Source organism: Actomonas spartinae, from assembly GCF_051209155.1.
GTDB lineage: Bacteria > Verrucomicrobiota > Verrucomicrobiia > Opitutales > Opitutaceae > Actomonas.
The window spans coordinates 1,378,748-1,609,433 of record NZ_JBPJGB010000001.1 but is presented as its reverse complement, the minus strand read 5'-3'; the positions used below and the strand labels follow the sequence as shown (position 1 = coordinate 1,609,433).

At 64.3% G+C, this 230,686-nt stretch carries 177 protein-coding genes, 2 tRNA genes, 1 pseudogene and 1 riboswitch (2 of these 181 cut by a window edge); of the genes and pseudogenes, 104 read left to right on the top strand and 76 right to left on the bottom strand.

Annotated features, from left to right (window positions below; all coding sequences use genetic code 11):
* The 4 genes from urtC to AC0MRV_RS06495 form a co-directional block, all read right to left on the bottom strand.
* Positions 1-769, bottom strand: partial view of an urea ABC transporter permease subunit UrtC gene (gene urtC, locus AC0MRV_RS06510; protein ID WP_472763631.1) — the 5' portion only. The gene continues 353 nt to the left of window position 1, outside the view; 769 of the gene's 1,122 nt are visible here — the first part of the coding sequence; its start codon is at positions 767-769; its stop codon lies beyond the left edge, outside the window.
* 3 nt (positions 770-772) lie between these two features.
* Entirely contained in the window at positions 773-2,560 is a 1,788-nt protein-coding gene (urtB, locus tag AC0MRV_RS06505) for an urea ABC transporter permease subunit UrtB (RefSeq protein ID WP_472763630.1), read from the bottom strand.
* Between the two features lie 128 nt (positions 2,561-2,688).
* Complete coding sequence (locus AC0MRV_RS06500) at positions 2,689-3,939, bottom strand: transporter substrate-binding protein (RefSeq protein WP_472763629.1); 1,251 nt, start codon at positions 3,937-3,939, stop codon at positions 2,689-2,691.
* A 138-nt stretch (positions 3,940-4,077) separates the two neighbouring features.
* The gene (locus AC0MRV_RS06495) at positions 4,078-5,013 is read right to left on the bottom strand and encodes a porin family protein (RefSeq protein WP_472763628.1); all 936 of its coding nucleotides are present in this window, start codon (positions 5,011-5,013) and stop codon (positions 4,078-4,080) included.
* Positions 5,014-5,268: 255 nt separating this feature from the next.
* On the opposite strand from AC0MRV_RS06495, the gene AC0MRV_RS06490 reads away from it, so the two are divergent.
* Both AC0MRV_RS06490 and AC0MRV_RS06485 read left to right on the top strand, forming a co-directional pair.
* A complete protein-coding gene (locus tag AC0MRV_RS06490) occupies positions 5,269-5,766 on the top strand; it encodes a tetratricopeptide repeat protein (protein ID WP_472763627.1) in 498 nt (165 codons plus the stop codon).
* Between the two features lie 71 nt (positions 5,767-5,837).
* Positions 5,838-9,950, top strand: a complete 4,113-nt coding sequence (locus tag AC0MRV_RS06485) for a S8 family serine peptidase (RefSeq protein WP_472763626.1) — start codon at positions 5,838-5,840, stop codon at positions 9,948-9,950.
* Positions 9,951-10,195: 245 nt separating this feature from the next.
* Here AC0MRV_RS06485 and AC0MRV_RS06480 read toward each other — a convergent pair whose 3' ends face one another.
* The 3 genes from AC0MRV_RS06480 to aspS form a co-directional block, all read right to left on the bottom strand.
* On the bottom strand, positions 10,196-10,534 hold the full coding sequence (locus AC0MRV_RS06480) for a P-II family nitrogen regulator (RefSeq protein ID WP_472763625.1): 339 nt from the start codon (positions 10,532-10,534) through the stop codon (positions 10,196-10,198).
* A gap of 90 nt (positions 10,535-10,624) precedes the next feature.
* Complete coding sequence (locus AC0MRV_RS06475; RefSeq protein WP_472763624.1) at positions 10,625-11,983, bottom strand: ammonium transporter; 1,359 nt, start codon at positions 11,981-11,983, stop codon at positions 10,625-10,627.
* Between the two features lie 255 nt (positions 11,984-12,238).
* Positions 12,239-14,032: an aspartate--tRNA ligase gene (gene aspS, locus AC0MRV_RS06470; RefSeq protein ID WP_472763623.1), complete on the bottom strand. Its 1,794-nt coding sequence runs from the start codon at positions 14,030-14,032 to the stop codon at positions 12,239-12,241.
* 205 nt (positions 14,033-14,237) lie between these two features.
* On the opposite strand from aspS, the gene AC0MRV_RS06465 reads away from it, so the two are divergent.
* Entirely contained in the window at positions 14,238-14,825 is a 588-nt protein-coding gene (locus AC0MRV_RS06465) for a CIA30 family protein (RefSeq protein ID WP_472763622.1), read from the top strand.
* A gap of 42 nt (positions 14,826-14,867) precedes the next feature.
* Positions 14,868-16,133 (top strand): acyltransferase family protein, encoded by a 1,266-nt coding sequence (locus AC0MRV_RS06460; protein WP_472763621.1) that lies wholly within the window; start codon positions 14,868-14,870, stop codon positions 16,131-16,133.
* A 19-nt stretch (positions 16,134-16,152) separates the two neighbouring features.
* Here AC0MRV_RS06460 and gpmI read toward each other — a convergent pair whose 3' ends face one another.
* Positions 16,153-17,736, bottom strand: coding sequence for a 2,3-bisphosphoglycerate-independent phosphoglycerate mutase (gpmI, locus tag AC0MRV_RS06455; protein ID WP_472763620.1), 1,584 nt, complete (start codon positions 17,734-17,736; stop codon positions 16,153-16,155).
* A gap of 122 nt (positions 17,737-17,858) precedes the next feature.
* Here gpmI and AC0MRV_RS06450 point away from each other — a divergent pair, with 122 nt between their 5' ends.
* Complete coding sequence (locus AC0MRV_RS06450) at positions 17,859-18,170, top strand: hypothetical protein (protein ID WP_472763619.1); 312 nt, start codon at positions 17,859-17,861, stop codon at positions 18,168-18,170.
* On the opposite strand, the gene AC0MRV_RS06445 is transcribed toward AC0MRV_RS06450, so the two are convergent.
* Entirely contained in the window at positions 18,167-21,181 is a 3,015-nt protein-coding gene (locus tag AC0MRV_RS06445) for a PAS domain-containing hybrid sensor histidine kinase/response regulator (protein WP_472763618.1), read from the bottom strand. The genes AC0MRV_RS06450 and AC0MRV_RS06445 overlap by 4 nt on opposite strands.
* Before the next feature lie 170 nt (positions 21,182-21,351).
* Between AC0MRV_RS06445 and hemH the strand changes: the two genes are divergently transcribed.
* The 3 genes from hemH (at position 21,352) to AC0MRV_RS06430 (ending at position 26,786) form a co-directional block, all read left to right on the top strand.
* Positions 21,352-22,437: a ferrochelatase gene (gene hemH, locus AC0MRV_RS06440; protein WP_472763617.1), complete on the top strand. Its 1,086-nt coding sequence runs from the start codon at positions 21,352-21,354 to the stop codon at positions 22,435-22,437.
* A gap of 133 nt (positions 22,438-22,570) precedes the next feature.
* Complete coding sequence (locus AC0MRV_RS06435) at positions 22,571-25,297, top strand: ATP-binding protein (protein WP_472763616.1); 2,727 nt, start codon at positions 22,571-22,573, stop codon at positions 25,295-25,297.
* A gap of 52 nt (positions 25,298-25,349) precedes the next feature.
* Positions 25,350-26,786 carry a glycoside hydrolase family 140 protein gene (locus AC0MRV_RS06430; protein WP_472763615.1) on the top strand — a complete coding sequence of 479 codons (1,437 nt, stop codon included), beginning with the start codon at positions 25,350-25,352 and terminating at the stop codon, positions 26,784-26,786.
* Between the two features lie 16 nt (positions 26,787-26,802).
* Here the strand turns inward: AC0MRV_RS06430 and AC0MRV_RS06425 are convergent, their stop codons facing one another.
* Positions 26,803-28,164 (bottom strand): GH1 family beta-glucosidase, encoded by a 1,362-nt coding sequence (locus AC0MRV_RS06425; protein WP_472763614.1) that lies wholly within the window; start codon positions 28,162-28,164, stop codon positions 26,803-26,805.
* Positions 28,165-28,255: 91 nt separating this feature from the next.
* On the opposite strand from AC0MRV_RS06425, the gene AC0MRV_RS06420 reads away from it, so the two are divergent.
* From AC0MRV_RS06420 to AC0MRV_RS06390, 7 genes are all read left to right on the top strand, one after another.
* The gene (locus AC0MRV_RS06420; RefSeq protein ID WP_472763613.1) at positions 28,256-29,461 is read left to right on the top strand and encodes a glycoside hydrolase family 27 protein; all 1,206 of its coding nucleotides are present in this window, start codon (positions 28,256-28,258) and stop codon (positions 29,459-29,461) included.
* A gap of 73 nt (positions 29,462-29,534) precedes the next feature.
* Positions 29,535-29,810 (top strand): hypothetical protein, encoded by a 276-nt coding sequence (locus AC0MRV_RS06415; RefSeq protein ID WP_472763612.1) that lies wholly within the window; start codon positions 29,535-29,537, stop codon positions 29,808-29,810.
* A gap of 33 nt (positions 29,811-29,843) precedes the next feature.
* Positions 29,844-30,464 carry a YceI family protein gene (locus AC0MRV_RS06410; RefSeq protein WP_472763611.1) on the top strand — a complete coding sequence of 207 codons (621 nt, stop codon included), beginning with the start codon at positions 29,844-29,846 and terminating at the stop codon, positions 30,462-30,464.
* A 93-nt stretch (positions 30,465-30,557) separates the two neighbouring features.
* A complete protein-coding gene (locus AC0MRV_RS06405; RefSeq protein WP_472763610.1) occupies positions 30,558-30,920 on the top strand; it encodes a tetratricopeptide repeat protein in 363 nt (120 codons plus the stop codon).
* Positions 30,921-30,996: 76 nt separating this feature from the next.
* Complete coding sequence (locus AC0MRV_RS06400) at positions 30,997-31,977, top strand: acetyl-CoA carboxylase carboxyltransferase subunit alpha (RefSeq protein ID WP_472763609.1); 981 nt, start codon at positions 30,997-30,999, stop codon at positions 31,975-31,977.
* The gene (locus AC0MRV_RS06395) at positions 31,964-34,081 is read left to right on the top strand and encodes an ArnT family glycosyltransferase (RefSeq protein WP_472763608.1); all 2,118 of its coding nucleotides are present in this window, start codon (positions 31,964-31,966) and stop codon (positions 34,079-34,081) included. Before AC0MRV_RS06400 ends, AC0MRV_RS06395 begins: the two co-directional genes overlap by 14 nt.
* Positions 34,082-34,180: 99 nt before the next feature.
* A complete protein-coding gene (locus AC0MRV_RS06390) occupies positions 34,181-36,280 on the top strand; it encodes a hypothetical protein (RefSeq protein ID WP_472763607.1) in 2,100 nt (699 codons plus the stop codon).
* 19 nt (positions 36,281-36,299) lie between these two features.
* On the opposite strand, the gene AC0MRV_RS06385 is transcribed toward AC0MRV_RS06390, so the two are convergent.
* On the bottom strand, positions 36,300-37,085 hold the full coding sequence (locus tag AC0MRV_RS06385; RefSeq protein WP_472763606.1) for a TIGR00282 family metallophosphoesterase: 786 nt from the start codon (positions 37,083-37,085) through the stop codon (positions 36,300-36,302).
* Positions 37,086-37,224: 139 nt separating this feature from the next.
* Here AC0MRV_RS06385 and ilvB point away from each other — a divergent pair, with 139 nt between their 5' ends.
* Entirely contained in the window at positions 37,225-39,000 is a 1,776-nt protein-coding gene (gene ilvB, locus AC0MRV_RS06380; protein WP_472763605.1) for a biosynthetic-type acetolactate synthase large subunit, read from the top strand.
* A gap of 78 nt (positions 39,001-39,078) precedes the next feature.
* Here ilvB and AC0MRV_RS06375 read toward each other — a convergent pair whose 3' ends face one another.
* From AC0MRV_RS06375 to AC0MRV_RS06365, 3 genes are all read right to left on the bottom strand, one after another.
* Positions 39,079-39,456 carry a DUF6768 family protein gene (locus tag AC0MRV_RS06375; protein ID WP_472763604.1) on the bottom strand — a complete coding sequence of 126 codons (378 nt, stop codon included), beginning with the start codon at positions 39,454-39,456 and terminating at the stop codon, positions 39,079-39,081.
* Positions 39,453-40,004: an RNA polymerase sigma factor gene (locus AC0MRV_RS06370; protein ID WP_472763603.1), complete on the bottom strand. Its 552-nt coding sequence runs from the start codon at positions 40,002-40,004 to the stop codon at positions 39,453-39,455. The genes AC0MRV_RS06375 and AC0MRV_RS06370 overlap by 4 nt, the downstream gene beginning before the upstream one ends.
* 62 nt (positions 40,005-40,066) lie before the next feature.
* The gene (locus tag AC0MRV_RS06365) at positions 40,067-40,945 is read right to left on the bottom strand and encodes a TraB/GumN family protein (protein WP_472763602.1); all 879 of its coding nucleotides are present in this window, start codon (positions 40,943-40,945) and stop codon (positions 40,067-40,069) included.
* Positions 40,946-41,052: 107 nt separating this feature from the next.
* Here AC0MRV_RS06365 and AC0MRV_RS06360 point away from each other — a divergent pair, with 107 nt between their 5' ends.
* The gene (locus AC0MRV_RS06360; RefSeq protein ID WP_472763601.1) at positions 41,053-43,170 is read left to right on the top strand and encodes a hypothetical protein; all 2,118 of its coding nucleotides are present in this window, start codon (positions 41,053-41,055) and stop codon (positions 43,168-43,170) included.
* Between the two features lie 19 nt (positions 43,171-43,189).
* Here the strand turns inward: AC0MRV_RS06360 and AC0MRV_RS06355 are convergent, their stop codons facing one another.
* From AC0MRV_RS06355 to AC0MRV_RS06340, 4 genes are all read right to left on the bottom strand, one after another.
* Positions 43,190-45,448 (bottom strand): CHASE2 domain-containing protein, encoded by a 2,259-nt coding sequence (locus AC0MRV_RS06355; RefSeq protein WP_472763600.1) that lies wholly within the window; start codon positions 45,446-45,448, stop codon positions 43,190-43,192.
* Between the two features lie 128 nt (positions 45,449-45,576).
* Positions 45,577-46,785: a FecR domain-containing protein gene (locus AC0MRV_RS06350; RefSeq protein ID WP_472763599.1), complete on the bottom strand. Its 1,209-nt coding sequence runs from the start codon at positions 46,783-46,785 to the stop codon at positions 45,577-45,579.
* 23 nt (positions 46,786-46,808) lie between these two features.
* Positions 46,809-48,710, bottom strand: coding sequence for an O-antigen ligase family protein (locus tag AC0MRV_RS06345; protein ID WP_472763598.1), 1,902 nt, complete (start codon positions 48,708-48,710; stop codon positions 46,809-46,811).
* A gap of 112 nt (positions 48,711-48,822) precedes the next feature.
* Entirely contained in the window at positions 48,823-49,857 is a 1,035-nt protein-coding gene (locus tag AC0MRV_RS06340) for a glutamine synthetase beta-grasp domain-containing protein (RefSeq protein WP_472763597.1), read from the bottom strand.
* A 242-nt stretch (positions 49,858-50,099) separates the two neighbouring features.
* On the opposite strand from AC0MRV_RS06340, the gene AC0MRV_RS06335 reads away from it, so the two are divergent.
* From AC0MRV_RS06335 to AC0MRV_RS06310, 6 genes are read left to right on the top strand one after another with little or no spacing between them, the layout of a single operon-like run.
* Positions 50,100-50,534, top strand: a complete 435-nt coding sequence (locus tag AC0MRV_RS06335) for a BUD32 family EKC/KEOPS complex subunit (protein ID WP_472763596.1) — start codon at positions 50,100-50,102, stop codon at positions 50,532-50,534.
* Entirely contained in the window at positions 50,527-51,366 is an 840-nt protein-coding gene (locus tag AC0MRV_RS06330) for a PP2C family protein-serine/threonine phosphatase (RefSeq protein WP_472763595.1), read from the top strand. The genes AC0MRV_RS06335 and AC0MRV_RS06330 overlap by 8 nt, the downstream gene beginning before the upstream one ends.
* A complete protein-coding gene (locus tag AC0MRV_RS06325) occupies positions 51,363-51,779 on the top strand; it encodes a gamma-glutamylcyclotransferase family protein (RefSeq protein WP_472763594.1) in 417 nt (138 codons plus the stop codon). Before AC0MRV_RS06330 ends, AC0MRV_RS06325 begins: the two co-directional genes overlap by 4 nt.
* Positions 51,780-51,823: 44 nt before the next feature.
* Positions 51,824-53,539 (top strand): GAF domain-containing protein, encoded by a 1,716-nt coding sequence (locus AC0MRV_RS06320; protein ID WP_472763593.1) that lies wholly within the window; start codon positions 51,824-51,826, stop codon positions 53,537-53,539.
* Between the two features lie 36 nt (positions 53,540-53,575).
* Positions 53,576-53,773 carry a hypothetical protein gene (locus tag AC0MRV_RS06315; RefSeq protein WP_472763592.1) on the top strand — a complete coding sequence of 66 codons (198 nt, stop codon included), beginning with the start codon at positions 53,576-53,578 and terminating at the stop codon, positions 53,771-53,773.
* 8 nt (positions 53,774-53,781) lie between these two features.
* On the top strand, positions 53,782-54,189 hold the full coding sequence (locus AC0MRV_RS06310; protein ID WP_472763591.1) for a hypothetical protein: 408 nt from the start codon (positions 53,782-53,784) through the stop codon (positions 54,187-54,189).
* Positions 54,190-54,228: 39 nt separating this feature from the next.
* Here the strand turns inward: AC0MRV_RS06310 and AC0MRV_RS06305 are convergent, their stop codons facing one another.
* Positions 54,229-54,846 (bottom strand): HNH endonuclease, encoded by a 618-nt coding sequence (locus AC0MRV_RS06305; protein WP_472763590.1) that lies wholly within the window; start codon positions 54,844-54,846, stop codon positions 54,229-54,231.
* Between the two features lie 149 nt (positions 54,847-54,995).
* On the opposite strand from AC0MRV_RS06305, the gene AC0MRV_RS06300 reads away from it, so the two are divergent.
* Positions 54,996-55,613, top strand: coding sequence for a hypothetical protein (locus tag AC0MRV_RS06300; protein ID WP_472763589.1), 618 nt, complete (start codon positions 54,996-54,998; stop codon positions 55,611-55,613).
* 4 nt (positions 55,614-55,617) lie between these two features.
* On the opposite strand, the gene AC0MRV_RS06295 is transcribed toward AC0MRV_RS06300, so the two are convergent.
* The gene (locus tag AC0MRV_RS06295) at positions 55,618-57,309 is read right to left on the bottom strand and encodes a DEAD/DEAH box helicase (protein ID WP_472763588.1); all 1,692 of its coding nucleotides are present in this window, start codon (positions 57,307-57,309) and stop codon (positions 55,618-55,620) included.
* Between the two features lie 89 nt (positions 57,310-57,398).
* Between AC0MRV_RS06295 and AC0MRV_RS06290 the strand changes: the two genes are divergently transcribed.
* Both AC0MRV_RS06290 and AC0MRV_RS06285 read left to right on the top strand, forming a co-directional pair.
* Positions 57,399-58,757 carry a DEAD/DEAH box helicase gene (locus tag AC0MRV_RS06290; RefSeq protein WP_472763587.1) on the top strand — a complete coding sequence of 453 codons (1,359 nt, stop codon included), beginning with the start codon at positions 57,399-57,401 and terminating at the stop codon, positions 58,755-58,757.
* A 44-nt stretch (positions 58,758-58,801) separates the two neighbouring features.
* Entirely contained in the window at positions 58,802-60,115 is a 1,314-nt protein-coding gene (locus AC0MRV_RS06285; RefSeq protein ID WP_472763586.1) for a DEAD/DEAH box helicase, read from the top strand.
* Between the two features lie 115 nt (positions 60,116-60,230).
* Here AC0MRV_RS06285 and AC0MRV_RS06280 read toward each other — a convergent pair whose 3' ends face one another.
* Positions 60,231-60,773 (bottom strand): cupin domain-containing protein, encoded by a 543-nt coding sequence (locus tag AC0MRV_RS06280; protein WP_472763585.1) that lies wholly within the window; start codon positions 60,771-60,773, stop codon positions 60,231-60,233.
* 104 nt (positions 60,774-60,877) lie between these two features.
* Between AC0MRV_RS06280 and AC0MRV_RS06275 the strand changes: the two genes are divergently transcribed.
* The 4 genes from AC0MRV_RS06275 (at position 60,878) to AC0MRV_RS06260 (ending at position 67,482) form a co-directional block, all read left to right on the top strand.
* The gene (locus tag AC0MRV_RS06275; RefSeq protein WP_472763584.1) at positions 60,878-61,780 is read left to right on the top strand and encodes a DUF6268 family outer membrane beta-barrel protein; all 903 of its coding nucleotides are present in this window, start codon (positions 60,878-60,880) and stop codon (positions 61,778-61,780) included.
* A 168-nt stretch (positions 61,781-61,948) separates the two neighbouring features.
* Positions 61,949-62,650, top strand: a complete 702-nt coding sequence (locus AC0MRV_RS06270) for a Bax inhibitor-1/YccA family protein (protein WP_472763583.1) — start codon at positions 61,949-61,951, stop codon at positions 62,648-62,650.
* Between the two features lie 13 nt (positions 62,651-62,663).
* Positions 62,664-63,200 carry an AlkZ-related protein gene (locus AC0MRV_RS06265; protein ID WP_472763582.1) on the top strand — a complete coding sequence of 179 codons (537 nt, stop codon included), beginning with the start codon at positions 62,664-62,666 and terminating at the stop codon, positions 63,198-63,200.
* A 76-nt stretch (positions 63,201-63,276) separates the two neighbouring features.
* Positions 63,277-67,482, top strand: a complete 4,206-nt coding sequence (locus tag AC0MRV_RS06260) for a PVC-type heme-binding CxxCH protein (protein ID WP_472763581.1) — start codon at positions 63,277-63,279, stop codon at positions 67,480-67,482.
* Positions 67,483-67,577: 95 nt separating this feature from the next.
* Here AC0MRV_RS06260 and AC0MRV_RS06255 read toward each other — a convergent pair whose 3' ends face one another.
* Entirely contained in the window at positions 67,578-68,684 is a 1,107-nt protein-coding gene (locus tag AC0MRV_RS06255) for an AIR synthase-related protein (protein WP_472763580.1), read from the bottom strand.
* A gap of 100 nt (positions 68,685-68,784) precedes the next feature.
* The gene (locus AC0MRV_RS06250) at positions 68,785-70,695 is read right to left on the bottom strand and encodes an amidophosphoribosyltransferase (RefSeq protein WP_472763579.1); all 1,911 of its coding nucleotides are present in this window, start codon (positions 70,693-70,695) and stop codon (positions 68,785-68,787) included.
* A gap of 230 nt (positions 70,696-70,925) precedes the next feature.
* Here AC0MRV_RS06250 and purL point away from each other — a divergent pair, with 230 nt between their 5' ends.
* The 6 genes from purL (at position 70,926) to AC0MRV_RS06220 (ending at position 81,749) form a co-directional block, all read left to right on the top strand.
* A complete protein-coding gene (purL, locus tag AC0MRV_RS06245) occupies positions 70,926-74,858 on the top strand; it encodes a phosphoribosylformylglycinamidine synthase (protein ID WP_472763578.1) in 3,933 nt (1,310 codons plus the stop codon).
* Position 74,859: 1 nt separating this feature from the next.
* On the top strand, positions 74,860-75,264 hold the full coding sequence (locus tag AC0MRV_RS06240) for a VOC family protein (protein ID WP_472763577.1): 405 nt from the start codon (positions 74,860-74,862) through the stop codon (positions 75,262-75,264).
* 102 nt (positions 75,265-75,366) lie between these two features.
* A complete protein-coding gene (locus tag AC0MRV_RS06235; RefSeq protein WP_472763576.1) occupies positions 75,367-76,155 on the top strand; it encodes an alpha/beta fold hydrolase in 789 nt (262 codons plus the stop codon).
* Positions 76,156-76,176: 21 nt separating this feature from the next.
* On the top strand, positions 76,177-76,980 hold the full coding sequence (locus AC0MRV_RS06230; protein ID WP_472763575.1) for an alpha/beta fold hydrolase: 804 nt from the start codon (positions 76,177-76,179) through the stop codon (positions 76,978-76,980).
* 21 nt (positions 76,981-77,001) lie between these two features.
* Positions 77,002-77,784: an alpha/beta fold hydrolase gene (locus tag AC0MRV_RS06225; protein WP_472763574.1), complete on the top strand. Its 783-nt coding sequence runs from the start codon at positions 77,002-77,004 to the stop codon at positions 77,782-77,784.
* 122 nt (positions 77,785-77,906) lie between these two features.
* Positions 77,907-81,749 (top strand): hypothetical protein, encoded by a 3,843-nt coding sequence (locus tag AC0MRV_RS06220; protein WP_472763573.1) that lies wholly within the window; start codon positions 77,907-77,909, stop codon positions 81,747-81,749.
* A 5-nt stretch (positions 81,750-81,754) separates the two neighbouring features.
* Here AC0MRV_RS06220 and AC0MRV_RS06215 read toward each other — a convergent pair whose 3' ends face one another.
* The 8 genes from AC0MRV_RS06215 to AC0MRV_RS06180 all read right to left on the bottom strand — a co-directional run bounded on the left by AC0MRV_RS06215 (position 81,755) and on the right by AC0MRV_RS06180 (position 87,759).
* Positions 81,755-82,045, bottom strand: a complete 291-nt coding sequence (locus tag AC0MRV_RS06215) for a DUF6172 family protein (RefSeq protein WP_472763572.1) — start codon at positions 82,043-82,045, stop codon at positions 81,755-81,757.
* A 119-nt stretch (positions 82,046-82,164) separates the two neighbouring features.
* Positions 82,165-83,349 (bottom strand): SdrD B-like domain-containing protein, encoded by a 1,185-nt coding sequence (locus tag AC0MRV_RS06210; RefSeq protein ID WP_472763571.1) that lies wholly within the window; start codon positions 83,347-83,349, stop codon positions 82,165-82,167.
* 257 nt (positions 83,350-83,606) lie between these two features.
* Positions 83,607-84,518, bottom strand: a complete 912-nt coding sequence (locus AC0MRV_RS06205) for a helix-turn-helix domain-containing protein (protein ID WP_472763570.1) — start codon at positions 84,516-84,518, stop codon at positions 83,607-83,609.
* A 74-nt stretch (positions 84,519-84,592) separates the two neighbouring features.
* Positions 84,593-84,955 carry a DUF1428 domain-containing protein gene (locus AC0MRV_RS06200; RefSeq protein WP_472763569.1) on the bottom strand — a complete coding sequence of 121 codons (363 nt, stop codon included), beginning with the start codon at positions 84,953-84,955 and terminating at the stop codon, positions 84,593-84,595.
* Positions 84,956-85,011: 56 nt separating this feature from the next.
* Positions 85,012-85,545: an SRPBCC family protein gene (locus AC0MRV_RS06195; RefSeq protein ID WP_472763568.1), complete on the bottom strand. Its 534-nt coding sequence runs from the start codon at positions 85,543-85,545 to the stop codon at positions 85,012-85,014.
* A 13-nt stretch (positions 85,546-85,558) separates the two neighbouring features.
* A complete protein-coding gene (locus tag AC0MRV_RS06190) occupies positions 85,559-85,987 on the bottom strand; it encodes a hypothetical protein (RefSeq protein ID WP_472763567.1) in 429 nt (142 codons plus the stop codon).
* Between the two features lie 29 nt (positions 85,988-86,016).
* Positions 86,017-86,958: an SRPBCC domain-containing protein gene (locus AC0MRV_RS06185; RefSeq protein WP_472763566.1), complete on the bottom strand. Its 942-nt coding sequence runs from the start codon at positions 86,956-86,958 to the stop codon at positions 86,017-86,019.
* Between the two features lie 48 nt (positions 86,959-87,006).
* Positions 87,007-87,759, bottom strand: coding sequence for a DUF899 domain-containing protein (locus AC0MRV_RS06180; RefSeq protein WP_472763565.1), 753 nt, complete (start codon positions 87,757-87,759; stop codon positions 87,007-87,009).
* A 144-nt stretch (positions 87,760-87,903) separates the two neighbouring features.
* Here AC0MRV_RS06180 and AC0MRV_RS06175 point away from each other — a divergent pair, with 144 nt between their 5' ends.
* The 5 genes from AC0MRV_RS06175 (at position 87,904) to AC0MRV_RS06155 (ending at position 92,379) form a co-directional block, all read left to right on the top strand.
* Positions 87,904-88,284 carry a YciI family protein gene (locus AC0MRV_RS06175; protein WP_472763564.1) on the top strand — a complete coding sequence of 127 codons (381 nt, stop codon included), beginning with the start codon at positions 87,904-87,906 and terminating at the stop codon, positions 88,282-88,284.
* A 31-nt stretch (positions 88,285-88,315) separates the two neighbouring features.
* Positions 88,316-89,623: an RNA polymerase sigma factor gene (locus AC0MRV_RS06170; RefSeq protein ID WP_472763563.1), complete on the top strand. Its 1,308-nt coding sequence runs from the start codon at positions 88,316-88,318 to the stop codon at positions 89,621-89,623.
* Between the two features lie 22 nt (positions 89,624-89,645).
* Positions 89,646-89,771 carry a hypothetical protein gene (locus AC0MRV_RS06165; protein ID WP_472763562.1) on the top strand — a complete coding sequence of 42 codons (126 nt, stop codon included), beginning with the start codon at positions 89,646-89,648 and terminating at the stop codon, positions 89,769-89,771.
* Positions 89,772-89,842: 71 nt separating this feature from the next.
* Complete coding sequence (locus tag AC0MRV_RS06160) at positions 89,843-91,261, top strand: MATE family efflux transporter (protein ID WP_472763561.1); 1,419 nt, start codon at positions 89,843-89,845, stop codon at positions 91,259-91,261.
* A gap of 74 nt (positions 91,262-91,335) precedes the next feature.
* The gene (locus tag AC0MRV_RS06155; protein ID WP_472763560.1) at positions 91,336-92,379 is read left to right on the top strand and encodes a hypothetical protein; all 1,044 of its coding nucleotides are present in this window, start codon (positions 91,336-91,338) and stop codon (positions 92,377-92,379) included.
* 129 nt (positions 92,380-92,508) lie between these two features.
* On the opposite strand, the gene AC0MRV_RS06150 is transcribed toward AC0MRV_RS06155, so the two are convergent.
* Positions 92,509-92,973 carry a hypothetical protein gene (locus AC0MRV_RS06150; protein ID WP_472763559.1) on the bottom strand — a complete coding sequence of 155 codons (465 nt, stop codon included), beginning with the start codon at positions 92,971-92,973 and terminating at the stop codon, positions 92,509-92,511.
* A gap of 110 nt (positions 92,974-93,083) precedes the next feature.
* On the bottom strand, positions 93,084-93,320 hold the full coding sequence (locus AC0MRV_RS06145; RefSeq protein ID WP_472763558.1) for a hypothetical protein: 237 nt from the start codon (positions 93,318-93,320) through the stop codon (positions 93,084-93,086).
* 175 nt (positions 93,321-93,495) lie between these two features.
* On the opposite strand from AC0MRV_RS06145, the gene AC0MRV_RS06140 reads away from it, so the two are divergent.
* Entirely contained in the window at positions 93,496-95,292 is a 1,797-nt protein-coding gene (locus AC0MRV_RS06140) for a DUF2062 domain-containing protein (protein ID WP_472763557.1), read from the top strand.
* Here the strand turns inward: AC0MRV_RS06140 and AC0MRV_RS06135 are convergent.
* Together AC0MRV_RS06135 and AC0MRV_RS06130 are read right to left on the bottom strand one after the other, a co-directional pair.
* Positions 95,289-96,896, bottom strand: a complete 1,608-nt coding sequence (locus tag AC0MRV_RS06135) for a hypothetical protein (protein ID WP_472763556.1) — start codon at positions 96,894-96,896, stop codon at positions 95,289-95,291. The genes AC0MRV_RS06140 and AC0MRV_RS06135 overlap by 4 nt on opposite strands.
* Before the next feature lie 46 nt (positions 96,897-96,942).
* Positions 96,943-98,529, bottom strand: a complete 1,587-nt coding sequence (locus AC0MRV_RS06130) for a tetratricopeptide repeat protein (RefSeq protein WP_472763555.1) — start codon at positions 98,527-98,529, stop codon at positions 96,943-96,945.
* A gap of 225 nt (positions 98,530-98,754) precedes the next feature.
* Positions 98,755-98,873, top strand: a riboswitch (TPP riboswitch).
* Between the two features lie 52 nt (positions 98,874-98,925).
* Between AC0MRV_RS06130 and AC0MRV_RS06125 the strand changes: the two genes are divergently transcribed.
* The 5 genes from AC0MRV_RS06125 (at position 98,926) to AC0MRV_RS06105 (ending at position 103,436) form a co-directional block, all read left to right on the top strand.
* Positions 98,926-100,971 (top strand): TonB-dependent receptor, encoded by a 2,046-nt coding sequence (locus tag AC0MRV_RS06125; RefSeq protein ID WP_472763554.1) that lies wholly within the window; start codon positions 98,926-98,928, stop codon positions 100,969-100,971.
* A 97-nt stretch (positions 100,972-101,068) separates the two neighbouring features.
* Entirely contained in the window at positions 101,069-101,449 is a 381-nt protein-coding gene (locus AC0MRV_RS06120; RefSeq protein WP_472763553.1) for a putative signal transducing protein, read from the top strand.
* Positions 101,450-101,473: 24 nt separating this feature from the next.
* On the top strand, positions 101,474-102,115 hold the full coding sequence (locus tag AC0MRV_RS06115; protein ID WP_472763552.1) for an alpha/beta hydrolase family protein: 642 nt from the start codon (positions 101,474-101,476) through the stop codon (positions 102,113-102,115).
* Positions 102,116-102,223: 108 nt separating this feature from the next.
* Entirely contained in the window at positions 102,224-102,805 is a 582-nt protein-coding gene (locus tag AC0MRV_RS06110; protein ID WP_472763551.1) for a DUF2059 domain-containing protein, read from the top strand.
* Positions 102,806-102,890: 85 nt separating this feature from the next.
* Positions 102,891-103,436, top strand: coding sequence for a pyridoxamine 5'-phosphate oxidase family protein (locus tag AC0MRV_RS06105; protein ID WP_472763550.1), 546 nt, complete (start codon positions 102,891-102,893; stop codon positions 103,434-103,436).
* 9 nt (positions 103,437-103,445) lie between these two features.
* Here AC0MRV_RS06105 and AC0MRV_RS06100 read toward each other — a convergent pair whose 3' ends face one another.
* Positions 103,446-104,642, bottom strand: coding sequence for a hypothetical protein (locus AC0MRV_RS06100; protein ID WP_472763549.1), 1,197 nt, complete (start codon positions 104,640-104,642; stop codon positions 103,446-103,448).
* Between the two features lie 117 nt (positions 104,643-104,759).
* Between AC0MRV_RS06100 and AC0MRV_RS06095 the strand changes: the two genes are divergently transcribed.
* Positions 104,760-105,860, top strand: a complete 1,101-nt coding sequence (locus tag AC0MRV_RS06095; RefSeq protein ID WP_472763548.1) for a DUF3471 domain-containing protein — start codon at positions 104,760-104,762, stop codon at positions 105,858-105,860.
* Between the two features lie 9 nt (positions 105,861-105,869).
* On the opposite strand, the gene AC0MRV_RS06090 is transcribed toward AC0MRV_RS06095, so the two are convergent.
* Positions 105,870-106,244, bottom strand: a complete 375-nt coding sequence (locus AC0MRV_RS06090; protein WP_472763547.1) for a VOC family protein — start codon at positions 106,242-106,244, stop codon at positions 105,870-105,872.
* Positions 106,245-106,353: 109 nt separating this feature from the next.
* Here AC0MRV_RS06090 and AC0MRV_RS06085 point away from each other — a divergent pair, with 109 nt between their 5' ends.
* From AC0MRV_RS06085 to AC0MRV_RS06060, 6 genes are all read left to right on the top strand, one after another.
* Complete coding sequence (locus AC0MRV_RS06085) at positions 106,354-107,271, top strand: AraC family transcriptional regulator (protein ID WP_472763546.1); 918 nt, start codon at positions 106,354-106,356, stop codon at positions 107,269-107,271.
* A gap of 55 nt (positions 107,272-107,326) precedes the next feature.
* Entirely contained in the window at positions 107,327-107,896 is a 570-nt protein-coding gene (locus tag AC0MRV_RS06080; protein ID WP_472763545.1) for a thioredoxin domain-containing protein, read from the top strand.
* Positions 107,893-109,908, top strand: coding sequence for a tetratricopeptide repeat protein (locus AC0MRV_RS06075; protein WP_472763544.1), 2,016 nt, complete (start codon positions 107,893-107,895; stop codon positions 109,906-109,908). The genes AC0MRV_RS06080 and AC0MRV_RS06075 overlap by 4 nt, the downstream gene beginning before the upstream one ends.
* A 78-nt stretch (positions 109,909-109,986) precedes the next feature.
* Entirely contained in the window at positions 109,987-110,307 is a 321-nt protein-coding gene (locus tag AC0MRV_RS06070; RefSeq protein WP_472763543.1) for a hypothetical protein, read from the top strand.
* Positions 110,308-110,454: 147 nt separating this feature from the next.
* Positions 110,455-110,796 (top strand): PadR family transcriptional regulator, encoded by a 342-nt coding sequence (locus tag AC0MRV_RS06065; protein WP_472763542.1) that lies wholly within the window; start codon positions 110,455-110,457, stop codon positions 110,794-110,796.
* Complete coding sequence (locus AC0MRV_RS06060; protein WP_472763541.1) at positions 110,793-113,456, top strand: ADOP family duplicated permease; 2,664 nt, start codon at positions 110,793-110,795, stop codon at positions 113,454-113,456. The genes AC0MRV_RS06065 and AC0MRV_RS06060 overlap by 4 nt, the downstream gene beginning before the upstream one ends.
* A gap of 17 nt (positions 113,457-113,473) precedes the next feature.
* Here the strand turns inward: AC0MRV_RS06060 and AC0MRV_RS06055 are convergent, their stop codons facing one another.
* Positions 113,474-114,208, bottom strand: a complete 735-nt coding sequence (locus AC0MRV_RS06055; RefSeq protein ID WP_472763540.1) for a hypothetical protein — start codon at positions 114,206-114,208, stop codon at positions 113,474-113,476.
* 426 nt (positions 114,209-114,634) lie between these two features.
* A complete protein-coding gene (locus AC0MRV_RS06050; protein WP_472763539.1) occupies positions 114,635-115,543 on the bottom strand; it encodes a hypothetical protein in 909 nt (302 codons plus the stop codon).
* A 181-nt stretch (positions 115,544-115,724) separates the two neighbouring features.
* Between AC0MRV_RS06050 and AC0MRV_RS06045 the strand changes: the two genes are divergently transcribed.
* Positions 115,725-116,513 (top strand): lysostaphin resistance A-like protein, encoded by a 789-nt coding sequence (locus AC0MRV_RS06045; protein ID WP_472763538.1) that lies wholly within the window; start codon positions 115,725-115,727, stop codon positions 116,511-116,513.
* 2 nt (positions 116,514-116,515) lie between these two features.
* Here the strand turns inward: AC0MRV_RS06045 and AC0MRV_RS06040 are convergent, their stop codons facing one another.
* Entirely contained in the window at positions 116,516-118,009 is a 1,494-nt protein-coding gene (locus AC0MRV_RS06040; protein ID WP_472763537.1) for an MFS transporter, read from the bottom strand.
* 175 nt (positions 118,010-118,184) lie between these two features.
* On the opposite strand from AC0MRV_RS06040, the gene AC0MRV_RS06035 reads away from it, so the two are divergent.
* The gene (locus AC0MRV_RS06035; RefSeq protein ID WP_472763536.1) at positions 118,185-120,602 is read left to right on the top strand and encodes an ABC transporter permease; all 2,418 of its coding nucleotides are present in this window, start codon (positions 118,185-118,187) and stop codon (positions 120,600-120,602) included.
* A gap of 14 nt (positions 120,603-120,616) precedes the next feature.
* Here the strand turns inward: AC0MRV_RS06035 and AC0MRV_RS06030 are convergent, their stop codons facing one another.
* From AC0MRV_RS06030 to infA, 9 genes and pseudogenes are all read right to left on the bottom strand, one after another.
* Positions 120,617-122,116 (bottom strand): glycoside hydrolase family protein, encoded by a 1,500-nt coding sequence (locus AC0MRV_RS06030; RefSeq protein ID WP_472763535.1) that lies wholly within the window; start codon positions 122,114-122,116, stop codon positions 120,617-120,619.
* 104 nt (positions 122,117-122,220) lie between these two features.
* Positions 122,221-125,076, bottom strand: coding sequence for an RNA polymerase-associated protein RapA (rapA, locus tag AC0MRV_RS06025; protein ID WP_472763534.1), 2,856 nt, complete (start codon positions 125,074-125,076; stop codon positions 122,221-122,223).
* 72 nt (positions 125,077-125,148) lie between these two features.
* Positions 125,149-127,299 carry a matrixin family metalloprotease gene (locus AC0MRV_RS06020; protein ID WP_472763533.1) on the bottom strand — a complete coding sequence of 717 codons (2,151 nt, stop codon included), beginning with the start codon at positions 127,297-127,299 and terminating at the stop codon, positions 125,149-125,151.
* Positions 127,296-127,925 carry a hypothetical protein gene (locus AC0MRV_RS06015; RefSeq protein ID WP_472763532.1) on the bottom strand — a complete coding sequence of 210 codons (630 nt, stop codon included), beginning with the start codon at positions 127,923-127,925 and terminating at the stop codon, positions 127,296-127,298. Before AC0MRV_RS06015 ends, AC0MRV_RS06020 begins: the two co-directional genes overlap by 4 nt.
* Before the next feature lie 125 nt (positions 127,926-128,050).
* Positions 128,051-128,581: a hypothetical protein gene (locus AC0MRV_RS06010; protein WP_472763531.1), complete on the bottom strand. Its 531-nt coding sequence runs from the start codon at positions 128,579-128,581 to the stop codon at positions 128,051-128,053.
* Between the two features lie 6 nt (positions 128,582-128,587).
* Positions 128,588-129,940, bottom strand: a complete 1,353-nt coding sequence (locus tag AC0MRV_RS06005) for a DUF1552 domain-containing protein (protein ID WP_472763530.1) — start codon at positions 129,938-129,940, stop codon at positions 128,588-128,590.
* A 19-nt stretch (positions 129,941-129,959) separates the two neighbouring features.
* The gene (locus AC0MRV_RS06000) at positions 129,960-132,605 is read right to left on the bottom strand and encodes a DUF1592 domain-containing protein (protein ID WP_472763529.1); all 2,646 of its coding nucleotides are present in this window, start codon (positions 132,603-132,605) and stop codon (positions 129,960-129,962) included.
* A gap of 196 nt (positions 132,606-132,801) precedes the next feature.
* Entirely contained in the window at positions 132,802-133,749 is a 948-nt protein-coding gene (xerD, locus tag AC0MRV_RS05995) for a site-specific tyrosine recombinase XerD (protein ID WP_472763528.1), read from the bottom strand.
* A 121-nt stretch (positions 133,750-133,870) separates the two neighbouring features.
* Positions 133,871-134,086, bottom strand: a pseudogene (infA, locus tag AC0MRV_RS05990) (translation initiation factor IF-1); the annotation flags it as partial.
* A 120-nt stretch (positions 134,087-134,206) separates the two neighbouring features.
* Here infA and AC0MRV_RS05985 point away from each other — a divergent pair.
* From AC0MRV_RS05985 to AC0MRV_RS05975, 3 genes are all read left to right on the top strand, one after another.
* Positions 134,207-134,767, top strand: a complete 561-nt coding sequence (locus AC0MRV_RS05985) for a nucleoside deaminase (protein ID WP_472763527.1) — start codon at positions 134,207-134,209, stop codon at positions 134,765-134,767.
* 67 nt (positions 134,768-134,834) lie between these two features.
* Positions 134,835-135,467: a superoxide dismutase gene (locus AC0MRV_RS05980; protein ID WP_472763526.1), complete on the top strand. Its 633-nt coding sequence runs from the start codon at positions 134,835-134,837 to the stop codon at positions 135,465-135,467.
* A gap of 286 nt (positions 135,468-135,753) precedes the next feature.
* A complete protein-coding gene (locus tag AC0MRV_RS05975; RefSeq protein WP_472763525.1) occupies positions 135,754-137,271 on the top strand; it encodes a site-2 protease family protein in 1,518 nt (505 codons plus the stop codon).
* A gap of 13 nt (positions 137,272-137,284) precedes the next feature.
* Here AC0MRV_RS05975 and AC0MRV_RS05970 read toward each other — a convergent pair whose 3' ends face one another.
* On the bottom strand, positions 137,285-138,472 hold the full coding sequence (locus AC0MRV_RS05970) for a hypothetical protein (RefSeq protein ID WP_472763524.1): 1,188 nt from the start codon (positions 138,470-138,472) through the stop codon (positions 137,285-137,287).
* A 130-nt stretch (positions 138,473-138,602) separates the two neighbouring features.
* Here AC0MRV_RS05970 and AC0MRV_RS05965 point away from each other — a divergent pair, with 130 nt between their 5' ends.
* Together AC0MRV_RS05965 and AC0MRV_RS05960 are read left to right on the top strand one after the other, a co-directional pair.
* A complete protein-coding gene (locus AC0MRV_RS05965; protein ID WP_472763523.1) occupies positions 138,603-139,694 on the top strand; it encodes an Mrp/NBP35 family ATP-binding protein in 1,092 nt (363 codons plus the stop codon).
* 327 nt (positions 139,695-140,021) lie between these two features.
* Positions 140,022-140,294 carry a hypothetical protein gene (locus AC0MRV_RS05960; RefSeq protein ID WP_472763522.1) on the top strand — a complete coding sequence of 91 codons (273 nt, stop codon included), beginning with the start codon at positions 140,022-140,024 and terminating at the stop codon, positions 140,292-140,294.
* A 104-nt stretch (positions 140,295-140,398) separates the two neighbouring features.
* Here the strand turns inward: AC0MRV_RS05960 and rpmG are convergent, their stop codons facing one another.
* From rpmG to AC0MRV_RS05940, 4 genes are all read right to left on the bottom strand, one after another.
* Entirely contained in the window at positions 140,399-140,563 is a 165-nt protein-coding gene (rpmG, locus tag AC0MRV_RS05955) for a 50S ribosomal protein L33 (RefSeq protein ID WP_221030424.1), read from the bottom strand.
* Between the two features lie 84 nt (positions 140,564-140,647).
* On the bottom strand, positions 140,648-141,946 hold the full coding sequence (locus AC0MRV_RS05950) for a diadenylate cyclase (RefSeq protein WP_472763521.1): 1,299 nt from the start codon (positions 141,944-141,946) through the stop codon (positions 140,648-140,650).
* Positions 141,947-142,027: 81 nt separating this feature from the next.
* Entirely contained in the window at positions 142,028-142,405 is a 378-nt protein-coding gene (locus tag AC0MRV_RS05945; protein WP_472763520.1) for an NADH-quinone oxidoreductase subunit A, read from the bottom strand.
* 63 nt (positions 142,406-142,468) lie between these two features.
* Entirely contained in the window at positions 142,469-143,515 is a 1,047-nt protein-coding gene (locus AC0MRV_RS05940) for a hypothetical protein (RefSeq protein WP_472763519.1), read from the bottom strand.
* 121 nt (positions 143,516-143,636) lie between these two features.
* On the opposite strand from AC0MRV_RS05940, the gene dnaG reads away from it, so the two are divergent.
* From dnaG to AC0MRV_RS05905, 7 genes are all read left to right on the top strand, one after another.
* Positions 143,637-145,502, top strand: coding sequence for a DNA primase (dnaG, locus tag AC0MRV_RS05935; protein WP_472763518.1), 1,866 nt, complete (start codon positions 143,637-143,639; stop codon positions 145,500-145,502).
* Between the two features lie 16 nt (positions 145,503-145,518).
* Positions 145,519-147,315 carry an RNA polymerase sigma factor RpoD gene (gene rpoD, locus AC0MRV_RS05930; RefSeq protein ID WP_472763517.1) on the top strand — a complete coding sequence of 599 codons (1,797 nt, stop codon included), beginning with the start codon at positions 145,519-145,521 and terminating at the stop codon, positions 147,313-147,315.
* Positions 147,316-147,371: 56 nt separating this feature from the next.
* Positions 147,372-147,617: a twin-arginine translocase TatA/TatE family subunit gene (gene tatA, locus AC0MRV_RS05925; protein ID WP_472763516.1), complete on the top strand. Its 246-nt coding sequence runs from the start codon at positions 147,372-147,374 to the stop codon at positions 147,615-147,617.
* Between the two features lie 195 nt (positions 147,618-147,812).
* On the top strand, positions 147,813-148,829 hold the full coding sequence (locus tag AC0MRV_RS05920) for a rod shape-determining protein (RefSeq protein ID WP_472763515.1): 1,017 nt from the start codon (positions 147,813-147,815) through the stop codon (positions 148,827-148,829).
* 113 nt (positions 148,830-148,942) lie between these two features.
* Complete coding sequence (mreC, locus tag AC0MRV_RS05915) at positions 148,943-149,773, top strand: rod shape-determining protein MreC (RefSeq protein ID WP_472763514.1); 831 nt, start codon at positions 148,943-148,945, stop codon at positions 149,771-149,773.
* The gene (gene mreD / locus AC0MRV_RS05910) at positions 149,770-150,309 is read left to right on the top strand and encodes a rod shape-determining protein MreD (protein WP_472763513.1); all 540 of its coding nucleotides are present in this window, start codon (positions 149,770-149,772) and stop codon (positions 150,307-150,309) included. Before mreC ends, mreD begins: the two co-directional genes overlap by 4 nt.
* Before the next feature lie 8 nt (positions 150,310-150,317).
* Positions 150,318-152,303: a penicillin-binding transpeptidase domain-containing protein gene (locus AC0MRV_RS05905; RefSeq protein WP_472763512.1), complete on the top strand. Its 1,986-nt coding sequence runs from the start codon at positions 150,318-150,320 to the stop codon at positions 152,301-152,303.
* Between the two features lie 7 nt (positions 152,304-152,310).
* Here AC0MRV_RS05905 and AC0MRV_RS05900 read toward each other — a convergent pair whose 3' ends face one another.
* The 4 genes from AC0MRV_RS05900 to AC0MRV_RS05885 form a co-directional block, all read right to left on the bottom strand.
* Positions 152,311-152,502: a hypothetical protein gene (locus AC0MRV_RS05900; RefSeq protein ID WP_472763511.1), complete on the bottom strand. Its 192-nt coding sequence runs from the start codon at positions 152,500-152,502 to the stop codon at positions 152,311-152,313.
* Between the two features lie 86 nt (positions 152,503-152,588).
* Entirely contained in the window at positions 152,589-153,554 is a 966-nt protein-coding gene (locus AC0MRV_RS05895; RefSeq protein WP_472763510.1) for an acetylxylan esterase, read from the bottom strand.
* A gap of 167 nt (positions 153,555-153,721) precedes the next feature.
* Positions 153,722-155,941: a catalase/peroxidase HPI gene (gene katG, locus AC0MRV_RS05890; protein ID WP_472763509.1), complete on the bottom strand. Its 2,220-nt coding sequence runs from the start codon at positions 155,939-155,941 to the stop codon at positions 153,722-153,724.
* Between the two features lie 142 nt (positions 155,942-156,083).
* Complete coding sequence (locus tag AC0MRV_RS05885) at positions 156,084-156,815, bottom strand: YncE family protein (protein WP_472763508.1); 732 nt, start codon at positions 156,813-156,815, stop codon at positions 156,084-156,086.
* A gap of 52 nt (positions 156,816-156,867) precedes the next feature.
* On the opposite strand from AC0MRV_RS05885, the gene AC0MRV_RS05880 reads away from it, so the two are divergent.
* The 7 genes from AC0MRV_RS05880 (at position 156,868) to AC0MRV_RS05850 (ending at position 165,048) form a co-directional block, all read left to right on the top strand.
* On the top strand, positions 156,868-157,653 hold the full coding sequence (locus tag AC0MRV_RS05880) for a nucleotidyltransferase domain-containing protein (RefSeq protein ID WP_472763507.1): 786 nt from the start codon (positions 156,868-156,870) through the stop codon (positions 157,651-157,653).
* 61 nt (positions 157,654-157,714) lie between these two features.
* Complete coding sequence (locus tag AC0MRV_RS05875) at positions 157,715-158,413, top strand: MTAP family purine nucleoside phosphorylase (protein WP_472763506.1); 699 nt, start codon at positions 157,715-157,717, stop codon at positions 158,411-158,413.
* Between the two features lie 81 nt (positions 158,414-158,494).
* Positions 158,495-159,340, top strand: coding sequence for an NAD(P)-dependent oxidoreductase (locus AC0MRV_RS05870; protein WP_472763505.1), 846 nt, complete (start codon positions 158,495-158,497; stop codon positions 159,338-159,340).
* A gap of 245 nt (positions 159,341-159,585) precedes the next feature.
* Positions 159,586-160,539, top strand: coding sequence for a hypothetical protein (locus AC0MRV_RS05865; protein ID WP_472763504.1), 954 nt, complete (start codon positions 159,586-159,588; stop codon positions 160,537-160,539).
* Positions 160,540-160,624: 85 nt separating this feature from the next.
* On the top strand, positions 160,625-161,596 hold the full coding sequence (locus AC0MRV_RS05860; protein WP_472763503.1) for an AAA family ATPase: 972 nt from the start codon (positions 160,625-160,627) through the stop codon (positions 161,594-161,596).
* A gap of 109 nt (positions 161,597-161,705) precedes the next feature.
* A complete protein-coding gene (locus AC0MRV_RS05855) occupies positions 161,706-162,899 on the top strand; it encodes a DUF58 domain-containing protein (protein WP_472763502.1) in 1,194 nt (397 codons plus the stop codon).
* The gene (locus AC0MRV_RS05850) at positions 162,874-165,048 is read left to right on the top strand and encodes a transglutaminase TgpA family protein (RefSeq protein ID WP_472763501.1); all 2,175 of its coding nucleotides are present in this window, start codon (positions 162,874-162,876) and stop codon (positions 165,046-165,048) included. Before AC0MRV_RS05855 ends, AC0MRV_RS05850 begins: the two co-directional genes overlap by 26 nt.
* A 20-nt stretch (positions 165,049-165,068) precedes the next feature.
* Here the strand turns inward: AC0MRV_RS05850 and AC0MRV_RS05845 are convergent, their stop codons facing one another.
* Entirely contained in the window at positions 165,069-165,371 is a 303-nt protein-coding gene (locus AC0MRV_RS05845) for a 4a-hydroxytetrahydrobiopterin dehydratase (RefSeq protein ID WP_472763500.1), read from the bottom strand.
* Positions 165,372-165,481: 110 nt separating this feature from the next.
* Here AC0MRV_RS05845 and AC0MRV_RS05840 point away from each other — a divergent pair, with 110 nt between their 5' ends.
* From AC0MRV_RS05840 to AC0MRV_RS05805, 8 genes are all read left to right on the top strand, one after another.
* Positions 165,482-166,240, top strand: coding sequence for an isoprenyl transferase (locus AC0MRV_RS05840; protein WP_472763499.1), 759 nt, complete (start codon positions 165,482-165,484; stop codon positions 166,238-166,240).
* A 6-nt stretch (positions 166,241-166,246) separates the two neighbouring features.
* The gene (locus AC0MRV_RS05835; RefSeq protein ID WP_472763498.1) at positions 166,247-167,068 is read left to right on the top strand and encodes a phosphatidate cytidylyltransferase; all 822 of its coding nucleotides are present in this window, start codon (positions 166,247-166,249) and stop codon (positions 167,066-167,068) included.
* Entirely contained in the window at positions 167,065-168,246 is a 1,182-nt protein-coding gene (gene dxr, locus AC0MRV_RS05830; protein WP_472763497.1) for a 1-deoxy-D-xylulose-5-phosphate reductoisomerase, read from the top strand. The genes AC0MRV_RS05835 and dxr overlap by 4 nt, the downstream gene beginning before the upstream one ends.
* Positions 168,247-168,254: 8 nt before the next feature.
* On the top strand, positions 168,255-169,700 hold the full coding sequence (rseP, locus tag AC0MRV_RS05825) for an RIP metalloprotease RseP (RefSeq protein ID WP_472763496.1): 1,446 nt from the start codon (positions 168,255-168,257) through the stop codon (positions 169,698-169,700).
* A 51-nt stretch (positions 169,701-169,751) separates the two neighbouring features.
* On the top strand, positions 169,752-171,779 hold the full coding sequence (ispG, locus tag AC0MRV_RS05820) for a (E)-4-hydroxy-3-methylbut-2-enyl-diphosphate synthase (RefSeq protein WP_472763495.1): 2,028 nt from the start codon (positions 169,752-169,754) through the stop codon (positions 171,777-171,779).
* 527 nt (positions 171,780-172,306) lie between these two features.
* Complete coding sequence (gene dnaA, locus AC0MRV_RS05815; RefSeq protein ID WP_472763494.1) at positions 172,307-173,707, top strand: chromosomal replication initiator protein DnaA; 1,401 nt, start codon at positions 172,307-172,309, stop codon at positions 173,705-173,707.
* A gap of 121 nt (positions 173,708-173,828) precedes the next feature.
* The gene (locus tag AC0MRV_RS05810) at positions 173,829-174,344 is read left to right on the top strand and encodes a hypothetical protein (protein WP_472763493.1); all 516 of its coding nucleotides are present in this window, start codon (positions 173,829-173,831) and stop codon (positions 174,342-174,344) included.
* 76 nt (positions 174,345-174,420) lie between these two features.
* Positions 174,421-175,224 carry a DUF6515 family protein gene (locus tag AC0MRV_RS05805; RefSeq protein ID WP_472763492.1) on the top strand — a complete coding sequence of 268 codons (804 nt, stop codon included), beginning with the start codon at positions 174,421-174,423 and terminating at the stop codon, positions 175,222-175,224.
* Positions 175,225-175,233: 9 nt separating this feature from the next.
* Here the strand turns inward: AC0MRV_RS05805 and ligA are convergent, their stop codons facing one another.
* The 3 genes from ligA to AC0MRV_RS05790 form a co-directional block, all read right to left on the bottom strand.
* Positions 175,234-177,267, bottom strand: coding sequence for an NAD-dependent DNA ligase LigA (ligA, locus tag AC0MRV_RS05800; protein ID WP_472763491.1), 2,034 nt, complete (start codon positions 177,265-177,267; stop codon positions 175,234-175,236).
* The gene (locus AC0MRV_RS05795) at positions 177,264-177,695 is read right to left on the bottom strand and encodes a VanZ family protein (protein ID WP_472763490.1); all 432 of its coding nucleotides are present in this window, start codon (positions 177,693-177,695) and stop codon (positions 177,264-177,266) included. Before AC0MRV_RS05795 ends, ligA begins: the two co-directional genes overlap by 4 nt.
* Positions 177,696-177,722: 27 nt before the next feature.
* A tRNA-Pro gene (locus tag AC0MRV_RS05790) sits at positions 177,723-177,799 on the bottom strand.
* A gap of 141 nt (positions 177,800-177,940) precedes the next feature.
* Here AC0MRV_RS05790 and AC0MRV_RS05785 point away from each other — a divergent pair.
* Positions 177,941-178,381 carry a universal stress protein gene (locus AC0MRV_RS05785; RefSeq protein WP_472763489.1) on the top strand — a complete coding sequence of 147 codons (441 nt, stop codon included), beginning with the start codon at positions 177,941-177,943 and terminating at the stop codon, positions 178,379-178,381.
* A 120-nt stretch (positions 178,382-178,501) separates the two neighbouring features.
* On the opposite strand, the gene AC0MRV_RS05780 is transcribed toward AC0MRV_RS05785, so the two are convergent.
* The 8 genes from AC0MRV_RS05780 to AC0MRV_RS05745 all read right to left on the bottom strand — a co-directional run bounded on the left by AC0MRV_RS05780 (position 178,502) and on the right by AC0MRV_RS05745 (position 186,649).
* Complete coding sequence (locus AC0MRV_RS05780) at positions 178,502-180,889, bottom strand: heavy metal translocating P-type ATPase (RefSeq protein ID WP_472763488.1); 2,388 nt, start codon at positions 180,887-180,889, stop codon at positions 178,502-178,504.
* Positions 180,880-181,575 carry a sulfite exporter TauE/SafE family protein gene (locus AC0MRV_RS05775; RefSeq protein WP_472763487.1) on the bottom strand — a complete coding sequence of 232 codons (696 nt, stop codon included), beginning with the start codon at positions 181,573-181,575 and terminating at the stop codon, positions 180,880-180,882. Before AC0MRV_RS05775 ends, AC0MRV_RS05780 begins: the two co-directional genes overlap by 10 nt.
* Before the next feature lie 13 nt (positions 181,576-181,588).
* The gene (locus AC0MRV_RS05770) at positions 181,589-181,753 is read right to left on the bottom strand and encodes a hypothetical protein (RefSeq protein WP_472763486.1); all 165 of its coding nucleotides are present in this window, start codon (positions 181,751-181,753) and stop codon (positions 181,589-181,591) included.
* 2 nt (positions 181,754-181,755) lie between these two features.
* On the bottom strand, positions 181,756-183,156 hold the full coding sequence (ccoG, locus tag AC0MRV_RS05765; RefSeq protein WP_472763485.1) for a cytochrome c oxidase accessory protein CcoG: 1,401 nt from the start codon (positions 183,154-183,156) through the stop codon (positions 181,756-181,758).
* 61 nt (positions 183,157-183,217) lie between these two features.
* The gene (locus AC0MRV_RS05760; RefSeq protein WP_472763484.1) at positions 183,218-183,772 is read right to left on the bottom strand and encodes a cbb3-type cytochrome c oxidase N-terminal domain-containing protein; all 555 of its coding nucleotides are present in this window, start codon (positions 183,770-183,772) and stop codon (positions 183,218-183,220) included.
* Positions 183,765-183,947 (bottom strand): hypothetical protein, encoded by a 183-nt coding sequence (locus AC0MRV_RS05755; protein WP_472763483.1) that lies wholly within the window; start codon positions 183,945-183,947, stop codon positions 183,765-183,767. Before AC0MRV_RS05755 ends, AC0MRV_RS05760 begins: the two co-directional genes overlap by 8 nt.
* 30 nt (positions 183,948-183,977) lie before the next feature.
* Positions 183,978-186,311: a cytochrome-c oxidase, cbb3-type subunit I gene (gene ccoN, locus AC0MRV_RS05750; RefSeq protein WP_472763482.1), complete on the bottom strand. Its 2,334-nt coding sequence runs from the start codon at positions 186,309-186,311 to the stop codon at positions 183,978-183,980.
* Positions 186,312-186,358: 47 nt separating this feature from the next.
* Complete coding sequence (locus AC0MRV_RS05745) at positions 186,359-186,649, bottom strand: hypothetical protein (protein WP_472763481.1); 291 nt, start codon at positions 186,647-186,649, stop codon at positions 186,359-186,361.
* A gap of 334 nt (positions 186,650-186,983) precedes the next feature.
* On the opposite strand from AC0MRV_RS05745, the gene AC0MRV_RS05740 reads away from it, so the two are divergent.
* Complete coding sequence (locus tag AC0MRV_RS05740; RefSeq protein WP_472763480.1) at positions 186,984-187,448, top strand: hypothetical protein; 465 nt, start codon at positions 186,984-186,986, stop codon at positions 187,446-187,448.
* Between the two features lie 45 nt (positions 187,449-187,493).
* On the opposite strand, the gene AC0MRV_RS05735 is transcribed toward AC0MRV_RS05740, so the two are convergent.
* Entirely contained in the window at positions 187,494-188,420 is a 927-nt protein-coding gene (locus AC0MRV_RS05735; protein WP_472763479.1) for a PocR ligand-binding domain-containing protein, read from the bottom strand.
* A 188-nt stretch (positions 188,421-188,608) separates the two neighbouring features.
* Here AC0MRV_RS05735 and AC0MRV_RS05730 point away from each other — a divergent pair.
* Positions 188,609-188,696, top strand: a tRNA-Leu gene (locus AC0MRV_RS05730).
* Between the two features lie 302 nt (positions 188,697-188,998).
* Here AC0MRV_RS05730 and ribB read toward each other — a convergent pair.
* Both ribB and AC0MRV_RS05720 read right to left on the bottom strand, forming a co-directional pair.
* Positions 188,999-190,102 (bottom strand): 3,4-dihydroxy-2-butanone-4-phosphate synthase, encoded by a 1,104-nt coding sequence (gene ribB, locus AC0MRV_RS05725; protein ID WP_472763478.1) that lies wholly within the window; start codon positions 190,100-190,102, stop codon positions 188,999-189,001.
* Between the two features lie 66 nt (positions 190,103-190,168).
* Entirely contained in the window at positions 190,169-191,338 is a 1,170-nt protein-coding gene (locus AC0MRV_RS05720; protein ID WP_472763477.1) for a substrate-binding domain-containing protein, read from the bottom strand.
* A 98-nt stretch (positions 191,339-191,436) separates the two neighbouring features.
* Between AC0MRV_RS05720 and AC0MRV_RS05715 the strand changes: the two genes are divergently transcribed.
* From AC0MRV_RS05715 to AC0MRV_RS05680, 8 genes are all read left to right on the top strand, one after another.
* Positions 191,437-192,222, top strand: a complete 786-nt coding sequence (locus tag AC0MRV_RS05715; RefSeq protein ID WP_472763476.1) for an SDR family oxidoreductase — start codon at positions 191,437-191,439, stop codon at positions 192,220-192,222.
* A gap of 142 nt (positions 192,223-192,364) precedes the next feature.
* Positions 192,365-194,221, top strand: a complete 1,857-nt coding sequence (locus tag AC0MRV_RS05710) for a tagaturonate epimerase family protein (protein ID WP_472763475.1) — start codon at positions 192,365-192,367, stop codon at positions 194,219-194,221.
* A 136-nt stretch (positions 194,222-194,357) separates the two neighbouring features.
* Entirely contained in the window at positions 194,358-195,782 is a 1,425-nt protein-coding gene (uxaC, locus tag AC0MRV_RS05705) for a glucuronate isomerase (RefSeq protein ID WP_472763474.1), read from the top strand.
* Between the two features lie 168 nt (positions 195,783-195,950).
* Positions 195,951-202,520, top strand: coding sequence for a PEP-CTERM sorting domain-containing protein (locus AC0MRV_RS05700; protein WP_472763473.1), 6,570 nt, complete (start codon positions 195,951-195,953; stop codon positions 202,518-202,520).
* A 128-nt stretch (positions 202,521-202,648) separates the two neighbouring features.
* Positions 202,649-204,172 (top strand): TolC family protein, encoded by a 1,524-nt coding sequence (locus AC0MRV_RS05695; RefSeq protein WP_472763472.1) that lies wholly within the window; start codon positions 202,649-202,651, stop codon positions 204,170-204,172.
* 19 nt (positions 204,173-204,191) lie between these two features.
* Positions 204,192-205,202 (top strand): phosphate/phosphite/phosphonate ABC transporter substrate-binding protein, encoded by a 1,011-nt coding sequence (locus AC0MRV_RS05690; protein WP_472763471.1) that lies wholly within the window; start codon positions 204,192-204,194, stop codon positions 205,200-205,202.
* Positions 205,199-206,212, top strand: coding sequence for a phosphate/phosphite/phosphonate ABC transporter substrate-binding protein (locus tag AC0MRV_RS05685; protein ID WP_472763470.1), 1,014 nt, complete (start codon positions 205,199-205,201; stop codon positions 206,210-206,212). Before AC0MRV_RS05690 ends, AC0MRV_RS05685 begins: the two co-directional genes overlap by 4 nt.
* Complete coding sequence (locus AC0MRV_RS05680) at positions 206,209-208,437, top strand: ATP-binding protein (protein ID WP_472763469.1); 2,229 nt, start codon at positions 206,209-206,211, stop codon at positions 208,435-208,437. The genes AC0MRV_RS05685 and AC0MRV_RS05680 overlap by 4 nt, the downstream gene beginning before the upstream one ends.
* Here the strand turns inward: AC0MRV_RS05680 and AC0MRV_RS05675 are convergent.
* On the bottom strand, positions 208,421-208,969 hold the full coding sequence (locus tag AC0MRV_RS05675) for an MOSC domain-containing protein (RefSeq protein WP_472763468.1): 549 nt from the start codon (positions 208,967-208,969) through the stop codon (positions 208,421-208,423). The two genes, AC0MRV_RS05680 and AC0MRV_RS05675, sit on opposite strands and share 17 nt — an antisense overlap.
* Positions 208,970-209,033: 64 nt before the next feature.
* Here AC0MRV_RS05675 and AC0MRV_RS05670 point away from each other — a divergent pair, with 64 nt between their 5' ends.
* The 7 genes from AC0MRV_RS05670 (at position 209,034) to AC0MRV_RS05640 (ending at position 219,283) form a co-directional block, all read left to right on the top strand.
* The gene (locus tag AC0MRV_RS05670) at positions 209,034-210,185 is read left to right on the top strand and encodes an alpha/beta hydrolase family protein (protein ID WP_472763467.1); all 1,152 of its coding nucleotides are present in this window, start codon (positions 209,034-209,036) and stop codon (positions 210,183-210,185) included.
* 18 nt (positions 210,186-210,203) lie between these two features.
* Positions 210,204-211,310 (top strand): AraC family transcriptional regulator, encoded by a 1,107-nt coding sequence (locus AC0MRV_RS05665; RefSeq protein WP_472763466.1) that lies wholly within the window; start codon positions 210,204-210,206, stop codon positions 211,308-211,310.
* A gap of 213 nt (positions 211,311-211,523) precedes the next feature.
* Complete coding sequence (locus AC0MRV_RS05660; protein WP_472763465.1) at positions 211,524-212,120, top strand: PAS domain-containing protein; 597 nt, start codon at positions 211,524-211,526, stop codon at positions 212,118-212,120.
* 73 nt (positions 212,121-212,193) lie between these two features.
* A complete protein-coding gene (locus tag AC0MRV_RS05655; RefSeq protein ID WP_472763464.1) occupies positions 212,194-213,735 on the top strand; it encodes a DUF6265 family protein in 1,542 nt (513 codons plus the stop codon).
* A 67-nt stretch (positions 213,736-213,802) separates the two neighbouring features.
* Positions 213,803-214,327: an RNA polymerase sigma factor gene (locus AC0MRV_RS05650; RefSeq protein ID WP_472763463.1), complete on the top strand. Its 525-nt coding sequence runs from the start codon at positions 213,803-213,805 to the stop codon at positions 214,325-214,327.
* 11 nt (positions 214,328-214,338) lie between these two features.
* Complete coding sequence (locus AC0MRV_RS05645; RefSeq protein WP_472763462.1) at positions 214,339-215,340, top strand: FecR family protein; 1,002 nt, start codon at positions 214,339-214,341, stop codon at positions 215,338-215,340.
* 298 nt (positions 215,341-215,638) lie between these two features.
* A complete protein-coding gene (locus AC0MRV_RS05640; RefSeq protein ID WP_472763461.1) occupies positions 215,639-219,283 on the top strand; it encodes a TonB-dependent receptor plug domain-containing protein in 3,645 nt (1,214 codons plus the stop codon).
* Between the two features lie 242 nt (positions 219,284-219,525).
* Here the strand turns inward: AC0MRV_RS05640 and AC0MRV_RS05635 are convergent, their stop codons facing one another.
* The gene (locus tag AC0MRV_RS05635; protein WP_472763460.1) at positions 219,526-221,904 is read right to left on the bottom strand and encodes a hypothetical protein; all 2,379 of its coding nucleotides are present in this window, start codon (positions 221,902-221,904) and stop codon (positions 219,526-219,528) included.
* Between the two features lie 199 nt (positions 221,905-222,103).
* Between AC0MRV_RS05635 and AC0MRV_RS05630 the strand changes: the two genes are divergently transcribed.
* Both AC0MRV_RS05630 and AC0MRV_RS05625 read left to right on the top strand, forming a co-directional pair.
* Complete coding sequence (locus tag AC0MRV_RS05630; RefSeq protein WP_472763459.1) at positions 222,104-225,643, top strand: CRTAC1 family protein; 3,540 nt, start codon at positions 222,104-222,106, stop codon at positions 225,641-225,643.
* A gap of 15 nt (positions 225,644-225,658) precedes the next feature.
* The gene (locus AC0MRV_RS05625) at positions 225,659-227,614 is read left to right on the top strand and encodes a sialate O-acetylesterase (protein ID WP_472763458.1); all 1,956 of its coding nucleotides are present in this window, start codon (positions 225,659-225,661) and stop codon (positions 227,612-227,614) included.
* A gap of 13 nt (positions 227,615-227,627) precedes the next feature.
* On the opposite strand, the gene AC0MRV_RS05620 is transcribed toward AC0MRV_RS05625, so the two are convergent.
* Entirely contained in the window at positions 227,628-230,240 is a 2,613-nt protein-coding gene (locus AC0MRV_RS05620; protein WP_472763457.1) for a TonB-dependent siderophore receptor, read from the bottom strand.
* 186 nt (positions 230,241-230,426) lie between these two features.
* Here AC0MRV_RS05620 and AC0MRV_RS05615 point away from each other — a divergent pair, with 186 nt between their 5' ends.
* Positions 230,427-230,686: the 5' portion of a TonB family protein gene (locus AC0MRV_RS05615; RefSeq protein ID WP_472763456.1), read on the top strand. The gene runs 1,027 nt beyond the window's last position; only the first 260 of its 1,287 coding nucleotides appear in the window; its start codon is at positions 230,427-230,429; its stop codon lies beyond the right edge, outside the window.

The following is a 230,686-nucleotide window of genomic DNA, read 5'->3' as shown; positions in this document are numbered from 1 at the left end:
GGACAAAGACGAACAATTTGAAATGCGCCGCGGCGTAGCCGCTGAAGAGCACCCGATTCTCGCCGTCGCGAATCGCCTGTTGCACCAGGCCGAACTTGGTGCGGCTCAACAAACGACACCCGGCGTAGACCAGCACGAGCACCACGCCGGTCGCGATGTAGAGGCCGCGCTGCGTCGAGGCGGTGAGCAGATCGAAGCCGAGAATGAACTTAAAATCCGTGAACCCGTTGTTGCCGCCCATCAGCAGGTTGTTGCGGAAAAACATGATCGAGGCCGCATAGGTCAGCGCCTGGGTGAGGATGGAAAAATACACCCCCTTGATGCGCGAACGGAACGCAAGGTAACCGAAGATGTAGGCCACGATACCCGGCACCAACAGGACCATGGCGAAGGCGAAGGGGAAGCTGTCGAAGGGCTCCCAGAAACTCGGCAGCTCCTTCCAACCGAGAAAAACGAGAAAGTCCGGGATGGGCTGCTGGTATTGCCCCAGATCACCGATCATACGCATGAGATACATGCCGTGCATGTAACCCCCGAGGGAAAAGAAGAGCGCCTGCCCCAGGCTCAGCAGGCCCGTGTAACCCCACAGCAGGTCGACCGAAATCGCGAGCAGGGCGTAGCAAAGGTATTTGCCCCAAAGGTTGATCGTGAAGTTGCTGATCACCCCTTGCGCATTGAGCAGCGGGAAGACCACCAGCATCACAAAGACAAGGACACCGGCGACGATGAGTTCGGCCTTCAGGCGGGAGTTGTCGGGGGCGGGAATCATGGCTCAGTCCTCGAGTTGCCGACCGCGCGTGGCGAAGATCCCGGCCGGGCGCCACTGCAGGAAAAGAATGATAAGCACCAGCACCAGGATCTTGCCGAATACGGACGAATCCTGCGCCAGGTTTTGAAGGAAAGACCCAACCAGCGGCACCCAACCCAAGCCCGGAGCCCAGGTGGGCAGATACTGCTGCAAGACTTGGTCGATGCCACCGATACCGAAGGCACTGATGACGGTGCCGACGATGTTCCCCACCCCGCCAACCACCACGACCATGAAGGAGTCGACGATGTAGGACTGACCGAGTGACGGGCCCACGTTGCCGATCTGACTCAGGAAGGCACCGGCCAAGCCGGCGAGCCCGCTGCCGAGGCCGAAGGTGAGCATGTTGACCCGGGTCGTGCGCACGCCCATGTGCGAAGCCATGGCGCGGTTCTGCATCACCGCGCGGATCAGCAAGCCGAGGGAGGTGCGGTTGAGCGCGAGCCAGACTCCGAAGACGATGAGAACGGCAAAGCCGATCACGAAGACACGGTTCCAACCGAACACGATGTCGGCGATAGTCCAGTTACCGCTGAGGTAATCGGGACTGGAGACCTGCACATTGTTGGCGCCAAACATGAGCCGGAAGGTCTGTTGCAGCACCAGCGAAACGCCCCAGGTGGCGAGCAGGCTCTCCAGCGGACGTCGATACAGGAATTGAATCACGCTGCGCTCGAGCCCGATGCCCACCAGCGCCGCAGCCAGAAAACTTAGCGGTAGCGCCGCCACAAAATAGAGTTGGTAGGCCCAGCCTTCCAGGTTCATGCCCGGCACGCCGATACTCAGGCCAAACGCGGGAATCACCATGCCCGCGCCGAAGATGTTTTGCACCACGTAGGTGGTGTAGGCACCGACCGCGATCATCTCGCCATGGGCCATGTTGATCACGCCCATGAGGCCAAAGGTGATGGCGAGACCCAGCGCGACCACCAGCAGGATGCTGCCGAGGCTGAGTCCGCGAAAAATCGTGCCGACGAAGTCGACCACCGAGCGGTGTTGGTCGACGGCCCGCAAGGCCTGCTGGGCGGCCGTGGCCAAGGCCTTGTCACCCTCCGCCTGAGCCTGCGAGAGCACGCCCTCGAGGGCGTCGTAGCTCGAAAGACTGTGCAGCTCCTCCAGGTTGCGCACGGCCTCCAACTTCACCGCGGCGTCGGCGCTCCGCAACCGGAGCAACGCCAAGGCAAGTCGCACCTCGCGTTGCACGCCAGAATCAGGTTCGCCCGCTAGCAACCGTTCCAGCACGGGCACTTTCTCCTCATCGCCGGAAAGACCGATCGTCTGAATCGCCTGAATGCGCACCGCCGGATCGGGGGAGCCGAGGTCGATCAGATCCAGCACCTCCTTCATGGCCCGGCGCAGGCGGTTGTTGTGCCGCACGCGCTCCAGGTTGTCATTGCTCGGCACCACCACCTGGCCGGCGGCATCGAGCAGCGGCGTGTCACCAACAATCAAATACGGTTGGGCGGACTCAAACGCGTCGCGGCCGCCAACCACCCGCACGGCCACCCGTTCGCCGTCCGCGCCGGCGTAGATAAACAGTTCGTCCAGCTTCCACGCCTCGAGCAACTCGGCGAGGATGGGTTCGCCGCGACCGACCATTTCCGCGATCACCTCACGTTTTTCGCGGTCATTGTTGGCCAGCATCGCGCGGGCCACCAGTTCGCGGGCAGCGAGGTCATCGGTCTGCGCTCGGGCGGCGAGCGCGCAGAGCGCAAAAAGAAACAGCCGGGGCAATGCGTGAATGAATTTCATTCGGGTCGGGGGCTATGCTGAAACCATGCCAATCACGAAAGTGGGGTGGACCGCGAACGACCCACCCCACCAACTACAGTATTACGGGCGAAAACTGCTGGAAATCGTCCGTAAAATCTTTGGGCGTGTTATTTGAACTTACCCTTGAGCCAGGGCTCGCCGTAGACGTCCTCGTAGGATTCGAGGATCTCGAACTGGCCGTTGGCCTTGGTCTCGCCGATGAACACGTTCTTGGTGAGATGCATGTTCGGCTGGGTGGTCACGGTGCCACCGGGACCATCAAAGGAAATGCCGCTCTTGAGCGCTTCGCGCACGGCGTCGACCTCGAAGGAGCCGGCCTTTTCGACGGCGGCCTTCCAGAGGTAAACCCCGTTGTAGGAGAGCACCATCGGGGAGCAGGTCACGCGGCCTTCCTTCACGATGCCGGGGACGTTGCTCTGCTTCAGCCAGTCCATGAAGCTGGCGACGAACTTCTCGTTGGCCTCGCTTTCGATCGACTGGAAGTAGGTCCAGCAACCGAGCTGACCGACGAGCTGGTCGGCCGGCAGGCCGCGGAACTCGTCCTCGGAGATGGAGAAGGAGACAACCGGGCAGGTCTCGGCCGAGAGACCGGCGGCGGCGTATTCCTTGAAGAACGGCACGTTGGTATCGCCGTTGAGCGTGCTGATCACCGCGGCGTCACCACCGGCGGCGAACTGTTTGATCTCGGCAATGATCTGCTGGTAGTCGGTGTGACCGAAGCCGGTGTATTTACCGGCGGAGATGATCTTGCCGGACTCATCCTTGCGGAAGCCGCCGCCGATGTTCTCGATCGGCACCCCCTTGCTGAGGAGGTATTCCAGCAGCACGAGGTTGGTGGTCTGCGGGTAGACGTAGTCGGTGCCGAGAAGGTAGAACTTTTCGTAGCCCTGCTCGAGCAGGTAGTCGACCGCCGGGGTCGCCTGCTGGTTCACCGCCTCGGCGGTGTAGAACACGTTCTGGCTCTCTTCCTCACCCTCGTATTGCACGGGATAGAAGAGCAGACCGTTGTTCTTTTCGAAGACCGGCAGGACCGACTTGCGGGACACCGAGGTCCAGCAGCCAAACACCACGGCACATTCATCCTGCTCGAGGAGTTGCTTGGCTTTTTCGGCGAAGAGCGGCCAGTTGGAGGCACCGTCCACGACGACGGGCTCGATCATTTTGCCCATGACGCCGCCGTTGGCGTTGATCTCGTCGAAGGTGTAGAGCAGGATGTCACGCAGCGAGGTTTCGCTGATGGCCATCGTGCCGGAGAGGGAGTGCAGCACACCGACCTTGACGGTGTCTTCCGCACGCAGGGAAGTGAAGAGGGTTGCCACGGCGAGGGAACCGGCCGCGAGAAGCTTGGAAAATTTCATAGCAAATAAAGACGGGGGAAGAATCGGGGCGGATGGGGGCATGAGGGTTCGGCAGGCTCCGCCCTTGAGGCTTACCGAGGGGCGACGCCGGGCTGTAACCGGCGTCACCCGAAGTGGGCTGGCTGATTAAGCCAGGGATCAGAACGTGAAGACGATCTGCGCGGCCATGTAGGTCGCGTTCTCCACACCGGTGTTGTCGAACTCGGTGTAGCTGTATTCCGCGAGGAAGAAGAGGTTGTCGGTGATCGCCATACCCGGGGAGATGGTATACTTCATGAACTCGGCGCCGGCGGCGACGGTGTCATCCTCACCACCGCTGACGCGGAAGGTGGTGGTGAACGAGCCGAAGTCAGGCATCGCGAGCAGGGACCAGAAGTAGGCATCGGCGCCATTGGCGTCGGCGGTCATGAATTCAGCGGCAACCAAGGTGCCACCGATCGTGGTGTCGGCCCAGAAGTCGAACATCGTGGTGTCGGTGTCGCCGTCGTTGGCGATACCGAAGTAGAAGTTGCTGGTCTCCGTGGAATACTTGATGAAGGCCTCGAAACCGATCTCACCGAGATCGTGGTCACCTTCGTAGTAAGTCGGACCATACACCGAATCGAGCACGGCGACACCGGCAGAGAATCCATCGCTGGAGTAGTCGTATTTGATGCCGGAGTGGTAGGCGGGGATGAAGCCGGCCAGATCATTGGAGTAGGAGATCTGGAGCATGTTCGGCCAATCGAAGGCCTCGTAGCCGTGGTAGCTGAGGAACTTGCCGAAGGTCAGGCTGGAGGCCTCGTCAATCGCGTAGGTCGCATACATGTCGAGGAAGACCGGCTCGTAATCGGAGAACGCGTGCAGGCTCACCACACCCGTTGTTTTCTCAAAGGAGCCAGTGAGCTGGAGCTTCATCGAGTCCACTTCGAGCAGACCCGTGTCGCTGTCGCCTCCACCGGTGTATTCCTCGTTGTAGTTACTGGCCGTGGCCGTGACGTAACCATAGAGGCTGAGGTTGTCATTGATTTCGATATCGGCGGCAGCGCCGGCAGCGAGACCAACACCGAGAATAAGGGTGCTGATCTTCTTCATAGCTGGAGTAGTCATAGGTAGTTTGGTTCGTTTGAACGTCAGATGGTGTTCAATCCCGCACGGGCGGGAACGCGATCCGCTCAGCATCTCCTTTGCCATACACCTCAAATAGTTAAGAAATTCGACTATGAATTTTATTTGTATCTATTTGGTTAATACATTGAACGAAACTTGTGGTTTTCATGCATCTCTCGCATCCATCTCAAAATTTAATACTGGCATTCCATTCATGGATCCGGACCCCACCAAAACCGTATGCACAACGAACCAGAACCGGCCTGGGTTGAAGCCCTGAACGCCGTCACCGGTGCCCGCCACGGCGGCCAAACCGATACCATAATTGATCAGCTGAGCGCCCTCGATCGACGCTTCCCCAACGTGGGCGAAATCCGATTTCAACTCGCTTGGTCGCTGGAGTCAGAGGGGCGCGAAGCCGAGGCCCTGCCCCACTACCAACAAGCCATCGCGTTGGGCCTGCCGCCCAACGAACAAAGTGGTGCCCTCATCGGCCTCGCCACCTGCCAACGCGCCGCCGGCCGCTTCGACGAGGCCGCGGCGACGCTGGAGTCCGGCCAATCGCAGTTTCCCGATCAACCCGAGTTCGACGCCTACCTCGCCCTCGTGCGCCACGACCAGGGCCGCCACGCCGAAGCGCTGCGACTTGCGCTCACCACCTTGTTGGATACCTCGGACGATCCGGGCATCACCGCGCATCAACGCAACCTGCGACACTTTGTGAACCAGCTCGCCTGAAGCTTCAGCCCCTTCGACGCGCCGACGATTTCCGGAAACACCCATCCGCCCCACCGGTCTATCGCAAATCCATGTCCCCTACCCGCGTTCGCGCCGTGTGGCGCTCCTACCTTCTCCTTTGCGTCCTCCCTTCAGCGATCCTTGTCGGCGCCCCGGATCCGGCGCGCATGATCACCACGCGCTTCAGTCCGGCCGAGCTGTCCCAGGGTTACTCCAACCAAAAAATCATCGCCCTGCCCCGCGCCGCCCCCGGCGAAACCTTCGACGAGACCACTTGGGCGACCGCCGAAGTTGCCGCCGGTTTTGAGATTGATCGCACCTATCCGCTCTTCGGTGACATGCGAGTCCTCCGCCTGCCCGACGGAATGAGCCCCGCCACCGCCCGCACTCAACTTCTCGCCACGGGCCGCTACGTCTGGATCGAGTTTGACCACATTCAGCGTCAAGAGGCCGCCCCCTCCGACCCGGCTTTCACTGCTGGCTCCCAATGGCATCACCGCAATACCGGCCAATCCGGCGGCACGCTCGGCGCCGACATCAATTCCACCGCCGCTTGGGACATCCGCAGCGACGCCTCCTCCGTGATTGTCGCCGTCCTCGACGACGGCATTCGCCTTACCCACCAGGACATCGCGCCCAACCTCTGGACCAACTCCGGCGAGATTCCCGGCAACGGCCGCGACGACGATCGCAATGGTTACATCGATGACGTGCACGGCATCGACGCCCGCGACAACTCCGGTGACCCAACCGACGACGATGGCGACGGCCACGGCACCCATGTTGCCGGCATCATCGGCGCCGCCGCCAACAACGGCGTGGCCGGCGCCGGCGTCGCTTGGCGCGTCCAACTCATGCCCCTGCGCTTCATCGGCGGCGAAGACGGCAACGGCTCCACCTCCGACAGCATTCAGTGCATCGACTACGCCATCCGGCACGGTGCCCAGGTGATCAACGCCTCCTACGGCAACGATGAGTTCTCCCAAGCCGAACTCGAAGCCATCCGCCGCGCGCAGGCGGCCGGCATCATCTTTGTGGCCGCCTCCGGCAACGATGGCGTCGACCTCGATATCGGCAACGCCTACCCGGCCAACTTCGCCGTCGACAACATCATTTCCGTGGGCAACTCCACCCGCCTCGACGACATCGCGCCCAGCTCCAACACCGGTTCCGGCCGCGTGAGTCTCTTCGCGCCCGGATCCGAAATCCTCTCCCTCGGTTTTGACAACGACACGGCCACCCGCGTCGCCAGTGGCACCTCCATGGCCGCGCCCATGGTGACCGGCGCCGTCGCGCTCCTGCGCGCGCAGTATCCGGCCGACAACTACCGTTCGACCATCAACCGCCTGCTCCGCTCCGTCACCCGCCGCCCCGCCTTCATCGGCCAAGCCCAGACCGGCGGCCGCCTCAATGTCGCCGCCGCGCTCGCCATGGCCGACACCCGTCCTTTCAACGACGATTTTGCCGACGCCGCCGTGCTGCGGGGCGAAATTATCACCGTGCGCAACAGCAGCACCAACGCCACCACCCAGGCCGGCGAACCCGCGCATGCCGGTCGCCTCACCCGCTCCCTTTGGTGGAGCTGGACCGCGCCCACCGCCGGCCTCGTCCAGATCGACACCCGCGGTTCCCTCGGCGACACCCAACTCGCCATCTACACCGGCGACAGTCTCAGCACCCTCACCCGCGTGACCGACAACGACAACGAAAGCCCCGGATTCCTGACCTCGCGGGTCTCCTTTGTCGCCACCACCGGCACGACCTACCACATCGCGGTCGACGGCACCACCGCCGGGCTCGTCACCCTCAACCTCGCCGCGGCCGCCGCCAACGACGCCTTTGCCTCCGCCCAGGAACTCGACGGCGACGCGCCGCTGGTCACCACCACCAACGCCAGCGCCACCGTTGAATCCGGCGAGCCCACCCATGTCACCGGCGCCGACCGCCGCACGCTGTGGTATAAATGGACCGCCCCCGCCGACATGACCGTGCAGGCAAGCGCCTACTCGGCCTCCGTCAATCCCACCTTGGCGGTCTACACCGGCACCGCTGTCAATGCCCTCACCGGTCTCGGTGCCAGCAACGACACGGGCATTGATGGAGCCAACTTCAACGCCTTGGTGCAGTTCCGCGCGGTCGAGGACACAACCTACTACATCGCGCTCGACACCGTAGGCGGCAGCGAGGGCGAGATCACCCTCTCACTCACCGACGCCGTGTGGCAGTTCGTCACCGGCAGCACCGCCGTGCCCTCCACCGACCTCGATTACGGCCGCCCCACCATCACCAATGTGCCCGCCGTGGGTCCGGACGGGACCATCTACGTCTCCAGCTCCGACCTTGAATTCTACGCCATCAATCCGGACGGCACCCTCAAATGGCGCACGACCACCGAAGGTCACGCCGATTCCAGCTCCGCCGCCGTCGCCCCGGACGGCACCATCGTGTTCGGCATCTTCTACCTGCCGACGATTTACGCCCTCAATCCCGACGGCTCCATTCGTTGGGTGGTCGAGCATGGTGAAACCGGCTACACCGCCGCGCCCGCCATCGCCGCTGATGGCACCATTTACGTGAAGGAGAACGCCGGTGTGCTCCGCGCGCTCGACCCCACCGACGGTTCCCAACGCTGGAGCTACACCATCAGCGGCGGCGAGGGCAGCTACGGCGGCCCCGCCGTCGGTCCCGACGGCACCATCTACTACCCCGCCAACGACGGCGCCATTCACGCCCTCAACCCCTCCGGCTCGGTCCGTTGGATCTACCGCCCGCAAGCCGCGAGCGGGGGCAACGATCAGTCAGAGATCTACACCTCCCCTGCCCTCGACGGTGACGGGAATCTCTACGCCTCCACCCTCACCGGCACGGTTTTCTCCATCACCCCGACCGGACAGGAACGCTGGATCTTCCGCACGCCGGAAGCCGGCGAGAACGTCTCTTCCTCCCTCGCTCTCGGCGACGGCCGCGTCTACTTCGCCAGCTACGGCGCCTACCTTTACGCGCTCGATCAGACGGATGGCACGCAAGTCTGGCGCTCCTCGATCGAAGCCCAGGCCCGTGCCAGTTCGCCCGCCATCGCCGAGGATGGCTCCATCATCGTTGGCAGCTACGCCAACAAACTCTTCCGCTTCGATCGCGACGGCAACCTGCTGCGGGCCTGGGCCGCCGGCAATTGGTTCCGCAGCTCTCCCGTGCTGGCCGATGGTCGCGTCTACATCGGCAACGGTGACGGCAAACTCTACGCCTTCGACCTCGAAGGCCTCGATCCCGCCGCCGGCCCCGAGTATCCCTGGCCCCAATACCGCCACGGCCCGCGCCACCTCGGCCGCGCGACCCTCGAGGTCATCGGGCGCACGGTCGACCCCGTGCCGGAGAACCCCGGCCGACTGGTGAACCTGTCCGTCCGCAATCGCACCACCCGCGGCAATGGCGTGCTCACCGCCGGTTTCGTCCTGCAGGGCCCGGTGAAGAAGCCGCTGGTCGTCCGCGGTATCGGCCCCGGGCTGGGCGATCACGGTGTGACGGGCGAGGTGAGCGAAACAGAACTCGCCGTCTACCGATTTGCCGATCCCGAAACCCCGCTCGCCCTCAATGCCGGTTGGACCGCGCAAAGCGGCGACGGCCGCGAGCTGGGCGCATTCGCGCTGAACACCGGCAGCGCCGACAGCGTGGTGCGTGCCGATTTTGGCTCCGATGTTTTCACGGCCCAGGTCCTGCCGCGCAGCGACGATACCACCCCCGGCATCGCCCTGGTGGAAATCTACGACGCCGACATCGCCGACCTGCGCACGCGCCTGACCAACCTCTCCGCCCGCACCCAGCTCAGCGCCAACAGCGATGTCACCATGGGCTTCGTCATCGACGGCGCCACCCCGCGCAAGGTTCTGCTGCGCGCGATCGGCCCGGGGCTCGACCCCTACCTCGCGCCGAGCACGACACTTGATGACCCGCGCCTGATTCTGGTGCGCGACGGCGTGGCCGAAGTGGGTAACGACAACTGGCGCGGGTTCGAACCCGTGCGCGCGGCCGCCGAGATGGTGGGCGCCTTCCCGCTGGAGAACGCCAGCGCCGATGCCGCGCTTGTCACGACCCTCCCGCCCGGCGCCTATTCGGCCCGGGTGACCGCGCCCGCCGGTCAAAGCGGTTTGGTCCTGCTCGAAGTCTACCTTCTACCGGAGGAGTAGGCACCGCCGAGGCGCCTCCTTTCTCTTTCCTCTTTATCTTTCTCTTTCTCTTTCTCCCCGCAGACCGGAATTCCTCAGCTCTCGTGGCCACCAACTGGGCGGCGCGATGCGCCGTCAGAGAAAGATAATGAGAAAGAAGAAAGAGAAAGATCCCTCCACCGGGCTGGAGGGCGGGGCAATAAAAACGGCCGCCTCGCGAGGAGGCGGCCGTGGGGAAGTGCTAAGCTAAACGAAGCGATCTGCGATCAGATGGCGGACTCGCCGCGCTCGTCGGTGCGGATGCGCACGGCCTCTTCGAGGCCCACGACGAACACTTTGCCGTCACCGATCTTGCCGGTCTTGGCGGCGCCGACGATGGTGTCGACCGCTTTGCCCACGACGTCGTCGGGAACCACGATCTCGATCTTCACCTTGGGGAGGAAGTCGACGGTGTATTCGCTGCCGCGGTAGATTTCGGTGTGACCCTTTTGGCGACCGAAGCCTTTGACCTCGGTCACGGTCATACCCTCGACGCCGATTTCGGAAAGGGCTTCCTTCACCTCTTCCAACTTGAACGGCTTGATGATGGCGATGATCAGTTTCATACGATAAATAATGGAGGGTTCGTAATTAATGTAGGTTTCCCGCGCGGTCGGCGCAAGCCCGGGGCCCGCGCCGATTTTGCGGGAGGTTCATCAGCCTTTGTGGGCGGGAGTGAAGTCCGGGTAGGCTTCCGCACCATGCTCGCCGATGTCGAGACCCTCGGCTTCCTCGTCGGCGCTGACGCGCAGGCCGAGGGTAACCTTCACCAGGATGGCGAGGATGAGGGAGGCGACAAACGCGAAGGCGGAGACGGAGAGCGTGCCGATGAGCTGAATGCCGAACGGAGCGGCATCCGAGAAGAGCGCGACCGCCACGGTGCCCCAGATACCGCACACACCGTGCACGGAGATGGCGCCGACCGGATCGTCGATCTTGATCTTGTCGAAGAAGATGATGGAGAACACCACGATGGCACCGGCGATGAGGCCGATCCAGATGGAGCCGCTCATGGAGACCGAGTCAGCACCGGCGGTGATACCGACGAGGCCGGCGAGCACACCGTTGAGGCCCATGGAGAGGTCGGGCTTCTTGAGGAGGCCCCAGCTCACGATCATGGCGGACACGGCACCCATCGCAGCGGCGAGGGTCGTGGTGACGAAGACGTAGGAGACGCCACGGGGGTCAGCGCTGAGCACCGAACCGCCGTTGAAGCCATACCAACCGAGCCACAGCATGAAGACACCGATGGCGGCGAGCGGCATGGAGTGACCGAGGATCGGCTTCACCTTGCCACCGGCGAGGTATTTGCCGTTGCGCGGACCGAGGACGAGCACCGCGGCGAGAGCAGCGAAACCACCGAAGGCGTGCACCAGGGAGGAACCCGCGAAGTCGTAGAAGCCCTTTTCGGCGAGCCAGCCACCACCCCACTGCCAGGAACCGGTGATCGGGTAGAAGAAGGTCACGAGAAGCGTGGCGTAGAGCATGAAGCCCGGGAGCTTCACGCGCTCGGCGACGGCACCGGAGACGATGGTCGCGGCGGTCGCAGCGAACATGGCCTGGAAGATGAAGTCGGTCCACCAGGTGTAGGCGGCGTAGGCGTCGGTCATCATGGTAACGTCGTCATTGTCGACGCCGAACCAGGAACCCGTGGCGAAGAAACCATTGAAGTCACCCGGATACATGGAGTTGAAGCCCCAGAACGCGTAACCGAGGATACCGATGGAGACGATGAACAGGTTCTTGAACAGAATGTTGACCGTGTTCTTCGACTGGGTGAGGCCGGTCTCCACACACGAAAAGCCGAGGTGCATGATGAACACCAGGGCGGCCGAGATGAGGAGCCAGAGATTGTTGACCGTGAAGAGCGCGAAACCAGCCGACTCTGCGAATGCATCGTAGGACTCGTAAGGCGGCGGCTCGTCTTGGCCGAAGAGGGGCGTGAGCGCGGCCAGCACAGCGAAGATGCCTGCCATCTTCAGCCAGCTGGTCATTTGCTGGGACCGTAGCTTCATAGTTTTTATTGGGTATCGTGTAGTGGTTGTAGACGTTGCTGAGGCCGCGCCGAGAGCGCCGCCGGAACCCCAAAAAAGCACGGGGTATGCCAACGGTTCCCAATTCTGAAAAATTTTCATGTCAGGCGGTTTTACGGCGTTTTCCCATAGGAGAACGTCCCCCGACACGCAGACGCGCAAAGTTGCGCAGGCCCAAAAAAACCGGAGCCCAAACGGGCTCCGGTCGGCGCAAACAATTATCGTTAAGAAAAGGGCTTATTCCGTTTCGGGCACCACGGTCTGAATGTGCAGCTCCTTGAGCTGGCGGGCGGTGACCGGGGTCGGGCTCTGGGCCATCAGGTCCTGACCGCGTTGGGTCTTCGGGAAGGCGATCACATCACGGATGCTGGTCGTGCCGCAGAGCAACGCGCACACGCGATCGAGGCCGAAGGCAATGCCACCGTGCGGCGGGGCACCGTAACGGAAAGCCTTGAGCATGTAGCCGAAGCGGCTCTCCACCACGTCCTGTGGAATCTTGAGCACGTCCTTGAAGACTTTCTCCTGCAACGCGGGCTGGTGAATACGAATCGAACCACCGCCCAGCTCCATGCCATTGAGCACGAGGTCGTAGTGCTGACCGCGCACGGCCTTGGGATCGCTGTCGAGCAGGGGGATGTCCTCCGGCACCGGCGAGGTGAAGGGATGGTGGGTGGCGACAAAGCGGCCCTGCTCCTCATCGTAGGACATGAGCGGGAAGTCGATCACCCAGAGGAATTTCCAGTCGTCGTGACGGATGGTGAGTTTGCCGCGCTTGACCAGCAGTTGCGCGCTGTCGAGGCGGATGCGGCCAAGGATCGTGCAGGCACGCTCCCACTCGGCGGCGGCAAAGAAGATGATGTCGCCGTCCTCGATGTTGAGCTTCGCGGTAAGCTCAGCCTTTTCGGCGTCAGTGAAGAACTTCACGATGGGCGACTTCCATTCGCCGGCCTCAACCTTGATGAAGGCCAGGCCCTTGGCGCCAAGCGACTTGGCGGTGTCTTCGAGGCTCTTGAGTTCGCCCTGCGTGATGTCGGCGAGGCCCTTGGCGTTTATGGCCTTGATGACGCCCCCACCCTGCACCGTGCCGGCGAAGACCTTGAAGGCGGAGTTGCGGAAGGTTTCCGAGAAGTCGAGCAGCTCCAGACCAAAACGCAGGTCGGGCTTGTCGATGCCGAAGCGGTTCATCGCCTCCTGGAAGGACATGCGCTGGATCGGGCCCTCGAGCTCGTAGTTGGCGGCCTCTTTCCAGACCTTGCGGACCATGCCCTCGAAGAGGGCGTAGATGTCCTCACGGGTCACAAAGGACGCCTCGACGTCCACCTGGGTGAACTCCATCTGGCGGTCGGCGCGCAGGTCCTCGTCGCGAAAGCAGCGGGCGATCTGGAAGTAGCGCTCCACACCGGCGACCATGAGGATCTGTTTGTATTGCTGCGGCGACTGGGAGAGCGCGTAGAACTCGCCCGGGTGAATACGGGAGGGCACGAGGTATTCGCGGGCACCTTCCGGCGTGCTCTTGAAGAGCGCCGGGGTCTCGACCTCGATGAACTCCTGGCTGTCGAAATAGTCGCGGATCGCCTTCGTCACCTTGTGACGCATGGCCAGATTACGGCGCATGCGCGGGCGACGCAGGTCGAGATAGCGGTAAGTCAGGCGCAGGTCCTCGTTGACCTTGTCGCCACCGGCGTCGTCGAGCGGAAACGGCGGCGTGTCGGCGATGTTGTGGATCACCAGGGAGGACGCCACGACCTCAATCTGGCCCGTGGGCAGATTGGCGTTCTGGGTGCCCTCCGGCCGCTGGGAAACCTGGCCGTGGATTTCGACGACCGACTCCAGTTTCAGGTGCTTCAACTGGTCCGCCAGTTGCGCATTATCGTGCGGCTCGAGCTTGATCTGCGTGATGCCTTTGCGGTCACGCAGGTCGACAAAGATGATGCCGCCTTGGTCGCGGATGGTATCGACCCAACCGATCAAAGAGACATCGGCGGAAAGGTCGGCGGCGGTGAGCTGGGCACAGTGGTGGGTGCGCTTCATAGTCGGAAAGTCGGGGACGAAAGGGGCTGACGTAAGCTCACGGCGCAGGGCCGGGGCAAATCAATAATCGGCCGCCCCAAACGGGCCCCTCCCCCTCCCGCAACCAACCGCGCGAAAAAACCGCAGATTTCCTGTCACCTCACCCGACACCCCGGGCACTCCTCTGTGTAAGCCAAAAATCACAATCCTCAGATTCCTCTCCATCATGAAATCCTCCCTCTCCCTCCTCACCCTCACGGTCGGTCTGCTCACACTGGTGCCCGGCGCCACACTCGTGGAAGCCGCTTTCCCGGCGGTCGTCGACGACTTCAACAACGCGGACGCGACCACCATCGGCGCTCCCCGCCTCGTCATCGGCGACGATTCGATGGGCGGCAAGTCCTCCCTTGAGCACACCATCGCCGACGGCGTGATCACCGCCTCCGGCAAGATCGCACCCGCCCGTGGCCAACCCGGTTTCGTGAGCCTCGTGCTCCCGCTGGCCGGTCCCGGCGAAGGTGCCGATCTCAGTGACTACCAGGGCATCCGCCTGCGCCTCCGCGTCACCAACGGCAACCTCTCCGTCTCCGCCAACAGCACCGAGGTCACCAACTACGACTACCACGCCGCCTCCATCACCCGCAGCACCGATGGCGAATTCCACGAGGTGCTCATCCCGTGGACCCAGCTCAAGCGCGCCTGGTCGGAACAGACCAAACTCAACCCCGCGACGATCAACAGCCTCAGCCTCGTCGCCGCGGCGATGCAGCCCAGCGCTTTCGCCTACGAGATCGACGAAGTCGGTTTCTATTGAACCGCTCGACGTTCCCGCTCCCCCCTCTGAAAGGACCGACGTATGAAAACCGTTCCCCCGTCCCCCGCGCGGCTCGACCACCTCGATGCCGTGCGGGCCTTCGCTCTCCTCCTCGGCATCGTTTTTCACGCCTGTCTGTCCTTTCTCTCTTCGTGGGTCGGCTGGGCGGTGATGGACGTCTCCACGAGTCGCGTGGTCGATGCCTTCGCGACCGTGAGCCACTCGTTTCGCATGGGGCTGTTCTTCCTCATCGCCGGCTTCTTCAGCCACCTCACCTTCCATCGCAAAGGGCTGCGCAGTTTTCTGCAGACGCGTTTCCTGCGCGTCGCCGTGCCGTTCCTGGTCGGCTGGTGGCTGCTGCGTCCGCTGGTGGTGTCGGGCTGGATCATCGGCGGCGCCAGCATGCGCGGGGAGGCCGACTTCTTCGGCGGTCTGCGCGAAGCGTTTCTCACGCTGCGCGCCCAGCCGGAAGCGATCTACACCGGCACGCACTTGTGGTTTCTTTATTACCTGATGCTCGCGACGGTATTGGTGCTGGCGCTGCGCATGGCGCTTAAGACTTCCGCACCGTTGGTCCGCGTCGCCGACGCCCTCACTCGCTGGATCGCCACCCACCCGCTGGGCATCGCCTTGCTCGCCCTGCCGACTGGCTGGGTGGTGTGGACCATCGGCCAGTGGAGCGTGGCCACACCTGACCAAAGCCTCGCGCCCTACTGGAAGGTCCTCGGCGTCTACGGCGGGTGCTTCGGTCTTGGCTGGATGCTACGCCGCAACGACCTGCTCGCCGAATTCAGCCGCCTCACCCCGACCCGCATCATCATCGGCGTGATGAGCGTCGGCGCGACGCTGTGGCTTGCCCGCTATCAGGCCGACCCGGGGCATCCTCACTTTCACCGGGCGCAACTCACCGCCGGTTTCGCCTACGGCTTCATGGCGTGGTCGCTCATCATGCTGACGCTTGGCGGATTCGCCCGCCTCATCCAAGGCTCGTCAACGGTTGTGCGCTACGTCGCGGACTCGTCCTACTGGATGTATCTCATCCACCTACCCATCGTGCTGTGGCTGCAGATCGCTGTGGCGGAACTGCCGTGGCACTGGTCGCTCAAGCTCACCGCGATTTCGGCCGCGACCATCGCGTTCAGCCTGCTCACCTACGACCTCTTCGTGCGCTCGACATTCATCGGCCGCCTCCTGAATGGGCAACGCCGCCAACGCGTGATTTTCGCGTGGCGGTGGTCAGGAAGACCCGCGGAGGAGACCGTCATCACGGTCTCTCGCCGCGCGAGTCCGTTTCGGGCCCGCAACTGACTGCGGGCCCGAACACGAATCAGTGCGCGATGAGCGACTCGCCGGTCATCTCGGCCGGCTTGTCCAAGCCCATCAGGTCAAGCACGGTCGGCGCGATGTCGGCCAAGCGACCTTCCGGGCGCATCTTGGTGCCGTCCTTGGTGAGGCCCTCGCCCACGACGAAGAGCTCGACGGTGTTCAGGGTGTGTGCGGTGTGGGGCCCGTTGGTGTCGGGGTTCCACATCTGCTCACAGTTGCCATGATCGGCGGTGATGACCGCCTTGCCGCCGACGGACTTCAGGGCTTCGAGCAGTTCGGCGACACCGCGGTCGGTCGCCTCCACCGCCTTGATGACCGCCTGCAGATCGCCGGTGTGGCCGACCATGTCGGGGTTGGCAAAGTTGACGACCACAAGGCCGTATTCACCGGACAGGATGGCCGCCTTTGACTTGGCGGTGACTTCGGTCGCCGACATCTCCGGCTGCAGGTCGTAGGTCGCGACCTTGGGACTGGAGGGGCAGGCGCGGTCTTCGCCCGGGAAGGGATCGCCGCGGTAGTTGTTGAAGAAGAAGGTCACGTGCGGATTCTTCTCGGTCTCGGCGCAACGAAACTGTTTGAGGCCGGCGTTGGCTACGACCTCGCCGAGGATGTTCTTCAACTTCTCGGGCTTCGGCGACACGATGTGCACCGGCAGGCCCTTCTCATACTCGGTCATCGTGGCGTAGTAGAGATCGAGTTTCTCCCCGCGATCGAAGCCGTCGAAATCGTCCAACACAAAGGCCTTGGTGATCTCGCGCGGGCGATCACCGCGATAGTTGTAGAAGAGCACGGCGTCGCCGTTTTGGAAGGTCGCGACCGGCACGCCGCTCGCATCGACAATCGCGGTCGGCGCGACAAATTCGTCGCCCGTCTGACTCGAGCTGAGCGGGGCGTCGTAATACTGCTGCACCGCCTGCTGCGCGGTGGTCGCGGTGGCGACGGCGGCACGACCGGTGAGCAAATCGTAGGCCTTCTGCACCCGTTCCCAGCGGTTGTCGCGGTCCATGCTCCAGAAGCGGCCGCACACGCTGGCGATCTTGCCCACGCCAATCTCCGCACACTTGGCGTCGACCTCGGTCACGTAACCGAGACCGCTGGTGGGCGGGGTGTCGCGACCGTCGGTGAAGGCGTGGATGAACACCTCGCCAATCCCATCGGTTTTGGCCTGCTGCAGGATGCCATAGAGATGATCGAGCATGCCGTGGACGCCCGCATCGGACACGATGCCCATGAGATGCAGACGACCGCCGCCGGCGACGCGTTGCTTGATGTCGGACCAGACCGCGTTGGTCGCGAGTTTGCCCTCGGAAAACAGCTTGTTGAGGCGCACGAGCTCCTGGTCGACAATGCGTCCAGCGCCAATGTTTTCGTGGCCGACCTCGCTGTTGCCCATCACGCCATCGGGCAAACCGACATCGAGCCCGGAGGCGCGCACGTAGGTCTTGGGCGAACCGGCTTGCAGCGCGTCGTCACAGGGGGTGGCGGCGAGCTCCACGGCGTTGGAGGCATTTTGCGCCGGGTCGGGGTTCTTTCCCCAACCATCGCGAATTACGAGGAGGACAGGCTTGCGGGAGGCATCAGTCATGGCGTTGGACATTCACCTTCCAGCGAGGCCGGAACGGGCGGGAGCGTCAAAACTCAAACTCAAGCCCACCGCATTCGTTCCGATGAATTATTGGCAAAAAACGTGCTCACCCCACCCCCGTCATGATTTTGCTCATCCGCGATCAATTGACGTGTCCCCCGACGTGGTTCGCCTCTTTCCGGGACCTGACCCTCTACTGTCACGTGTTTCTTAAACTCGACGTGGTCCTCGAGTCCGGCGACGCCGACCTCTACTACGACTGGATCAAACCCCGCGGCGGCATGGATTTCGTGGAAGACATCGTGCGACCTGGCTCTGAAACGGGGGTGCACCTGGACTTGGAGCGGCGATTCCCTGACACGGTGGTGACCGATCGTATCGCGCCGGAAAACCTCGACCAGCTGCTCTCCCGCATCCGCGCCCGCGCCGCCTAGGGCTCGCCTGCGTCGCCTCCGGGCTCAGGCGCAAGCGCCTGGTGCAGGACCCGGCGCAACTCCGGAAGCTTGTAAGGCTTGGCCACCATGCCGCAAAAACCGTGCTCCCGGTAGTTGGACATGATCGGATCGCTGGAGTAGCCACTGGACACGATCGCGCGCACCTGCGGATCGATTCGTAAGAGCTCCTGCATCGCGGCCTTGCCCCCCATGCCGCCCGGCACCGTGAGATCGGTGATGACCAGATCCGGCTTCGTGCCGTTTGCCAAATCCCGGCGGTAGGCCGCGATCAATTCCTCACCATCCGCCGTGGTCTCAACCTCCAGGCCCAGCCGACGCAGCAAGTTCCTGATCATGGCACGGATCGGCTCCTCGTCGTCCATGAACAGGACCCGCCCCTGCAACGGCACCCCGTAAATTTCCTCGTCGTCCTCTTGCATCGATCGCGCCCCCCTTGCCACCGGGAGCCAGACCGTAAACGTCGTGCCCACTCCCAGCTCGGACACCACGTCGATGTCCCCTTGGTGCTTCTGCACAATTGAATACACCGCCGATAGGCCGAGCCCACTGCCGGCCTGCTTGGTCGAGAAATAGGGATCAAAGATGCGACCAACGTGATCGGCTTTGATGCCCATACCTGTATCCACAACCTTGATGCGAATGTAGTCTCCCGGCGGCAGCGTGACTGATTCCCCCGCCGTCAAGGTCTCGTTGTCCGCCTCCACTCGCACCCGCCCGCCCTCCGGCATGGCCTGGGCGGCATTGAGCACCAGATTCTGGATCACCCGACCGACCTGCCCCTTGTCGGCGTCGGCCATCCAAAGATCCGGCGCGAGGGAGAACTCCGCCCGCACATTCGAGCCATGCAGCGCGAACTGCGTCATTTCCCGCAGGACCTGCTCGAGGTGCACGGCTTCGCGCACCGGCTCGCCCCCTTTGGCGAAGGTGAGCAGCTGTTGGGTGAGGTCCTTGGCTTTCAGCGCGGCGCGTTCGGCATCCCGGACGGCCTCCGCCAGTGACCCTTCGGCCTCCGCGTCGAGTTGGGCGATGGACAGATTCCCGATCACGGTGGTGAGGATGTTGTTGAAATCGTGCGCGATGCCGCCTGCGAGCACACCAACCGATTCCAGTCTCGTCGCGCGCACCATTTCCTTCTCCAGCCGGTCGCGATCCGTGATGTCGCGAAACACCAGCACCGTGCCGGTCACCTGGGAAGCCGCGTTGTGCACCGGGGCGAACTGCCCTTCAATGAGGCGGACTTCCCCGTCGCCGCGCTCGATCGCCGTATCCTCCGGCAAGTCGAGAATGGTGCCGCCCGCGGCCACCTGTTCGATCGGAATCGACAGCGGCTCCAGGGTCTTGTCCGAAACAAAACCGCAGGCCCGCAGCAAGGGTTGGCCGATCGCCGCCGTCTCGAATTTTCCGATCAGCTCCTGCGCCGCGGGGTTGATGAAACGCACCCGACCAAGGAGGTCGGTTGCGATCACCCCTTCCTTCATGGCGCGAAGGGTGACGACCAGCTGCTCCCGCTGCGCGGCCAGGTCCGCCTGCACCTTCTTGAGCTCCGTCACATCGACGAAGATCAAGATCGCCTGATTCAAATGCAGCCCCTGCTCACTCTGCGCCACCCACCAACGCATGGTCGTCGAGACGGGGGCGCCGTCGAACCGTTTGAGCTCCACCTCGCGCTCCAGGAAGTTGCGCCCCTCCCAAAGCTGCAAAAACGTCTGCCGCACCGCCTCGACCGAGGAGGGCGTATCCATCAGGCGACGGCGCCAGCGGATTTCCCGATTGTCGCGCGCGCCGATGGTTTCCCGGGCGGTGTGGTTGACCGCCGTGATCCGCACCCGCAGGGCGCCGCGCGAGACCTCCCGTGGATTTTCCGCCAGGTATGTATCCAAATCTTGGACACCCCGGGCGCGCAGTTCATCGAGCCACTCCCCCACCGCGGTGAAGTCCGCCTCCACCATCGGCACCGGCATGTGTTGCACCACGTTGCGAAACCGGGTTTCGGAAACCCGCACCGCCTGCTCGGCCTTGCGGCGCTCGGTGATGTCGGTGATCACCCCGACCAGGTGCCACTCGTCCGGTCGTTCCTGATGAATGGACACCTGCTCCTGGAGCCAAAACTTCTGACCGGCGTCGTTGATCGCCGGAAACTCCTGCTCGTAGCTTTTGGCATTTTCCCGCAGGGCGACCCGATGGCGCTGATTCATTTCCGCCAGCTGCGGCGTGTCGATCCGACTCCACAATTTGCCCCCGGTGCCCACCTCGCGGTCGCCGAAGAGCTTCGAAAAAAGAGCCGAGCGCGGCATCTCAAAGCCCAGCCAGCGATATTCCCCGTCTTCCAACCGGACATGCGATCGCCACAACAAGACATCGGCCCGCGTCAGGATTTCCGTCAGGGCGCGTTCACTGGCGCGCCGCGCCCGCTCGGCATCCCGCACATCCGTGATGTCGACCACAATCCCGACACAACGAATCTGCCGATCATTCAGGTATTGGATCGAAACCGCTTCGCGCAGCCAAACGGTGCCGCTGGGCGACAACACGCGAAACTCCTGGCGATACCCGGACTTTCCCTCCGCAATCGCATCGCCGGCGCGCCGATTCATTTCCGCCATTTCCGGCACCGCGTGTTCCCGCCAAAGCCGGACCCGGTGTGAGTCGGAATCCTCTTCCGTGACCCGCGGAAACAACCGTCGTGAAAGCAAGGATTCACCCATGCGAATCGACCAACGCAGCTCGCCGTCCTTATCCCGCTCCACGTCGGCCTCCCACAACAGGGCATCAGTCTGGTTGAGCACGATTGGCAGCGCGTCTCGGGCGATGTGGGTTCCCTCTCGCGCAAACAAGCCTCGAGCCCGCGACCACACCCAAACCGACAGTGCGCCGACCACCAGTCCCACGAGCGCAGCGGACACCAGTCCCCCCGGCTCAACGACCGCGGAAATCGCTGCTTCGAAGGGGGCGAAAAACGCAAAAAAACTGATGTTCGTGAAGGCCTGCACGAAAGATACGGGTAACAACCGCAGCGCCGGCGGGCGCCGGGCCGGCCCCCATACCTGCATCTCCCTCCTCACCAAGTCGATGGCGGGAATTACTGAGCCACCCCTGCTCCGCCTAGTCTGCCTCGCTCGGTTGACAAGCGACAGGCACGCTCCGATCAATGCGCCACTCCATGCCAAAACGCGCCGTTCTCATCGTAAACCTGGGCTCGCCCGACTCCACCGCCGTGCCGGATGTGCGCACCTACCTGAAGGAGTTCTTGGGCGACGAACGCGTCATCGACAAACCCGCCTGGGGACCGGCCCGCCGGTTTCTGGTCAACCAGATCATCTGCCGCTTCCGCGCTCCGAAGTCCGCCAAGGCTTACGAGGAAATCTGGACCGAAAACGGCTCGCCCCTGGTGCTGACCTCGCAGGCCGTGGCCGACAAACTCGCCGCCGAACTCGGCCCGGACACGCCGGTGTATCTGGCGATGCGCTACCGCAAGCCCTCCATCGCCAAGGTCCTCGCCCAAATGGCCGCCGACGGGATCGAGCAGGTGCTGCTCTTCCCGCAATATCCCCACTACGCCATGTCATCTTGGGAAACCGTGGTGGTGAAGGTCTACGAGGACGCCTCCCGCGTGGCGCCCGGTCTCAAAATCGACTGCGTGCAACCCTTTTACGAGGACGAAGACTACATCGCGGCGCTGCACGAAGTCTCCGCACCGTATTTGGAGAAGCCATACGACCACGTGCTCTTCTCCTACCACGGCATCCCCGTGCGGCATCTGCGCAAAGGTGACGCCTCCCGCGCCCACTGCACGCAGGTGGCCGATTGTTGCTCCACCTGCAGCGCCGCCCACGCCATGTGTTACAAGGCTCAGGTCACCAAAACCACCGAGGCCTTCGTCAAGCGTGCCGGCCTGCGCCCCGACCAGTGGTCGATCTCCTTCCAATCCCGCCTTGTCGGCGAGCCGTGGCTTTCCCCCTACACCGACCACGAGTTGGAGCGCTTCGCCCACGAGGGCAAGAAACGCATCGTGGTGATGACGCCCGCCTTTGTCGCCGACTGTCTCGAGACGCTCGAGGAAATCGCTGGCGAAGGGTGTGAAGAGTTCATGAAAGCCGGGGGCGAGTCCTTCCAACACGTCCCCTGCCTCAATGACCAACCGCCCTACATCGCCTTTCTCGCCGGCCGCGTGCGCCGCTGGCTCGGGGGCGAGACGCCCACGGCGACGCACGTTCTGGCAGCCGCCGCCACTCATCGCCACCCCTGAACCGCCCGGAAATGAGGGCCGCCGCACTCCCAACCGGAGCGTCGCCCTCAGCTGTTTCGGGGTTGTCCATTCGGGCCTGCTCACCTAAGGCTGCGCCCCGACTCACCGACTCCCCACGGTCGCACTCCCAACCGTGAACAGCACCTCCTCCCCGTTTTCCGACACCTCCTCCGCCTCCCCGCCCGGTCGCCGCGCGAGTGGCACCGGTGTGTTTTTGCTGGATACGGCCGGCCGAATCCGCGGCGCCAACCACGCCGCCGAAACCTACTGTCCGGGCCCGCTGACCGACCAGATTGGCCAGCCGTTCGTGTGCCTCTTCGCCTTCGAAGTGGTTTCCGACGATCCCGAAATGATCGAATCCCAGTGGGAAGTGCTCGCCGCCACGGCGACGGAGCAGCGGGTCCCCCTCACCCTCCGCCACGAAGAGGAGGAGCCCGGCACCGAGGTGCGGGTCGAGCTCGAGCCCGCTGCCGGCGAGTTCGCCTGGATCGGCCGGGTGAGCCTCGCCCCCCGTGAGCCCGTTACACCGGTGGTGATTGCCGAGGAAACCACCTCCTCTGGAGCACCCGCCCGCGCCGCTTGGTCGCACCTCGTGCAAAGCGATGCGGCCGGATTCTTCGATCTCAATTTTGCGGCCGACGAGACACATTATTCCCCCGCCTGGAAGCGCCTGCTCGGCTACGCCGATGCCGATCTCGCCAACACCTACGACACCTGGCTCAAACTCATTCACCCCGACGACTCCGCCGCCGCGCCCGACCAGGTGGGCCGCCACACCCGTTCCCAACAGCGCACCTTCTCGGTCGAGTTTCGGATGAAACACCGGCGCGGGAACTGGATCTGGCTCCACTCCGTCGGCGTGCAACTTTTCTCGGCCACCGGCGAACTGCAACGGGTGGTCGGGTTCCACCTCGACATCTCCGAACGCAAGGAGATCGAGGAACAGGGTGTAGTGGCGGAGGACCGTCTCGCCGCCCTCAGTGAGGAGGGCGGTCTCGCGCTCTTCGACCTTGATTTTGTCAACGGACGCGCCTGGACCTCGCAAGCCTGGCGAGACCTCGTGGGCGACCCCGTCGAGCACCCCGACATTGGTATCTTCACGCGCTATCTCTCCGATTGCGATGGCGACCTCACCCACTACCTCGCTCGCTTCGGCGGCGACGGCCAATGGGGGGCCGATTATGCCACCCTTTGCCGCTCCGACCGCGGAGAAGTCATGGCGGTCCTCGGCCTGCAGCGCCACGTGAGCCGACGGGGCGAGCTGCTGCGCGTGGTCGGCTGCGCGCTGCCGGCGCCAAGCCAGGCCGCGACCAGCCGAGCCACCGGCCGCAGCACCGCCCCTTTCCCGGTCGCCGCGACGGTCGATCAGGCGCCGTTCATCGCGCTCAACGCCTTGCAGGAGGCGGTCATCCTCACCAACGAACACGGCGGTATCACCGTCATGAATACCAAGGCCGAGCGCTTCACCGGCCTCCCGACCGCCGCCGCCGCCGGTCGCCCGCTGGCCGAGGTCATGCGCCTGCTGAACGCCCACGATCAACAGGCGGCGGATGACGCCATCGAGCTCGCGCTGGAAGCCGAAGGGGGTCCCCGCATCGTCACCGACCATCTTCTGGCCGCCGAAGGCCAGCCGCCGCGCGCCATCGCCTGGAGCGTGCAACAGATCCGCGGCGACGATGATCGTATCGCCGGCATCGTCGCGATCTTCCGCGACCCCAACGAGATGTCGCTCACGCCGGAGGAGCTCATTCGCGCCAACCGTTTCGAGTCCCTCGGTCAATTGGCCGGCGGCATCGCCCACGACTTCAACAACCTGCTCTCCACCATCCTCGGCGCCATCTCCATCGCCAAGGACAACCGCGACTACGACAAGCTGGGCGACGCCGAGACGGCCTGCATGACGGCCAAGACGCTCACCCGCCAATTGCTCTCCTTCGCCAAGGGCAATCCCGGAGGCACCTATACGGTGGCCCGGCCGACCGACATCCTGCGCGACGCGGTGCGCGTCGCCGCCGCGGGCAGCCCGGTCAAGATTCACCTCGATCTCGACGAGCGCTCCAGCGCCGTCGAGGTTGACCGCGGCCAGATGATTCAGGTTTACCAGAACCTCATCATCAACGCCATGCAGGCCATGCCCGACCCCTCGCGCGGGCAGATCTGGATTCGCTGTCGCACCATCACCCTGACCGAGGGCCGGGTGCCCCCCTTGGAAGCCGGCGACTACGTGCAGATCGAAGTGCAGGACAACGGCGCCGGCATCCCGGACGACAAGATCGACCGCATCTTCGAACCCTTCTTCACCACCAAAAAAACCGGCACCGGTCTCGGCCTCGCCACCGTCCTCTCGATCATCCGTCGTCACGGCGGTCAGCTGGGCGTCGATTCCACCGTCGGCGTCGGCACGACCTTCACGAGCTTTCTGCCCACCACGGACAAGTCGCTCGAAACCGGCGTGCGCAAGCCCGCCACGCTGCGCTACGGCACCGGCCGCGTGCTCTTCATGGATGATGAGCCGCAGCTCTGCTCCATCACCAAGACCATGCTGGAGAGCCTCGACTACAAGGTGGACATCGCCCGTCACGGTGAAGAGGCGCTCGCGCTCTATCGCCGCTACCACGCCGTGAACCGGCCCTATGACGTGGTCCTGTTGGATCTCACCATCGTCGGCGGCATGGGCGGCGAGGAGACCTTCAAGAAACTCCGCGAGATCGATCCCGACGTCCGTGCCGTGGTGTCAAGCGGCTACGACAGCGACGAGATGGCGCGCGAGTTTCTGGAGTCAGGCTTTTGTGGATACCTCACCAAACCCTACCGCGTCGGCGAACTCGGCAAGATGCTGAAGTCCGTGCTCGGCGGCTGAGGCGGCGCGACTTGCGGTTGCCCGCTGTAACGCCACCGCCCACGTTCATCGCATGCCCCTTCGCCCCGCCTATCGCTGCGCGCTCTGGATACTGCTCCTGCTGCCCGCCGCGCTCAGGGCCGTCACCTCGCTGCGCGTCGACTCAGACCGGTCGTCCTTCGAGACCGCTGCCGGCGAACCCTTCTGCTGGATCGGCGACACCGCCTGGGAACTGTTCCACCGGCTCGACCGCGAGGAAGCGATCGCCTACCTGGATGACCGGGCGGACAAGGGATTCACCGTCGTTCAAGCCGTGGTGCTGGCGGAATTGGACGGCCTGCGCACGCCCAATGCCTACGGCGATCGCCCTTTCTTCGACCTCGACCCGACGCGGCCCAATCCAGCTTACTTTGCCCATGTCGACTTCATCATTGCGGCGGCCGCCAAACGCGGTCTCGTGGTCGGCTTGCTCCCAACGTGGGGCGATAAACTCCCGTCGAGCAGCCCTGGCGCCGGCCCCCTGGTGTTCACCCCGGAAAACGCGGCGACCTACGGCAGCTTTCTCGGCCAGCGCTACGCCGACCAGCCGGTGGTTTGGATCCTCGGCGGGGACCGCGATCCCGATGTCGGCAACGCCTCGGCAATCTGGTCCGCTATGGCCGAGGCCATCAAGGCGGCCACCGGCGGCCGGCAGCTAATGACCTACCATCCCCGCGGCTGGTCGACCTCCGCCCGGTTCTTCGCCGACGCTCCCTGGCTCGACTTCCATATGTTTCAAAGCGGCCATGAAACCGGTGTCGTGCCCATTGATCGTCTGATCGCCGAGTCAGCCAACGCCCGGCCACGCAAACCCGTCGTCAACGGCGAGCCCGCCTACGAAGGCATCGCGGTTCGGTTCTGGGAGCACATCGACTTTTCGCGTCCCGGTCGGGATCGCGTGCCGCCCGGCGTCCTGCGGACCGACGGCACCATTGGACAGACCGAGCACTTCAGCGACGGCTTCGTCACGGCTGGCGACGTGCGACGCCAAGCCTACCTCACGTTCCTGCTTGGCGCGGCAGGCTACACCTACGGCAACAACGCGATCTGGCAGATGTTCGAGCGCGACGGGCCGGTGACGCTTCCCACCTTGACCGATTGGCGGAACGCGCTGGGCGACCACGGTGCCCACGCCATGCGCCATGTGCGCACATTTGCGGAACGTTGGCCGCTGACTCAGGTCCGCCCGGCGCCCGAGGTGTTGCGGGAGAAACCGCCTCCGCGCGACGGTTACCCGGTGATCGCAGCAACCAATACGGAGCGCACCTGCCTGATCGTGCAGCTACCGCACGGCGGCACCGTAACCCTCGATCTGACGGCGTTGTCCGGCACCGCAGCGGAGGCGAATTGGTTCGACCCCCGCAACGGCACCCGCGCGGAAAATGGACCGGTTGAGATGAGCGAGGCGGCGGTTTTCACCGCGCCGAGCCCGACCCGCGAGGATTGGCTGCTCGTGATCGAAACCCGCTAGCGGCGGTTCGCCGTGCTCAGGCGGGCAGGCCGCCGCGGGCGATGACCTCGCGATACCAGTGGAAGGAGTCCTTCGGGGTGCGGACCTGCGTCTGGTAATCGACGTGCACCAGGCCGAAGCGGTCCTTGTAGCCTTCGGCCCACTCGAAGTTGTCGAGAATCGACCAGTAGAAGTAGCCGCACACCGGCGCGCCGTCGCTGATTGCCCGCTCGATGGCGGAGAGATACTGGTGCATAAAATCGATGCGCTGCGGGTCGTGCACCGCGCCGTCGCGTTGCACAAAGTCGGTGTTGCAGAAGCCGTTTTCGGAAAACGCGATCGGCAGTTTGTAGCGCTCGGTCTGCCAACGCGCCGCCCAGTAGATGGCTTCCGGCGCAATGCTCAGCCACGGCAGGGTGCCGCGAGGGTTGCCGATGCCATGGCCGTCGGTGATCGGCTCCGCAACGCCATTGGCGCCAGCCCGCACCTTGTAACCGGAATAACAGTTGTAGGCGAGGTAGTCGATCGGCTGCGAAATGAGCTTCATGTCCTCGTCGGTGATCTTGGGCAGGTCCGCCTTGAAGCGCTCCAGACCATCTTCGGGATAGCGACCGAACACGATCGGGTCGGCCCACCAGGCCAGATTCCACATCTTATCCTCCACGCAACCGAAGTAGCGCGCGCGCGCCGCTTCGATATCGGCGGCTGAGTCGGTCGCGGGGATTGGTTCACGCGAGGTGTGCGCGATGGAGATCTGTTGCGGTCCCTGGCAGTGCGCCCGCAGGGCCTGCACCCCGCGGCCGTGCGCGCGCAACAAGTTGTGCGCGGCGTTCAGGCAGCCGGCGTAGGGCAGCTTGAGACCCGGTGCGAACGCGCCTTCCTGATAACCGAGCCCGACGATCACCGGCGGTTCATTGATCGTCATCCAGTGGTTCACGCGATCACCGAGCCGCTTGGCGACCACCGTCGCGTATTCCCCAAACCACTCCGCGATGTCCGGGTTGCTGAAGCCGCCGCGTTCCTGGAGGGCCTGCGGCATGTCCCAATGGAACAGGGTCACCCACGGCTGAATGCCCGCTTCGAGCAGGCCGTCGATGAGATCGTCGTAGAACTTGAGCCCCTCCTCGTTCACCGCACCGGTGCCGCTGGGCAGGATGCGCGACCAGGACAACGACAGGCGGTAGGCCTTGATCCCGAGTTGCTTCATCAGCGCGACGTCCTCGCGCCACCGATGGTAGTGGTCGCAGGCCACGTTGCCATTGTGGTTCTCGAACACCTTGCCCGGCGTCTGCGAAAACACGTCCCAAACCGACGGGCCGCGACCGCCCTCATTCCAGGCGCCCTCAATTTGATAAGCGGCCGCGGCCGCACCCCAGGTGAAATCATTCGGGAAACTCATACGCTGATTCCCGCAAACAAGATAACATTTCTCAATGCCGTAAAGCCCTCGCTGCGCTACGATCGGCCCCCTTCCATCTTGTCGTTTTGCCATGAATATCCCCCGCCTCCTTCCCCTCGGTCTGTTGCTGGCGCTGCCCCTTTGGGCCCAGAAGTTCCCCGATCTCGCCGCCACGCCGCCCATGGGCTGGAACAGCTGGAATACCTTCGCCAGCAACATCAACGAGGACCTGGTCAAAGGCGTCGCCGACGCCATGATCGCCAACGGCATGCGCGACGCGGGTTACGCATACATCGTGCTCGACGACACGTGGTCGCTCCGCCAACGCGACGCTGAGGGCAACCTCGTGGCTGACCCCGCGAAGTTTCCCTCGGGCATGAAGGCCCTCGCCGACTACGTGCACGAACGCGGCTTCAAACTCGGCATCTACTCCTGCGCCGGCTCCCGCACCTGCGCCGATTATCCCGGTTCCCAAGGCCACGAATTCCAGGACGCGCGCCTATGGGCCTCCTGGGGCATCGACTACCTCAAATACGACTGGTGCAACACCGGCACCCGCGATGCCCGCGAGGCCTACACCACCATGCGCGACGCCCTCTACACCGCCGGTCGGCCCGTGGTCTTTTCCATCTGCGAATGGGGCACCGCCAAACCTTGGGAATGGGCCAGTGACGTCGGGCACCTCTGGCGCACCTCCGGCGACATCTATGATTCCTGGGACGGCTACAAGATGTGGGAAATGGGCTGGAAGCGCATCCTCGACCTTCAATCCGACCTGGTGAAGGACTGGGGACCCAACGGCCTCGCCCAGTATGCCGGGCCCGGCCATTGGAATGATCCGGACATGATGGAAGTGGGCAACGAAGGTCTCTCGGTCGCCGAATCCCGGGCGCATTTCAGCCTCTGGTGCATGCTCGCCGCGCCGCTCATGGCGGGCAACGACGTGCGCTACATGAGCGACGAGATCGTCGCCATCATGACCGATCCCGATGCCATCGCCATCGACCAGGACCCGCTCGGCAAACAGGGCTTCAAGGTCCTCGACGAAGACGCCGCCGGCATCGAAGTGTTCATCAAACCGCTCAGCAACGGCGAATGGGCGGTCTGCGCCCTCAACACCGCCGACGAAGCCCGCGAACTCACGATTCCCTTTCACCGCTTCTACATGTTGGGCGAAGCCAAGGAACTCTATGATGTGTGGGCCAAAAAAGTCGTCGGCACCTCGGCCGAAAACTACACGCGCACGGTGGAGTCGCACGACGTGATGCTGTTTCGCCTGCGGGCCCCGGCTGATTAACGGCAACACAGTTGGCGGCCGGTTTTTTCGAAGCTGGTTTGCAATCGCGCAGAACGCGGCCTCGCTGCCGCACATGTCCGTCCTTCGTCTACCGCTTCGCTTGCTGGCCCTGTTGAGCCTGCTCATCACGGTGGTGTATTGGTCCTCGACCGGCGCCCATCGGGGATGGAGCATGGACAAAGTGCCGGTGCAGCAGGTAGATGAAATAACCGGACTCGAATACACCTCCTATGAGGACCGCTTTGTCCCGGGAATAGACGTGCTGGGCGGCGGCATCGCGCTGGGCGTGGGACTGTTTGTGGTCTCACTCTTTCTGCCGAAACCGCGTCCCAAATCATCCGTCAACTGACCGCGACATTCTCTTTTTTCCCCGAACCTAACCATGACCAAAACCATCACCACCCTCCTCCTTTCACTATCGCTGGCCGGTATATCCGCCGCCGATCCCGTGTCCTTTGACTTCAAGGACCCCAAGGGCGTCAACGCGATCTCCTTCCACCTCGACTCCCTGCTCGAGCCCATCGCCGGCACCGCCAACGGCATCTCCGGCACGGTCAGTTACGATCCGGCCAACCCTGCCGCCACGTCCGGCACGATCGTCGTCGCCACGCCTTCGCTCACGGTCACCAACAGCACGATGCGTGACCACCTCCTCAGCGAAGGCTGGGTCGACGCCGCCGGCCACCCGGAGATCACCTTTGCGATCACGGACCTCAGCCACGTCGAAACCGACGGCAAGACCACCACCGCCCACGCCAACGGCACCTTCACCCTCAAGGGCGTGACCAAGGAGATCAGCATCCCGGTCAAGATCACCCATCTCGCCGGCGCCTTCGGGCAGCGGATCAACAAACCCGAACTCGGCGGCGACCTGCTCGTCGTGCGCGGCGACTTCTCGATCAGCCGCTCCGACTTCGGCATCCGCCCGGGCCAAAACGAAGACAAGGTCGCCGACCAGATCGATCTCTCTATCGCCGTCGTCGGCAGCGCCCCGCAGGCCTGATCCCACCACCACCTTTCCCTCGCGAGACCGGCTCCACCGAGCCGGTCTTTTTCGTTTCGCCGCCCCCCGCTCCCACGCTACCGTTCCCGCCGCATGACTGAAGACGCGCTCCAAACGCTCATCGAAGACGCTACCTTTGACTACACCATGGGGGACCATGAACATGCCATCGCCAAGATCAACGAGGCGACCGCCGCCGCGCCGGAGTCGTTCGCCGCCTGGCACGCCAGCGCCGAGATTCACCTCAACCTCGGTCACCTCGATGCTGCGCTGGGGGCCGCCGAAAAGGCGCACGCCCTGCAGCCGGACGACCTGTTCATCAACACCACCCTCTCTCGCATCTGGGTCGGCAAAGGCGACAAGGAAGCCGCCGAACGTTACGGCGCCCGCGCCAAGATGTTGGGCTGGAAAGACCAGCTCAAGACCCCGCCCGGCCAGTCAGACGGTATCAATTGAGCGCCATTTTCGCCCGATTTCGACGCGTTCACACCCGTTGACAGCGCTTCCCTCAGCCACCTAGCCTCCGCCGCGCATGGACAAGCCCGCCTACACGTTGGAGTTCGAAAAACCGCTGCGCGACCTCGCCGCCCAGCTCGACTCACTGCGCCAGCAGTCGCTTGAGAACAACCTCGACCTCGCCAGCGAGATCGCCGGCATCAAGAAGAAGATCGAGGCCACCCAACGGGATATTTACTCCAACCTGACCTCATGGCAGCGCGTGCAGATCGCCCGCCACCCGCAGCGCCCCTACGCGCTCGACTACGTCGCGGCGCTTTGCACCGGTTTCCAGGAACTGCACGGCGACCGCCAGTTCAACGACGACCAAGCCCTCATCGGCGGCACGGCGTTTCTTGGCGGCATGCCCGTGATGATCATCGCCCAACAAAAGGGTCGGGACACCAAGGAAAAGATCAGCCGCAATTTTGGCATGCCGCAGCCGGAGGGTTACCGCAAAGCGCTCCGACTCATGAAAATGGCCGAGAAGTTTTCCCTCCCGGTCATTTGCTTCATCGACACCCCCGGCGCTTACCCGGGCATCGGTTCGGAGGAGCGCCACGTCTCGGAGGCCATTGCGGTCAACCTGCGTGAGATGGCGATGCTGCGCGTGCCCAACATCTCGATCGTGATCGGGGAAGGCGGCTCCGGCGGCGCCCTCGGCATCGGTGTCACCAACCGCGTGCTGATGCTCGAAAACAGTTACTACTCGGTGATCTCGCCCGAAGGCTGCGCGGCCATTCTCTACAAGGACTCGGCCGAAGCCCCGCGGGCCGCGACCGCGCTCAAGATCGATGCGAGCAACCTCGACAAGTTCGGCATCGTCGACGAGGTCATCGCCGAGCCCTTTGGCGGCGCGCACCACGACCCCGCGCAGACGGCCAAGACCCTGGGCTACGCCCTGCAAAAACACCTCAACGACCTCAAGGCGCTGAGCCCGGATCAGATCGTCGAAACGCGCTACGAGCGCTTCCGTCACCTGGGCGTCTACGAGGAGGCCGGGGTTGCGCACTCCTGAGGAAAGTCCTCCGGCAACAGCGCCCACCTGGCAGCGAGTCTGGCCCAAGCTCGCCCTGCTGATCGCGCTGGGCCTGCATTTCGCGCTCGCGACCACCAACTGGTCGTCGCGTTTCCTGCCGGGTCATGAATTTCGCCAGGCGCAGACCGCACTCACCACCGCCTTCGTGGCGCGCGAGCAGAACTACGACCTCGCCTACCCCACCCCGTTGTTCGGCCCCCCGTGGTCGATTCCCATGGAGTTCCCGCTCTACCAATGGGCGGCCGCTTGGCTTTCGACGCACAGCGATTGGTCGGTGGTCGAAAGCGCACGGGCCGTGAACCTGGCCTGCTTCTACCTCGCGCTGCCCGGCCTGTTGCTCCTCCTGCGCGAGGTGCGACCACAAGACGTCGCAGGTCGTTGGCTGGCCCTGGTCTGCATCCTCTGCTCGCCTGTCTATGTGTTCTACACGCGCTCGGTGCTCATTGAATCGATGGCCCTCATGTTTTGCGTGTGGTTCCTGTGGACCTTCGTCCGCATGTGTCGTCACCGCAGTTGGGCTTGGGCGGTTATCGCCAGCGTGCTCGGGGCCCTGGCCGCACTCGTTAAGGTAACCACTTTCATGGCCTGGTGCGGATTCGCCGCCATCGGCGGTGTGCTGTGGAGCTGGCGCCAATGGCGGCAACACGGCTGGAGCGGCTGGGGCCGCAGCGTCGGCCTCGGCGCCGTCGCCGCCTCGCTGCCGGGCATTGCCTCGCTGTGGTGGGTCCGCACCGCCGACGCCATCAAGGCGACCTCGCCGGGCGGTTCCTGGCTGCAATCGGACAACCTGCGCGACTTCAACCTCGGCACCTGGAGCGATCGCACCACCGGCTCCACTTGGACGCAGGCCGCCTCCTTTGCCTTCCAGGCCGTCACCCCGGCTTGGGCCGCGGTGGCGATCCTGATCGGCGCGACGTGGTTGTGGCTCCGCCGCCGCGACTCCGGCCCCTGGACTGCGCTGGGTTGGTTCATCGCGGTGCCCTTCCTCTTCCCGATTCTCTACTCCTACCACGACTACTATTTTTACGCCAATGCGGTCGCATTGCTCACGGCGGCGGGACTGCTCATCGCTGCGCTGCAACGCTTGCCGGGCAAGGCCTCGCTGGTCGCGCCGTTCGTGCTGCTGGCCCTCTGCGCGGCCCAATTGCACGGCTACTTCAAAACCTACCGCGATCTGCAAACCGTCATCTCACCCGGCGGCAGCATGATCACCGCGATGGTGCGGGAAAAACTGCCCCAGGACAGTGTGATCGTCGTGATGGGCGACGATTGGTCGGCGGCCATTCCCTTCTATGCCGATCGGCGGGCGTTCATGATCCGCAACGCGATGCTGGGGGATCCGGCGGGAACCGCGCAGATGCTGGATTGCCTGAAGGACGAAATGATCGGTGGGCTCATCGTGACCAAGGACCAACGCGACAACGTCGACATCATCAACGCCGTCACGGCCAAACTTGGGCTCGATCCGCAGCCGTCGGTCACTCACGCCAACAACGACTTTTACCTGAGCGACAGTTTGCGCGGTGCCCTCACCTTCGCCCTGCTGCAGGACTCCAACTACCGCGCCTTGATGACGGAGCAGTTCACCGCCGATTCACTGGCCGACATCGCCGTCGTTGCCGACGGCAGCATGCAGGCGGTCGCCCCGGCGCTGGGGGACTCTATGTTCGCCATCGCGACGCCGCGGCCGCATCACTACCGGGCGCAGTTCCCCCTCGAAGTCGTCACCGCCGGCAACGCCATCGTGCTGACCGCACACCCCGAGTCGGAGATCTGGTTCACCCCGCCTTCCGAGGCCACGGAAGTGTCGATTGGCTTCGGCATGCGGCCGGAAAGTTATCAGCGCGATGAAAGCCGATCGGACGGCGTCGAGTTTTTGGTGTTCGGCATTGGAGCCGACGGCGAAATGACGACCATCTTTGAGCGGGTCCTCGAACCCAATTCCCGCGACACGGACCAAGGTCTGCAGACCGCCCAATTCGAGCTGCCCCAACCCCTGCCCGTGCAGCTCGTCTTCGCCACTCGCCGCAACCACTCGCTCAGCTTCGACTGGGCTTACTGGCAAAAAATTCAAATTCACTAGGATCCACGCCACGCGGACGCCACTGGCCCGCCGTTCGCCCAAACGTGGTTCTTCGACCGCAACGTCCCAACCCTTCGATTCGACTCGCGATCTCATCGCATGGCAGCCGACCGTCCCTCCTCCCCACCGACCACTGCTCTCCCCCATCGCGCCTGGCTCATCCTCGGCCTGATCCTGTTGCTCACGCACGCCTGGCTGGTGACCCGCAACCTTGATTCGGGCTTTATGCCGCGCCACGAGTTTCGCCAGACCCAGACCGCGGTTTCGATCCTCTACATGGTGAAGGATGACAACTTCAGCCTCGCCTACCCGACGCCCTTGTTTGGTCCGCCGTGGTCCATCCCGATGGAGTTTCCGCTCTATCAATGGAGCGTCGCCGGCCTCATCAAAGCCACCGATTGGTCGCTCCCCTTCGCGGCCCGCATCGTTGGTCTGGCCTGCTTCTACCTCACCCTGCCCGGCCTGTGGTTGCTGGGTCGCGAACTGAAGCTCGATCCCGCCGCGCGCTGGGTTTGGGTCTGTCTCACCCTCTCCGCCCCCATCTACATTTTCTACACGCGGTCGATTCTCATCGAGTCGATGGCGCTCATGTTCGGAGTGTGGTTTCTCGCCGCCTTTGCGCGCATGTGCAACCGCCCCTCGGTGACCGTCCTCCTCGGCGTGGCGGTCGCGGGCACCCTCGCCGCACTCGTGAAAGTCACCACCTTTGTGCCGTGGTGCCTCGGCGCGGCCTGCCTCGGCCTCGGCTGGGCGTGGCGAACCTGGCGCGAGTCCGGCTGGCGTGCCTTGCGCCAACCTCTGACCTACGGCATCTCGTCCGCCGCCGGTCCGTTTCTCGCCCTCACCTGGTGGGTGCGCTTCGCCGACGCGATCAAAGCCCAATCCCCCGGCGGCAGCCAACTGACCTCCGAAAAACTCACGGCCACCAACTTCGGCACCGTCGCCAACCGCCTGAATGTCGAGGCCTGGCAGGGCGTGCTGACCTATCTCCGCGACGGTCTGCTGAGCTGGTGGTGGCTGCCGCTGCTTGGCCTGCTCGCGTGGGGTGCCCTGCGCACGCAACGACGGTGGTTCTGGCTCTTCACCGCAATGTTTGCCGGCACCCTCGCGCTCTTTCCCCTGTTGTATCAGCGACACGACTACTACCTCTACGCCGTGGGCATCCTGCTGCTGGCGAGCGCCGCCATCGCCGTGAGTGCCATCGCCCAACGGTTTCAGCGGCCGCTCCTGGCGCCGCTGGTGGCCTTGGTCCTGGTGGCGGTGCAGTTCTTCGCCTATTTCCGGGTCTACGCCGACGACCAGCGTCTCGTCTCCTACGGCGGCACCGGCTTGACCACGATCCTGCGCGATCTCGTGCCGCGGGACTCCATTTTCGTCGTGGCCGGCCAGAACTGGTCGTCCTTCTTTTCCTACTACAGTGAACACCGCACCGTGATGTTGCTGGAGGAAGTCGCGCGTTACCCGGCCGCCCGCGCGCCGTATCTCGACGCGCTGGAAGGTTTGCCCATCACCGGACTCATCCTCACGGGCCAACAACAGGACAACCTCGGCCTGGTGCAGGACATGCACGAGCGCTTCGGCATCGATCCCGAGATCGCCGTTTCCCATGGCGAGACCGACGCCTACTTCAACCCGGTCGACCGCTTCCACGTCATCTCTGGCGCGCAAAAGAACGACAATTTCTCCGGCTTGGTCATCCGCGGCACCTTGCCGCCACCGCCTGAGCCCGAACCTTGGATCAACGACGAATCCGTTCACCCGATCGGCCCGGCCCAAGCCAATCAGATCTTCAAATTCGTGCGTCCCCGCCCCTACCAGTATCGCAGCAAATTCGGCTTCGGCGTGGTGCATCACCCCGGCGGCGAAGCGCTCGGCGCCCACCCGGATTGCGCGTTTTGGATCAAGGTCGCCCCCGAGCATCGTCGCCTGCACTACGGCTACGGCATCCAACCGGCCGCCTTCGAGGGTGAGGTGCCCACCGACGGCGTCGGCTTCGAGGTCCAGTTCCTGGATGCCCAAGGCCGGGAGCTGCTCCGGCAATACCACGAGTTGCGCCCCGAACACACCGAGGCCGACTTCACGGCTCGCCGCCACGAGATCGAGGTGCCGGCCGGTGCGACCGACGTGGTGTTGAGCACCACCCCCTTGGAGAACTACTCCCGCGACTGGGCCTATTGGACCGACGTCGAGTTGAAGTGAGCCGCGGCGACGTCGCGGCTCAGCGCACCGTCAGCAATTCGCAACGGGTCGCCCGGCGCGCCGTCTCGTCGTAGTCGATGAGCACGCCCGAGATTCGCACGTCTTCCTCCGCCACTCCGAACCGTCGCGGCATGCCGTCGAGGAAACGTCCGACCACCGGCTCCACCTTGCGTCCGAGCACCCCGCGATAAGGTCCGGTCATGCCCACGTCGGTGATGTAGGCCGTGCCTTGGGGCAACACCTCGGCATCGGCCGTCGGCACGTGCGTGTGCGTGCCCAGCACCCCCAAGGCCTTCCCGTCGAGGTGCCAACCGAGGGCGATCTTTTCGGAAGTCGCCTCCGCGTGGATCTCCACCAAAGCCGCGTCGGCGGTGCCCGCGCCAACGGTTCGCGCGAGCATCGCGTCCGCCGCGCGAAAGGGACACTCCGCCTTCAAATTCAAGTAGGTCCGGCCCAACACGGTGAACACCGCCAGCCGGAATCCATTCTTTTCCAATACGACATGGTCCTGCCCCGGGCATTCGGTCGGCAAATTCGCCGGCCGGCAGACCCGGGGAAACTGGTCGATCTCATGCTCCCAGCCGCGTTGATCCCATACATGGTCGCCTAGCGTGATCGCGTCGACGCCCAGCTCCAGGATGGTGCCCGCAATCGATCCGGTGATTCCGGCCCCCGCGGCGGCATTTTCCGCATTCGCGACGACGAAGTCCAAACTGTGCTTCTCCCGCAGGCGTCGCAACCAAGTCGCGAGCTTGTCCCGGCCCGGCCGGCCCACGATGTCGCCAATGAACAGAATTCGAATCACCGCACCATCCTGCGCCGGGTAGCGTATACTCCAACCCCAAATCGGCCCGAAATCGGGCAAATCGCGCGGGGTTTAAGCGCTTGCCAGCGTCAAACCGGGTGCGCTTTGCTGGTCCTCCTTTGTCCACATCCAAACCGTTATGAAAACGTCCTCCCAACCCACTGACTTTCCTTCGCCAGAAATTGGCCGCGAAATGAACGGTGCCGACGTCGTCGTCGAGTCCCTCATTCGTGAAGGGGTGGACGTAATCTTCGCCTACCCCGGCGGCGCCTCGCAGGAGCTCCACCAGGCGCTCGCCCGCACCGACAAGATCCGCGTCATCCTCCCGCGCCACGAGCAGGGCGGATCCTTTGCCGCCGAGGGCTACGCTCGCGTGAAGGGGGACGTCGGCGTCTGCATGGCGACCAGCGGCCCCGGCGCGACCAACTTGGTTTCGGCCATCGCCGACGCCTACATGGACTCCATTCCGATGGTCGCCATCACTGGCCAGGTCTATTCGAAATTCATCGGCAAGAGCGCCTTCCAGGAGACCGACTTCTACGGCATGACCCTGCCGATCGTGAAGCACTCCTACCTGGTGATGGACGCCGCCGATCTGCCGCGCGTCTTCAAAGAGGCCTTCCACCTCGCCCGCAGCGGTCGCCCCGGCCCGGTCGTCATCGACATCCCGAAAGACGTCCAACAGAAGCGCCTCACCCCGGTTTTCCCGGCCACCGTCGAGTTTGCCAACCCCTACGTCGGCAAAAAACACGAGGCCAGCGACGATCAGTTGAAGCAGGTTCTCGCCCTCATCGCTGAGGCCAAGAAGCCCGTGCTCTACTGCGGTGGCGGCATCATCTCCGCCGAAGCCTCCGCCGACCTGAAGGCCTTTGCCGAAGCCACCAACATCGCCGTCGCGACCACCCTCATGGGGGTCGGCGCCTTCCCGGAAACTCACGAGCTTTCGCTCCAGTGGTTCGGTATGCACGGTGCCGCCTACGGCAACTGGGCCGTCGACGAGTGCGACCTTTTGCTCGGCTTCGGCGCCCGCTTCGACGACCGCATCACCGGCGACGTCAACAAGTTCGCTCCCAACGCCAAGATCGTCCACATCGACATCGACGCCTCGGAGCACAACAAGAACAAGCGCGTCGATCTGCCCATCGAGGCCAACATCAAGCAGGCCCTCACCCGCCTCAACGAACTCATCGCCGCGCACAAGTTCACTCCGCCCGACACCAGCGCCTGGCACGACCAGCTCAACGCTTGGAAGCGCGACCATCCCTTCTCCTACGAGGAGAGCCCGCACATCACCTCGCAGGAAGCCATCAAGGTCCTTTACGAGCTGACCAAGGGCGAGGCCATCATCGCCACCGGCGTGGGCCAGCACCAAATGTGGGCCGCGCAGTTCTATCGTTTCGACGAGCCCCGCCGCTACATCAGCTCGCTCGGTCTCGGCGCCATGGGCTTCGGTTATCCCGCCGCCCTCGGCGCCAAGGTTGCCGCGCCTGACAAGCAGGTCATCGACATCGATGGCGACGGTTCCTTCGCAATGAACATCCAGGAGCTCGCCACCGCCAAGATCGAGAACATCGCGGCCAAGGCTCTCATCCTGAACAACCAGCACCTCGGCATGGTCGTGCAGTGGGAGGACCGCTTCTACGGCTCCATCCGCGGCAACACCGTTCTCGGCGACCAGAACAACATCGGCAGCCCCGACAATCCCGACGCCCTCTACCCCGACTTCGTCAAGATCGCTGAGGGCTACGGCATCAAGGGTCGCCGCGTGATCAAGAAGGAGGAGCTGCGCGAGGCCATGCAGGAGATGCTCGACCACGACGGTCCCTACGTTCTCGACGTCATCGTGCCCTACACCGAGCACGTCATGCCGATGATCCCCGCCGGCAAGACGGCCAAGGAAATGATCCTGAAGTAAGCGCCGACCGCCAACGTATCCGTTTTACAAACACGCCCGCACCGTCACCGGTGCGGGCGTTTGTTTTAAGCGCGCCGCTCATTCACCGCGATCACCCAAGGTTCGCAGCAACAGCAGCTCGACCCGCTTCACTTCACGCAGGACGCGGTTACTGTGCATCTCCATCCAGAACCAAACCTTCATGAATGAGATGAAGATGATGGTGAAGAGCGCCACGCCGCCCCATAACAATTGGTCGCGCACGACCTCCGCCTCGTAGAAGCGGATCGCCGACCACACAAATGCGGCCATGGACACGAGGCTGAAGATGAACGCCATCGCGTTGGTGAAGCGATTGCGGCCGCGGAAGGCCGTGATCAGCTCCTCCGCCAGGTTGGGTTCGGTGGCGAGTTGCTCGCCTTCCGACGAACCGCGCAGAGCGGCGCGGATCTTTGCGTCGATGTTGTCTTCTTTCATAATGAACTCCTTTCGAGGTGTTGTCTGAGTTTTTCGCGGGCGTGAAAGAGCCGGGACTTCACCGTCCCGGCCGGCACGTCCAACCGGCCGGCGATTTCACCCACCGAAAGTCCCTGTTGGTAAAACCAACGCAGCAGCTCCCGGGTCGCTGCGTCCATTTGCGCGATCGCCTCGACCAACCGCGTTCGCTCCTGGTCCGCAGTCGCATCTGTCTCCTGGGTTCGGGTGGCGTAGTCCTCCAGCGCGGCCGCTGCCCGGCGCTCCCTTTGCCGCCGCCTCACGTGGTCGGCCGCTCGCCGCGCCACAATGCGAAAGGCCCAGCGCGCGAAGCAGGCAGGGTCATCGAGCCGCCGCAGCCCACGAGCGATCGCAATCCAAGCACTCTGCGCCGTTTCTTCGCCCGCCATGAGGTCACCTGTCCTACTGGTGGCGAACCGCACGATATCCGCCCGCCACAGCGAAAACAGCTCGGCGAACGCCTGCTCGTCGCCCCCTTGGGCGCGTAGCACCAGCAATTCACTTAAAACATGGCGGGCGTCTCTTTCCATCGCGTTTGCCCACAAGGTCGCGGGGCGGGAGCCCGCGGTTCAGTTTTTCCGCGAGATTCGCTCTAGTGGCCGGGTTCCCCCTCCAGCAACTCGACCTTGGCGCCCCGGGCGCGCAACCCGGCGAGCAGACCATCCTCCCCGCCAAAATGCCCCGCGCCCACGAGCACCAGCTCCGCTTCCGGCGTGGCAAACATGCGCATGATCTTTGGCAACCAATCGCGGTTGCGCCCGGCCACCAGCGCTTCGTGCACCTCGGGAAATTCCTCCCGCATGGGCGCGATCATTTCGCGGTCAAAGTAGTCCAGATCCCCCGTTCGCCAGCCGCGGATGAGCTCATCCACCTGGCCCGCCGTGCTCTCCAAATCCGCCAAGGTCGAAAGCACCATCTCACTTTCCTGACCAGCGGCCAGGCCGGACAAAAAGTCCAAGTGTCGCTCCACCGTCTCCAACCCCAGAACCGGCTTCCCATCGGCGATGGCCTGCTTGTGATAGTGCAAATCCACGCCATCCGCCACCGCGCCCTGCTTTTGCCACTCCAACACCGCCAGGGTCACCGCCAGCATCCAGGGGCGCATTTTGGCAAACGCCGCCAGCGGCACCCCGTGCGCTTCACAGTGCCGGACCAAGGCGTTCCACGCTGCCTCGTTCAAATGATCCTGCAGCGTCGAGTCGTCAGCGAGCATGCCCCGACTCAACAGCTCCATTTGCATCGCCGGTGACTGCATGGCGGCGAGATCCGTTTCAAAATACAACACGTCCGCCGCCGCGTAGGCCGCGTCAAACTCCGCGGGCAAGGGAAAGTCCGAAGCCCGGAGCAGATGGCAGGTGCCGCCCAAATAAACGACCTCGCCGTCAAATTCGGCCCGCCAAACCGACGAGGTCGCGGCCACCCGCGAAACGACCAGAAAACCGAGCAGGACGCAGGCAGTGAATCGACGCATGACCCAAAACTCAGCCCGATTGGCGCAGCTTGCGACTGCAAACGATTCCCTACCTGCGACGCCAAAACCCTTGAGCCGACCGGATTCGGCACCTACCGACATCGTGCTTGAGTCGTCCATCCGCCGCATCGTCCTCCGCCTCTCCTTCCTCGTCGCCGGGTCGCCTCGAACATGCCCTCGCGCTGATCTGCCTGGCCGCCGCCCTCTTTTGGCAGTTCCAGACCGTCACGCTGGAGTGGAGCTCCACCGCCCTGCCCGGCAACGCCTTCCGCCAAACCCAAACCGGTCATTCGACCCGGTTTATTGTCGAGGAGAACAACTACGCGCTGGCCTACCCCACCCCGATTCTGGGGCGACCGTGGTCGATTCCGATGGAGTTTCCCCTCTACCAGTGGACCGTCGCCAAACTCACGCAACACAGCTCCCTCACACTGGTGGAAAGCGCGCGGACTGTGTCGCTGCTCGGCTTCTACGCCTCGCTGCCGGCGTTTTGGCTCCTCGCCGCGCTGGCGGGAGTGCCGGTCGCACGTCGCTGGTGGTGCCTCATCCCGGTGATACTCAGCCCCGTCACGATCCTCTACGGGCGCGCCTTCCTCATCGAGACCATGGCCGTCGCCTTCGCCGCGTGGTTCGTCCTGAGCTTCATCCTCATGTTGCGGCACCGCTCCGTGCTTTGGCTGGCTGCCACCGCGCTGTTTGGCGTGCTCACCGGACTCACCAAGGCGACCACCCTGCTGGCTGCCGGGATTCCCTGTGCGGTGATCGGACTGCGCACCTTCTTCGCGACGCTTAAAACGGGCGACCGCGCCGATGCCCGTGCGCTGGTGGGCTGGGGCGCGGCGGCCGCATTTCCGGCCTTTGTCGCGACCTGGTGGTGGACCCGTTTCGCCGATACCACCAAGGCGCTCAATCCCATCGGACAGGCGCTCAGTTCCGACAAGCTGACCGGCTTCAACTTCGGCGAGCACCTCATCGAAGGCCGCTTTACGTGGGACCGCTGGTCGCAGCTTTTCGCTCAGTGGGATCTCGCGTTGGCGCCCGCCCTCCTCATCGGCGGCCTCGCCGTGGTTGCCGCCGTGCTCAGTCGGCGACTGCGTGGCCCCGCCCTGCTCTGTCTCGCCACCTTCCTCGGCACGCAGGTCATCTTTCCCAACCTGTATTCAATTCACGACTACTACTTCACCGCCATCGCGGGCGTCGCCGCGCTCGGTTGGGGACTTACGCTTTGCGGGGTGGCCGAACAAGCGCGCTGGGGTCGCGGGGCTGCGCTGGTGCTGCTCGGCGGCCTCGCGTGGGCCCAGATTGCGACCTTCGACAACAATTACCGCCAAGGCATGGTCGAAGGCAGCGCCGGTGATGACCTCACCAACGGACTTTACCGCCTTACCGAAGACGACGAAGTCATCATCATTGCCGGCGACGAATGGAATTCGGTCATCCCCTTCTATGCCCAACGTCGCGCGCTCATGCTGCCCTTCGGCACCGTCAACCGGCGGGACATCCTCGCCCAAGCTTTTGCCAATCTCGATCCCAACGAAGTCGCCGCGCTGGTGATGGTGCGGGAGGAACGCACCAACCAGGCCTTCCTCGATTACGCCGCCGAGGTCTTCGACTTCGCGCGCGAGCCGCTGCTGCGCGTGGGCTACGCCGACGTCTATTTCACCCGGCGCGTGATGGCCGAGATTCTCCCTGCCGACGCCGATCCGAACCAAGTCGGCGGCGACCCCCTGCAGGTCTATGCCGACACGATGCGCGATCGCAGCGTGATGACCGCCTCCCTCAGCAAGCGTCAGCAACGACTGTTCGGCGATATGTCACCCTTGCCGGAGATGTTCTACTTCGAGTTCGGCCCCGCCGTGCTCAACACCGACGCGGGCACACTCCTCAACGCCCACGCCACGACGCGGCTGACCTTTGATCCGCCGCCGGGAGCCCACGAGATCACCATCGAATACGGCATGTTCGACAGCGTGTGGCAAAACGAGGACATGCAATCCGACGGCGTTGAACTGGTCGTCGACCGTCTGCCTCCCGACGGCCCCGGCGAGGAACTCTTCCGCCGCCTGCTCGATCCCCGTGGCAACGAGGCGGACCGCGGCCTGCATACCCTGCGCCTGCCACTGGCGCTCGCGCCCGGCGACAAGGTCGTCGTGCGGGCGGAACCAGGTCCGGCGGACAACCGCTCGTTTGATTGGTTCTTCCTGCGCGAGATCTTGATCCAATGACACCCGCGGCGCGTCCGCGCTACTTGCTGGTCATGTGGTAGACGCCATCCCAGTCGGCCGGCGGCGGATTCTCCGCCGTCGCCGCGACGATCTTCTGATAAACCAGCGACGGGTTGGCTTTCACGCCCGGGGCCTGACCGGGAATGAGCGGTTCCAGTTCGGCCGAACGCTGGAACAAAGCGGCCGCCCCGGCCCAGTCACGCTGGTAATACTTTTCCAGGCCTTGATCGAAGAGCGCCAGGCACTCGAAGTCGGAGTCGCGCAGTTTTTCGCGCAGACCGGTCACCTCATGAATCGGCACCGGCTGCGAACGTCCCTGCACCGTGATCCGCCCCAAGCGTCGAAACACGATGCGATTCCCACCATGCTGTTCACAGGCCACCCGCGTGGTATCGGCCACCATGGTGAAAGCGCCCCAGGCTTTGGCACCGCTTTCCATACGAGCCGCCAGGTTCACGTTGTCGCCCATCATCGTGTAGTTGAAGCGCGTGCGACTGCCCATGTTGCCGATCATGCACTTGCCGGTATTGAGACCGATGCGCGTGCGCATGCGGTGCACCATTTCAGGCCATTTGTCGCCCTCCCGAGTCCACTTTTCGCGCAACTCGTCGAGCCGCTCCTGCACCAGTAACGAGGTCAGACAGGCCCGGTAGGCGTGATCCGGCAACTCCACCGGTGCGCCAAACATCGCCACCACCGCGTCGCCGATGTATTTGTCCAAGGTGCCGCCCTCCGCCTGCACAATGTCGGTGCAGGCCGTCAGGTATTCGTTGAGGAGCTCGCCCAACTGCGAGGACGACAAAACCTCGGAGAACGACGAAAAGCTCTGGATGTCGGAAAAGTAAGGTGTGATCTCCGCATCGTGACCGCCCAGCTCCGGATCCCGGCCTGAGTTGATCATCGACTCGACCACGGTCGGCGCAAGGTAGGTGCCGAACATGCCCTTGATCCGGCCCTTGGCTTTCTGCTCCTGCACCACCTGCCATCCGATCGCGAGAAAGGTCATCGACAAGGCCGAACCGACCGGCGTCACGAGCGGCAGAACAAAGTCGAAAGCGTTAAAAACCAACAACGCCGCGCCTACATAGGCTAAGACGAGAACGACCGCGCCTGCCCGCGCAATGGTCGAGCGACGCCCCCCCCAAGTAGCCAGCGCCGTTACCCATACCGAAAGCACGAGCACCACCGCAAAAATCTGCCATGTATCCAGTCGACGGATATACCGCTCGGAGAGAATGGTTTTGAGAACGTTGCCATGCACTCCCACTTTGGGCACCGCATTCTCGTCCAGCGGCGTCGGCGCCAAATCCTGTAGCAACGCATCAACCGGGCCGATCAGCACCAGCGCATTCTTGAAGTCTTCATTGGCAAAAAACTCCCGGCCGGTCGCTTCGAGTTCCGGATCATCGCTTTCCAACATGGTAGCGTAGGCATAAACGTCGTAAAAACTTATGCGCGGATTGTGCGCTGGAGAAAGCCATCGTGAGAACCAGTTCACCTCCAACATTTGTTGACGCACCATCGGGACCGACCGCAGCACCGTCCCATCGGACTTCATGAACCGAAGCCAGTCGCCATCCACCACCACACCTTCAAAATCCAAATCCCAGTAGCGCCGTAACATCTCGACCGCCAGGTGGTAGTAGGTCCGAACATTGGTCGGCGCCCACATTGGCACCGAACGCACGCCGCGATTCTCGGTATCGATCAACCCCGTGCTGGCAGGAGAAAACGGCGGTTGTTCCGGCGCCACCCAAAGGGCTGGAATCTCGGGTCCCTCAATTTCCTGCAACGGCGGCAAACCATCCGCCACTCGGGGAAACTGACGCTCCATCCGTTCGTTGTTTTGGTCGACTCCCGCGAGCGAAAATGCACTTGCCAGCACCACCGGTGGATCGTTCCACAAGTAGGCTGCCAACTCCCTGTTACCTTGGTAAATGTAGGGCAGATCGGCCGATTCCGCGAGACCTGCGTTGGACAAGACGAGGTCCACGCCGATGACCTTGACTCCGGCTTCCTCGAGCAAGGTCTGGGCGACCTTGGCCAAGTAGTGGCGGCTCCAAGGAAAACCGCCAATTCGCCCCATGCTCAGCTCATCGATATCCACGTAAACCACCTTCCCTTCCGATTCGATCGGCCCACGCAGGCGATACCGCAGGTCCATTGACCAATCGCGCGCCCGATTCAACGAGCCGATTTCAAACAACACGCACCAGATCACGGGCACGGGAAGTAAGGCCAGGATCACCCACAGGGTCTTGATGCGCGCCGAGCTCATGGCCCGAAAGCTAGTCTGCCGGCGCCGGCGTCGTCGAGTAAATCGCTCGGCTGAGCTCGGTTAGCCAAAAGCAAACCCCGGCCACACGACCGGGGTTGGAAACTTTCCAAACGTGGGTAGCTCGCGGCCTAGCCACCAATGCCCTGATTGGGCGACCGTTGATCGGCGTTATCCACAGGCTGGGTCGTTGGCTGACCATTTTCCGGCGCCGGTTGGTTGGAGCCATCACCGTCGCCTTCTCCTTCGCCGGTAGTTTGTTCGCCAGAGCCTTCTTCACCGTTCGGTGGAGTCGGGGTCGTGCCGTCACCCTCATCACCACCCTCGTTGGCGGAGTCGGTGGACTCGGACTCATCGCCGCCCTGGTCATCTTGGGAGTCCTCTTCCTGCTGTTGAGCCTCCGCATCGTCCTCGGACTCCTGCGAGTCCTCCTCAGAGTCGTCGTCCTCCGAACCATCATCTTCGGACCCGTCGTCTTCGGAATCATCTTCCTCCGCCTCGTCCTCCTCGGACTCAGTCGCCTCATCCTCGGGCGTGGTTTCGTCCTGTGAATTCTCCGCCGTGATGACGACGTCCACGACTGCTTCCGCCGACTCTTGCACCGCCGCCGACATGTCCGCCAAGGTTTGCGGATCGGCGTTGGCCGGAGCGATCTCATCAATTGGCGTGACCACCGTGACTTCACCCGTGTCGTCGTTCACCTCCACCAAGATCACCACCTCCTGATCATCCACCACACTGATGGGCGCGTTGACCGTGCCTTCCGTGGTGGTGACGCCAACATCACCCTCGAGCGTGGTCACTGAAAAGAAGGCCTGACCATTCCCCTGCGGTCGAAAGACCACCCGGAAGGTCGTGCCGCGAATACCCGCCGCTCCGGCCGGGGTTTCCACCGTGAAGGTCGAATCGGGGCGAAGGGTTTTCACATTGCCCACCAGCTCACCGTATTCGAGCCGGATCCGGGTATGGGAATCGGCCGGCGGTTCCTCCGTCGCGGTCGCGGGTTGGTAAGCACCGGCAAACGGGTTCTGGCGGTAGCTCTCAATGTTAAGAATTGAGCCTTCCTTGACCGAAATCGTCGCGCCGTTCGAGAAGACCAGAATCACGCGCGAACCCTCACCAACCGTGATCACCGTGTTCTTTTCCAGAATACGAATCTCTTCGGTGGGCTGTGCGTCCAAGCGCATGATCTCCTCCTGCGTCGCATTGTCTTTCACCTGCACCGTCGGACCAATTCGGGTGAGTCGCACGTAACCACGACGGCTTTGAGCCAAGGACGTGGAAACAAAGGCGAGGGCCAGAGATGCGAAGAGGAACCGAGAAAGGAGTGGTTTGAACATCGGATGAAGGGGGACGACGCAGCTTAACGTGACCGTTCCAGCGCAGCTTGTAGAGCTTTTGCCTGCATAATTCGACCGTCAAGACGCAAACAAGTGGCTAAAGCAGCTCGAGCCAAGGCATGCGCGTGCGGCTTCTGGCTGAAGTGAAAGGCTTGGTAATACCAAACCCGCGCATTTGTCGGCGCGATTCTGATGGCTTTTCCGAAGGCCAATCCCCCTTGGGCCCACTCGCCCTGCAAATCCAGCGCCACGCCCAGTCGCACCCAATTCATCGGGTCTTCGTCACACAAGGCGAGCGCCCGCCGCGCCGATTGCTCCGCCTCCTGACCGATCTCCACCGATCGGTCGGGTTCCGCATGAGCATACAGGGCCTGCACCATCGAGAGTTCGGCCCAGCCCTTTTCGTGCTCTGGCGCGAGCCGGGTTGATTTGACGAACGCTTCTCGAATGGGCTCCAAATCAGCCTGCCCCGGGCTCTCCGGGCCCGTTCGCGCCAACCGGTTCGTCAGCTCCCGGCCATGGAACCGCAGCGCCTCGGCGTGATAGCGTGGCCAAGCAAACCCCGCCAACCACAGGACCGCCAAACCCACCGCCCCCGGCACAACCGCCCGCCGCCCACGACCCCGATCGCGCCCATGCGGCGGCGGTGCGCCCCGCTGGCGGCCCACCAACCACTCGGCCAAAATCAAACCGGCCAACCAAAGGATCGCGGGTAGTCGCAGGTGAAAGTCCACGGCCGTCGCGAGCCCCAAGCCCCCCAGCCCCACCAAAAGCGCGATGCGCCAGGACCTCGTGCCGTTCCCCGGCCGAGCCGCCGCGCCGGTTTCTCGCCGACGCCAAATCACGATGCCTGCCCCCGCCACCAACACTCCCCAACTCAGACTGAACCCGATCACCCCATAATCGCTGAGCAGATTGAGGTAGTCGTTGTGGGCCCACGTCGGGCTGTCACGAAACCCCATGGGACGATGCCGATCCAGCAGTGCCTCGTAACTGCCACCACCGGTGCCGATCCACGGCGAATCCTGCCAAAGTTGCCACGCGATCGACCACATCGCCGGTCGCATCCGCTCCCCGCGCGACTCGATCATCGCGTCCACCCGTTCCCTTAACGGCGGACTATGATGATAGGCCAAGCTGACCCCGCCGACGAAGAGCACGATCAATCCCAGTCCTATCCCGATCCGACCGAACCAAGGGATACGACCGCCCCCAATCACCCACCCCACCAAGGCCAAAACCAACGCAATCCAGCCGCCACGCGACAGCGTCAGCACCATCGTCGCCGACGCCGCCACCGCGATCACCCCGGCCGCCAACGCCACCCGCGGACGCTGCCGGATGTTTCGCCCCAAGAGCCACCAAGCCGGTGGAATCACCAGCAGTAGCCAAGCCGCTAGGGTGTTGGGCGAACCCAACAATCCCGCCGACCGCTCCAGGTATTGCGGCGCCTGTGTCCTCCCCATCGGTAACCATGCCGCGTCCACCGCCCGCTGATAAAAGGCAACGCCCGCCAATAGGAGGGTCAGCACACCCACCCCGGCGAACAACCATCGACGCGGTTCCTTCAGCCGAACCAAATGCAACGCAATCCAATAGCCGGCCAATCCCCAGGCGCCGTGCAGGGTTTCCATCATCGCTCGCCCCGGAGTGGCGGAAAGCGATAACGCGTGCCACCCGGCATAGGCGAGCATGGGCAGAGGCCACCACCACCCCGTCGGCAGGCCGGTCGGTTCCACGGCCCACCACCGGCACCACACCAACCCCACCGCCGCCATCGCCAGCGCGAACCCGAGGGCCATGGGCCGGGCCGCGGCCCCGCCGAAATGCCAGACCACCCAACCCAGCGTCCCGACGTAGAGCATCGCGATGACTCGATCGAGCCACCTCGCAGCACTCGCTTGTTCGCGGGGGGAAGACGCCATGCGGACTCCAGCAAGGCCGATCACTGCGCAGGCGCCATTCCAAAAAAAGCCACCCCGTCGCGACGGGGTGGCTTGGAAGTAAGTCCTTTTATCCTGTTTGAACCGAGTTCGCTTAGCTGGTCGGAACCGTAGCGATGGTCTGGAGGATGCGGCCCGCAATCGCGTAGGGGTCACCCGAGGAGTTCGGACGACGGTCCTCAAGGTAGCCCTTCCAACCATTGTTGGCGAAGCTGTGCGGAACGCGGATGGAGGCGCCGCGGTCGGCGATGCCCCAGGAGAACTGGTCAATGGACTGCGTCTCGTGGAGACCGGTCAGACGGAGGTGATTGTCCGGACCGTAAACCGCGATGTGTTCCTCACGATACTTGGCGAAGGCTTCCATGAGCTTCTCGAAGTATTCCTTACCGCCGACGGTGCGCATGTATTCGGTGGAGAAGTTGCAGTGCATGCCGGAACCGTTCCAGTCGAGCGGATCGTCGTAGGCGCCGCGCAGCGGCTTGCAGTGGAACTCGATGTCCACGCCGTATTTTTCACCGATGCGCTGGAGGAGGTAGCGGGCGACCCAGATCTCGTCGGCGGCCTTCTTGGAGCCCTTGCCGAAGATTTGGAATTCCCACTGGCCCTTGGCGACCTCGGCATTGATGCCTTCGTGGTTGATGCCGGCGTCGATGCAGGCGTCGAGATGCTCCTCAACGATCGTGCGGGCGATGTCACCCACCGCGCTGTAACCAACGCCGGTGTAGTAGGAGCCCTGCGGGGCCGGGTAGCCACCCTCGGGGAAACCGAGCGGACGGCCGTCCTGGTAGAAAAAGTATTCCTGCTCGAAGCCGAACCAGGTGCCCTCATCATCGAGGATGGTGGCGCGGGTGTTGGTGGGATGCGGCGTGCCGTCGGGAAGCAGAACCTCCGTCATCACGATGAAGCCGTTTTCGCGGCTGCTGTCGGGATAAAGCGCGACCGGCTTGAGCAAACAATCGGAGCTCTTACCCTCCGCTTGCTTGGTCGAGCTGCCGTCGAAGCCCCACATCGGGCAGTCCTCGAGGGTGAATTTCTCGGGATCGCCATCGACGATCTTGGTTTTGCCGCGGAGGCCGGCGACCGGCGTGTAGCCGTCGAGCCAGATGTATTCCAGTTTCAGTTTGGCCATATGACTTAGGGTGAGTAACGAATGGGTTGCTGGGTTGCTTTCAGGGACGGGAAACCGTCTAGGATAATCCGTGACCGGGCTGAAATTGTCCCAGACACGGGTTCAGATTGAGCACCTAATATGCCAGTAAGAAACAAAATTCATGCATAGTTCCCCAAAATGCCCTGGCTCCCCCGGCGTCACCACCTGCGATCACATCTCCATGCGCTGGGCTAAGTTCCTCACTTTCATGAATTTTAATCATGCCTGAGATCAAAGACACCGCCCGTGCCAGTGTGCACATCGGCTTCGACGGCAAAGTCCACAAGGTCTACCGCGGCGCCCGCGCGCTTGAGCGATTTGATACAGAAGTCGCCGTGCTCCGCTACTTGGAGGAAAGGGAGTGTTCATTTGTGCCCAAACTGTTGGAGGCTGATCGTGAGGCGCTTCGCATTGTCACGACCAACTGCGGCACGCGGGTGGAGCACCTGAGTTCGGCCAAACTGAAGGATCTCTTCGGCGAATTGGAGGCCTACGGCGTCCGCCACGAGGACCCGTTCGTGCGCAACGTCACCTATCGGGCCAGCGATGGTCGCTTCTGTCTCATCGATTTCGAATTCGCCACCCTGCTCGACGATCCTTCTGTCTCGCTCAAGCCCGATCCCGATCCCGAAGAACCGCCTGCCGCCGATGCCTGAACCCGAGCCCGCTGCTGACGACCCCGCCCCGCTCACCCTGCACTGGTCCGGCCACTCCGACGTCGGGCGCTTTCGCAAGAACAACGAGGATACCTTCCTCGGTCTGCGCTTCAACGGCCACGACCTGAACTACCTCGGCAAGATCGGCAGCGCTTCGATGTCCGACAGTGATTTCGTTTTTGCCGTCAGCGACGGCATGGGCGGCAAGGCCGCCGGTGAGTTTGCCTCCAAGATCACGATCGAAAAAACCACCCAACTCCTACCGCGCAGTTTTCGCCAGGGCGCGGCCGGCATGTCGTCCGGCTTCGGCGACGTCCTGGAGGAGTTGTTCAGCCGTATCCACAAGGCCCTCACCTATCTCGGCTCGTGCTACGAGGAATGTGCCGGCATGGGCGCCACCCTCAGCCTCGCCTGGTTCACCCCCGGCTGGCTCTACTTCGGCCACGTGGGCGACAGTCGCATTTATTACCTGCCGGCCGCCGGCGGCATGAAGCAACTCACCGACGACCATACCCGCCCCGGCTGGCTGCGGCGACAGGGCAAGATCAACGAGCGAGAGGCCCGCAGTCACCCCTCGAAAAACTCCCTGCAGCAGTCACTCGGCAGTGGTTTCCAGTTTCTCGAGCCGCACATTGGCGCCGTAGGTTGCGAACCCGGTGATCGCTTTCTGATCTGCTCCGACGGCCTCGTCGACGGCCTCTGGGATCATCGTATTCAAGACGCCATCCGCAGCCAGCCGTCTCCGGAGATCGGCCGACTGCTTGTCGAAGAAGCCGTCAACGCCTCCGGCCGCGACAACACGACCGCACTCGTCATCGAGGTCGCGCGATGAGTCCGCCCAGCACCGAGCCCGTTCCGGCGCCCGACAGCACCCTCGTTTTCGTCTACGGCACGCTCAAACGCGGCGGCAGCAACCACGCCTTTCTGGCCGACCAAACCTATCTTGGCGACGCCCGCACGCCCCCCGGTTACCGACTCTACCTCGTCGCCGACTATCCCGGCATGGTGGTCGACCGCAGCGACCAACGCGGCGTCGCTGGCGAGGTCTGGCAGGTGGACGCCCCCACCCTCGCCCGCCTCGACGAACTCGAGGGCGTGCCCGAGCGCCTCTATCGTCGCGACCTGATTCAACTCCTTGCGCCTTTCGCGGATCAACCGGTGCAAACCTACCTTTACCTGCGCAACATCCGCGGCCGTCGTCCCTTCGTTGATGGCAACTGGCCGGTTCGTTTTCCGCACGCGTAAGTAAAGCTGGCGCCCCGGCCCGGCGCCTCCAAACAATCCCCGCTGTGGAGCTGCCCGCCGATCCTCGCACCCTTCCCGCCCTCTACCGCATCAGCTCACTCGCTGCCCGCCGGGATGAACCGCGTTCCATTCTTCAGTCGATCCTCAAGACCGTGATCCAGGCGGTCGGCGCCGCTTCGGGAGACATTTCGCTGCTCAACCCCGACACCGGAAAACTCGAGATCGAGATCTCCGACGAGCGCGACGGCGCCACCCCCGAGGACCTTTCCCTGCGCCTCGGCCAGGGCATCACCGGTTGGGTCGCGTTTCATGGCCGTCCCCAACTCGTGCACGACGTCCACGCCGACCCGCGCTACGTTCGTGTGCGCGACCACGTTCGCACCGAAATGGTCACCCCGATGATCGGTTCCAACGGCCAGGTGATGGGCGTCATCAACATCGACGGCGACCGTCCCAACGCCTTCACCGACGCCGACCTTGAGCTCATGCTCATCCTCACCGACGAAGCCACCACGGTGATGGAGCGCCACTGGGAATTGCGCAACCTGCAGGGCAAGGAGCGCCAACTCCAGTCACTCATCTCCATTGGCCAATCCTTGGTCGCCAAACTCGAACCCCAGGACCTGTTCAACAGCCTCGCCCAGGACGCCCGCGCCATCACCGCCGCGCGCGCCTGCGCCCTCTTCCTGCACGAAGTCGAAACCTCCGGCGGTGGCGCCCGCCTCGTCGCTTACGACGGCCCCGAACCGACTTCGCTGCCCTCCGGCTACCTGCCGCTCGATTCCTGCCTCGTTGCCTCCGCCATCCACACCCGCCGCGTGGTCGAGTTCGCCAACGTGCAATCGCCGGAGTTCGTCGATGTCATCGATCTGCCGCGTGAGCCGAGCCTGCGCTCCATGCTCGCCACCCCGATGCAGATCGAGGACGAGACGATCGGCGTCCTGGTGATTTTCACCGACAGCGTCCACCGCTTCAACAACGACGAAAAACGCCTCATCCGTGCCCTCGCCTCGCTCGGCGCCGTCGCTCTGCAAAACTCCCGCCTCTACGCCCGCGTTTTCCAAAGTGAAGCCACCCTGCGCAAGAACGAGCAGCTCACGACCCTCGGCCTCCTCGCCGCCGAGATCGCGCACGAGATCCGCAACCCCCTCACCGTGCTCAAGCTGCTTTTCAGCACGCTCAAACTCGAGTATCCCGCGGACGACCCGCGCAAGACCGACGTCCGCGTCATCACCGAAAAACTCGACCAACTCGAGGCCATTGTTTCCCGGGTGCTCAACTTCGCCAAGGCGCCCTCCAGTTTGCACTCTCGCTGGAACATCAGCGAGATCATCGATGACACCCTGGTGCTCATCCGCCTCAAACTCACCCAGGGCAAAATCCAACTGCACTACACCCCGCCCGAGACCGCCCTGGTCGTCGACGTGCACAAGGGCCAGCTCCAGCAGGTGCTGCTCAACCTCCTGCTCAACGCCACCCAGGTCATGCCCAACGGTGGCACCATCACCGTCACCACCGGCTTGGAGGATCGCCCCGAAGGCGGGCGCCAGATCTGTATCAATGTCACCGATACCGGTCCCGGCATCCCGGCGGAGATGCGCGACCGCATCTTCGATTCCTTCCTCTCCGGTCGCCCCGACGGCACCGGTCTCGGTCTCGCCATCGCCAAACGCATCCTCGCCAGCCACCACGGCGACCTGCAACTCCGCACCAGCGGACCCGAAGGCACGACCATGTCGATCCTCCTGCCACCCGCCTAGACTCCTTCCCTTTCAGCGCTTCAGCCTTTCCCTCCCATGCCTCCCCCAACCGGCGATCCCGACCGTCAGCTCTTCATCCTCAAATTCACCGTGGGCTTCCTCGTGCTCTTCGCCCTCGTGATCCTGATGCTGCCCGGCGTCATCCCCAAGCCGATCCGCATTCTCGTCGCGGTCACCGACCTCATCGCCGCCGCCGCCATCTACCTGCTCGGTCGCCAGAAGATCAAACGCTGACCAGCCCGATGCGTGACCGTCCCATCAAGCGACTGAACCGCCACCTCTGGCTGGTCGAACCGCTGGAGGACGATCCGACCTTTCTCCTCAAGCCCATGTTCGGCGGCAAAGCGGTCTACCTGCACGGCCGCTTCGTGCTCTACCTCGCCGACAAGGACGAACCTTGGCGCGGCGTGCTGGTGCCCACCGAACGCAACCATCAACCCAGCCTCATCGAGGATCGCCCTGCGCTCGCGCCGCACCCCATCCTGCCCAAGTGGCTCTACCTGCCCGAGGCCGCCGACAGCTTCGAAGCCGACGCCCAATGGCTCGTGCAACGCGCCCAAGCCGGCGACGAACGCGTCGGCATCAACCCACCGGCGAAGAAATCAAAAAGCCCACGGACCACACGGAAGTCACGGAGGAAAAAACAATAGTCTTTTCCGTGTATTCCGTGTGGTCCATGGGCCAATTAATTACTCCTCCAGTTCCACGTTCCAGTAAGCCAAATCGAGGAAGTCCTTCCAGCGCTCGCGCTGTTTATTGTCGAGCACCAGCGAGATGACCGGACGCCACTTGGGCCGCACCGGTTTGCGGATGAGCCGCATGTGCGCCTGGTGGGGCAGCCGGTTGGCTTTGCGGGAATTGCAGCGGATGCAGGAGCACACGATGTTCTCCCACGTCGTTTTGCCGCCACGATCGCGCGGGATGACGTGATCAAGATTCAGGTCCTCGCGCTCAAACACCTGGCCGCAATACTGGCAGGTGTCCTTGTCGCGCTGAAACACGTTGTTGCGCGTGAGCTTGATCTCCTTACGGGGCAGTTTGTCGAAGAAGGTGAGCAGGATCACCCGCGGCAGCCGCACGATCGTGCTCGGCGTGTGCACTGCATCCAATTCGTCGAGCGGCGGATTGTCGGCCGAGAAGTCCATCCAATCCATGAAAGAGAAGACGCGGAAATCCTCGGTGGAATGGTGCACCACCTGGGCGTGCCCTCTCGCGAGCAGGCCAAAGGCGCGTTTGGCGCCGATGACGTTCACCGCCTGCCAGAGGCGGTTCAACACCAACACGGGTTGTTCTAGGACAGCTTCCATGTCGGGTCCCCGGAGTATTGAGCGTCTGGAGACGTGTCAAGAAACACCCCGTGACGAGGTGGTTACGAGGACCCATTGATCGGAACGATGCGTCTAAGATCGCCTACACCGGCACGTTGAATCATCAAAACAACACCCCCTGCCCCGCTATGCCCTCACCCTTCCGGTCACGATTTATCGCCCCTTGCCTTCTGCTGTGCACTGTCGCCCAGTTTTGGGCCGGCCCCCAGCTGCGCGCACAGGAAGAGTCCGCCGCCGACGCGGCCGCGGAACCAGCGGCGCCCACCCGACATTCCCGAGTCTATTATTTTCAGCACCGCTTGTTGCCGCAATGGACCTTCGGCAGCGATGGCGCCTTCTTTACGGATTTGCGTGACGGTCATTGGGAACGGCTGCGAGAGGCGGCCGCCGATATCGTGGACGCGGATTTCGCGGACGCACTCACGGTGACTGCGCTGCGCGACGGCGCGGCGATGCTGATCGCTTTCGATGCCCCGCAGGAAGCACCGGAGAATCACTTCTGCTTCATCGCCCCCACCGGCGAGCCGGGAGAGTTTGTGTTCTACACCTTGGAAAAGACCGTGGAAATGTTTGCCGACAGCCCGCCCGTGGTTTTCGGCGAGTGGACCGCCGAGGGCAGCCACCGCAACCACGGTGGACGGTCCTCGGCCGATAAAGACGCGTTTGTGAAGACGGCCTTCGCCCAGCTCACGTTGGCGGACCAGCAGCCGAGCGCCGAGTCCACCCCGGCGAGCAAGCAAGACTAGGTGCTCAATCCCCTTCCGCCGCCGGCACCGGCTGGAGCACGACGCCCTTCATGCGCACGCCTGCCATCTTTTGCAGCACGGCGTCGACCGCGTCGTCCGCAACATCGACCAGCGAATGGCGCTGTTTGATGTCGATCGCGCCCACGATGTTGATCGGTAATTTGGTCACGCCACCGATCTTGCCGACGAGGTCGCCCGGCTTGATCAGGTTCTTGCGCCCAACGTTGAAGAACAAGGTCGTGAAACCCGACTCGCGCCCGGTGCGGCCCGCGCGATCAAATGCGGGCTTCGCATGACGCGGTCCCCGGTCATCCCAATCCTCTCGGGTTTCGCGCTGGCCCCGTGATTCGCGCGGGCGGTCCTGTCCGAAACCGGCCGCCACTTCGACTTCCGCCCGCTTCGTTTCATTGCCCGCGGTCATCAGATGAATCAGCGCCGACGCGATGTCGGTGCTCGCATGGCCTTGGTCGAGCAGCCGCTCGATCAAACGATCGTATTTGCGGTATTCGCTGCTCTCCAGCGTGCCGCGGAGCTTCTCGAAAAACGCGTTCTCGCGCGCCTCCTCGACCTGATCGAGTGACGGCAGGTTTTCGCGCCGGATCTTCAGCTTCCCGTAGCGCATCATGCCCTGCAGCTTGTAGACCTCGCGACCGCTCACGAAGGTGAACGCCATGCCGGACTTGCCCGCGCGCCCCGTGCGACCCACGCGGTGGGTGTAGTCCTCGGCGTCGTTGGGCAGGTCGTAGTTGAAGACCACTTCGAGGTCGTCGACGTCGAGTCCGCGGGCCGCGACGTCGGTCGCGATAAGAAACTCGAAACCACGCTTCTTGAACTTCTCGGTCACCCGATTGCGCTGCGCCTGGGTGATGTCGCCGTGCAGGCGGTCCGTCTGATACCCGCGCGCGTGCAGGTGCTCGTCGAGCTCATCGACCATGATCTTGGTCGAGCAAAAGACGATGCCATGGCGAAAGTCGTGCAGATCGATCAGCCGGGTCAGCGCCTCGATCTTCGAGCGGCGATTCACTTCGAAGTAGATCTGTTCCACCTGAGGCGCGTTTTGCGCCTTGGCTTCAATTTTCACCGATTCCGGGTTGTCGGTGTAACGGTTGATCAACCCTCGAATCGCCGGTGGCAAGGTCGCCGAAAAGAACAGCGACTGCCGCTCCTTGGGCGTGGCCGACAACACGTGCTCGATGTCATCGCGAAAACCCATGTCGAGCATGCGGTCGCACTCGTCGAGGATGACCATCTTGAGATCGTCCAATGCCAGCGTCCCGCGCTCCATGTGATCCATCACGCGCCCCGGCGTGCCGATCACAATCTGCGCGCCGGCTTTGAGCGCACGGTATTGGCGCTCGTAGCTTTGGCCACCGTAAATCGGCACCTCCATCACGCCCTTCTTGAAGTAGGCGAGCTTGCTGACCTCCTCCGCCACCTGCACCGCCAGCTCCCGCGTCGGGCACAGGATGAGCACCTGCACGCGCTTGAGTTTCGGGTCGACGCGCTCGATCGCCGGCAGCGCGAAGGCGGCCGTCTTGCCTGAACCAGTCGCCGATTGGCCCACCACATCGCGGCCCTCCAGCAGCAGCGGAATCACCGCAGTTTGAATAGGAGATGCCTCCTCAAAGCCCATCTTGTCGACGGCCTTGAGCACCTCCGTCGAGAGCCCGAGTTCGGCAAATTTACGTTTTTCCATGCCCCGCCCGTAGGCGTTCACCTGCCGGCAAGCGATCACATTCCCCGTTTTCCCCTCGCTTTGTGGGCAAAACCCGTCCGGTTCGCTGCATGCCATTCAAACAACTCGGGCTTCAACCCAACCTCGTCCAAGGCGTCCTCGCCATGGGCTACGGCGAAGCCACCCCGATTCAACTGCGAGCCATTCCCATCGTGCTCGAAGGTCGCGACCTCATCGGTTCGGCGCAGACCGGCACCGGTAAAACCGCCGCCTTCGCCCTGCCCGTGCTGCAGCGCCTCGGTCGCCACCAACCCGGCGCCAGCCCGCGCGTGCTCGTGCTCGAGCCCACCCGCGAACTCGCCGCCCAGGTCGAAACTGCCTTCCGGGATCTCGGCCGATTCACTGACATGAAAGCCGCCGTGCTGCACGGCGGGGTCGGCTACGGCAAACAACGGGAGGCCCTGCGCAAGGGCGCCGACATCGTCATCGCCACCACCGGTCGCCTGATGGATTTCGTCCAGGAAAAGGCGATCGATCTGCGCGGCATCGAGGTGCTCATCCTCGACGAGGTCGATCGCATGCTCGACATGGGCTTCATCCGCGACGTGCGCCGCATCGTCGAGCTCTGCCCCAAGTCCCGCCAAACCCTCTTCTTCTCCGCCACCGTTCCGCCCGAGATCGAAGAAATGGCGCGCTTCGCCCTGCGCGACCCCGAGCGCGTGGTCATCGGCCGCACCCGCTCCGTCAACGAGTCGGTCAAACACGCCCTGTTCCCCGTCGCCTACGAACAGAAGTTCGACCTCATGTTGGCCCTGCTGGAGAAGGAGGACTACCAGAGCGTCATCATCTTCTCGCGCACCAAACACGGCGCGGATCGCATCGCCCGCAAACTCAAAAGTTCTCGCCACTCCGTCGCCGTCCTGCACGCCAACCGTTCCCAAAACCAGCGCACGGCCGCGCTCGAAGGCTTCAAGAATGGTCGCTACGAGGTGATGGTGGCAACCGACATCGCCGCCCGCGGCATCGACGTCTCCGGCGTTTCCCACGTCATCAACTACGACGTGCCGGAAAACCCCGAGGACTACGTGCACCGCATCGGTCGCACCGGCCGCGCCATGAAGGTCGGCGACGCCTACATGCTCGCCTGCCCCGACGAACAAGGCGACGTGCACGACATCGAGCGTTTCATCGGCGCCCGCATCCCGCAGCTCACGCTCGAAGGCTTCTCCTATGTCGGCGGCCAGATGCCGGTCGTCGACACCTCCCGTCCCTTCAAGAACCCGCGCCGCTCCAAAGGCGGCGGCGGTGGTCACCAGCAACGTCAGCAAAACAGCCGACCCCAAGGCGGCCGGGGTCATCAAGGGGGCGGAAAGTCGTCGCAGTCTCGCTCAAAACCTCAATCCTCCGGCACACCCTCGCCTCAAGGTAAACCCGCTGCGCCGAACCGCCGCTCCCGCCTTCGCCGCTAACCAGTCCACCGCCCCCCAGACCCTCGCGACCCGCTCCCAGCACCATGCCAGACTTCAAGGATCTCGGCCTCAACCCCGATCTCCTCCGCGCCGTCGACGTGGCGGGCTACACCGAGCCCACGCCCGTCCAGCAGCGCGCTATTCCGGTTGTGCTGACCGGTCGCAGCCTCGTCGCCTCCGCCCAAACCGGCACGGGTAAAACCGCCGCCTTCGCCCTGCCCATCCTCCAAGGTCTGCGCCGCCATCGCGCCGGCGCGCCGCGGGTGCTCGTGCTCGAACCCACCCGCGAACTCGCCCGCCAAGTGGAGGAGGTCTTCGTGCAATTCAGCCGCGACACCGACCTTTCGATCACCGTGCTCCACGGCGGCGTTGGCCTCGGTCGCCAACGCGACGCCCTCACCGCCGGCACCGATATCGTCATCTCGACCACCGGCCGCCTGCTCGAACTCATTCAGGAAAAGTCCATCGACCTCTCCCGCATCGAGGTCCTCGTGCTCGACGAAGTCGACCGCATGCTCGACATGGGTTTTATCCCCGACGTGAAAACCGTTGCGCAGCTCTGCCCACGCCAGCGCCAGACGCTCTTCTTCACCGCCACGATGCCGAAGGCCATCGAGCGCGTCGCGAAGTTCGCCGTGCACAATCCGGCCCGCATCGTCATCGACCGCCAGAACGTCGTGACTGACACCGTGGCGCATTCGCTCTTCCCGGTGCTCGCCGAGCAAAAGTTCGCCCTGCTTTCCGGCCTGCTCGATCAAATCGACTACGATAGCGTGCTCATCTTCACCCGCACCAAGCAGGGCGCCAACGAGGTCGTGCGCCAACTCAAGGAGCAACGCCGCAAGGTCGCGGTGCTGCACTCCGACCGCTCGCAAGGCCAACGCAACACCGCCCTGCGTGGTTTCAAGGAAGGCACCTACCCCCTGCTCGTCGCCACCGACATCGCCGCCCGCGGCCTCGACATCACCGGCGTCTCCCACGTCATCAACTACGACGTGCCCAACAACGTGCAGGATTACGTGCACCGCATCGGCCGCACCGGTCGCGCCATGACCGAAGGCGATGCCTTCACCCTCGCAACCCCCGAAGAGCGCGGCACCATTCACGAGATCGAAACCTTCATCGGGGCCAAGATTAAGCAGATCTCCCTGCCCGGTTTCCTCTACGACGGTGGCGGTCCGCCCCGTGTCGACACCCGCCACCCCCTGCGCAAACCGACTCGCAAGACGGCCAAACCCAAAGTGACCGCGAAGCCCGCTCCGACCAAAGCGCCACGCGGTCGCCGCGCGGCCAAGCCTCAGCCTCCGGCCAAAGCCAAACCCAAATCCGCCCCGCGCGGTCGCGGTCGCCGCCGTTAGCGTTCCGGCGGCGTCTCCGCCTGTGGCCGGGCTCGGTGAGCCCGGTTCATCTGCCTCTCCGCCGCCCCCCCGGGGTCACCGCCCCCGGCCAGCACGTTGCCTGTCCGGCATCCCGCTAGCGCTTTCCGACCGGCGGCTCGTCGCGCGTCAATGCGACGATCCCGTCACGGAAATTTGGATACTTCGCCACCAGCGTGTCGCACTCGGCCAACTCAAAATCCTCCCAAGCGAACTCCGGCACGACCACGCAGGAGACCAGCGCCCACTGCCCCCCCGGCACCAAGCGCGTGCCCTGCCAAACCCCCGCCTCGATCACGTCCTGCGGCCGCTGGCCGCCGGCCACGTCCAGCCCCAAGCGCACCCATTCCCCTCGGCCATCGGCGTGCAGTCGCAGCGACTCCAACGCATCGCCGCCGTGCCAGCACCAGATCTCGTCCTTCGCCAAGACGTGCATCGCTGAAAACGAAGTTTCGGTAAACAGCGCATAGATGACCGAATAAGCGCGTGACGCCGCCGCCCCCGCCTCGCTGTTCGCCGGCTGCACCCACAAGGGCGCTTCAAAGGTGCGCCGAAAATAACCGCCCTCCCGGTCGAGAGGCTGCAATCCGAGTGCAGCGATCAGCACACGGGCGGGTTTCGGAAGCGATTCGACGGACATGGCAGGTTTCCTGAGCCTCCCCCACGCCCTTGGCAATGCGCGACCGGCAAACCGGCCCGCTCCGTTTGACAAGGCCGCGGCCGCTTACGTTCTTCCGGCCGACCATGAACCACCCGCTTTCCCGTCTTCTCGTCACCGCGATCGCCGCCGCCCTCAGCACCACGGCCCTGCTGGCTCAGGGCGGCCCTGGGCTCGCCCCCGGTGACCAAACCTGGCAGCTGCAGACCACCGCGATTTTTCGTTCCAGCGGTGACGTCGACGCCGGCGGCGACATTTCGAGCAACGACTACCGCGTCCGCGTCGGCACCACTGTCGGACTGACCGGCGGCCGCAACGCCGGCGCGAGCCTGGAATACCAATTGCTCGACTACGACTTCAGCACCTTCGGCGGCTGGTCGGAAATTGAGAGACTCGACCTCGGCCTGAGTTACAGCCACCCGCTCAGTCGCACCTCCTCGCTCTTCGCCTCGCCTTCCCTTGGATGGTCGGCCGAGTCCGGCTCGTTTGACGGCGACAGCCTCACCTACGGCGGCATCTTCGGCTACTCCCGCATCGTCGACGAATCGCTCACCGTCGGGATCGGAGCCGGCCTGTTTTTTGGCCTCGAAGACACCAGCGGCTTCCCCGTCGCGCTTGTCCGCTGGCAGATCAACGACCATTGGCGGCTCGGCAATCCCTTCCGCCCCGGGCCCGCCGGTCCCGCCGGCATCGAGTTGGTCTACGGCGGCATCGCCGATTGGGAGATCGGTTTCGGTGCCAGCTACCGCTCGGAACGTTTCGCGCTGGAGGACAACCACCCCGCCGGCGCCCGCTACGGCGAAGAGAAGGGGGTCGCGACCTTCCTGCGCGCCTCCCGCGAGGTCGGCCCCGGTTCCCAACTCGACCTTTATGTTGGCACCGTGTTCGCCAACGAACTCACCTGGGACGATGCCAACGGCCGCACCCTCGCGCGCTCCGACGCCGACCCCTCCCTGCTCGCCGCGTTGGCCTTCACCGCCGAGTTCTAAGCCGTCGTAGCTGCCAGCTGTGAGCGAGTCGCGCGCGGGAGCGCGCCGGGGCCGCTGTGGCTGCGCGTGGGACAGCACGACCGGCTCGCCACCGAATTCGGATTGTCCCGCCGCGCCCCTGACCACACTTTCCCGCGACTGGCCGTCACCCTCGTTCCCCACCTCCCTATGCAAAGCCACCCCGGCAACCCCTTCGTCGTCGCCCAGGCCCCCGCCGATCAACGCGCCGACTTCATTCGCAAGACCTACCTCAACCTCGCCGTGGCCATCCTCGCCTTCGTCGGCTTGGAGTCCTACTTCCTCCACGCTTCGTGGGCACCGGGTCTGGTGCAGACCATGCTCGGCGGCCAGTTCAGTTGGTTGATCGTGCTCGGCAGCTTCATGCTCGTCTCGTGGGTCGCCGACAACTGGGCCAAATCCGCCACGTCCCCGGCCATGCAATACCTCGGGCTCGGCCTGTTTGTGGTCGCGGAAGCCTTTGTGTTTCTGCCGCTCATGTTCATCGCCGCGTATCACAGTTCACCCGACGTGATTCCGATGGCGGCCATCATCACCGGCCTGTTGTTCGCCGGTCTCACCGCCACGGCCTTCATCACCCGCAAGGATTTTTCCTTCCTGCGCGGCATTCTGACGATGGGCGGCTTCGTCGCGCTGGGCATCATCATTGCCGGCATGATTTTCGGCTTCGAACTCGGCCTCTTCTTCTCGGGGGCGATGGTGCTCTTCGCCGCGGGTTCAATTCTCTACACCACGTCGAACATCATCCATCACTACCGCACCGACCAACCCGTGGCCGCCGCCCTCGCGCTGTTCTCCGGCGTGATGCTGATGCTCTGGTATGTGTTGCGCATCCTGATGTCGCGCCGCTGAGCCGCCTCGCCCCATGCCGAAGCGGATCAAGACCCGTGAACAGGCGCTGGCCTACGTGCAACAGGTCGGCGTCTGCACGCTCTTCAGTAGCAAACTCAAAAACATCCCGGCCCTCTGGGACGTCGTCGACCTGCCCGCTGACAGCGGCGGCCGGACCAAGTGGGGCGCCCGGGTGGAGGCGATCTGGGCTTGGAAAAACGAGCTGCCCGCCGCCTACCCCGACGACGTCTTCTACGGCAAAATCAAAGGCGGCCACGCCGTGCTCATGTCGATGGATCACCTGCGCGAGGTGCACTATCCCGCGACGCACCACCCGGTCACCGATTGCAGCCCGCTGGCCCAAACCGTCTACCAGATCATCCGCCTCGATCCGGCCGAGACTGCCGAAGTCCGCGCCTTGGCGATGGAGCGCACACGCTGCACCAAAGGCCGCTTCGACACCGCGCTTAAGGAACTGCAGGTCACCCTCAATATCACCCGCACCAACGACCCCGCCGCCACCGCCGACCGCTGGGTGGTGTGGAGCGAACAGTATCCGGACATTAGCTGAGCCCGGTGCGGCTCGATCCAGGATTGGGGCGCGGCTTGCCCCGGTCCGCGGAAACGTTCATGGCTTCCCCCACCCCATGCGTTTCCCCCGCCCGCCCCTGACCGGACTCATCGCGTCGCTCGCGTTACTCCTCGCCTTGACTTCAGCCGCCCTCGCCGATCGCCCCAAAGTCGTCTTCCTCACCGGCGACGAGGAATATCGTTCCGAAGAGTCCATGCCGATGCTCGCCTGCATCCTGCGGCGCGACTTCGACGTCGAGGTGAAGGTCGGCTTTTCCGTCGATGCCGATGGCTTCGTGGACCCCATGGCGCACGCCTCCCTCACCGCCACCGAGGAGCTCGCCGACGCCGACCTGCTGGTGCTCTTTCTGCGCTTCCGCCGGCCCGACGAAGCGACCTTCCAACGCATCCGCGACTATTTGGCCGCCGGTAAGCCGGTCGTCGCCTTCCGCACCTCCACCCACGCCTTTCGCTTCACCGCCAACTCCCCGCATGCCGACTGGGGTTACCAGGACGATCCGACCTTCGTCCACAGTTTCGCCGGCGGTGAAACGATCCGCCAACTCGTCGGCCAGAAATGGATCACCCACCACGGCCATTTTGACGACGGCGCCCATCCGCTCACCACCATCACCCTCGACCCGACCGACGCCGCGGCCCGGCACCCGATTCTCCGAGGCGTGGAGCCCTTCGACGCCTACTCCTGGCTCTATCATGTCGAGGGCGGCGGCGACACTGTCGAAGGGGATCCGCAATTCCTGCTTCGCGGGCATGCCCTGCGCTCCAACCATGCCGACAACGACCGGCTCGACCGTTACCCGCTCGACAATCCGGTCGCCTGGACCCGTCTCCATCATTTCAATACCGAGAAACCCGCGCGCGTGTTCACCACCACGCTCGGCCACCCCTACGATTTCCGGCTCGCGCCCATGCGCCGCCTCGCCCTCCAAGGCATCCTTTGGGCGCTCGGTCGCGAGGACTGGATCCCGGCCGACGGCGTGAACCCCGAACCCATCGCGCCCTACGAGCCCAACAACTCCGGCTTCGGTCGCGACCGCATCAAACCCGGACGCTATCCCTCCGACTTCTTCCCGGCCACCGAACGCGATTCCTCCCGCCCCGTCGCCGCCCAACCGGACTTCGCCGATCCGCACGCCTTCACGCCCACCACGCTGCCGCTCCAGCTCGGCCAAGACGCGTCTATCGCTCTCGTTGGCGGCGGGCTTGGTGAACGCCTGCAATACCATCCGCGCTTCGAAGCCCTGCTGCATGCCGCCCTCCCCGGCGCAAATCTTCGCGTGCGCAACCTCGCCCAATCCGGCTATACCGCCGGTCTCCAACCGCACGCCGCCCGCGCCTCGCCCTGGGCCTTCCCGGGAGCGGAGCGCTTTCATCCCGAGATTCTCGCCCACCGCGGCCAGGGACACTTTCCCTCCACCGACGAGTGGCTCACCGAAACCCAAGCCGACGTCATCGTCGGCTTTTTTGGGTTCAGTGAATCCTTCCGCGGCGAAGCCGGCATGGCCGACTTCCAGCAAGAGCTGCGGGCGTGGATTCGCCACCAGCGCGCCCGCATCCACAATGGCGAGGCCCCCGCCCGACTCGTGCTCGTGAGCCCGATCGCGATCGAACGCCACCCGTTCCACGACAATCCGCTGGAGCTCGCCGCCCGCAACGCCGCGCTGCATGCCTACACGCGCGCCCTGCTCGGCATCGCGGCCGAGGAACAGGTCGCTGCCATCGATGCTTTCACACCGTCCCTTGAATGGTATGCCGCCAGCGACGAACCGCTCACCGTCAACGGCGCACACCTCAATGCTGCGGGCTACAAACGCTTCGCCGACTTTCTCGCGGCACGACTGCTCGGCGACGACTCACTCGCCGAACCGAGTGCCGCGCTCGTTGCCGCCGTTGCCGAAAAGGACTGGATGTGGGACCAGCTCCACCGCATGCGCAACGGGGTCCACGCCTTCGGCCGTCGTTGGCAACCTTTCGGAGAGTTCAACTACCCCGAGGAATGGGAGAAGCTCCAACAAATGATCGCGCTGCGCGACGAGGCCATCCACGCCGCCGCTCGCGGCGCATCCCGCGCGCCAAACGACGCGGTCACCCGTCCCCTGTCTCCCGTCACCTCCAACTTCACTCGCCCCATCGCCTATCTCGACGAAAAGGACGCCCGCGCCTATTTCACCCTGCCGGACGGGTTCGACATCGCCTTGTTCGCCTCGGAGACGGAGTTCCCCGACCTCGCCAATCCTGTCCAGCTCACCTTCGACAATCGCGGACGTCTCTGGGTCGCCGTCATGCCCAGCTACCCGCACTACCAACCTGGCGACACGCGGCCCAACGACAAACTCCTCATCCTCGAGGACACCGACGGCGACGGTCGCGCCGATCGCCAGATCACCTTCGCCGACGGCCTGCACCTGCCCATCGGCTTCGCCCTGCAACCGGACGGCAGCGTCATCGTCTCCCAACAACCCCAACTCATTCGCCTGCGCGACACCGACGGTGACGACCGCACCGACACCTCAGAGATCCTCCTCACTGGTTGGGACAGCCACGACACCCATCACGCCATCGGCGCCTTCGAGACCGGTCCCGATGGCGCGCTCTATATGCTGGAAGGCCTCTTCCTCCACTCACAGGTCGAAACCCCGCACGGCACCGAACGCGGCGTCGAGGCCACCGTCTGGCGCTTCGATCCCGCCACCTGGCACCTTGAGAAATTCAGCGCCGGTGACTACGACAACCCTTGGGGTCTCGCCTTCGACGACTACGGCCAACCCTTCCTCGCCGACGCCTCCAACGGTCGCAACTATTGGCTCACCCCGATGTCCGCTCGCCTCCCCCACGGCGACCAGCACCCCGAACAAAACGAGTTCACCACCACCAAGGTCCGCCCCACCGCCGGCGCCGCCTTTGTCTCCAGTCGCCACTTTCCCGCCGACCAGCAGGGCGACTTCCTGCTCGGCAACAGCATCGGTTTTCTCGGTCTCAAACAACACACGATCGAAGACAACGGCGCCGGTTTCACCGGCCACCTGCGCCAGGATCTGGTCTCCTCCTCCGATCCCAATTTCCGGCCGGTCGACTTCGAGTTCGCACCCGACGGTTCGCTCTATGTCGCCGACTGGCACAACGCCCTCGTCGGCCACATGCAGCACTCGGCCCGCGATCCCAATCGCGATCACCAGCATGGCCGCATCTGGCGTATCACCCGTCCCGATACGCCGCTGGTTGACCCACCTCCCGTTGCCGGCGCGACCGTCGCGCAGTTGCTGCAAAACCTGGGCGCCCCCGAACAGCAGACCCGCGTGCGCTCCCGCCGGGAGTTACGGGGACGGCCCGATGCCGAAGTCGCGCCAGCCTGGCTGGACTGGATCACCAGCCTCGCCGACCCGGAGGGTCGCTCGCTGCTCGAAGCCCTGTGGGCGAGCGTCAACCGGCCGTTCTTTTCCGCCGCGCTACACGAGCGCTGCTTGACCCACGCCGATCCCCGCGTGCGCGCCGCCGCCGTGCGCGTGCTGCGACACCAACGCCACCGTCCCCCGGCCGACTTCGTCGCGCTCGCTCGCCGCGCCGCCGCCGATCCGCACCCACGCGTCCGCGCCGAGGCCATTGCCCTCGCCACGTGGATCGAGGATGAACGCGCCGGCGCTGAGATCCTGTTCACCGCCCTGCGCCACCCCGTCGACCAAACCTTCGCCGCCGGCGTCGAAGCGGCCCTCGTCACCCTCGGTCCCGTCATCCGGCAAGGAGGCTTCGATCTTAGCCAAACGCTGGCGCTGGCCGACTACCTGGCCGGCCAAAGCCGTTTTGTGATTCCCACGGAACAGGAGAGTGCCCCCGTGCTGAACCTCTCCGCCGAAGGCCTGCGACTCTACGACCTGGGTCGCGAAGTCTACACTCGCGAGGCGCATTGCGCCACCTGCCACCAACCCAACGGCAAGGGCCTTGCCGGGATCTATCCCGCCCTCGACACCTCCGAGTGGATTCGTGGCGACGAAGAACGGCTCATTAAACTCGTGCTCAAAGGTCTCTGGCAGGCCACCAGTCCGGATGGTGCGCCCGCCAGTGTGCCACCAATGACACCCTTCGAGAATCTCCTCGACGACGAGGAGCTCGCCGCCGTCCTCACCTACGTCCGCACCCGCTTCGGGGACTGGGGCGGAGGTGGTGTCACTACCCCGGACACCGTTGCCCGAGTCCGCGCTGAGATCGCCAACAAAACCGGCTTCTACACCCGCGAAGAACTGACGCTTCCAATCACCGAACCCTGAGGTGGACCGTGGCCTCCGGACGCGGTCACTCGCCTGCCCCTCGGAACGCCGTCCCTGGTTTCGAGCCGGCTTCCCGCCGGCGCGACAATTGCGCTTCAGCGCACCTGCAGCGTTTCGCCGCCGAAGGTGATGCCTTTGCTCGGGATCTCGACGGCCTTGCGGTCGCCGTCCTTATACATCCGGCCGGCAATCCACGCGTCGTAACCCGTCGCCTGCGCCGCGGCAACGGTGGCCTCGGCGTCCTTCGGGTCGACGTAAGCCGCGAAACCCACGCCCATGTTGTAGGTGGCGTAAGCCTCCTTCAGCTCGATCGGCCCCTTCTCCATCATGAACTTGAAGAGCGCCGGCTCGTCGCGGGCCTCGGTGATTTCGTAAACGAAGGGCTCGTCGAGACGCATCAGTTTGCGCCAGCCGTGACCGGTGACGTGCGACACGTAGTTGAGCTTGATGCCGCGCACCTGGCATTCGCGCACAAACTTCACGTAGATGACCGACGGCGCCAGCAGCGCCTCGCCGTAGGTGCGGTCGTCGCCGTGGCCGATCGGCGTGGCGTAACCGTCGGGCAACTGGTCGGCGATCTTGCGACAGAGCGTGAGGCCGTTGGTCTGCACCCCGGAGGAGGCGAGGAACACCAACACATCGCCGTCCTTCGCATCACCCATGATGCGCAGCGACTTCGGCGCGAGGCGGCCGACCGCAGAGCCCGCGAGACAGATCGTATCCGGTTCGATGATACCCTTGAGCGTCGGGGTTTCGCCGCCGCCCCAGACCGCGCCCGACATGCGGCAGGCTTCAGCCCAGCCATCCACGAGCGCCTGGGTGCGCTCGGCGTCGGCAAACCAACCCGAGTCGCCCACCGCCGCGTGCATCGCCAATGAGGTCGGCAACGCACCGCAGGTGATGAGGTCGTTCACGATCGTGGCGACCGTGTCGATCGCCACTTCGCGGTAGAAGCACTTGCCGGACTGCTTGTAGACGGCGTCGGCCACGAGGTTCTTGGTGCCAAGGCCTTCCTCGACATGCGCGAGGTAATGATCCTCCGCCTCCATAAGGTAGCAGCTCTCGCCGCGCGTCTCGGCCGGTTCACGATACCCGTGACCGCTCAGCAGATCGGCCGTGCCTTTGGCCGCCTGTTGGCAGGCGCGCTTGAAGGCATCGAGTTGGTCGTAGCGGACACCGGAGGATTCGTAGGAAAGGCTCATAGAATTGAAGGTATTCAACCACAGATGGACACAGATGGACACAGATCCAACGAACCCAATCTGTGTGTATCTGTGTTCATCTGTGGTTAAAAATGCCGTCTCAATAAGAGCGGCGGTCGGATTTTTCGAAGAAGTTGATGTAGGCTTGGTTCACCACACGGAAGCCGCCCGGCGTCGGGAAATTGCCAGTGAAGAACCAGTCGCCCGAGTGACTCGGCACCGCCGCGTGCAGGTTCTCGACCGTTTGGAAGATGACCTCCACGTCGCCCGCCCAGTCCACGTTCTGCGGATACACGATGCGGGCGATGCGGGCCGAGATCTCTTCGGGCGTGAAGGGCTCGTAGATCTTTTTAACGTGGTTGATCGGCTCGTCCCGTTCCACCGCCCGGCGGCACAGGCGATAAACTTCGCCGAGCACGTCTTCCTTGCCGTTTTCCTTGAGCAGCTCCACGGCCGCTTCGAAGGCGATGAATTTGCCGATCTCCGACATGTCGATGCCGTAGCAATCCGGGTAGCGGATTTGGGGCGCGGTGGAGACCACGACGATCTTCTTCGGGTTGAGTCGGGTGAGGATGCGCAGGATGGATTTGCGCAACGTCGTGCCGCGCACGATCGAATCGTCGACGCACACCAGGTTGTCTTTGCCCGGATCGACCGAGCCATACGTGATGTCGTAGACGTGGCTGGCGAGGTGGTTGCGCATGCCCTCCTGTCCGATAAAGGTGCGCAGCTTGATGTCCTTGCTCACCACCTTCTCGCTGCGCGGCCAATTGCGCAGGATGAGGTCGTCGAGCTTCTCGGACGTCAGCGTGCCGGCCTCGGCGTTGCGCAGGATCTCGTCCTTCACCTCCGTGCGGCGTTTTTCACGCAGAGCCGAGAGCAGACCATAGTAGGCAACTTCGGCGGTGTTGGGGATAAAACTGAAGACCGTGTTGCCCCAGTCGTGATCGACCGACGCCAGGACCTGGTCGGCCAGCTTGGCGCCGAGGGCTTTGCGCTCACGGTAGATGTCGATGTCGTTGCCGCGGGAAAAGTAGATGCGCTCAAACGAGCACGACGTGCGCGGCAGCTCGGGGCGGAACGGTTTCACCGTGCGGGTGCCGTCCTTCTTGATCACCATCACGTTGCCCGGCGGCATCTCCTCGACATCGGCCAGCTCGAGATCGAACACCGTCATAAGCGGCGCGCGCTCGGAGGCGGCCGCGATGACCTCGTCGTTTTCGAAATAGAAACAGGGACGGATGCCCGACGGATCGCGCACGATGAACGCGTCACCGTTGCCCACGGCACCGGCGAGCACGTAACCGCCGTCCCACTTCTCGCCGGACCGCGAGATGACGTGATGCATGTCGAGATCGCGGCAGATCTGCTCCGAGATCTTGCGGCCCGGCAGCTTCTGCTCCCGGAGTTTGCGGTAGAGCTCGTCATGCTCCTCATCGAGGTAGAAGCCGATTTTTTCCAACAGCGCCTGCGTGTCCGTCGCGAAGATCGGATGCTGGCCCATCGCGATGAGGTTGCGATTCAGCTCCGCGGTGTTGGTGAGGTTGAAGTTGCCGCACAGCGCGAGATTGCGGGTCGGCCACGGACTGCGGCGGAAAAACGGATGGCAGGAACTGATGTTGTAACCGCCGCTGGTGCCGTAACGCAGGTGCCCGAGCAGCAACTCGCCGCCGAAGTCGAACTGGTCCTTCACGGTTTTGGCAAACTCCGGGTGGGCGTCGCCGTGGGCCACCAGCTTGTTGTATTCGCCCAACAGGCGCTTGAAGATGCGGTCGAGCGGATTGGCCTTTACGCAGCGCTCGCGGAACATGAAGGGATCGCCCGCCGGCACATCAAACTTCACGCAGGCCACCCCCGCGCCGTCCTGGCCGCGATTGTGCTGTTTTTCCATGAGGAGAAACAGCTTCGTGAAGCCCCAGAGCGGCGTGCCGTATTTTTCCTGATAATATTGGAGCGGCTTCTTCAACCGCACCATCGCGATGCCGCACTCGTGGGTGATTTTGTCGCTCATTGGGAGCCCGCGCGGTGAGCTCGCGGCGCAACACCGCGGGTTGAGTCGTGGCCAGGCATGCCGGCCGGATCAGCGAAGGGATTTCTCACGGTCGTCAAAGGCAGGACATCACGGGGCGATCGCGGAACCGGTCAACGGCTTTTTCCGGCTCGCGCCACGAAATTGTCACCGGGCCGCCCCACCGCTTGACCGGGCCGGTTTGGTTTGGGACGGTCGCGCCTTTCCAGACCATGTTGATCCTGCGCGGCTCCCCTGCTCTCTCGCCCTTCCGGCTCCAAAAACTGCTCGACGGCCTCACCGCCGCCGGGGTCCCCGCCCGGGCCCTCACTGCCGACTTTGTGCATGTGGTTGAAGCCGAAGGAGAACTCTCGGCCGAGCAGTCGGCCGTGTTGGAGAAATTGCTCACCTACGGCCCCAAACGCGCAGCCGAACGCCTCACCGGCCTCACCCAGGTCGTCGCCCCGCGCCCCGGCACCATTTCCCCGTGGTCGTCCAAGGCCACCGACATCGCGCACATCTGCGGTCTGGCCAACGTGAAGCGCATCGAGCGCGTCATCGCCTACACGGTTGCCTTCGACAACGCCGCCCTGCCCAAGCCGCTCTCCCACCTCTCGGCCGCCCAACTCAGCGCCCTCCGCGCCGCCCTGCACGACCGCATGACGCAAGCCGTGTTCAACACCGTCGAGGACTGCGCGGCCCTCTTCCGCCATGACGAGCCGAAACCCCTGACCAGCGTGCCGGTGCTGGCCGAGGGTCGCATCGCCCTCGAACGCGCCAACCAGGACCTTGGCCTCGCTCTCGCCGACGACGAGATCGATTACCTCGTCACCGCCTTCCGGAAGCTCGGCCGCGACCCCAACGACATTGAGCTCATGATGTTCGCGCAGGCCAACTCCGAGCACTGCCGCCACAAGATCTTCAACGCCTCATGGGACATCGACGGCGAGGCGCAGGCCAAGTCGCTCTTCGCCATGATCCGCAACACCCACCAGTTGCACAGCGAAGGCATCCTTTCCGCCTACAAGGACAATGCCGCCGTGCTCGTCGGCTCCCGCGGCGGCCGCTTCTACGCCGACCCGACGACGCACGATTACGCCGCCCACGACGAGGACATCCACCTCCTCTGCAAGGTCGAGACCCACAACCACCCCACCGCCATCTCCCCCTTCCCGGGTGCCGCCACCGGTTCCGGCGGCGAGATCCGCGACGAGGGCGCCACCGGCCGCGGCTCCAAACCCAAGGCCGGCCTGACTGGTTTCACGGTTTCCAATCTCCGCCTCCCCGGCGCCGAGCAGCCCTGGGAAACTGATTTCGGCAAACCTGGCCGCATCGTCTCCGCCCTCGACATCATGATCGAGGGGCCGCTGGGCGGCGCCGCCTTCAACAACGAGTTCGGTCGCCCCGCCATCAACGGCTACTTCCGCACCTTCGAAGCCGAGGTGCCTTCCGCTAAAGCCGGGGTCGGTGACCCCGGTCCGGGCGCCACCGAGCTCCGCGGCTACCACAAGCCCATCATGCTCGCCGGCGGCCTCGGCAACATCAAGGCCGCCCATGTCGAGAAAGGCGCCATCAACCCCGGCGACAAACTCATCGTGCTCGGCGGCCCCTGCATGCTCATCGGCCTCGGTGGCGGCGCCGCCTCCTCGATCGCCAGTGGCGCTGGCAGCGAGGACCTCGATTTCGCCTCCGTGCAACGCGACAACCCCGAAATGGAGCGCCGCTGTCAGGAGGTCATTGACCGCTGCTGGGCGCTGGACGACGCCAACCCCATTTCCTTCATCCACGACGTCGGCGCTGGTGGCGTCTCCAACGCCCTCCCCGAACTCATCAACGACGGTGGCCGCGGCGGTATCTTCGACCTCCGCAAGCTCCCCAACGATGAGCCCGGCATGTCGCCGCTCGAGATCTGGTGCAACGAGTCGCAGGAGCGCTACGTCATGGCCGTCCCGGCCGATCGCCTCGACACCTTTGCCGCCATTTGCGCCCGCGAGCGCGCACCCTTCGCCGTTGTCGGCGAGGCGACCGAGGACAAACGCCTCGTGCTCACCGACCCGCACTTCGGCAACACCCCCATCGACATGCCGCTTGAGGTCCTGCTCGGCAAACCGCCGCGCATGCACCGCAGCGAGACGACCCTGGCCCGACCGCAGCTCCCGCTCGATCTCAACGGTATTGCCCTCGCCGAGGCCGTGCGCCGCGTCCTCGTCCACCCGACGGTGGCCGACAAGACCTTCCTCATCTCCATCGGCGACCGCACCGTGACCGGCCTCATTTGCCGCGACCAAATGGTGGGCCCGTGGCAGGTCCCCGTCGCCGACTGCGCCGTCACCGCCACGACCTTCGACGTCAACACCGGCGAGGCCATGGCCATGGGCGAACGCACCCCCGTCGCGGTCAACAACGCCGCCGCCTCCGCCCGCCTTGCGGTCGGTGAAGCCCTCACCAACCTCGCCGCCGCCCAGATCGGCCCGCTCGGCAAGGTCAACCTCTCCGCCAACTGGATGGCCGCCCCCGCCGTGCCCGGCGACGCCGCTGACCTCTACGCCGCCGTCAAAGCCGTCGGCATGGAGCTCTGCCCCGAGCTCGGCATCACCATTCCCGTCGGCAAGGACTCCATGTCCATGAGCACCGTCTGGGCCGACGGCGACACGACCAAGCGCATGACCGCCCCAGTCTCGCTCATCGTGTCCGCCTTCGCCCCGGTCGCCGATATCACCAAGTCGCTCACGCCGCAGCTTGCGCAGAACCCCGACTCCACCCTGCTCCTGATCGACCTCGGTCGCGGCGCCAACCGCCTCGGCGGCTCCATCCTCGCCCAGGTTGTCTCGCAGCTCGGCGAAGCCACGCCCGACGTCAACCGCGCCGCCGATCTTAAAGCCTTCTGGAACGTCGTCCAGCAACTCGGCGCCGAAGGCAAACTCCTCGCCTACCACGATCGCTCCGACGGTGGCCTGCTCGCCACGGCTGTCGAAATGGCCTTCGCCGGCCACGTCGGTGTCAGCCTCGATCTGCCGGCGGGCACCGACATCTTCGCCGCGCTCTTCAACGAAGAACTCGGCGCGGTCATCCAGGTGGCCAACGCCGACCTGGCCGCGGTCGAGGCCACCCTCGCCACCGCCGGCCTGGCCGACTGCACCCACCGTATCGGTAAACTCAATACCGACTACACCTTCCGCGTAACAGCCGGCGACACCGAGGTCCTCTCCGAGAACCTCAGCGACCTCCGCGCCATCTGGTCGGACGTCACCCGCCGCATCGCCTCCCTCCGCGACAACCCCGCCTGCGCCGAATCCGAATACCAACACAAACTCGACCGCACCGATCCAGGCATCACGCCGGTCCTGACATTCGATCCATATGCCGTGCCTTCCGTGTGTTCCGTGGGCAACAAACCGCCCATGGCCATCCTGCGTGAGCAGGGCGTAAACGGCGAGGTCGAGATGGCCGCCGCCTTCGACCGCGCTGGTTTCCGGGCGGTCGATGTGCACATGACCGACATCATCGAGGGCCGCGTTTCCCTCGCCGACTTTCGTGGCCTCGTCGCCTGCGGCGGTTTCTCCTATGGCGACGTGCTCGGGGCTGGCGAAGGCTGGGCCAAAAGCATCCTCTTCAACCCGCGCGCCCGCGCCGAATTCGAAGCCTTCTTCGCCCGCGAGGACACCTTTGCCCTCGGCGTCTGCAACGGCTGCCAGATGCTCAGCAACCTCAAGTCGATCATCCCCGGCGCCGAAGCTTGGCCGCACTTTGTGCAGAACCAGAGCGAGCGCTACGAAGGTCGCTACGTCTCCCTCAAGATCGAGGAATCACCCTCCATCCTCTTCAAAGGCATGGCTGGCAGCGTGCTCCCCATCGCCGTCGCCCATGGCGAAGGTTACGCCGAGTTTGCCGACCGCGCCGCCGCCGAGGCCTTTAGCGCCAGCGGCCAGGTCGCCGCCCGCTACTGCGACAACCACCATGTCCCGACGGAACAGTATCCGCTCAATCCCAACGGCAGCCCGCTCGGCATGACCGCGCTCACCACCACGACCGGCCGCGTCACCATCATGATGCCGCACCCCGAGCGGGTGTTTCGTTCGAGATGTATGTCGTGGGCACCCGCTCATTGGCCCGAAAACTCACCATGGATGAAGCTCTTTCAAAACGCCCGCGAGTGGGTGGGGTGAAGTGAGCGCTCCGCGCCAACATCTCGGCGCCCTCACCCTCGTCGTGCCGGATTACGACGAGGCCATCATCTACTACCGTGACGTCCTCGGCTTCGAGCTCCTCGAGGACAGCGACCTCGGTGGGGGCAAACGCTGGGTCACCGTGGCTCCGCGCGGCTCAGGTCCAAACGGCTGCCGACTCCTCCTTGCGCGCGCCGTCGACGAACCGCAGCGGACCGCCATCGGCCAACAGGCCGGCGGCCGCGTCTTCCTCTTCCTGCACACCGATGACTTCGACCGCGACCACACGGCGATGCAGGCGCGCGGCGTCACCTTTCTGGAGCAGCCCCGTGACGAGCCCTACGGCAAAGTCGCCGTCTTCGCCGACTGCTTCGGCAACCGCTGGGATCTGCTGCAACCGCGATGATCGAGCGCCGGATGGTCGAGTAAAGCTAACGATTAGCAGGCCGGTATCCTGACACCGAGTCCGACACCCCTCAGCCTCGTCAGTTCACCCCACCCCCTTGCTATGAAACCCCTTCCCCGATTCCTCGGTTGGCTGCTCCTGGCCGGCTGCGTCCTCTCGATCGCCCGCGCCGATCATCACGAAACCACAGAAAAAGAGACCTTCGTCATCGTCCACGGCGCCACCGCCGGCGGTTACGAGTGGAAGGAGACCGCCCGCTACCTGCGCGAGGCCGGCCACGACACCTACCGCGTCACCCTGACCGCCCTCGGTGAACGCTCCCACCTCAGCGCCGTCGGCGTGAACGTCTCCACCCACGTGATGGACGTGGTGAACACGATCCGTTTCGAGGACCTCCACGACGTCATCCTCACCGGCCACAGCTACGGCGGTCGCGTCATCACCGGCGTGATGAACATGATTCCCGAGCGCATCAAACACGTGATGTATTTTGACGCCGCCGTGCCGAACGACGGTGAAAGCTCTTGGTCCCACCGCCCGCCGCCCGCCAACATGATCGTGAAAGACGGCCGCCGCATCCCGGACTGGCTCAATGAGAACCCCACCACCTACCCGCACAACGTCGGCCACCCCATTGGCACCTCCGTCGAGCCCGTCCAATACAACAACCCGGAGGCCTTTAAGCTCAACGTGACCTACGTGCCCTTCATCGCCGAGGGCACCGACCCCGCCGAGCGCGCCGCCCGCGATCGCAACTGGCAAAACGCCCTCTCCCGCGGTTGGACCGTTCGCACCTTTCCCGGCAGCCACACCGCCATGCTCGAAAACCCCAAAGGCCTCGCCGCCCTCATGCTCGAGGCCCTCAATGACACCAACAGTCCCGTCAAATAACCGTTCCCCTTTCCCCTCATCATGAAACTCCTCCGCACCCTCACTCTGCTCCTCAGCGTCGGCCTCAGTGCCATCGCTGCCCGCGCCGCCCATCACGAGTCCGCCGACGGCGAGAAACTCACCTTCGTCATCGTCCACGGCGCCACCGCCGGTGGCTACGAATGGAAGGAGACCGCCAAATACCTCGAGGAAGCCGGCCACGATACCTACCGCGTCACACTCACCGCCCTCGGTGAACGCTCCCACCTCAGCGCCGAAGGCGTGAACCTCACCACTCACATCAACGACGTGGTGAACACCATCCTCTTCGAGGACCTCCACGACGTCATCCTCACCGGCCACTCCTACGGCGGCATGGTCATCACCGGGGTGATGAACCGCATCCCCGAGCGCATCAGCCACGTCTACTTCTTCGATGCCGCCGTGCCCGAACACGGCCAATCGATCCGCGACTCCTTCGGCGGAGCCGGCGGCAACCGTCCCGAGCCCAAGGTCGAGAACGGCCGCATGGTGATGGACTGGCTGCCCAAGAACCCGACTTCCTGGCCGCACAACACCGGCCACCCGATCGGCACCCTCACCGAGCCGGTATCCTACGACAATCCGGCCGCGCACGCCCTCAACGTCACCTACGTGCCCTTCGTGAAAGACGCTGCGGACGAGGCCAAGCGCGCCGCCGAGAATCCCGCCTGGCAACGCGCCAAGGCCCGCGGCTGGACCATCCGCCCCTACCCCGGCAGCCATACCGCCATGCTGGAAACCCCGAAGGGCCTCGCCGCCCACATCCTCGCCAGCGTCAACGACACCAATACGCCGGTCGAATAAACCCGCCTCCCCCGCGTATCCATGAAGCGCCTACGCTCGCTCCTGCTCCTTCCCCTCGCCCTGATCGCGCTCGCCGCCACTGCGGCCCGGGCCGAGGAGAGCAAACCGCTCACCATCGTCATCGTCCACGGCGCCACCGCCGGCGGCTGGGAGTGGAAGGAAACCGCCCGCCACCTGCGCGCGGCCGGTCACGACGTCCATCGGGTCACCCTCACCGGCCTCGGCGAACGGCATCACCTCGCCGACGAGTCGGTGAACCTCGAAACGCACATCATGGATGTGGTGAACACGATCCGCTTCGAGGACCTGCACGATGTCGTGCTCACCGGCCACTCCTACGGCGGCATGGTCATCACCGGCGTGCAGGACCGCATCCCGGACCGCATCAAACACGTGTTCTACTTTGACGCCGCCGTGCCCAACGACGGTGAGTCGATGTTCGACCTCGTGGGCGGCCTGCCCCCCGGCGGCAAGGTCGAGAACGGCCTGGCGTATTTCCCGTGGTATGACGCCGACGCCGCCCCGCCCAAGGGCGTGCCACATCCCGTCCACACCTTCGACCAGCCGGTCTCCTACGACGATCCCGCCGCGCTCGCTCTCAACGTCACCTACGTGCCCTTCGTGAAGGACGGCGACGCCTACAAGGAACGCTCGGCCAACGACAAAGGCTGGCAGCGCGCCAAGGCCCGCGGCTGGACCATCCGCCCCTTCCCCGGCAGCCACACCGCCATGCTAGAGAATCCGGCCGGGGTCGCCGATCTCATCCTGTATTCAGTCAACGACACCAACTCGGCGACTGACTGATCAGGTCCTCAGCGGCGCGACTTCACTCGCGCGTTCTCCCACCGCGGCGCCACCTTGGCGCCGCTTTTTTTGGCCCGGCTCCGGCAATAGCGGGTTCCCAAGGAGACGCTGTCGTGCACGACATGAAACCTCTGCTTCGTTTCGCGCTTTCGCTGCTGATCGTCCAAGCGGTAACCCTTCTCGCCCACGCCCAGTCCGACTGGACAATGCGCCTGCCCTACCCTTCGCAGGACCGATTTTTCTCCATCACTTGGGGCGATGATCAGTTTGTCGCCCTCGATCTGGCCAAAACCGTCTGGACCTCGCCCGACGGTTCCAGCTGGACCGGCGGCACCACGTTGGAAAGCGCCTACCAAGTCGTCTCCAACGGCACCCGTTTCGCCGCCCACGCCACCAACAAGATCTGGCTTTCCGACGACGGCGTCGCCTGGACCGAGCATTCCACGCCCCATGCGCTCTCCGAACTGGTCTGGCTGGGTGACACCCTCGTCGCCCTCGGTTCCACTCCGGTCGATGCTGCGACCACCAGCATCTTCACCACCATCAACGGCACCGACTGGAATGAGATCGGTTTGGGCGAACGCTTCAACCAACTGCGGGCCACCACCGAACGGGTCGCCGTCTTCAACGGCGTGGGTCGCGTCGCCGTTTCCACCGACACCCTCAACTGGACGACGGGCGACGTCTATACCGACGCAACGGACCACCGGGGCTCCAGCGCCGTGGCTGGAAACGGACTGTTTCTCGTGACCCGGTATGCCGATTCCAGCGTCAACCAACCCACCTACCTCTCCACCGACGGCCTGACTTGGAACATCGTCACCCAATACAAAACCAACCCGATCGGTCCCACCCTCTCCGTCCCGAGCATCAATATCGACCGCCAGATCGGTTTCGCCGCCGGCTACTTCTACGCGCGCCAACAACCGGCCGCCTACGACCGCGGCACGGTCTATCGCACCGCCGACGGTGAAATCTGGGAGGAGGTCCCGGACTTCCCTGCCGACCTCGATCTGCGGGTCCTGGCCGGCAGCGACAGCATCGCCCTCGCCCCCCAAATTCTGCCGAGCGACCCCAAGGCCCAAAAGACCGCGCTTGCGCTGTATCGCTCAACGGAAGGCACCACGTGGAACAACGTCACCGTCAACCCCTTCATCGGCGACGTCGGCGTTTGGCCGGTCTATGGTTTTGGCCGCTTCTTCGCCGGCGGCTACTCCTCGCCGGACGGCATCACCTGGGACCCGAGTCCCTTCTCGCCCACCCACGCCGAGGGTGACCTGCTCTTCCAAATCGCAACGCGCTTCGGGCCGGACGGCGCTCCGTTCAAACGCCTTCTCGGGCCGGGCCCCGGCCGGGTGAACACGGTCGACGTTTCCGCCGACGGCATCACCTCCGCGCGACTTTCGCTGCCGATCGGCTCTCCCAGCAGCGTCGCGTTCGGCGCCGGCCGCTGGGTCATGGTCGGCCTGGAAGGCGGCATCGCCAACTCCGCCGATGGCGTCAACTGGAACGCCGTGGAGACCGCCAACACCAACGCGCTGCACAATGTTCGCTTCCTGCTCGATCGCTTCATCGCCGTGGGCGACGGCGGCACGGTGCTCACATCCGCGGATGGCCTGACTTGGTCGGCCGTGACCGATTCCGAGTTCGGCACCCTGCCCCTACGCGACGTCGCCACGGACGGCACCTCGCTCGTGTTCGTGATTTACCAGCACGGCCCGACCAATGTTTCGCCCATCACGACCACTTCCTTCGACATGGACGATGGCGCCCCGGCGGTGATCGTGGCCGGCCGCGAGTTCAACGCAGTGGCGTTCTTCGACGGGCGTTTCATCGCCACCTCCGACGCGAGTCCCACCGAATTCCACCTCGCCGGCGTCTACGAATCGGACGACGGCGTGAATTGGAGCCAGACTCCTCCCTCCGAAACCTTTTCCGGCGCGGCCCGCATGGCCGTCGGCCCGCACAGCGCAATCACGACCGTGCCGGTCAGTCGCTACGACGAATTCAGCTACAGCGTGGTGTCCTACGTTTCGCTTTGGCAGACCCTCGCCGACACCCCGGCCACCGCACCCGAAGTGGTCTTCGAACCCAGCCCGCAATCCGCCGCCCGCGGCGAATCGGCCACCTTCATGGCGGGCGCCACCGGCACGGGACCCTTCGCCTACCAATGGTTGCACGACGGCACTCCGATCGACGGTGCCACGCGCTCGGTCCTCGCACTTACCGACCTGGTCGATGCCGACGCCGGCGACTACGCCGTGACCATCACCAACGCCCTCGGCTCCACCACCAGCACCGCGGGCACGCTCGCGGTCACGGAGCCCCTGCCGCTCGCCATCACGAACCAGCCCGAGGGCGGTGCCCTGCGTGAATTTGAGTCTTTCATCCTCAGTGTCGCCGTCACCGGCTCCGGCCCCGTCAGCTACCAATGGCGCCGCAACGGCAACCCGATTCCCGGCGCCACCACGTCGAGCTACGAGATCTGGACCGCTTCGTATAGTTTCAGCCAATACACCGGCACCTACGACGTCGTGATCACCGCGCCCTACAGCGAGATCACCAGCGACGCCGTCGAGGTCACGGCGAGCGGCCCGACGGTCGAGTTCACCCGGACCGGCGAGGCCTTCCCCAACGAGGGCGACGCGGTGGAACTGCACGCCACCGCCTCTGGCGAAGAACCGCTGACCTACTACTGGGCCCGCGCTGGCGGCCCCCTCGTTTCGACCGGGCACTCGCCGCGCCTGGTGCTGCCGTTCCTCACCCGGGCCGACACGGGCTCCTACCGCGTCGAGGTTGTCGACGCCGCCGGCAACCGCACCGTGCAGTTCCTCACCCTGGCCGTGGCCACCGCCGGCGCCGAACCCCCCGCCGGTCCTTTTACCCAGTCCGTGCGAGCCGGCGAAGCCGTGCTCCTGCGCGCCGGCAACGCCGCCGGTTCATTGCCAAGCTACCAGTGGCGCTTGAATGGCGAGCCCATCGCCGGCGCCACTCAGTCGACCTACCTCATCACCGACTTTTCCGCCACCGACGCCGGCGACTACGACGTGGTGGTGACTTCACAGCCCGACCACACCCAGACCCTGTCCCGCGTGTCCCTCGCCTATGCCACCGCGTCCCGTCTCAGCAACATCTCGACCCGGGCGTATTCAGGTAACGGTGACGATACGCTGGTGCTCGGTTTCGCCACCACCGGCACCCCGGTCTCCGACGAGGACACCCTGCTCGTGCGCAGCATCGGCCCCGGTCTCGCCGCGCTCGATATCGAAGGAGCTTTGATCGACCCCGCGTTCGACGTGGTGCGCCCCGCCTTCGGCGACGAACCGGCCGTGGTCCTCGCCAGCAACGACGACTGGACCGTCCCGCAAACGTCGACCCAGGCCTCCGCCGCCACCACCGGGTTGTTCAACGCCCGCGGTGCCTTTGCCCTCTCGGACTCTTCGGCCGACGCCGCCCTGGCTTACCGGCCGACCACCGCCGGTCCGCGTTCCATCGTGACCCGCGAAAAGCTCGGCCGCCCCGGCATCGTGCTCGACGAGATCTACGCCCCCGGCGGATCCGCCATCGCCTTCACCAATCTCTCCGCCCGCGCCCGCGTGGGCCAGGGCGACGACGTGCTCATCGTCGGTTTCGTCATCGAAGGCGACGCCCCCCTGCGCCTGCTCCTCCGCGGCATCGGTCCCACCCTGGCCGAACACGGCATCACCAACGCGCTCAGCAACCCGAAGCTCGTGCTCCACACGCTGGACGGCACCCCGATCCACAACAACGACACCTGGGGCCAGGCACAGAACGCCGACGAGATCCGCACCGTCTCGGACGCCGTGGGCGCCTTTGCCCTCGCCGACGACAGCAACGACGCCGTGATCCTCGAGAGCCTGCCCCCGGGCGTCTATTCGGTCCACCTGCAGTCGGTCGGCGGCACGCCGGGTGTTGGCCTGGTCGAACTGTATGTCGTCCCGTAACGCGACTAGTCGGACTTGGCCGGACGCCGCCGGGCAACGGCCAGGATCTCGATAAACACCGTCCCTGCCCCATCGGCCGCCACCCGGTCGATGGCGGTCGGGATGACTTTGAGCTCAATCGCGGCGGCGGTCGCCTCCGTCGCGCCGATGCGGCAGTTGAAGTCCCAGCGATCGTGGCCTTCCGGCAGCTCCTTGCGGCGCTCCCGCTTCACATACTTGTTCACCTCGTGGCGAATCTTGTCGCGCACGCGGGCGTCGTCCTGACGGGGAGCGGTGAGGCGGAAGGTCTTTTTCATGGATATGGCGCAGCGTTGCGCTTCCCGCTCGACTGGCAACGGGAATAGCGGCGGGCGCAGCACGCAAAAACCCGGAGCTGTGCGGCTCCGGGTTTCACAGGTGAGAATGCTGGTTACGATTATTGAGCCAACACCACCCCACCGTGGGTGTTGTTGTAGGCGTCGAACCAGTCCTTGACGCTCAGCACGTAGGAGGCGTCGAGCTCGGCGGCGTGCTTCAGGACATATTCACCATAGACCACGAACAGGTAGGTGAACTCTTCATCACCGTTGAGGTAGGCCCCGTTGGCGTAGTTGAACTCCGAACCCATCAACTGTTTCGCGAGCAGCACGGACGGGGCGGAACCGGTCGCCGACATGATCGCTTCGGCCCCGCTCATGGTCATGCCATCGAACGGCTCGAGGCCGAGCTCGGCGATGATCGCAGTGCAGGCCGCCAGCGTGGAGGCGCTGACTTGGATGCCCTTGGTCTTGCCAGCGAGCGCCTTGGCGAGGTTGTTCTTCCAATAGCCGATGGTGAAACCGTTGGCCGACATCGCGCCGATGGCGTCGAAGTTGAGGGCCAGACCGGCATCGGCCACTCCGGTGTCGGCGGAGACGCTCACGTCAAAGCGGGTGGCGGTGGTCGGCTCGAGGCCATTGCGACCGCCGATGACAACAACGTAGTCGCCGGCGTCGAGCTCGGTAAAGGTGTAGCTGCCGTCTTCGGCGGTGATCGTGGTCGCGACCACATTGCTTTCGCCGTCGAGCAGCGTGACGGTGATGCCGCCGAGACCGAACTCATCGGTGCCGAGAGCGCCGTTAAAATCGAGGTCGAAGAAGACCTGCCCGCTGAGGGTGTAGGTGGTGGGTTCGACCACGCCGCCGCAGATCGGGCCCGACACGGAGCCGAGCACGAAGCCGTTGCCGGACTTGACCGCGATGGTGACCTCACCGGTCGCCCAGGCGCCATTCAGCGCGAGTGAGACGAGGCGGGTCTCGCGGTCGTTGTAGCCGGTGTCGAACTTGATGCCGCGGACGCCGGTGGTCGGGTCAGAGTTGTTCCAGGACACGAGCGCGTCGTTGGAGCCGGCAATGATGGCGGCGCCGCCGCAATCGGCGTCGAAGCCGATCACCCAGTGGCTGATGGCCGGACCACCGCCCGGGTTGGAGGTCACCGCGTAGGTGAATTGGGTCGTGTCGCTGACGGCGTCGTAGGAAGAAGCGACCAGAGTGATGGAATAGGTGATCGGGTCACCGGGCTTGGCAAAAGCGGTCGAGGCGACCGCGAGGATAATGGCGAACCATTGAGACAGTTTTTTCATTGAGCAGAGTTGCTGCCCAATACGTTCGACACGGTCCCAACGGAAATCAAAGGAGGAGATAGGGTATCCACCCCAGTCTTTCGCTGCGTAGAGATCCCACCGCCCGTTCGGGGGTATCGGATCACGCTTCGGGGAGCTCGGCCAGCCGCGCCGCCACGGTCATGGCAACATCGGCCGCTTCGCACTGCCCCCGCCGGTCCAACTCGAACGCTTGTTCGATCAATTCGAGGCGAAAGTCCGCCAGCGTGGCGGCGAGATCAGACTTTGGGGGCGATGCCGACGTAGTAGTCGATTTCGCTGTCGTCGGAGTTGATGTCAAAACGCTCATCGTAGAGTTCGAGTTCGACTTCCATCGTCGGCACGTAAGCCGAGCGCGGCAGCCAGGCGCCATAAATGTAGCCAAGGGTCTCGCCAAAGTTTTCGATCCGGCCGCGGTGGGTGAATCGGGCAAAGGTGCGGGCCGGGATCTCCCAGCGCACCATGTCGGCCGGGAGCGGTGGATCACCTGCGATCTTCACGCCGGCGATGTATTCCAGCTCGTCTTCCCGCGTCCGATCCTCCGGCGGCAGGCAACGGCAGGCCGCCCAGAAGGTGCCCGCCTCGGGCGCGCAGCCGAGCGAGCGCACCTCCCCCTGACGGGCCATGAACTGGCCCCACAGCGGCGGGATGACCTGCATGTTGTTGGAGTCAGGAGAGGTCGCGGCAATGAAGCGCGCGCTCAGCCCGGCGATGGCGAAGGCGGGCAGATCGAGGATGGTGGGTTCGAGATTCATATCGGTCGGCAGGAGTTGCAGATGCTCCGGCGGCAGCGGCAGGCGCATCCAGGTGACGTTGGGTTGAGGGTGGTTGCGGAACCCGCTCGGCGTGTGGCCGCTCTCCCGTCGGAACGCCCGGGTGAAGGCTTCATGCGATTCGAAGCCCACCGCGAGCGCGACATCGAGCAGCCGCTGTTCGGGTTCACTGCGCAGCATCCGCGCCGCCTCGGTGAGGCGCCGCCGACGCACATAACTGGCCACCGATTCGTCGACCAAAGCCATGAACACACGCTGGAAGTGCCACGGGGAGTAACCCGCCCGACGGGCGAGTTCCGCCATCGCCAGCGGGCGATCGAGATGCTCCTCAATCGCCGCCAGCGCGCGACGGATTTGGTCGAGAATAGGTTCGGTCACAGTCACAATCCCAACCTATCAAATGTTGTCCCGGCGCGACTTGATCATCTGTGCTAAAACGGCGTTCGCCCTGCTCAGACGTGCACGAGGGTTTTAAACCCGCCCCAGCTCATCTTCTTTGTATCGAAGGGCATGTTCCCGGGATCACACATCGCCGCGATCCGTTCGTCGGCCTGCACGAGCTTGTTCACCCGGTTCCGAGCCGCCTTGGACTTGTAGACGATCCAAGCAAAGACGATGACCTCGTCGGGACCGCATTTGAGCAGCTTGTCGTAGGGACGACCAAAGGGAACGTCGAGTTCGTCACTGACACACTCGCGGTAGTCCAAGGCGCCGTGCTCCTTCCAAATTTTGCCGGCGCCACGGGCGAGTTTCTTGTAGGCGGGCAGTTTCGCCCGCGGAATCACGAGCAGGTATCCATCAATGTAATCAGCCATGTTGTTCGGGGGTTGAGATGAATCCCGTCCTGTCGGGATAAATTGAATACAGGGCTTCAGCCCCGCGTCGCCAGGTCGAGTTGGACAAGGCCCTTCTCAAATTGGGCCCCCAGCATTCTGTCCATGTTGATAAAGACGGCCATGACCTTGCTGAGCTTGGTCATCGGACTCACCGCCACCCACTCGACGCGGGTGCCGGCGTCGGCCGGCATGAGCAGGAAGGTCGACTCCATCGTGCCGGCAAAGGGTTTGATGAACACCAGGTCCAGGGTCACCTGCTCGTGCGGCACACTCTGCGTGATGGTCATGCGGCCTTCGCCAACCTTGGCATTGCCCCGCCAGGCGTAGGTGGCGCCGACGCCCGCCGCCGGGCCGGTGTAAGTTCGTTCGAGTTTGGGGTCGAGACCTTCCCACGGCGACCAGGCTTGCCAGGACGGCAGGTGGTTGATGAGCGGAAAAACCCGATCCGGCGTCGCGCCCACCACGCGATGGCGGCGATAGGTGGCCACGTCGGGTTGGCGTGCGGCCAGTATCCAGATTACCAGCACAACCAGGCCGGCGAGGACGAGAATCGTAGGGAGCGTTGACATGACTATGTTGGTGTTACGCGGCGCCAAACTTGGCGGCGAAGAGCGGCCGGTAAGCCGCGCGGTGGCGCCACGCGAGGAAGAGTAACATGGCCACGAACATGAACGCGTTGGGCAAGCCGATCGGTTCCAGGGCCAGGTGAAACGCAATCGAATTTACGAAGAAGGGCGCCAGCACCACCAGCGCGAGCGGCACAAAGCGGTTGGCCAGCAGGAACAGGCCCGGCACCAGCAGGGTCGCGCCGATGAGCGGCATCATGTAGCCTGTGCCGACCAGCGCGGCGGAAAGGGCCATCGCCTTCTCCGGCATCACCAGGTCCGGCGGTGGCTGAATGAAGTTCAGGAAACCATTGAGGCCAAAAATCGTGCAACCGAGTCCCAGCAGGACGCGCACGAGGTGGGTGAGGATGGTGAGCCACTTGGCGCCGGGGTGGGATTCGCTCATGATGGGGGATGGTTGTGGGTTTCGATCAATCAGGCGCACGCGGCTTCGTCCTGGCAGACGCCGAGCAATTGATCGGCGGCGGCCCCCCAACCCATGCGAAAGCCCATGACGGCATGCTCCGTGGTCTTCTCCTGCGACCAATGCCGCGCGCTGGCCCGATAGGTCGTGCCGCCGCTGGTGGCGGACGACAGCTCAAACGCGCCGACCATGAACGGTTCGGCCGACAGCTGCCAGCCGGGCTTAATCGCATCGGTGAAGACCAAGCGCTCGTTTTCAACCACCTCGAGAATCGTGCCCAGCAGATCAACCCGCGTGCCATCGGGCCCTTCCATCACCGTGCGGCAACGGCCACCGGCGCGCAGCTCCCAGTCGACCACCGGCGTCGTCCAAGGCTGCGGGCACCACCACTCTTTGGTTCGCTTCGTGATCGCCCGCCACACGACCTCGGGCGCAACCGGAAACTCGCGCAGGATCACCAGTTCACGACACACCGCCGCGTCCGCCGGCGTGTCGCGCAGCAGGGCCTCCAGTCGATCGAAGTTTTCGTCGTTCTTGCCGGCCACAAACTCGCGCAGCGACGCGCAGGTCGCCTCGTCCTCGAAGATCATGTGCCACTCGATCTGCGTGCCCTCACCGTCGTCCTTGAAGTGCACCACCGCCGTGAAGATTGGCGCGACATCGTGTTTAAAAACGAGGCACTCCCCTTCCGCGACATGCAGGAAGACACTGTGGTTTTCGTAGTCCTTGCCGTCCGGGCCGTGCATGGTGAAGCGCCACTCGCCGCCCGGCCGGGGGTCGTAGTGGTAGAAGGTGTTGGTGAAGCCCGCCGGCCCCCACCACTTGGCGTGAAGATCCGGATGCGTCCACGCCGCGAACACCTGGGCGAGCGGAAACGGAATCGTGCGGACCGAGAGGATCTCATGATCGGCGCTCGGCGCGGTCGGAATGGTGTAGGGGGTGGCGTTGTTCATAGGATGTTACTGCAACGGGTCCGAGGACGCGATCCGGACACCCTGGACTTATTTTTCTGAAGTTTCGCTCGCGCGGTTGGCGGAGGCATAACTATCGCGAAACTGCACCCAGTCCATCAGGTTGTGATGGGGTCCGTTTTCCGCCCGTCCCTTCGGCATGATGTCATGCAACATGTAGGCGCCATCAAACTGCTCCGTGCCCCGCGAATAGGTCGAGTAGGTGTGAAACACCTGCCCCGACACATCCCGGTAAAAGACACTCAGCCCGGGCAACTCGTCACAGAACGCCGGTGAGGTGCCGAAATTGTAGAGCCGTTCACCCGCCTCGAATTGCTCCGCGGAGAACGTCACCCCGAAGTCCTGGTTAAAATCACTCTCGAGTGAGGAGACCCAGCGGAAGCGCCAGTCCATGCGCCGGCGAAACGCCTGCAAACGTTCCAAGGGCGCCCGCGAGACCGCCACGTAGCTGACATCGTGATTTTCCAAATGCGGCAGAATCCCGTCCATGTGATCGCTCCCGAAGGAACAACCTTTGCACGCTTCTTCCCAATCGGGTCCGAACATGAAATGACGCACCAGCAACTGGCTGCGCCCCGCAAACAGATCGACCAGGCTCACCGCGCCGGCGACGTCGGCAAACCGGTAATCCTTATCCACCCGCCGCCAAGGCAACGCCCGTCGGGCGGCGTTCAATTCGTCGCGGGCCCGCGTCAGCGCCTTTTCACGCACCAGCAGTTCACGGCGAGCGGACAGCCAAGCGTCCAGGGTAACAACGGGGTGGTCTGAAAGAGGGTCTGTCATGGTCAAAGAGAGATGAAGGGTTCGCCTTCTCAACGTGCGGTCCCCGTCCCACCCGGACATTTTTCGCGCAATTTTACGAAATATGTCCGACCCCTTCCATCTCACCCGTTGAAGCCCAAACCACCCTCCATCTCCCCGCTCGCCATGTCCCGCTCCCACCTCCTCCTCTTTCGCAACACCGGACCGGAAACCCACGCGCACCTCACCGCCGAGGAACGCCAGCAACTCGTCGAACGCTGGAACGCCTGGTTCGTCGGTCTGCGTGATGCCGGCAAGGCCCTCGATGGCCAGCCGCTCGAACTGACCGGCTCCATCGTCTCCGGCCCCGGCGGCAAACGCGTCACCGATGGTCCCTTCGCTGAGAGCACCGAAGCCGTCGGCGGTTACGTCATGCTCAGCGTCGCCGACATGGCCGAAGCCACCGCCATCGCCCAACAGCACCCCGGCCTCGAATACGGCCTCATCATCGAGGTGCGTCCCCTGCCCGACACCTGCCACCTCGGCGTCGTGACCGGCCCGGCCTGAAACCCACGTCGTCTTCGTTTTTCGTCTTCCCGTGCCCCCGCCCTTCCCGGTTCCCGCGCCCCAGCCTGAGCCTTCCGGCCAACCCGGCGCGCTGGTCGAAAATTTTTTCCGCGAGGAATCCGGGCGCCTGCACGCCGCCCTGCTCCGCCGCTTCGGCTTGCACAACCTCACCCTCGTCGAGGATGCCGTGCAGGAAGCGATGCTGCGCGCTCTGCGCACGTGGGCCATGGGGGGGGTCCCGCCCAACCCGTCCGCCTGGATCAGCCGCGTCGCCATCAACCACGTGCACGACGCCCTGCGCCGCCACGGCACCACCAACGCCAAACAGGATGAGGTCACCCGGCTCGAAACCGACCGCCAAAGCGACCATGTCCTCCCCGCGCCAGCGGACGAGGCCATCACCGACGATACCCTGCGACTGCTGTTCACCTGTTGCCATCCGGTGCTGCCCACCGATGCCCAGGCGGTCCTGGCCTTGAAGACCCTCTGCGGCTTCAACCTCACGCAAATCGCCCGCGCCTTCCTCGCCACCGAAAGTGCGATCGAGAAACAACTCACCCGCACCAAGGCCCGTCTGCGCGAGGCCAACGTGCCCTTCGGCCTGCCCGATCCCGCCGAACTTCCGGCCCGCCTCGAAGGTGTGCTCGCCACGCTCTACCTGCTCTTCAATGAGGGCTACAAAGCGTCGCTCGGTGACGAACTGTTGCGCGAGGACCTCTGCCACGAAGCCGTGCGCTTGACCGAACTTCTCGTCGCTCACCCGGCCGGCGATCATCCCGCCGCCCACGCCTTGCTCGCGCTCATGCTCCTGCACAGCGCACGCTTTCCGGCCCGCCTCGGCAGCGATGGCACCCTCCTGCGGCTCGGCGACCAGGATCGCACCGCGTGGGATCAAATCGCCATCGACGCCGGTCTGCGCCACCTCGCCCACGCCGCCGCCGGTGACGCCCTCACCGAATACCACCTCCACGCCGGTATCGCCGCCTGTCACTGCGTGGCGGCCGACTTGGACAAGACCGACTGGCCCCGCATCCTCGCGCACTACGACGCCTTGCTCGCCCTCAAGCCTTCCCCGGTCGCAGCTCTCAACCGCGCCGTCGCGGTCGCGAACTGCCACGGCCCGCGCGCCGGTCTCGATGCCATCGACGCCATCCCCGACGTCGACCGCCTCGCCACCCAACACCTGCTGCACGCCGTGCGCGGTGAATTGCTGAACCGACTCGGGCAACACGCCGAGGCCGTGACCTGCTTCCGCCGCGCGCTGGCCCTCGCCCGCGTCGCCCCCGAGCAGGCCCACCTCGCGCGCCAAATCGAACAACTCGAACAGCCCCCAGCCTGACTTCTGCGCATGGCCTCCTGCTGTGAAAGACCCTCGCGTGGTCATGACCGTTCGGGCAACGACCGATTTCGAGCGGGTGTTGCCAGCCCTGCGCGACCTGGCCGCCCAATGGGTGGAACGCATGCGGCGGGAGCTTCCGGTCGACTGAGTCGCGGCTGGCACCGCGCAGATGCTTGCGGCCGGACGCCGATCAACCGTTTCCCTTTTTGACGCCCTGCCATGCCGGACCCCGAAGCTCCCTCTCTGGACGAACAGCCCGTTTCCGTGGGCCGCGCCATCCTGGATGCGCTGCGCGGCGTGCCGCACGACTACACCGTCCTGCCGCTGAAGCGCGCCGTGCTGCTCCTCGCCGTGCCCATGGTCATGGAGATGATCATGGAGTCGCTCTTCGCACTGGCCGACGTGTTCTGGGTTTCCCACCTTGGCCGCGACGCCATCGCCGTGGTCGGGCTCACCGAGTCGCTCATGTCCACCATTTACGCGGTCGGCTTCGGTATCTCCTTCGCCGCCGGCGCCATCGTCGCCCGACGTATTGGCGAAAAGGATACCGTCCGCGCCGCCCAGGCCGCGGGTCAGGTCATTCTGCTCGGCGCCACCCTGTCGACCTTGCTCGGCCTGGCGCTCGGCCTCAACGCCTCGCGCTTGCTGACCCTCATGGGCGCCGAGCCCGCGGTGGTCGAACTCGGTCACTCCTTCGCCACCATCATGTTCGGCGGCAACGCGACGGTGTTCCTGATCTTCCTCATCAACGCCGTGTTTCGCGGCGCCGGTGATCCCGCGCTCGCCATGCGCACCCTCATCCTCGCCAACGGCCTCAACCTCATCCTCGACCCGTGCTTCATCTTTGGTTGGGGCCCCTTCCCGGAACTCGGCCTCAATGGCGCCGCCGTCGCCACCAACCTCGGCCGAGGCATCGGCGTGGTCTACCAGATCTGGCACCTCACGGGCGACCGCGGCCGGCTCTCCCTGCACTGGTCCGACCTGAAACCGCGGCCCGAGGCGTTCACCATCCTGCGCACCTCCGCCAACGGGGTCGCCCAAATGCTCATCACCACCACCAGTTGGATCGGCCTGTTCAAGATCCTGGCCGTCTTCGGCAGCGCCGCGGTCGCGGGCTACACCATCACGATCCGCCTCATCATCTTTGCCCTCATGCCTGCCTGGGGATTGTCCAACGCCGGCGCCACCCTGGTCGGCCAAAACCTCGGCGCCCGCGCCCCCGACCGTGCGGAGCAGGCCGTGCGCATCGCGGTGCGTTACAACGTGATCTTCCTCGGCCTGGTCGGCATCGTGTTCATCGCCTGCTGCCGCCCCCTCATCGGGGTCTTCACGACCGATCCGGCCGTCACGGTGCACGCCGTGCGCTCGCTGTGGATCGTGAGCCTCGCCTTCCCTCTCTACGCCGCCGGCATGTGTCTCGAAGGCACTTTTAACGGCGCCGGCGATACGTGGACGCCCACCCGCCTGAACTTCTTCACGATGTGGCTGGGGCAGGTGCCGCTCGCCTGGCTGCTCTCGTCGCCACTGGACCTCGGCCCCACCGGCGTGTTCATCGCCGTGCCGGTCTCGTTTTCGGCGCTCACCACGTGGAGCTGGCTGCTCTTCCGGGCCGGCCACTGGAAAGCTCACGTGGTCTGAAATAATTATTCCGAAATTAGGGTCTTTACCCTAGTCCTGATTTTACCTAGGCCTGCGCTTGTTCATCACAACGTATGGCCACTTCGTTCGCTCCTGTTTCGTCCTCCGCCCGCCCGCTGTCCGACAATGCTTTCGCCGCCGGCGAAACCCACCTCCGCTCCTTCATCACGGAGCAACTCAGCGATTACGGGGCCGAAATGGAGATCGCGAATGATGCCTGGGCCCTGCTCGCGGTCCCGCGAGCCGACGCCGATGCCGACTTCATCGCCCGCGGGGTCATGGAGAATGCCACGTTCCCGTGGAAAATCGGCAGCTCCGACGACGATGCCTGGACCATTTTTTACGTCGACACCGCCACGCGCGCGACCGCCCGCCACTGGCTCGATCACCAGCACCGTTGGCTGGAGGGCCAACCCTTTCAGCCCTCTCCGACCCAACTCGCCGAGATCGCCACGCTCGTGGAATCGGCCATGCCTCACCGCGTCGCGCGGGCGCTGGTCGATGCCGCCGCCCGCGGCGAGCTGCCCCCAGCGGTGATCCGCACCGCGGCCGAAATTCGCGCCCTGCTCGATCGCCTGCACCGCCAGGAGCCCACCTTTCTCGCGGCCGTGCTGCTGCTCGTCGAACACCACCTCATCGACCTCCTCGAGCTCTACCGCACACTGGAACAGGAGGATCTCGATATCCTCAACGAGCTCACTCAAGGCAACGTCTCCAACGATCCCTTCCTGCTCAACCGCCAGACCGCCGCCGCCGGCCTGCGCCGTCAGTTGATCGATCTCAAAATTCTCAACCCCCTTGATCAGCGCAAACACACCGAGGCGGCCAACCCCTACCAACAGATCACCCGCCTGCGCCGCCAGGCCGATGGTCGGGTGCTGCTGCGCATCGACGGCATCGATCAGAGCGTCGATGCCGCCTCCTTCCGCGAGAGTCTGGTCAAGATCCGCCAACGCGAAAACCGCGGTATCGACTCCCTTACGCCCGACTCACGCACGCCGTGGGCCACCGACGAACGCGCCTACCATCTGCGCTTCCTGCGCCAGCTCTGCGCCCAACACCCCCGCCTCCGCACCGCTGATCTGTTGCACATGATCGATCGCGCGCTGGACGCCTAGCGAGACGGAACAATCGGCCACGGAGGGCACCGATAAACCCGGAGTCCCGCAGCACCGCGCCCGGTTTTATCCGTGGTTATCCGTGCCATCCGTGGCTGAAAAGAAGCTGAAGCTTTCCCCAGGGGCTCATCAAAAATGCACGACCGTGAGGTAGCGGTCGCGCGCGATTGTTTGCGACATGCCGTGCTGGGAAAGCTGCTTGGCGAAAACCAGCGCGGTGTGGCTGCCGTCGTCGTTGTCATAAAAAACCACATACACCTCGGCATTCGGTTTCACGCGTGAGCCCGCCATCGAGAGCGGCAGCTTGATCTCGCTGCTGAAACGCCGCGCCAGCTCGACCCGCGACTCATCGGGATAAGCCATGCGCACGCGGTTGGCTTTGACCTCGTTGTCCCAATTCACCACGCCCCGCAGAATCACGAAACCGGCATAGGGACGATCGGCGACCTGCGCCCACTGCTCGGGCGGATAGAAGTCCCGAATCTCTTCGTTCGGCAGATGACCGTTACCCACCAGCGTGTGGGTCAGGTTCGGCGACACGGTGGTCGGCACGGATTCACAGCCGGCAAGAAGGAGCCAGCTGCACAGCAGCATGGACGCGGACACAAGGGATCTAAGAAACATAAACTTACCAAGTTGAGGTGCGCGGCCAGCACCCCGAGTCGTCTCCTCAAATCGCTGCGAACGCGAACCTGAATTGTCCCTCAGTTTTTCCGCTGCATCGTGCGCACCACGTCGCGCGCTTTCTCGCCCTCGATCACGGCCACCGGACTCGCCCCGTCGTTGCTGTCCGCTTCGGCCCCGCGATGCACTTTCTTCGGGATGTGGCTGCCGAGCGTGTAAACCGTCTCGTAGGTCTCCGCCTTGACCTTCTGGGCTTCCGGCGAGAGGCCATTCGTCGAGCACCCGGTTAAGGTCCCCAGCGCCAACACCAAAAGCACGGCCCGCAAGCTTCGCATCACAGTGACCGTAACCATCCGAGTTCAAGGTCCACGAAAGCGAGACCATCGCGACCAAACCCCGTTTTACCGCGACGAAATGCAGGCCGCTTGCGCTTTTCGGGAGCCGAATTCCCTTTTCTCGGTCTGAGCCCCCAAACCCGACTCCCCTCCAGCCATGCTCTTCACTCGTAAAATTGGCGCCATCCTGCGTGGCAAAGCCACTCCGTTTCAACTCATCGCCGGTTGCACCCTCGGCGCGATGCTCGGCTTCGTCCCGAGCTTCGGCACCGCCCCCGGACTCACCCTCGTCCTCGCCCTGCTGCTGGTGCTGATCAACGCCAACCTCTTCCTCGCCGCGCTCGTTGGGGCCATCGCGAAACTGGCCTCACTCGCACTGCTTCCGATCAGTTTTCACCTCGGTCGCTTCTTTCTCGACGGCCCGACCGAGCCGCTATTCCGCGCGCTCATCAACGCGCCCGTCACCGCCCTGCTCGGCATCGACAACTACGCCACCACCGGCGGACTCGTGCTCGGCACCCTGCTCGGCGCCGCCACCGGCTGGACCGTCAGCCGCGGCGTGACCCGCTTCCGCCAGCGCATGGCCAACTCGCGCGAAAATTCCCAGAAATACCGCCAATGGGCCGACCGCGGCTGGGTTCGCTGGGGCGTCTTCATCCTCGCCGGCGGCGGCCTCAAGGATCCCGACTACGCCGCCCTCGCCCAGAAACGTGTGGGCAACCCCATCCGCCCCCTCGGCGTCGCGCTCGTGGTGTTCGCCACCGTGCTCATCGTCGTCGGTGCCAAGTTCTTCGCGCCCGCCATCGTCACCACCGCGCTGCGCGACGGTCTCGAACGCGCCAACGGCGCCACCGTCGACCTCACCTCCGCCGACCTCGATCTCGGTGCCGGACGCCTCACCGTTGAGGGCCTCGCCGTTGCCGATCCCAACCAACTCGACACCAACCTGCTCGAAGCCGACCGCCTCGAAGCCGACGTCAGCGCCAGCGACCTCCTGCGCAAGCGCCTGACCCTCGATCGCATCGTGCTCCACAACGCCCGCCTGCAGACCGCCCGCCGTGTGCCCGGCGACCGCGTCACCCCCGCGCCCGACGAAGGTCCCTTCATCAAACTGCCCGACGCCGGCTCCATCGACGACTACCTCGCCAACGCCCATATCTGGCGCGAACGCCTGGCCCAGGCCAAACAATGGCTCGACCGCATCAACCCCGGTTCACCCGACGCCGAAAGCGAATCGTCCACCAATGGCGAAACGTGGTCCGACCGTCTGCAACGTATGGCCGAAGAATACGGTTACGCGAACGTGAGTGCCGACCACCTCGTGACCGACGCGCCATTGCTGCTCATCCGCGAACTCGACGCCGCCGGGGTGCAAGCCTCGTGGTTGCCCGGCGAGACCCTGCACATCACCGGCCACAACCTCTCCACCCAACCGTGGTTGCTCGCCGAACCCGCCCGGGTGCAGGTCAGCTCCTCGGCCGACACCCTCGGCCTCACCGTCGCTGCCGGCGCCACCAACGAGCTCACCGCTCACTACCGCGGAATCCCCACCGCCAAGCTGGCCGACAGTTTGAAGCGCAGCGAACAAGGCACGCCCCTGCTCGAAGGCGGCACCATCGACCTCGCCTTCACCGGCGCCTACGTGCCCGCCGAAGGCACCATCAACGCCCCGCTGGATGTGACACTGCACAAGACCACCGCGAACATCGCCGGCCGCGCCGTCCCGCTCGACAACTTCACCGTGCCCATCGGCCTCGCCGGTTCGCTCGATAACCCTTCGATCAAGATCGATCCCTCGCTCGTCACCAACCTTGCCAAAAAAGCCGGCACCAACCTGCTGAAGGAAAAGGTCGGCGAAGAACTCGGCGACAAAGCCGGCGGTCTCCTCAACGGCCTCGGCGGACTGCTCGGCGGCAAGAAAACGGAGGAACCGCCGCCGAACGGCGGCAACTAGGACTTCCGCTTCTCGTCCTCGGGCAAGACCAATTCGGGTTCAGGTGGACGCGGCGGCACCGGAAATCCCATTTTCACCAGCAGTCGTTCCGCCACCAACCGGTAGGCTTCACCCGTGAAGTCGGAGGAGATGAGGGCTTCGCAGGCTCGCCGCGCACGGTCGGTTTCCCCCGTCCGATGCGCCGCGACCGCGAACGCGGCGAGCGCTCCGTCGGTGTCGCCATTGCCTTCAATCGCGGCGAGTTGCGCCTTGATCGTTGCCAGCGTCCCGGCATCGACCGCCGGCGCGAGGGCTTCGGTCCAGCACAACATTTCCCCGACGCAGGTCAGGTGCGGTTCGCGGTGAAGGGCGAGTCTGCTCCACTGGCGAAGTTCGTCGACCCGAGGGGCATCCAGGGTGGTCGTGAGCAATGTCTCGGCGACCAACGCTGCCGTCCGCTCCCGCCCGAACAGACTTTGTTCAAACAGGAGGTGGGTGCCCAGATCGAAGACCTCACGCGAAACCTGCCCTTCCTCAATCATGAGGCGCAGTTGCGCCATCGCCTCGTCATCCCGCTTCCACCCCCGACAGGCCTCGACCAACAGCGGGCGCAGGGCCGGACTCGCCAGCTCTTTGCCCAGAATCAAGTTCAACGACTCCTCGCTGGCCGGAACCTTCTGGTTGCAGATCTGGATCAGCACAAAGAGGTCCCGCATCTCCTGGGTCTTCACCTCCAGTTCCGTCACGACGAAATCCAAGGCCTCCGGCGGAAAGGAGTAGAGTTTCACATTAAACTTCTCGCCGTTCATGAACCGGGAGAGGCGCTCATTGCACTCCTTCCACGTCATGCCGAAGACGGACTGAAAGCGGGCCTCGGTCGGCTTGACGCCCGCCCGCAGCAAGGCCGCCCAGCGCAGCAGTTGATCGAGGCGCCCCGGCTCCTCCCGCGTCATCATGAAGTGCACAAACAACGCGGCCTGCCCGTTGAAATAGTGCACCGCATTCGTGTCCCGCGTGTAAGTCGAGGAGGTGGTGGTCATGCTGAAGAGCTCGTCCCACTCCAACCAACTGCTGCGATCCCGCATCCACTGCACCCGCAGGTTGCCGTCCCCGACCCGCAGCCCGCCTTTGCTCGGTCGGCATGTTTCGAAATAGTAGGCAAAGCCGTTGTTGAGCGCGAGGGGCATGCTCAGGTTCATCCAATTGAGCTCGTTCCGGGTCAGAGACGCCCAAAGCACGTTGATCCCTCGATCCTGCCAGTCGTATTCGACCACGCTGCCGGCCTGGAACCAGTCGAGACTGGACACTGCGACGCGCCACTCCACCTCGCCCTTGGAGCGCAGTTTGCGCCAGTCGGAGCCCAGGGTCGGCAACACGATGAGGGCTGGCGAGCGACTCAACGGCCGGCGCCCAAAGGTGACCTGCGCCACCAGATGCAGCATCTCCATCTGCCGGATGATCGGCCGCACCTCCTTGAGCGACGCATCCGTGTAGACGATGAAGTTGGGCGACCGCAGTTTGGTCCAGCCCTTGAACTCCACCGTCTGCGCCGTGATTTCGTAGGGCGACATCATCACAACGTCGTCCGCGCCCCGCACCCGGCCGAGCAGGATCAAGGCTAACATCAGGACTCGTCCGCGACTTGAGCACGAAAAGGATGTGGCGGTCATTTCAGAGATCCCCCGGGACGGGCACCGACGGCAACCTTGTCGTGCTTTTGTTGATACCTTGGGCGCCCAGGCGCTGGGCGTCCGCCACGTTGTCCAGTGACACCATGGTGCGCGGCACGCCTTCGAACCGGGCGAGCGCCTCCTCCGCGCCTTCGAGCGTCCACTCATCCGGCTCGAAGCGCGGCAGCTTGCGCAGAAAATCCACCGCCTGGGCTTTTTGGCCAATGCGTTCGTAACTCAGCGCCAGGGCCAGCAGCGTGGAGGCCTTCTTTTTCATGCGCGGAAAATGCCGCTGCACCGAATTGACGTTGGCCGCGCTGAGCGAGTCGGAGCACGCCTCCACCCACGCCAACATCTCATAGGCCGCATCCATTTCGGGCTCCGCCTGCAAAGCCGCGACCAACAGGGCGCGCAATTCCTGGGTGGTTTCCTCCGGTAAACGCAGGTCCATTGATGCGCGGGTGAACCAACGCTTCCACTCATGCTGCGCAAGTTCCCGCAAAACCGCGGAGTTCGTCGTGCCCAGTCTGCGCGCCTGCTCCCAATACTCGATCGCAGCCTCGAATTCCTGTTTCTGCCAAGCAACCGCCCCGAGTGCTTCATAGATACGGGGGTCTGCGTCGTCACCGCGTCCCGCCTGGAGCAACGCGATCGTGCCCGCCGCCGAGCCGGACGTGCGCAAGGCCAACGCCGCCAACCGCACGCGGATTTGGTCCACCGACAGCGCCTGCCGCGCGTAGCTCTCCTTCGGCGGCAGATCCGGCAGCGGAACTTTGCCATAGGTGTAACGACCGCGCCGCACATACTTTGCGAGCTGCTTCTCCATCTTGTCGTAGTCGATCTTAAAGCAGTCCTCGAACAGCGACTTCATGTTGGTCCGCGCCAGCCGGGCCTCGTCCCCGGCGACCGCCAGGAAGCGCTCGACCTGCGCCGGCTCAAACTTGTGTTTTCCGTAACGCAGGTAGTGCAACAAGGCCCATGACTGCGCGTAAAAAAGGCCAATGTGGTTGTCTGACTTGAAATACTGCGACCCGTAACCCGAACGGAAGAGCGTCTCCAAGGGGATGAGTCGCTCGTTCTGGAGCGACAACAATCGGCCGATCTGCGGATGCCCGATCGTGAGCTTGCCGCCCTCTATTTTGAAACCGGCCAACAATTCCGCCATGCCTTCGTTGAACCAAGTCGGCGGCTCACTTTCCACCGCCCGAAACAGATGGTGCACATACTCGTGAAAGGCGACTTTCCGCGCTGTCTCCCGATCTTGCGACGGTCGCAACAAAATCGTCGCCCGATCCGGCCGCCCCACGTAGAGACCCGCCAGTCGCACCTCCGAGTCTTCGCGGTGGCGGCTGTAGAAATCGAAATCCCGACCCTTACCGAACGCGAACACGGTTACCGGGATGCGCTTCCGTTCCCGCTCGCCCCGTTCCCCGAGGAACACCGCTCGCAACACCTCCATGTCGTGCAGAACACTCCGCGCGTCCGACTCAGAGTCGTTGCTATACAACTCGAAGTTGGCCGACTCATAACGGCTCCAGCTTCCGTCGATTCCAGGCAGCAGCTCGGCTTCGCTCAACTGGGCTACCACGGGGGGGAGGCCCCACAACATCGCAAAAAGGCAAAGCCATCGTCGCCCCACCAAGACCATCCTGCCCCATGGGGCCATCGGCATTCGGAGTTTCATCACAATCAGGTATTTGAGGCGGCCAGCCGATCCACCCAAATGACATTCCCGCGCCGCGCCAAGACCGGGTTTCGCCCAGCCGGTCAAAATTACCGCATTGACAGAACTGCGCGATCGACGGACTCGTTGCGCCGTCCTTAGGGGCGACCCGTCATGGGTCTGAGATGTCCACAACGCTTCGGCAGCGTGGCGGTCCCTTTGAACCTGATCCGGTTGATACCGGCGTAGGAAAAGGAACCGTATACACTCCGTTTCAGCGCCCAAGGCCGGATCTCCAATCCTCCGATTCGAGATCCAAACATGAAACCCTCCCACACCTCCGCCTTGAGCGGATGTCTGCTCGCCCTCGCGGCCCTGCCCGCGGTGGCGCAACAAACTGTCGAGCTCGACACCGTGGTCGTCACGTCCGACCTCTGGTCCTCCGAACTCGCCCGCACCAGCGCCTCGGCCACCGTCTTCGGTCCGGCCGCGCTCGCCGCCAACGGCACCCAGGCCTTCGGCGACCTCATCAACGCCACGCCCAACCTCACGTGGACCGGCGGCACCTCGCGACCGCGTTATTTTCAGATTCGTGGCATCGGCGAAAACTCCCAATTCGAAGGCGAATCGCCCGACTCTTCGGTGCGCTTCCTCATCGACGATCTCGACTTCACCGGACTCGGCGGCGCCGCGACATTGTTTGACGCCCAACAGGTCGAGGTCCTCCGCGGTCCGCAGGCCGGCGCCTTTGGCGCCAACGCGGCTGCCGGTGTCATCAAGGTGGTGACCAACGGCCCGACCGACACCTTCACCGGTTACACCGAAGCCACCGTCGCCGAGGACAACACCCTGAGTGGTGGCCTCGCCTTCGGCGGACCGCTCAGCGACACCGCCGGCTTCCGGATCGCCGCCCAGCGCACCACCGCCGACGGCTGGCGCCACAACGCCTTCCTCAACCGCGACGACACCAACGCGATCGACGAGACCTTCCTGCGCCTCAAGCTGCGCTTCACCCCGACCGCCACCTGGGTGTGGGACACGACCGCCTTCTACGCCGATCAAGCCAACGGCTACGACGAGTTCTCCCTCGATAACACCGGCTTCACCACCCACTCCGACGAGCCGGGCTTCGATACCCAGGAAGCCTTCGCCGGTTCGCTCAAAGGCGTCTACACCGGCGACGCGCTCACCTTCACCACCAAGACCGCTTTCACCACCGCCGACTCGCTCTACAGTTACGACTCCGACTGGACCGACGCCGCCGATCCACGTGGTTACGACCTCTTCCTCGAGTTCCACCGCGACCGCGACATGTTCAATCAGGAGCTGCGCCTCGACGGCACGCTGAATGATTCCCGCTGGACCGTCGGCGCCTACTACGAGTCGCTCGAGGAGCACACCTTCCTGACCGCCGGTTTCGGTGACGCCAACCAGGACTTCGACGCCACCACCACGGCGGTATTCGGTCAGTGGGGACAAGACCTCGCCCGCGGCACGCGCCTCATCGCCGGCCTGCGCGTCGAGGACTACGAACTCGACACCGAGGTCGAGTTTCGCGGCGCCTTCGATTTTTCCGACACCCTCGTCGGCGGCAAAGTCGTGCTCGAGCAGGACCTCACTTCCAATACGCTCGCCTTCGCTTCCGTCACCCGCGGCTACAAGGCCGGCGGCGTGAACATCTACAACTACCTCATCGTGCCCGACGAAGGGCCCGACACCTACGCCACCGAGATCATGTGGAACACCGAACTCGGTCTGCGCACCCGCAGCGCCGACGGCCGTTTCTCGGGCGAGCTTGTCGCCTTCTACCTCGATCGCGACACCCCGCAGGTCCGCGACTCCGCCGGCTTCGGCGGCACCTTCACCTACTTCGTCGACAACGGCCAGAGCGCGCACATCAGCGGCGCCGAGGCCAGCTTCACCGCCCTGCTCGCCGATGGCTTCACCGCCTACGGCAGCGTCGGCCTGATGGACTCGCACCTGGACGCCTTCACCCTCAACAACACCGCGCAGTCGCCCGCCGGCGGTCGCGAGCTCGCCAACGTGCCGAGCACGACCTACTCGATCGGCGGCCGCTACGAAGCCAGCAACGGTTTCTGGGCCAGCGCCGAGCTCAACGGCCGCGACGCCTACTTCGAGTCCAACACCCACGGCGAAACCCGCAGCGGCTTCAACGTCGTCAACGCCTCCGTCGGCTATCGCAGCGGTCCGTGGGCGCTCACGCTCTGGGCCCGCAACCTCTTCGACGAACGCTACGAAAAACGCATCTTCTACTTCGCCAACGCCGGCCCCGACTGGCTCGACACCCGCTACGAGTCTCCCGCCGACCCCCGTCAACTCGGCGCGACGGTGCGCTACAGCTTCTAGCCTCCCCGTCGGCTCCTCGATTCGCCTCAGCCCGCAGCCCATCCGGCGGCGGGCTGTTTTATTGCCCACGCCGGTGACGCAGTCCAAGCTCGCGACGATGAAAACGGTCGCCACCTACTCCATGCCGGCCGAAACGCTCGTGCCCCTTTCCCGGTTGCGCGACGCGGGTATCGACGCCGTCACCCGCGATGAAGCCACGCTTCAACTCAACTGGATGTGGTCCAATGCCATCGGTGGCGTGAAAATCGACGTGCCCGATGATCAGTTGGAAGACGCGCGCGCCATCCTGCACGACATCACGACGGCCGAGGGCGTGCTGGTTTGCCCGCATTGTGCTTCGCAACACGTCACCGTCGCGCCACTGCGCCCGGTCAGCGCCCTGACCTTGCTCCTCGCCTACTTTGCCTGGCCTACTTCACGCCTGAGGGTCACCTGCCTCGACTGCGGCAAGTCCCACAACGCACCGCGAACCGGTTGACCCACGCGCCCTCCCCTTCACGACGTGAAACTCAGCCGTCTTCTTCTCGTTCTACTGCTCTGCCCACACGGAATTCGTGCGGAGATTCAGGACGCTCCGCCCGCCCAACCGGACCCGGCTCAACGCTACCTGATCTATCTGCACGGCGGCATCCTGGCGGGAACGGACGGGACGGCCGAAAGCCCGCTGTTTGGTCCCTACAACTATGACGGCATCCTGCGCGCGTTCGCCGACGCCGACTTTTATGTGATCAGCGAAATTCGCCCCAACAATGACCTCGATGCCCACGTGCAGCGCACCTTGGCTTGGATTCAACAGCTGCGCGACGGTGGGGTGCCGCCGTCACAGATCGCCGTCGTCGGTGCCTCCATGGGGGGTGTCATTGCAGGTCGGGTTTCTCATGTGTTGCGCGAACCGGAAGTGCGTTTCGTGCTTATCGCCAGTCTTTACGATATGGCCTCACTGCCCCCCGTGCCACTAAGCGGTCGGGTGCTGTCGATTCACGACGAGTCAGACGAACGCGCCTGGGTGGACGAAGCGTATCTTCAACCAGGTCCTCTGCTCCCCGCCTCTCGGGTGGAGATCCCCGATACCGGTTTGGGCCACGGTTTGCTCTACACGCCGCACAAAGCGTGGCTGAATCCCACCCTCGAGTGGTTGCACTGACGACAGCCGGATCCGTCCAGATCCTTCGCTCGTAGCCATCGCCACCGCTGAAAGTCCACGGTCGCATCGTCGCCGCAGGTTATTCGTCGACCGCGAAGGATTGACCCGATGGCACTTGCCCTCTCCCCTTCGACCCAGCTGGCCGCAACCCCCATCCCTATGAAAAAAGTTCTGTCAGCTATTCTCGGCGCGAGCCTGCTCGTTGGTGCCGCCCTCGCCCAAAATGAGCCCAAGCCGGCCACTGAGGCGCTCGTTCGCCAACTCCTCGAAGAGACCAACGTTCGCGCGATGCTCGATCAAATGATCCCACAGATCCGCAGCATGAGCCAGACCGGCTTCGATCAAGCGCTCGCTGGGCAACCGATCACCGATGCTGAGCGCGCGATCATCCAACGCTCTCTCGACAAGGTCTCCGAGGTGATCCAAGAGGAGCTCAGTTGGGAGCGGCTTGAGCCACTCTACGTCGAAATCTACACCAAGGCACTGACTGAGGACGAGGTGCAGGGCATGATCGATTTTTACCGAACCCCCGCAGGCAAAGCCGTGTTGACCAAGCTCCCGGCCATTACCCAGCAAGCCATGACCAGCATGCAGGCGCGGATGGGATCAATGACACAGAAGCTGCAACGCATCCAGGAAGAGACGATGGCGGAACTCTCCGCCGCACGGTCTCCGGTCCTCGAACCCTGACCCGACCAACTGTATAGCCCCGGCCGTCGCACCATTGCCTCGCCGGGGCGATTGACCGCGCCGGGGCGTCGGATTGGATGAAACCATGGGCCAACGCTACGACCACATCCCGGAAGCGCAGATCGAGTTCATCGCTCGCCAAAAGATTTTCTTCGTCGGCACGGCCGGCGGCGCCGACACCCGCGTCAACATCTCCCCCAAGGGCATGGACTCCTTTCGCGTGCTGTCACCGAATCGGGTCATGTGGCTCAACGTCACCGGCAGCGGCAATGAGACCGCCGCCCACTTGCTCGAGAACGCCCGCATGACCCTCATGTTCTGCGCCCTCGAGGGAAAGCCGCTCATCCTGCGCCTCTACGGCACCGCCACCGCGATTCACCCGCGCGACGCGTCATGGGAAGAGCACTACAGCCGCTTCGCCCCCCTGCCGGGCGCCCGCCAGATCTTCGATCTTGCCGTCGAGCTGGTGCAGACCTCCTGCGGCATGGCGGTGCCTTTCTTCGACTACCGCGAGGAACGCGAACAGTTGAGCGATTGGGCGCGCACCAAGGGCACCGACGGTATTTCGGACTACTGGACGCAGAAAAACCAGCTGAGCCTCGACGGGAAGCCGACCCACATTCTGAACTAACCGGCAAGCTCACTTCCGCACGTTGAAGTGCAGGACGGGACCGCGCCCGGTCTCGTCCTCCGATGCAAAGAAGCTCGGCGAGATCGCGCCCAGCGGACGGATGAGCAGACCTTTCGTGGTGCCGTCGAGCAACCGTTGCATCACGGGTCGCGACAGCGTGAACCAGGCTTTGCCGCCCGGCGCCGGAGCGGGCTCGAGGTCGATGATCATCTGGGTGTTGAACACCTCCGCATACGGCGCGCCGCCGGTGAGGGAATCCCACGTGACCTGCTCCTGTGTCCACGCCGGATCACCGCCCAGGATTTCGATGATGCGCACCTTGCCAAACTCCTCGGCGAGGTCGCGCCCAAACGCACCACGGTAATCGCCGCCATCCGCCAGCGCGGCGGTGGTCAGCTCCAAGACACCCGCACCCGCCACCTTCGCCTTGGCAAGCGGCCCAAAATCCCACCGCAGCACCGCCCATTGGTGCGCGTTGACCGACAACACCCGCGATGGGCGCCCGGTCGCTCCATTCAGGCGCCAGTCATTGAGATTCACCGCCGGGAAATCCTGATTGATCAGACTGTCCTGTGAAACAATCCGATGTTCGCCAAAACTCTCCACCGGCGGCACCGGCGGATGGTAGAGCAATGACTCGCCCAAGTCGCGCCCGGCGGAGGCCTTCTTAACCACGTCGGCCCGGTAATAATCGACATCGACCGCGTAACGATCAGGTCCGAGGTCCGTCGCGCAGAACTGCACAAAAACCTGATCCCCGGGCTGCGCGTCAAAATGCTCGGTCGTGAAGCTGATGATCTTCCACTCGTTCGCCGTTGGGATGTCATATTCGCGCAGGTGCTCATGGTAGTCGGTCGTGCGCGAGGTATTGAGCATGAAGTTCACCCGCCGCGGCGCGACACTGGTGCGCACGCGCGCTTCGACCCGGAGTTCATAGGCGGGGTCGGCCAGTTTCGCCAAATCAAGCGCAGCGGAGATGTCGCGCTTGATGAAGCTATACCACACCACGTGGCGGTCCGCCGTGGCGTCGATGTTGAGCCGGGCAAAGCCGTCCATCGGCACCACCTCCACCTTGGCGTCTCCGTCTCCGGCGACCGCAAACCAGCCCTCGATCTCGGTGCCGTTAAAATCGTCCCGGAACTGGGCCGGGAGGATCGATGCCGTGCAGGACAGAAGGGCGAACAAGGTGGCGCGGGGAAAAGGCATGACAAACAGGGTTTGCGGAACACTGACCCCAATACGGTATCACAAGCAATGCCCGCCGCGCCGGTCCCCGGCGCATCTTGGTTTAGCTTCATCCCCCCCTCCCCCCAGCTTTCCCCGATGCTCGCCCGCCACCGCGCTCGCATTTTCGCTTGGTGCTTCATCGGTGGCGCGGCCGCGTATGTCTCCGCCCAGGATGCGCCGCCGGTCACGAGTCCGGCCTACCTCGATCGCTTCACCGGCACCTATCGGCACCAGTCGGTCGAAACGATGACGATCACCCGCGTAGGCGAAGCATTGCACGCCGACGCCGGCAGCGGGCGGCCCACGGCGCAGCTCGTCCCGCAATCGACACCCGGCGCGTTTTTGATGCGCAACGACGATTTTGAGTTTCGCTTCATAGCCGACGCGAACGGCAACGTGGCAGCGCTGGACATCGTCGATGGCCGGGGTCACCGCCTTCGCTTACAGCGCCAAGTCGACGCCGCCACCTCCACCGCCGTGCGCGCCGTCGCGGTCAACGCCGCCACCTCGGTGCTCGCGCGCGTGTTCAACAACTACGAACGTCGCCGCGATCCGCACGGGCAACTCGTCGTCGAGACCTACGCCTTCAGTGAGGGCGGATTTCAACGCAGCTCTCCCGTCGCGGACGCGTCGATCGATGACATGAGCTTCGAACGCCTCGCGCAGATGATCGCCCCGGCGATGAAGGCCCAGCGTTATGAACCGGCGACCACGGCCGAGACCGCGGATCTCGTCGTGATGATTTACTGGGGAGCCACCACCACCGACGAGCACCCCGCCGTCATCGCCCAGGAAACCTACGATCCGCTCAACCACACTTTTCGCGGTCAGATCAATCGCGAGAACGCGCGCCTGCTCGGCTTCGACGGCGCGTTGGACGAGCTGGCCAACGTCAGCTCGGCGGCCGGCGTCACGCGCCGCCAGGAGCTCTTCGACGATTTGGAGGAGAGTCGGTATTGGATCGCCCTCGTGGCCGTCGACTACCAAGCCGCGCTACGCGAGGAGCAAGTGCGCCCCGTGTGGTCGGTCCGCTACAGCATCCGCAGTCGCCGCACGACCTTCGATGCGGCGGCGCCGCAGATGAGCGATTTCGCCAGCCGTTATTTTGGGCGCGATTCCGGTGGGTTGATCAATCCGTCGACCGATCAGCCCAACGCCAAAGTCGACATCGGCGAACTGCAGGTGGTCGACGATTGACGACTCGGCTCAGCCCACGTGCTGGTCGATCAGGATCGGGTTGCCGTCCGGATCGACCATCGTGATGTGCGCCGGGCCCTTGCTCTCCGGATCGGCGGTTTCGATGAGCGTGACGCCGGCTTCCTGCAACTTCGCCTGCAGCACCCGCACATCGTCGTATTGCTCGAGTGCCTCGCTGTGCGAAGTCCAGCCGGGGTTAAAGGTGAGGCAGTTCTTTTCGAACATGCCCTGGAAAAGCCCGATGGTCGTCTCGCCATTGCGCAGAATCAGCCAGTTTTGCTCCTGCTCGCCGCCGACTTGGGTAAAGCCGAGCTTTTCATAAAAGGCGCGCGAAGCGGCGATGTCTTTGACGGCGAGAGAAACGGAGAAGGCACCAAGTTGCATGATGGATAGCTGGGTTGGGAAGGACGGGTTGATTGAGAACGACCGCAGCATACCCGATCGGCACCGCCGCGCGCTTTACAAATCTTGCTAAAGCGATCCGATCGATCCCGTGGCCGCGACGACCTACCCTGAGCGCATCAATCGCGCGCTCGATTTCATCCAGCAACATCTCGACCAGCCCTTGTCCCTTGAGGAGGTGGCGCGCGTCGCCTGCCTCTCGCCCTTCCACTTCCACCGCATCTTCCGCTTCCAAACCGGCGAAGCGCTCAATGCCTGCATCAAACGCCTGCGCCTCGAAAAAGCCGTGGGACTGATGACCCAAAGCGGTCGCACCGCTGTGCGCGAGGCCTCGCTCACCGACATCGCGCTCGCCTGCGGATTTGCTTCCTCCACCGATTTTTCGCGCAGTTTCAAACAACACTTTGGCGCGCCGCCCAGCCAGTTTGACGTGGCCGGGTTCCGGCAAAACCAACGCGACCGCTGGCAGGACTACGTCGCGGGCCCGGAGCACCGTCATCTTTTGGACGGGCTCAAACCCGGCGAAAACCCCGACAACTTTGCCGTCACCCTGCGCGACCTGCCCGCGCGCACGGTCGCCTACCTGCGCGTGGCCGACTCCTATACCGAGGGCGCCGTGCCCGCCGCGACCGAACGCATGGTCGCCTGGGCCGAGGCGCACGGTCTGGCCGACGGCCAGTGGTTGGGCTACACTTGGGACGACCCCGAAATCGTGCCTGCGGAGAAATGTCGCTATGACATCGGCCTCGAGGTGCCCGCCAACACCACCCTGCCCGACGGTGAAATCTGCCGCCTGGACTTTCCGCCGATGGTGGTCGCCGAGCTGGAGCTGCGCGGCGGTATCGACCTGGAAATGCGCGCGCTCGACTGGCTCTACGCCACGTGGTTGCCGCAGAGTGGGCTCGTGCCGACCGACCACCCATGCTTCGAAGCCTGGCTCGGGCGGCCCTGGGCGCACGGCTACGAACATTTTGAACTCAAGCTGCACCTGCCGGTCGCAAGCGCCTGAGCACCGACGCTTGTCCCGTCGGCCCGAGCACGTTTAGCTCGAACCCCTACCCCAAATGACCTCCCCGCGCAGTCTGTTACCCTCCCTGCTGTTCGGCACGACGATCGCACTCGCTGCGCCATCCGGCACGACACTCGACGGCGAACCCGTTTCGCCTTGGGGCGATTCGACCGCAGTGGTGCTTGTTTTCGTCGCGCCGGATTGCCCGATCTCCAATCGCTACGCCCCCACCCTGGCCCGTCTCGCCGCCGATTGCGACGAACAGAACGCCGCGCTGTGGCTGGTGTATGCCGACGATCTCGCCGATCCCACGCGTATTCGCGAGCACCAAGCCGAGTTCAAACTCGCGGGCCTGCGCACCGTGATCGACCGCGACTTTGCCATCGCCGATTTCGCCGGCGCCGACGTCACGCCGGAAGTGGCGGTCTTTGTGCAACCGGAAGAATCGCCGGAACCGCAGTTGGTCTACCTCGGTCGCATCGATGACCAATACCAGGGTTACAACAAGTTCCGCCCCGCCCCCACCGAGTCGGAGTTGCGGGACGCCCTCGACGCGATCGCCGCAGGCAAGGTCCCGGACCTCGTCCGCACCAAGGCGATCGGTTGCTACATCCCGCGGCCGTGAGCAGCCCGATCCGACAGCTTCTGTTCGGCGTGGTCGGCGCAAGTCTCGCCGCCGCGGCCGACCCGCCCACCTTCGTCGACGACGTGGCGCCCATCCTCGCGGCCAATTGCATCGAGTGCCACTACGACGGCGGCATCGGGCCTTTCCCCTTGGTGAGCTACCAGGAAGCCCGTCGTCGCGCGCGGCAGATCGTGGAGGTCACGGAGTCCGGCTACATGCCGCCATGGAAACCCGACCGCGTGCACACCCCGGCCTTGCAGGGCGAACGGTCGCTCGTGCCTGAGGCGATCGCCAAACTGCGTCGCTGGCTCGACGCCGGCTCACCGTCCGGAGACCTGAGCCGCCTGCCGCCCCCCGACTTGCCCGACGGCGAGTGGACCATCGGCGAACCCGACCTCGTGCTCACCTTCGACGAACCGTTTGTGGTGCCACCCGAGGGCGTGGATATCTTCCGCAACTTCGTGCTCCCGATTCCGGTCGAGCAACGGCGCTATGTGCGCGCCATCGAGTTCCTGCCGGAATCGGCACTGGTGGTGCACCACGCCATCATCGCCTTTGATCCGACCGACCGGAGTCGCCGCCTCGACGCGGCCGAACCGGGCCCCGGGTTTGAGTCAATGGACACCGGCGGCGGCATTCACCCCAACGGTCACATCGTCGGCTGGACCCCGGGCCAGCACCCCTACGAGGTGCATCCCGGCACCGCCTTCGCGGTCGATCCGGGCACCGATCTGATCCTGCAGCTCCACCTGCTGCCCTCCGGTCGCGAGGAACGGCTGGCGCCGCGCATTGGCATCCACTTCACGGATACACCGCCCACGCGCGCCGGGTTCAGCCTCCTGCTGCGCGAGGACAACATCTACCTGCCGGCGGGTTCCACCGGCATCGTCGTGGCCGAGTCCATCACCCTCCCGGCCCCGGCCGCCGTGCTGGGCATGTATCCACATGCCCACTACCTAGGCAAAGACATTCGCCTCACCGCTACCCTGCCCGACGGGTCGCAGCAGTGGCTGCTGCACATCCCGGACTGGGACTTCAGCTGGCAGAGCGACTACCGCTACCGCGAGCCGCTGCCCCTGCCCGCCGGCACGCGCATCGACCTGCGCTACACCTACGACAACTCCGCGGACAATCCACGCAACCCGCACCACCCGCCGGTCGATGTGCGCGCGGGCAACAGCTCGTTCGACGAAATGGGATCCGCGGTGATTCAGTTCCTGTTGGAGGATTTCGCCGACATCCCGAAGTTCGTCGAAACACAATCCCGCTACCAGATCGCCTCGGGTGACGGATCGGCCGATGCCCAGTTCAACCTCGCCGTGGCCGTTGAACGCCAGGGCCGAACCGAGGAGGCGATCGCCATTTATCAAAACGCGTTGGCCATCGATCCCCACTACGTGTGGGCGCTGCACAATCTCGGCAGCCTGCGGGAACGCGGCGGCGATACCCAAGCGGCACGCCGGCTCTACGAGCAGGCGCTCGCCAGCGATCCGACGCTCGTTGAGACCCGCCTCAACCTCGCCGAGCTGTTGCTGCGATCCGGCGCACTGCGCACCGCCACCGAAACGCTCACCGCCGGGCTCGAGCTCAATCCGGACAACCAAACCATGCGCCTGCTGTTGGCCAACGCCCTGCTCGCCCAAGGACGGCTTGCTCGCGCCCACGACGAACTGGTCGCCAGCCTCGACCTCAAACGCCACGACCCCGCCAACCCGCCCGCAACCGCGCGTTTGCTGCTCACGCGGGTTCACATGATGAGCGGCGACGACGCGGCCGCCGTGAGCCAATTGAACGATTTGCTGGCACTGCCCGAACACGAACGACCCAGCGAAGACGACCTGCTAAGCCAACTGCCCTATCCGGGAGCCTTGCCCTTGGTCGCGCGCGCCTTGGTTCAAGTCGGGCAAAAGGACGCCGCCGCCGACCTGCTGCGGCGTCACGCCGAGATCGCGGATCAACGCGGTCGGCGGGCTGAAGGGGCTGCCTTGAGGGAGCTGGTTGATCAGCTTTAACCGGGCCGTAACGCGATAGGTCTGAAGTTACCTATCCAAACGGCACCTTTTATGCAGCTTTGACGCATGTTTCCGCACATGGCCAACACCGTCATCGAACAATACTGTGCTCGGCACGGCATCCCTGCGACCGAGTTCAAAGAGCATCTGTTGCGGCGGAGCCTGCATGCTCCGGCTCGCCTTCTCCGTCCGCTTCTGCGCGCGATCGCGCCCAACGTGTTTGACCCGGACCTGACCTACTTGAGTTGCGTGGCCCGAACCCATTCACTCGAACAACTGCAGGCCGAATCGCAGGACTTCCGCCGCGAACGGGAGAATCGTCGTTTCTCCCGTCGGGTGCTGCACCTGCGCGTCTCGGTGCAACGGGTGCACGACTCCGTCGGTCCGCTGCTGTCGTAACAAAGCCGCTCATCCGATAGAGAACGGGCACTCCGCTACCCCTCCGCTCCCCCGACATCCTCGCGCCCACCCACCTTGCTTGTTGTCGCACTCCTACAACAAAGGGCTTGCTTGTTGTAGAAGCGTGACACTAAGTCCGCCCCCAACATGGAAAAAGTTCGCAAGGAGCTCCTGCAGGGCACGCTGGACCTGCTCATTCTCAAATCACTCTCCACCGCCTCCCTGCACGGCTGGGATATCGCCAAGCGCATCGCCGTCGTTTCGGCCGAACGACTTTCGCTCAAGCAAGGTTCCCTCTACCCCGCCCTGCATCGCCTGGAAGGCCGTGGCTGGATCGAGGCCGAATGGGGCGTCTCCGAGGCCGGTCGCAGCGCCAAGTTTTACCGCCTCACCTCCACCGGCCGCCGCCAACTCGACGAGGAGATCGCCCACTGGAACTCCTTCGCCCAGGCCATGACCAGCGTGATCAACATGGAGGCCGAGGCATGACCTTCGCCGAACGCCTGCGCTGGCTGCGCACCAAAACCCGCCGCGTCCTGTTCCGCCGCCATGAAGAAGCGGCGATGGACGCCGAGATGCGTTTCCACTTTGAACAACTCGTCGCCGAATTTCGCGCCGAAGGCATGAGCGAACGCGCCGCCTGCCTCGCCGCCCACCGCGAGTTCGGCACGGTCGACGCCTACCGCGAGGAGGTGCGCGACACCTGGAGGCCGCCGAGCCTCGCCGAGGCATGGCGAAGCCTGGCCTTCGCCACCCGCTCGCTGCTGCGCACGCCGGGCTTCACCGCGCTGGCGGTGCTCACGCTCGGTCTCGGCATCGGAGCCAACACCTCGATGTTCAGTGTGTTCAGCGGTGTCGCCCTGAACCCCCTGCCCTACCAACAACCCGAACAACTGGATCGGGTTTTTCGCCGCTCGGCCGAAAACCCAAAGGGAGCGTTTGCCGCCGCCGATTTTCTGGAGTTCCAACGCGCCAGCCGCGACGTCTACGCCGGCGTGGCGGGCATGGCGTCCCGCGAAGCCAGTCTCGCGGCCCCGGGCGAACCGGCGGAGTTCACCGACCTGATGCGCGTGAGCACCAACTTTTTTACGCTCGTCGGTATCCCCCCCGCCTTGGGCCGCGACTTTCGGCCCGAAGAGGAGCAGTTCGGCGGCCCCGACGTGGCCATCATCAGTCATCGGCTCTGGCAGACTCGCTTCGGAGGTCGACCCGACATCATCGGACACGAAATCCGTCTCGACGGAGTCGTGCACACGGTGATCGGGGTGCTGCCGGAAACCTTCAGTGACTGGCGCCATCTGGGCTGGGTGGACGTCTTTCGTCCGCTCGCGCTGAGTCCGGACGAACGTGCCGCGACCGGATCGTTCTTTGTCGAGCCCATCGCCCGCCGCGCCGACGGCGTATCGACGACTGACGCCGCGGCCTTCGTCCAGCAATGGGGCAAGCAGTTGTCGATCGACGCCCCCGGCGTCCATGCCGAGACGACCTGCTACCGATTGGCCCTGGACGAACACGTCACCGGCCCGGACAGCAAGATCGTGCTCATGATGCTGCTCGGTCTCTCCGGTTTCGTCGTGCTCATCGCCTGCTCCAACCTGGCCAACTTCCTCCTCGCCCGCACCATGGCCCGCGCCCGGGAGTTCGCGGTTCGCGCCGCGCTCGGTGCTTCGCGGCGGCAGCTGCTGCGTCCGCTTGTTGTGGAATCCCTCATCCTCGCCGTCGCTGGCGGCCTGCTGGCTCTGCTCGTCGCGGTTGGATTCACCGATTGGATGCGCCTGCGCAGCACCGACGACAGTGGCGACCAGGTCCGCTTCGTGGTCGACTGGAGCATCATGATGTGGGCCTTGCTATGCTCCGTCGGCACCGCCCTCGCCTTCGGTATCGCCCCGGCGCTGTTCGCGCTGCGGCTCGATCTCAACCACACGCTCAAGAGCGGCGGCCGCGGCGCGACCGGTGGCAAGGGACACCAGCTGTTGCGTCATCTCCTCATCGTCGGGCAATTCGCCTTGGCGATGGTCCTGCTCACCGGCTCGGCCTTGTTCATCAACGGGCTCGATGAGCTCAACGCTCGCCGTGCCGGCTGGGACTCCCGCGGATTGCTCACCGGCACCTTCCTTCTGCCCGAGGCGCACTACAATTCGCCGGCAGAAATTCGGGATTTTCAGAACCTGGCCATCGACTCGCTCGCCGCACTTCCCGGGGTGGAAGCCGTGGCGCTTGCGGCCGCGCCGCCGTTCTTTCCCTGGACGAACACCCAGCGGCTGCTGGTCGAGGGGCAGGAACGCCCGCCCGCCGGCCGCGAACCCGCCGCCCTGCGCAACGTGGTGACTCCTGCTTACTTCTCCACCGTCGGCACCCGCTTGTTGGCCGGGCGTCACTTCGACGCCACCGATACCGCGGATGCGCCACCCACCGTGATCATCAACGCCGCCATGGCCGAGGCCCTGTTTGGCACCGCTGATCCGATCGGGCGCCGGGTGGCTGCCGCGTCGGACTCCAACCTGCAATGGGCCCAAATCGTCGGCGTCGTGCAGGACGTGCGCAATGTGATGCCCGAGGCCACCACCCTCTGGCACCAAATCTACCTGCCGATGGCGCAACAGCCCTCGGCCTACAACGAGCTCGCCGTGCGCACTTCGGGTGACCCCAGCGCGCTGGCCGCAGCCGTGCGCCAAACCATTGCAACGCTCGATCCCGATTTGCCGGTGCGCAACCTCAAGAGCGCCGACGACCGTGTGTCCCGCGCCAACTACCAACTGGGCGTGTTGCGCGACATGCTGACCGGCTTCGCCCTGCTCGGCCTGACGCTCGCCGCCATCGGCATCTACGGCGTGATTGCCCGGACGATGGCGCAACGCCACCACGAGTTTGGCATCCGGCTCGCGCTGGGCGCCCAGGCCCGGGACATCGTGCGCCTCGTGCTGGGCACGGGCACCCGCCTCACCGCCACCGGCGCCGCACTTGGCCTCATCGGCGGCTGGGGTCTGTCGCGCCTGCTGGCCAGCGGCTTTCCCAACATGGACATCGACAACCCGTGGATCGTCATTCTCGCGACCGCGATCCTCATGATCGTGGCCCTGCTCGCCTGCTACCTACCCGCGCACCGCGCCGGTCGCATCAATCCGGTCGACTCCTTGCGCGCCGAGTAGGTCTCGACGGGCGGCGTTCAGAACTTGGTGGTCAACGCGAGGCCACCGTAAAACTGATCGCCGCCGCCGTCGAACTTCACGCCATCGAGCGCGAAGGTGGTTTCGAGAAATCCGCTCAACTCCAGTCGTTCACTGATCGGCGCGCTCACTGCGGCCCCCAAGGTCGCGTGGTCCCAACCGCTGAATCCGGGAGACCGGTAGCCGGCTTCGTAGGAAATCGTCCCGTAGAGTTCGAACTCCACGTCGCTCGCAGTCGGCACGACATAGGCCAAGCCGACATTCCAGTGGGTGCCCTGGGCATCGAACGAAAAAACGCCATCGGCCGCCAGAACCCATCGCTCGCCGAGCGACCAGGCAACTTCGCCCGCCAGCTCTTCATCCCGGCAGCGGTCGCCGGCGTAATCGTAGCGCAAATGGGTGAAGCCAAGCGACCACTCCAAACGCTCCCATGCGCCCCCCGTGGCCAGCGTGAAGTCCCACTCGGAACCGTCGTTCTCCAGCGCGGTGAGCTGATAAAGCTCGACGCCCACGGCACCCCACTCGGCCGCCACGATGCCCTCAAAGGAACCCGAACCGCCAAAGTCTTCGCGGCCTTCGCTCACATAGGCGCTCAGCAAGCCTACGCTCAGGCTCGCTTCATCCCACGCGGTCTGGCCCGGGGCGCAGCCCACGACCACACTCAACCCGAGCAGCCCAGCCTTCAACCGATTGATGCCCTGCGTGGCAACGGATCTGGTATTCGAGGCATTCATCGGTTTTTATAATTTTATTAGCCTAGGCTAATTCCAGCTTTTTCTTTCGCTTCCGGGCAATTTTGTGCGCGCCCCCGCACCGGAGGGACTCCGGAGTGGCGACAATCGAAGGTTTATCGGCTCCCTGAGTGAGGCGCTTGAGGACCAGCACAACTTGGATGAGCTCGTCGCTGCCGTCGGCCTGCGCGCGGCTGGCGGTGCGATCCCCTCCATCAGGGCGCGAATGCGTTTGGACACCTCGGCAAAGGCTTCGCCAATCCCCAGGGCCAACCGGGACCCTTTCCCGATCTGGCGGTTCGAGTCCTCAATCAACTGGGCTGCGTCAATGGCGGAAGGAGACGCCCTGGGGGCTGCTTCCGAGAGCGATCAAACGGGCCGCGTCGCACGGAAGCACCCCGCGAAAACTGCAGGAGGCACCGTCACAATCTATTCGGCCGGGCCGCTCTCACCACCCAGCGCGCGGTCGAGCCAGCGGCGGATGCGCATGAGACCGTCGGTGCGGTCTTTGATCTCCGGCTTCATTGTATCGAGCAGGTTGATCACCGTGGCGGCATAGTCGTGCCCGGTGGCGCTCATGAGCTTGGGCAACTCGAAGGGATTCATCTCGCCCTTGCGAATCATGGAGCGGGCTTCGACTTCGAGCTCGTTGGTCGAACCGCCGGTCGCGCCGGGGTCGCCCTTGCCTTTGGTGAAACCACCACCGGGCGCGCCGCCGGATTTCAGGGCCGGACCGTTTTCGCCCGGGCCGCCACCCAGATCCTCGTCACGTTCGCCGGCTTTGCCTTCGCTGGATGACTTCTCGCGTTTGCCGCGCGGCTGGCGGTCGATGCCGACGTTGTATTCCTTGCCGTCGCGACCGGTCACGCGCTCGGTCTTGGCAATCTGACCGGTGGAGGTGAGCTCTTTGCGCACCTTGCGCAGAAGCTCATCGGAAACCTTGCAGATCTCGGCCAGGTAGGCGTTGGAGAGGTCGGGCCACTCGCGCAGGGCGATATCGGCGACATGCCGTTTGTCGGCGTTGGTGCGGTAGAGACCGTTGGTCGCGTTGGCGCCGAGCGCGTGTTTGAGCGCATCGGTGCGGCTGCCGGGTTGGACATCGGCGTCGATGTGGGTGCCGCCGTTGCGCTTGGTCGCGAGGTAGCGGTGAAAACCGTCCGCCAGCCAGTAGGCGGAACCGTCGTAGTAAACCGTGATGGGCGGAAAGGCCGCACCGCGCGCCATCTCATCGGCATAACTCTCGATGGCGTCGTCATTGGTCGCCACGCGCGTCTGCGTGCCGCCGTAGATGTCGATGAGGTTGAGGGCGAGGTTCTGGCGTTGAACGGGAGCGGACATAAATGGGGCGGCGTTTGTGGGCGGCGGCCCGATTCGTCGCAAGGGAGAACGTCGCGCTGCCCGGTGAAAGCCCTTCACGGAGGTATTCTGCAACTTTAGCCCGGCGGTGGGGTGATAGGAGGGGCGGCGCCTCATCATGTTCAAAACCCTACTCACCCGACTACTCCCGTTTCTCCGTGACTTGGCCCTCGCGACCCTTTGGTGCGCGGTGCCGCTGGCGTTGGTCCGTTTTGGATTGCGGCCGCTGTTGGACACCGGTCTCGCGAATCATCCGGACCTCGCGCAGGCGGTGGGTCGCGCGATGATTTTGGCGGCCTTGCTGGCGGGCTACTTCGGCTTCTGTCGCTGGGGCGAGCGACGGCCACACATCGCAGAGCTGGCGTGGAACGGTCGATGGATTTTGCTGAGTGCGGCGGCCGGCGCAGGATTGATGGCGTTGAGCATCGGGTTGCTGTGGATCGGCGGCGTGTATGCGTTCGAGTTTCGCGAAGCAGCACCGTTTCCGGGGGAGATCGTGGGGTTGATTCTGATTGCCGCGACCTTCGAGGAAGTGACGTTTCGCGCCATCCTGTTTCGGCTGGTGGAAAAACAGTGGGGCACGCGCACGGGCCTCGTGCTGACCGCAGTGATCTTTGGAGCGATGCATCTGGGCAACGCCGGTGCCGGGCCCTTGACATGGGTGTCGGTGAGCCTGCTCGGCGTGATGTGGGCGGGCGTCTTCGCCCTCACCCGCAACCTGTGGGCCGCCGCGGCCAACCATGCCGCCTGGAACCTGACCATTTTTCTGTCCGGGCTGCCGCTGTCCGGCCAGGTTGCATGGCAGGAAGTCGCGCCCCTCCGCGCCACCAGCCAGGGATCAATCTGGCTGAGCGGCGGGACGTTCGGCCCCGAGGATTCGGTGCTCACGATCGCCATGGCCGCGGTCGCGACGGGCTGGATCGTGCGCCGGTTGGGGCGGGAACGGGTATAAGATCAAACCGCGTCGGCAGCTTCGTTGGCTTTTTTACGGGCCTGCAGCTCTTCCTCGATCTGTTTCAGTTGGGCGTCACTGATGGTGTATTTGATCAGCACGAGACCCGCCGCCGCCGCAAGGGCACCCGGCGCGAAGGTGAAGAGCATCTTCAAGCCGTGAATCACGTCGGGGTTGGTGGCGGTCTCCTTGGTGTAGCCGATGAGCCAGAGCACCAGAGCGTTGAACTGCGCGCCGATCCAAAGGCCGCCCTTGATGGCGAAGAGGATGGTGGCGATGATCAGGCCGGTGGCGCGGCGGTTGTTCTTCCATTCCGAGTAGTCGGCGACATCGGCATACATCGCGAAGACGATGACCGGGCCCGGACCCGCGCAGAACATGCCGAGCAGGTGGAAGAACATCGTCATTGAGAAATTATCACCCGGCACGAAGTAGATCGCGGCGTAAGACAGGCCCTGCGCGATCATGAACCAGATGTAGAGCGTGCGTTTATCGTAGCGTTTGCAGAGCCAACGGGTCGGCAGCACGCCGAGCATGGTGGCCAACTGGCCGACCGACATGAACAGCACGGTGCGCGTCACCTCGAGTTCGAAGAAGCCGAAATTGACCGTGAAGAGCAATGTGCTGCCGCCCTCCATCACGTAGCTCAGGAAGTAGATCATCGCACCGTTGCGCACGGCGACGTTGCCGAGGTTAAACACGGCGGAAATGAACAGCACCCACCACGGGCCGTTGCGCATAAGGTCCTTCCAGTCGTCCTTGAACTTCGCATTCTTCTGCACGACCGGCTTCACGCGCTCCTTCGTGGTGAAGAAGGTCATGAAGAACAGGGCCGTCGCGAGCACGCCGAAGACGATCATGGCGGTCGGGTAACCGCTGACCGGGTCGTAGCCGATCTCCTCATTGTAGGTGGGCGAGTCAGGCTTGTCGCCGAAGAGGGTCACCAACGGCACCATGAAGGTGTTGATCAACCAGCCGCCGGCAAAGGCCATGAAGAAGCGATACTGTGAAACGGAAGTGCGCTCTTGGATATTGGGCGTGATGACCCCCATGAGCGCGCAATACGGGATGTTGATGCCCGTATAGATCATGGTCGCGAGAATGTAGGTGAAACCGCAGTAGAAGATCTTCGCTGTGTCCGATAGGTCGGGCACCGTGAAGAGCAGGTAGGCCGAGATGCCGTAGGGAATCGCGAGCAGGAATATGTAAGGCCGATAACTGCCCCAACGTGTGCGCGTGCGGTCGGCGATCGCGCCCATCAAGGGGTCGTTCACCATGTCCCAAATCTTGGCGACCGCGAAGATCCAGAAGATCGCGCCTGCTCCGAGACCGACCACGTCGGTGTAGAAGAAGAGCAGGAACATGTTGAAGGTTTGGAAGAGCAGGTTCGACGCGAGGTCGCCGACGCCAAAACCGGTCTTTTCCAAAACCGACAGTTTTTCCGAGACGGGATCCGGCGCCTTCTGGGCACCGTCAACAAGGGGGGTGTTTGCCATGATGGGGTATGAGGGGGACCGCAGGTGGAAAGACGAAGAACCGTCCGAAGGCAACAACCGACCCGACGTGCGGCGATCACGCCATCCGCTTGCAGCGCAGTTTTCTGAAACTCCACCGACGCCCCGCGGGTGTTAGACCTGACCGCCACCTCCTTCGCCCCGCCCCCCCCGTCCCATGTCCACGCTCAAGCTCGCCCTCCGCTCGCTCCTCAAATCGCCCGGTTTCACTGCCGTCGCCGTCCTCACCCTCGCCCTCGGCATCGGCGCCAACACCGCCATGTTCAGCCTGCTGAACACCCTGCTGCTGCGCCCGGTGCCGCTCGAAGCGCCCGCGCAAATGGTGCAACTCTACCGCACCACCAGCCAGAATCCGCAGGGCGGTTTTTCACCGGCCGATTACCTCGACCTGCCCGACGCAACCGACGGCTTCGGCGAACTCGCCGCCACCGCCAACTGGGGCATGAGCCTCTCCGAGCCCGGCCAACCGGCCGACATGGTCAATGGCACGCGCGTCTCGACCAACTTTTTCTCCATGCTGCGCGTCACCCCGCAGCTCGGCCGCGACTTTCGCCCCGAGGAACAAACGCATGGCAACCACCACGTGCTCATCCTCAGCCACGGCTACTGGCAGGACCGCTTCGGGGGCGACCCGACCGTGATTGGTCGCACGGTGCGCGTCGACGGCGTGCTGCATGAGATCGTCGGCGTGTTGCCCGCGAGTTTCTTCGACCGTCGCTTTTACGGCCGGTCCAAACTCTTTCGCCCGCTCGGCCTCACTGCCGACGAACAGATCGACCGCAACGCCACCTGGCTTAACCTGCTCGGTCGTCGCGACGCCGCGATCGATCCCGCCCCGGCGGAGGCCTTTATCGCGAATCTGGGTCACCAACTTGCGGTCGATCACCCGACCGCCAATGAAGGCGCCACGTGGCGCACCGTGGCCTTGGAGGACACGTTTATGGACGCCACCGGTCGCGGCATCGTGACCATGCTGGTCGGCCTGTCGTCATTCGTGCTGCTCATCGCCTGCTCCAACCTCGCCAACCTGTTGCTCGCCCGCACCATCGCCCGCAGCCGCGAATTCGCGGTGCGTGGTGCCCTCGGTGCCTCCCGCGCCCAACTGCTACGGCCACTCATCACCGAGTCGCTCTTGCTCGCCACCGTCGGCGGACTGGGGGCCCTGCTCATCGCCCGCTGGACGGGCGATTGGATCGCTTCGCTCGTGCAAGCCGTCGGCGATGCGACCTTTGTGATGAACCTCGATTGGCGCGTGCTCGGTTTCGCCGCCCTCGCTTCGGTCCTCACCGCCCTCGCCTTCGGCCTTGCTCCGGCGCTCTTCGCCCTGCGCCTCAACATCAACGGCACGCTCAAGAGCGGCGCCCGGGGTTCAACCGGCGGCCGGGGTTCGCAACGCCTGCGCCAATTGCTCATCGTCGGGCAGTTTGGCCTCGCCCTCGTGCTGCTCGCCGGCGCCGGGATGTTCCTGCGCGGCAGTCAGAGCATGATGGACCGCCGTTTCGGTTGGGATGCCGACAACCTGCTCAGCGGCACCATCCTGTTGCCGGCCGCAACTTATCCCGACGGCGAGCAGATCGCACCCTTCCAGACTCAGTTGCTCGAACGCGTCAGCGCGTTGCCCGGCGTGGAATCGGCCAGTCTCTCCTACTCTTTGCCCGCCTTCGGCCTCAATGGGCCCAACGCGTTCATCATCGAGGGGCGCGAGACGCCGCCGCGCGGCCAGGAGCCCAGCGCCATGGTCAACGGCGTCACGCCCGGCTACTTCCAAACCGTCGGCACGGCTTTGCTCTCGGGCCGTTCGTTTCTCGCCACCGACACGCTGGAAACCACGAAAGTTGTCGTCATCAACGAGGCCATGGCCCGCGCCTTCTTCGGCGATGAAAGCCCACTTGGTCGGCGCATTGCCCGCGCCGGCACCGACGAGGTCGAATGGTTGGAAATCGTGGGCGTCGCGACCAACACCGAGTCGATTTTCCCCGAAAACGTGAACACGCCGTTTGAAGTGTATCACCCGATGGCGCAGGAGCCGTGGCACTACAGCTGGCTCGCCCTGCGCACCCGCGGCGTCGATCCGATCACCTTGGTGGAACCGCTCCGACAGACCATCAGCGGACTCAACCCGGACCTGCCCATCACCAACCTGATGCCCACGCTCACCTTCATCGAGCGCGCCAGTGCCGATTTTAAACTGATCAACACCCTTCTCACCGCCTTCGCCCTGCTCGGCGTCGCGCTCGCTTCGCTCGGCATCTACGGCGTGATCGCCCGCACCGTCGCCCAACGCTCCGGCGAGTTCGGCGTGCGCATGGCGCTCGGTGCCCCCGTCGCCGCGATCATTGGTCTCGTGCTCAAGGCCGGCCTGCGCCTCGCGCTCACCGGCATCGCCCTCGGCCTGCTCGGCGCCTACGGCCTCTCGCGCGGGCTGAACGCCGTGATCCCGCTGATGCAACTGGACGCCGGCGCCGTCATCGCCGCCGTCACCGGCGGCCTGCTGCTGATCGGTTTGCTCGCCTGCTATTTGCCGGCCCGCAAAGCCGCCCGCATCAATCCCGTCGACGCGCTGCGCAACGAATGATCACCACTCCGAGCCTAGCGCCGGAAACGGTAGGCGTAGAGATCCGCATCGCGGAGCGTGAATCGTAGGCGCACCGGTTGACTGGCGAGATCCGCCACATCGCTTCGCCCTACCCAACGGACGGCAAAATCCACCCCGTCGCCGATCATGTCTTCGCTCGTGGCGAGCACCTCATCGTCGGCATTCAACACCTCCACCCGCACAAAACCCGCGGCGGAGGTGGACACGTTGAGCTCCAGCGTTTCACCCGCAAAAATGAGCGGCTTCGTCAGCAGCGTCCCGTCCGTGTAGTCGGCGTGCACCTCCGCAAATCCATCGAGCCGCAACACCTGCCGCCGCAGTTGCGCCGAGGGATGGTTGTAGTGCGTCACGGTGTAGAACGACATCTCACCCTCGCCGGTCGGCACGATGCCGTTGCTCGGCGCGTTGTTGCGCGCATACCAGGCCAGTGGGTCGTGCCCCGGGCGCACAAACGACTGCAAGAACGTCCGATCGTAGGTCGTGCCGCCGCGTGAGGTCATCAGCACGGCATCGGCCGCGCCGTGTGACTGCGCTTCCGGCACGCCCATCGCCACGAACGCCTCCGGCGCATACGCCTGTCGCTCCGGCCAATAGCGGAAGGGCAGCGCCACCAACAGCTGGGGCGCGCGGAAATAGGGCTGCGTGCCGTTGGTGTAGAGATGTTCCAACGGTGCCTCCCCAAACTGCATCGGTTCGGGATCGGTCCAATGGATGAAATCCGTCGAGGTCGTGCGACTGACGGATCGAAAGCCTTCATAGGTTGGCTTGTCCGCGCCTGCGTCGCCCGTCCACGTGCGCAGGTAGATGGCGTAACAGTTTTCCTCAGGCAGCCACGTCAGGACGTTGAGCGAATCGAGCGCGTGCCGGGGAAACAGCGGCGGCAGATCCAGCCGTCGCCAATGCACTCCATCGGCCGATACAAAACGATGCAGGCCGTCCTGGGGTTTCACCCCGTCGACCGTTTCGGTGTCGTCCGCGTGGTAGGATCCACCAATGGCCTTGAAGCGTTCGCTCGCCGGCACCGCCGGGCGGTCATCGAGCATGGGGGCGAAGTTATGCGACGCCCCGTGCGTCGGATCCGGCGCGAGGATCACGTTGGTCACCCGTCCTTGATAGGTGAATACATCGAGCTCCGGTTTGGTCCAGTTCACTCCATCCTGACTTTCCGCGTAGCAGGTCAGCCACTGCCGGGGCACTCCCGGCGCAAAGGGCAGGCCGCCGCGGTAATACATCCGGTAGCGCTCTCCGTCCCGCAGCACGGTCACGTAGTTGGCCGCATACTCCCACGGCTCGTCGAAGAACATGACCGGTCCCGCATCCACCGGTCGGGCCAGCTGATGCCGCACTCCGTCCATCGCGGCGATGAGCGCACGATCGGCGAACAACTCCCGCCGTTCGCCAATGAAGGTCGCAGGTTCCGCGGCGATCGATCGCAGCAGTCCGACACTGCCCAGGCCAAGCACCAACAAACGAAACAGCTGAGAAAAAAACATGGGGCAGAAGAACGGGGTTACGCCCTCTGCCTAGGCCTTCGCCGGATACGCGGCAAGGCCTCGTCACACCCAATCGACAAAGTGAAATTTCACCGCGCGAGGACTCACATTTCGAAGCCAGCCACGATCAAACGGATGGAGTCCAGCCGCAGGCGGGCGTCACGGATGGCGCCGCAGGTTTTTTTGAGCTGGGTCTGCGCGAGTTTGATTTCTTCGGGCCGCACATGGTCGTTGAGTTTCTGCAGATCCGAGAGCCGCTGCAGGTCTGCCCCCAACTGGGCTTGCGCGGCGGCTTCGGCTTTTTGCTTCACGGCCACCACGGTCTTTTCCGCGGTATCCGTCGCGCCTTCGATCAGGTTTTTCATCAACGCCGGGTTAAACTCCGGGCGTTCGAGGAAGGGATGAATCGGCACGGTCTTCACCAAATCGGCCACCGTCTGCGGGTCCCATTCGTCGGTCAGGTCGCCACCGCGCAGATCGACCACGACCCGCACCGGTTGCGGCGGCAGGAACTGTTCCACGTGCCAACGGGAATCGGCCACGGTCTCGAGCACGAAGATCGCCTCGACCAGGATGTTGGGCGCGTCCGCCTCGACGAGGCCGAACGACGTCGTGCCGACCGGCGAGTTGATGAGCAGGTCAAGCGTGTCGTTGGTCAGCGGATGATCGGCGGAGACAAAACGAATGTCTTCGCGCGCAATGGCCCGGCTGCGATCAAAGGTCGTCAGCATGCCGTCGCGCGGGATGGAAGGAAACCCCTCCACGTAGGCGTGATCCGCATCGAGAAACACGTCGCCTTCCTCGTGATCCTTCATCCGCACACCGAAGTGATCGAAAAGGTCGGTGAGGATGCGGCGCAACGTCAGGTCGGCATCGGCTTCGCGCACCCGGGCGATCACCTTTTCGGCGACGGCGGGGTCGAACGAATTGAGCTCCAGCAGACGATCGCGACCGCGGTGCATCTTCTCGACCAAGGCGGTGCGGAACTTCGCCGTCTCGGTAATGAGCGCTTCGATTTCCTTGGCTGTCGGCGCCTTCTTGCCGCCGGCGCCGACCCGAATGGCGAGAGCCAGCACGCGCTCGCGGAAGGCCTGGGCAAACTCGTTGCCGCCGTGCATGGGATGCGAAAAAGCGTCCAAACCGCGCTCATACCAGTCGGCCACGAGCGCCTCGGCGCTGTCGGCGATGAACGGCACGTGGATGCGAATCGTCTCCGTTTGGCCGATACGATCGAGGCGGCCGATACGCTGCTCGACCAGGCCCGGATTGAGCGGCAGGTCGAAGAGCACGAGATGATGGGCGAACTGGAAGTTGCGTCCCTCACTGCCGATCTCCGAGCAGATGAGCAGTTGCGCGCCATCGGGTTCGGCGAACCACGCGGCGTTGCGATCGCGTTGCACCAGTTCGAGGCCCTCGTGGAAAACGCCCACCTTGGCGCTCATCTTCTCGCGCAAGGCGGCGTCGATCGCGACGACCTTGCGACGGGTGCGGCAGATGAGCAGCACCTTGCGGGTCGGGTCGGCCTTGAGGAAGTCGGCCAGCCAGACGATTCGCGGATCGTCGCGGAAGTTGTGGCGCAGCTCGCTCTCGTGGCCGGTCTCCTCGGCCTCCAGTTCGCGCGCGACGCGCGTGTGCAGGGTCGCGTTGTCGCTTTTGAGCGGCACGGGATGATAGGCACGGGACGGAAAGCCTTTCATCGCGGCGCGGGTATTGCGAAACACCACGCGCCCCGTGCCGTGTTGATCGAGCAAGGTGCGCAACAGTTCCTCGCGAGCGCCCGGTTTGCCCGCGGCGAGCGCCTCGAGGCGTTGGGCGAGACCGTCCGGATCACGGTCGAAGATGTGCTGCAGTTTTTGGTGATCGGCAGCGTTCAGCTTGCGCTGCTCGACGATCTTTTCGGCGATCTCAGCGACTTCGCCAAAACCTTCCGATTCGTCGCGAAAGGCATCGAGGTCGCTGTAGCGATTGGGATCGAGCAAACGCAGGCGCGCAAAGTGGCCCTCCAGGCCGAGCTGCGTCGGCGTCGCGGTGAGCAGCAGCAGGCCGCGGCTTTTGCGGGCCAGCGCTTCGACGAGGCGATACTCGGCGCTCACGTCCTCCGCGGCCGGCGACCAACCCAGGTGATGCGCTTCGTCGACCACGACCATGTCCCAACCCGCGGCGACGATCTGCGCGAAGCGTTTCTCATCCCGCGCCGGGAACTCGACCGCACACAGGGCAAGTTGGTTGCTTTGGAAGGGGTTGGCTTCGGGGTCGGCGCCCTCCTCGTCGATGCACCGCTCTTCGTCGAAAATGGTGAACCACAGGTTGAAGCGACGCAGTAACTCGACGAACCACTGGTGCGTGAGCGACTCCGGCACCAGAATAAGCGCGCGCTTCACTTTGCCGACCGTGAGCAGACGCTGCAGGATGAGACAGGCCTCGATTGTTTTGCCCAGACCAACCTCGTCGGCGAGCAACACCCGTGGAATCTGGCGCGAGGCAACCTCCTGCAGGATGTAATATTGGTGCGGAATCAGATCGAGCCGCCCGCCGAGGAATCCACGCACCGGCGAAGCGAGGAACTTGGCCTTCGCCTGCAGCGCGCGATGCCGGAGTTGAAAAACCTCCGCCTCATCCGTTTGACCGGCCATGAGTCGATCAAGCGGCCCGGTCGCTCCAGCCACATCGGACACCTCGTCTTCGCGCACGCGATGACCGCCGCCCACGTAGACCAAGAGCCCTTCCTCTTCCTCAACCGTTTCGACCACAAAGGTGTCGCCGGTGCGGGTGGCGACCTTTTGCCCCTCGCGAAACTGCACGCGTGACAGCACGGACGTGCCCTGCGCGTAAAGGCGCTGCTCACCGGCCGCCGGAAAGGCGACGCCGATCCGGCCGTATTCCAGGCTCACGACGACTCCAAGACCGAGCTCCGGCTCGGGTTCACTGACACAACGTTGTCCGATTTGATTTAGCGACACCCTCCCACAACGAGCCGACCCGGGAACAGTTTCAAAGCGAAACTGCGCCCGGGTGAAAACCTCGCCGCGGCCTCAGCGCACCTCGTAGATCTCGATCAGCGCGTCGCCCACTTCGCCCTCCGGGCCCTTGAGCTGCACCGAATAGAGACCCGGGGAGAGCTCGACCAACATCGCGGCATCGGCCGAACTTTCGTTGAGCGCAAAGGCGCCGATGTCATTCATCGTGCCCGCGAGGTCGCCCTGCGCGTCCCCCCAATTGTCATTGGCTGCCACAACCTCCTGCGCGGAGTTGAACAACTCGATGCGCGGATCGCTGATCGCGCCCTCGACGCCGTGCACGGCGAGTTGTGGCCCCACCCCGCGGATGAGCAAACGCATGGTGCCTTCGCCGCCAATCACGAAACCGGCGGAGAGGAAGCTGCCATTCGTGCCGATGCGGGTCCGCGTGGAGAGGTTGATAAAGCGCCCTTCGGCAAGCGCCCCATCGGCATCATAGGCCTCCACCAGCACCTGACCGACCGCGTCCGCGTAGTCATTCACATGCACCGAATAGCGGCCCGCGTCGGGCTGAACCAACAACGCGGCGTCCAGCCCGCTGGTCAGCTCGAAGGCCCCCAACTCGTCCGCAACCACGGCGATGTTCAAGTAGTCGTCGGAGAACAGCCAGTCGTCGTTGTGCCCGATCTCCGTCCCCCCGGCATCGAAGAACGAAAGCGTGGGGTCATCCAGAAAATCCGGGATACCGTGGTCCTCCAAGCTCCGCCCCACGCCGCGCACCAGCAGCGACTTGCTGGCATCGGCCGTCACGAAACCAAGGATCAGGGGCCCGAATTCGCCACCGGCATGCGTGCGCACCGAGAGATTGGTTAAGCGCGCGGTTTGATCGAGCGAGGAGGCGGGTTGAAAGCTCGTGGTCAATCCATAGGGCCCGATTTCACCGGACAGAAGCCCGGACACTTCCACGTAATAGGTGCCCGGTTGCAGCACATCGCTGCGGAAGCGAAAGTTAAGCCCATCGCCGCCGTCGTCGTCGATCTCCACCCTCTGCTCATTGCTGTCGATCAGGCGGCCAAAGGTGTCGACGTCGCCGGTGCTGAAGACCGTCAGTAGGCCCGGCTCGGTGAGGTCCACGCGAAAATAATCGATATCGATCGAGTGGTTCAGCTCGCCGGAGATGCTTCCGTTGAGCGCGATCGCCTCCGCATCCTTGGGCTCGGATGCCTCCTGGTCGCCAAAGGTCAGGTCGTCGGAAAGCTCCATGAACACCGAATAGTCGCCCTCCACCTCGCCGTCCCACGATTGAACCTGCAAATAATAGGTTCCCGGATAGATGTAAGCCGCCAACAGTCGGAAGTTGTCCCCGTCTCCCCCCTGGTCGTTGTAGCCCCACAGCTCACCGTCACTGCGGAAAAGCAACGCATAGGGATCGGAGTCGCCCGTGCTCCAGACGGTCAGTCCGCCTGGTTCATCCACCGTGATGCGAAACATGTCGACATCCCAGACATCGAAGTGCCCCGGATTCGGCGCGTCGGCGACCAAGGTGCTGGCATTGGCAAAGAGGCCGCCGTGATCGTCCTTGTCGCCCACGCCGCCTTGGTTGCCAAACTCCGAATAGTTGAAGTCGATCGCCTTGGCGTCATCGAGCTGCAGGGTCTCGGTGTCGGAGATCACGGAGTTCATGATCGAATCAACGGACTGGCCGTTCTCGTCCGGATGCCCGAGTCCAAGCAGATGCCCCAACTCGTGCAGCATCACCCGGCGCAGGTCCCAAGCGTGGCTGGACAAGGGGCCGCGGTAGGAGTCCCAAGTGTAGTCGGTGTTGACCACGATATCGGCCTCCTCGCGCAAATGACCGGCGTCGAAATACGACACGGTGACCGCGAGGGCCCCGACAATCTCGTCGCCATACACATTGTCGTCGAAGAACACGTTATTGTAGCCGTTGCGCTCGCCAATCTCCACGTCGGACCCCTCCCGGGCGCGTAGCGCCACCACCCCGGTGCGAACTGCCCAGAGGTCCAAAGCGCTGCGAGCGACGGCGTCCCACGTGACCGCGCCGTCAAACAGAGGCTCCTCCGGGGCCCCCAACTGCATGTGCACCACCACCTCGCCCGCCGGCCAAGGGGTGTGGTTGGGCACGAAGGCGGGTGCTGTCGTGGCGGCAGCCAAAAGGGCGACTGCAACGCGATATCGCGTCAGCCATGCTGTCAGGAAGGTGCTCATTGTGTGGCCTCCCCGCTACGTTCCCGACGCACCAGCGCGAGGAACTCGTCCACCTTCAAGCCCTCGCTCGCGCCCGCGACGCGGGCACTTTGGCGATGGTCGGTCTCACCGAGTTTACGCTGTAAATTTGTGACGCCTGCCAACGGGGAACCATCGGCCCGCAACACGCGGCCTCCTTCGGCGCCGTCGGCCCGGTTCACTTTGAACTGGCCGTAACGCCAGCCCACCAAAGGACACGCGTGCCGCCCGTTGCCGCGCATGAACAGCACCACTTCTTCGTCCTTGCGAAAACGCGGCATGCCGTCGACCCGCAGGGCTTGGTCTCCGACCTGACCGCCAAGCAAGCGCAGGTCAAACGTCTCACCGCGATGATACCCATCCACTGATTCGATGACCTCAATCTTCACGGCGGTCCGAATGACCGGCCGGCCTTGATACTCCTCACGATACGCCCGGACTCCGAGCACCTTGCCATGGACAATCTGGTCCGCGTCCCGGGACAATTCCGCGAAACTCGGCGGCACCACGGTCGTGGCGAGCACGGAGCTGCACACGGTCCAAAAAACCAGAAAACAAGTGATCCAGCCGCGCAGGCGCGCGCCGGGAGGCCGTCGATTTACATACATGGGCTTGAAACAGTTGAGGTTGTTCGAACACACGAATGCGGCGGCCAGTCACGCATGCGCTCGCGCCATCAACGCGGGAGTAGAAAAAGGTGGCGAGCTCAAACGACGCCGCCCTCCCGAACACCTTACTCGGTCACCCAGAGAATCTCGTCGGCGGCGAGAAACTCGCCCGCACGCGGTCCGCTGAAGCGGATCGCCGCGATGGCCGCGGTCGGGGTGGAAACCGTGAGCTCAAACGTTGGCACGGGCTCAGCCGGATCGCTGCGGCGTGGCACTTCCGCCATGCCGGCGACCTGCAACACCTTGCCGTCCGCGTCCAAGGCCTCCAGCCGCGCGGCGCAGCCGGTCGAAGCCCAAAAACGCACCGTCACGCGCCGGGCCGGCGTGGCATGCCGCACCTCAACCGGGATCGGTTCATCAGCCATGGCACACAGCACCCCCTGGTCGTCGGTGCCGATACGAGGAAAGAATGTCAGGCTCCCCGCGGTTGCCGCCTGCATCGGCTGCCATGCGAGGGTGACAGTCGTGTCGTTTTCCGACCAGGTCGGGATCCACTCACCCAGCGGGCCGGACTCGAAATCGAGCACGACCTCACGACCGTAGGTTCCCGCTGCCAGCAGCAACGCGCCCAGACTGATGCGACAGAAATTTTTCATCGTGCTTTATCCCGCCAGTTCCAAGCCGGTCATGGTGCCGGTGGAGGAGGCAAATTTCTCTTCCTCGATGCCCATCCGCTGCAGCATCGACACGAAGAGGTTGGGCAGCGGGTAATTCCGTTCACGATCAAAGGCGAGGTGCTGGCCATGCTTGAAGCCACCACCCGCGAAGAGCGTGGGCATGTTGATCGTCGAGTGCGCGTTGGCGTCACCGAGGTTGGAGCCGTAGAGCACCATGGTGCGGTCCATGAGCGACTCGCCGTCCTCCTGCACGGTTTTCAGATCGGAGAAGAGACCGTTGAGCAGCTTCATCTGCCATTCGTCGAGCACACGCAACTGCTTCAGCTTGTCCTCCGATTTACCGTGGTGGGACAGGTTGTGATAATCCTCCGTGATGTCCGCCCCGCGCACCCGCACGACCGGCGTGCCCACGCTGTTGAGCATCAGGGTGATCGACCGCGTGGAGTCCGTCTCAAAGGCCAGCTTCGCGAGGTCATACATGTTCTTCACCTTGGCCATGTAGAGGGCCGGGCTGGCCGGGTCGACCGGCGGCTCCACGTTTACGACCGGCTTGGGGGTGCGCTCCCAGCCCTTGGAGGCCTGCATGCGGTTTTCCAGGTCGCGCACGCTGGTGAAATATTGATCGAGACGCTCCCGATCCCGTGCGCCCACGCTGCGCTGCAATCGGCGCGATTGGGCGGCCACCACATCGAGAATGCTGCGCCCGGTATCCAATTTTCGGATCTGGGCCTCCACCTCCTCCGGCGAGCCCTGGAGGAAGAGCTGGCGGAACACCGCCGCCGCACTCTCCTCGGGCGGGATGGCCACCCCGCTGCCGGTCCACGACAGACTGCGCGACGAGGTGTTGACCGCGAGGGTGAGGGACGGAAAACGGGTCTGCGAACCGATGTGTTCCGCGATGTGTTGGTCGAGCGAGATGGTATTCTTGAACGAACTGCTGGCCGGATGCGGCGCGGCGGTGAGAAAGCTGATGTCGGCCGGGTGGCCGCCGTCGACATTCGGGTGCGACACGCCACTCATCACCGTGAAGTCGTTGCGGTGTTCACTGAGCAGATCGAGATAGGGCGAGGCCTGGTAGTCCTTGCCCTCCCCTTGCGGGAAGAACAAATCGGGCAGCAGGCCGAGGTTGTTGCAGATGCCGAACATCCGCCGCGGCTTCGCCCCGGGAGCGAGCGGCGAGCCCGCAGTGGTGGCCGCGCGGGCGAAACCGGGCAACATCGACTCCAGAAACGGCAAGGACAGGGCCACGCCCACTCCGCGCAAGAAACAGCGGCGCGACAAGGCCTCACGCGTGGCGACAAAGGGAGCTCGGGAACGGGGGGCGGAGGAAGGCTTCATGACGGGGCGGGCAGGACGGTTATTTGCGCAGGAACAGATCGCTCAGCACGATTTCACGCACGAGGGCGCGCATGCCGTAGCGCTCGGGAGAGGCGCGCTGCAGGATCGCTTCGATGGCGGGACGGTCGGAAAAACCGACCGGCGCGCCAGTGGCGTAGACGGTGAGTTGGCGGGCGAGATTGCGGGCGATGACCTGTTCCTGCGCGAGGAGCAGGTCTTTGAACTCACGCACGTCGTTGAAGGGGCTGCCATCGGGCAGCTCGCCGCTGGCATCGACGGGCAGGCCGTGATGGAAAATAAAAGTCTGGCCGTTCATGCCAATGCCTTTGACCGGCTCGGTTTCCTCGTCGATCGCGCGGTAGCGATCACGCCAACCACCCATCACATCAAAGCTCTCGAGGGCGAATCCCGGCGGATCCATGCGGGCGTGACAGGAAGCACAGGAAGGATCTGCGCGATGCTTTTCCAATTGCTGCCGGATGGTCACGGCGCCGCGGATGTCGGGCTCGACCGCCGGCACCGGGGGCGGCGGGCGGCTCTGCCAGCCGAGAATGCGTTCGTTGATCCAGTTGCCGCGAATAACCGGCGAGGTCGTGGTGCCATTGGCGGTCACCTTCAGGACACTCGCCTGCGTGAGCAGGCCGCCTCGCACCGAGCCGGCGGGCAGGTCGACCCGACGCATCTCGGCCCCGTGGACGCCGGGTATGTCATAGTGCTCGGCGAGGCGTTCATTCAGAAAGGTAAAGTCGGAATCGACCACCGTCAGCGCCGGCAGATTGTCCCGGAGCAATGCCTGCACAAACAGCTGGGTTTCGAAAATCGCCGCCTGCTTCAGCGGATCGTCCAACTCGTAATCGTTGTAGAGCGTCGGCGAAGGCGTCGTGTCGTCGAACTTGCGCAGGTCGAGCCAGTAGTCGGTGAAGGCATCGATAAAGCGGCGTGACTTGGGATCGGCAATGAGTCGGTCCACCTGCTGCGTCAGCACGGCCGGATCACGCAGTTTGCCGCGATCGGCGAGGTTGCGCAGCTCAGCGTCGGGCACGCTGTTCCAAAGAAACAAGGCGAGACGCGTGGCGATGGCGTGATCATCGAGCTCGCCCGTCGACTCCTGCACAAAGAGAAATCCGGGCGACGACAGGACCGCGGTGTAGGCGGAGATCATGGCTTGGGCGAAGCCGACGCCGAGATCGTATTGCTGGTCGAACAACGCGGCGAAGGGTTCGACCTCCGCGGCCTCGACCGGCTCACGGTAAACGTGATCCATGAAGCGACGCAGCAACCGACGGGAGTCATGGACCGGATCCGCGCTTACGACCTCGGCCCGCACTTTCGCCAGAGGCACCCGGCGGAAGAACGGCCGCGGGGCACCGGGCTCGTCCGGCGCCACCACCTCGAGGTCCACGCCCACCCCGTTCTCGACCCGCACCAACGGCAGATCGTCAAAAAGGCGCGCGTATCCAGTTACCGGCGACATAGCGCGCGGCAGCGGTCCCTCGACCTCCATCCACTGCACCGCGTAACCGGGCATGCCGTCGGGCTCGGCCAGCGGATTGATGTATTGTTCGTTGGTGCCGTTGACCCGCGTGCGGAAGAGGCGCGAGCCGTCGGTCTGAATGACCTCGTTGGGTGCGAGCGTGACCTCCAGTTCGTGCACGCCGGGCTCGGGCGCAAAATCGAAGGTGCCCAGGAAACGCCCCTGCCCGTCACTTTGCGCGAAGACGCCGATCGGCTCGCTCCGGCGCCCCGGCCAGACTTCGTCGAGGTTGGGGCGATGCCACAGCGGCAACCAGTAGACCGGCGCTTTGGCCTCTCCCGTGCCATTGAAGAACCACCGGCTCACGCCCCCACCGCTCACCCACACCGTGTAGCCTTTGAAGCGCAGTTTGTAGCGCCCGCCCACCGGCGCGCGGAAACCACCCCAGCGATAGCCTCCCGCATCGCTGAAGGTGCTCGATACCTTGCCGACCGCTTCGCGCTCACGGGTCTCCGGGCTGGTGATCGGCGCACGCCCTGCCCGCACCTCCGGTTGGGCATGGCTGTCGAGCACCGGAAAAGCATGGCGATCGGTGAGCGTGCTGCCCTGACGGGGACGAAAATTACGCACCAGGCTTGGTTCATCCCGGGCGTAGTAGCGCTCAACCGTCGGCGAGAGGGCGGTCAGTTGCTCGCTCATGGTCTGACGCAACGCGTAGTCCGCGGCCGAAAGGTAACGCGCCATCTGCACGTGCGACACGTCGAGCGCCGAGCCAATCTTGTTGAAACGATGGGACTCGCCATCCTGCGGCAGACGTTCCTTGAGCCGCACCCAAGGCACTTGCAGCAGATCCCGCACGGCGTTTTCGTATTCGTAGCGGTTGAGACGACGCTGCACCGCGCGTCCGTCGGCCTCGTAGCGCTCGACCTCGCTGCGGGTGAGCTCCGCGCTCAACGCCTTGACGAAGACCGCCACTTGATCGTCCGACGGGCGGCGACGCTTGGTGGGCGGCATTTCGCCCGACAACACCCGGTCATGCATCAGCACCCAGCGGGCAAAGTCATCGGGGTCGTCCGCCCGCAGCCGCTTGTCCTCGAGATCAAGGTTTCCCTCCCGGTCGACCGGATTGTGACAGCGCACACAAAACTCGTCGACGAAGGCCAGCACCGGATCGTCGAGCGTGTCGGCCACCGCCGGAAAAACCGCGAGCAGGGAAAAGGCACAACCGAGCCACGCCGAAGCGCATCGCGGGAGCCGGGAAGGGGGTAAAGGGGCCCGAGCCGAAAGCATCACCCTCAACCTGCATGCGACGGGACACTTGTCTAGCAAAGCCCGACCAAGGGCTCCGGTGGCCGTTCAATAACGTCCACGCGAGGCCGGACGGCCCTCACTCTTGGTTGCGCGGATGAAATTTCGTGTGGTGCTCCACCAGTCGCTTCTGCTCCACCGCCGTGTAGATCTGGGTGGTGCCGATATTGGCGTGGCCCAACATTTCCTGAATCGCGCGCAAGTCCGCACCGCCGCCGAGCAGATGGGTCGCAAAAGAGTGCCGCAGCAGATGTGGCTTCACCGGTTTGGTGATGCCGGCCCGCAGCGTATAATCCTTCACCAACACCCACACCATTTTCCGCGAAATGGCGGTGCCGCGCTGGCTGAGGAAGAGCTGACTGCCCGTCTTGCGCGGCTTCACAAAGTGCGCGCGACCGGATTCCAAATAAGCCGCAAGAGCGCGAGACGCCGCGCCGCCGACCGGCACCACGCGCTCCTTGGCGCCTTTGCCGAACACCCGCACGAAACCGTGCTCGAGATCAACCTGCTGCAACATCAGCCCGCACAGCTCCGACACCCGCAGCCCACTGGAGTAGAACAACTCGAGAATCGCCCGATCGCGCAGCCCGAAAGCATCCCCCCCGGTGGGGGCGGAGAGGATGCGCTCCACCTCCTCGTTGGTCAGCGTGTCGGGCAACTTGCGCCGCAATTTGGGGCCCTCGAGCAGCTCGGTGAAATCGTCCGGCCGATCGCCGTTGTGCACGAGGTAACGGGCAAACATGCGTAGCGCCGACAATTTGCGCGACGTGCTCGACGCCGCCATCTGGCGATCACTCAACTCGCGCGCCCAGGCCGTGGCGTCGGCTCCTTTGACCTGTCGCCAACCTGTTCGACCCGAGGACGAAAAAAAGGCGGCGGCTTGGCGCAGGTCGCTCTCGTAGGCTTCGACGGTTTTGGCGGAGCGACCGCGTTCGAGCTCCAGGGACGCGGCGAAGTCGGTCAACGAATCCAGCCACGCCGGATCCAACTCCACCACCTGCGCTTTGCGTCGGGACGACCCTGCCATGGGCGCACCTTGGGTGTCCGAATCCCGGTCCGCAAGTCAGCGCACCGGTCGCGATCGCAAACTCTCAGCGGCGGCGACCGCCGCCACCCGGCCGCGGACGGAAACCACCCGGAGGTGGCGTGCGCATGCGATAGGTGATGCGCGCCTTTTCCAAGTCGTAGGGACTCATCTCCATCTTCACCGTATCGCCTGCCGCGATCTTGATGAAGTGCTTGCGCAGCTTGCCGGAGATGTGCGCGAGCACCTGGTGCCCGTTCGCCAATTCCACTCTGAACATCGTGCCCGGGAGAACGGCAACGATCTTGCCCTCCACTTCAATCGAATCTCCGTCAGGCATAGAAAAGGCCCGCGTGGGCAATGGTCAGGTGTTTGGTCATACAGATAAGTTCGGTGCGCAAAAGCCACTTGTAAGCCAAGGAAGGCGCCGCTTAGTCAAGGCTTTACTCCCGGACGCCCGATGCCTGACCCCGCTCCCCAACCGCTGCCCTGCCCGTTCGAGAAGCGGTATCCGTCGCAATTGGTGCGCGACGACACCTTCTACATGAGCCTCGCCTTCAATCAGGCGATCGATGCCTGGCGGGCCGACGAGGTGCCGATTGGCTGCGTGATCGAGCGCGACGGCGAAGTCATTGCCTCCGCCCACAACACCGTCGAACACGGCGACGACCCCACCGCCCACGCCGAGATCCTCGCCATGACCCAAGCCGCCCGCGCGATCGGCGACTGGCGCCTCGAACGCTGCACCCTCTACGTCACCAAGGAACCCTGCCCCATGTGCTCCGGCGCGTCGATCATGTCGCGCGTCGCCCGCGTGGTCTACGCCGTGCCGGACCCCAAGATGGGTTGCCTCGGTGGTGCCACCAACCTGAGCGAGCTCCCGCGCGTCAACCATCGCTGCGCCATCACCGCCGGTGGCGTGCTCGAGGCAGAATGCCGCGAACTCATTCAAGCCTACTTCCGTCTCAAACGCGCAATGCCAGGTTCACCGACTTCGCCGGAAACCGGCGCAGACAGTTGACGATTCAGCCTCCCGACCGCACGTTTACACCCTCGCGATTTTCATAATCCAAACCGCATAACTCATTATGGCATACGAACTACCCGCCCTGCCCTACGCCGCCGACGCGCTCGAACCGCACTTCGACGCCCGCACGATGGAAATCCATCACGGCAAGCATCACCAGACCTACATCACCAAGGTCAACGCCGCCCTTGAGGGCCACGCCGATCTCGCCGCCCTCAGCGTGAACGATCTCATTTCCGACCTCTCCAAGGTTCCCGACGCCATCCGCGCCGCCGTGCGCAACAACGGTGGTGGCCACGCCAACCACTCCTTCTTCTGGACCATCCTCGGCCCCGGCAAGGGTGGCGCCCCCACCGGCGACCTCGCTGCCGCGATCGACGCGAGCTTCGGTTCCTTCGACGCGATGAAAGAGAAGTTCGCCGCCGCCGGCGCCAACCGCTTCGGCTCCGGCTGGGCCTGGCTCTACGTCACCGCTGACAAGAAGCTGGCCGTTGGCTCCACCGCCAACCAGGACAGCCCGCTCATGGGTGAGGCCGTCGCCGGCATCGGCGGCACGCCGGTCATCGGTCTCGATGTCTGGGAGCATGCCTACTATCTGAACTATCAGAACAAGCGCCCCGACTACATCGCCGCCTTCTGGAACGTGGTCGATTGGGACGCCGCCGCCGCCAACTACGCGGCCGCCATCGCCTGAGCACTGCCACAACTCATTTCACCTCAGCCGCATCTGCTTCGGGAGATGCGGTTTTTTTGCGCACGGAAAATCATCACACGGGTCCCAGCTCCGCAACGCCTCCGTCCGCCGAACGCCCATGAGCACGCTCCATCAGATCAACTCCCGCCGCCTGGATTGGGCGGAGCTCGTTCGGCTCCCGGGCAGCCCGCACGAGCGAACCCTCCGCCTTTTGGCCAAAGGCTTGGGAATCCGGACCAGCATTCGACCCTCGCGGCCCCCCCTGCGATCGCTCCACCCCTTGGCCATGCCGCTAGCCGCTTGGCCGACGGCACACCGGAACCCAGTCGAGCAGATCGTGGCTCAACTCTCGGCCGTCGGATTCACCGTCGAGTTCAGTTACCACTGGCGCGACCTCTACGCGTCGACCCACTTCGCCGGCGTGTGGCTCAGCCACCCGGATGATCGCCGCACGGTTGCATGGGTCACCCTCAATCCTGATCGCGGCGATTCAGCTCAACCGGATTGGCCGGCGACCACGACCTTCCTCACCACGACCGCGTCCGGGCGACGGCTGCTGAGCACCAATGGGCCGCTCTCTCTTTCTTGGCCGAAACAATATGCGATCACGCACGAAACGTCCCTGGATGCGTCGAACCTATGGGCTTTCCACCTGACCCGAAGCCGGACGGCGGACGGCACCACCGTGCCGGCAGATCCGCACGAGCTGCACGCGGAGTGGTTCGATTTCCAGCAGGCGCGCGGGGTTCTCGTGCCCAGGTTGGATGGTTGGACCGAGCTCACCCGGGCGTTGCTCGAGGCGGACGAGGTCGACGGGCTCATCCAGGTCATGCGCGCGCAGAACCGCGCGCAAGAGCAGCTCACCAGCCGCCTGCTGACTTTCTCCGTCTCCGCCTTGCTGTTTTTGGCACTCGGCGCGGCGGTTTGGACCTTCGAGTTCGCGGTCCTGCTGATCCCGGTGTTGGTCGTGCACGAGCTGGGCCACCTTTTGGCGATGCGGCGCCTCGGTTACACCAACCTAGGCATGTTTCTCATTCCTCTGGTCGGCGCCGCAGCCACCGGCCAGCCCCACGAGATTGCCGGCTGGCGACAATCGATCGTTGCCCTGGCGGGACCCATCTTCGGTTTCCTGGTCGGCATCGGCGTCGGCGTCGTCGGCCTGCAAACGGGGATGGAGTGGTTGGTCGCCTTCGCCATGGTGAGCCTGCTGATCAATGGGCTCAACCTCCTGCCGATTCTGCCCCTCGACGGCGGAGGCGTGGTCAATGCCCTGTGGACCGCGCGTCATCCGCGCATCGACCTGTTTACACGGTCGGCCGCCGTCGTGCTACTGGCAATGGGAGCATGGTGGACCCACGTGTATGTGCTCTTCCTACCCGCCGTGCTCATGGCCCTGACTCTCCGCTCGAACTATCGGCTCTCGATCCTGACCCAGCAACTGCGCGAGTCGTTACCGACTCCATCAGCCACACCTTCCAAAGTCCCCAACGCTCCGGCGGAAATGCCTGCGCTCCTAGCCAAGGCCGCGGACGAACGCGGACTCGCCCCACGGGAACTGGCACGACGCATCATAGCCGCTCTGCAGCGAAACCTTCCCGGCGAACTCGATCTGAACGCGCTCACCCAACAGACCGGCTCAGTGTTGAAGGAGCTGCAGATGCGCCCGCCGAGGCTCAGGATCGGGCTGGCCTTCGCCGGGGTCCACCTCGCGACCTTTGCCGGGGTGCTGCTCGCGTTGCGTTTCTACGCCACCACCGACGGCGGCAAGTGGGCGCACCTCCTGGGCGAGCTGCTGCCGCGGTAGAACGCGAACAAAGTCAGCGCAACACCGGCGCGGCCTGCGAGACCGAGCCGAGCGAGGTCGGGCTCAAGCGCGTCGCTTTCTTGGTTTCCGTATCCAAAATCCAAACACTACGTTGGTTGGCCGACCGGGCGGTGTAGAGCAGATGGCGGCCATCGGCCAGCCAAGCCGGCTCCACCGCGTCCTGCGGCGCGCGGGACACCTGCACGGCGGTCGCACGGGTGCTCATGTCGAACAGGCCAATCTGGAACCCACTGCCAATCCGCATGGTGAAAGCGATCTTGTCCGGATTGCCGACGCTCCAATCAGGCTCCGCGCAGTAGCGGCTGATGTTGGTCGGGAGCCGGCTCATGCGGCCACCGCCCACCGGCATGACAAAAAGCTGCGGCCCGCCCATGGCGTCGGAGGTGAATAGCAGCTGCCGGCCATCCGGCGAAAACACCGGCGAAGATTCGACGCCCCGCGTGGTGGTGCGACGGGCCACGCCACGGCCATTGGCGTTGGCCACATAAATCTCGGGATTGCCCTCACCGCTCAGCACCATCGCCACCTTGGATCCATCCGGGCTGAAGCGCGCGCTCTGGTTGGTGCCCTTGAAGCGGACAAACTCGGTGCGCTGCATCGACTTCATATCGATCTGGAAAATGTTGGAGGCCACGGAACGATGGAAACTCGTGTAGAGGAGCTTGCTGCCGTCCGGCGACCAACGCGGGGCCATCGCCGAGGCGCGGTCCGCCGTGAGCTGGCGCACCTCGCCAAAAAACAGATCCCCCACATACACCTCGGTCTGACCCGTGCGCTGCGAAATGAAGGCAAGCTGCGACGCGAAGAAACCCTTGCCGCCACCGGTGCTCTCGACCGCGACGTCCGCCGCTTTGAGCAAGGCATTGCGCAACGAAGTCCCGGCAACCTGACGGCTCACCACCCGCGTCGATCCACGTGTCACATCGACCTGCACCCGGTTGCCCGCCACGGCCGTGAAGCGGATGTCGAAGAGCGGGTTGTTGTTGTCCCGCTGATAATGCCCGTGCGCCTCGAACGCGTAGTTGGCCAGACGATCCAGTTCCTCCGGACTTGCGCTCACCCGCACCGGCACCGAGGACACCGCCACTCGCACATCGACGTCAAATTCGGTGACACGGTTGTTCTGGGCGAAGAGGGAAAACGCGAACAGGGAGAGAAGAAAGAGGCAGGTGCGACGCATGGGACGGTGAGGAGGTGGGATTCCGGGCATTCCTATTTACAGGCTGGTTTAACTAAACAACGTAAAACCCTTTGGGGTGATCAACGTCGAACCCCAACGATTCACAAACGTTCCGAAAACTTTTCTCTCCGTGACTCCCGAAGCCATCAAAGAGCAGCTCAAGCAGGTTAAATATCCCGGGTTCAGCCGCGACATCGTGTCGTTCGGCATCGTGCGCTCGGCCGCCTTCGTTGACGGCACCGCCAAGGTTTCGCTGGCCTTGACGACCAACGACCCGAAGACGCCGCTCCAGCTCAAGCGCGAGGTGGACGCCGCGCTCAAGGCCATGCCCGGCGTGCAGGACACGCTCATCGACGTCGCGGTTTCCGCGCCCAAGGCCGCCCCGCCCCGCCAAGGCGGCAACATCGCCGGCAACGCCGCCAATACTGCGCACTCCCAAATCAAACACGCCGTCGCCATCGCTTCCGGCAAAGGCGGCGTCGGCAAAAGCACCTTTGCCGTCAACCTCGCCTGCTCCCTCGCCCAGTCGCTGAGCGCCGCCGGCCGCCCGGGTCGCGTCGGCCTCATGGACTGCGACATCTATGGTCCCAGCGTGCCGCTCATGATCGGCGCCGCCGGCCGCCCCAACATCGACGGCGACATGCTCGTCCCGATGGAAGCCCATGGCGTCAAAGTCATGAGCATGGGCTTCCTCATCGACGACAACACCCCGGTGGTGTGGCGCGGTCCCATGATCATGAAAACCGTGCAGCAGTTCGTGCAGAACGTGAAGTGGGGCGAACTCGACCTCCTCCTCATCGACCTGCCGCCCGGGACTGGCGACGCCCAACTCTCGCTGGTGCAAACCATCCCGCTCGACGGTGCGGTGCTCGTCACCACCCCGCAGCCCGCCGCCACCAACATCGCGCGCAAGGGCGGTCTCATGTTCCAGAAGGTCAACGTGCCCCTGCTGGGGGTGGCCGAAAACATGAGCCACTTCACCGACCCCGCCGGCCTGCAGCACAAACTCTTCGGCGAAGGCGGCGGTCAGCTCACCGCCGATGGGCTCGGCACCACGTTGCTGGGCCAAGTGCCCCTCATTCCGGAAATCCGCGAAGGTGGTGACAGCGGTCGCCCGATCGTGGTCGACGAACCGGAAGGAGAAGCCAGCCAAGTCTTTAGGGCCATCGGCCAAGCCGTTATGGAGACCTTGCAGCGCAAGAGTTCGTCGCCCGCAGAATAAAACGCGGCCGGATTCGGCCCCACCGATTCCAATTCAGGATCAACGCCGGCCGTGCCTGGCGTTGACATGCGGTTCACGCCAAATAACGTGAATCCTACTTATCAAACTCGGCTCGCGTCGTCTTTCCTCCTTCGGGAGGCGCGGCGCTGATCAACACAAACTACGTCTCAATCCACCCTCTGTTCCCTTCGCTGCAGGCCCGCGGGACTCGCACGATGATACCCCATTGGACAAAGGACTTGGCTTCGCCTCGGATACATTCGCAGCGATCAGCACCCGGAACCACGCCGGCCCAACCTTCAGCAATGAACGACTGCAGTGGTATCCATGTCGCAAAGTGCCAAGTCTTCTCAGACGCCTGAGTCCCGGGAATTCGTAAAACGCTCTTCGCTCTACCAGGAATTCCTGGCCGAACGGGAGGAGATTCTGCGCCACAAGTGGATCGAGTCGGAACGCCTCGGCTACGACATCGGTTTTGAGCGGGCGCTCTTGGATTGGATTCGCAAACACCGGGAGGGCTGGCGCAAGAGTCGCCGTCCGGCCCCGGCGGAATCCGCGAAATCCCGCTCCGCGACCTCTTCCTCCAGCTCGGCGGATTGATTCCGGGCGCCTGTGCCGCTTCGCGCGCTTGCACCAGGCTTGAAAAAAAAGACCGGAGCTCTTGAGGAGCTCCGGCCGGGAAAGTGCGGCTACGCGCGAGGCGCTTATTTAATCTCGCGGTGAACCGTGTGGCGACGCAGCGAAGGATTATACTTCTTCTTCTCGATGCGCTCAGTGACGGTCTTCTTGTTCCGCGTCGTGAGGTATTTCGAGGCGTATTTACCCTCTTTGCGGGCCTCGGTGCATTCGATGATGACTTGTTCTTGCATGGCTGAAAATTGAGTGAACGGTCAGAACAACCTGCCGGAGCACCGCACCGCAAGACCAAACTTCGCCCGATTGGGGCGCCAGGCTCAGCCTTCGTTGACGACCTTTTTCTCGGTCAGGGGCAACATGACGCCCCGGCGGAACAAGGTCACCTGACCGGTGCTCGCCGAGACCACCACCGCGATGCACTGGGTCGCCAGCGAGATGGCCGCGGCAGCGGCATGGCGACTGCCCAAACCACTCGGCAAAAGGTGGTCCCGATCCGTCGCCTGAATCAAACTGCCCGCCGACACCACCGTCCCGTCGCCCTTGATGACAAAGGCGCCGTCGATGGTTGAAAACTCCTTCACGGTCTCATCCATGAACGGATTCAGGATGTTTCGGTCTTCATCCTTGTAGCCGTAGAAAGGATTCAGCACGAGGGGCTTGATGAACTTCTCCACCTGAGCGGTCGCTCCGATGACAAAGAGACATCCGACCGGCTTGCCTTCTCGCCCCTCCACGCCGAGCTCGGTGGCGACGGCGATCACCCGCTCAAAGACCTCGGGTTTGACGTCGTCGGGCAAAAGGTCGGCCTTACCGGTGAGAAGGGTCTGAAACTCCCGCTCGACTTCCACGACTCCGACCGTGTCGAATTGATTGCTGCCCTGCACACCACCGATACAGCAGAGGCGATCGGTGAAGCTGATGATGCCCCGCGTGAGTGCCACCAGGATCGCGCTGCGCACCTGGGCCAGGCGTTGCGGCGAGAACGACCGCACCTGAATGACTTCGGCAAAGGTATCAAACACGCTGGTGCCTTCCCCGCCGTGCCGCGTGACAAGGATGGATTTGATCTTCGCGTTCCACATCGACGGATCGATCCCGCCAACAAAGGTGTCGCCCATCACCATGATGGCATCGCAATCCGCGCCCTTGGCCACGCGCTCCGCTTCGCGCATCATGAGCCGGTTCATCCGATTCTGCTTCTGGGGCAGGCGGCGCACCTGCATCCCGCCGAGGCCGGCCATCAACCGGTCGTAGAGCATGTCGCCGTTTTCCGCCGCGATGAGCGATTGCACCAGCTCCGGGTCTTTCACCACCCGGGCGATCGCCGCGAGCACCTGCAGGTAGTCGCGCGATTTTTCGTCGGCCAACAGCATGATCACAAGCTGTGACCGCTCGGCCTCCGCCCCGTCGTTGACGATGCCCTCGCGACTGCGACCAATGGCCAGGATATAGCGGCGCCCCAGGCGGGCCCGCACGTGCGGCAGCGAGACCCCGTGCCCGAGGTAGGTGGTCATCGTGCTTTCGCGCGCCATCAGGCCGCGCAGCAGCGGGTCGGTCTTCAGGTCCTCAAAACGCTGCGCGCACACCGCCAGCATCTCCCCCAAGGCACCGCGCATGTCGGTGCTTTGGAGCTCAACAATACGGCTTCGGGCAATGAGTTTTTCGAGCCGCATTCGCGTTCGTCCCGCCTTCCCCGCTTACTTTTCCCACTCCAGGGCGCCCTTCTTCACTTCGTAGAAGAGCCCCAGCACGAGGACGAAGAGGAAGAACATCATCGGTGAAAGTATGGCGACGTTGTTGGCCAGAAAATCGCGGTAGACGAAGGTCCACGGAATCAGAAACACGACCTCGATATCAAAAAGGAGGAACAACATCGCCGTGACATAAAACTTCACGGAAAAGCGCGTGTGCACGATGCCCTCGCCCTTCACGCCGCATTCGTAGGCCGTGTCCTTGATCGGGCTTTTGATGCGCACCCGTTGCGCCGCGAAATGGTTTGCGGCCAGGATCACGAGGCCCGCGCCGAGCGCGAGGATCGCTTGTATGAGCAACGGCAGATAAGCGGCTGAGGTCATGGTTGGGTCAATACAGGGCTCAGCGCGCTGAGCCTGACAAGGGGAAATTGGGCGCGACCGCGCCTAACCGTCCACCTGCACGATTCTTTCAGGCAAATTTGACGAGCTGCCGACCTGCAGCACCTCGGCAAATTCCAGCGTCCGAATCTCCTCGTTGACCACCGGGAAGCCCGATTGGCGGCGGTGTTTGTTGATCCGCTCCAGCATGAGCGTGTCGAGTGCCACGGGGTCTGAGCTCAGCCAAACCTGCCGTTCCGAAACCGTGTAGAGCGAGTTGAAGGCCGGCCCCCCCACAAACTGGTAATGCTGCAGGCTCGCGATGGTGAAAAGCCAAGTCTGGCGCAGCTCCGGAATCGCGCTCATCTCCGCCACCGCGGCCGGGGCGTTGTTGGGATTCTGAAAGAAGCGGGCGGTGTTGGAGGCGTTCCACAGCGTCGCATTCACCAACGCGCCGTTGATGCCGATGGTGGGGTGATCGGTGTAGACCGGCAGGTTGATCCAGAAGTCGGCATCGAGGAAAAGCGGCGTTGCCAGGAAACTGCGGCGATTGGCCTCGAGCTGGGCCTGATGTTCGTCGCGGGCGTTCTCCGCCAAAAAGACCGGATTGAATCGGGCCGGCAGCGGACTGTCGTAAAACCACTCCGGGTCGTAGAAACTGCCCGATTCCAAAACGTAGATCGGATGCCCTTCGAAGGGCGATTCCCCAGTGATGAGCGACGGCAGGTAGCCGGTGAACCGCAGTCGCAGCGGATTCATGCCGACGAGGAAGATGTCCTTCTTTTCGTAACCCCGCTCGAGCAGCGCCTGAATCACGGACTGCACCAGCGGCACCGGCGTCGCGAGGCCCGGCCCGGAATCGGTGTAAACCTTGAGCCCGACCTTACCCTTTTCGCCCGGAACGAGGCGGTGCCCAATCGCGTCCTCAAACTTTTCCAACAGCGCTTCCACCTCGGGGCGGTAATCCGCCAGCGTAAACCCATTCAGTCGCGCCTCCCAGACCGTGCTCGGCAACCGAGGGGGTTGGGGTGACGAAGCCGCGTCCTGTGCGACGGACCGCAAGGCGGGGAAAAACAGGATGGCGGCGAGGGCGGTGGCAGCAAAGCGACGCATGGAAGGTGGGTAGACGCGCAAGGAGAGGATTTTGTTTCCGGGAATCGAGGCGGAGCACCTTGACAGAGCATATGCCGCCTCAAATGTCCAACCCCCCGGCGCCGCCGCCTTCCCCGCCACCATGCCTCTCGTAAAACCGACTTGCGTCCGCGACCTGCGCACGCGGGTGAACATCGTTGATGTGATCTCGCGCAGCGTGACGCTGAAAAAAGCCGGCTCCCGATTCAAAGGCCTCTGCCCCTTCCATCAGGAAAAGTCCCCCTCGTTCCACGTGAATCCGGACATGGGCGTCTACAAGTGCTTCGGCTGCGGCAAGTCGGGCGACCTCATCACCTTTGTCCGGGAAACAGAAGGGCTCAACTTCGTCGAGGCCATCGAAGCACTCGGCCAACGCTTCAACGTCCCGATCGAATACGAGGAGGGCGCGGGTCCGTCGCGCGAGGAACGCTCTCTTCGCCAGGAAATCTTCGAACTGCACGACATCGCCGCCCAGCGTTTCCACGAAGCCTTCCACGCCAAGGATGACACGGGCAACTGGATGCGCGAATACTGGGTGAAGAACCGCCGCTTCACGCCGGAACTGGCCGACGACTTTAAGATCGGCGCCGCCGATGGCTTCGGCAGCGACCTCGGCGCGCTCCTCCTTAAAAAGGGCTTCTCCGAACAAGCCCTGCGCCAGTGCGGCCTGTTCTTCATCTACGACGATGCCGCCCTCACCCTCCGCGCCCTGCGCCCGCGCTTTCGCGGCCGCCTGATGATTCCGATCCGGGACCACCAGGGACGCGTTGTGGCCTTCACCGCTCGGCAGACCGAGCTCACGCCCGAAAACGACCCGGCCAAGGACGCCAAATACGTCAACTCGCCCGAGACGCCGATTTTCACCAAGGGCAACCTGCTCTTCAACCTCGACCGCGCGCGCTCCCACGCCAACGACGAACACCCCTTCGTCATGGTCGAGGGCCAGCTCGACGCCCTGCGCTGCTGGAGCGTCGGCCTTAAAACGGCGATCGCCCCGCAGGGCACCGCGATCACCGACACCCAGCTCGCCCTGCTTCGCCGTTACCATCACCAAGTCGAGTGCTTCTTCGACAGCGACGGCGCCGGCCAAAAGGCCTCCCTCCGCTTCCTTCCCCTCGCTTTGAAGGCCGGACTCGAGGTGCGCTTCCTTACCCTCAAAGGCGCGGAGAAACTCGACCCTGACCTGCTGTTTCTCGAACGCGGCCTGGCGGGTTACGACGCGGTTCGCGCCGATGCCCAGTCCGCAATGGCCTTCGCGGCCCACGCCCTTTTGCCCGAAGGCTCGTCCGCCAACGCCGAGCGCAAAGCCGCCGTGGTGCAGCCGCTTTCGGAAATCATCTTCGCCGCCGAATCCGAAGTGGCCCGCACCGAATTCATCCAGGAGGCCGCGCGCCATCTCGGCCTGTCGGCTCCCGCGCTCACGGCCGACTTTGAGCGTCTGCGCCAGCGGGGGAGCCGCTTCGCGCCCACCGCCCGTGATGAACCGGCTCCGCCCCCGCCGACGGAACGCCCCGCCCAATCCATCTCCCCCGAGCAGCACCTGCTCCTGCTGTGTTTGCATTTCGAGGAAGTCGGCCCGCCCCTCAGCCACGCTCTGCCGCACGACTGGATTGACGCCAATCACACCGCCGGAGCGCTGCTCAACCGCGTTCTGGCCGAGTTCGAGCAGGACGCCTGGCCTGGCGCGCAGCACTTGTCCGAGGGCGATTTGCTCGAAACGGAGGACGAAAAGTCCCTGGTGGCCTCCCTGCTTTTCGACTCCCCGCAGATCGACGATCCGTTCAAAGCCGCCGAGGAAGGTTTACAGAAACTGCGGGAACGTGCCCTGCGCTTGCGCCTGCGCCAAATAGAACTTGCTTTGTCGAAACCAGCCACGGACATTCAGCCTGACGCATTTTCTCTGCTGAAAGAACGTCGTGAACTTCAAGGACAGCTCCGCCAACCGCTCCGGTTGGTGCCGGCTGTCTAGTTTCATTTTCCAATCCATGCCGCGCAAAGCCAAGTCTGCCTCCTCCTCCGCCCAGTCCGAAGCCGTGGAAAACGCCATTTCCGCGACCAAGGGCAAATCGTCGGCCGCCGTCGATGCCGCCTCCAGCGGCGTCAACGAGCGCATTCGTCTGCTGATCCGCCTCTCCAAGGAACAGGGCTACCTGACTTGGGACGACATCAACGAAGCGCTGCCGGAGTCGGTCGAAAATCAGGACGAGTTCGATAACATCATCTCCATCCTGCAGAACCTCGAAATCGAGATCCTCGAGCCGGATCAGGTTGAGGACTACAAGCAGCGCATGGAGGAGGCCGAGGAGGAAGCCACCCGCACCTCCCAGAACGACATCCTGGATGACCCGGTTCGCATGTATCTCAAGCAGATGGGCCAGGTCCCGCTGCTCACCCGCGAACAGGAAGTCGAAATCTCCAAGCGCATCGAGACCGCCGAGCTCAACGCGCAGAACGCCCTTTTCCAGGCCGCCATCGTCGGTGGCTACATCGGGGACCTCGGCAACAAACTGCTCACCCGCGAGGAGCGCTTCGACCGGATCGTCATTGATAAGAAGATCGAAAGCCGGGACGCCTACTTCAAGGCCCTGCCCAAGCTGGTCGAGACCACGCAACGCAGCGAAATGATGGTCGGCCAATCATGGGAGGAGCTGCAGAAGGCCAAGAACGAGGCCGAGCGCAAGAAGATCGGCACCAAGCACAAGAAGCGCGAGACGACGCTGCGGAACAATTTCTCCAAGTTCTTCTTCAAGCTGAAGGTCTACGAGGAGTGGCTCGAAAACAAACGCCCAATCATCACCGAGATTGAACAGTCGCTGATGAAGCTGGAGCGCGCCAAGAAGCCCAAGACCAAGCGCGACGCCGCGATCGACCCAAAGAAGATCAACGCCCGCCTCAAGGAACTCGAACAGGAGCTGCGCCTCGATCCGGCCCGCTTCCTCGAGATCGTCGAAGAGACTTTCGTTTTCGTGCGCGCCGCCCACAAGGCGAAGACCGAGATGGTGGAGGCCAACCTTCGCCTCGTGATCTCGATCGCGAAGAAATACACCAACCGCGGCCTCTCCTTCCTCGACCTCATCCAGGAGGGCAACATGGGCCTGATGAAGGCCGTGGAAAAATTCGAATATCGCCGCGGTTACAAGTTCTCCACCTACGCCACGTGGTGGATCCGCCAGGCCATCACCCGCTCCATCGCCGACCAGGCCCGCACCATCCGCATCCCGGTCCACATGATCGAGACCTTGAACAAGGTCATGCAGGTGCAGAAGCAGCTCCTGCAGGAATACGGCCACGAGCCCACCCCGGAAGAAGTGGCCGACGAGATGAATCTCCCGGTCGAGCGCGTGCAGCAGATCATGAAGATGGCCCAGCAGCCCATCTCCCTGCAGTCCCCGGTCGGCGACGGCGACGACACCTCTTTCGGTGACTTCATCGAGGACAAGTCCGCCGAGAATCCCTACGACATGACCGCCTACTCGCTGTTGCGCGAAAAGATCATCGACGTGCTCGATTCGCTCACCGAGCGCGAGCGCCGCGTGCTCTCTCTCCGCTTCGGCCTGGTCGACGGCTACAGCCGCACCCTCGAAGAGGTCGGCAAGCAGTTCAAGGTCACCCGCGAACGCATTCGCCAGATCGAAGCCAAGGCCCTGCGGAAGATGCGTCACCCGACCCGTATCCGTCAGCTGCACGGATTCTTCGATGCCGAACAGCTCGACAATGCGCAGAACCTCATGAAGTTGGCCGTCAAACCGGGCACCGTGCAGAACCTCGGCCGCCCGAACTGATCGTCCGCGCTTCCTCCCTTGCTCCGACCGCCTTCCGGCGCTAACTTTACTTCACCATGAACGAAACCACCATGCTGGCCTTCCCGCTCGGCGGCCCCGAGATGATCATCATCCTCGCGATCGTGATCCTCCTCTTCGGCGCCAAGAAACTGCCCGAGCTCGCGCGCGGTCTCGGCAAGGCCAAAAGCGAGTTCCAGAAGGCCTCGAGCGAAGCCGAAAAGGAATTCAAAGACGCGGCCGAGGAGCCCAAGAAGCCCGAGACCAAACCGGCTGACACCACCTCCACCCCGGGCAACAACTGAACTCGGCACAACCACTGTCCGACTTACCCTTTCTGACGCGCCGTTTCACCGACGGCGCGTTTTTCATGCGCTCTAAATCGCGTTGTGCGCGTTTTCGCGCATTTTGTGCTCGCAACGCCCTTGGTATAAGCGGTTTTACACTTTGACAGCCCCGTTCGCCGGAGATTGATTTCCGTCGGCGGAAACGCGACCGACATGGCCCTGAAGCTCCTCTCCCACTTCTCCAACGACATCGGCATCGACCTCGGCACGGCGAACACGCTGGTCTACCTCAAAGACCGCGGAATTGTGCTGCGCGAACCGTCGGTGGTCGCCCTCGACTCCGGAACCCGCAAAGTCCGCGCCGTTGGTGCCGACGCCAAGCGCATGTTGGGGCGCACCCCGGGCAACATCACCGCCATCCGACCGATGAAGGACGGCGTCATCGCCGACTTCGATGTCACCGAGGCCATGCTGCGCTACTTCATCCGCAAGGTGAACAGCAACAGCTTCCGGGTTTCCCCGCGCGTGGTCATCGCCATTCCCTCCGGCATCACCGAGGTGGAAAAACGCGCGGTCAAGGACAGCGCCATGCATGCCGGCGCCCGCGACGTCATCACCATCCCCGAGCCCATGGCCGCCGCCATCGGTGTGGGTCTGCCGATCGACGAACCCGCCGCCAACATGATCGTCGACATCGGCGGTGGCACCACCGAGATCGCCATCATTTCCCTTTCCGGCATCGTCTTCTCCAAGTCCATCCGCGTCGCCGGCGACGAGATCGACGGCGCCATCGTCAACTACATGAAGCGCGCCTACAATCTCCTCATCGGCGAACGCACCGCGGAAGAGATCAAACTGCGCCTTGGCTCCGCCTACCCGCTCGAAGAAGAGCTCACCATGGAGGTGAAGGGTCGCGACTCGGTCGCCGGTCTGCCCAAAACGATTCACATCACTTCGCAGGAAATCCGCGAAGCCCTCAGTGACACCATGGCAGCCATTGTCGACGCCGTGCGCTCCGCCCTCGAACGCTGCCCGCCCGAGCTTTCCGCCGACCTCGTTGACCGCGGTTTTGTCATGGCGGGCGGCGGCGCGCTCATCCGTGGCATCGACCGCCTGCTCAGCGAAAAGACCGGTCTGCCGGTCACCATCGCCGACGATCCTCTGTCCGCGGTGGCCAACGGCACCGGCGCCGTGCTCAGCGACCTCAACTGGGTCCTGCAGCACAGCTAAATCCTCGCCGCGGCCTCCCGCCGCAGGAATGTGTGCGCGGATCGCGGTTCGCCCGCGCCCGGGCTTGTCAGCCGGTCCCACGACCGTCACGACTAACAGGCCCCCTGTAACCTGTGCCCGACCGACGCTTTGATCAGACCAAACCCTTCCTCACCCTCGGGGTGTTGCTGTTGGTGTGGCTGGTCCTGCCGACCGTGCTGAAACGTTCCACCCGCGACGGGTTCTACGAGATGCAGGCGCCGATGGATGTATCCGCATCTTACCTACGTGAATTGCAGGATTACTGGGCCATGCGCACCCGCTCCAAGCACGAGATCATCGACGCCTACAACGACCTGGGCGGCGTCGTTTCCAAATACGCCGCCGCCGCCGAGGAGAACGCCGAGCTTCGGCGCGAAATCGCCCGACTCGAGGATCTGCTGCAGCTGCCCACCTTTGACAACTACCGCAGCGAGCCGGCCCGCGTCGTCAGCCGTGACCTTTCGGGTTGGTGGCAGCGCCTCATCATTCGCAAAGGCGAGAACTACAACATCCCCGTCGGCGCCCCGGTCATCTTCGTCGGCGGCGTCGTCGGCCGCGTGACCGAGGTGCACGCCACCACGGCCGTGGTCGACTTGATCAGTAGCCCCAACGTCCGTCTCGCCGCATCGTTCGCCGGTGACGATCGCCCCATGAGCTTTCAGGGCGGCGCCAATCCACCCTTCTCCCGCCCGCACGCCATCGTCGAATTTGTCCCACTCGACCTCTACGCCACGCCGGCCGATCCCAAGCCGCTCGTGACCTCCGGTCTCGGCGGCGTCTTCCCCCGCGGCCTGCAGCTCGGCACCGTCGTGCAACTCGAGCCCAGCCCCGACGGCCTTTTCAAAACCGGCCGGGTCGCGCTCGATCCACGGCTCGACGAAATCACCGCGGTCACCGTCCTGGTGCCGATCAACACGCCGTGAGATTTCAACCGAGCCACCGCCGCACCGCTGTGGTGTTCATCTGCGCGCTGATTCTCGCCGCGCTCACCAAACAGCTGAGCCACTCCGTTGGCGGCTGGGGCATCTCACTCTGGCTCGGCGGGCTGCTCATCGCGTTTCCCGCGCTGCGCCTCGCGCCACAACAGGGGTTCAACGCCTGCTTCCTGATCGGATTGCTGGTCGACGCCACGACGCCACTGCCTTTCGGCCTGAACGCCTTTCTTTTCAGCGTGGCTCACCTCGTCATCGTCCGCGTGCGCAACCGTTTCGCCGCCGCCAGCACCGTCGCCGGCACCGTCGCCGGCCTCATCACCAATCTCGTGCTCTACGTGATCCTGACTTCGGTCGTGTTGGGCGGTTCCCCGGACGCACCGTTCTCCGGCCTGCGATTTCTCAGCGACCTCATCCTCTCCCAACTCACCCTCGCGCTCATCGCCCCTTGGTTTTTCGCCCTGCAGGAAAAAGCGCTGTTCATCGCCCGCGTCGGTTTGCACGACGAGCCCACCGCATCGATATAGTGTAGCTCATGGCGGACTACCCCACAGACGGACCTCGCGGCTTGGTCGAGACCCACAAAGGTCGCGACACCCGCCTGCAGTTCTTCTACCTGCCGATCCTCCTCGGATTCTGCGTGCTCGCCAGCGGATTGGTTTACCAACAGACCCTGCGCTCCGACCTCGCGCTCGAAAAAGAAAAGGTCCAAAGCCAGCGCCGCATTCTGGTCCCGGGCCCCCGCGGCAATATCTATGACCGCGAAGGGCGCCTGCTCGTGGGCAACCGGCCGCGCTTCTCCGCCGTGCTCTACCTCGATGAGCTGCGCTCCGAGATCTACCGCGAATACCTCAACATCCGCAAAGCCTACCGCGAGGCCGATCCCGACGACGAAGCCGTCCCCACTTCCTCCCAACTCACCGAGATCGCGCGCTTCTCTGTCGTCGACCGCTACCTGCAACGCATCAACCGCGCGCTCGGCCGCACCAACGAACTCAACGCCCGCGACCTGCGCCGTCATTTTAACGCGCAGCGTATGCTGCCCTTCACCCTCATCGAAGATCTCCAGCCCGACGAATATTCGCGCCTGCTGGAGCAACTCCCGGTCAACTCGCCGCTCCAGGTCTACACCACCAGCACGCGCTATTATCCCTACGCCGACGCCGCCGCCCATGTGCTCGGTTACGTGTCTGCCAACCGCGACATCGAGATCGACGAGGAATTCCCCGGCGCCGATCTCATGACCTTCAAGATGGTCGGCGCCGAGGGACGCAACGGACTGGAATCACAGTTCGACGAACGCCTGCAAGGCGAAGCCGGCGGCACGATCTATCGCGTCGACCCGGGCGGCTATCGGGTCGAGTCCCTGCAACGCCGACTTCCCGTGCAGGGGGACAACGTCATCTCCAGCCTCGACATCGACCTCCAGCTCGCCGCCGAGTCGCTCCTCAAGGATTACGAGCTCGCCGGCTCCGCCGTCGCGCTCGATGTGAACACCGGTGAGGTCCTGGTGATGGCCAGCCTGCCCGCCTACGACCTCAATGATTTCGCCCCCCGCCTCTCGCAGGCCACCGCCGCCGACATCAATGCCCGCGGCGCCTGGCTGAATCGCCCCATCCAAGGCCTCTACCCGCCTGGCTCGTCCTTCAAGATCCTGGTCACGCTCGCCGGCATGCGCGCCGGCGCGCTCACTCCGGATTCCGATTGGGGTTGCACAGGCTACTACCGCGTCGGACGAAAACTTTTCCCCTGCCACGACGGGCATGCCCACGGCGAGATCGGCCTGCGCACCGCCATCGCGAAAAGCTGCAACGTTTTCTACTACCACTACGGCATGGAAATGGGTCCCGATGCCATCGCCGCCGAAGCCCGCCGCTTTGGCTTCGGCGAGCGCACCGGCATCCCGCTCCCCCACGAAAGTGGTGGCACGCTCGTGCCTGACCCGGCGTGGAAAAAGGAGCGCTACAACGAAACCTGGGTGGGGGGCGACACCGCGAACATGTCCATCGGCCAAGGTTTTCTCCTCGTGACGCCCCTTCAGATGGCAACCTTCACAGCCTCGGTCGCCCGTGGCCAGACCCGCACCGTGCCCTACATGACGCACGACCCGGAACGACGCCCTCAGAGGACCGACCCGATCGGCCTGTCCCCCGCCGACTATGCCGCCCTGCTCGAGGGCATGGAGGAGTGCACCATCAGCGGCACCTCCCGCACCGCCTTCACCACGATCAAGTCGCAGCGCATCGACGGCCTGCGCGTCGCCGGCAAAACCGGCACGGCCCAGAAGCGCACGCCCGAGGGCACCATCAACTTTGCCTGGTTCATCTGCTTCGCGCCCATCGAGAATCCCCAGGTCGCCATCGCTGTGATGGTCGAGGGTGACACGCCGAACGAAGAAACCGGCGGCGGCACCTTTTCCGCCCCGGTCGCCCACGACATCCTCAAAGTCTGGGCGCAGAAGCACCCGGAACTCATCCCCGCGCCCCCTGCTACCTTGGACGGTGCCATGGCGGCCCGCTGACTCGCCGTTATTGGCGCCGCAGGTTCTGGGCGACCTCCAATTGACTCCGCAGTGAGTTGGAGTCGCGTCGCGAATTACGCTTCATTTTTTTTGCGAGCAGCTCCGCGTCCGAAAGGCGCCCCAGCAGCTCTTCGTTCTCCGCGGTCAGACGAGCCACGTTTTCGTTCGCGGCGGCAAGTTGGTTTTCCAAGTCGGTCATGGGTTGATCGGGCATCCAGCCTTCTACCGACGGGCCCGAGTCATAGCGATCAACAAACCCCTCCCGTCATTGTAACCGGTTAATCGTCACAGACCGCGGAGGAAACCGAAGACCCGATCGGCCTGATCCGGCAGCCCTTCATGCTCGTAGTCCGGGTAGAGCACCATGTCTTTGGGGCCGCCCAATCTATTGAAGGCGGCGAATTGGGTGCTCGGCGGACAGATCTGATCCATCAAGCCCGTGAACATCAGCACCTCTCCTCGCACGCGCGGCGCCAGATGTTGGATATCGATGTAACCCAACTTGGTGAAGAGCGCGTCCACGCGCTCGTGGCGCGGATCGAACTTGCGCAGGAAGTATCGTAGTTCTTCATACGCTCCCTTCGCGAGGTCCATGTCCCACACCCGCCGAAAGTCACTCAGGAAGGGAAAGACCGGGGCCGCCCGCTTGACGCGCGGCTCCAAGGCCGCGCAGGCAATGGTCAGCGCGCCGCCTTGCGAGGCTCCGGTCGCGCCGACGCGGGCGGCGTCGACTTCGGCGAAACTCATCACGATCCGCGCCAGCAAGGCTGTATCCAAATAGATGGCACGGTAGAGGAGTCGCTTCGGGTCCGGATCATCCAGTCCGCGCACGAAATGCCCGCGCAAGGTCATGCCCCGGGCCCCGCCCGCGTCCTCGGATCGACCGCCCTGCCCGCGGCAGTCCATCGCCGCGACGGCAAAGCCCGCGCTCGCTTCGGCCACCGACTCCATCCAGTCGCCGCTGTAATGCGAGTAACCGTGAAACTTGAGGATCGCCGGCAGCGCGTCCGCGCGCTGCCGCGGACGCAGGTATTTGGCGTAGATGCGCGCGCCGCCCACACCGGTGAACCAAAGATCGAAGCACTCCACCGCCGGATGGTTGATCGCGTCGTTGGGCACGAGTTCGATCTGCGGATCGAGCGCATCGAGCTCCGCCAGCGCCGCGTCCCAATACGCGTCAAAATCCGCCGGCCGCGGATTGGTGCCCTGATAGGTTTTCAGTTGGTCGAGCGGGAGATCAAAGGCGGGCATGGCAGAAAGGTTTTAACCACGAATGGACACGAATAAACACGAATAGAAATCTTAAGTTTCGGTCGCTGTTCATTCGTATGCATTCGTGTCCATTCGTGGTTAAAAAAATACCGCCAACCGAATGCTCGGCCGGCGGTATGAAATCCATGCGGTGGTTTGGTTCTAGCTCAGCGCAGGTCGAAGCGGTCGGCGTTCATGACCTTGGTCCAGGCCTTCACGAAGTCCTGCACGAACTTCGCTTCGGCGTCGCCCTCGGCGTAAACCTCGGCAATGGCGCGAAGTTGTGAGTTGGAGCCAAAGACCAAATCGACGCGGGTCGCGGTCCACTTCACGTCGCCCGAGGCGCGCTCGCAGATTTCGAAGGTCTCTTCCTCCGGTCCGGTCGGCTTGGCCTGATAGGCCATGTCGAGCAGGTTGACGAAGAAGTCGTTCGTGAGCGTTTCCGGACGATCGGTGAACACCCCGTGCTGCTTCTTGCCGTGATTGGCATTGAGCACGCGCAGACCACCGATGAGCACGGTCATCTCCGGCGCGGTGAGGCCCAGGAGCTGGGACTTGTCGACGAGCATCTGCTCGGCCTTCCACGGCAGGCGCGGCTTCTGGAAGTTGCGGAAACCATCGGCGTAGGGCTCCAGCGCGGCGAAGGACTCGACGTCGGTTTGCTCGGCGCTCGCATCCGTGCGTCCCGGCGTGAAAGGCACCGCGATATCGTGCCCCGCCTTCTTGGCCGCGGCTTCGACGGCCGCACTGCCGGCGAGCACGATCAGGTCGGCCAACGAGACCTTCTTGCCGTCGCTTTGGGCGCCGTTGAACTCGGTTTGAATGCCGGTGAGCACGTCGAGCACCTTGGCGAGACGCGCAGGTTGGTTGGCTTCCCAATCTTTCTGCGGAGCGAGGCGAATGCGGGCACCGTTGGCGCCGCCCCGCTTGTCCGAACCGCGGAAGGTTGAGGCGGCGGACCAGGCCACGAAGACGAGCTCAGCGATGCCGAGACCGGAGCCGAGAATCTTCTCCTTCAACGCCGCGATGTCACCCGCATCGATGAGCGGGTGATCGACCGCCGGAATCGGGTCCTGCCACAGCAGGTCCTCGGACGGCACTTCCGGCCCAAGGTAGAGGCTCTTCGGCCCCATGTCGCGGTGCGTCAGCTTGAACCACGCGCGGGCGAAGGCATCGGCAAACTGGTCCGGGTTCTCGAGGAAACGGCGCGAAATCTTCTCGTAGGCCGGATCGAAGCGCAGCGAGAGGTCCGTCGTGAGCATGGTCGGACGCTGTTTCTTGGTCGGGTCAAAGGCATGCGGCACGGTGGCCTCGGCGTCCTTGGCGACCCACTGATGCGCGCCGGCGGGGCTCTTCTCGAGTTCCCATTCGTAGCCGAAGAGGTTTTCGAAGAAGTTGTTGCTCCACTGGGTCGGCGTGGTGGTCCAAGTGACTTCGAGTCCACTGGTGACCGTGTCGGCACCCTTGCCGCTGCCGTAGCTGCTGGTCCAACCGAGACCTTGCTCGGCCATCGAAGCGGCTTCGGGCTCAGCGCCCACGTGCGCGGCGTCGCCGGCGCCGTGGGTTTTGCCAAAGGTGTGCCCACCGGCGATCAACGCGACGGTTTCCTCGTCGTTCATCGCCATGCGGGCGAAGGTTTCGCGGATGTCCTTGGCGGCCTTCACCGGATCGGGTTCGCCGTTGGGGCCTTCCGGATTCACGTAGATGAGGCCCATCTGCACGGCAGCGAGCGGGTCCTCCAGATCGCGGTCCCCGTGGTAACGTTCATCGCCAAGCCAGGTGGCTTCCTTGCCCCAGTAAACGTCCTCTTCCGGTTCCCACACATCGGCCCGACCACCGCCGAAGCCGAAGGTTTTGAAGCCCATCGACTCAAGCGCGACGTTGCCGGTGAGGATCAGGAGGTCGGCCCAGGAGAGTTTTTTGCCGTATTTCTGTTTGATCGGCCAAAGGAGACGGCGCGCCTTGTCGAGGTTGGCGTTGTCCGGCCAGCTGTTGAGCGGCGCGAAACGTTGCTGCCCCGTGCCGCCCCCGCCACGACCGTCACCGATGCGGTAGGTGCCGGCGGCGTGCCAGGCCATGCGGATGAAGAACGGTCCGTAGTGCCCGAAGTCGGCCGGCCACCACTCCTGCGAGTCGGTCATCAACGCGGTGAGGTCCGCCTTCACCGCCGCGAGATCGAGCGACTTGAAGGCCTCGGCATAATCGAAATCCGGATCCATCGGATCGGACAGGTCGGAGTTCTGGTGCAGAATCCGCAGGTTGAGCTGATTGGGCCACCAGTCGCGATTGGAACGGCTGCCGGCCGTCGTGGCCGAGGTCACGCCGCCGTGCAGGTGGTGGAAGGGGCATTTGCCGCCGCTTTCGTTGTCGGGAAACGGAGTATCCATAAATCTAAATTGAGAGGTTTTGCGTTGCTTCGCTCGGGGCGAGGCGGGCGCGGGAGCGCCGGGCCGGACGAAGGGAGGCAGACCTTGAACCGGATCCCCCGGACTCGCAAAACGTATCGGCCGGTTTACGTGAAATTCCCGCTCAAAACATCCGCACCGCCGAGCGTTGGCCCGCGTCGATGGCGTTTGGGCCGACCGGCACCGGAACCACCCGCAAAAAACGTCCGGTCGCATCGAACTCACCCAAACCCGCCCGCTCCGCCAACGGCACAATATAACGCTCGCGGTTGCTGTCATAGGCCAGCGAGGTCGGCGCCACCGCCCGCTCGAAACGGACCGTTGCCACCGGCGTGGTCTCGCCGTCGTAAGCCACCACCGTGCCGTCATCAGCGTAGAGCACGAGGAGCCGGTCATTGATCTGATCCCAGGCCAATCCGCCGATCACCCGCGCCGCGTCCCCTGGTCGCACGCTGGGCAACACGTCGCCGTAACGCGTGACTTTGCCCACGACGCCCGGCTCCGGCATCGCGGCATAGACCATGCGGTTGAAGGCGCGCACCGCGAGATCGAGCGAGGTCGCCCCCGCGGCGCCAAACTCAGCCGGCAGTTGGTAACGATACCATTCCTTGCGCTCCGAGCGTTTGATGGTGACCAGCTCGTTACCCGGCGCGAGACGGAGCCAGATGTAGTCGGTATTATACTCGTAGCCCAAACCAATCACACGATCCTCCGCCCGCAGAAATCCCTCGAGCCGGTCGTGGTTCTCCCCCTCCAGGTCGTGATCGACGATCGGGCTGCTGCCCGCTCCCGCGACGTAAAGATGGGTCGGACCGCGCGTCGCGCAGCCGCTACCGCCAAACGTTAGCGCAAACAAGGCCGTTAACAGAGCGGGCCGCCACCACCACCTTCGCTGCGTTTTCTTCGTCATGTATCCCCACCACCAAGACACCCTCGCCAACGTCGAGCGAGCCTTCGCTGACGATCCCGAGGTCATCGCCCTGCTCGTCGGCGGTTCCATCGCCCACGGCTTCGCCCGCGAGACCTCCGACGTCGACATCATGATCGTCATCTCGTCGGCGGCCTACGCGCGGCGCCGCGAAGCCGACGCCCTGCTCTACCTCAACTTCGAACACTGCACCTACGAGGGTGGTTACGTGGACGGCAAATATGTCGACATCGACTTCATGGAAAAGGTCGCCGAGCACGGCAGCGAGGCCGCGCGCTACGCCTTCAAGGACACGATCATCGTCTTCAACCGGGATGACCGGCTCCCCGAGCTCATCGAGCGCATCACCCGCTACCCGGTGGCCGAAAAAGAGAGCCGCATCCAACGCTTCCTCGCGCAAATGAACGCGTGGAAATGGATGGCCGGCGAAGGCCGCAAACACGGCAACCGCTACGTCGTGCAACGCGCCATCGACAACTTCATCCTGTTTTCCTGCCGGGTCATCCTCGCCCACAATGAACGCCTCTACCCCTTTCACAAATGGATGCTGCGCGAGGTCGAACGCTGTCCGGATCGCCCGGCCGACATGATGGCTTCGATCGACCGCATCCTCGAGACCCAGTCCGCCGAGGACATGGAATCCCTGTTCGCCGCCGTGAAAGCCACCACCCCGGTCAGCTTCGACGATCCGACTTGGGGACGTTGGTTCATGCGCGACAGCGAACAGAACTGGCTGCACCACGAACCGCCGGTGGCCGACCTGTGATGCGAGCGACGCGGCGCCTTTAGGTTTGTCATCGTCGACCGCCGACTCGTTCATCGCGCCCATGAAAGTCGCCTTCATCAGCGGAACCAGCATCGTCAAATCCGACCTCTTTGCCTCCTGGGATGTCCGCACCATCGAGACGCCCTACGGTCAGGTCACCTATAAGGCCAAGGGCGACCATGTGCTCATCAACCGGCACGGCTACGAGTTTCCCAAACCTCCGCACACGATCAACTACCGCGCCAACATTCGCGCGCTCGCTGATCTCGGATTCAAGGACGTCGTCTCGCTCAACTCGGTCGGTTCGCTCGATCCCGCCCTGCCGCCCGGCACCTTCGTTTCCTGCTCCGACTACCTTTGCCTCCAGGAGGGTCCGAAGACCTTCTTCGACGACGAACTCAAGGGCGGTGCGCCCGGCATCGCCAACAACCTCGTGCCCGACCTCATCGCCCAACTCGCGCCCGAGTTCACCATCCACCCCGGCAAGACTTACGTGCAGATGCGCGGTCCCCGTTTCGAAACCAAGGCCGAGATCCGCGTAGTGAAGGACTGGGGTGATGTCATCGGTATGACTGCCGCCTTCGAAGCCGACCTCTGCACCGAGGCCGGCCTCAACTACAACAGCTTCGGTCTCATCGACAACTACGCCAACGGCCTCGAGGGCACCGAAATCGACTTCGCCAAGTTCCACGATCTGGTGAAGGAGAATCAGGCCAAGGTGAACCGCCTCTTCACCCGCTTCCTCGAGATCCTGGGCTAAACGCCCCGCTGCGGTGGTTTGCTTAACCACCAAGCAGGCTGGGGTTTGTCTTCCGACGCCGAGGTGTATTCCGTGGCGGACATGTCCACGTCTTCCTCCCCTTCCATCGGCGTTCTCGGCCTTGGCATCATCGGCGGCATTTGGGCCCGCCACTATCACGACGCCGGTCGTCTCGCCGGCGCGTGGAACCGCACGCCGCAACCTGATTTTCCGCAATGGCGTTCCTCGCCGGGAGCCGTCGCCGAAGCCGCGGATTTCATTCAAATTGTGGTGGCGGATCCGCCCGCCGTCCAAGGCATCATCGAAGCGATTCTGCCCGTTCTCGGCCCGGGCAAAACGGTGATCCAGTCGAGCACGATCGACCCCGACAGTTCCGACACCTTCAAGGCCGCCGTCACCGCCACCGGTGCCCGCTACCTCGAGGCTCCCTTCACCGGCAGCAAGCCGGCCGCCCAAGGCAAGAAGTCCGTGTATTATCTCGGTGGCGACGAAGCCCTCTGCACCGAAGTCGACGAGCTCCTCGGCCTCGGCTCGGCGGTGCGCGTGCGCATCGGCAACAACCGCCAGGCCTGCACGCTCAAGCTCGCCATGAACCTGCGGGTCTCAGTGCAGATGCAGGTGCTGGCCGAGTCCTTCATCATGTGCCGCCGCGCCGGCATCTCCGACGACACCTACTTCAACGCGCTCGGACCCAACATCACCCACTCGGGGCTCGACGACCTCAAGGAACCGCAGATCCGCAACCGGGACTTTGCGCCGCTGTTTTCAATCAAACACATGCACAAGGACATGCGCCTCGCGTCCGGCATGGAAACCACCGCCGACCTCGCCCTGCTGCACACGATCTTCGACCGCCTCACCGCCGCCCACGACGCCGGCTTCGGCGACGAGGATTTTGCGGCACTGTTCCGCCTGATCGACAAGTGATGCAGGGGTGTTGATGGCAGGGCGGGTGTTACCGCGCCTCCTAGCCTTGCCATCCCGGCCCGTTCCCATCCTTTCCGCGTTTGTTCGCCCGGCGCTGGGGCCGCGCGACGACCTGGCACCCGCGGCCCGCGGCCTGGTTCGCCGATCTCTTGAGCGTCGGCACGGCGGAACCATCGGGATCGACCGGGGTCTCGAGGCGGGTTCCGGTGGCTCGCATCAACCTGCGCTTAGTCACAAACGAAGTGATGCCCCGCCCCCACTCACAACGGTCCCCCTCTCCCTGTGCCACCCAGGGGTTGTTGCTGGTGCTGGTCTCCGCCGCACTGTTGACGACGGCGCCTTCGGTCGCAGCCGCCCCGGAGACCTCAACCATTCCCGTCTCCTTCTATTCCCGCACCGCGCCCGATTACCGGCGCAGCTTGAACTCCGAAGGGAAGCCCCGGCGCGAATATTACGCCATCAGCTACGGCGGCCGGTTGGACGGCACGGTCTGGGACCAAACGCAGAGCAAAAAGGACTTTCCCATGATCGCCGGCGTCGCGGCCGAATACCTCGCCGCGCAGAACTACTATTTCGCCCCCAATGTGAACGACGCCACGCTTCTCATCACCATCCATTGGGGCTGCACGTTGCCGCGGGACGATAGCCCGTTTTCGCAGACCGTGAGCGATTTCAGCACCGCCCAGTCCGTTATCGCGACGATTGAAGCCGGTGAGGAGATTGACGGCGAAGAGTCCGATTCCGGCGAAAAGGTCGCAGCTCAATTGGCCAAGCAGGCCGCCTTGGAACGCCTCGCCGCCGACAGCCGTTTCCGCGAAAAGAACAACGCTCAAATCGCTCGTGTCATCGGTTACTTCGACGAGATGGCACGGCTGAATCGGGTGGGCGGTTTTCTCAGCACCGACCGCCTCGCTGACCTGCGCTCCGAGATCGAAGAATCCCGCTACTACATCGTGTTGACTGCCTTCGATTTCCAGCTGGCGAAAGCGCAGCAGAAAAAGAAGGTGCTTTGGAGCACGCGGATGAGCATTTGCACCCGCGGCAATCGCTTCGCCGACCACGTTGCGACGATGATCGCCCGGGCGGCGCCCACCTTCGGCACCAACACCGTTCGCCTCGTCAGGGACTACCGCGGCGAAGTCGAAATCGGGACCCCGGAAGTCGTCGACACCGATGTGACGGCACCGCCGAAAGACTGACCCGCACCCGCACCCGGCACCTTGGTCAACGCGAGTTGCGCCCGCCGGTTGACCAGTTGCAAACGAGGTTCATGATGCGCGGACCATGAGCGACTTCGTCTCCACCGCGGCCATGACCGAGGCCAAGCAGGCCATCACCAAACTGCGCGCCAACATGCGGCGCACCATCAAGGGCAAGGACGAGGTCATCGACCGCACCATCGTGTGTCTGCTCGCCCGCGGTCACCTGCTCATCGAGGACCTGCCGGGCGTCGGCAAAACCACCCTCGCCTACTCTCTCGCCCGCTCGCTCGACTGCGCGTTTTCGCGCATCCAATTTACCAGTGACCTGCTGCCCAGCGATGTCACCGGCGTCGCGATCTACGACGAAAACACCAAGGAGTTCATCTTCAAGAAAGGCCCCGTGTTTGCCTCGGTCGTGCTGGCCGACGAGATCAACCGCGCCACGCCGAAGACCCAGTCCGCCCTCCTCGAAGTCATGGATCGCGGCAAGGTCACGATCGACGGCGAGGCCCACACGGTGGGCAGTCCATTCACCGTGTTCGCAACACAGAACCCGGTCGATTACGAGGGCACCTTCCCCCTGCCGGAGAGCCAGATGGACCGCTTCCTCATGCGCATCCACATGGGTTACCCGGATCGCGACGATGAGTTGGAAATCCTGCGCGCCCCGCACGGCACCTACGACAGCATCGCCCTCGATCCCGTGCTCACCCGCACCGAGATCGCGCACCTGCAGGACGTCGCCGCCCAAGTTTTCGTCGAAGACAGCGTGCTGGAATACATCCAACGCCTCGTTGCCGCCACCCGCACCGAAGCCGAATTCAAAGCCGGCGTGAGCGTGCGCGGGGCCCTCGCCCTCAAAGCCGCCGCCCAAGCCGTCGCCCTCGTGCGCGGACGCGATTTTGTGATCCCCGACGACGTCGCCGATGTCATCGTCCCGGTGTTGAGCCACCGCCTCAGCCTGATCCGCCCCAGCAGCGACGCCTTGGAGGAACGCCGCGCTGTCACCGCCGCGCTGAAGCGTATCGTCGAATCTCTCCCGTCGCCGCAGTAGCGGCTCCGCAAACACCCAAATCCCAACCCACTCCCGCCACTCCTTTCATGCCCCCCGTGCACGACTTTTGGGATTTGGGATTTCATCCTTTGGGATTTCCAGCGCGGACATGAACGCCACGACCACCACCCACCCGACCGCGCCGCGCTGGCACGGTCCTGGCGCGGAGCGGGTCACTTTCCGTGAGCGCTGGGGCAAGCTGTCGTGGTCGACGATGTTGTGGTCCTACCTCTATCCGCCCCGCGGGCAGCGCATCATGCCGACCATCTCCGGCATCCTGATGATCGCCGTGTCCCTGGGCATCGGCAGTGCGGCCTACAACACCTCCAACAACATCCTCTTCATCACCCTTTCGCTGCTGCTCGCCTGCCTCATCGGCAGTGGCGTGATGTCGGCCCTCAATCTCGCCAAGGTCGCCTGGCGCGTGCAGGCCGCCGCCCCTTATCGCGTCGGCCAAACCGGCACCGTCACGATCGAGCTGCGCAACCGCAAACGCCTGCTGCCCACCTACGGCCTGTGGTTCGACCTGCGCACCAAATCCGAACCGAAGGGTCACCGCCTCGTGCAACGCCACCGCCTCGATCCCGAAGGCGGCACGGCTCAACTCGACTGGGCTTGGACGCCCACCCAGCGCGGTCACGAAGTCGTTGAACTCGCCGGCGTCGGTTCGCTTTTCCCCTTTGGCTTTCTGCGCAAGGTTCTCGCCGCCGAGGTGCGCACGGAGGTGCTCGTCTGGCCGGCCGCCATCGACTACCAGAACCACGGCGTCATTGCCCCCAGCCGTCGCCAGACCGGTCACACCGTTTCCAAGCTCGGCCAGAACGGCGATCTGCTCGCGCTGCGCAAATACGCCAGCGGAGACTCGCATCGCCTCATTCACTGGAAGGCCAGCGCGCGTTTGCGGCAATTGATGGTGCGCCAGTTTTCCAGCGAACAACAGGAAGGTTATTCGCTGCGCGTCGACACCTCGGCCGAACTCTGGCCGCGGGCCGAACAGTTCGAGCTGATGTGCAGCCTGGTCGCATCCCTCGCCAGTGACCTCTTCACCAGCGGCCGGCTGGGCACCGTCGCCCTCGACCTCGATCCGGCCACCCCCGTGCGCAGTGTGCGCGACTTGGAAGTCTTTTTCGATCGCCTGGCGGAAGCCGAGCCCCGGCCGGTCAGCACCCGTCCCTCCCGCGCGCCCTTCCCTGCGACCCGCACCGGCGGCGGTGCCGGCGATCGCCTCACCCTCACCTTTGCCCCCGACGGCCCGCGTGGCGTCGCGGCCTACCTCCATGGTCAAAAAGCGGCCTCAGCTTAGTCCCGACGACCTCGGTCGCCTGCGTTGGGGCATGGGCTCGGTGCTGGCCCTGCTGTCGGTCGTGACGGTGTTCTTCATGGACATCGACGCGTGGTTGATGATGCCGGTGGTCACAATCGCGGCGATCGCCGCGGTGGTGCGGCCCGGCTGGCCGGCTCATCTGCCGGCGTTGGTCCACCGCCTCGCGTTCCCCGCCATCCTGCTGGGCTTCATCGCCGATCTCGTGCTGGCCCGCGATTACCTGCCGGCGCTCATTCGGCTCGACTTGATGTTGATCACCTACCGGCTGATCACCTACCGCCAGCGCCGCGACGACCTGCAGCTCGTGCTGTTGGGACTCTTCCTCATCATCGTCGCGGGTGTCATCACCGTGTCGCTGTCGTTCGCGGTGCAGCTACTCGCCTTTACCGCGTGCGCGTTGGTCATGATGTTGGCCGTGACTTTGGAACACGCCGACGGCGTGTCGCCGCAGCCCATCCCTCCGGGCGTGGCCCCGGCCTGGACCCGCGGGGAGTGGCGCACCTATTTTGCCCGGTGGCGGGCCGCGACCGACTGGCGCTTGGTCACACTCGGCGGTGCCGGATTCGCGACCATGGTCGTGCTCTCCGGCCTGCTTTTCCTCGCGATCCCGCGCTTCGAACTGCAGAGCAGCCTGTTCATCGACCGCCTCATCCAGCGCACGACCCGCACCGGCTTCTCGGAGAACATTCGCTTCGGCGAAGTGACCGAGATCACGCAGGACAACAGCCTCGCATTCTCCGTCGATGTGACCGACCCGACCGCCATGCCGGCGGTGCCCTACTGGCGCATGGTGGTCCTCGATGAATACACCGGCGAGGGCTTCAAGGTCTCCGACGAATTGCGCCGCGAACTCAACGGCTACCGCCCGCCACGCCGGGAGTTACAGGGCCGCAACAAGTTCACCCGCGGCGCGCCCACGTGGACGGTCTACATGGAGCCCGGCATCAGCCGCTTCCTGCCCCTGCTCGGCAACTTCTACAACATGCGCTTCACGGAGCCGCAGACCTTCACCCTCAGCGACATCCTGCGCATCGTCGCCCTGCAGCGTGACCCGCCCAAGATGTTCGCGTTCGAAGCCTGGAGCATGGACACCGGCGATCGCCTGCTCGATGCGACCTTTGCGCTGCAACGGCGCCAGCACAACACCCGCGGCGAGCGCTTCCTGGAGTCACCGACCGACGCCGCGACGCGCGAGCGACTGCGGGCCGTGCGCGAACAGATCGATCTTCCCGCCAACGCCGACGCCGCTGTTTTTGCCGATGCCGCGATTGCCTGGTTGGGCGAACAACATGCCTACTCGCTCAACAGTGCGGTGCCGGCGGGCGACGGCGACCCGCTGGTGCGTTGGCTCGAGTCGGAAGCGCCGGGGCATTGTGAATTCTTTGCCGGCGCCTTCGTGCTGCTGGCCCGCGACGCGGGCTTCCCCGCCCGCCTCGTCACCGGTTTTCACGGCGGCACCTGGAACGACTTCAGCGGCAGCTTCATGGTGCGCAATGCCAACGCGCATGCCTGGTGCGAAATCTTCGACGACGCATCCGGTTCTTGGATACGGTTCGATCCCACGCCCGGCAACCAACAGGTCGCCAATGCCACCAACGATCCGGCCGCCGGCGCGGTGGTCGCCGGTCAGCGCGACCGCGGCTGGCGAGCCTGGTTGGAGAGCCTGCGCGTGTTTTGGTATCGTCGCATCGTCGACTTCGACCTCGATACCCAGACCAGGCTGCTCGACTCGACCACCTCCTTCTTCCGCTCCGCGCGCGACCTCACCCGCGAGTGGGCCGACGCCAAGGCCGAGGCGGTGCGCGATTGGCTGCGCCAGCCCTGGAACGCGCACCGCTGGACCCCCTTCGCCGGTGTGGCGCTGCTCCTCGGCAGCGCGATCTGGTGGTGGCGGCAACACGGCCTGCGCTGGTGGTATGGGCGCAACCGTTCGGGCAAGCGCCGCGAGGTGCACCCCGTGCGTCGCCAGGCCTCCCGTTGGTTGAGCCGGGGCGAGCGTCGCCGCGATTTTGATTGGCCCGATCCCGTGCGGAACGACCTGCTACGGTTGCGCTACGGCGCGATCGAGTCCTGGCCGGATCCCGTGTCGGTTTTCCGGTCCGCCCGACAGGCACTGCGACGGGCCTGAGCGAGCGGTTCGCGCCGCGCTCACTCCGTCTGCAACTCGTGCACCTTTTCGATGATTCGACCGAGTTCGACGTCTTTGGCCGTGACGCGATTGCCGGCGTGGTGGGTCGTGAGCCGCACCTTCACCGTGTCGTAGACGTTGGTCCACTCCGGGTGGTGCTGCAGGCGTTCGGCCTCGAAGCCCACCCGCACCATGAAGGTCAGCGCTTCCGGAAAGTTGGCGAAAGTAAAGGTCTTCACGAGGGCGTCGCGGTCGTGCTCCCAGCCGGGCAACTCGACCAACACCGCGGCGAGTTCTTCATCAGTCATGGGTTTGTCGCTCATGACCCCAAACTCGCACAGGACGCTGGCAGCGTCAAAAGCACGGTCGGATCCGTCCCGCCTGCGGCCTTGTCAAAGCTGGGCGCGGCTCCCTAGCTTCGGCCCCTCCCTTCATGGCCGAACTCGACTCCACCCGCATCCCGCAACACGTTGCCATCATCATGGACGGCAATGGTCGCTGGGCCAAACAGCGTGGTTTGCCCCGCATCGAGGGGCACCGACGGGGGGTGGAGACCGTTCGTCGCACCATCGAAACGGCCCGCGAGTTCGGCATCCGCTACCTCACGCTCTACGCCTTTTCGGTCGAGAACTGGCGCCGCCCCGAGGAAGAGGTCGGCGGCTTGATGAACCTGCTGGAATACTTCCTCAAGCGCGAGACCTCCACCCTCATCAAGAACCGCGTGCGCCTGCTTACGATCGGTCGCACGGCCGACCTGCCGGCGGGCGTGCGGAAGCACCTCGAGGCGACGATCGCCGCCACCGCTGAATTCACCGAACACACCCTCGTGCTGGCCCTCAACTACGGCTCCCGCACCGAGGTGCTCGACGCCGTCCAGGCCTACGCCGCCGCCGTCGCGCGCGGCGAGGTCGACCCCGCCAAGACGACTTGGGAGGCCTTCGCGCGCTACCTCTACACCCGCGACCTGCCCGATCCCGATCTCATTATCCGCACTTCGGGCGAGACTCGCGTGAGCAACTTCCTGCTGCTGCAGGCGGCCTACGCGGAGTTCGTTTTCCTGCCGATCTACTGGCCCGACTTTTCCAAGGAAGCCTTCCACGCGGCGATCGCCGATTACCAAGGCCGCGAACGGCGATTTGGACGCACCGGCGACCAGCTGGCCCGCGCCACCACCGCCGCCGTCACCTCCTGAACCACCGTGCGTTCCCGCATCATCAGCACCATCCTCCTTTGGGCGGTCGTCGCCGGCACCGTGATCTTCGTGGGTCCGGTCGGCGCCGTCTGGCTCGTGACCGCCATCGCGGTCCTCACCCTGTGGGAATTCTTTAAACTCATCCGCCGGCTTGGGGTGGAGCCCTTCGACCGCGTGGGCATGTTGCTCGGCGGTGCCCTGTGCGTGAGCCCGCTCTACCTCGAGGAACTCAACCTCGGCAGCGGCCCGCTGCTCGCCCTCACCGCCATCGTCTTTGCCATCCGTATCCTCGGCGAACGCAGCGCGCACCAGCGCTTGGACACCCTGGCCTGGTCGCTCTTCGGTGTGGTCTACATTCCGTTCATGCTGTCGTTCCTCGCGCGGACGATCCTCATCCACACCCCGTCGCAGAACACCGGTCTGCTGCTCGCCGTCTGGGTGATCGCGGTGTCGAAGTTCTGCGACGTCGGCGCGCTGCTGTCCGGCCTCGCCTTTGGCCGACACAAAATGGCCCCGGAAATCAGCCCCAAGAAGACGTGGGAAGGCGCGATCGGCGGCATCCTCACCTCGGTGGCCGTCGGCGTCGGTTTGGTGATCAGTTTGAAAACGCAGATGCCTGCCGGCTTCACCCCGCTCATTGCCGGCCTGCTCGCCCTGCCCATCGCGGCCCTCGCCATCATATCCGATCTCGTGGAATCGATCATCAAGCGCCACACCAACGCCAAGGACGCCGGCGCCACGATTCCGGGCATCGGCGGGGTGTTCGACCTGTCGGACAGCCTCATCCTCACGTCGCCGGTCGCCTACGTGGTCTTCTGCCTGCTGTGAGTTCCCCCGCGCCTCACGCTCCCAAACGTGTCGTCCTGCTCGGCGCGACCGGCTCCATCGGCGAAAGCACCCTGCGGGTCATCGCCGCGCACCCGGAGCACCTGCAACTCGTGGGCATCGCCGCCCACCGCAATCACCAACAGCTCGCCGCCATCGCCCGCGAGCACCCGAGTGTGCGCCACGTGGCAATCTTTGACGACGAGGCCCGCGCAGCCGCCAGCTTACCCGCCGCGGTCACTTTGCACGGCGGACTGGAGGGGCTCAACGCGCTCGCCACCCTGCCCGAGGCCGACGTCGTGCTGGTTGCCATCGTCGGGGTCACCGGACTCGAACCCGCCCTTGCCGCCATCGAGGCTGGCAAAGACCTCGCCGTCGCCTCCAAAGAAATCCTGGTCATGGCCGGCAAGTTCGTCATGGCCGCCGCGCGCCGCCGCGGCATCACGCTCCGTCCGGTCGACAGCGAACACAACGCCGTCTTTCAGTGCCTCGCCGACAACCCCACCAAAGATGTCGCGAGAGTGGTGCTCACGGCCTCCGGCGGCGCGTTCCGTGACTGTTCGCTCGACCAACTCGCTCACGTCACACCGGCGGACGCCCTGCGCCACCCCAATTGGGACATGGGGCCCAAGATCACGGTCGACTCCGCGACGCTGGCCAACAAGGGGCTCGAACTCATTGAAGCCCAGTGGCTTTTCGACCTCCGCCCCGAGCAGTGTCAGGCCGTGCTCCACCCCCAGAGTCTCGCCCACTGCCTCGTGGAATTCACCGACGGAGCGATGATCACGCACCTGTGTCCCCCGTCGATGACCTTTCCGATCCAGCACGCCTTGCTGCACCCGCTGCGGCTGCCCGGGGTCGACCCGGCCCTCGACGTGCATCGCCCCTTCTCGCTCGATTTCCGGACCATCGATGAGGCGCGTTTCCCCATGCTGCGGCTTGCCCTCGACGCCATGCGTGCCGGCGGCATCGCCCCCGCCGTTTACAACGCGGCCAACGAAATCGCCGTCGCCGCCTTTCTCGCCGAACAAATCCCCTTCCTTGCGATCCCACGACTGGTCGAGCAGGTTCTCGAGCAGACCCACCATCAAGATCCTGGCGCCTTGGCCGATGTCATCCACGCCGACGCCGACACCCGGCGTCTCGCCCAAGCGCTCCTGCCCTCCTTTTCCTCTTCCTGACCCACGCCATGCCCGCGGATCTCCTCAACGCCCTGTTTTCCAACGTTTGGGCCGTCTTCCTCATCGTCATCTTTTTTGGTGGCTCGATCTTTGTGCACGAGCTCGGCCACTTCCTCGCCGCCCGCCGCCGCGGGGTGAAAGTCGCCCGTTTCTCCATCGGTTTCGGTCCGCGCATGTTCGGCTGGCGCGGTAAGGACGGGGTGGAATACCGCGTTTCCTGGCTGCCGCTCGGCGGCTACGTCCTGCTGCCCCAGCTCGCCGACATGTCGAGCATCGAGGGTGAGGCCGATTTCGAAACCAAAGACCTCCCGCCCGTCAGCTACGCGACGCGCATCATCGTCTTCGCCGCCGGCGCGGTGTTTAACCTGATCTTCGCCTTCGTTCTCGCCACCATCATCTGGCTCGTCGGCCAACCCACCACCAGCGACCAGGCGACCACCCAGATCGGTTATGTCGTGAACGAGATGCGCAACGCCGCCGACGAGGTGGTGCCCAGCCCCGCGCGCGAGGCCGGCCTCGAGGTCGGCGACACCATCCTTGCCATCGACGGCGTGAAGGTCGACGACTGGTCGGAGCTCCTCCAGACCCTCGTCACCAGCGCGGGTCGCACCGACGACGGCCGCCGCACCAACGTCTTCACCATCGAGCGTAACGGGCAGGTGCAGGACCTCACGATCTACCCGCAGATTGCCGGCGACGACGAGGTCCGCAAAGTCGGCATCATCGCCGCCTACGAGCTCATCGTGCAAAGTGTCGACCCCGATAGCGCCGCCGCCACCCTCGGACTCCAGGCCGGCGACCGCATCCTGCAGCTGGACGACGAGCGCATCCTCAACATCCAGACCTACGCCGACTATCTCGCGGCCCATCACAACCGCGCCATCGCGATGCACGTCCAACGCGAAGGTCAGGACCTCACCCTCACCCTGCCGGCCCGGCCCGATGTCGAGCAACCGGCCGAGTTGGGTCTGCGCCTCATGACCGATTCGAAGTTGGTCTACCCGACGCCGTGGGAGCAGTTCAGCAACCACGTGCACATGACCTTCCGCACGCTCGGCAGCCTCATCAACCCCCAGTCCGACATCGGCATTTCCAAACTCAGCGGACCGGTCGGCATCATTCGCGTCTTCCACCTCGCCGCGCAGGCCGACATTCGTCTCGTGCTTTGGTTCACGATCCTCGTGAACATCAATCTCGCTATCTTCAACCTGTTGCCGATTCCCGTGCTCGACGGCGGCCACATGCTCTTCGCCACGATCAACCGGCTCCGTGGCCGCAACCTGCCCGAGAGCTTCGTGATGACGACCCAGAGCGTGTTCATGGTCCTGCTCTTCAGCATGATCATCTACGTGTCCTTCTTCGACGTCGGCCGCTGGCGCCGCGACGCCGCCCGCGACGCCGCGCGCGAAGAGGCCGCCGCCGAACCGACGGAAACCACCACGCCGGCTCCCTGAGGCCGGGTCGGACCGCCGGGCCGACCGCCGCGTTTCCCAAGCCGTTTTTCCATGAGCAGCTACTGCGCTTCCCGTTTCCGCACTTTGCGCCGTCGGTCGACCGAAGTCATGGTCGGCAATGTCGGCGTCGGCGGTTCCCAACCGCTGCGCGTCCAGTCGATGACGACGACCAACACCCAGGACGTCGCCGCCACCGTCAAGCAGGCCATCGCCCTCGCCGAAGTCGGTTGTGAAATCGTGCGCGTCACCGCCCCCAACAAGGCCGCCGCCCGCGCGCTCAAGGATATCCGCAAACAGTTCAGTGCCGCCGGTTTCGCCCACGTCCCGCTCGTGGCCGACATCCACTTCCTGCCCAGCGCGGCGATGGAAGCGGTCGAGCACGTCGAAAAGGTCCGCGTGAACCCCGGCAACTACGCCGACAAAAAGAAGTTCGCCGTCACCGAATATTCCGACGCCGCCTACAACGAGGAACTCGAGCGCTTGCACGAGGCCTTCAGCCCGCTCGTCAAACGCGCCAAGACCCTTGGCCGAGCCCTGCGCATCGGCACCAACCACGGTTCGCTCTCCGACCGCATCATGAACCGCTACGGCGACACGCCGCTCGGCATGGTGGAGAGCGCGCTTGAGTTTCTGCGCATCGCCGAGGACCACGCCTTCCACGCCATCATCCTGTCGATGAAGGCCTCCAACCCGAAGGTCATGATCGAGGCCTACCGCCTGCTCGTGCAGCGCATGGCGGCCGAGAACATGCACTACCCGCTCCACCTCGGCGTCACCGAAGCCGGCGACGGTGAAGACGGCCGCATCAAGAGCGCCATCGGCATCGGCAGCCTCCTGCTCGACGGCCTCGGCGACACCATCCGCGTGTCGCTCACCGAGGATCCGGTCTACGAGATCCCGGTGGCCCAGGCTCTCGCCGCCAAAGCGAGCGCCCGTTGGAGCGAGGAAACCGTTCCGGCCGACGCTTTCCCGATCGACGCGCCCGACTCACTGGATCCCTTCCACTTCCAGCGCCGCCGCATCACCGACCTCGAACTCGCGCCCGACTGCGCCGTCGGCGTCGAACAAGCCCCCCGCGTCATCGTCCGCGCACCGTCCGTCGCCGAGCTGTCGAACTTCGCCGCCCAGCTGCGTTCGCCCGCGCTCAAGGACAACCCACCCGAGGGCCTGCTGGTCCCGGTGCAGTCGACGGAAGAACTCGATCGCCTCTCCAACGTGGCCGCCGAACTCCCCTCCGCGTTTCTCGCGCTCGAGCTCGCGGCCGCCCTGCAACCCGCCGACCTGAGCGCCACCCTCACCGCCGCGCGCGCGCCGCTCACTTTGCTGCGCACCTTCACGTCCCGTGATGGGCCCGAGCTGGCGCAGTGGATCGAGCTGACGCGCCCGCACGCCACCGTCACGCTCGCGATCGATGCGGCGGCGGCCGACTGGGCCGAACTGGCTCCGACGATCTCAACGCTGGGCCACGGCCGTATCATCGCCACCACGCACCACAAAACGACGGCGCAGCACACGATCGGCGCCTATCGGGCCGTGGCCGCCACCCTCAAGTTGCACGGCCTGGGCCTGCCACTCTGGATTCGCAACACGCCAGCCGCCCGCCTCACCGCCGAGGCCTCGTTTCTCTCCCGCCTGCTCGACGCCTCGATGCTGACCGGTTCCCTGCTCTGTGACGGACTGGGCGACCTGATCAGCCTCGAAACCGAGCCCGACGCCATCCGCGGCGTGAAACTCGCCTACAACGTCCTGCAAGGCGCCGGCGCCCGCATCACCAAAACCGAGTTTGTCGCCTGCCCTTCCTGCGGCCGCACGCTCTTCGACCTGCAGACCACGACGCAACGCATTCGCGAAAAGACCGGCCACCTGAAAGGGGTGAAGATTGCCATCATGGGCTGCATCGTGAACGGGCCGGGCGAAATGGCCGACGCCGACTTCGGTTACGTCGGTGGCGCCCCCGGCAAGATCAATCTCTACGTCGGCAAAACCTGCGTGCGTTACAATATCGCCCAAAAAGAGGCCGACGATCGATTAATCGAACTCATCCGAGAACATGGAAAATGGGTGGACCCCGAGCCCTGAATCGGGGCATCGACACACCCCCGTGACGACGCCGTAACATATGAAACACTACGGCAACGTGCGCGGAAATACCCGCCTTACCTAGGGGAATAGGCCTGTTTGTAGTGCTTGCATCCTTACGCAGATTTCGCGACTTTCGCGGCGGTTGAAACACCGCCTCGTGGCAACAGAAAAATCTCCAAAAGTTATACCCCCGGCTGTGTGAATAACTTGTGGGAAAGTTCGCCTTGAAACCCCAATTTCCATCGACGTTTATTCGTCTCTCTCCACCACGCCCCTGTCGCGCTGTTGGGTCCGCTCTTTCTCACGTTTGTCCGATCGAATTCCGCCGATCCAGGCCGCTCGCACTCATTACCCACTGGTTGTCAAAGTTTTATGATTTCCATTCTTCATCCGCTACCCCGCATTTTTGACGCCGCCCACTCCCTTTTTCCCGATTGCCGCCTCTTGGAATTCCATTGCTTCAGACGTGCGTATTGGTGGCTCATTGGCGCCTTGTGAATAAAACCGCCTAGCCGTCTGAATTAATGCCCGCACTTTCGTCGTCACTTTCGCTTTGGGAAACCGTCAAACAGGACTTCAAGGACCTGTTTCCCGACGATGTCTTCCAGCTATGGTTCGCTCCCCTCGTGTGCCTGGAGGGAGATGACGACAGCCTTACGCTCGGCGTGCCCAACGACTTCGCCGCGATCTGGATTCACGACAACTATCTGGACCTCATCGTGCAGCGCCTGCGCCTCACCTCCGGTCGCGATGTCGCGGTCCGCCTGCGCAAGAACGACACGGCGCAGGCCTCGACCGCCCGGGAAACCGCGACCGAGCAACCCGAGGCCGCCCCGCGCACCGCGCCAGCCCGCCGCAGCACGCCGCTCACCCGCCAAGGTCGTGCCCACGCCGCCGCCCATGCCGGCAACCTGAATCCCCGCAACACCTTCGAGACCTACGTCGTGGGCTCGAACAACCAGATGGCCCAGGCCGCCGCCCTCGCCGTCGCCCAGTCGCCGGCGCAGGCCTACAACCCGCTCTTCCTCTACGGGGACACCGGTCTCGGCAAGACCCACCTGATGCATGCCATCGGCCACGCCATCCTGCGCCACAAGCCCGATGCCCGCGTCGCCTACCTCTCCACCGAGAAGTTCACCAACGAGTTCATTCAGGGCCTGCAGGAAAACGCCCTCGTAAAGTTCCGCCAGCGCTACCGCAACGTCGACGTGCTCCTGCTCGACGACGTGCAGTTCCTCGGCGGCAAGGAGCGCATCCAGGAAGAGTTCTTCCACACCTTCAACGACCTCTTTGAGTCCGGTAAGCAGATCGTCCTGTCCAGCGATCGCCGCGCCTCCGAGATTGCCAAACTCGAATCCCGCCTCGTTTCCCGCTTCGAATGGGGCCTGCCGGCCGACATCCAAGCCCCCGACTTCGAAACCCGCGTCGCCATCCTGCGCACCAAGGCCAAGTCGCTCGGTCTCTCCGTCCCGTCCGACGTCCTCACCTTCATCGCGCAAAACATCTCCAAGAACATCCGCCGTCTCGAGGGTGCCCTCATCAAGGTCGCCAGCTATGCCTCCCTCACCGGCAAGCACCTCGACGTCGCGATCACCCAGGAGCTCCTCAAGGACGTGCTCATGGAGCAGGCGCAAAACGTCCTCACCATCGACACCATCCAGCGCAAGGTGGTCGACCATTTCCAAATCCGCCTGGCCGACATGACCAGCAAGCGGCGCCCCAACAACATCGCCATCCCCCGCCAGATCGCGATGTATCTCTCCCGCACGCTCACCAAGCACTCCCTGCAGGAAATCGGCGACGCCTTCGGTGGCCGCGATCACGGCACCGTCATCCACGCCTGCAAGGCCGTGGACAACATGATGGAGCAGGACACCTCCATGCGCAGCAGCATCGAGTTCCTGCGCAATCAACTGTCGCGCTAAAGCGCGTCTGGATATTCGATTCTCGATTCTGGATTTTCGATTTGCGCCCGCGGGCGATCGCCTAATCGGTTGCCGAGCACCGCCAAAAATCGAAAATCCCAAATCGAAATTCGAAAATCCCATGTCCCTTTCCTCCGAACAAACCTCCACCGTGGCCCAATGGGTCCGCGACGGCGCCAGCCTCTCGGACGTGCAAAAACGCATCCAGGAAGAGTTCGGCCTGTCCATGACCTACATGGATGTTCGCTTCCTGGTCGATGACCTCGACCTCACCCTGGTCGACCCCGCGCCCAAGGCCGACGCCAGTGACGTCTCCAAAGCCCCGCCCCCCAAACCCGCCCCCAGCCCCGTCGGCGGAGCACCGGGCGAGGACGAAGCCGCCCTCGAAGATGCCGACGCCCTGCCCGTCGACGGCAACGTCAGCCTCGAGGTCGACGCCGCCACCCTCATTCCCGGCGCCCTCGCCAGCGGTTCCGTCACCTTCAGCGACGGCGTCACCGGCAAGTGGATCATCGACAACTACGGTCGCCCCGGCTTCACCGAGATCAGTCAGGAAGGCTACCGTCCGTCACCCGAGGATTCCCAAGCCTTCATGGAACAGCTCTCCCGCGCCCTGCAGGAAAAAGGCCTCGCCTAGGAAAAAAGCTGAATACGGCGGCGAGCCGTGCCGTCCCAAGGAGGAACAGAACGACCTGAAACCCGTCTCATTCCTCATGAAAACCTCGGCCACCCGTCTTCGCCGCCTCGGCCCCGCCGCGCTCCTCTCCGCCCTCGCATTGGCCCTGGCCTTTCCTTCGATCGCCCTGGCGGACCGCGGGGGCGACCGGGATCGGGACCGCGGGCATGACCGCGACCGTCACGATCGGCACGACCGCTACGATCATCGCGACCGCAATCGTAGCCGCACCCACTACTCGTTCGGCATCGGTGTCGGATCCTACGGCGTAAACAGCTGGCACGTCGGCGTTTCCCGCGACAATTACCGCCGCTCCCCCTACTATCGCCCTTATTACCGCACGGGCTTTTACCCGGGATTCTACGTCAGCGCGCTACCGCGCCACCACCGTCGCGTGGTCTTTGATTCCACGATCTATTTCGTCGCGGACGACATTTACTACCGCCCTTACAACCGCGGTTACGTCGTGGTCGAGCGGCCGGTCATCATCGAGCGTGAACGTCCCTCCACCAAAGTGCGTTACGAAGTGACCGACGAAGGGATTGATCCGAACCGCGAGATCGGCGCTCCCGAGCCCAAACCCGCTTACCTTTCCGTCTGGCAGGATGAACAGGAGCTGCGCCTCATTGACGGCGAGTTCTTCAAGCCCACCGCCAACGGCCTCGTGTGGGTCGCCACCCCGGTCGGCGCCGTGTCCGACGTGCTCCCCATCGGCGCCCAGCCGGTCTGGCACCAGGACATCGAATACTTCCGCTTTGACGGCGTCGTCTTCCGCAAGAGCCCGGACGGCTACAAAGTCGTCGCCGCCCCCTGGAGCCGAGACGCCGGCGCAGCGAACTGACCCGGGCGATCAGCCGCCCAACATTTCGCGCAGCTTCGCTTCGTCGATCACGGGCACACCGAGCTTTTCCGCCTTCGCCAGCTTGGAACCGGCTTCGGTGCCCGCCACGACGTAGCTCGTCTTTTTACTGACGCTGCCACTCACCTTGCCGCCGGCCGCTTCGATCATTTCGCCGGCCTCGTTGCGGGTGAGCGTTGGCAGTGTGCCGGTGAGCACAAAACTCAAACCCGCGAACAAGGTGCCGCCGCCGCCCGCCGAGGGCGACTCCGGCGCCACCCCGGCCGCCAACAAATCGTCCACCATCTGGCGGTTGTAGGCATCGGCAAAGAAACCCACGATCGCTTCCGCCATCGTTTGGCCGATGCCGCTGATCACCGACTCCTTGTCCTTGATGTAAGCCTCCAGTGGCGCATCCGCCAACGAGGTCAGGTTGCCGAACACACGGGCCAGATCCTTGGCTGAAGCCGCCCCGACATTCGGTATGCCCAAGCCGTGGATAAACCGCCACAACTCGGCCGTTTTGCTGGCCTCGATCGCGGCCAAAAGCTTGTCGGTCGATTTCTCCACGCTCTTGCCCAGGGTGAGCAGGTTGTCACGAGAAAGCTGATACAGGTCGGGCAGGCGCTTCACCCAGCCGTTCTCGACCAACTGGTCGACCATCGCCCCGCCCAGGCCTTCGATATCGAGACAGGCCCGCGAGGCAAAATGGATGACCCGCCGCCGCACCTGCACCGGGCATTCCCGGTTCGGACAGCGCACCGCCACCTCGCCCTCGAGCTGAATCGCCGCGGTGCCGCAGGCCGGACAGGCGTCGGGGAACACATAGGGCACGCACTCCGGCTTCCGTTTCTCCAGATTCACGCCGATGACCGCCGGGATGATCTCGCCGGCCTTCTCCACCGCGACCGTGTCGCCCACGCGGATATCCTTGCGCGCGATCTCCGCAGCGTTGTGCAGCGTCGCGCGCGAGACCGTCGTGCCGGCGAGTTGCACCGGCTCGAGTTCGGCCACCGGGGTGAGCACACCCGTGCGCCCGACCTGAATCGTGATCGCCTTGAGCAGCGTCTCGGCCCGCTCGGCTTCAAACTTGTAGGCCATCGCCCAACGCGGTGCCTTGCTGGTCGCGCCGAGCGTGCGCTGCAGCGGAATCGAATCGAGCTTCACCACCGCGCCATCGGTGGCGTAGGCGAAACCGCCGCGGATGGAGTCGAGTTCCCGAATCGCGGTGAGCACGCCATCCGCACTCTCCGCCACCCACTGCTTTTCCACCGTCGGTAAACCCCACGCCTGCACCCAGGCATGAAACTGCTGCTGCGACTCGGGCAGGGACTCGACCGGCTCCGTGTAACCACGACCATAGAGCACGATCTCCAATTTGCGCTGGGCGACGACGCTGGCATCGAGCTGTTTGATCGTGCCGGCGGCGAGGTTGCGCGGATTCGCATAGAGCGGCAGCCCGGCCTCCTCACGCTCAGCGTTGATGCGCTGAAACTCCTCGAGGGTGAGATAGATCTCCCCGCGGATCTCAATCACCTCCGGCAGCGGCACCCCATCGGTCGCCTTCAGCTCCGTCGGTAAGGTCGCAATCGTGCGGGCATTGGCGGTGATGTCGTCGCCCTCGACGCCGTTGCCGCGGGTGACCGCCCGCACCATGCGGCCTTTTTCGTAGGTCACGCTCACGGCCAAGCCGTCGATCTTGGGCTCGACCACAAAACTCAGCTCATCGCGTTCCAGATCCCGGCCCACCCGCGCGATGAACTCGCGCATCTCGTCGTCCGAGTAGGTGTTGTCGAGACTCATCATGCGCTCGCGATGGACGTAGCTCTGAAAACCCTCCACCCGATCGTCGCCCACCTTCTGCGTCGGCGAATCGGCCGCGGCGAAAAGCGGATACTGCGCCTCCAGGTCGGCCAGTTCCTGCTTCAACGCATCGTAATCGCGGTCGGTGATTTCCGGCTCTGCCTGCCGGTAGTAGAGCTCGTCGTGGTGCGCGATTTGCGCGCGAAGTTCGGAGATGCGTTGTTCCGGATCGGTCGGGGTCATCGGGCGCTATCTGGCACCATGCTTTCCCCGTTGGCAACCGACGGACGCGCGCCGCCGCGAAGATTTGTTTCGAGCAATCGGCGATAAGCGCCCCAGCTCGAATAGGCGGTCACCGCCACCGCCGCGCCCAGCGTGTCGGCCACCCAGTCCGCCACCTCCACGAATCGCCCGGGCGTGAAACTTTGCCGAAATTCGTCGGCCATACCGTAAAGGGAAGCCCCCACCAACCCGAGCCACCAGCGCCGCGGTGGCTGGGTCCGGGCGATCAGCGTCGCCAACAGACCGAACACGCTGAAATGCGCCACCTTGTCGATGTTGATGATGTCGGGCGCCGCGACACTGCTGCCGCCCGAGGCGACAAAAACCGTGAGGGCCAAGACCAAGGGCCAGCCCCAGTGACCGCGTTGTTCAGACTCCTTTTCCGCCATGTCTACCGATCAGCTCCCTTCCTGAAATGGTCGGGCCGGGGAGATTCGAACTCCCGACCTCTTGCACCCCATGCAAGCGCGCTACCAGGCTACGCTACGGCCCGAACCGAGGAAGGAAGGGAGACCAAGCCGCATGAAACCGCTCGAAGCAAGCGGTTTTTTCCCACCCCCAGCGCGGCAGTCCGAGCCGACACAAAAACAATCCATGCGTGGCCATTTTGACCACATCGGCCTATACTTTCGCCATGAAGACGATACTCACCCCGGTCGACTTCTCCCCCGCCACGGCCCATGTGATCGATGCCGCCATCGATCTGGCTTCGGCGGTCGACGGCAAAGTGGTTCTGCTCCACGCCAATCAGCCCCCCACCGTCACGGCCGACTACGGTCTCGCGGTCGAAAACGTGCAGGAAATCATATCCGTCACGGAGAAAGCCTCCGCGCGGCAGCTCGAACACCTGCTGCGCCAACTCTCGGATCGTGGCGTCGACGCCTCCTCGGCGACGGCCTCCGGTCCTGCCGTCAGCTCCATTGTCAACAAGGCCAAGGAACTCGAAGCCGCCTACATCGTGATGGGCTCCCACGGCCACACCGCCCTCTACGACCTGCTGGTCGGCTCCACGACCCACGGCGTGCTCAAGAAAGCGCCCTGCCCGGTCCTGATCATCCCGCCCAAAGCCGAGTAGAGGCCTCCAGAGTAGAAGCATTGCTGTAGCCGGGGTCGGTGACCCCGGTTCGCGGTTGTCCATTTCCCATCCCCGGGTCACCGACTCCGGCTACAGCTTGCCGCTGAACCAGCGACCTACTCACCGCCAGGCCCGGCGCATGCCGATGCCGACGATGGCCAGCGTGGCCAGTGAGCTGAGCGGCATAAGGACCGCGGCGAAGAGCGGGTTCATGTGGCCGGCCACCGCCAGGCCGACGGCGGTGACGTTGTAGGCGATCATGAAAACCAGCAGCACGAGGTGCGTGCGGCGGCGGACGTCGTTGACTTCGAACAAGGCGCGCAGGCCGCCGAGCCCCTGGCCGAGGTAATAAAAGTCGGCCTTCTCCGCCAACACGCCACGGTGGATCACCGGCGTGCCGCGGCACCGGGCTTTGTCGAACGCCAGGCTGTCGTTGGCACCGTCACCGAGCATGAGCGCATCGTGTGCGCCGTGCTCCAAAAGCCACGCGGCCTTCGCCTGCGGGCTTTGGTTGCCGTAGGCGTTGTCGGGCGGCAGGCCGAGCTCTCGCGCCATGTGCGCGACCTTGGCCGTCTCGTCGCCGGAAAGGATGAAGGCGTCGAGGCCACGCTCCCGCAGGCGTGCGATCTCCACCTGCGCATCGCGTCGCGCCTCGTCTTTGAAAACCATCCGCGCGAAGACCTGCCCGTTCCACGTCAGCACCGTGGCACCGTCCGCCGGGCCCGCGTCGCGCCAGCCGGCGCGACCCAAGGACCAATCGCCGATGCTCACACCTTGGCCGACGGTTTCGGTGATTTCGCCGGGCATGACGGGAGGCAGGTCGTGGCGGACGAGCGCCTCCATGATGGCGCGGCTGACCGGATGCGGATTGTCGCGCACCAAGGTGTGCAGCGCCGCGCGCGCTTCACCGGTGAGGCCGTCGAGGGCGGTGTCGTCGACCAGGACCGGGTTCTCGAGCGTGAGCGTGCCGGTCTTGTCGAAGACCAGCTTGCGCACGTGCTGCAGGCGTCCCCACAGGTCGCCGGCGCGCACAAACAAGCCACGTTTTCGCAGCGCCACCGTCGCCATCTCGTCGGCCAGCGGAAAGGCGAGCCCGAGCGCGCAGGGACAGGACACCACCAAAACCGCCGTCACCACGGCGCCCGCCCGCAAACCGTCACCGGTCGACCACCACCAACCAATGCCGGCGATTGTCGCGATGAAGAAAATGGCGACGAGGTAGGCCTGAATCACGCGCTCGATGAGGCGCTCACCTTCGGTGCCGCGCTCATGGCTTTCCATCAGCTCGGCCAGCATTGATTGCGACCAATCCTGCGTGGCGCGCAACCGCACCTCCGCCCGGCCCACGTTCTGCGCGCCCGCGGCGACGGTTTGTCCGGCGCGAAAAACGCGCGGCTCCGACTCGCCGTTGATCCAGGCCAGGTTCAAGTCCGCCTCCGCGCCCTCCAACTTGGCTTCGACCGGCACGGTCTGGCCCATGCCCACGCCAAAGCTCATGCCGGCCCGCAGCTTTTCCGGGGGCAACTCCTGCATCGCGCCATCGTCGCCATAAACCCGCAGGCGCGGTGGCGTGGGTTGCTGTTGCAGCAATCGGCGCTGGTTGCGTTCCACTGCGGTCACCTGCGCCCAACGGCCAACCAACATCAGCAGAATGAAACCGGCGACAAAGTCGAAGTAAGTGTAATCCGGCTGACCGGTGATCCAGCCGTAGAACGACCCCAGATACGCGCCGACGATGCCCACGGCGATCGGTAGATCGATGTGGATCGAACGCTCGCGCAGCGCCCGCAAGGCACGCGCCAGGAAGAACCCGCCGCCGGCCAACAGGCTCAGCGTCGCAAAACCGAGCGACAGGGTGTCAAAAAGCCGCGCGTAGGTGAAACTCGCCTCCATGCCGAAGTAGGCCGGCAGGGTGAAGAGCATCACGTTCATCGCGAAGGCTCCGCACAGGCCGATGCGTTTCGCGAGCTCGCGGCTCTCGCTGCGATTCGCGCCCTCGGCCCCAGCCGGACCGAGCAGGTAATTGAAGCGCTGCAGCGTGGCCGCGAAATTGGCCGCGCTGAACGCCGGCTCCGATTCGACACGCCAGCTCAGGCGCACCTGGCCGGTCTGCGCGTTGATTTCGATGCGCGCGGCACCCGGTTCCTTGGCGAAGACCTTTTCGATGAGCCAGACGCAGCCCGCACAGGACAGGCCCTGCACGGAGAGTTGCAGCCGCGGCAAACGGCCGGATTCCGCGACCGCGGCTTCCGCTTCGCGTTGCAGGCTGGTCAGCCAACCGTAGTCGCGCGCCTGCCCCAGCGCGCCGTCGGCGGGCACCGTGAGGTCGTCTTTGATTTGGTAATACGCATCCAGACCCTCGTCGTGGATCATGCGAAACACGTAGGCACAACCGGCGCAGCAAAACTCACTGCCCGCCGGCGACGGCGAGCCACAGTGTTGGCAGGCAATCGCTCGCTGCTCGACTTTGCGCGCCGTCCGCCCGCTGGAATCACCGCTCAGTGACATAGGAACTGATCCACCGAAGGTCCGTCGAAACCGAGCGTCGCGCGCAGGCGCCAGCTGATCACCACCGCCGCGACCACTGCGAGCACGGTTTGGAACCGGGCCAACGCGACGGGCGAAAGTCGCCGCCGGAGCCAGCCGAATTGGGTTTGCGCCAGCCACAGCATCGGCACCGTGCCGATGCCGAAAGCCAGCATGAACTCCGCCCCCCGCAGCGCCGACCCGGAGATGGCGGCAAGAGTGACAAGAAAATACAAGGGGCCGCACGGCAGCAGCGGCGTGAGCAGGCCCATGGCCGCGGCCACCTGCGTGCGCGGCTTCGCACGCAGCTTCGCCTGAATCTTGAGCGACCAGCGCGACAGCCACACCAGGCGCGGCAACCGGTGGTCCAAGCGCAGTGCGACGAGGAGGAAAAACACCACCAATAACCACGGCAGCCAGCGCACGATCTCTTCGTTGAAGAACGACCGCGGCACCATGCCGATCGCCCCAGCCACGACCCCGAGCGTGGTGTATCCAGCCAGTCGGGACACGTGGTAGATCGTGTTCACCGTGGTGGCGTCGACCTTGTCCCCGCGGGTGGGACCGAGCATGCAGGCCAGCGGTCCGCACATCCCGGCACAGTGCAGGCTCGTCACGAGCCCGGCCAGCAGGGCGGCAGTCGGCGTGTTGATGGCGGCAAGGTCCACGGCGCGGCAGGGTTCAGGGTTCTGCGCGATGCTCGATCGGCACCGACTCCACGGGATTCTTGGACGCCACGGTGAACAATACCGTCCAGGCAACCGCCATCAGCCCAAACAGCAGGCCCACGCCGATCCACAGGGACTTGGCCGACATCGGCATCTCGGACTTTTCGGAGGACGGCATGCTTATTCCTTTTCGAGCAAACGGGGATCGGGACCGACAAACTCAATCTGCCGCTCGAGGGTGTAGGATCCGGTGCCGTCATGCAAAATGACCTCCACGTGGAACCGACCATCGTAGTCGTCGCGCGGCACGAGCAGCACGAGCGGCACCACCTGTTCGGCGAGCGGCGCCAGCTCCACCTCGTTGGTGAAACCGGAACTTCCGACGAAGGCGGGCAGATCCCGCAACTCGATCCGAAAGGACTGGGCCTCATCGCGCTTGTTGACCACGCGCACCAGGAACTGATTGCGGACCGCTTCATCAGTCACGATGTAAGGCGCGCCGGTCATGCGGGTGACCATGAAGTTGGCCGGGCGCACGGTGGAGATGGCATAGGTCGCCACACTTGCCCCGAGCAACAGCAGGAAGCTGTAAAGGATGGTGCGCGGGCGCACCCACTTCGTCTTGCGGCCTTCCAGCCCCTCCAGCGAATCGTAGCGGATGAGACCGGTGGGCCGCTTGAGTTTGTCCATCACCGTATCACAGGCATCGATACAGGCGGCGCAGCCGATGCACTCGAGCTGCAGACCGTGGCGAATGTCGATGCCCGTCGGGCAGACCTGCACGCAGCGATTGCAGTCGATGCAGTCCCCCACTCCGGCGGTCGCGGGCTTGCCGCGGGGCTCGCCGCGCTTGGCGTCGTAGCCGATGACCATGGTGTTGTCATCGGTGAGCGCGGATTGCAGCCGACCATAGGGGCAGATGACGATGCAGAGCTGCTCCCGGAACCACGCGAAGTTGAAGTAAATGATGCCCGAAAAAACGAAGACGAAGAGGAACGCGTTCCAGTGTTCCCACGGGGACGATCGCATCATGCTCCACAACTCCGGCACCGATACGTAGTAGGCGAGGAAGAGGTGTGAGATGACGAGCGAGACGATGACGAATGCGACTTGTTTACCGATGCGCTTGATCGCCTTTTCGCGCCCCCACGGCGCGTCGTCGAGTTTGCGCCGGGCCACCGCGTCACCCTCGATCCAGCGTTCAATGCGCCGGTAGACATGGTCGAGAAAGACGGTCTGCGGACAGGCCCAGCCGCACCAGAGGCGACCGAAAAGCGAGGTGATGAAGAACAAGCCGAACCCAAGCCCGGTGATGCCGAAAAACAGCAGCCACACGTCCTGAAACGCCAGCACCAAGCCGAAGAGATGGAAGCGCCGCGCCGCGACATCGAGGAACACCGCGGGATGCCCGCCGATGTTGATCCAAGGCAGCGACAGGTAGATCGCGATGAGCACCAGACCCGTCCACCGTCGGTGACGGGTGAAGAACCCCTTTACATCTGCCGGGTGCAGGAAAAAGCGGGATCCATCTTCACGGATCGTCGTGACCGAATCGACATTGGGTTTGGGCGCTTGCGACATCTAGGCGGGTTGGGTAAGAAGGCCTCGTGCGGTTCGGCAACACGAGGCCTTGGGTGGGTAATCAGGGCGCTTGATGGTGGCTGAGAACGTAGGCGACAACTTCGGCGGTCTTTTCCGTGCCGAGCACGGGGCCCCAGGCGGGCATACCGGCGGCGGCGACACCTTCGGTGACGACCTTGAAGAGATCGGTCGGGTTGCCGCCGTGAACCCATTCGTTGTCGGTGAGGTCGGGACCGATCGCGGCCGGGCTCTCGCCCTTGCCCTTGAGGCTGGCCAAATGGCAGGCCACGCAGAGCGAATCGTAGGTCGCCTTGCCGCCGGCGATGAAGCTGTCGGTCTGGCTCATTTGCCAGAGGTGCGCGTCATCAATCACGAGGTCGGTCGAGAGCTTGGCCGCCTGGATACGGGCGATCTCAGCCTCCACCTTGTCGCCGTCGCTGGTCGGGATGCCGGACTGGGCGTAGTAGAACCAGTAGCCGACCCAGAACACGATGGTGATGTAGAGGGTGAACAGCCACCAGTTGGGCAGCCGCTTGTTGAACTCCTCGATGCCGTCGTAGACATGCGGCCGCTTGCTTTCCTCGTCGAGGGGCGGAAGTTTTTCAGAATCACTCATGGCTGGAGGTCGGGGTGGTTTCGTCGGCGAAGGGGAGATGGGCGAGCTCATCCGCCCGGGACTGGCGCATGCGCACGGTGCGATAGAAAATCGTCACGTAGACCGAAAGGGCCGTGATGAAGGCCGCGAGGGTGAAGATCGCGGTCCAGTCTTCGATGAGAAGGCGTCGAAACATGATGCGGTTCCTGGTTTGGGATTTAGGATTTCAAAGGTTGGGATTTCCCGCCGCCTGGGCGGTGGACTGCGACAGATCCTGGTAGCTGCCGAGCTGCTGCAGGTAGGCGATGAGGGCCACGATTTGTTTCTCGGGCGCGACGTAGATGCCCTCGGCTTTGAGGTTTTCCACGATCTCCGCGGCCTGGGCGTCGACCTGGGCCTGGATCTCCTCGTCACTCATCTCGGCGAAAGGCACCCCGAGCGTGCGCTGCACCTTGATCTTGGACGGGAGCGCCGCAACGTCGGTGTCGTTCTCGAGCAGCCACGGATACGGCGGCATGTTGGACCCGACCGAGATCTGACGCGGGTCCTCCATGTGGCGGTAGTGCCAGGAATTTGGATACTTCATGCCGACGCGGGCGAGGTCCGGCCCGGTGCGGCGGGAGCCCCACTGGTAGGGATGGTCGTAGACCGACTCGCCGAGGCGACTGTAGTCACCGTAGCGCAGCACGTCGGGGACGAGGGTGCGGATCATCTGCGAGTGGCAGTTGTAGCACCCTTCCGCGACGTAGATGTCGCGGCCGGCGAGCTCGAGCGGGGTGTAAACGTGCTGGAGGCGATCCTCGACGCTGGCTGCGTGCTTGCTCACCACGCCGGGCAGGATCTGCACCATGCCGCCGATGGCCACCGCGAGCAGGGTGAGCACGGTGAAGGGCGCGGCGCTCACCAGCAGGCGTTCATACCAGGCGGCCCAACGCTTGCCCTTCGACTCGAAGTGAATCCAGGCCAGGATGACCGCGGCGGCGGTGCCGAAGATGCCCACAATCTGGAGGACCGAATTGCCGAACATCCACACGCAGGCAAAGAGCGTGCCGACCACGGAGAAGATCACCGGCGGATTGATGAAGGTGACAACCGCCCCGAGCGGTTTCTCCTCGTGCGCGTGCGCCGATTCCTCGACCACCACGTCGACCGTGCCATTGACCGCCTGCGCGCCGGCAATGGTGCGCCAGAGGTTGTAGGCCATGATCAGCCAGCCGACGAAGTAGAGTCCGCCACCGATGATGCGCAGACCCATGAGCCAACGGATGCTGTTGAGCGTTTCCAAGAAGTTCGGATACGTGAGCAGCGTGCCGCCCTCGGTGGTCGAGTTGAGCATGAGGCCCTGGGTGATGCCCGAGGTCCACATCGCGGCGACGTAGATCAGGATGCCCACGAGGCCCAACCAGAAGTGCAGGTTGGCGAGCGACTGGGAGTGTAGCTTCTTATTCCAGAGCTTCGGCGCGAGGAAGTAGAACATGCCCGCGGCCATGAAGCCGTTCCAACCGAGCGCACCGGCGTGCACGTGGCCGATGATCCAGTCGGTGTAGTGACCAAGCGCGTTGACCGACTTGATTGAAAGCAGCGGACCTTCGAAGGTCGCCATGCCGTAGAACGTCACGCCGGCGGCGAAGAACTTGATCACCGGATCGGTGCGCAGTTTCTGCCAAGCGCCGCGCAGGGTGAAGAGACCGTTCAGCATGCCGCCCCAGGACGGTGCCCACAGCATGAGCGAGAAGGTCATGCCGAGCATCTGCAGCCAGTTGGGCAGCGCGGTGTTGAGGAGGTGGTGAGGTCCCGCCCAGATGTAAACGAAGACCAGCGACCAGAAGTGAATGACCGACAAGCGATAGCTGTAGACCGGTCGTCCCGCCGCCTTGGGCAGGAAATAATACATGATGCCAAGGATCGGCGTCGTGAGGAAGAAGGCCACCGCGTTGTGGCCATACCACCATTGCACCAGGCCATCCTGCACCCCGGCGAACACACCGTAGCTGTGCGTCCAGCTCGTCGGCAACGACAAGTGGTTCACGATGTAGAGCATCGCGATGGTGATGATGGTCGCGATATAGAACCAGATGGCGACGTAGAGGCTGGGCTCGTTGCGCTTGGCCAGGGTCCAGAAAAAGTTGATCGCAAACACGACCCAGATGACCGCGACCGCGATGTTGATCGGCCAGATGAGCTCGGCGTATTCCTTGCCGCGGGTGAGACCCAGCGGGAGCGTCACCGCCGCACTGGCGATGATGGCCTGCCAACCCCAGAAGTGCAGCGAGGAGAGGAAGTCGCTGCCCAAGCGCGCCTTCACCAGACGCTGGGTGGAGTAGTAAACGCCGGCGAACATCATGTTGCCCACCAGCGCGAAGATCACCGCATTGGTGTGCAGCGGCCGCAGTCGGCCAAACGTCAGGAACGACGTGCTGAAGTTGAGCTGAAAGAAGTTCAGCTGCGAGGCGATGAGCACCCCCACCAACATGCCGACCGCGCCCCAGAAAATGGACGCGATCATGAATTGGCGGACGACTTTATCGTTGTATTCGATCGTTAGGTTACGGGCTGGCATGGCAGAAATGCGATGGGCGAAAGACGCAGTTGTGGGGTTGAAAGGGTTCAGGCCTCGGCGTCGGCACCGTGTCGGCGCAGGCAACCGACGCAGGGCGGACGTTCACCGGTGCGGCACCCGCAGGCGCCATCTTCATGACCGTGCTCGTGGTCGTGGGCATGACGCGCCCTTGAGCCGCTTCGCACCGGCACCAGGCGCGGCGTCTCATCAGCCAACGGCATCAGGGCGTCACTCTCGGCGGAGCTGAATCGCTGGCGGCCGTGCTCGCGCAGGAAAAAGATAACAAACGTGAAGACCAGACAGAGGCTGATCGTGAGCGTAAGCGGAATGACGGACATGGCAGGTTGGTCGGGAAAAGGTTGAGGGGCGCTAACCCGTTCGTCCGAGGCGGCGGAAATGTTTGGGACATCAAGGGCGCCGCACCGGGAAACAGGTTCTCATTAAACGGCTGCATGCTAGCCGACCTTGATCGGGTTTACTCCGCGAGCGTTGCCCAGCGCTGCGCATTTATTGGTGGCCACCCCCGTCTCGCCGCGGGCAAGGATTGCACAGCTCCCCTCTGTGGCCGCCCCACGGCGTGCCAACATGTGCGGCATGCAACCGCCAATTTGTGCTCACCCATGAGCAACACACGCGGAGCTCATTCGACGTGCTTCTGGCAATACTTAAGCCATGCACGACGGCTTTCTTCGCGCGCTTCAGACGCAACGCCCCGACCTGCGTCAGCGGTGGGAGGCGTTGCTGCGCAATGAACGCGTCAGTTCACCCATGGCGCACCCCGACACGCTGGTGCATTTGATGGACTGGACGCTCGACCGACTGCTCGACGAGCTGCGCCAACCCCAGTTCCGCCGCCATACCGGCAACAGTGTCGCCCGCTCGGTGGGGCTCGGCTGCGTGTGCGGCAAAAACCCGCTCCTCACCTATTTTTCCACCGCCGAACAGGCGATCGTGGAAACCCTGTTTATCGACGAAGCGGAGCTATCCGAACTCTCCGGCACCGAGCGCAGTGCCAGCTTGCAGGATCTGAAGGCCGCGCTGCATGCGGTCGCGCGTCGCGAAATCGATTCCTTCTGCGCCGTTTGCCAGAGTCGCGTTCGCCACGAGCAGGAACACTCCACCTCCTCGCGCAGCTAGTTTCGCCCTCCCCGCCCATCCGTTGCGGGCAAACCGGGCGACGACTTAACCGACGCGCCGGGCGCCGGGCGTCGACCCCTCGATGCGCTCCCGGTAGGCCGTGGGCGCCTCGCCGGCGATCTTGCGGAAGACCCGATTGAACTGCGACAGCGATTGAAACCCCGCCTCGAAGGCCGCTTCGCTGATCCGCTTGTGAGGGTTGAGCAGGAGGTTCTTCACCTTCTCCACGCGCACGCGCGCCAAGTAGTCGGTGAAGGTCATGCCGGTCGCCTTCTTGAACATCTTGCAGAAGTAGAACGCGCTCATGTTCACCGCCTTGGCCACCTCTTCGAGCGACATCTCATCGGAATGGTGATCAGAGATATACTGGCGGGCGCGCGAAATGGCGGGCGACTCCGAGGTCTCCTCCCGCACGATCAACTGGTTGCTCAGCGAAGAGAGATGCTGGGCGAAAATCGACAGCAGGCGCACGATCGACTCATGCTGGCGTTTCGTCACCACGCGCGACTGAAACCACTTCTCCTCCAACTTTTTCAGGTCCACATCCGTGCCGTATTTCAGCACTTGGCGCGCGACGGTGGAGAACTGCTTTTTGGTCGGCGTATGCGTGAGCACCTGCCCCGTCTGTAGAAACGCCACGAGGTTCTCCCCCACCCGCACCGGCACCGCCGAGTCACACAAACCGGCGAAGCACTTGAGCGACTTCGGCTCCATGCAGGCCTCCTTTTCGATCTTCTCCTGCAACTGCAAACACGCCGCGCAGGTGTGGTTCGATTTCGCCATCAGGGCGCAAAACGGATTCTCCTGAGGATCGCCTTGGTGCGGCAGATCAAACCCCGAAATCGGCCGCAGGTTCAACGGCATCCCGGTCGTCTCACGGAACGCGTCCTGATAGTCCTTGAAGATCTTGGACTCCTTCAATTGGGCAACCACCGCGCGACTGCGCTTTTCTGGAGATTCGGGCAAAGACATCGGAGTGCCCCGAGACTTGGCAGGTCTCGCGGTCGCGTTCAACAGGGAAACGATCCGCGGCATCGGCTTGGCATAACGCTGTTCGGGGCTATCAGCACAGCTCCTCGTGGCGGAAGAAGTCCTTTTCTGCCGGGAGATTTGGATTTACAGCCCCGATGCCACGCCTAGCTTCCGTGGCCTTCCCACCTGCCCGGGTGGCGGAATTGGTAGACGCAGCGGACTCAAAATCCGCCGCCCTTTAAAGGCGTGTGGGTTCGAGTCCCACCCCGGGCACCAGCCTTCGCCAAGGCTTCGGCTGACGAGGCCAAGAACCGCGTTTCGCAGCTCAGCATGGGTGGGATGATGAACCCACGTGGGGTCGACGGAGTCCCGCCAGGCGGGACGGAGATGGGGCGACCCGCCAGGGTCGAGTCCGAAGGACTGAGCCGCAGGTTCACCAGTCCCACCCCGGGCACCAGCCTTCGCCAAGGCTTCGGCTGACGAGGCCAGCCGGATACCTGTCGTAGCTCTGCCTTGCACCCCACCACCGCATTTTTGTGGCCGCCAGCGTGAGCGAGTGGCCGCCTACCGGCGCCACCTCAGAAACCCACCGTGTCCTCGATCTCGATCCCGTGGGCTTCCAGACCCACGATCTTTCGCTGGTTGTTCGTCATCAGCAGGATCCTTTCGAGCCCGAGCTGCCGCAATATCTGCGCCCCCACACCGTAGTCGCGCAGGTCCATCGCCGCCGCGTCACTCACGGCGTTCGGCGTCAGCTTGCGCACCAAGGCCGCCGAGCCATCCGCCGGCTCCATGCACAGCACCACACCGGCGCCTTTCGCGACGATTGCCTGGATCGCTTGGCCGACCGAGCCGCTGCCCGTTTCCCGCACATCCTTGAAGACATCGGTGAGCAGGTTGTGGCTATGGACTCGCACCAAGGTCGCCTCCGGTCCCACTTCACCGTGCACGAGCGCTAGGTGATGCCGGTTATCCAGGCGGTTCTTAAAAACGTGTGCGGTGAACGTGCCGTATTCCGATTCGAACGGCGCCGAACTCACCTCATCGACCAATCGATCGAAACGCAGCCGGTGCTCGATGAGTTGCGCGATCGAGATCATACGCAGGCCAAACTCCTGCTTGAACTTCAACAGATCCGGCACCCGCTTCACCGTGCCGTCGTCGTTCACGAGTTCGCACAGGATCCCGCTCGGATGCAGGCCCGCCAACACCGCCAGGTCCACCGCCGCCTCCGTGTGCCCGGCGCGTTCCAACACCCCGCCCGGACGTGCCCGCAGCGGGAACACGTGACCCGGCTGCACAAAATCTTCCGGCGTCGAAGACCGATCGCCCAGCAGCCGGATCGTGCGCGTGCGATCGTTGGCACTGATGCCGGTCGTGATCCCTTCGCGGGCATCCACCGTGACCGTAAAGTCCGTGCGGAAATAATCCCGGTTGCGCGCCACCATCGACCCCAGCCCCAAACGCGCCAGATCCGGCTCCAGCATCGGCACGCACACAATGCCACTGCCGTAACGGATCATCATGTTGACCGTTTCCGGCGTGGCCTTGGACGCCGCCATGATCAGGTCACCCTCGTTCTCCCGATCGGCATCATCGGTCACGATGACAAGCTTGCCGTCCGCGATGTCGCGGATGGCGTCGGCGACGGAATCAAAAACGTCGGATGAAGCGGGTTCCATGGTTCCCCCACCTCAGCCTCAACAACGGCCCCCTGTCAAAGCCGCACGCAACTTCGTCAGCCCCTGCTATTCGGCCGGCAACCGACTCCGGGTCCGCAACGAACCCGGGGTGCAGCCGAGCCGCCGCCGGCACACCACACTCAGGTGTCGCGCGTCCTGAAAACCACACGCGTAGGCAACCTCGGCGATGGTCATCTTCGGGTTCTCCATCAGCAACACCTCCGCCCGCTCCAACTGCTGGCGTTGCACCTCCGCGTAAACGGTTGTGCCCAGCGCCGCCTTGAAACGCATCTCCAGCGAACGTCGCGACACGCCCACCGCCCGCGCCACCTCGTCCACGTAGATCGTGTTACCCAGGTGATCCGCCAAATAGTCGAGCGCCTCCGCCACCACTTCGTCGTTCACCGCCAGTTTGTCGGTCGAGCCGCGCGCCACGATCTTCAGGGGCGGCACCAGCAGGGTCTCCACCGGCAGCAGCGGATTCATCAACAGCTCCACCATCCGCTCGGCCGCCATGAAACCGACCCGGCGCCGGTTGAGCTCGATGCTGGACAACGCCACCGCCGAGAACCCGAGCTGGATGTCGTCGTTGTCCACCCCGAGCACCGCCACATCCTCTGGAATCGACGCCCCCATGTCGGCACAGGCCTCCGCCACCGCCCGCGCCACCGCGTCGTTGAAACAAAACACCCCCAACGGTCGCTCCGCCTTGCCCAGCCAATCCGCGATGCGGTTCACCGCTTGCGGGGAGGGCGCGTCACCCTCCGGCATTTCGGGCAAAACCAGCTCACTGGCTTCACCACCGGACGCGCGCGCCTGGTCCACAAAACCTTCCTTTCGCGAGGTCGACGACCGGTGCCGCGCGGCGCCGCAGTAGCCGAAATTCCGATACCCCCGTCGCGCGTAGAACCGCGCCGCCAGTTCCCCCACCCGCCGGTCGTCGTTGATCACGTTGGTCAGCCGCCCGCCGACCCGCCGCCCCGAGACGTTGATCACCGGAATCCCCGTCGCCAGCAACGCCTCTTCGTCGGCCTTGGAGCCGACCCGCGTGATCAACCCATCCAGCCGCAGGCGCTTCAACCGCGCCGCCTCAAACTTATCCGGACGCGCGATCTTCACCACCTGCACCGCCGGCTCCGCGCGAAAGCCCTCGGCCAATCCCTGCAAGACGCCGTGCCAGTGCTCCGTCTCGATCGAGAGCATGATTCCCACCCGTTTGCGTCGCAGTTCAACCATCGCGCCAGCCAAGCGTCCTTGCGCATTTTGTAAACCCTTATGCGGTTTATCGCCTGCGTGCCTTTCCGGCCCACTGCTACGCTCTTCGCCCCCTTCCCATGAGCAACGCCTACCTCGATTCCCTCTTCTCTTTGTCCGGCAAGGTCGCCGTCGTCATCGGCGGCACCGGTGAACTTTGTGGCGCCATGGCCGAGGGCCTCGCCGGTGCCGGAGCCGAGGTCGTGCTGGTCGGCCGCAACGAACAGAAAGCCGCCGCCCGCTTGGAGAAGATCGCCGCCGCTGGCGGCAAAGCGTGGTTCCACCCCGCCGACGCCACGTCGCGCGAGTCCCTCACCACCCTGCGCGACGCCGTGCTGGAGCGCGCTGGCCGCATCGACGTCCTCGTCAACGGCGCCGGCGTCAACTCGCCCACCCCGCTCATGGATATCCCGGAGGACGAGTTTGACCGCATCATCAATGCCAACGTAAAGGGCGTGCTCATCGCCTGCCAGGTCTTCGGTGAACACCTGCTCCACGCCCCCGACGGCGGTTCGGTCATCAACATCGGTTCCGCCTCCGCCCGCGTGCCCCTTTCCCGCGTCTTCACCTACTCGGCCTCCAAGGCCGCGGTCCACAACCTCACCAAAAACATCGCCCGCGAATGGGCCACGCAGGGCGTGCGCGTCAACCTGCTCGTGCCGGGTTTCTTCCCCGCCGAGCAGAACCGCAAGGTGCTCACCCCCGACCGCATCGAGACCATCATGGGTCACACCCCGATGAAGCGTTTCGGCGACGCCAAGGAACTCATCGGCGCCACCCTCTTCCTCGCCAGCTCCGCCGCTTCCAGCTTCGTCACCGGCGCCGAGATCGAAGTCGATGGCGGCTTCCACTCCATGACCATCTGAACTCGGATTTTTTTGAAACCACGAATGGACACGAATGAGCTCCACTACCGTTCCGCTTCCGAGATGCAGGTCTCAGTGCGTAGGCGGTAGCCGAAGCGATTCGTGTCCATTCGTGGTTTAAAACAGCCCTCCCCCCTCCGCCATGTCCGCCATCAACGCTTTCCTGCTGGAGCACGATCTCCGCATCGCCACCAACCCCTGCGTCTCGCCCGACTTCTGCCTCGATTGGCCGAGCCTGAGTGCAAAGCTCACCGGCGGCGACGCCTTGCACGTCTGGACCGCCAGCGGTTTCGACACTGCGGCCGGCGCTTGGAAACTGCGCGAAGACCTCCGCACCGGCGACTGCGCCTGGGTCCTGTCACCCGACCCCGCCGCCACCGCCGCGGTGAACACCCTCACCGATGGCGTGACCCTGCCTTCCGGCGCCGTCGCCTTCCCCGCCACCTGGACGAACCTGCTCAAGCTCAAGAATCTCATCCTCGAGCACGACGCCGACGCCACGGTCTTCCCGACGGCCGGAGCCCGTCTCGGCCAGAGCACCCTCGGTGTCGGCGCCCGCTTCACCACCCTGCACTGGCCGGCCGTCGATTGGGCCATGGCCCACCTCGGCATCGGTCTCACCGCCAACCAAAACTCCATCCCGCGCGAACTCGTCTACGACGTCGATGAGATGCTCGCCGACACCCTCGACACCGTGCCCTTCCCCTTCATCGGCGCTTCCGTGCCGGAAGGCCATCAAGGCCAATCCGTCGAGGGCATGAGCCACGGCTCGGTCTTGGCCAAACTCAAGAACGGCTTCCACCAGCGCCGCATCGCCTGGTCCTTCAACGCCGACCACCAGCCCATCGGTGGCAAGTTCGACGCCCGCGAGGATGCCCTCGTGCGCGGTTCGCTGCTCGCCTCCTACATCACCTTCGACCTCTCGCCCGAACTGGCGAAAAAGGAGCCGGCCGACATCAAGTCGATCGACGACGACCTTCAGGCCCGCGTCAAAGCCCGCATGGCCGAGGCCGGGCTCAGCGTCGATGACCACGCCTTCGCCGAACTGCTCGCGACCGTCTGGACGCCGATGCAAAAGATGAAGCGCCGCGACGAGCTCTACGCCGCCGCCCGCGCCGCCGCGTTCACCACCGAGGTCGGCCGCACCTACCTGCGCGAACTTTCCATCGACGAGCTCCCCGGTCTCACCACGCCGGAAACCACCGGCATCATGCTCGCGCTCTGCGAGGCCATGGACATGCCGGTCAACTTCGTGGCCCCGGCCTTTGGCTTCCAAAAGAACATCCCCTATCCGGATCAGGACCGCCTCCGCGAACTCATCACGGCCCAATGGGATATCTGCCAAAAATTCGGCGTTAGCATCGGTTTCCACTCCGGCTCCGGCAAATCCGCCGAGAACTACCGCCTCATGGGCGAACTCACCGGCAGCCACCTCGAGATCAAAACCAGCGGCCGCTACACCTACGAGATGGGCCGAGCGCTGCACGCCTCGACCAACCCGGCGGACCGGGCGCTCTGGCGCGACTGGTATGCCTTCACCGTCGACCTCGCCATCGCCGGTGCCTTCAGCGACGACGCCACCGAACGCGCCGCCGCCCGCAGCTTCATCAGCGCCAGTTTCGACGACGGCGCCCCCGACGACGCGACGCTCTTCGCCTCGACCGCAGCCTGTCGCGCCGCCGTGGCCAAACTCTCCCCGAGCCCCGAGCGTGTGTTGTTTTTTGAATACAACTTTCTCTACGTGCTCGCCGCCGGCGGTCGCGCCGACAAAGCCGCGCTCGGCGACCACACCGCGGCCGGCTACCGCCAGCGCGCGCGCTTCTACGCCATCAGCGATGAAGCCCGCCTCGCCTACGCCAAGCGCGTCGCCGCTTACCTGATCTTCCTCGCCGAAACCACTGGCCTCGCCAGTGCACAAACCTGCGCCGAAGCCACCGCCGCCCTCGAAGCCCTGCCGACCTACTCCGCCCTCCTCGCCGCCATCGCTCCGGCGGCCTGAGCCCGCCGGAATCTTTCGCTTTCCTCTTTATCTTTCTCCCCGGGGAGCGGACGGGTTCCGGCCGGTGGGGAGAAAGAGAAAGATAAAGAGAAAGAACAAAGAGCACCTCTCTCCCTTCAGTCTCACCCCTCTCCCCATGCGCGCCTTCATCCACGACGATTTTCTCCTCCATAGCGAAGCAGCCAGCCACCTCTACCATGATTACGCCGCGCGGGAGCCGCTCTTCGATTATCACAACCACCTGCCGCCGCAGGCCATCGTCGACAATCACACCTTCGCCGACCTCGCCGAGATCTGGCTCGGCGGCGATCACTACAAGTGGCGCGCCATGCGCTCCAACGGTGTGGCCGAACGCTTCTGCACCGGCGACGCCTCGCCCTACGAAAAGTTCGAGGCCTGGGCCGCCACCGTGCCGCACACCCTGCGCAATCCGCTCTACCACTGGACGCACCTCGAACTGAAACGCACCTTCGGCCTCGACACCCTGCTCTCGCCCGACACCGCCCGCTATGTGTGGGACATTGCGCACGCGCAACTGCCCGACCAACCCGTCCACCAGATCCTGCGCGACCAACGTGTCGCCGTGGCCTGCACCACCGACGACCCCGCCGACCCGCTCGATCTGCACGAGCAGATCAACGCCTCCGATCTCACCACCCGCGTCTACCCGACTTTCCGGCCCGACAAGGCCTACGCCATCGCCGACCCCGCCGCCTTCAACGCCTACTGCGCCAAGCTCGGCGCCACCGCCGGCGTCGACATCGCGTCCTTCGACGACCTGCTCACCGCGCTCGAAAAACGCCACGCGGCCTTCCACGCGGTCGGCGGGCGCCTCTCCGACCACGGCCTCGAGACCGCTCTCGCTTCCCCCTGCTCGTTGGCCGAGGCCCGCGCCATTTTCCAAAAAGTCCGCGACGGCGGCGTGCCTTCGGCCGACGAACAACTCGGTTTTGGTTCGCTGCTCATGCTCGAGTTCGGCCGTTGGGACGCCAGGCGCGGCTGGACCAAGCAGCTGCACCTCGGCGCCATGCGGAACAACAACCCCCGCATGCTCCGCAACCTCGGACCCGACACCGGGTTCGACTCCATCGGCGACTACCAACAGGGCCCCGCCCTGTCTCGCTACCTCGCCTCGCTCGACGACACCGACGAGTTGCCGAAAATGGTCATCTACAACCTGAATCCGGCCGACAACTACATGGTCGGCACCATGATCGGCAACTTCCAGGACGGCTCCATTCCCGGCAAGATCCAGTTCGGCTCCGGTTGGTGGTTCCTCGATCAAAAGGAAGGCATGGAGTGGCAGATGAATGCGCTCTCCAACCTCGGCCTGCTCAGCCGCTTCGTCGGCATGCTCACCGACTCGCGCAGCTTCATGTCCTTCCCCCGTCACGAGTATTTCCGCCGCACGCTCTGTAACCTGATCGGCGAAGAGATCACCAACGGCGAACTCCCGACTGACTTCGAACTCATCGGCGGCATGGTGAAGAACATCTGCTTCGGCAACGCCCGCGACTTCTTCGGTCTCGAAATCGACGCCGAATACACCGCGCGCGCTTGATTCACCTCCGCTTGGTCGGAGTCCCCCCGCCGCGCGGGCCGGTTAGTGCCAAAAAAAGGCATTAAGGCCTTTTCGTGGGTATAAGCTGTGCTGTAATTTTCCGAACGAACCCATCGTTCGCCTCCTTCACCCCGTGAAGCCATGCCGGTCCCTCACTCCCAACCCGGTGTGTCACGTCTTCTCCGGCTCGGCATACTGACTTCCCTCCTTTCGCTCCCCGCGGCCGCGACCGCACAGTCGGTCCTGTGGACCGGCGGCACCAACACCTCTTGGCTTGAGGCCACCAACTGGAGCCCCGCCAGCGTTCCCAGCGCCACCGACATCGTCACCCTGGCCAACGGTGATTCCGTCCTGCTCAACGGCGCCGCCAACACCGCGACGGCCGACCTCCTCTCCATCACCGACGGTTTGCTGACGGTCGACGACGCGACACTCACGCTCACCACCGGCATCAATCTCGGCGCCCTCGGCGAACTCGATATCCGCGGTGGTGTGCTCACCTCCGACCTTGGTGGCGCGACCACCATCACCGGCGTCGACGGCGCCCAGCTCATCTTCGCCGAAACGGGCGGCGGCACGTTTGACCACATCATCTCCGGCGCCGTCGACCTCATCGTCCAAGCCGGCACCACCGAGCTCACCACCGCCGATACCTTTACCGGCGCGCTCGACCAAACCACCGGCACGCTGAGCGTCACCCAGGCTCATCGTTTCACCGACTCCACCCTCACCAGCGGCAACTTGGGTGGCACCGGCGATGTGACCTTCGATGGCTCCACCGCGATCAGCCGCTACTACATCAATCGCACGGGCCTCACCACCTTCGCCGGCACGACCACCCTCTCGCGCACCGGCACCGAATCCTACAAGTGGCTTTACCTGTATCCAGGGAGCGACGTTGAAAACAGCGGCACCTTCACCTTCAGCGATGCCGACGGCAACAGCAACGACGTCTATCTCTACCTGCGCGGTGACAGTTCCAGCGCCGTCAACTTCACCAACCTCGCCGACGCCACGCTCCACTTCAGCACCGGCGCCAGCCCGGCCGACATCATCTATGTCGACGGTTCTTCCTCAGCCTACAACCACTTCGTAAACCTCGGCCTCCTCAACGTCTCCTCGACCGGCGACGGCAGCACCGTGTTCGACGGCGGCACCACCTTCACCAACGCCGGCACGCTCAATCTGAACTCCGGCACCCTCGTCCTGCAAGGCCCCTCCGACGGCGCCTCGACCGGAGCTTTCAATGTGGCCGCCGGTGCGACCCTCGAACTCGATGCCAACGTCCACACCTTCGGCAATGGTGCCACGCTCAACGGCGCCGGCACCCTTGATTTTGCCGGTGGCTCCGCGGTGTTTGATTCTGGATCAACCCTCGGTATCGAGCAGATCGACTTTGGATTTGGCGCCCTCACCGCCAACGCCGATCTCACCATTTCCGGTGATACCATCTTTCGCCAGTTCTACCTCAGCGGCCCTGGCGTCATGACGCTCACCGGCTCCGGTGCGATCAGCCGCAGCGGCTCCACCGTTTATCAGTGGGTTCAACTCAACGCCGGCGCCCACCTCCGCAACGCCGGCGACTTCACCGTCACCGACACCGGCAACTCCGGCAACGACGCCCACCTCTACCTCCGCGGCACCACTTCCGGCGACGCCACCTTCACCAACCTCGCCGACGCCACCCTCACTTTCCACACCGGCGGGGAGTCCTCCGACCGTATCTTCATCGACGGCAGCTCCACCGCCCACAACGCGTTCTTCAACTACGGCTCCATCACGGTGTCCGCCGACGGTCCCGACAGCCGCACCACCTTCGACTGGGGCGTCAGTTTCGAAAACCACGGCGAACTCTACCTCACCGGCGGCAGCCTGGTCTGGCAGGGCAACAGCACCGCTGCCTCGACTGGCGACTTTGTCCTCTCGGGCGGCGCGGTCCTCCATCTCGACTCCGGCCAGCAAAGTTTTGGCAGCGGCGCCGACATTTCCGGCGCCGGCACCTTCCTCCTCGGCGGCTCCACCGCGACCTTCAACGCCGGCAGCACCCTCACGACCGACCAGGTCAAGCTCACCAACGGCACGTTGGTCGCCGCCGCCGACCTCACCCTCACCGGCGACGTCGACATCTACCAATCCTACCTCAGCGGACCCGGCACACTCACCCTTTCCGGTATGACCAACCTGGCGCGCGCCCAAGGCGGGGCCTACGAATGGATCCAGCTCAACCCCGGCGCCGCCATCGCCAACGCCGGCATGTTCTCCCTCTCCGATTTCCACGGCGAGGGCGCCGACACCCACATCTACCTCGCGGGCAACTCAACCGGCGGTGACGCCACCTTCACCAATCTCGCTGGCGCCACCCTCGACTTCTCCACCGGCGAAGACGCGCTCGATCGCATCTGGTTCAACGGCTCCAGTTTCAACCACAACCATGTGCTCAACCAGGGCACCCTCAACGTAAGCTCCACCGGCAACGGTCGCGTCACCGTCACCGGCGGGGCCACCTTCACCAACGACGGCACCGTCTCCATCTCCGGCGGTGCGCTCATCCTGCAAGGCGGGAGCAACACCGCCTCCACCGGCAGCTTCACCGTCTTCACCGGTGCGACACTCGAGTTTGCCGGCCGCGTCTCCGAGCTCGCCGCCGGCGCCAGTGTCTCGGGCTCAGGCACCACCGCGGTCTCCAGCGGCACCGCCCGCTTCCTCGCCGGCGCCACCCTCGACACCGATCACCTCGAACTCACCGGCGGCATCCTCGAACTCGCCACCGGCCAATCCTTCCAAAACGCGAACCTCACCGGCGGTCGGCTCCAAAACGACGGCACCTCCACCTTCGCCGGCACCGTCACCTTCACCCAGTTCGATTTCGACGGCCCCGGCACCGCCCGCTTCAACGGCACCTCCACCCTCAGCCGCAGCGGTTCCTCCCCCTACCGCTGGATCGAGCTCAACTACGGCGCCACGGTCGAGAACGCCGGCACCTTCACCATCAGCGACACCGATGCCTCGGCCGCCGACACGCACATCTACCTGCGCGGCAACTCCAACGGCGCCGCCACCTTCACCAATCTCGCCGGCGCCACCTTGGACCTCAACCTCGGCGCCGATGCCGAAGATCGCATCTACTTCGACGGCTCCAGTGCGACCTACAACCACATCCTCAACGCCGGCACCCTCAACCTCAGCTCCACCGGCGACGGCTACGCCGAGATCGACAGCGCGACCACCTTTGACAACACCGGCGAGATCAATGTCAGCGGCGCCACCTTCTACGTGCACGCCCCGACCGACACCGGTCACACCGGCACCTTCAACCTCCACTCCGGCAGCGTCTACGCCGCCGCGGCCAGCAGCCAAACGTTCGCCAACGGCGCCGCGGTCGCCGGCACCGGCACCTTTCGGGTGGCCGGGGCCACGGTGAACTTTGACACCGGCGCTTCGCTCGACGCCGACCACGTCGAATTCATCAACGGCCACCTCGGCGGCACCGCCGACCTCAATATCCCCGGCTCCGTCGACCTGCACCAGTTCTACTTCGACGGCCCGGGCAGCATCACCCTCGGGGGCGACAGCACGCTCGCCCGCACCGGCAGCGAAGCCGCCACTTGGTTCCAACTGAGTCCCACCGCCTCCCTCGCCAACGCCGGCACCCTGACCGTTTCCGACGCCGGCGGGTCCGCGTCCGACGCCATCATCTATCTGCGCGGCAACAGCAGCGGCGCCGCGACTTTTACCAATCTGGCCGGCGCCACCCTCATCGCCACCACCGGTGCCGACAGCGCCGACGAGGTCGTCTTCGACGGCTCCAGCGCCACCTACAACCACCTGGTCAACGCCGGCACCTTCACCGCCAGCTCCGCCGGTGACGGCCGCGTCCTGTTGGATACCGCGATGACCTTCGACAACACCGGCACCGTGAACGTCGACGGTGGCACCTTGGAACTGCAGAGCCTCACCGACAATGGTTCGTCCGGCACCTGGCAGGTTGCCGCCGGCGCGATCCTTGAGTTCAGCCACACCGCCAAAACCTTCCTCGCCGGCACCACCATCACCGGTGACGGGCTCCTCCGCATCGATAGCAACGCCACCGCCGACTTCGCCGACGCCACCACCCTCGACATCGCCTCAATCACGCTCAGCAACGGCAACCTCAGCGGAGCCGGCGCGCTTACCCTCAACGGCGACGTCACGCTCACCGACAGCACCATCGCAGGCAGCGGGCTTAAAACCTTCGCCGGCAACACCACCATCGCGCGCTCCGGCAGTGCCGGCCACAACGACCTCAACGTCACCGCCGGTAGTTCCATTCTGAATACCGGGCACCTCACCCTCGCCGATTACGACAGCCACGGCAATCACGTCTACATCCACCTCAACGGCCGGGCCGACCTCGGCACCGTCACCTTCACCAACGCCGGCACCCTCACGACCTTCACCGAGACCGACAGCGACGATCGCATCATTTTCGACGGTTACACCGCCGCCCATAATCTCTTTCTCAACACCGGCACCTGGGACCTCACCGGCGGCGCCGGCTGGGTCATCGTCGACCATGGCATGACCTTCACCAACTCCGGCATCGTCAACCTCGGCGCCGGCCGCCTGACCCTCCAGGGCGGCGACGGCGGCTCGACCTCCGGCACCTTCAACGTCGCCGCCGGCGCGACCCTCGACCTTGATGCCGCCGACTACACCTTCACCCCCGCGGCCTCTCTTGCCGGTGACGGCACCCTGGAGGTGAGCCTCGGCACCACGACCCTTCAAAGCGGCGCGACCTTCAGCCTGGCCAACCTCGTCATCAACGGCGGTTCACTCGCCCTGCCCGACGGCGCCGAACTCGACCAGCTCACCGTCACCAGCGGCGATCTGGAACTCGACAACGCCTCCTCAGCGAATTCCGCCACCCTCACCGGCGGCAAGCTCACCGCCAACGCCGCGCTCACGCTCAACAACGCCACGCTCGGCTCCTTCGACTTTTACGGCAGCGGCCCCATCTCCCTCGGCGGCACCTCCACCTACGAGCGGCCGACCGGAGTGTCATCGCGCTACCTCGATTTCAACGCCGGCGTGGACTTCACCAACACCGGCGACCTCACGCTCATCGAACCGAGCGGCGCCGGTGGCACGAGCTACCACCTCTACCTGCGCTTCTTCGGCGATTCGACCGCCCCCACGTCCTTCACCAACACCGGCACGCTCACCACCACCACCGCGACCGATTCCGACGACCGCGTCATCTTCGACGGCACTGGCAACGCCCACAATACCTTCACCAATGCCGGCACCTGGAACCTCGATGGCACCGGACCCGGCTACGTGATCGTCGATACCGGACTTGCCTTCACCAACACCGGCACCGTCAACCTCAACATCGGTCGCCTCATCCTGCAGGGCGGCGACGGCGGTTCCACCGCGGGTGACTTCCTGCTCGCGAGCGACACGATCCTCGACCTCGACAATGGCAGTTTCACCTTCACGCCGACCGCCTCGGTCACCGGCGCCGGCAACCTCCAGGTTTCCTCCGGCACCACGGCGACCTTCCAGAGCGGCGCCGTCTTTGACCTGCCTTCCCTCACCCTCAACGGCGGCACGCTCACCCTCAACGACGGCTACACCCTCGATACCCTCACTCTCTCCAGCGGCGCCCTGAACCTGCCGGGCGAAACCACCGTCACCACCTTCACCCAAACCAGCGGCACCCTCGACACCGCCAACACCTTCACCGTCACCGGGAGCGCGACCCTCATCGACGGCGTGCTGGCCGGCGCCGGCACCAAAACCCTCGCCGGCGCCTCCACCCTCTCCCGCGCCAACGGTTCGAGCACCTTCGACGTCCGGGCCGGCACCGAGTTGGTCAATTCCGGCACCTTCACCCTGTCCGATCCCGACGGCGCGGGCAGCACCAGCTACCACACCTTTCTGGGCCTCCAAGGCACCTCGACCGACCAAGCGATTTTCCGCAACACCGGCACCGTCACCATCGCCAATCCCGGCTCCACCAACGACCGCGTCTATTTCGACGGCGACAATGCCGCCACCTCGCTGATCTACAACGAGGGCACCTTCAATGTGACCTCGACCGGCAGCGGCCAGACCATCGTTGATTCCGGCACCTCCTTTTTCAACTCCGGCACCCTCAGTGTGCAGTCCGGCGAACTCTACCTCGACGGCCTCTTCACCCAGACCGCCGGCATCACCGAAGTCACCGGCGGCACGCTTTTCAAACGCAACAGTCCGCTCCAGATCAACGGCGGCGTCCTCCGCGGCACCGGCACGATCGTCGGCGACGTGGAGTTCAATGGCGGCGAACTCGCCCCCGGCCTCTCCCCCGGCACCCTCACCATCGACGGCGACCTCATTCTCTACTCCGGCAGCCTGTTCACCATCGAGATCACCGGCGCCATCGCCGGCATCGACTACGACGTCGTCAATGTCACCGGCAACATGGACCTCAGCGGCGGCGTGATCGAACTCGCCTTCTCCAACAACTACGCTCCCTCACCCGGCGACACCTTCAACTTCTTCAACGTCAACGGCACCTTCACCGACGCCTCCGACGTCACGGTCACCGGCCTGCTCCCCGGTTGGACGTTCGACACCAGTTTCGATGCCCTCAGCGGCACCTTCGCGCTCACCTCCACCAGCTTCGCCGCCGTGCCGGAACCGTCCACCTGGGCGCTCATGATCACGGGGTGCGCGCTCATCCTGCTGGTCAATCTACGCCGCAGAAGGCGGTAGTTCTCACCCCAGGCTACGTAAGTTCCCCCCAAACCGCCACTTGAAGGGGTTGTGCGGGATCGATATGTCTGGGGACAAACACCTGTTTAGTTCTCAAGGCAGGTTAAACTTGATCCGTTGGTCCCTTCATGAATTTCGCCAAATTCACCGTCGCCACCCGTCAACTCACCGTGGGAGCCAAAGCCCTCGCGCTCGCCTGTTTACCCGCGCTCGCCGCTGCCGCCGACGGGCCGACAATGACCCTCGAGCAATGCATCGAGGCCGCTCTCGCCAACAACCACGAGCGCCCGGCCTCCCAATTCGCCGTCGCCATGGCCGAGGCCCGCCACAGTCAGGCGATGTCGGGCTACTGGCCGCAGGTCAACCTGACTGCCGGCTTCGAGCGCATGGACGAGAACCCCAACTACGTCTTTCCGGCGACCCAGATGTATATCCCGCCGCAAACGGTGGAGGTGCCGGCCGGCACGGCTTTGATCAATATCCCCGCCGGCGTGCTCGGGCCCAATCCCGTGCAGCTCCCCGTCTCCACGCCCGCCCAGAGCATCAACACCCCGGCCAGCCTCTTTCCGGTGCCACCGCAGGAAATCACCTTGCGGGACCGCGATGTGTCCTCCGTCGCCCTCGACGCCACCTGGCTCCTTTACGACGGCGGCATGCGCAAAGGCTATCGCGAGCAGGCCGCCGGCTACCGCGACCTCATGCTGCAGGAAGCCCGTCGCACCGATCTGCAGATCGTCGACAGCGTAAAACGTCTCTACTACGGCGCCGTGCTCGCCCGCCGACTGCAAACCGTCGGCAACGACACCCTCGCCCGCATGCAGGCCACCCTCGATCTGACCGAGTCGCTCTATCAGGAGGGCTCCGGCACGGTGAAGAAGACCGACTTCCTCGACAACACCGTGATGGTCGAATCCCTCCGCGGCATGGTCGCGCAACTTGACAAGAACGCCGAGATGGCGAGTGCCGCCCTCGCCTTCACCATGGGCCGAGGCTGGCAGGAAAGCGTCATTCCCGCCGACACCGAACTGCCCTGGCTGCCCCTCACACCGAACCTCCCCAGCCTCGTCAGCGCCGCCTACGAATTCAGCCCCGACTGGGGACGCCTCGAAGCCGGCCTCCGCGCGGCCGAGGGCGCCGAGCGCACTGCCCGCAGCGGCCATCAACCGAAGATCGCCCTCACCGGTCGGCTGCATCGTTGGTGGAACTCCGTCGATACCGGCATGGCCACGCCCGAAAACAAAGAGGGCTACAGCGTTGGCATCGGCCTGGAGTTGCCCGTCTTCGACGGCTTCAAAACTCGCCACGAAATCGCCGCCGCCCGTGCCCGTGTGAACCAACTCCAGGAACAAAAGCTCCTGCTCCGCGAGGGCATCGGCCTGCGCGTGCGTGACATCGTGCTCAGTCTTTCCGCCGCGGAGAAATCGCGGGACTCCTCCCACGCCGCCATGACCGCCGCCGTCGAAAACCGCGACCTCAATACCCGCGCCTACCAGGCCGAGCTGGTTGAAACCGAAAAGGTCATCCGCGCCCAACTCATGGAAGCACTCATGATCGCCACCCATCAAAAGGCGCTCTACGACCACCTCGCCCTGCAATCCCAATTGCAGCTGGTCGTAGGCACGGAACTTCGCGGGCAATTGTTCACCCAATGAGCAAGCCCAGAGACGCGCGGTGCTGAACCCCTTCCACAACCTCTGGTCCATTCCCGGCAACGCTGCGTCGGCCTGTCGCTGGCGCGCTTGGCCGAGGCGCTGGCCGCTGGTGCTGACCGCAGTGCTGACGCTGGTCACGCTTCCCCTCCGCGCCGCTGAGACCGCGAGCGCACCGACCCAGCTTCGCTTCGGCTTCACCGCGCGCGTTTTCGACGGAGTGAACATCAACGATGCCCGCGCCGCGATCAAGGTCTGGACCCAGCAAATCGCCCGCGAACACCACCTGCCGGTTTCGCCCGATGTCGTGGTGATACCGGGCCAATCCGAACTCGATCAGGCGCTTCAACAGCGCGAGGTCGAAGCCATTGCCCTCACCATTGACGAGTTCTGGCACGTGCGGGACAAAGCCCCGGTGGGACGTATCGTCCTCGCGCTGAACAATGGTCTCATCGGCGATGAGTATGTCCTGATTATCCGGCGCGAAACCGGCATGCGATCCCTCGCCGATCTCAAGGGCAAGTCCCTGAACGTCCACCGCTCTCCGCGCTCCACCGTCATCGAGCCCTGGTTGAACCATGAGCTGACAAGCGCGTCCCTGCCGCGTCTGGACACGCATTTCGACACCGTCAAGCGGGTCGAAAAGATGTCCGCCGCCGTGCTGCCCGTGTTCTTTGCTCAGGTCGACGCCTGCCTTGTCCACCGGGCGGGTTTCGATTTGCTCGTGGAGCTCAATCCTCAGCTGGGCCAGAAGCTCGTCGCGATCCGCACGTCCGACCCGATCGTGTCATCGTTGTTCTTCTTTCGCGCCGATACCGATTCCGACCTCATCGACCGGGTCATGGAGGTCTTTATCAACTCAGGCTCCGATCCTGCGGCCAATCAAATCACGATGTTGTTTCAACAACAGGAGCTCGCCACTGCGACTTGGGAAGACCTCGAACCCGCTTTCGAACTGCTCCGTCAGAACGAACGCTTGGACGACGCCCCGGCCGCGCCGACCGAACTTCCGCCCCCCGCTGCATCCCCGTGAAGGCTTCGACCATCCAACTTTGGGCTGGCATCAATCGCCACCGCAGGTCTCGCCTGGCCGAGCTCCGAGGTAACCGCAGATTCGCGCGCCTCCTTCGCTGGCGCTGGCTGGCGTTGATGGTCTGCTTGGCTCCGTCGCTCGCTCCCCGGGCGGCCGCGGAGTCGGAGTCTCCGAACTACCACATGCGGCTGGCGCTCACCGGCACCGTCTTTCGCAGCAGCAACGTCAACGACGCCACCGCGGCCTACAGTGTCTTTCTCCAACGCATTGCGCGCGACAAAGGCTACGAAGCCCACGTCAGCACCGAGATCTACTACGATGCGGAGTCCTATCAAGTCGCGCTCTCGCGCCAGGAGAATCCCCTGCTCGTCAGTGTCATTCTGGCCTGGGACTACCTGCGCATGGAGGTGCCCCCGGAGGTGAAACCGCGTTGGATTGTGGCCGAGGATCCAACCCCCGGCCGACGCTTCATGATCCTCGTGCACAAGGATCGCGGTTGGAGCAGTCTCGCCGACCTCCGCAACCGCTCGATCAACTGGTTGGAATTCTCCAACTCCACGGTGACCCACGACTGGGTGAACGTGCTCCTGGCCGAGCAGCAACTGCCCGACATCGAAAACTTCTTTGCCCGCGTGACGACCTCCACCAAACCCAGCGCGGTCGTCTTGCCGGTGTTCTTCGGCAACACGGATGCCTGCGTGGTCGACGAACCCAGCTTTCGCCTCATGTGCGAACTGAACCCCCAGGTCGAACGCAGCCTGACGCCCATCGTGACATCCGAGCGCCTGGCCGATGTGTTGGTCTTGTTCCGCGAAACGGACTGGGAAAGCGAAACCTTCAAAAACGACATCGCCGACGCCCTGACTCACCTGCACGAGAATCCCGACGGCAACCAGATGCTCACCCTCTTTCGCATCCGCAGTTTGATGCCCTTTGAAGACCGTTACCTCGATACGATCCGCCGCCTCAAGGAACGCCAAACCCGCCTCCAAGCTCCGCCCGTCCGATGACGAAAAACGCAACCACGCTGACCGACCATGCTCCGGGCCGCAGCCTGAGCATCACCGTGCGCACCGCGCTCCTGTCGTGGCTCGTGACCGTCATGACCCTCGGGGTTTTCGTCGCCTTCATCGTTCCCGAGCAGAAGCGCATCTACCTCGAAAGCCTCCAATCCAAAGCTCGCGGCATTTCGGTCTCCCTGCGTGACGTGACCGCCGGAGCCGCCATCAACGAGGACTACAGCAGCGTCGTCGACAACGCCATCGAGATGCTCAACGGGGACCCTTCGCTTTCCTACATCGTCATCACGCGCAACGACGGCTTTTCCCTCATCAACGACCGCAGCGGTTGGCGGGTCGACCCTGCGGCCGGTCCCGAGTGGCACCCCAACGTCCGGGAGGCCCGCGGGGCCATCGCCACCAACTCCCTTTCCCTGACTCCAGTCTACCACTACTCCACGCCCTTTGACTACTCGGCCATCGAGTGGGGCTGGGTTCATGTCGGCCTCTCGCTTGACGACTACAACGCCAACGTCGCGACACTCTACCGCGCAACGGTGGCGCTCAGCATCGTTTGCATCCTGCTGAGTCTCATTGCCTCGGTGATCTACGCCAAGCGCCTCGTCCAGCCCATCATCGCCCTGCAAAACGTGGTGCAGCGCGTGGCCCGCGGCGACTTCAGTCCTCGCGCCACCGTGCATCGCAGCGACGAAATCGGCGCCCTTGCCACCTCCGTCAACACCATGACCGATGCGTTGCTGCAACGGGATCGGATTCTCGGCAGCGTGCGTCGTTCCGCCGAAACCCTGGTCGCGAGCGCGGACTGGGCGGCGGTCCTGCCTCGCGTCCTGGCCGACATCGGCACCGCCGCCGGCGTCAGCTCCATCTCGGTCTACGAATCCGTCGACGACCCGTTGCATCCCGGCCAGGCACGCCTGCGTCATGGTTGGGTCGACCCCGAGCTGCCGGCCGAACTGCATAAAGCCCCGCCGGAAAAATACGCTCCCGCCACGCACGGATTCGACTCATGGCACGAGAGCCTGCACCAAGGGAAGATCACGATCGCCCACACGACCAAGCTGCCCGAGCCGCAACGGGATGCCTTGGCGGCCCGGGGCGTGAAGTCCATCGTCGTCGTCCCCATCGCCGTGAACGGCAAGACGTGGGGAACCCTCAACCTGCTGGAATGCCGGCGGGAACGCGCTTGGGAATCCGCCGAACTCGACAGCCTGCGCGCGATCGTCGACCTCCTGGGCGCCACGATCGTCCGGCAACGGGCGCAAGCCGCCCTCATCGAAGCCAACAACACCTTGGAACACCGCGTCACCGAACGCACCCGCGAGCTCGTCTCCGAAGTGGAGGCGAAGGAGCAGGCGCGGGCCGAGCTCGCCGCCGCGCAGCAACAGCTCATCGCCGCGTCGCGTCAGGCCGGCATGGCCGAGATTGCCTCCGGTGTGCTGCACAACGTCGGCAACGTGCTCAACAGCGTGAACGTCTCATCGTCGCTCGTGACCGAGCGCCTGATGGAGTCCCAAATCCGCTCCCTCCGCCGCCTCACCACCCTCGTCGAGGAAAACCTCGACGATTTTCCCCGCTTCATCGCCGAGGACCCGCGCGGCCAAAAGCTCGCCGAGTATCTCGTCAAACTTACCCAGGCCATCGACGAGGAACGCGACTTTCTGCTCAAGGAGAACGAACAACTCACCCGCAACATCGAGCACATCAAGGACATCGTCTCGATGCAGCAAAGCTACGCCAAGGTATCCGGTTTCCAACAACAGGTGCAGTTCACCGACGTGATCGAGGACGCCCTGCAGATCAACGCCACCGGCTTCGCCCGCCACCACATCAAGGTCGTGCGGGATTACCGGGCGCACCCTTCGGTCGTGATCGACAAACACAAGGTCCTGCAGATCTGCATCAACCTGTTCCAGAACGCCAAGAACGCCCTCACCGAATCCGATCAGACCGACCGGCGCATCATCATCCTGCTGGAGCAGACCTCGGCCCAACGTATTCGTTTCACCATTACCGACAACGGTATCGGCATCCCGGCGGACAACCTCACCCGCATCTTCGCCCACGGTTTCACCACCCGTCGCCAGGGTCACGGCTTCGGCCTGCACAGCGGCGCCAACCACGCCCGCGAAATGGGCGGCACGCTCACTGCTCACAGCGACGGCCCGGGTCAGGGCGCGACCTTCGTGCTCGAACTGCCGCTCAAACCGCCCCGCTGAGCTTCCGCACCGGGTCGCCCACGCGAATCACCCCGCCCCGCACCACGCGGGTATTGATCCCGCGCAGGTTCAGCGCGCGCCCTTCCGGCGAATTGACGAACTTCATCGCCGCCCGGCCGAAACGGGCGACGAACTTGGAGCAACCCGTGTGGGGCTCGGCCGTCACCTCCACCACCGCCTTCTCGCCGATGCCGACGCGCGTGCCGACCGGCAGGTTCAGCTCCCCGATATTGAGATCCACATAAAGCTGATCCCCCGCCAACGGCCACCGCTCGCGCGACCGCGCCACCAGCTGCGCCGCCCGCGCGTTCATCAAGGTGAGCTGGCACTCCGGGTTCGCTTTGCCCTGACTCCAGTTATCCCCCTCAAGGCCCAGCGCTGTCGAAAGCGTCGCCTCCGGCAAAACCTCGCGCTCATCCGTCGCGGGCCGCCGCACGATCATTTCCAGCCGGCCTTGATCCGTGGGGGCCGCCTCCACTTCAGGCAGGCCGGCTTCCAGTTGCTCGGGGTCAAGGTGCAGGGTCGTGCTCATCGGCAGATTGAACGACCGGTCCGATTCAATTCGCAAGTCCGCGCGCAATCGCTCCAATCCAGGCATGCGCCGCGCCGGACTCCTGCTCGCCATCTGCCTCGTCAGCTCGCTGTCCGGGCAGACCCTGCGACAGGGCCAGTTCCTTACGCCCGCGGAGGCCGATGCGGAGTTGAATCAAATTCTAGCCACCGTGTCCGACTCGGCCGTCCGCTACGTCCGCGCGGAGCAGATTCGTGAAGGAATCCTCGCCGGCGCCGGCCTCCCCCCGCTCGCCAAACGATCGCCTCCCTTTGCCCTGCGACACTCCCAGCATCGGAGCAACGGCTATACCGTCGAAGCATTGCGGCTCGAGACCGCGCCAGGTTTTTTTCTCACTGGCAACCTCTACCTGCCCGACCCACTGCCGGCTTCGCTGCCGCTGATGCTGAACTTCCACGGTCACGGCCCGGTTGAAGACGTCGCCCTCCACCCGCGTTTCTCCGCCAGCGAGCAGCAACGTGCCGCCAACCTCGCCCGCATGGGCTGCGCCGCGCTGACCGTAGATATGGTGGGCTACGGCGATTCCTACCGCGCCGGCTGGCGGCACAAAGCGTCCGACCAGACCCTCCGCCTGCAGCTCTGGAACGGTCTTCGCGCCCTGGACTATTTGCTCACGCTGCCCGGTGCCGACCCCACTCGCGTCGGCGTCACTGGTGCCTCCGGCGGCGGCACCCAGAGCTTCCTCCTCGCCGCCGTCGATCGGCGCGTGACCCTCAGCGCACCTTGCGTGCAGGTCTCCGCCCACTTTTTTGGGGGCTGCGTTTGCGAAAGTGGTCTGCCCATCCACGTGCGCCCGTCCCACGTCACCAACAACGCCGAGATTGCCGCCCTCGCCGCCCCGCGGCTCCAGCTCATTCTCTCCGATGGCGCCGACTGGACCCGGTTCACGCCCCGGCTGGAGTTCCCGTTCATTCAGCGGATCTACGCGCTCCACCAAGCTCCAAACGCGGTGATCAATGCCCACTTCGCCGACGAAGGTCACGACTACGGCCCGTCCAAACGCGCCGCGCTCTACGCCTTCCTCGCTGAACATTGGGGCCTCGACGTCGCCCGCGCCGACGACACTCAGGTTAGACTCCAATCCCACGAGGACTTGTTCGTCATCACCGCACGGCACCCGCTACCCGCCGATGCGCTGCCCCCGAACGCCATCGTGACGTTGCCAAACAGCCCGTGACCGGCAGGCTTCGGCGCCATGGTCGGACTGCAACCTTCGCTCTACTCGGTTGGCCTTGCGCTCTGCGTCTTCTGCACCGGTCTGCTGAGCCAACGCCGCACCCGCACCGGCCGGCCCTTGCGTCTCTTTACCGCCTACCTGGGACTCGAGACACTCGGCTTCGCGCTCGAGTTGCTCTCCGCTCACCCCGGCACGCCCTACAAGTCTTTCTGGCTCGCGGCACTCTTGTCTTCCTCCCTGCTCACGGCCCCGTTGCTGTGGCTCGCGCTGCGGGAGGTCGCTACCGGCGAAAGCCCGCGTCTGCGTGAAATCTCCTGGCCCCATTGGACAGCGATCGCCGTGGGCACGCTCTGCACGCTGCCACTCATGGCCACCGCGCACGGCGCGACCACTTGGGTCAATCCCACGCCACCACCGCGCGCCTGGCACCACGCGTGGATCCACGAGGGCATGCTCATCTGCATCGGCTTGTTCGCGATTCAGGCCCCCGTCTTCCTGCGCCGCACCCGCGTGCTCCTACAGGCGCACGCACCCGACGCGGGTCGCGCTTGGCTGCACCTGCCGCTGGTCATCGTCGCGACGACGTGGGCCACCGGCATCCTGCGCACCGCCCAATGCGCCACGCACGCGCCCATCGAGAGGGTGGGGCTTTTCTCACTGCTCGATGTCGGCGTCACCATTGGCGCACTCTACCTCATCGTCCGGCGCGAATTTCAACCCGCCGCCATGACCGAGCAGACTTCGCCAACGCCGCCGGCCCGGAAATACGCCAAGTCCGTCCTGCCCGCCGCGCACCTCGATCGGGTGAGCGAAAAACTCGACCGCGTCTTCACCACCCAGCAGCTCCACCACGACAGCTTGCTCAGCCTCGCCACCCTCAGCCGCGCGATCGCCGAAAAACCCCACACCGTCTCGCAGGCCATCAATCAGACGCTCGGCACCACCTTCTACGATTTGCTCAATCGGCACCGCATCGAAGACGCCCGCCGCATGTTGCGCGATCAGCCCGATCAAACCGTGCTGGAGATCGCCCTCGCCGTGGGGTTCAACGCGAAGTCGACCTTCAACACCGCGTTCAAACGTCATACCGGCAAGACGCCGACCGAATACCGCCGCGAGACCTGATTCCCGCCGTTCACCCCCGCCGGCGGGCACCCCGCCACCGCGGTGAGCCCGAACGCTTGCCTCCCCGTTGCGACGTGGTGAAACCACCACACCGTGCCCCGGTCCCGCGACGTTTCCGCTCTTCCCTTTCGCCCAAGCCAATCTGCAGACGCGGAGGACCTCCGACCCGACCCACGCGCGCAACTGGACCGCCTCGTCAGCACCATCCCTTGTGTGCTCTACGACTATGTGCGTTGGACCGAGAATCGCAGCCGCTTCCTCTACATCAGCCCGCAGTGCGAAGACATCTTTGAACATCCCGCCGCCACCATCCTCCGCGTCCCCAACCTCCTGTGGAGCCTGGTTGATCCGGCGGATGTGGACCGCCTGCGTGCTGAAGATCAGGAAGCCAACCGCACCGAAACCCTCTTCCAGTCCGAGGTCCGAATTCGGCTCCCTTCCGGCGCGAAAAAGTGGATCCAGCTAACCTCTCGGCCCGGACCGGTTCGCCAGGCCGGGGGGCGGGTGTGGAGTGGCGTCATCCTCGACATCACCGCCCGCAAGCGGGTCGAAGCGGAGCGCGACCAGTATCTGGCCGAACTGCAGACGGCCCTCGCCGAGGTAAAAACCCTCAGCGGATTCATCCCCATTTGCATGCGCTGCAAAAAGATTCGCGACGACCGGGGCTACTGGAACCAGTTGGAGGCCTACATCAGCGAGCACTCCGGAGCGCAGTTCAGCCACGGGGTCTGCCCCGATTGCTCCGACCGCTACCTCGCCGACTTTCGCCGGGACCAGTCGCAGCAGTCTTGTTCGTGCGCGTCGGCCTGATTTTCACCGTCCCGGCGTTCGGGCCGAACGGTTCGGACGACGACAATCCGAACCACGGCTAACGTTGCGGGCGATGAAACCACACCTCCCCCTGCTTGTTTGTTGCCTGTTCCTCAGCGCCACCGTCGGCGCGCAGCCGCCCCCGGCAGTCTTGCTCCCGGTCGCGCCCGATGCCCGCACCTCTCCTCCAGCCACCTTGGCCGACCTCAACTGGCTCGTCGGTGCCTGGAACGGGCCGATCGGCGAGAACCATCAGGAAGCCTACATCTATCCGGCGGCCGCCGGACAGCTGCCCGGTTTTGCCCGGGGATGGACCCCGAACGGCGACTTCCTCTTCAGCGAGGCCAACACCTTCGTCGAGATCGACGGCACGCTCGAATACCGCGTGAAGCACTTCACGCCGGAATTTCACGGCGTCGAACCACGCGACGGCTACGAACGCCACCGTTTATTGAAACGTGAAGGCGATGCCTGGTTCTTTGAAAACATCACCTTTCGCCGCGACGGCCCCAACCACCACACCGTGGCCGTCCGCGTCACTCCGGCGACCGGCGAACCCTACGTCATCGTCGTGCCCCAACAGCGGGTGACCGCACCAAGCGCCGACCAACCGACGCCGGCCGGTTCGATCGAAACCGTCAACTTCACCTCCGAAACCCTGCGCGACAACCGCATCGGCCTCTCGCCGGAGCGCAGCCACCGCGTCTACCTGCCCCCCAGCTACACGACGTCCCCGGATCGTCGCTACCCGGTGGTCTATTTCTGCCACAGTTCCTTTTGGAGCCCCGGCCAAGCGGTGGCGGACGGCAACCTGCAGCATCAGATCGAAGCCGGTTTCGCCCGCGGCGACACGGCGGAATTCATCCTCGTCATCGGCGACTACACCGGCCCCACCACCGGCAGCCTCTACGAAAACTCGGGCACCAGCGGACGTTGGCTCGACTACACCGTCGAGGAACTCGTGCCCTTCATCGATCAGACCTACCGCACCCTCCCTCGCCGCGAAAGCCGGGCGCTCACCGGCGACTTTTGGGGCGGTCGCGGCGCGCTCGCCCTCGCCATGAGCCATCCCGATGTCTTCGGCAGCGCCTACGCGATGCACCCTGTTGCCACCGGCAGCGGCAACCTGCCGGTCGACCGGCTCGACATCAATTGGGCCGGCGTGCACCCCGCCACCACGTGGGACGAGGTGCCCGGCGACGGTCGCTCCCGCATCTTCACCGCCATCAGCCAAGCCTTCCTGCCCAATCCCGATCGCGCGCCCTTCCATTGCGATTTTCCGGTGGAACTCAGTGTCGACGGCACGCCGACGCTGGCTCCGGCAAACAATCAACGCATGACCTCCGTCTTCCTGCTCGACGGCTGGCTCGACACCCACGCCGCGGCCCTGCGCAGCCTGCGCGGACTCGCGCTCGACTGGGGCCGTTTCGATTCCACTCAGGCGCATGTCATCGCCAACCGCCGCTTCAGCCGACTGCTTTCCAGTCATGGCGTTGCCCACGAAGCCGAAGAATACACCGGCGGCATCTGGGATCGCATGTGGACCGACGACGGTCGCTTCGCCACCCGGGTGCTGCCGTTCATGGGCCGCCACCTCGACTTCGGTCGCGACTGACGCACCGGCAAAAAGCTCGACTCCCTCCTACTTCGGCGCGACTGCTGGAAGAGTCTCGTCCGACCGCATGCCCCAAGCTCCCGACAAAGATCGATGGTTCCGCGAGGAACTGGTCGCGCACACTGAACCGCTTCGCCGCTGGTTGCAGGGCCGCTACCCGTCGATCATCGATGTCGACAACATCGTGCAGGAGACGATCACGCGGGTTTGGCGGGAGCGAGTGTTCGGCCACGTCACCTCGCCACAGGCCATGTTGTTCACCACCGCGCGCAATCTCGCGATCGATCAATTGCGTCGTCACCGCATCGTGCCGATGGATTCCATGGCGGAAATCGCCGAGCTGCCCGTCTACGATACGGAGCCCACGCCTTCGGAAGCCGCCGCGCGCAACCAGGAACTGGAACTCCTCACCCAAGCCATCCAATCCCTGCCCGACAAATGCCGCCAAGTTCTCACCCTGCGCAAGATCTACGGACTTTCCCAAAAGGAAATCGCTGCGCACCTGGGCATCAGTGAAAACACCGTCGAATCCCAGATCGGCAACGGCATGAGACGCATCGCCAAATATCTCGCCCACGAGGGCCTCGCCTGAATTTCAACCGCATGTCTGACCACGATAAAAAACAGCCCTCGGCTGAAGCGATGGCCGCCAAATGGATGGCGGCCCGCGATCGTGGTTTTACGCCGGCGGAACAGGACGCCTACCTGCAGTGGCTCAGCGAAGATCCCATCCACGGCGCCGAGATTGCCCGCCTCTCCCGCGCGTGGGATCGACTCGACTCGCTGCACCAGTGGAACCCCGCTCACAGCGTCCAGCCCAATGCCGATCTGCTTCTGCCCCGGCAACGTCGCTCCCGGCTGCGTCAGGGCGCCATGCTCGCCGCCGCCGCCGCTCTCGCGCTCGTCAGCGGACTCGTTTGGTTCCAGGCCGAACCCACGACCGAGGAGCAACCCAGCGTCATCATGCACCCGGGTCCCCGCCGCCTCACCCTGGCCGACGGATCCCGCATCGAAATGAAGGAAGGCGCCGAGGTCGACGTCCGCTTTACCCCCGGGCAACGCGCCGTGCACCTCCTCTCCGGCGAAGCCCACTTCATCGTGGCCAAGAACCCGGACCGTCCCTTTGTCGTGTCCGCCGGAGATTTCACCGTTCGCGCCGTCGGCACCGCCTTCAACGTCGCGCTCGCGCCCAAAGAGGTCGCGGTGCTCGTGACCGAAGGCCAGGTCCAACTGGGTTCCTCCTCGGGCCAGGCCGCCGACCGTGCCTTTCCGCTGCTGACCGCCGGTCAACAGGCCAAAATCGACGCCGAGCCGGGCACTGCCATCGCGGTGGCTGAGCTCACGCCCGCCCAAGTTGAGGCCGCGTTGGCGTGGCAATCCCTACGCCTTGAATTTACCGCCATGCCGCTGCGGGCGGTCATCGCCGAGTTCAACCGCTACAATCGCCGCCAACTGGTCATCGCCGATGACACCACCGGCGAAATGGTGATCGGCGGCACCTTCCGGGCCGATAACGTGGAAGCCTTTGTCCGTCTGTTGGATGTGGGATTCGGCGTCCAGTCGGAGTCCGACGGCGAAGACATCGTCCTGAGCCGTCGGCTCTAGACCGAGCGGGATCGCGCCAAGGGCCGGGAACGTCGCGTTTTCATCGCGAAATGGCGACGCATATCGCCACCCATTTGCCATGCATCAGGAGAGGGTCCGGGAGCCAAAAAACTCTTAGCGGAATCCCCGGGACTGCTCGTCTCATTTAACGTCGGGCAAGAAATCATCGCGCCTGGCACCCCTAACCCCCTACTGAACCCTCCTGTTGCGTTTACCCCTGAGACTAGCTCGGGGTTCTGCGTTTGCGGGTGGGTTTTACCAACAAACTGGTATGAAGCATACGAAACCCAACACCATCATGGCAGTCCTGGCTCTGGCCGGTGCCTGCTCGCTGACGGCGCAAACCACTGCGCCTGGTTCAGGTGACGAGATCGATACCGACGACACGATTGTCCTCTCTCCCTTTGAGGTCACCGCGTCCGAGGAAAACGGTTACCTGGCCACTGAAACCCTCGCTGGAACCCGCATCCGCACCGATCTCCGCGACGTTGGTGCCGCCATCTCGGTGGTCACCAAGGAGTTCATGCAGGACATCGGAGCCACGGACAACACCACCCTCCTCCAATACACGACCAACACCGAAGTGTCCGGCATGCAGGGCACCTACGCTGGTCTCGGCAACGGCGCCTCGCTCGACGAGTCCGGCCGTTTGCTCAATCCGACCTCCGCCAACCGCGTCCGCGGTCTGAGTGCGGCGGAAAACACCCGCGACTACTTCGTGTCGGACATCCCCTGGGATTCCTACAACGTCGATCGCGTCGACATCCAGCGCGGCCCCAACTCCATCCTCTTCGGATTGGGCAAGCCCGCCGGTATCATCAACGCCTCTCTGGCCGGTGCCAGCTTCCGCGATGAAGGCCGCGTCGACTTCCGCGTCGGCTCCTACGCCAGCATCCGCGCGAGCTTCAACGTGAACAAGGAGATCATTGAGGACGTCCTCGCCATTCGTGTGGCCGGTCTGTGGGACAACGAAAAGTTCCAGCAGAAGCCCGCCTTCGAAGACGACGAGCGCGCCTACGTTGCCGTTCGTTTCGATCCGAAGCTCTTCGGCGACTCCGCTCACACGAGCTTCAAGTTCAAGTATGAGAACGGTAACATCGACGCCAACCGCCCCCGCATCGTCACCCCGCAGGACTCCGTGTCCCCGTGGTTCCGTCCGGTCGCGGTCAGCGGTGCCAATCCCTTCGGCGGCTTGAACAAGGCCACCGTGCCGGATCCCTACACCGCCTGGTCCGACTACCTCAACGCCGGTGGCGCCAGCTACAACCCCTGGTTCGGCAGCGGCGGCCTCAACGCCCAGCAACCGTTCTGGCTCATCGACGGTGCCTCGGGCACGGTCTTGGACACCCGCGCCGGCCCGATCAACAACGGCGCCCGCAACAGCGATGGTTCGATCCGCGGTCGCTCCGATGGTCTCATCGGTCGCAACTACCCGGCTCCCTTCGTCGACATCGGTTCGCTCAACGGCGTCGCCAACTCGTTGAATCTGCCGCTCGCCAACTACGGTCAATACCGCGTCCAGAACATGACGGACGCCGGTATCTTCGACTTCTACAACACCCTCATCGACGGCAACACCAAGTGGGAATCCGAAGAGTGGGACGCTTACAACCTCGACTTCTCGCAGACCGCGCTGAACGACCGCATCGGTATCCAGCTCAGCTACGACAAGCAGGAATACGTCGCCTCCCGCGAGGCCCTGCTCGGCTCCTCGCCGCGCATCGCCATCGACCTGATGGAATCCTGGGATGACCTCTCGGCCAACCCCAACGTCGGCCGCGCCTTTGTCACCTCCGGTGCCGGCGGCAACGGTTCCATCCGCGACCACGATCGCGAATACTACCGCGCCTCCGCTTTCGGCGAATTCCGTTTCGATGACGTTATGGATCGCGACAGCTTCCTCACCAAGCTCCTCGGCAAACATCGCTTCAACGCGGTGTATAGCTCGGAAGACTTCGTGGCGGAAACCCGCAGCTGGAACCGCAAGGCCAATGACCAGGCCTGGGGCGCCTTCTGGAACGGCGGCGACGGCTCGTCGCAGCCCTTCAACGATCGCGTGCCCGTCGGCATGATCTACCTCGGCGACTCCCTCCTGGGCGTCAACGACGCCTCGGCCGCCCACATCCCGGGCATCTCCGGCAACGTCGATCTCCACAGCGGCGCGGTCAACGTCTTCGACTCCACCTGGACCGCCGGCGCCATCTACGGCAACGATTGGGCCGTCCCCGCCAACCTGTCCGCGATGTTCGGTGACGAACCCGAGGACGGCTGGACCCAGGCGTCCAACCCGGCCAACTACGTGGGCTGGCGCTACGAGCCGATCGGCCTCTGGAGCTACGACCAAGGCGCCGACCCGCGTCTCGTCACCGGCGCCCGCATCTCGCAGCGCGAAACCGAGTCCACCGCCATCTCCTGGCAGGGCTTCCTCTGGAACAACGCTATCGTGACCACCCTCGGCTGGCGTTCCGACGAGGTGAAGAGCCGCGACGTCACCGCCGGTCGCTCCGGCTACCGTGGGGTCTACGATCTCTCGCCCGCCAACTACTCGTTGCCCGCCACCTATGCTCCGAATCGTATCCTCGAGGACGAGTCCATGAGCGGCGGCGTCGTGTTGCACGTCAATCAGCTCTTCGGCGATCGCGATCCGCTCCCGCTCAACGTCAGCTTCACTTACAACAAGTCGAGCAACTTCGAGGTCGGGAACATCCGTAACGACATTTACGGCAACCCGATCGACAACCCAAGCGGCACCACCAAGGACTACGGTGTCCTCCTCTCCACCAAGGACGGTCGCTTCAGCTTCCGCGCGGTGAAGTATGAGTCCGAAGTCAAACTGGACAACAGCGACCTCGGTTCCGGTGGCATCGGTGGCACCATCGCCAACGGCCTGAACTGGCGCAACGTGTTCCTCTACGACCTCGGCGCCTACGACTGGAGCACCCGCGAGCAATACAGCTATCGCAACCATGCTTCCAACGCGTTCCCCATCGATGGTGACGCGAGCCTGCCCTACCACGTGGAGGAATTCTCCGCCGAAGAGGCCGCGCTCGAGGACGCCATGATCAGCGCCTGGAACGAGATCCAAGCCTGGATGGACGCCAAGGGCTTCTTCCAAGCCTGGAACTTCGATCCCGTGCCGCTCTCCGTGTTGACCACCCGTTCCCAATACGAGGCCAACCCGGACGCCTACCTCCCGCCGGACACCAGCAAGGTCACCAACTACGGTGCCTCCGCTCCTCCCGGCTTCTCCGTCACCGCGGACACCCTCACCAAGGGTTATGAATTCGAGCTCACCGCGAACCCGACGCCCAACTGGCGCATCGCGTTCAACGCCTCGAAGACCCAGGCCTACCGCAACAACGTCGGCGGTGAAACCATCACCGAGTGGGTGAACTACATGGACTCCATGCTCCTCGATCCGAACTCCCCCAACGGCTACACGCCGGCCGGCAACCTGCCGCGCTGGGGCGGCATCGGCGGCGCCATCGGTCCGTCCATCTACTCCCCGTGGCGCGCCGAATACGTTCGCCTCAAGCTCCAGGAAGGCACCGCCGTTCCCGAGCTCCGCAAGTGGCGCTTCAATGTCGTGACCAACTACACCTTCCGCGAGGGCCTCCTCAAGGACGTCTCCGTCGGTGGTTCCTACCGCTGGCAGGACAAGGTGGGCATCGGTTACCCGCTGGTCGCCATCGACGCCGCCAACTACGGCTTCGACCTCGACAACCCGATCATGGGTCCCGCCGAGTCCTCCATCGACCTCTGGGCGAGCTACTCCCGCAAGCTCACCGAGAAGATCGACTGGAAGGTTCAGCTGAACGTGCGCAACGCATTTGCCAGCAAGGAGCTCATTCCGATCTCGGTCCAACCTGACAACTCCACCTGGGCCGGCGTCCGTATCGCGCCAAACCAGGAGTGGTTCCTCACGAACACCTTCTCGTTCTAAGGTCGTCAGTTAAAAACCTATTGGTTGGTTTTTAAAAAAGGACGCCGCCCCACCCCGGGGCGGCGTTTCTTTTTGCCCCCGGATGCGACCCAAAAAAGTGCCCGCGGACGTCTCCGCCCGCGTGTTTCATCCTGCCAAGCCATCCATGGACAGCCCGACTTGTAACGTAATACGTTACAAACTCTCCCAGGGCCATGCGGTCCATGGGTGATCGCACGCCGGACTCCCGTCCGCCCCGCGTCCTACATCTGCGCGCGCACTTGCGGCGGTATCAGCTTTATCGCTACGTCGCGCAGTTCCGCCGCAGGCCAGGCGACGCCGACCGCCCGACTCACACCGAGCAGGTCGATCACGGTGCCCGGCGTCCACGTTTTCAGCATCGCTTCATCCAGCTCGCGGAAGGTCGCTTCGATCTGCGTCCGGGCCAACTCCGGTCGGTTCACCCGCGCCAACAGGGCCGCCAAACTCACCCGGCGATCGGCCGGCAGATCCCGGGCCGCGCGCCGCGATAACATCGGCACCAGCCGCCCCAGGGTGTCGTTCAGCCGCGGCAGATCGCGCACCGAGGCGTCGACCTGCGCCATCGCGATCAACGCGACCGGACTGCGCGGATACGCCTCCAGCGCCGTCCGCACTCCCTGCGCCTCGGTGAGCTGTCCACGTTGCACAAAGAAGTCGGCCAGTCGGCTCAACGCCAGGTCCGGTTCCTGTTCGGCCTGCACCGCAAACGCCGTCAGCGTAAATCCCGCAAACACCTCTTCATTGGGTGTCACATAATCCATTGGCCGCATCCAGAGGGGCACGTCCCACCCCATCAACGCCGCCACAAAGGCGTCGCGCGGCAGCGGCTCATTTGCCGGCACCCCGTAGCCGCGCCGCACCAACTGCGGCAACGCCGGGTCCCACTGCGGCAGCACCACATGCGTGATCCGACGCGAGTCCAACAACACCCGGATCTCCTGCTCCGTGTTGGCCGCCGCCAGCCGCACCGCCGTCAGCAGACCCTCTTCGTTGTCGCCATCCGCCGACGTGATCGTGCCGATGCCTCCGTAGTAGGCCATCGCCCCCGCCGGTATCGGCGTGGCGAATACGACCGCCGGCTGCGCGCCTTCCCGTCGCTTCAGCCAGTAGGCGAAGTCCCGCTCCACCAAAGCCTGCGCCTCCAGTGGAGTAAGGTCCGCGACCTGCCCACCTTTCACGGCCGCCGGCCAGCCGACCACCATTCCCGGCATCAACAGCACCAGCACCGCCGCCACCAAACCCACCCTCAACTTCGATCCGGCAAAGCCCACCGCCAGCCCCGCCAACACCAAGACCTGAAAGAGGTTCCACCACCGCGGTTGCATCAGGCCCAGCACCGCAACGCCCACGGCCGCCACTGCCACCAACAAGATCGCCGGTCGCGTCGCCGACCCACCTTTTCGCCCCCAGGCCATCACCCCGGCCACGCCCAGCGCGAGCGCCGACAACACGATCGCCATCTTCGCACCGGCGCTCTCCGCCCGGGGGTGATTCGCCAGCTCCCGCGCATAAAAATCCGTTGCCAGCATGCCGCCACCGTCCCGACCCAGCGCCATCGCCACCCAGATCAGAATCGCCACGCCGCCCACCACCAGCAGACCGAGCTGGGCCTTCGATACCGCGCCCCGCCCCGCCTGCCGATAACGGGTGACCATTGTCAGCAGCTCGCCCAAACCCCACCACCCCACGGCCTGCAGCGGACTCACCGGCCGCGTCGCCGCCCACAGGTCGCTCCAGCCAAACTCAAACACGCTCGCCGCCAAGATCACGATGGCCCCGACCCCGGCCCAGCAGCGCCACGCTCCTGCGGGCGCCTCCCGCTCACTGAGCCACACCATCCCCAGCGCCCCCAGACCGATCAACGCCAGCAGCGGCGTCTGCGTCTCCGCCGAATTCCAGAACCCGACGCCCCCCAGCGCGCCGGCCCAAACATAAGCCCACCGCCCACCGCCGACGAGCAAGGGCAACACGCTCCCCAGCGCCAACACCCACGCCAAGGCATGGGAGTCCGGCGCCCCCGGTTGAAAACCCGCCGCCAGCGGAAACAAGGCACCGCCGCCCACCGCCAACATCAGTCCCGACGTCGACCCCATGCACCGCGCGCAAAACCAGGTTCCACCAATCAGCACCAGTCCCAACAACAAGGGGTCCGCCCACAAGGCCCCGTTTTCGATCGCAAGCCCCAAGGGCTCGCCCGTGATCACGCGGCGTCCCCAACCCACCCCGATCAGCCACCAGCGATAGGGCGAGGTGCGCAACATCTTCCGCCCCTCCGGCGAAGCATCGTAGTCGACATGCCGCAACCGCCACCGCCCCTCGGCCGCTGCGATCTGGGCTTCCGTGATCCACCAAAAACTGGGGTTGTGATGACCCGGCACAATCAGGCGACGTTGCCCGCCCGCATAACCCGTGAGCGAAGTGGCGTCGCGCGCCGGCGCATCCACCGACCATGTCGAACGCGCGCTCACGGCCTCCACCCGATCGACCCGCCAACTCGTGGCCAAAAGCTGCGTGCCCAACACCACCAGCAACCCCATCCACCAAAGGTGTGGAGTCAGTTTTTGCAGGGGCGAAACCGGCGAGGAAGCAGGAACAGACATGGGACAAAAGCGCGGGGTAATACAACGAGCGGAACGACCTGAGCCGAGCGACCCTTGACCCGGTCAAACGACGCCGGTTCAGTCGAGCCCGTTTCGAATCATGGCGCCCCCCACGACTACCTTTTCAGTCACCCGCCACGCGAGCCTGAAGAACCCCTCCCGGCACAAAACCGCGCTACGGATAGGCTTGATCTGCGGCATGTTGCACGCTGCGACCGGACCAGCCCAGGAGCCCGTCGCCACCGCCTTCGCCCCCCGCTCCCAACCCGCCGGCGACACCCTCTTCACCGAGCTCCCGCCCGCGCGCACCGGCATCATCACCACCAACGCTTACGACGACCCGCGCATGTGGCGCGAACGCCACACCGAATACGCCGTCGGTGCCATCGGCACCGGGGTGGCGATCGGTGACGTCGACAGCGACGGCCGGCCCGACATCTACGTCGTCAGCAAGATCGAATCCCCCCGCCTCTTCCGCAACCTCGGTGACTGGCGCTTCGAGGATATCACCGCAACCGCCGGCGTCGGCGACGACAGCGGCGAGTGGAAACAGGGCGCCGCCTTCGCCGATGTCGACAACGACGGCGACCTCGATCTCTACCTCTGCCGCTTCAACCTGCCCAACCGCCTCTTCATCAATCGCGGTGACGGCACCTTCACCGAAGAAGCCGCCGCCCGCGGGCTCGACGTGGTCGACGCTTCCAGCATGGCCAACTTCGCCGACTACGACCGCGACGGCTGGATCGATCTCTACCTGCAGACCAACATCCTCGACGCCACCACCGGCATCAACGGCCGGCCCGACTACCTCTTTCGCAACAACGGCGACGGCACCTTCACCGACGTCAGCGTCGCCGCCGGCCTCAGTCGGGAGCTCACCCAGGGGCATTCGGCCACCTGGTGGGATCAGAACGAAGACGGCTGGCCCGACCTCTACGTCGCCAACGACTTCGCTCCCCGCGATTTCCTGTATCGAAATCATGGTGACGGCACCTTCCGCAACGCCATCCACCGCGCGCTGCCCCACACCCCCTTCTCCGCCATGGGGGCCGACTTCGGCGACATCGACAACGATGGCCACCTCGACCTCTTCGTCGCCGACATGGCCGGCACCACCTACGAGTTTTCCCAACGCGGCCTCACCGACACCCGCGCCAAACTTGAGGACGATCGCAACGAGAACCGCGACGACGCCGTGCAGCGCCTCACCAACGTGCTCTACCTCGGCACCGGGTTCGGCCAGAGCCCCGAGGTCGCCCACCTCGTGGGCCTCGCCGGGACCGACTGGACCTGGTCACCGCGCTTCGAGGACCTCGATAACGACGGGCGGATCGACCTCTTCGTCACCAACGGCATGGACCGCGAGCAGAACAACCTCGACTTCCTCGAGCGCAAACTCGCCAACGTGAACCTCATGAGCCGCATCCGGCTCACCAAGGACAGTCCCGTTCTGCGCCAGCCCAATTTGGCCTACGCCAACCGCGGCGACTACCACTTCGAGGAGGTTGGCGCCGCCTGGGGCCTCAACAAACTCGGCGTCAGCTTCGGCTCCGCCCTGGCCGATCTCGATGGCGACGGTGACCTCGACATCGTGTTCACCAACTACCAGGAGGCGCCCTCCGTGCTGCGCAACGACAGCACCGCCGGCCACACCGCCATCTTTGAACTGCGCGGCACCGCCTCCAACCACTACGGGCTCGGTGCGCGCGTCGAAGCCACCACCGCCTCCGGCACCCAGGTGCGCCAACTCGTTTCCGCCCGCGGCTACCTCTCCACCAGCGAACCCATCGTCCACTTCGGTTTTGGCGACGACGACACCATCAAACGCCTGCGCATTCTCTGGCCGAGCGGCCAGGAACAAGTCCTCGCAAACCTCCCGACCAACCACCGCTACACGATCACCGAGCCTGCCTCCGCTGTAGCCGGCCTCGGTGAGGCCGGTCAGGGGTCAGCCACCCGGGCTACAGACCCTCTCTTCATGGACGTCACCACCGACCTCGGTCTAGGCGTCATCCAACGAGAGGAACGCCTCGAAGGCACGGTCGACCAGCCGCTGCTGCCCTTCCGCTTTAACCGCCGCGGTCCCGCCCTCGCCATCGGCGACCTCAGTGGCGATGGGGTGGACGAAATGATGCTCGGCGGCACCGTGCGCGACGGCGTCCGCCTGCTCTGGCGCACCGGCGAACGTTTCCAGATTCTGAATACAGGCACCCTCGGTGAACCGCCGCCGGTCAACGACGGTCCCTTGCTCATTTTCGATGCCAATGGCGACGGCGCCAACGACGTCCTCCTCGCCGCCGGCGGCGCCGCCCTGCCGGCCGAAGAACCGGAATACGAACCGCGCCTCTGGCTCAACCGCGGCAACGGCGGCCTCGATCCCGCGCCGCCCGGCTTCCTGCCTTCATTGCCCATCAGTGTCGGCGCCGCCGTCGCGGCCGACTTCGATCGCGATGGCCGACTCGACCTCTTTCTCGGCGGCCGCCTCTTTCCCGGCTACTATCCCGAACCGGCCATGAGCGCCCTGCTCCTGCAACGCGACGGCCGCATGACCGACGCCACCGATGGCTTCGCTCCCGACCTGCGCGAAGTTGGCCTCGTCACCGGCGCGCTCGCCAGCGACATCGATGACGACGGTTGGATCGACCTGGTCGTCACCCTCGAATGGGGCGGCGTGAAATGCTTTCGCAACGAATCCGGCCGCCGCCTCGTCGATGCCACCGCTGCCTTCGGTTTCGATTCGACCGGCGCCGGTATGTGGACCGCCGTGACCGCCGCCGATTTCAATCGCGACGGTTGCCTCGACTACGCCCTCGGCAATCTCGGTCTGAACAATCAACTGCACGCATCCTCCACCGAACCGCTGCGACTCTACGCGAGCGACTTCGCCAACAGCGGCACCCCGCAACTCGTGCTCGCTTTCTACGATCAGGGACGCTCGGTGCCGATCTGGAGCCGGGCTGAATTGTCGGCCAAGATTCCCCAGATTCGACGCCGCTTCCGCTCCAACGATACCTTCGCCGCCTCGTCGATGACCGACATCTTTGGCGCCGAAGCCCTCGACCAAGCCGAGGTCTACACCGCGACGGAACTGCGCAGCGGCATTCTGCTCAGCCAGCCCGACGGCCGCTTTCACTTCACGCCCCTGCCCCGCGCCGCGCAGATCGCGCCAGCCCAAGGGATGGCGGCGACCGATTTTGACGGCGATGGTTTCGCCGATCTGCTTCTGGCCCACAACAGCTATGCGCCCAGCCCCTCCATTGGCCGCTTCGATCACGGCCTCGGCGCCTTTCTCCGCGGCGACGGCCAAGGTGATTTCACCGTCGTGCCCATGCGCGAAAGCGGTTGGATTGTGCCGGGCGCGGCCAAGGCGGTTGCCGTCACCGACTTTGACCTCGATGCGCGGCCCGATGTCTACGTCACCCGCAACGACGACACCGCGATCGCCTTTCGCACCGCCCCCTCCTCCACGCGCCGTCCCTTCGCGTTGCGACTCACTGGCCGCGGCGGCAATCCCGATGCCATCGGCGCGCGCGTCCGCCTGCAGGAGGGCGACCGCGTCCTGCAAACCGCCGAAGTTCGGGCCGGCGAGGGTTGGACCAGCCAATCGGCCAAGACCTTGTTTTTCTCCCTGCCGACCGACCTGAGCGCGGACGCCCGCCTGCACATCCGTTGGCCGGATGGTTCCAGTCAAAACATTGCCGTCCCGGCCGATCAATCCTACCTCTCCCTTTCTCAGTAAACCCCTGCTCGCACCATGACTCTGCGCCTCCGTTCCGTTTTTCTTTTTCTCTCCGCGCTCGCCCTGGGCACTGTCTCGCACGCCGAGGTGCGACTGCCCGCCATCGTCTCCGACGGCATGATCCTGCAACGCGATGTCGCCCTCAAAGTCTGGGGCTGGGCCGATCCCGGCGAGGAGGTCTCGGTCGCGTTCCGCAAACAACAACTCGCCGCGACCGCCGACGCCGACGGCAAGTGGACGGTCACCCTCGAACCGCTCGTGGCCGGCGGCCCCGATACGATGGAGATCAAGGGGAACAACGCCATCGTGCTCCGCGACATCCTGGTCGGCGACGTGTGGATTGCCTCGGGCCAGTCCAACATGACGCACACCTTCGTCCGCTGGCAGGAACCCTACGCCGCCGAGATCGCCGGCTCCACCGACCCGCTGATCCGCCAGTTCCGGGTGCCCACCAAACCCGTGCTTGAGGGCCCGCTTGATGACATTCCCGACCTGGCCTGGCAGCAGGCCACGCCGGAAAACCTCCTCGACTTCACCGTCATCGGCTACGCCTTCGCCAAACAACTGCGCGACACCACCGACGTCCCGCAGGGCATCATCATGACCTGTGTGGGCGGCACCCTCATCGAGGCCTGGACCAGTGCCGAGGGCTTCGCCGAGTTCCCCGCGATCACGGCCACCATTGAACGCAATCAGGACGCCGACTACGTCGCCACGCGCAATGCCGCCGCCGAAGCCGCCCGTGCCGCCAGCGGCCCCCGCCCGGAGGCTGACCGTGGCCTGACCGGTCCCGTCAAATGGTTCGACCCCGCCTACGAGCCGATCAACTGGAAGCGCATCAACATCCCCGGCTACTGGGAGGATCAGGGCGTGCGCGACCTCGATGGTGTCGTCTGGTATCGTCGCGAGATCGAAGTGCCGGCCGCCATGGTCGGGGTCGACGTCGATGCCAAACTCGGCCGCATTCGCAACGCCGACACCTTTTACGTCAATGGCCAGCAAGTCGGCCGCACGACCTACGAGTATCCGCAGCGCAATTACACGATTCCGGCCGGCGTCCTCCACGCCGGCACCAACCTGCTCGTCGTCCGCGTCGAAAACCAAGGCGGAAAGGGCGGCTTCATTCCGGACAAACCCTACCACCTCAGCGCCAACGGTCACATGATCGACCTCAAGGGCGACTGGCACTACCGCGTCGGCGAGGCCAACACTCCGCGCCGCGGCGATTGGGTGCCCGGCATCAACGCGCAAAGCCAGCCCGCCGCGCTCTTCAACGGCATGATCGCCCCCTACACCAACTTCGCCGTGCGCGGGTTCCTCTGGTATCAGGGCGAGAGCAACGCCGGCAACCCGGCCGACTACCGCTGGCTTCTGCCCAACCTCATCGCCGACTGGCGCGCGCACTGGGGCCAGGGCGACCTGCCTTTCTTCATCGCGCAACTGCCCAACTACATGGACGTCGACTACCTGCCGCCCGCGCAGAGCAACTGGGCGTTGATGCGCGAGGCCCAACTCGACACCGCCCTGGCCGACCCGCAGGTGGGCCTGGCCATCAACATCGACCTCGGCGAATGGAACGATATCCACCCCGGCAACAAGATGGCGGTGGGCGATCGTCTTGCGCGCAACGCCCGCACCCTGGTCTACCACGAAAGCGACCTCGTGGGATCGGGCCCCATTCTGCGCGAACAGGAAATCCGTGACGGCACCATTGTCCTGCACTTCGATCACGCCGGCAGTGGGCTCGTGTCCACCAACGGGGAGAAACTCGCCCACTTCGCGATCGCCGGCGCCGACCAACAGTTTGTCTGGGGTCACGCACGTATCGAAGGAACCGATACTGTGATCGTTTCCCACCCCGACATCCCCGCCCCACGCTTTGTGCGCTACGCCTGGGCCGACAACCCCGACTTCGCCAACCTCGGCAACGCCGAAGGCCTGCCCGCCTCCCCGTTCCGCACCGACCGCTAGGGCGTGTCAGGGGTCAGAACGACGTGTTGACGGACAGGATCCACTGGCGCGGAAAACCCCAGCTGGAGCTCGAGGCAAAGTAGGCTTTGTCCGTCAGATTCTTGACCGAGAGCTCGGCCCGCACCGGTCGACCAACGATGTCAAATCGATAGCCCAGCGTGAGGTCCGCCGTGGTGTAGGCCGGCATGCGCACGAGCGGATTGAGCGCGACGTGTGAGAAGCTTCCGACGTGATTGATCCCGCCGGCAAGAATCAGGTTCTTGAACGGCCCGGCGGCGGGCGCGTATTTCAACCACAGGTTGTGCGTGCGATCCGGCGTTGCGACCAAGGGCGTGCCGTTGAAGGCCGGATCGGTGGGGTGCTCTTTGAAAATCGCGTCGCACCAACTGGAGGTGAAGATCACCTGGAGGTCGTCGCGCAGTGAAAACAGCAGATCGATCTCCGCGCCGCGACTGAGCTGGGAACCGCCCTGGATGTCGGAGAACAAGGTCGTGCCATCCGGTCCGATGCCCGTGGTCACGCGCACCACATCGGTCGGATTGGCATGAATGCGGTAAACCGACAACGAACCGCTGAACCGCCCGTCCCACAGGTCGAGTTTGAAACCCGCCTCCGAGCCTTCGCCGATCGAGGCCTTGGCCGGGGTCGTCGGCACGTTGTCGACCTGCAACAAACTGGAATTGGCCAGAAAGGACTCACTGTAGGAGGCGAAGGCGGTCACCCCCTCGACCAATTGATGGGTCACCCCGATCTGCGGCACGTTGGCCGAGCGTTCCGATCGTTCGGTGATTTCCCCGGTCAGGCGATTGAGCGAGGGCTCATTGCGCACCTTGTGCCGCGAGATGCCGCCCAATACCCGTGTGGCGCCGCCATTCAGCGAGGCGGAAAGCACCGCGTGAACGGAGGAGGAATTCCCGGCGTCGGTGTTGTCCGCCACCGTCGCCATTTCTTCGATACCGAAGGGCACGGAGCGGTCCCAGGTGGCCGGATTGCGGAGATCCCACGGGCGCAGGTAAAACTCGCCCCCCGAAAAACCGGCATTGTTGCGCTGTTGGGCGTGGTAGGTGGTGCTGAAGTTGCGCTTGGCGCCAACCAGCAGGCGCACGTCGAACGGACCCACCTCAAAATCGCTGACCACATCGATCTGCCCGGAACGCTCCCCACCCCACTGGTGCTCCCAGCGATTGCGCCGATACATCGCATCGGCCGGAGTCAGGCCCGCCTCGGGCGGATAATAGCGGTCGATCACCCATTGATACAGCAGGCCGGTCCCCCCCTGCCCCGACGCCCGCCAGTTCATGTCCCACGTCGAATCGAGGTAGGTGACCTGCACTCCGAGTTGATCACTGAGTTGCCAATTCAGTTCCGCGGTCAGCGCGTCTGAAATGAAGTCCTGATAATCCCCTTCGCCCGCATAACTGAAATCGCGCGGCAACGGGCCGTAGGGCACCGACGCCACCCGGTCTTCGTAGCGCAGGATCACGCCGCTCGTCGGCATGTCGTCGAGCCGCTCGAAGTGCTCGAAGTCCACCGTCAAACTCGCGCGATCAGAGATTCGCCAGGTTACGCCCGGGGCAAACAGGAGCTTGCGACCGCTCGACAGTTCGCGAAACCGCGGCAGCTCCTCCGCCATCATCACCAACCGGCCATAAACGTTCTGTTCGCCGAGCCATTCGCCGCCCAACGGTCCCGTCAGATCGAGCACGGCGCGCGAGTAGTGATGGGATCCGCCGCTCACATCGAGCGAGACCTTGGCTTTCGCCTCCGGCCGCTTGGTGATGTAGTTGATCACCCCACCGGGATTGATCTGACCATAGAGCAGCGAAGCCGGCCCCTTCACCACCTCCACGCGCTCGATGTTGCTGGTGTCGATGAAGCGGTAGGCGCCGAAGCCATTGCGCTGCACTGCCGCCCGGGTGAACCCGCGCATGTTGTAACGCACCCACCCCTGCGGCGACACATTGTCCTGATGCACGCCGGGCGCCCACTTCACGATATCGTAGAGATCGTAGGCATGCTGGTCCTCGATGAAATCGCGCGTGAAGGAGTTGATGCTGATCGGCAGACTGTCCGTCGGCATGGCCACCCGCGTGGCCGAAACCGTGTTGGAGGCGCGATAGCCGCTGTCCGCCGCGTCACGCACTTCGAAGGGCGACAATTCGAAAATATCGGTGCCCGGAATGAAGCGCCCGTTCCCCGCGCTGTTCTCCGTTTTTTCTGCCACCGCTCGCGCCGCGCGAACCGGTTGCTCGCGCGCCGCCATCGGCTCGATCCGGCGCACCACAAACGCCCCGCTCTGCGCATCCTCGACCGCTTCAAATCCCGTTCCAGTCAGCAGGCTGACCAGCGCGGTCCGCGTCGTCATCACGCCGCGCACGCCGAGCGTGCGCACCCCGCTCAAATCCTCGACTTGGTAAATGATCTCCACCCCCGTTTGCTCGGAAAACGCCTGCAGCGCCGGAGCAAGTTGCCCCCTTGGCAATTCCACCTCCATGCGCCCCCCCGCCGCCCAGCCGACCACACTCCCCAGCCCCAGAGCGAGGCACACGACAACGCGCGCGAACTGCTCGAAAAGGCAGCGGCGGACGTTCAGCAGGGGGTGGGGGACATTTGAACCGCGGGCCATGTCGGCAGATACGGGTGGGGCGACTCGCATCCTGCCGGACCGACAAAGGGATCGTCAAACCGCAGATTTAACATCGAGCTACCTTAAGTTGGGTATTGGCCCGGTTTTTTCGAGCTATGGCGAAAAAGCGGGAAAGTTTCGCCAACCTTGTGCGTTTCCGCCACCGAGCGGGTGTCTTTGGGTGAAATGAATCGAGATCGCGAACTGCTGGAACGCTACGCCTCCCAATCGGATTCCGAAGCCCTGCGGGAATGGATCCGTTGGCGGATCGATCTGGTCTACTCGGTCGCCTCGCGCGTGCTCGGCGGCGACCCGCATCTCGCGGAAGACGTCACGCAACAGGTGCTCACCACCGCCGCGCAACGGGCCGGCGAGCTGGCGCGACATCCCGCCCCCGGCGGTTGGCTGTTCCACCACACCCGCTTCACCGCCGCCAAACTCGTGCG

Coding starts and splice junctions, on each gene's coding strand:
- urtB (WP_472763630.1), bottom strand. CDS start 2,560: ATGAAATTCATTCACGCATTGCCCCGGCTGTTTCTTTTTGCGCTCTGC.
- AC0MRV_RS06500 (WP_472763629.1), bottom strand. CDS start 3,939: ATGAAATTTTCCAAGCTTCTCGCGGCCGGTTCCCTCGCCGTGGCAACC.
- AC0MRV_RS06495 (WP_472763628.1), bottom strand. CDS start 5,013: ATGAAGAAGATCAGCACCCTTATTCTCGGTGTTGGTCTCGCTGCCGGC.
- AC0MRV_RS06490 (WP_472763627.1), top strand. CDS start 5,269: ATGCACAACGAACCAGAACCGGCCTGGGTTGAAGCCCTGAACGCCGTC.
- AC0MRV_RS06485 (WP_472763626.1), top strand. CDS start 5,838: ATGTCCCCTACCCGCGTTCGCGCCGTGTGGCGCTCCTACCTTCTCCTT.
- AC0MRV_RS06480 (WP_472763625.1), bottom strand. CDS start 10,534: ATGAAACTGATCATCGCCATCATCAAGCCGTTCAAGTTGGAAGAGGTG.
- AC0MRV_RS06475 (WP_472763624.1), bottom strand. CDS start 11,983: ATGAAGCTACGGTCCCAGCAAATGACCAGCTGGCTGAAGATGGCAGGC.
- aspS (WP_472763623.1), bottom strand. CDS start 14,032: ATGAAGCGCACCCACCACTGTGCCCAGCTCACCGCCGCCGACCTTTCC.
- AC0MRV_RS06465 (WP_472763622.1), top strand. CDS start 14,238: ATGAAATCCTCCCTCTCCCTCCTCACCCTCACGGTCGGTCTGCTCACA.
- AC0MRV_RS06460 (WP_472763621.1), top strand. CDS start 14,868: ATGAAAACCGTTCCCCCGTCCCCCGCGCGGCTCGACCACCTCGATGCC.
- gpmI (WP_472763620.1), bottom strand. CDS start 17,736: ATGACTGATGCCTCCCGCAAGCCTGTCCTCCTCGTAATTCGCGATGGT.
- AC0MRV_RS06450 (WP_472763619.1), top strand. CDS start 17,859: ATGATTTTGCTCATCCGCGATCAATTGACGTGTCCCCCGACGTGGTTC.
- hemH (WP_472763617.1), top strand. CDS start 21,352: ATGCCAAAACGCGCCGTTCTCATCGTAAACCTGGGCTCGCCCGACTCC.
- AC0MRV_RS06430 (WP_472763615.1), top strand. CDS start 25,350: ATGCCCCTTCGCCCCGCCTATCGCTGCGCGCTCTGGATACTGCTCCTG.
- AC0MRV_RS06425 (WP_472763614.1), bottom strand. CDS start 28,164: ATGAGTTTCCCGAATGATTTCACCTGGGGTGCGGCCGCGGCCGCTTAT.
- AC0MRV_RS06420 (WP_472763613.1), top strand. CDS start 28,256: ATGAATATCCCCCGCCTCCTTCCCCTCGGTCTGTTGCTGGCGCTGCCC.
- AC0MRV_RS06415 (WP_472763612.1), top strand. CDS start 29,535: ATGTCCGTCCTTCGTCTACCGCTTCGCTTGCTGGCCCTGTTGAGCCTG.
- AC0MRV_RS06410 (WP_472763611.1), top strand. CDS start 29,844: ATGACCAAAACCATCACCACCCTCCTCCTTTCACTATCGCTGGCCGGT.
- AC0MRV_RS06405 (WP_472763610.1), top strand. CDS start 30,558: ATGACTGAAGACGCGCTCCAAACGCTCATCGAAGACGCTACCTTTGAC.
- AC0MRV_RS06400 (WP_472763609.1), top strand. CDS start 30,997: ATGGACAAGCCCGCCTACACGTTGGAGTTCGAAAAACCGCTGCGCGAC.
- AC0MRV_RS06390 (WP_472763607.1), top strand. CDS start 34,181: ATGGCAGCCGACCGTCCCTCCTCCCCACCGACCACTGCTCTCCCCCAT.
- ilvB (WP_472763605.1), top strand. CDS start 37,225: ATGAAAACGTCCTCCCAACCCACTGACTTTCCTTCGCCAGAAATTGGC.
- AC0MRV_RS06375 (WP_472763604.1), bottom strand. CDS start 39,456: ATGAAAGAAGACAACATCGACGCAAAGATCCGCGCCGCTCTGCGCGGT.
- AC0MRV_RS06370 (WP_472763603.1), bottom strand. CDS start 40,004: ATGGAAAGAGACGCCCGCCATGTTTTAAGTGAATTGCTGGTGCTACGC.
- AC0MRV_RS06365 (WP_472763602.1), bottom strand. CDS start 40,945: ATGCGTCGATTCACTGCCTGCGTCCTGCTCGGTTTTCTGGTCGTTTCG.
- AC0MRV_RS06355 (WP_472763600.1), bottom strand. CDS start 45,448: ATGAGCTCGGCGCGCATCAAGACCCTGTGGGTGATCCTGGCCTTACTT.
- AC0MRV_RS06350 (WP_472763599.1), bottom strand. CDS start 46,785: ATGTTCAAACCACTCCTTTCTCGGTTCCTCTTCGCATCTCTGGCCCTC.
- AC0MRV_RS06345 (WP_472763598.1), bottom strand. CDS start 48,710: ATGGCGTCTTCCCCCCGCGAACAAGCGAGTGCTGCGAGGTGGCTCGAT.
- AC0MRV_RS06340 (WP_472763597.1), bottom strand. CDS start 49,857: ATGGCCAAACTGAAACTGGAATACATCTGGCTCGACGGCTACACGCCG.
- AC0MRV_RS06335 (WP_472763596.1), top strand. CDS start 50,100: ATGCCTGAGATCAAAGACACCGCCCGTGCCAGTGTGCACATCGGCTTC.
- AC0MRV_RS06330 (WP_472763595.1), top strand. CDS start 50,527: ATGCCTGAACCCGAGCCCGCTGCTGACGACCCCGCCCCGCTCACCCTG.
- AC0MRV_RS06325 (WP_472763594.1), top strand. CDS start 51,363: ATGAGTCCGCCCAGCACCGAGCCCGTTCCGGCGCCCGACAGCACCCTC.
- AC0MRV_RS06315 (WP_472763592.1), top strand. CDS start 53,576: ATGCCTCCCCCAACCGGCGATCCCGACCGTCAGCTCTTCATCCTCAAA.
- AC0MRV_RS06310 (WP_472763591.1), top strand. CDS start 53,782: ATGCGTGACCGTCCCATCAAGCGACTGAACCGCCACCTCTGGCTGGTC.
- AC0MRV_RS06305 (WP_472763590.1), bottom strand. CDS start 54,846: ATGGAAGCTGTCCTAGAACAACCCGTGTTGGTGTTGAACCGCCTCTGG.
- AC0MRV_RS06300 (WP_472763589.1), top strand. CDS start 54,996: ATGCCCTCACCCTTCCGGTCACGATTTATCGCCCCTTGCCTTCTGCTG.
- AC0MRV_RS06295 (WP_472763588.1), bottom strand. CDS start 57,309: ATGGAAAAACGTAAATTTGCCGAACTCGGGCTCTCGACGGAGGTGCTC.
- AC0MRV_RS06290 (WP_472763587.1), top strand. CDS start 57,399: ATGCCATTCAAACAACTCGGGCTTCAACCCAACCTCGTCCAAGGCGTC.
- AC0MRV_RS06285 (WP_472763586.1), top strand. CDS start 58,802: ATGCCAGACTTCAAGGATCTCGGCCTCAACCCCGATCTCCTCCGCGCC.
- AC0MRV_RS06280 (WP_472763585.1), bottom strand. CDS start 60,773: ATGTCCGTCGAATCGCTTCCGAAACCCGCCCGTGTGCTGATCGCTGCA.
- AC0MRV_RS06275 (WP_472763584.1), top strand. CDS start 60,878: ATGAACCACCCGCTTTCCCGTCTTCTCGTCACCGCGATCGCCGCCGCC.
- AC0MRV_RS06270 (WP_472763583.1), top strand. CDS start 61,949: ATGCAAAGCCACCCCGGCAACCCCTTCGTCGTCGCCCAGGCCCCCGCC.
- AC0MRV_RS06265 (WP_472763582.1), top strand. CDS start 62,664: ATGCCGAAGCGGATCAAGACCCGTGAACAGGCGCTGGCCTACGTGCAA.
- AC0MRV_RS06260 (WP_472763581.1), top strand. CDS start 63,277: ATGCGTTTCCCCCGCCCGCCCCTGACCGGACTCATCGCGTCGCTCGCG.
- AC0MRV_RS06255 (WP_472763580.1), bottom strand. CDS start 68,684: ATGAGCCTTTCCTACGAATCCTCCGGTGTCCGCTACGACCAACTCGAT.
- AC0MRV_RS06250 (WP_472763579.1), bottom strand. CDS start 70,695: ATGAGCGACAAAATCACCCACGAGTGCGGCATCGCGATGGTGCGGTTG.
- purL (WP_472763578.1), top strand. CDS start 70,926: ATGTTGATCCTGCGCGGCTCCCCTGCTCTCTCGCCCTTCCGGCTCCAA.
- AC0MRV_RS06235 (WP_472763576.1), top strand. CDS start 75,367: ATGAAACCCCTTCCCCGATTCCTCGGTTGGCTGCTCCTGGCCGGCTGC.
- AC0MRV_RS06230 (WP_472763575.1), top strand. CDS start 76,177: ATGAAACTCCTCCGCACCCTCACTCTGCTCCTCAGCGTCGGCCTCAGT.
- AC0MRV_RS06225 (WP_472763574.1), top strand. CDS start 77,002: ATGAAGCGCCTACGCTCGCTCCTGCTCCTTCCCCTCGCCCTGATCGCG.
- AC0MRV_RS06220 (WP_472763573.1), top strand. CDS start 77,907: ATGAAACCTCTGCTTCGTTTCGCGCTTTCGCTGCTGATCGTCCAAGCG.
- AC0MRV_RS06215 (WP_472763572.1), bottom strand. CDS start 82,045: ATGAAAAAGACCTTCCGCCTCACCGCTCCCCGTCAGGACGACGCCCGC.
- AC0MRV_RS06210 (WP_472763571.1), bottom strand. CDS start 83,349: ATGAAAAAACTGTCTCAATGGTTCGCCATTATCCTCGCGGTCGCCTCG.
- AC0MRV_RS06200 (WP_472763569.1), bottom strand. CDS start 84,955: ATGGCTGATTACATTGATGGATACCTGCTCGTGATTCCGCGGGCGAAA.
- AC0MRV_RS06195 (WP_472763568.1), bottom strand. CDS start 85,545: ATGTCAACGCTCCCTACGATTCTCGTCCTCGCCGGCCTGGTTGTGCTG.
- AC0MRV_RS06190 (WP_472763567.1), bottom strand. CDS start 85,987: ATGAGCGAATCCCACCCCGGCGCCAAGTGGCTCACCATCCTCACCCAC.
- AC0MRV_RS06185 (WP_472763566.1), bottom strand. CDS start 86,958: ATGAACAACGCCACCCCCTACACCATTCCGACCGCGCCGAGCGCCGAT.
- AC0MRV_RS06180 (WP_472763565.1), bottom strand. CDS start 87,759: ATGACAGACCCTCTTTCAGACCACCCCGTTGTTACCCTGGACGCTTGG.
- AC0MRV_RS06175 (WP_472763564.1), top strand. CDS start 87,904: ATGTCCCGCTCCCACCTCCTCCTCTTTCGCAACACCGGACCGGAAACC.
- AC0MRV_RS06160 (WP_472763561.1), top strand. CDS start 89,843: ATGCCGGACCCCGAAGCTCCCTCTCTGGACGAACAGCCCGTTTCCGTG.
- AC0MRV_RS06155 (WP_472763560.1), top strand. CDS start 91,336: ATGGCCACTTCGTTCGCTCCTGTTTCGTCCTCCGCCCGCCCGCTGTCC.
- AC0MRV_RS06150 (WP_472763559.1), bottom strand. CDS start 92,973: ATGCTGCTGTGCAGCTGGCTCCTTCTTGCCGGCTGTGAATCCGTGCCG.
- AC0MRV_RS06140 (WP_472763557.1), top strand. CDS start 93,496: ATGCTCTTCACTCGTAAAATTGGCGCCATCCTGCGTGGCAAAGCCACT.
- AC0MRV_RS06135 (WP_472763556.1), bottom strand. CDS start 96,896: ATGTTAGCCTTGATCCTGCTCGGCCGGGTGCGGGGCGCGGACGACGTT.
- AC0MRV_RS06125 (WP_472763554.1), top strand. CDS start 98,926: ATGAAACCCTCCCACACCTCCGCCTTGAGCGGATGTCTGCTCGCCCTC.
- AC0MRV_RS06120 (WP_472763553.1), top strand. CDS start 101,069: ATGAAAACGGTCGCCACCTACTCCATGCCGGCCGAAACGCTCGTGCCC.
- AC0MRV_RS06110 (WP_472763551.1), top strand. CDS start 102,224: ATGGCACTTGCCCTCTCCCCTTCGACCCAGCTGGCCGCAACCCCCATC.
- AC0MRV_RS06105 (WP_472763550.1), top strand. CDS start 102,891: ATGGGCCAACGCTACGACCACATCCCGGAAGCGCAGATCGAGTTCATC.
- AC0MRV_RS06100 (WP_472763549.1), bottom strand. CDS start 104,642: ATGCCTTTTCCCCGCGCCACCTTGTTCGCCCTTCTGTCCTGCACGGCA.
- AC0MRV_RS06095 (WP_472763548.1), top strand. CDS start 104,760: ATGCTCGCCCGCCACCGCGCTCGCATTTTCGCTTGGTGCTTCATCGGT.
- AC0MRV_RS06090 (WP_472763547.1), bottom strand. CDS start 106,244: ATGCAACTTGGTGCCTTCTCCGTTTCTCTCGCCGTCAAAGACATCGCC.
- AC0MRV_RS06080 (WP_472763545.1), top strand. CDS start 107,327: ATGACCTCCCCGCGCAGTCTGTTACCCTCCCTGCTGTTCGGCACGACG.
- AC0MRV_RS06070 (WP_472763543.1), top strand. CDS start 109,987: ATGGCCAACACCGTCATCGAACAATACTGTGCTCGGCACGGCATCCCT.
- AC0MRV_RS06065 (WP_472763542.1), top strand. CDS start 110,455: ATGGAAAAAGTTCGCAAGGAGCTCCTGCAGGGCACGCTGGACCTGCTC.
- AC0MRV_RS06060 (WP_472763541.1), top strand. CDS start 110,793: ATGACCTTCGCCGAACGCCTGCGCTGGCTGCGCACCAAAACCCGCCGC.
- AC0MRV_RS06055 (WP_472763540.1), bottom strand. CDS start 114,208: ATGAATGCCTCGAATACCAGATCCGTTGCCACGCAGGGCATCAATCGG.
- AC0MRV_RS06050 (WP_472763539.1), bottom strand. CDS start 115,543: ATGTCCGCTCCCGTTCAACGCCAGAACCTCGCCCTCAACCTCATCGAC.
- AC0MRV_RS06040 (WP_472763537.1), bottom strand. CDS start 118,009: ATGGCAAACACCCCCCTTGTTGACGGTGCCCAGAAGGCGCCGGATCCC.
- AC0MRV_RS06035 (WP_472763536.1), top strand. CDS start 118,185: ATGTCCACGCTCAAGCTCGCCCTCCGCTCGCTCCTCAAATCGCCCGGT.
- AC0MRV_RS06030 (WP_472763535.1), bottom strand. CDS start 122,116: ATGTTTTTTTCTCAGCTGTTTCGTTTGTTGGTGCTTGGCCTGGGCAGT.
- AC0MRV_RS06020 (WP_472763533.1), bottom strand. CDS start 127,299: ATGAGCACCTTCCTGACAGCATGGCTGACGCGATATCGCGTTGCAGTC.
- AC0MRV_RS06015 (WP_472763532.1), bottom strand. CDS start 127,925: ATGTATGTAAATCGACGGCCTCCCGGCGCGCGCCTGCGCGGCTGGATC.
- AC0MRV_RS06010 (WP_472763531.1), bottom strand. CDS start 128,581: ATGAAAAATTTCTGTCGCATCAGTCTGGGCGCGTTGCTGCTGGCAGCG.
- AC0MRV_RS06005 (WP_472763530.1), bottom strand. CDS start 129,940: ATGAAGCCTTCCTCCGCCCCCCGTTCCCGAGCTCCCTTTGTCGCCACG.
- xerD (WP_472763528.1), bottom strand. CDS start 133,749: ATGGCAGGGTCGTCCCGACGCAAAGCGCAGGTGGTGGAGTTGGATCCG.
- AC0MRV_RS05985 (WP_472763527.1), top strand. CDS start 134,207: ATGCCTGACCCCGCTCCCCAACCGCTGCCCTGCCCGTTCGAGAAGCGG.
- AC0MRV_RS05980 (WP_472763526.1), top strand. CDS start 134,835: ATGGCATACGAACTACCCGCCCTGCCCTACGCCGCCGACGCGCTCGAA.
- AC0MRV_RS05975 (WP_472763525.1), top strand. CDS start 135,754: ATGCCGCTAGCCGCTTGGCCGACGGCACACCGGAACCCAGTCGAGCAG.
- AC0MRV_RS05970 (WP_472763524.1), bottom strand. CDS start 138,472: ATGCGTCGCACCTGCCTCTTTCTTCTCTCCCTGTTCGCGTTTTCCCTC.
- AC0MRV_RS05960 (WP_472763522.1), top strand. CDS start 140,022: ATGTCGCAAAGTGCCAAGTCTTCTCAGACGCCTGAGTCCCGGGAATTC.
- rpmG (WP_221030424.1), bottom strand. CDS start 140,563: ATGCAAGAACAAGTCATCATCGAATGCACCGAGGCCCGCAAAGAGGGT.
- AC0MRV_RS05950 (WP_472763521.1), bottom strand. CDS start 141,946: ATGCGCGGTGCCTTGGGGGAGATGCTGGCGGTGTGCGCGCAGCGTTTT.
- AC0MRV_RS05945 (WP_472763520.1), bottom strand. CDS start 142,405: ATGACCTCAGCCGCTTATCTGCCGTTGCTCATACAAGCGATCCTCGCG.
- AC0MRV_RS05940 (WP_472763519.1), bottom strand. CDS start 143,515: ATGCGTCGCTTTGCTGCCACCGCCCTCGCCGCCATCCTGTTTTTCCCC.
- dnaG (WP_472763518.1), top strand. CDS start 143,637: ATGCCTCTCGTAAAACCGACTTGCGTCCGCGACCTGCGCACGCGGGTG.
- rpoD (WP_472763517.1), top strand. CDS start 145,519: ATGCCGCGCAAAGCCAAGTCTGCCTCCTCCTCCGCCCAGTCCGAAGCC.
- tatA (WP_472763516.1), top strand. CDS start 147,372: ATGAACGAAACCACCATGCTGGCCTTCCCGCTCGGCGGCCCCGAGATG.
- AC0MRV_RS05920 (WP_472763515.1), top strand. CDS start 147,813: ATGGCCCTGAAGCTCCTCTCCCACTTCTCCAACGACATCGGCATCGAC.
- AC0MRV_RS05905 (WP_472763512.1), top strand. CDS start 150,318: ATGGCGGACTACCCCACAGACGGACCTCGCGGCTTGGTCGAGACCCAC.
- AC0MRV_RS05900 (WP_472763511.1), bottom strand. CDS start 152,502: ATGACCGACTTGGAAAACCAACTTGCCGCCGCGAACGAAAACGTGGCT.
- AC0MRV_RS05895 (WP_472763510.1), bottom strand. CDS start 153,554: ATGCCCGCCTTTGATCTCCCGCTCGACCAACTGAAAACCTATCAGGGC.
- katG (WP_472763509.1), bottom strand. CDS start 155,941: ATGGATACTCCGTTTCCCGACAACGAAAGCGGCGGCAAATGCCCCTTC.
- AC0MRV_RS05880 (WP_472763507.1), top strand. CDS start 156,868: ATGTATCCCCACCACCAAGACACCCTCGCCAACGTCGAGCGAGCCTTC.
- AC0MRV_RS05875 (WP_472763506.1), top strand. CDS start 157,715: ATGAAAGTCGCCTTCATCAGCGGAACCAGCATCGTCAAATCCGACCTC.
- AC0MRV_RS05870 (WP_472763505.1), top strand. CDS start 158,495: ATGTCCACGTCTTCCTCCCCTTCCATCGGCGTTCTCGGCCTTGGCATC.
- AC0MRV_RS05865 (WP_472763504.1), top strand. CDS start 159,586: ATGCCCCGCCCCCACTCACAACGGTCCCCCTCTCCCTGTGCCACCCAG.
- AC0MRV_RS05860 (WP_472763503.1), top strand. CDS start 160,625: ATGAGCGACTTCGTCTCCACCGCGGCCATGACCGAGGCCAAGCAGGCC.
- AC0MRV_RS05855 (WP_472763502.1), top strand. CDS start 161,706: ATGAACGCCACGACCACCACCCACCCGACCGCGCCGCGCTGGCACGGT.
- AC0MRV_RS05850 (WP_472763501.1), top strand. CDS start 162,874: ATGGTCAAAAAGCGGCCTCAGCTTAGTCCCGACGACCTCGGTCGCCTG.
- AC0MRV_RS05845 (WP_472763500.1), bottom strand. CDS start 165,371: ATGAGCGACAAACCCATGACTGATGAAGAACTCGCCGCGGTGTTGGTC.
- AC0MRV_RS05840 (WP_472763499.1), top strand. CDS start 165,482: ATGGCCGAACTCGACTCCACCCGCATCCCGCAACACGTTGCCATCATC.
- rseP (WP_472763496.1), top strand. CDS start 168,255: ATGCCCGCGGATCTCCTCAACGCCCTGTTTTCCAACGTTTGGGCCGTC.
- ispG (WP_472763495.1), top strand. CDS start 169,752: ATGAGCAGCTACTGCGCTTCCCGTTTCCGCACTTTGCGCCGTCGGTCG.
- dnaA (WP_472763494.1), top strand. CDS start 172,307: ATGCCCGCACTTTCGTCGTCACTTTCGCTTTGGGAAACCGTCAAACAG.
- AC0MRV_RS05810 (WP_472763493.1), top strand. CDS start 173,829: ATGTCCCTTTCCTCCGAACAAACCTCCACCGTGGCCCAATGGGTCCGC.
- AC0MRV_RS05805 (WP_472763492.1), top strand. CDS start 174,421: ATGAAAACCTCGGCCACCCGTCTTCGCCGCCTCGGCCCCGCCGCGCTC.
- ligA (WP_472763491.1), bottom strand. CDS start 177,267: ATGACCCCGACCGATCCGGAACAACGCATCTCCGAACTTCGCGCGCAA.
- AC0MRV_RS05795 (WP_472763490.1), bottom strand. CDS start 177,695: ATGGCGGAAAAGGAGTCTGAACAACGCGGTCACTGGGGCTGGCCCTTG.
- AC0MRV_RS05785 (WP_472763489.1), top strand. CDS start 177,941: ATGAAGACGATACTCACCCCGGTCGACTTCTCCCCCGCCACGGCCCAT.
- AC0MRV_RS05780 (WP_472763488.1), bottom strand. CDS start 180,889: ATGTCACTGAGCGGTGATTCCAGCGGGCGGACGGCGCGCAAAGTCGAG.
- AC0MRV_RS05770 (WP_472763486.1), bottom strand. CDS start 181,753: ATGCCGTCCTCCGAAAAGTCCGAGATGCCGATGTCGGCCAAGTCCCTG.
- ccoG (WP_472763485.1), bottom strand. CDS start 183,156: ATGTCGCAAGCGCCCAAACCCAATGTCGATTCGGTCACGACGATCCGT.
- AC0MRV_RS05760 (WP_472763484.1), bottom strand. CDS start 183,772: ATGAGTGATTCTGAAAAACTTCCGCCCCTCGACGAGGAAAGCAAGCGG.
- AC0MRV_RS05755 (WP_472763483.1), bottom strand. CDS start 183,947: ATGTTTCGACGCCTTCTCATCGAAGACTGGACCGCGATCTTCACCCTC.
- ccoN (WP_472763482.1), bottom strand. CDS start 186,311: ATGCCAGCCCGTAACCTAACGATCGAATACAACGATAAAGTCGTCCGC.
- AC0MRV_RS05745 (WP_472763481.1), bottom strand. CDS start 186,649: ATGTCCGTCATTCCGCTTACGCTCACGATCAGCCTCTGTCTGGTCTTC.
- AC0MRV_RS05740 (WP_472763480.1), top strand. CDS start 186,984: ATGCACGACGGCTTTCTTCGCGCGCTTCAGACGCAACGCCCCGACCTG.
- AC0MRV_RS05735 (WP_472763479.1), bottom strand. CDS start 188,420: ATGTCTTTGCCCGAATCTCCAGAAAAGCGCAGTCGCGCGGTGGTTGCC.
- ribB (WP_472763478.1), bottom strand. CDS start 190,102: ATGGAACCCGCTTCATCCGACGTTTTTGATTCCGTCGCCGACGCCATC.
- AC0MRV_RS05720 (WP_472763477.1), bottom strand. CDS start 191,338: ATGGTTGAACTGCGACGCAAACGGGTGGGAATCATGCTCTCGATCGAG.
- AC0MRV_RS05715 (WP_472763476.1), top strand. CDS start 191,437: ATGAGCAACGCCTACCTCGATTCCCTCTTCTCTTTGTCCGGCAAGGTC.
- AC0MRV_RS05710 (WP_472763475.1), top strand. CDS start 192,365: ATGTCCGCCATCAACGCTTTCCTGCTGGAGCACGATCTCCGCATCGCC.
- uxaC (WP_472763474.1), top strand. CDS start 194,358: ATGCGCGCCTTCATCCACGACGATTTTCTCCTCCATAGCGAAGCAGCC.
- AC0MRV_RS05695 (WP_472763472.1), top strand. CDS start 202,649: ATGAATTTCGCCAAATTCACCGTCGCCACCCGTCAACTCACCGTGGGA.
- AC0MRV_RS05680 (WP_472763469.1), top strand. CDS start 206,209: ATGACGAAAAACGCAACCACGCTGACCGACCATGCTCCGGGCCGCAGC.
- AC0MRV_RS05675 (WP_472763468.1), bottom strand. CDS start 208,969: ATGAGCACGACCCTGCACCTTGACCCCGAGCAACTGGAAGCCGGCCTG.
- AC0MRV_RS05670 (WP_472763467.1), top strand. CDS start 209,034: ATGCGCCGCGCCGGACTCCTGCTCGCCATCTGCCTCGTCAGCTCGCTG.
- AC0MRV_RS05665 (WP_472763466.1), top strand. CDS start 210,204: ATGGTCGGACTGCAACCTTCGCTCTACTCGGTTGGCCTTGCGCTCTGC.
- AC0MRV_RS05655 (WP_472763464.1), top strand. CDS start 212,194: ATGAAACCACACCTCCCCCTGCTTGTTTGTTGCCTGTTCCTCAGCGCC.
- AC0MRV_RS05650 (WP_472763463.1), top strand. CDS start 213,803: ATGCCCCAAGCTCCCGACAAAGATCGATGGTTCCGCGAGGAACTGGTC.
- AC0MRV_RS05645 (WP_472763462.1), top strand. CDS start 214,339: ATGTCTGACCACGATAAAAAACAGCCCTCGGCTGAAGCGATGGCCGCC.
- AC0MRV_RS05640 (WP_472763461.1), top strand. CDS start 215,639: ATGGCAGTCCTGGCTCTGGCCGGTGCCTGCTCGCTGACGGCGCAAACC.
- AC0MRV_RS05635 (WP_472763460.1), bottom strand. CDS start 221,904: ATGTCTGTTCCTGCTTCCTCGCCGGTTTCGCCCCTGCAAAAACTGACT.
- AC0MRV_RS05630 (WP_472763459.1), top strand. CDS start 222,104: ATGTTGCACGCTGCGACCGGACCAGCCCAGGAGCCCGTCGCCACCGCC.
- AC0MRV_RS05625 (WP_472763458.1), top strand. CDS start 225,659: ATGACTCTGCGCCTCCGTTCCGTTTTTCTTTTTCTCTCCGCGCTCGCC.
- AC0MRV_RS05620 (WP_472763457.1), bottom strand. CDS start 230,240: ATGGCCCGCGGTTCAAATGTCCCCCACCCCCTGCTGAACGTCCGCCGC.